Annotated in this window: 195 protein-coding genes, 2 tRNA genes and 2 pseudogenes (2 of these 199 cut by a window edge); 115 read left to right on the plus strand and 84 right to left on the minus strand. The window is 55.6% G+C overall.

Annotation, left to right across the window (positions count from 1 at the left end):
- The 4 genes from SPG90_RS02470 to SPG90_RS02485 form a co-directional block, all read left to right on the plus strand.
- Positions 1–1,314: the 3' portion of a DHA2 family efflux MFS transporter permease subunit gene (locus SPG90_RS02470; protein WP_033145003.1), read on the plus strand. The gene continues 258 nt to the left of window position 1, outside the view; only the last 1,314 of its 1,572 coding nucleotides appear in the window; its start codon lies off the left edge, out of view; the stop codon is at positions 1,312–1,314.
- Positions 1,314–2,837, plus strand: a complete 1,524-nt coding sequence (locus SPG90_RS02475) for an efflux transporter outer membrane subunit (RefSeq protein ID WP_126302851.1) — start codon at positions 1,314–1,316, stop codon at positions 2,835–2,837. Before SPG90_RS02470 ends, SPG90_RS02475 begins: the two co-directional genes overlap by 1 nt.
- 102 nt (positions 2,838–2,939) lie before the next feature.
- Positions 2,940–3,980, plus strand: coding sequence for an aldo/keto reductase (locus SPG90_RS02480; RefSeq protein WP_126302850.1), 1,041 nt, complete (start codon positions 2,940–2,942; stop codon positions 3,978–3,980).
- Between the two features lie 197 nt (positions 3,981–4,177).
- The gene (locus tag SPG90_RS02485; protein ID WP_126302849.1) at positions 4,178–5,758 is read left to right on the plus strand and encodes a hypothetical protein; all 1,581 of its coding nucleotides are present in this window, start codon (positions 4,178–4,180) and stop codon (positions 5,756–5,758) included.
- Positions 5,759–5,762: 4 nt separating this feature from the next.
- Here SPG90_RS02485 and SPG90_RS02490 read toward each other — a convergent pair whose 3' ends face one another.
- Positions 5,763–7,559 carry a glycoside hydrolase family 2 protein gene (locus SPG90_RS02490; protein ID WP_126302848.1) on the minus strand — a complete coding sequence of 599 codons (1,797 nt, stop codon included), beginning with the start codon at positions 7,557–7,559 and terminating at the stop codon, positions 5,763–5,765.
- A gap of 360 nt (positions 7,560–7,919) precedes the next feature.
- On the opposite strand from SPG90_RS02490, the gene SPG90_RS02495 reads away from it, so the two are divergent.
- Positions 7,920–9,230, plus strand: coding sequence for an MFS transporter (locus SPG90_RS02495; RefSeq protein ID WP_126302847.1), 1,311 nt, complete (start codon positions 7,920–7,922; stop codon positions 9,228–9,230).
- 23 nt (positions 9,231–9,253) lie between these two features.
- Positions 9,254–10,366 carry a hypothetical protein gene (locus tag SPG90_RS02500; RefSeq protein WP_126302846.1) on the plus strand — a complete coding sequence of 371 codons (1,113 nt, stop codon included), beginning with the start codon at positions 9,254–9,256 and terminating at the stop codon, positions 10,364–10,366.
- A gap of 96 nt (positions 10,367–10,462) precedes the next feature.
- Here the strand turns inward: SPG90_RS02500 and SPG90_RS02505 are convergent, their stop codons facing one another.
- Positions 10,463–11,566 carry a succinylglutamate desuccinylase/aspartoacylase family protein gene (locus SPG90_RS02505; RefSeq protein WP_126302845.1) on the minus strand — a complete coding sequence of 368 codons (1,104 nt, stop codon included), beginning with the start codon at positions 11,564–11,566 and terminating at the stop codon, positions 10,463–10,465.
- Between the two features lie 305 nt (positions 11,567–11,871).
- Here SPG90_RS02505 and SPG90_RS02510 point away from each other — a divergent pair, with 305 nt between their 5' ends.
- From SPG90_RS02510 to SPG90_RS02520, 3 genes are read left to right on the plus strand one after another with little or no spacing between them, the layout of a single operon-like run.
- The gene (locus SPG90_RS02510; protein ID WP_126302844.1) at positions 11,872–13,248 is read left to right on the plus strand and encodes a glycoside hydrolase family 1 protein; all 1,377 of its coding nucleotides are present in this window, start codon (positions 11,872–11,874) and stop codon (positions 13,246–13,248) included.
- A gap of 51 nt (positions 13,249–13,299) precedes the next feature.
- Entirely contained in the window at positions 13,300–14,622 is a 1,323-nt protein-coding gene (locus tag SPG90_RS02515; protein WP_045355721.1) for a PTS sugar transporter subunit IIC, read from the plus strand.
- A 15-nt stretch (positions 14,623–14,637) separates the two neighbouring features.
- The gene (locus SPG90_RS02520; protein ID WP_045403739.1) at positions 14,638–15,354 is read left to right on the plus strand and encodes a GntR family transcriptional regulator; all 717 of its coding nucleotides are present in this window, start codon (positions 14,638–14,640) and stop codon (positions 15,352–15,354) included.
- A gap of 42 nt (positions 15,355–15,396) precedes the next feature.
- Here the strand turns inward: SPG90_RS02520 and ldtB are convergent, their stop codons facing one another.
- The gene (gene ldtB / locus SPG90_RS02525; RefSeq protein ID WP_045403737.1) at positions 15,397–16,317 is read right to left on the minus strand and encodes a L,D-transpeptidase; all 921 of its coding nucleotides are present in this window, start codon (positions 16,315–16,317) and stop codon (positions 15,397–15,399) included.
- 222 nt (positions 16,318–16,539) lie between these two features.
- On the opposite strand from ldtB, the gene SPG90_RS02530 reads away from it, so the two are divergent.
- The gene (locus tag SPG90_RS02530) at positions 16,540–18,135 is read left to right on the plus strand and encodes an ABC-F family ATPase (protein WP_023310897.1); all 1,596 of its coding nucleotides are present in this window, start codon (positions 16,540–16,542) and stop codon (positions 18,133–18,135) included.
- Positions 18,136–18,322: 187 nt separating this feature from the next.
- Here SPG90_RS02530 and SPG90_RS02535 read toward each other — a convergent pair whose 3' ends face one another.
- Both SPG90_RS02535 and SPG90_RS02540 read right to left on the minus strand, forming a co-directional pair.
- Entirely contained in the window at positions 18,323–20,686 is a 2,364-nt protein-coding gene (locus tag SPG90_RS02535) for a glycoside hydrolase family 31 protein (protein WP_322407902.1), read from the minus strand.
- A 17-nt stretch (positions 20,687–20,703) separates the two neighbouring features.
- On the minus strand, positions 20,704–22,005 hold the full coding sequence (locus tag SPG90_RS02540) for an MFS transporter (protein ID WP_045355718.1): 1,302 nt from the start codon (positions 22,003–22,005) through the stop codon (positions 20,704–20,706).
- A 288-nt stretch (positions 22,006–22,293) separates the two neighbouring features.
- Between SPG90_RS02540 and SPG90_RS02545 the strand changes: the two genes are divergently transcribed.
- The gene (locus SPG90_RS02545) at positions 22,294–23,367 is read left to right on the plus strand and encodes a LacI family DNA-binding transcriptional regulator (RefSeq protein ID WP_047173467.1); all 1,074 of its coding nucleotides are present in this window, start codon (positions 22,294–22,296) and stop codon (positions 23,365–23,367) included.
- On the opposite strand, the gene SPG90_RS02550 is transcribed toward SPG90_RS02545, so the two are convergent.
- The 4 genes from SPG90_RS02550 to SPG90_RS02565 all read right to left on the minus strand — a co-directional run bounded on the left by SPG90_RS02550 (position 23,364) and on the right by SPG90_RS02565 (position 29,134).
- Positions 23,364–24,620, minus strand: a complete 1,257-nt coding sequence (locus SPG90_RS02550; RefSeq protein ID WP_126302842.1) for a DUF1479 domain-containing protein — start codon at positions 24,618–24,620, stop codon at positions 23,364–23,366. The two genes, SPG90_RS02545 and SPG90_RS02550, sit on opposite strands and share 4 nt — an antisense overlap.
- Before the next feature lie 149 nt (positions 24,621–24,769).
- Positions 24,770–25,585 carry a Cof-type HAD-IIB family hydrolase gene (locus SPG90_RS02555; RefSeq protein ID WP_126302841.1) on the minus strand — a complete coding sequence of 272 codons (816 nt, stop codon included), beginning with the start codon at positions 25,583–25,585 and terminating at the stop codon, positions 24,770–24,772.
- Between the two features lie 212 nt (positions 25,586–25,797).
- Complete coding sequence (locus tag SPG90_RS02560) at positions 25,798–28,230, minus strand: formate C-acetyltransferase/glycerol dehydratase family glycyl radical enzyme (protein WP_126302840.1); 2,433 nt, start codon at positions 28,228–28,230, stop codon at positions 25,798–25,800.
- A gap of 4 nt (positions 28,231–28,234) precedes the next feature.
- On the minus strand, positions 28,235–29,134 hold the full coding sequence (locus SPG90_RS02565; protein WP_126302839.1) for a glycyl-radical enzyme activating protein: 900 nt from the start codon (positions 29,132–29,134) through the stop codon (positions 28,235–28,237).
- A 128-nt stretch (positions 29,135–29,262) separates the two neighbouring features.
- Here SPG90_RS02565 and fsa point away from each other — a divergent pair, with 128 nt between their 5' ends.
- A complete protein-coding gene (fsa, locus tag SPG90_RS02570; RefSeq protein ID WP_045355713.1) occupies positions 29,263–29,925 on the plus strand; it encodes a fructose-6-phosphate aldolase in 663 nt (220 codons plus the stop codon).
- Between the two features lie 89 nt (positions 29,926–30,014).
- Here fsa and moeB read toward each other — a convergent pair whose 3' ends face one another.
- Complete coding sequence (moeB, locus tag SPG90_RS02575) at positions 30,015–30,767, minus strand: molybdopterin-synthase adenylyltransferase MoeB (protein ID WP_047173471.1); 753 nt, start codon at positions 30,765–30,767, stop codon at positions 30,015–30,017.
- 1 nt (position 30,768) lies between these two features.
- The gene (gene moeA, locus SPG90_RS02580) at positions 30,769–32,001 is read right to left on the minus strand and encodes a molybdopterin molybdotransferase MoeA (RefSeq protein ID WP_213751019.1); all 1,233 of its coding nucleotides are present in this window, start codon (positions 31,999–32,001) and stop codon (positions 30,769–30,771) included.
- A gap of 188 nt (positions 32,002–32,189) precedes the next feature.
- On the opposite strand from moeA, the gene iaaA reads away from it, so the two are divergent.
- The 5 genes from iaaA to gsiD are packed head-to-tail and all read left to right on the plus strand — an operon-like array spanning position 32,190 to position 38,412.
- On the plus strand, positions 32,190–33,128 hold the full coding sequence (gene iaaA / locus SPG90_RS02585) for a beta-aspartyl-peptidase (protein ID WP_047173473.1): 939 nt from the start codon (positions 32,190–32,192) through the stop codon (positions 33,126–33,128).
- 11 nt (positions 33,129–33,139) lie between these two features.
- Entirely contained in the window at positions 33,140–35,011 is a 1,872-nt protein-coding gene (gene gsiA, locus SPG90_RS02590; protein ID WP_045355710.1) for a glutathione ABC transporter ATP-binding protein GsiA, read from the plus strand.
- Positions 35,012–35,034: 23 nt separating this feature from the next.
- Positions 35,035–36,573, plus strand: a complete 1,539-nt coding sequence (gene gsiB / locus SPG90_RS02595; RefSeq protein WP_047173474.1) for a glutathione ABC transporter substrate-binding protein GsiB — start codon at positions 35,035–35,037, stop codon at positions 36,571–36,573.
- A gap of 5 nt (positions 36,574–36,578) precedes the next feature.
- A complete protein-coding gene (gene gsiC / locus SPG90_RS02600) occupies positions 36,579–37,499 on the plus strand; it encodes a glutathione ABC transporter permease GsiC (RefSeq protein ID WP_023310911.1) in 921 nt (306 codons plus the stop codon).
- 1 nt (position 37,500) lies between these two features.
- Positions 37,501–38,412, plus strand: a complete 912-nt coding sequence (gene gsiD, locus SPG90_RS02605; RefSeq protein ID WP_023310912.1) for a glutathione ABC transporter permease GsiD — start codon at positions 37,501–37,503, stop codon at positions 38,410–38,412.
- 116 nt (positions 38,413–38,528) lie between these two features.
- Here the strand turns inward: gsiD and rimO are convergent, their stop codons facing one another.
- The gene (rimO, locus tag SPG90_RS02610; RefSeq protein WP_023310913.1) at positions 38,529–39,854 is read right to left on the minus strand and encodes a 30S ribosomal protein S12 methylthiotransferase RimO; all 1,326 of its coding nucleotides are present in this window, start codon (positions 39,852–39,854) and stop codon (positions 38,529–38,531) included.
- A gap of 216 nt (positions 39,855–40,070) precedes the next feature.
- Between rimO and bssR the strand changes: the two genes are divergently transcribed.
- Both bssR and SPG90_RS02620 read left to right on the plus strand, forming a co-directional pair.
- A complete protein-coding gene (bssR, locus tag SPG90_RS02615) occupies positions 40,071–40,454 on the plus strand; it encodes a biofilm formation regulator BssR (protein WP_045355708.1) in 384 nt (127 codons plus the stop codon).
- A 106-nt stretch (positions 40,455–40,560) separates the two neighbouring features.
- Complete coding sequence (locus tag SPG90_RS02620) at positions 40,561–41,679, plus strand: PQQ-dependent sugar dehydrogenase (RefSeq protein WP_126302836.1); 1,119 nt, start codon at positions 40,561–40,563, stop codon at positions 41,677–41,679.
- Here the strand turns inward: SPG90_RS02620 and SPG90_RS02625 are convergent, their stop codons facing one another.
- Positions 41,680–42,306: a glutathione S-transferase family protein gene (locus SPG90_RS02625; RefSeq protein WP_045403705.1), complete on the minus strand. Its 627-nt coding sequence runs from the start codon at positions 42,304–42,306 to the stop codon at positions 41,680–41,682.
- Between the two features lie 240 nt (positions 42,307–42,546).
- On the opposite strand from SPG90_RS02625, the gene dacC reads away from it, so the two are divergent.
- Positions 42,547–43,752: a serine-type D-Ala-D-Ala carboxypeptidase gene (gene dacC / locus SPG90_RS02630; RefSeq protein WP_023310917.1), complete on the plus strand. Its 1,206-nt coding sequence runs from the start codon at positions 42,547–42,549 to the stop codon at positions 43,750–43,752.
- 97 nt (positions 43,753–43,849) lie between these two features.
- Here the strand turns inward: dacC and deoR are convergent, their stop codons facing one another.
- The 3 genes from deoR to SPG90_RS02645 form a co-directional block, all read right to left on the minus strand.
- Entirely contained in the window at positions 43,850–44,608 is a 759-nt protein-coding gene (deoR, locus tag SPG90_RS02635; RefSeq protein WP_008503427.1) for a DNA-binding transcriptional repressor DeoR, read from the minus strand.
- A 67-nt stretch (positions 44,609–44,675) separates the two neighbouring features.
- On the minus strand, positions 44,676–45,284 hold the full coding sequence (gene ybjG, locus SPG90_RS02640) for an undecaprenyl-diphosphate phosphatase (RefSeq protein WP_023310918.1): 609 nt from the start codon (positions 45,282–45,284) through the stop codon (positions 44,676–44,678).
- Between the two features lie 7 nt (positions 45,285–45,291).
- The gene (locus tag SPG90_RS02645) at positions 45,292–46,020 is read right to left on the minus strand and encodes a phosphatase PAP2 family protein (RefSeq protein WP_045403704.1); all 729 of its coding nucleotides are present in this window, start codon (positions 46,018–46,020) and stop codon (positions 45,292–45,294) included.
- Between the two features lie 168 nt (positions 46,021–46,188).
- Here SPG90_RS02645 and SPG90_RS02650 point away from each other — a divergent pair, with 168 nt between their 5' ends.
- The gene (locus SPG90_RS02650) at positions 46,189–47,421 is read left to right on the plus strand and encodes an MFS transporter (protein WP_045355703.1); all 1,233 of its coding nucleotides are present in this window, start codon (positions 46,189–46,191) and stop codon (positions 47,419–47,421) included.
- Positions 47,422–47,511: 90 nt separating this feature from the next.
- Here the strand turns inward: SPG90_RS02650 and SPG90_RS02655 are convergent, their stop codons facing one another.
- Together SPG90_RS02655 and SPG90_RS02660 are read right to left on the minus strand one after the other, a co-directional pair.
- The gene (locus SPG90_RS02655) at positions 47,512–48,324 is read right to left on the minus strand and encodes a Cof-type HAD-IIB family hydrolase (RefSeq protein WP_045403703.1); all 813 of its coding nucleotides are present in this window, start codon (positions 48,322–48,324) and stop codon (positions 47,512–47,514) included.
- Positions 48,314–49,528, minus strand: a complete 1,215-nt coding sequence (locus tag SPG90_RS02660; RefSeq protein ID WP_023310922.1) for an MFS transporter — start codon at positions 49,526–49,528, stop codon at positions 48,314–48,316. The genes SPG90_RS02655 and SPG90_RS02660 overlap by 11 nt, the downstream gene beginning before the upstream one ends.
- Before the next feature lie 81 nt (positions 49,529–49,609).
- Here SPG90_RS02660 and SPG90_RS02665 point away from each other — a divergent pair, with 81 nt between their 5' ends.
- Positions 49,610–50,161 (plus strand): TetR/AcrR family transcriptional regulator, encoded by a 552-nt coding sequence (locus SPG90_RS02665; RefSeq protein WP_045403702.1) that lies wholly within the window; start codon positions 49,610–49,612, stop codon positions 50,159–50,161.
- 21 nt (positions 50,162–50,182) lie between these two features.
- Here the strand turns inward: SPG90_RS02665 and arsC are convergent, their stop codons facing one another.
- The 4 genes from arsC to SPG90_RS02685 all read right to left on the minus strand — a co-directional run bounded on the left by arsC (position 50,183) and on the right by SPG90_RS02685 (position 54,214).
- Entirely contained in the window at positions 50,183–50,614 is a 432-nt protein-coding gene (gene arsC, locus SPG90_RS02670; protein WP_023310924.1) for a glutaredoxin-dependent arsenate reductase, read from the minus strand.
- Between the two features lie 12 nt (positions 50,615–50,626).
- Positions 50,627–51,916 carry an arsenic transporter gene (locus SPG90_RS02675; RefSeq protein WP_045403700.1) on the minus strand — a complete coding sequence of 430 codons (1,290 nt, stop codon included), beginning with the start codon at positions 51,914–51,916 and terminating at the stop codon, positions 50,627–50,629.
- Between the two features lie 40 nt (positions 51,917–51,956).
- A complete protein-coding gene (locus tag SPG90_RS02680; protein WP_045403696.1) occupies positions 51,957–52,277 on the minus strand; it encodes a metalloregulator ArsR/SmtB family transcription factor in 321 nt (106 codons plus the stop codon).
- Positions 52,278–52,528: 251 nt separating this feature from the next.
- Positions 52,529–54,214 carry an aspartate:alanine antiporter gene (locus tag SPG90_RS02685; protein WP_023310927.1) on the minus strand — a complete coding sequence of 562 codons (1,686 nt, stop codon included), beginning with the start codon at positions 54,212–54,214 and terminating at the stop codon, positions 52,529–52,531.
- Positions 54,215–54,487: 273 nt separating this feature from the next.
- On the opposite strand from SPG90_RS02685, the gene SPG90_RS02690 reads away from it, so the two are divergent.
- Positions 54,488–54,862, plus strand: coding sequence for an inner membrane protein YbjM (locus tag SPG90_RS02690; RefSeq protein ID WP_023310928.1), 375 nt, complete (start codon positions 54,488–54,490; stop codon positions 54,860–54,862).
- A 30-nt stretch (positions 54,863–54,892) separates the two neighbouring features.
- Here the strand turns inward: SPG90_RS02690 and SPG90_RS02695 are convergent, their stop codons facing one another.
- The gene (locus SPG90_RS02695; protein WP_006809455.1) at positions 54,893–55,162 is read right to left on the minus strand and encodes a GrxA family glutaredoxin; all 270 of its coding nucleotides are present in this window, start codon (positions 55,160–55,162) and stop codon (positions 54,893–54,895) included.
- A 184-nt stretch (positions 55,163–55,346) separates the two neighbouring features.
- Here SPG90_RS02695 and nfsA point away from each other — a divergent pair, with 184 nt between their 5' ends.
- From nfsA to SPG90_RS02760, 13 genes are all read left to right on the plus strand, one after another.
- Positions 55,347–56,069 (plus strand): nitroreductase NfsA, encoded by a 723-nt coding sequence (gene nfsA, locus SPG90_RS02700; protein ID WP_045403691.1) that lies wholly within the window; start codon positions 55,347–55,349, stop codon positions 56,067–56,069.
- Between the two features lie 69 nt (positions 56,070–56,138).
- Entirely contained in the window at positions 56,139–57,041 is a 903-nt protein-coding gene (gene rimK / locus SPG90_RS02705) for a 30S ribosomal protein S6--L-glutamate ligase (RefSeq protein WP_023310930.1), read from the plus strand.
- A gap of 63 nt (positions 57,042–57,104) precedes the next feature.
- Complete coding sequence (locus tag SPG90_RS02710) at positions 57,105–57,581, plus strand: YbjN domain-containing protein (protein ID WP_014169308.1); 477 nt, start codon at positions 57,105–57,107, stop codon at positions 57,579–57,581.
- Positions 57,582–57,932: 351 nt separating this feature from the next.
- Complete coding sequence (gene potF, locus SPG90_RS02715) at positions 57,933–59,045, plus strand: spermidine/putrescine ABC transporter substrate-binding protein PotF (RefSeq protein WP_045354411.1); 1,113 nt, start codon at positions 57,933–57,935, stop codon at positions 59,043–59,045.
- A 143-nt stretch (positions 59,046–59,188) separates the two neighbouring features.
- Positions 59,189–60,322 (plus strand): putrescine ABC transporter ATP-binding subunit PotG, encoded by a 1,134-nt coding sequence (gene potG, locus SPG90_RS02720; RefSeq protein ID WP_023310932.1) that lies wholly within the window; start codon positions 59,189–59,191, stop codon positions 60,320–60,322.
- A 10-nt stretch (positions 60,323–60,332) separates the two neighbouring features.
- Positions 60,333–61,286, plus strand: a complete 954-nt coding sequence (potH, locus tag SPG90_RS02725) for a putrescine ABC transporter permease PotH (RefSeq protein WP_045354414.1) — start codon at positions 60,333–60,335, stop codon at positions 61,284–61,286.
- A complete protein-coding gene (gene potI, locus SPG90_RS02730) occupies positions 61,283–62,128 on the plus strand; it encodes a putrescine ABC transporter permease PotI (RefSeq protein WP_023310934.1) in 846 nt (281 codons plus the stop codon). The genes potH and potI overlap by 4 nt, the downstream gene beginning before the upstream one ends.
- Before the next feature lie 65 nt (positions 62,129–62,193).
- A complete protein-coding gene (locus SPG90_RS02735; RefSeq protein WP_045403675.1) occupies positions 62,194–62,667 on the plus strand; it encodes a YbjO family protein in 474 nt (157 codons plus the stop codon).
- 40 nt (positions 62,668–62,707) lie between these two features.
- Positions 62,708–63,835: a 23S rRNA (uracil(747)-C(5))-methyltransferase RlmC gene (rlmC, locus tag SPG90_RS02740; RefSeq protein WP_248168920.1), complete on the plus strand. Its 1,128-nt coding sequence runs from the start codon at positions 62,708–62,710 to the stop codon at positions 63,833–63,835.
- A gap of 72 nt (positions 63,836–63,907) precedes the next feature.
- Complete coding sequence (locus SPG90_RS02745) at positions 63,908–64,615, plus strand: response regulator transcription factor (protein ID WP_248200870.1); 708 nt, start codon at positions 63,908–63,910, stop codon at positions 64,613–64,615.
- Positions 64,599–66,068 carry a sensor histidine kinase gene (locus tag SPG90_RS02750; protein WP_248200871.1) on the plus strand — a complete coding sequence of 490 codons (1,470 nt, stop codon included), beginning with the start codon at positions 64,599–64,601 and terminating at the stop codon, positions 66,066–66,068. The genes SPG90_RS02745 and SPG90_RS02750 overlap by 17 nt, the downstream gene beginning before the upstream one ends.
- Positions 66,069–66,129: 61 nt before the next feature.
- Positions 66,130–68,385, plus strand: coding sequence for a hypothetical protein (locus tag SPG90_RS02755; protein WP_052135642.1), 2,256 nt, complete (start codon positions 66,130–66,132; stop codon positions 68,383–68,385).
- Positions 68,382–69,263 carry a formylglycine-generating enzyme family protein gene (locus SPG90_RS02760; protein ID WP_045403668.1) on the plus strand — a complete coding sequence of 294 codons (882 nt, stop codon included), beginning with the start codon at positions 68,382–68,384 and terminating at the stop codon, positions 69,261–69,263. The genes SPG90_RS02755 and SPG90_RS02760 overlap by 4 nt, the downstream gene beginning before the upstream one ends.
- Before the next feature lie 58 nt (positions 69,264–69,321).
- Here SPG90_RS02760 and artJ read toward each other — a convergent pair whose 3' ends face one another.
- The 6 genes from artJ to SPG90_RS02790 form a co-directional block, all read right to left on the minus strand.
- Positions 69,322–70,053 carry an arginine ABC transporter substrate-binding protein ArtJ gene (artJ, locus tag SPG90_RS02765; RefSeq protein WP_322407903.1) on the minus strand — a complete coding sequence of 244 codons (732 nt, stop codon included), beginning with the start codon at positions 70,051–70,053 and terminating at the stop codon, positions 69,322–69,324.
- Positions 70,054–70,227: 174 nt separating this feature from the next.
- Positions 70,228–70,896, minus strand: coding sequence for an arginine ABC transporter permease ArtM (artM, locus tag SPG90_RS02770; protein ID WP_023310940.1), 669 nt, complete (start codon positions 70,894–70,896; stop codon positions 70,228–70,230).
- A complete protein-coding gene (gene artQ / locus SPG90_RS02775) occupies positions 70,896–71,612 on the minus strand; it encodes an arginine ABC transporter permease ArtQ (protein ID WP_025756069.1) in 717 nt (238 codons plus the stop codon). The genes artM and artQ overlap by 1 nt, the downstream gene beginning before the upstream one ends.
- A 6-nt stretch (positions 71,613–71,618) precedes the next feature.
- A complete protein-coding gene (gene artI, locus SPG90_RS02780; RefSeq protein ID WP_063408075.1) occupies positions 71,619–72,350 on the minus strand; it encodes an arginine ABC transporter substrate-binding protein ArtI in 732 nt (243 codons plus the stop codon).
- A gap of 19 nt (positions 72,351–72,369) precedes the next feature.
- Entirely contained in the window at positions 72,370–73,098 is a 729-nt protein-coding gene (gene artP / locus SPG90_RS02785) for an arginine ABC transporter ATP-binding protein ArtP (protein ID WP_023310942.1), read from the minus strand.
- A 226-nt stretch (positions 73,099–73,324) separates the two neighbouring features.
- Positions 73,325–73,843: a lipoprotein gene (locus SPG90_RS02790; protein ID WP_045403666.1), complete on the minus strand. Its 519-nt coding sequence runs from the start codon at positions 73,841–73,843 to the stop codon at positions 73,325–73,327.
- A gap of 98 nt (positions 73,844–73,941) precedes the next feature.
- On the opposite strand from SPG90_RS02790, the gene SPG90_RS02795 reads away from it, so the two are divergent.
- The 3 genes from SPG90_RS02795 to SPG90_RS02805 all read left to right on the plus strand — a co-directional run bounded on the left by SPG90_RS02795 (position 73,942) and on the right by SPG90_RS02805 (position 75,975).
- A complete protein-coding gene (locus SPG90_RS02795) occupies positions 73,942–74,265 on the plus strand; it encodes a heavy metal-binding domain-containing protein (protein ID WP_023310944.1) in 324 nt (107 codons plus the stop codon).
- Complete coding sequence (locus SPG90_RS02800) at positions 74,262–75,092, plus strand: N-acetylmuramoyl-L-alanine amidase (protein ID WP_248200873.1); 831 nt, start codon at positions 74,262–74,264, stop codon at positions 75,090–75,092. Before SPG90_RS02795 ends, SPG90_RS02800 begins: the two co-directional genes overlap by 4 nt.
- A gap of 259 nt (positions 75,093–75,351) precedes the next feature.
- On the plus strand, positions 75,352–75,975 hold the full coding sequence (locus SPG90_RS02805) for a helix-turn-helix domain-containing protein (protein ID WP_045403662.1): 624 nt from the start codon (positions 75,352–75,354) through the stop codon (positions 75,973–75,975).
- An 18-nt stretch (positions 75,976–75,993) separates the two neighbouring features.
- On the opposite strand, the gene SPG90_RS02810 is transcribed toward SPG90_RS02805, so the two are convergent.
- Entirely contained in the window at positions 75,994–76,608 is a 615-nt protein-coding gene (locus SPG90_RS02810; protein WP_045403660.1) for a hypothetical protein, read from the minus strand.
- Positions 76,608–78,182, minus strand: coding sequence for a peptidoglycan-binding protein (locus tag SPG90_RS02815; RefSeq protein WP_322407904.1), 1,575 nt, complete (start codon positions 78,180–78,182; stop codon positions 76,608–76,610). The genes SPG90_RS02810 and SPG90_RS02815 overlap by 1 nt, the downstream gene beginning before the upstream one ends.
- A gap of 299 nt (positions 78,183–78,481) precedes the next feature.
- On the opposite strand from SPG90_RS02815, the pseudogene gspC reads away from it, so the two are divergent.
- The 15 genes and pseudogenes from gspC (at position 78,482) to SPG90_RS02890 (ending at position 94,828) form a co-directional block, all read left to right on the plus strand.
- Positions 78,482–79,212, plus strand: a pseudogene (gspC, locus tag SPG90_RS02820) (type II secretion system protein GspC).
- Positions 79,213–79,226: 14 nt separating this feature from the next.
- Complete coding sequence (gene gspD / locus SPG90_RS02825; protein WP_126302825.1) at positions 79,227–81,152, plus strand: type II secretion system secretin GspD; 1,926 nt, start codon at positions 79,227–79,229, stop codon at positions 81,150–81,152.
- Positions 81,153–81,164: 12 nt separating this feature from the next.
- Positions 81,165–82,643: a type II secretion system ATPase GspE gene (gene gspE / locus SPG90_RS02830; protein WP_126302824.1), complete on the plus strand. Its 1,479-nt coding sequence runs from the start codon at positions 81,165–81,167 to the stop codon at positions 82,641–82,643.
- Entirely contained in the window at positions 82,643–83,851 is a 1,209-nt protein-coding gene (gspF, locus tag SPG90_RS02835; protein WP_023310952.1) for a type II secretion system inner membrane protein GspF, read from the plus strand. Before gspE ends, gspF begins: the two co-directional genes overlap by 1 nt.
- 2 nt (positions 83,852–83,853) lie before the next feature.
- Positions 83,854–84,303: a type II secretion system major pseudopilin GspG gene (gspG, locus tag SPG90_RS02840; protein ID WP_029739462.1), complete on the plus strand. Its 450-nt coding sequence runs from the start codon at positions 83,854–83,856 to the stop codon at positions 84,301–84,303.
- Complete coding sequence (gene gspH / locus SPG90_RS02845) at positions 84,303–84,788, plus strand: type II secretion system minor pseudopilin GspH (protein ID WP_023310954.1); 486 nt, start codon at positions 84,303–84,305, stop codon at positions 84,786–84,788. Before gspG ends, gspH begins: the two co-directional genes overlap by 1 nt.
- Positions 84,781–85,164: a type II secretion system minor pseudopilin GspI gene (gene gspI / locus SPG90_RS02850; RefSeq protein ID WP_126302823.1), complete on the plus strand. Its 384-nt coding sequence runs from the start codon at positions 84,781–84,783 to the stop codon at positions 85,162–85,164. The genes gspH and gspI overlap by 8 nt, the downstream gene beginning before the upstream one ends.
- Positions 85,157–85,837 carry a type II secretion system minor pseudopilin GspJ gene (gene gspJ, locus SPG90_RS02855; RefSeq protein WP_126302822.1) on the plus strand — a complete coding sequence of 227 codons (681 nt, stop codon included), beginning with the start codon at positions 85,157–85,159 and terminating at the stop codon, positions 85,835–85,837. The genes gspI and gspJ overlap by 8 nt, the downstream gene beginning before the upstream one ends.
- The gene (gene gspK / locus SPG90_RS02860) at positions 85,834–86,853 is read left to right on the plus strand and encodes a type II secretion system minor pseudopilin GspK (protein ID WP_126302821.1); all 1,020 of its coding nucleotides are present in this window, start codon (positions 85,834–85,836) and stop codon (positions 86,851–86,853) included. The genes gspJ and gspK overlap by 4 nt, the downstream gene beginning before the upstream one ends.
- Positions 86,854–86,868: 15 nt before the next feature.
- Positions 86,869–88,014, plus strand: a complete 1,146-nt coding sequence (gspL, locus tag SPG90_RS02865; protein WP_126302820.1) for a type II secretion system protein GspL — start codon at positions 86,869–86,871, stop codon at positions 88,012–88,014.
- Positions 88,011–88,496, plus strand: coding sequence for a type II secretion system protein GspM (gene gspM / locus SPG90_RS02870; protein ID WP_126302819.1), 486 nt, complete (start codon positions 88,011–88,013; stop codon positions 88,494–88,496). Before gspL ends, gspM begins: the two co-directional genes overlap by 4 nt.
- Positions 88,493–89,290, plus strand: a complete 798-nt coding sequence (locus SPG90_RS02875; RefSeq protein ID WP_126302818.1) for a prepilin peptidase — start codon at positions 88,493–88,495, stop codon at positions 89,288–89,290. The genes gspM and SPG90_RS02875 overlap by 4 nt, the downstream gene beginning before the upstream one ends.
- 259 nt (positions 89,291–89,549) lie before the next feature.
- Complete coding sequence (locus SPG90_RS02880; RefSeq protein ID WP_126302817.1) at positions 89,550–92,276, plus strand: glycosyl hydrolase family 18 protein; 2,727 nt, start codon at positions 89,550–89,552, stop codon at positions 92,274–92,276.
- 132 nt (positions 92,277–92,408) lie between these two features.
- Positions 92,409–92,861 (plus strand): type III secretion system invasion protein IagB, encoded by a 453-nt coding sequence (gene iagB / locus SPG90_RS02885; protein WP_045403629.1) that lies wholly within the window; start codon positions 92,409–92,411, stop codon positions 92,859–92,861.
- Between the two features lie 143 nt (positions 92,862–93,004).
- Complete coding sequence (locus SPG90_RS02890; RefSeq protein ID WP_045403626.1) at positions 93,005–94,828, plus strand: chitinase; 1,824 nt, start codon at positions 93,005–93,007, stop codon at positions 94,826–94,828.
- A gap of 69 nt (positions 94,829–94,897) precedes the next feature.
- Here SPG90_RS02890 and SPG90_RS02895 read toward each other — a convergent pair whose 3' ends face one another.
- The 4 genes from SPG90_RS02895 to poxB all read right to left on the minus strand — a co-directional run bounded on the left by SPG90_RS02895 (position 94,898) and on the right by poxB (position 100,209).
- On the minus strand, positions 94,898–95,911 hold the full coding sequence (locus SPG90_RS02895; RefSeq protein WP_045354430.1) for an NAD-dependent epimerase/dehydratase family protein: 1,014 nt from the start codon (positions 95,909–95,911) through the stop codon (positions 94,898–94,900).
- Positions 95,912–96,003: 92 nt separating this feature from the next.
- Positions 96,004–97,440, minus strand: a complete 1,437-nt coding sequence (locus SPG90_RS02900; RefSeq protein ID WP_126302815.1) for an SDR family oxidoreductase — start codon at positions 97,438–97,440, stop codon at positions 96,004–96,006.
- A gap of 10 nt (positions 97,441–97,450) precedes the next feature.
- Positions 97,451–98,452 carry a low-specificity L-threonine aldolase gene (gene ltaE, locus SPG90_RS02905; RefSeq protein ID WP_109846001.1) on the minus strand — a complete coding sequence of 334 codons (1,002 nt, stop codon included), beginning with the start codon at positions 98,450–98,452 and terminating at the stop codon, positions 97,451–97,453.
- 38 nt (positions 98,453–98,490) lie between these two features.
- Complete coding sequence (gene poxB, locus SPG90_RS02910) at positions 98,491–100,209, minus strand: ubiquinone-dependent pyruvate dehydrogenase (protein ID WP_126302814.1); 1,719 nt, start codon at positions 100,207–100,209, stop codon at positions 98,491–98,493.
- A 151-nt stretch (positions 100,210–100,360) separates the two neighbouring features.
- On the opposite strand from poxB, the gene SPG90_RS02915 reads away from it, so the two are divergent.
- Positions 100,361–100,795 carry a DoxX family protein gene (locus SPG90_RS02915; protein ID WP_115874615.1) on the plus strand — a complete coding sequence of 145 codons (435 nt, stop codon included), beginning with the start codon at positions 100,361–100,363 and terminating at the stop codon, positions 100,793–100,795.
- An 88-nt stretch (positions 100,796–100,883) separates the two neighbouring features.
- Here the strand turns inward: SPG90_RS02915 and hcr are convergent, their stop codons facing one another.
- The 4 genes from hcr to aqpZ form a co-directional block, all read right to left on the minus strand.
- A complete protein-coding gene (hcr, locus tag SPG90_RS02920) occupies positions 100,884–101,852 on the minus strand; it encodes an NADH oxidoreductase (protein WP_126302813.1) in 969 nt (322 codons plus the stop codon).
- A 10-nt stretch (positions 101,853–101,862) separates the two neighbouring features.
- Positions 101,863–103,515, minus strand: coding sequence for a hydroxylamine reductase (gene hcp, locus SPG90_RS02925; RefSeq protein ID WP_126302812.1), 1,653 nt, complete (start codon positions 103,513–103,515; stop codon positions 101,863–101,865).
- Between the two features lie 144 nt (positions 103,516–103,659).
- Positions 103,660–104,559, minus strand: a complete 900-nt coding sequence (locus SPG90_RS02930) for a lysine exporter LysO family protein (RefSeq protein ID WP_126302811.1) — start codon at positions 104,557–104,559, stop codon at positions 103,660–103,662.
- A gap of 181 nt (positions 104,560–104,740) precedes the next feature.
- Positions 104,741–105,436, minus strand: coding sequence for an aquaporin Z (aqpZ, locus tag SPG90_RS02935; protein WP_014883193.1), 696 nt, complete (start codon positions 105,434–105,436; stop codon positions 104,741–104,743).
- A gap of 372 nt (positions 105,437–105,808) precedes the next feature.
- Here aqpZ and SPG90_RS02940 point away from each other — a divergent pair, with 372 nt between their 5' ends.
- Positions 105,809–107,467, plus strand: a complete 1,659-nt coding sequence (locus SPG90_RS02940) for an ATP-dependent endonuclease (protein WP_322407905.1) — start codon at positions 105,809–105,811, stop codon at positions 107,465–107,467.
- On the opposite strand, the gene SPG90_RS02945 is transcribed toward SPG90_RS02940, so the two are convergent.
- Entirely contained in the window at positions 107,464–108,420 is a 957-nt protein-coding gene (locus SPG90_RS02945; RefSeq protein WP_045403608.1) for a VirK/YbjX family protein, read from the minus strand. The two genes, SPG90_RS02940 and SPG90_RS02945, sit on opposite strands and share 4 nt — an antisense overlap.
- 159 nt (positions 108,421–108,579) lie before the next feature.
- Between SPG90_RS02945 and macA the strand changes: the two genes are divergently transcribed.
- Both macA and macB read left to right on the plus strand, forming a co-directional pair.
- Positions 108,580–109,695: a macrolide transporter subunit MacA gene (macA, locus tag SPG90_RS02950; RefSeq protein ID WP_322407906.1), complete on the plus strand. Its 1,116-nt coding sequence runs from the start codon at positions 108,580–108,582 to the stop codon at positions 109,693–109,695.
- Positions 109,692–111,632: a macrolide ABC transporter ATP-binding protein/permease MacB gene (macB, locus tag SPG90_RS02955; RefSeq protein ID WP_045403603.1), complete on the plus strand. Its 1,941-nt coding sequence runs from the start codon at positions 109,692–109,694 to the stop codon at positions 111,630–111,632. Before macA ends, macB begins: the two co-directional genes overlap by 4 nt.
- 70 nt (positions 111,633–111,702) lie before the next feature.
- Here the strand turns inward: macB and cspD are convergent, their stop codons facing one another.
- Complete coding sequence (cspD, locus tag SPG90_RS02960; protein WP_006809408.1) at positions 111,703–111,924, minus strand: cold shock-like protein CspD; 222 nt, start codon at positions 111,922–111,924, stop codon at positions 111,703–111,705.
- 267 nt (positions 111,925–112,191) lie between these two features.
- Between cspD and clpS the strand changes: the two genes are divergently transcribed.
- The 3 genes from clpS to SPG90_RS02975 all read left to right on the plus strand — a co-directional run bounded on the left by clpS (position 112,192) and on the right by SPG90_RS02975 (position 115,741).
- Positions 112,192–112,512: an ATP-dependent Clp protease adapter ClpS gene (clpS, locus tag SPG90_RS02965; RefSeq protein WP_006174393.1), complete on the plus strand. Its 321-nt coding sequence runs from the start codon at positions 112,192–112,194 to the stop codon at positions 112,510–112,512.
- Between the two features lie 27 nt (positions 112,513–112,539).
- Positions 112,540–114,819, plus strand: coding sequence for an ATP-dependent Clp protease ATP-binding subunit ClpA (clpA, locus tag SPG90_RS02970; RefSeq protein WP_008499992.1), 2,280 nt, complete (start codon positions 112,540–112,542; stop codon positions 114,817–114,819).
- Between the two features lie 484 nt (positions 114,820–115,303).
- Positions 115,304–115,741: a hypothetical protein gene (locus tag SPG90_RS02975; protein ID WP_126302807.1), complete on the plus strand. Its 438-nt coding sequence runs from the start codon at positions 115,304–115,306 to the stop codon at positions 115,739–115,741.
- A gap of 146 nt (positions 115,742–115,887) precedes the next feature.
- Here the strand turns inward: SPG90_RS02975 and SPG90_RS02980 are convergent, their stop codons facing one another.
- Positions 115,888–117,153, minus strand: a complete 1,266-nt coding sequence (locus tag SPG90_RS02980) for an IS1 family transposase (RefSeq protein ID WP_126302806.1) — start codon at positions 117,151–117,153, stop codon at positions 115,888–115,890.
- A gap of 130 nt (positions 117,154–117,283) precedes the next feature.
- Here SPG90_RS02980 and SPG90_RS02985 point away from each other — a divergent pair, with 130 nt between their 5' ends.
- Both SPG90_RS02985 and SPG90_RS02990 read left to right on the plus strand, forming a co-directional pair.
- Positions 117,284–118,837 (plus strand): bifunctional metallophosphatase/5'-nucleotidase, encoded by a 1,554-nt coding sequence (locus tag SPG90_RS02985; RefSeq protein WP_126302805.1) that lies wholly within the window; start codon positions 117,284–117,286, stop codon positions 118,835–118,837.
- Between the two features lie 22 nt (positions 118,838–118,859).
- Positions 118,860–120,386: an aryl-sulfate sulfotransferase gene (locus SPG90_RS02990; RefSeq protein WP_047173342.1), complete on the plus strand. Its 1,527-nt coding sequence runs from the start codon at positions 118,860–118,862 to the stop codon at positions 120,384–120,386.
- A 208-nt stretch (positions 120,387–120,594) separates the two neighbouring features.
- Here SPG90_RS02990 and infA read toward each other — a convergent pair whose 3' ends face one another.
- The 5 genes from infA to trxB form a co-directional block, all read right to left on the minus strand.
- On the minus strand, positions 120,595–120,813 hold the full coding sequence (infA, locus tag SPG90_RS02995) for a translation initiation factor IF-1 (RefSeq protein WP_002211347.1): 219 nt from the start codon (positions 120,811–120,813) through the stop codon (positions 120,595–120,597).
- A 284-nt stretch (positions 120,814–121,097) separates the two neighbouring features.
- Positions 121,098–121,802 carry a leucyl/phenylalanyl-tRNA--protein transferase gene (aat, locus tag SPG90_RS03000; RefSeq protein WP_126302804.1) on the minus strand — a complete coding sequence of 235 codons (705 nt, stop codon included), beginning with the start codon at positions 121,800–121,802 and terminating at the stop codon, positions 121,098–121,100.
- Positions 121,803–121,847: 45 nt separating this feature from the next.
- Complete coding sequence (gene cydC, locus SPG90_RS03005) at positions 121,848–123,569, minus strand: heme ABC transporter ATP-binding protein/permease CydC (protein WP_126302803.1); 1,722 nt, start codon at positions 123,567–123,569, stop codon at positions 121,848–121,850.
- On the minus strand, positions 123,569–125,335 hold the full coding sequence (gene cydD / locus SPG90_RS03010; protein WP_126302802.1) for a heme ABC transporter permease/ATP-binding protein CydD: 1,767 nt from the start codon (positions 125,333–125,335) through the stop codon (positions 123,569–123,571). The genes cydC and cydD overlap by 1 nt, the downstream gene beginning before the upstream one ends.
- Positions 125,336–125,449: 114 nt before the next feature.
- Complete coding sequence (gene trxB / locus SPG90_RS03015) at positions 125,450–126,418, minus strand: thioredoxin-disulfide reductase (RefSeq protein WP_023616696.1); 969 nt, start codon at positions 126,416–126,418, stop codon at positions 125,450–125,452.
- 544 nt (positions 126,419–126,962) lie between these two features.
- On the opposite strand from trxB, the gene lrp reads away from it, so the two are divergent.
- The 10 genes from lrp to SPG90_RS03065 all read left to right on the plus strand — a co-directional run bounded on the left by lrp (position 126,963) and on the right by SPG90_RS03065 (position 140,969).
- Positions 126,963–127,457 carry a leucine-responsive transcriptional regulator Lrp gene (gene lrp / locus SPG90_RS03020; protein WP_000228469.1) on the plus strand — a complete coding sequence of 165 codons (495 nt, stop codon included), beginning with the start codon at positions 126,963–126,965 and terminating at the stop codon, positions 127,455–127,457.
- 135 nt (positions 127,458–127,592) lie between these two features.
- On the plus strand, positions 127,593–131,270 hold the full coding sequence (locus tag SPG90_RS03025) for a DNA translocase FtsK 4TM domain-containing protein (protein ID WP_126302800.1): 3,678 nt from the start codon (positions 127,593–127,595) through the stop codon (positions 131,268–131,270).
- Positions 131,271–131,398: 128 nt separating this feature from the next.
- Complete coding sequence (gene lolA / locus SPG90_RS03030) at positions 131,399–132,013, plus strand: outer membrane lipoprotein chaperone LolA (RefSeq protein WP_023310983.1); 615 nt, start codon at positions 131,399–131,401, stop codon at positions 132,011–132,013.
- Between the two features lie 9 nt (positions 132,014–132,022).
- Complete coding sequence (gene rarA, locus SPG90_RS03035; protein ID WP_023310984.1) at positions 132,023–133,366, plus strand: replication-associated recombination protein RarA; 1,344 nt, start codon at positions 132,023–132,025, stop codon at positions 133,364–133,366.
- Positions 133,367–133,458: 92 nt separating this feature from the next.
- Positions 133,459–134,751 carry a serine--tRNA ligase gene (gene serS / locus SPG90_RS03040; protein ID WP_008499983.1) on the plus strand — a complete coding sequence of 431 codons (1,293 nt, stop codon included), beginning with the start codon at positions 133,459–133,461 and terminating at the stop codon, positions 134,749–134,751.
- A gap of 212 nt (positions 134,752–134,963) precedes the next feature.
- On the plus strand, positions 134,964–137,408 hold the full coding sequence (gene dmsA / locus SPG90_RS03045; protein WP_045404117.1) for a dimethylsulfoxide reductase subunit A: 2,445 nt from the start codon (positions 134,964–134,966) through the stop codon (positions 137,406–137,408).
- 10 nt (positions 137,409–137,418) lie between these two features.
- Positions 137,419–138,036 (plus strand): DMSO/selenate family reductase complex B subunit, encoded by a 618-nt coding sequence (locus tag SPG90_RS03050; RefSeq protein ID WP_023310987.1) that lies wholly within the window; start codon positions 137,419–137,421, stop codon positions 138,034–138,036.
- A 1-nt stretch (position 138,037) separates the two neighbouring features.
- Complete coding sequence (locus SPG90_RS03055; RefSeq protein ID WP_045404119.1) at positions 138,038–138,901, plus strand: dimethyl sulfoxide reductase anchor subunit family protein; 864 nt, start codon at positions 138,038–138,040, stop codon at positions 138,899–138,901.
- Between the two features lie 274 nt (positions 138,902–139,175).
- On the plus strand, positions 139,176–140,324 hold the full coding sequence (locus SPG90_RS03060) for an MFS transporter (RefSeq protein ID WP_033145087.1): 1,149 nt from the start codon (positions 139,176–139,178) through the stop codon (positions 140,322–140,324).
- A gap of 123 nt (positions 140,325–140,447) precedes the next feature.
- Positions 140,448–140,969, plus strand: coding sequence for an anti-virulence regulator CigR family protein (locus tag SPG90_RS03065; protein WP_045404123.1), 522 nt, complete (start codon positions 140,448–140,450; stop codon positions 140,967–140,969).
- Between the two features lie 36 nt (positions 140,970–141,005).
- Here the strand turns inward: SPG90_RS03065 and pflA are convergent, their stop codons facing one another.
- The 4 genes from pflA to ycaO form a co-directional block, all read right to left on the minus strand.
- Positions 141,006–141,746, minus strand: a complete 741-nt coding sequence (gene pflA, locus SPG90_RS03070; RefSeq protein ID WP_047173346.1) for a pyruvate formate lyase 1-activating protein — start codon at positions 141,744–141,746, stop codon at positions 141,006–141,008.
- A gap of 204 nt (positions 141,747–141,950) precedes the next feature.
- The gene (pflB, locus tag SPG90_RS03075; RefSeq protein ID WP_023310992.1) at positions 141,951–144,233 is read right to left on the minus strand and encodes a formate C-acetyltransferase; all 2,283 of its coding nucleotides are present in this window, start codon (positions 144,231–144,233) and stop codon (positions 141,951–141,953) included.
- Positions 144,234–144,284: 51 nt separating this feature from the next.
- Positions 144,285–145,142, minus strand: coding sequence for a formate transporter FocA (gene focA, locus SPG90_RS03080; RefSeq protein WP_008499974.1), 858 nt, complete (start codon positions 145,140–145,142; stop codon positions 144,285–144,287).
- A gap of 406 nt (positions 145,143–145,548) precedes the next feature.
- A complete protein-coding gene (ycaO, locus tag SPG90_RS03085) occupies positions 145,549–147,309 on the minus strand; it encodes a 30S ribosomal protein S12 methylthiotransferase accessory factor YcaO (RefSeq protein ID WP_322407925.1) in 1,761 nt (586 codons plus the stop codon).
- Positions 147,310–147,436: 127 nt separating this feature from the next.
- Between ycaO and SPG90_RS03090 the strand changes: the two genes are divergently transcribed.
- The 13 genes from SPG90_RS03090 to SPG90_RS03150 all read left to right on the plus strand — a co-directional run bounded on the left by SPG90_RS03090 (position 147,437) and on the right by SPG90_RS03150 (position 162,364).
- A complete protein-coding gene (locus SPG90_RS03090; RefSeq protein WP_126302797.1) occupies positions 147,437–148,129 on the plus strand; it encodes a DUF421 domain-containing protein in 693 nt (230 codons plus the stop codon).
- A 162-nt stretch (positions 148,130–148,291) separates the two neighbouring features.
- Positions 148,292–149,380: a 3-phosphoserine/phosphohydroxythreonine transaminase gene (gene serC, locus SPG90_RS03095; RefSeq protein WP_029739497.1), complete on the plus strand. Its 1,089-nt coding sequence runs from the start codon at positions 148,292–148,294 to the stop codon at positions 149,378–149,380.
- A gap of 69 nt (positions 149,381–149,449) precedes the next feature.
- Entirely contained in the window at positions 149,450–150,733 is a 1,284-nt protein-coding gene (gene aroA, locus SPG90_RS03100; RefSeq protein WP_047173348.1) for a 3-phosphoshikimate 1-carboxyvinyltransferase, read from the plus strand.
- A gap of 185 nt (positions 150,734–150,918) precedes the next feature.
- Positions 150,919–151,602 (plus strand): (d)CMP kinase, encoded by a 684-nt coding sequence (cmk, locus tag SPG90_RS03105; protein ID WP_013097305.1) that lies wholly within the window; start codon positions 150,919–150,921, stop codon positions 151,600–151,602.
- A gap of 111 nt (positions 151,603–151,713) precedes the next feature.
- On the plus strand, positions 151,714–153,387 hold the full coding sequence (rpsA, locus tag SPG90_RS03110) for a 30S ribosomal protein S1 (RefSeq protein ID WP_008499966.1): 1,674 nt from the start codon (positions 151,714–151,716) through the stop codon (positions 153,385–153,387).
- Positions 153,388–153,557: 170 nt separating this feature from the next.
- Positions 153,558–153,845 (plus strand): integration host factor subunit beta, encoded by a 288-nt coding sequence (ihfB, locus tag SPG90_RS03115; RefSeq protein ID WP_008499965.1) that lies wholly within the window; start codon positions 153,558–153,560, stop codon positions 153,843–153,845.
- A gap of 215 nt (positions 153,846–154,060) precedes the next feature.
- Positions 154,061–156,325, plus strand: a complete 2,265-nt coding sequence (locus tag SPG90_RS03120) for a ComEC family protein (RefSeq protein WP_126302796.1) — start codon at positions 154,061–154,063, stop codon at positions 156,323–156,325.
- 36 nt (positions 156,326–156,361) lie between these two features.
- Positions 156,362–158,110 carry a lipid A ABC transporter ATP-binding protein/permease MsbA gene (msbA, locus tag SPG90_RS03125; protein WP_023310998.1) on the plus strand — a complete coding sequence of 583 codons (1,749 nt, stop codon included), beginning with the start codon at positions 156,362–156,364 and terminating at the stop codon, positions 158,108–158,110.
- The gene (gene lpxK, locus SPG90_RS03130; RefSeq protein WP_126302795.1) at positions 158,107–159,084 is read left to right on the plus strand and encodes a tetraacyldisaccharide 4'-kinase; all 978 of its coding nucleotides are present in this window, start codon (positions 158,107–158,109) and stop codon (positions 159,082–159,084) included. The genes msbA and lpxK overlap by 4 nt, the downstream gene beginning before the upstream one ends.
- Before the next feature lie 44 nt (positions 159,085–159,128).
- Positions 159,129–160,358, plus strand: coding sequence for a winged helix-turn-helix domain-containing protein (locus tag SPG90_RS03135; protein ID WP_047173351.1), 1,230 nt, complete (start codon positions 159,129–159,131; stop codon positions 160,356–160,358).
- A 45-nt stretch (positions 160,359–160,403) separates the two neighbouring features.
- Positions 160,404–160,586: a protein YcaR gene (ycaR, locus tag SPG90_RS03140; RefSeq protein ID WP_006174474.1), complete on the plus strand. Its 183-nt coding sequence runs from the start codon at positions 160,404–160,406 to the stop codon at positions 160,584–160,586.
- Positions 160,583–161,329, plus strand: coding sequence for a 3-deoxy-manno-octulosonate cytidylyltransferase (gene kdsB, locus SPG90_RS03145; RefSeq protein WP_023311001.1), 747 nt, complete (start codon positions 160,583–160,585; stop codon positions 161,327–161,329). The genes ycaR and kdsB overlap by 4 nt, the downstream gene beginning before the upstream one ends.
- Before the next feature lie 141 nt (positions 161,330–161,470).
- A complete protein-coding gene (locus SPG90_RS03150) occupies positions 161,471–162,364 on the plus strand; it encodes a YcbJ family phosphotransferase (protein WP_126302794.1) in 894 nt (297 codons plus the stop codon).
- On the opposite strand, the gene elyC is transcribed toward SPG90_RS03150, so the two are convergent.
- A complete protein-coding gene (elyC, locus tag SPG90_RS03155; protein ID WP_032658191.1) occupies positions 162,341–163,120 on the minus strand; it encodes an envelope biogenesis factor ElyC in 780 nt (259 codons plus the stop codon). The genes SPG90_RS03150 and elyC overlap by 24 nt on opposite strands.
- 124 nt (positions 163,121–163,244) lie before the next feature.
- Here elyC and cmoM point away from each other — a divergent pair, with 124 nt between their 5' ends.
- From cmoM to SPG90_RS03190, 7 genes are all read left to right on the plus strand, one after another.
- On the plus strand, positions 163,245–164,024 hold the full coding sequence (cmoM, locus tag SPG90_RS03160) for a tRNA uridine 5-oxyacetic acid(34) methyltransferase CmoM (RefSeq protein WP_023311004.1): 780 nt from the start codon (positions 163,245–163,247) through the stop codon (positions 164,022–164,024).
- A 3-nt stretch (positions 164,025–164,027) separates the two neighbouring features.
- Complete coding sequence (mukF, locus tag SPG90_RS03165) at positions 164,028–165,350, plus strand: chromosome partition protein MukF (protein ID WP_023311005.1); 1,323 nt, start codon at positions 164,028–164,030, stop codon at positions 165,348–165,350.
- Entirely contained in the window at positions 165,331–166,035 is a 705-nt protein-coding gene (mukE, locus tag SPG90_RS03170; RefSeq protein WP_008499954.1) for a chromosome partition protein MukE, read from the plus strand. The genes mukF and mukE overlap by 20 nt, the downstream gene beginning before the upstream one ends.
- A complete protein-coding gene (mukB, locus tag SPG90_RS03175) occupies positions 166,035–170,486 on the plus strand; it encodes a chromosome partition protein MukB (RefSeq protein WP_045354482.1) in 4,452 nt (1,483 codons plus the stop codon). The genes mukE and mukB overlap by 1 nt, the downstream gene beginning before the upstream one ends.
- A 178-nt stretch (positions 170,487–170,664) precedes the next feature.
- Positions 170,665–172,488 (plus strand): L,D-transpeptidase, encoded by a 1,824-nt coding sequence (gene ldtD / locus SPG90_RS03180; protein ID WP_047173352.1) that lies wholly within the window; start codon positions 170,665–170,667, stop codon positions 172,486–172,488.
- A gap of 174 nt (positions 172,489–172,662) precedes the next feature.
- A complete protein-coding gene (locus SPG90_RS03185; RefSeq protein ID WP_023311008.1) occupies positions 172,663–173,214 on the plus strand; it encodes a YcbK family protein in 552 nt (183 codons plus the stop codon).
- Between the two features lie 20 nt (positions 173,215–173,234).
- Positions 173,235–173,882: an MBL fold metallo-hydrolase gene (locus SPG90_RS03190; protein ID WP_023311009.1), complete on the plus strand. Its 648-nt coding sequence runs from the start codon at positions 173,235–173,237 to the stop codon at positions 173,880–173,882.
- Positions 173,883–173,930: 48 nt separating this feature from the next.
- On the opposite strand, the gene aspC is transcribed toward SPG90_RS03190, so the two are convergent.
- The 4 genes from aspC to pncB all read right to left on the minus strand — a co-directional run bounded on the left by aspC (position 173,931) and on the right by pncB (position 179,787).
- Entirely contained in the window at positions 173,931–175,121 is a 1,191-nt protein-coding gene (gene aspC / locus SPG90_RS03195; protein ID WP_126302792.1) for an aspartate transaminase, read from the minus strand.
- Between the two features lie 184 nt (positions 175,122–175,305).
- Entirely contained in the window at positions 175,306–176,412 is a 1,107-nt protein-coding gene (locus tag SPG90_RS03200; protein WP_023311011.1) for a porin, read from the minus strand.
- Between the two features lie 605 nt (positions 176,413–177,017).
- On the minus strand, positions 177,018–178,418 hold the full coding sequence (gene asnS / locus SPG90_RS03205) for an asparagine--tRNA ligase (protein WP_126302791.1): 1,401 nt from the start codon (positions 178,416–178,418) through the stop codon (positions 177,018–177,020).
- Between the two features lie 166 nt (positions 178,419–178,584).
- Positions 178,585–179,787, minus strand: a complete 1,203-nt coding sequence (gene pncB / locus SPG90_RS03210) for a nicotinate phosphoribosyltransferase (protein WP_047174498.1) — start codon at positions 179,785–179,787, stop codon at positions 178,585–178,587.
- 254 nt (positions 179,788–180,041) lie between these two features.
- Here pncB and pepN point away from each other — a divergent pair, with 254 nt between their 5' ends.
- The gene (pepN, locus tag SPG90_RS03215) at positions 180,042–182,654 is read left to right on the plus strand and encodes an aminopeptidase N (protein ID WP_047174499.1); all 2,613 of its coding nucleotides are present in this window, start codon (positions 180,042–180,044) and stop codon (positions 182,652–182,654) included.
- A gap of 49 nt (positions 182,655–182,703) precedes the next feature.
- On the opposite strand, the gene ssuB is transcribed toward pepN, so the two are convergent.
- Genes ssuB through ssuE form a run of 5 tightly spaced genes read right to left on the minus strand, consistent with a single transcriptional unit; the run spans position 182,704 to position 186,944 of the window.
- The gene (gene ssuB / locus SPG90_RS03220) at positions 182,704–183,474 is read right to left on the minus strand and encodes an aliphatic sulfonates ABC transporter ATP-binding protein (RefSeq protein ID WP_126302790.1); all 771 of its coding nucleotides are present in this window, start codon (positions 183,472–183,474) and stop codon (positions 182,704–182,706) included.
- Positions 183,471–184,262 (minus strand): aliphatic sulfonate ABC transporter permease SsuC, encoded by a 792-nt coding sequence (ssuC, locus tag SPG90_RS03225; protein WP_023311016.1) that lies wholly within the window; start codon positions 184,260–184,262, stop codon positions 183,471–183,473. The genes ssuB and ssuC overlap by 4 nt, the downstream gene beginning before the upstream one ends.
- Before the next feature lie 9 nt (positions 184,263–184,271).
- The gene (gene ssuD / locus SPG90_RS03230; RefSeq protein ID WP_039261601.1) at positions 184,272–185,417 is read right to left on the minus strand and encodes an FMNH2-dependent alkanesulfonate monooxygenase; all 1,146 of its coding nucleotides are present in this window, start codon (positions 185,415–185,417) and stop codon (positions 184,272–184,274) included.
- The gene (locus tag SPG90_RS03235; RefSeq protein WP_047174501.1) at positions 185,414–186,376 is read right to left on the minus strand and encodes a sulfonate ABC transporter substrate-binding protein; all 963 of its coding nucleotides are present in this window, start codon (positions 186,374–186,376) and stop codon (positions 185,414–185,416) included. The genes ssuD and SPG90_RS03235 overlap by 4 nt, the downstream gene beginning before the upstream one ends.
- Positions 186,369–186,944, minus strand: a complete 576-nt coding sequence (gene ssuE / locus SPG90_RS03240; RefSeq protein ID WP_047174502.1) for an NADPH-dependent FMN reductase — start codon at positions 186,942–186,944, stop codon at positions 186,369–186,371. The genes SPG90_RS03235 and ssuE overlap by 8 nt, the downstream gene beginning before the upstream one ends.
- Before the next feature lie 248 nt (positions 186,945–187,192).
- Here ssuE and pyrD point away from each other — a divergent pair, with 248 nt between their 5' ends.
- Both pyrD and zapC read left to right on the plus strand, forming a co-directional pair.
- On the plus strand, positions 187,193–188,203 hold the full coding sequence (gene pyrD, locus SPG90_RS03245; RefSeq protein ID WP_023311019.1) for a quinone-dependent dihydroorotate dehydrogenase: 1,011 nt from the start codon (positions 187,193–187,195) through the stop codon (positions 188,201–188,203).
- 165 nt (positions 188,204–188,368) lie between these two features.
- Complete coding sequence (zapC, locus tag SPG90_RS03250) at positions 188,369–188,911, plus strand: cell division protein ZapC (protein WP_023311020.1); 543 nt, start codon at positions 188,369–188,371, stop codon at positions 188,909–188,911.
- Here the strand turns inward: zapC and SPG90_RS03255 are convergent.
- Positions 188,908–190,017 carry a YcbX family protein gene (locus SPG90_RS03255; RefSeq protein WP_045401653.1) on the minus strand — a complete coding sequence of 370 codons (1,110 nt, stop codon included), beginning with the start codon at positions 190,015–190,017 and terminating at the stop codon, positions 188,908–188,910. The genes zapC and SPG90_RS03255 overlap by 4 nt on opposite strands.
- A 98-nt stretch (positions 190,018–190,115) precedes the next feature.
- Here SPG90_RS03255 and rlmKL point away from each other — a divergent pair, with 98 nt between their 5' ends.
- The 6 genes from rlmKL (at position 190,116) to rmf (ending at position 198,042) form a co-directional block, all read left to right on the plus strand.
- On the plus strand, positions 190,116–192,224 hold the full coding sequence (gene rlmKL, locus SPG90_RS03260) for a bifunctional 23S rRNA (guanine(2069)-N(7))-methyltransferase RlmK/23S rRNA (guanine(2445)-N(2))-methyltransferase RlmL (RefSeq protein WP_126302789.1): 2,109 nt from the start codon (positions 190,116–190,118) through the stop codon (positions 192,222–192,224).
- Positions 192,225–192,236: 12 nt separating this feature from the next.
- Complete coding sequence (locus SPG90_RS03265) at positions 192,237–194,144, plus strand: ABC transporter ATP-binding protein (RefSeq protein ID WP_063408016.1); 1,908 nt, start codon at positions 192,237–192,239, stop codon at positions 194,142–194,144.
- A 13-nt stretch (positions 194,145–194,157) separates the two neighbouring features.
- Positions 194,158–195,411: a membrane integrity-associated transporter subunit PqiA gene (gene pqiA, locus SPG90_RS03270; protein ID WP_023311024.1), complete on the plus strand. Its 1,254-nt coding sequence runs from the start codon at positions 194,158–194,160 to the stop codon at positions 195,409–195,411.
- Positions 195,412–195,415: 4 nt separating this feature from the next.
- The gene (pqiB, locus tag SPG90_RS03275; protein ID WP_023311025.1) at positions 195,416–197,056 is read left to right on the plus strand and encodes an intermembrane transport protein PqiB; all 1,641 of its coding nucleotides are present in this window, start codon (positions 195,416–195,418) and stop codon (positions 197,054–197,056) included.
- On the plus strand, positions 197,053–197,619 hold the full coding sequence (pqiC, locus tag SPG90_RS03280) for a membrane integrity-associated transporter subunit PqiC (protein ID WP_045354504.1): 567 nt from the start codon (positions 197,053–197,055) through the stop codon (positions 197,617–197,619). Before pqiB ends, pqiC begins: the two co-directional genes overlap by 4 nt.
- Positions 197,620–197,874: 255 nt before the next feature.
- A complete protein-coding gene (gene rmf, locus SPG90_RS03285; RefSeq protein WP_013097261.1) occupies positions 197,875–198,042 on the plus strand; it encodes a ribosome modulation factor in 168 nt (55 codons plus the stop codon).
- 71 nt (positions 198,043–198,113) lie between these two features.
- Here rmf and fabA read toward each other — a convergent pair whose 3' ends face one another.
- Positions 198,114–198,632, minus strand: a complete 519-nt coding sequence (fabA, locus tag SPG90_RS03290; RefSeq protein WP_008499931.1) for a 3-hydroxyacyl-[acyl-carrier-protein] dehydratase FabA — start codon at positions 198,630–198,632, stop codon at positions 198,114–198,116.
- A 68-nt stretch (positions 198,633–198,700) separates the two neighbouring features.
- Positions 198,701–200,461 carry an AAA family ATPase gene (locus tag SPG90_RS03295; protein ID WP_045354505.1) on the minus strand — a complete coding sequence of 587 codons (1,761 nt, stop codon included), beginning with the start codon at positions 200,459–200,461 and terminating at the stop codon, positions 198,701–198,703.
- Between the two features lie 186 nt (positions 200,462–200,647).
- Here SPG90_RS03295 and matP point away from each other — a divergent pair, with 186 nt between their 5' ends.
- Positions 200,648–201,100: a macrodomain Ter protein MatP gene (gene matP, locus SPG90_RS03300; RefSeq protein ID WP_008499929.1), complete on the plus strand. Its 453-nt coding sequence runs from the start codon at positions 200,648–200,650 to the stop codon at positions 201,098–201,100.
- A 63-nt stretch (positions 201,101–201,163) separates the two neighbouring features.
- On the opposite strand, the gene ompA is transcribed toward matP, so the two are convergent.
- Both ompA and sulA read right to left on the minus strand, forming a co-directional pair.
- A complete protein-coding gene (ompA, locus tag SPG90_RS03305) occupies positions 201,164–202,219 on the minus strand; it encodes a porin OmpA (protein ID WP_023311028.1) in 1,056 nt (351 codons plus the stop codon).
- A gap of 354 nt (positions 202,220–202,573) precedes the next feature.
- The gene (sulA, locus tag SPG90_RS03310) at positions 202,574–203,083 is read right to left on the minus strand and encodes an SOS-induced cell division inhibitor SulA (protein WP_032668147.1); all 510 of its coding nucleotides are present in this window, start codon (positions 203,081–203,083) and stop codon (positions 202,574–202,576) included.
- A 217-nt stretch (positions 203,084–203,300) separates the two neighbouring features.
- On the opposite strand from sulA, the gene SPG90_RS03315 reads away from it, so the two are divergent.
- Positions 203,301–203,927, plus strand: coding sequence for a TfoX/Sxy family DNA transformation protein (locus tag SPG90_RS03315; RefSeq protein ID WP_023311030.1), 627 nt, complete (start codon positions 203,301–203,303; stop codon positions 203,925–203,927).
- On the opposite strand, the gene yccS is transcribed toward SPG90_RS03315, so the two are convergent.
- Positions 203,884–206,046 (minus strand): YccS family putative transporter, encoded by a 2,163-nt coding sequence (yccS, locus tag SPG90_RS03320; protein WP_322407928.1) that lies wholly within the window; start codon positions 206,044–206,046, stop codon positions 203,884–203,886. The genes SPG90_RS03315 and yccS overlap by 44 nt on opposite strands.
- Positions 206,047–206,065: 19 nt before the next feature.
- Positions 206,066–206,512, minus strand: a complete 447-nt coding sequence (locus SPG90_RS03325) for a YccF domain-containing protein (protein ID WP_023311032.1) — start codon at positions 206,510–206,512, stop codon at positions 206,066–206,068.
- A 123-nt stretch (positions 206,513–206,635) separates the two neighbouring features.
- Between SPG90_RS03325 and helD the strand changes: the two genes are divergently transcribed.
- On the plus strand, positions 206,636–208,690 hold the full coding sequence (helD, locus tag SPG90_RS03330) for a DNA helicase IV (RefSeq protein ID WP_126302788.1): 2,055 nt from the start codon (positions 206,636–206,638) through the stop codon (positions 208,688–208,690).
- Positions 208,691–208,748: 58 nt separating this feature from the next.
- Here helD and mgsA read toward each other — a convergent pair whose 3' ends face one another.
- Positions 208,749–209,207 (minus strand): methylglyoxal synthase, encoded by a 459-nt coding sequence (gene mgsA, locus SPG90_RS03335; RefSeq protein ID WP_023311034.1) that lies wholly within the window; start codon positions 209,205–209,207, stop codon positions 208,749–208,751.
- A gap of 80 nt (positions 209,208–209,287) precedes the next feature.
- On the minus strand, positions 209,288–209,950 hold the full coding sequence (gene csgI / locus SPG90_RS03340) for a curli synthesis inhibitor (RefSeq protein WP_023311035.1): 663 nt from the start codon (positions 209,948–209,950) through the stop codon (positions 209,288–209,290).
- Between the two features lie 173 nt (positions 209,951–210,123).
- Here csgI and SPG90_RS03345 point away from each other — a divergent pair, with 173 nt between their 5' ends.
- Complete coding sequence (locus SPG90_RS03345) at positions 210,124–210,537, plus strand: CoA-binding protein (protein ID WP_023311036.1); 414 nt, start codon at positions 210,124–210,126, stop codon at positions 210,535–210,537.
- A gap of 35 nt (positions 210,538–210,572) precedes the next feature.
- Here SPG90_RS03345 and hspQ read toward each other — a convergent pair whose 3' ends face one another.
- Both hspQ and rlmI read right to left on the minus strand, forming a co-directional pair.
- Positions 210,573–210,890: a heat shock protein HspQ gene (gene hspQ, locus SPG90_RS03350; protein WP_008499919.1), complete on the minus strand. Its 318-nt coding sequence runs from the start codon at positions 210,888–210,890 to the stop codon at positions 210,573–210,575.
- Between the two features lie 60 nt (positions 210,891–210,950).
- A complete protein-coding gene (gene rlmI, locus SPG90_RS03355) occupies positions 210,951–212,141 on the minus strand; it encodes a 23S rRNA (cytosine(1962)-C(5))-methyltransferase RlmI (protein ID WP_126302787.1) in 1,191 nt (396 codons plus the stop codon).
- A 173-nt stretch (positions 212,142–212,314) separates the two neighbouring features.
- Here rlmI and SPG90_RS03360 point away from each other — a divergent pair, with 173 nt between their 5' ends.
- From SPG90_RS03360 to yccX, 3 genes and pseudogenes are all read left to right on the plus strand, one after another.
- Positions 212,315–212,872: a kinase inhibitor gene (locus tag SPG90_RS03360; protein WP_023311038.1), complete on the plus strand. Its 558-nt coding sequence runs from the start codon at positions 212,315–212,317 to the stop codon at positions 212,870–212,872.
- 10 nt (positions 212,873–212,882) lie between these two features.
- Complete coding sequence (locus SPG90_RS03365) at positions 212,883–213,671, plus strand: AraC family transcriptional regulator (protein WP_126302786.1); 789 nt, start codon at positions 212,883–212,885, stop codon at positions 213,669–213,671.
- 11 nt (positions 213,672–213,682) lie between these two features.
- Positions 213,683–213,948, plus strand: a pseudogene (gene yccX, locus SPG90_RS03370) (acylphosphatase).
- Here yccX and tusE read toward each other — a convergent pair.
- The 6 genes from tusE to SPG90_RS03400 all read right to left on the minus strand — a co-directional run bounded on the left by tusE (position 213,945) and on the right by SPG90_RS03400 (position 220,161).
- Entirely contained in the window at positions 213,945–214,274 is a 330-nt protein-coding gene (gene tusE / locus SPG90_RS03375) for a sulfurtransferase TusE (RefSeq protein ID WP_126302785.1), read from the minus strand. The pseudogene yccX and the gene tusE overlap by 4 nt on opposite strands.
- A 69-nt stretch (positions 214,275–214,343) precedes the next feature.
- Positions 214,344–214,895, minus strand: a complete 552-nt coding sequence (locus SPG90_RS03380; protein WP_126302784.1) for a LuxR C-terminal-related transcriptional regulator — start codon at positions 214,893–214,895, stop codon at positions 214,344–214,346.
- Positions 214,896–214,905: 10 nt separating this feature from the next.
- Positions 214,906–216,063, minus strand: coding sequence for a CfaE/CblD family pilus tip adhesin (locus SPG90_RS03385; protein WP_126302783.1), 1,158 nt, complete (start codon positions 216,061–216,063; stop codon positions 214,906–214,908).
- A gap of 1 nt (position 216,064) precedes the next feature.
- Positions 216,065–218,782, minus strand: a complete 2,718-nt coding sequence (locus SPG90_RS03390; RefSeq protein ID WP_126302782.1) for a TcfC E-set like domain-containing protein — start codon at positions 218,780–218,782, stop codon at positions 216,065–216,067.
- A 72-nt stretch (positions 218,783–218,854) separates the two neighbouring features.
- Positions 218,855–219,361, minus strand: coding sequence for a CS1 type fimbrial major subunit (locus SPG90_RS03395; protein WP_021240847.1), 507 nt, complete (start codon positions 219,359–219,361; stop codon positions 218,855–218,857).
- Positions 219,362–219,435: 74 nt separating this feature from the next.
- Entirely contained in the window at positions 219,436–220,161 is a 726-nt protein-coding gene (locus tag SPG90_RS03400) for a fimbrial protein (RefSeq protein ID WP_248200901.1), read from the minus strand.
- Positions 220,162–220,487: 326 nt separating this feature from the next.
- Between SPG90_RS03400 and SPG90_RS03405 the strand changes: the two genes are divergently transcribed.
- Positions 220,488–221,243, plus strand: coding sequence for a winged helix-turn-helix domain-containing protein (locus SPG90_RS03405; protein ID WP_111964529.1), 756 nt, complete (start codon positions 220,488–220,490; stop codon positions 221,241–221,243).
- Positions 221,240–221,716: a hypothetical protein gene (locus tag SPG90_RS03410; RefSeq protein ID WP_111964528.1), complete on the plus strand. Its 477-nt coding sequence runs from the start codon at positions 221,240–221,242 to the stop codon at positions 221,714–221,716. The genes SPG90_RS03405 and SPG90_RS03410 overlap by 4 nt, the downstream gene beginning before the upstream one ends.
- Positions 221,717–221,770: 54 nt before the next feature.
- On the opposite strand, the gene yccA is transcribed toward SPG90_RS03410, so the two are convergent.
- Complete coding sequence (gene yccA / locus SPG90_RS03415; protein WP_126302780.1) at positions 221,771–222,430, minus strand: FtsH protease modulator YccA; 660 nt, start codon at positions 222,428–222,430, stop codon at positions 221,771–221,773.
- Positions 222,431–222,700: 270 nt separating this feature from the next.
- Between yccA and SPG90_RS03420 the strand changes: the two genes are divergently transcribed.
- The 3 genes from SPG90_RS03420 to SPG90_RS03430 all read left to right on the plus strand — a co-directional run bounded on the left by SPG90_RS03420 (position 222,701) and on the right by SPG90_RS03430 (position 225,095).
- The gene (locus SPG90_RS03420) at positions 222,701–224,329 is read left to right on the plus strand and encodes an ABC transporter substrate-binding protein (protein WP_045401691.1); all 1,629 of its coding nucleotides are present in this window, start codon (positions 222,701–222,703) and stop codon (positions 224,327–224,329) included.
- 130 nt (positions 224,330–224,459) lie between these two features.
- A tRNA-Ser gene (locus SPG90_RS03425) sits at positions 224,460–224,547 on the plus strand.
- Between the two features lie 290 nt (positions 224,548–224,837).
- Entirely contained in the window at positions 224,838–225,095 is a 258-nt protein-coding gene (locus tag SPG90_RS03430; protein ID WP_021240841.1) for a YjhX family toxin, read from the plus strand.
- Between the two features lie 125 nt (positions 225,096–225,220).
- On the opposite strand, the gene SPG90_RS03435 is transcribed toward SPG90_RS03430, so the two are convergent.
- From SPG90_RS03435 to SPG90_RS03455, 5 genes are all read right to left on the minus strand, one after another.
- Positions 225,221–226,057: an alpha/beta fold hydrolase gene (locus SPG90_RS03435; RefSeq protein WP_126302779.1), complete on the minus strand. Its 837-nt coding sequence runs from the start codon at positions 226,055–226,057 to the stop codon at positions 225,221–225,223.
- Between the two features lie 251 nt (positions 226,058–226,308).
- Positions 226,309–226,527 (minus strand): acyl carrier protein, encoded by a 219-nt coding sequence (locus SPG90_RS03440; RefSeq protein ID WP_021240839.1) that lies wholly within the window; start codon positions 226,525–226,527, stop codon positions 226,309–226,311.
- 17 nt (positions 226,528–226,544) lie between these two features.
- Entirely contained in the window at positions 226,545–227,978 is a 1,434-nt protein-coding gene (locus SPG90_RS03445) for an AMP-binding protein (RefSeq protein ID WP_059445846.1), read from the minus strand.
- Positions 227,975–229,093 (minus strand): MBOAT family O-acyltransferase, encoded by a 1,119-nt coding sequence (locus tag SPG90_RS03450; RefSeq protein WP_322408154.1) that lies wholly within the window; start codon positions 229,091–229,093, stop codon positions 227,975–227,977. The genes SPG90_RS03445 and SPG90_RS03450 overlap by 4 nt, the downstream gene beginning before the upstream one ends.
- 128 nt (positions 229,094–229,221) lie before the next feature.
- A complete protein-coding gene (locus SPG90_RS03455; protein ID WP_213751331.1) occupies positions 229,222–230,358 on the minus strand; it encodes a D-alanyl-lipoteichoic acid biosynthesis protein DltD in 1,137 nt (378 codons plus the stop codon).
- Between the two features lie 277 nt (positions 230,359–230,635).
- Here SPG90_RS03455 and SPG90_RS03460 point away from each other — a divergent pair.
- Positions 230,636–230,686 (plus strand) — tRNA-Ser (locus SPG90_RS03460) (it continues 37 nt past the right edge of the window).

Below are 230,686 nucleotides of genomic sequence, written 5' to 3' on the forward strand. Positions count from 1 at the left end.
ATCTGCATCGTCATGTTTACCGTCTGCTCGTTCCTGTGCGGGATTGCCACCGAGCTGTGGCAGATCATCCTGTTCCGCGTGATGCAGGGCTTTTTTGGCGGCGGGCTGCAGCCCACGCAGCAGTCGGTGCTGCTCGACTACTTCAAACCCGAAGACCGGGGCAAAGCGTTTGGTCTGTCCTCCATTGCGATTATCGTTGCGCCGGTGCTCGGCCCGACGCTGGGCGGTTGGATCACCGACAACTATTCCTGGCGCTGGGTGTTCTTTATCAACATTCCGGTGGGGATTGTGACGGTGCTGGCGATCTACCAGCTGCTGGAAGATCCGCCGTGGGAGAGCAAATCAAAAGAGAAGCTGACTATCGACTGGACGGGGATCGGCCTGATCGCGCTGGGGCTGGGCTGTCTGCAGGTGATGCTCGACCGGGGAGAAGACGAGGACTGGTTCTACTCGAACTTTATCCGCACCTTCGGCGTGTTGACGCTTGTCGGCATTATAGGCGCCATCTACTGGCTGGTATATGCCAGAAAGCCGGTGGTGGATCTGCACTGCATGAAGGACCGCAACTTTGCCATCTCCAGCCTGCTGATGGCGGGGATGGCGATGATTTTGTACGGCAGCTCGGTTGTTATCCCGCAGCTGGCGCAGCAGGACCTGGGCTACACCGCTACCTGGTCGGGGCTGGTGCTGTCGCCCGGCGCGGTGCTGATTGTGTTAACCATTCCGCTGGTGCTGAAGCTGATGCCGGTGGTGCAGACGCGCTGGATTATCGCCTTTGGCTTTACCTGTCTGGCGGTGTCGTTCTTCTGGTCGCGAACGCTGACGCCGGATATCGACTTCGAAACGCTGGTGCTGTTCCGCAGCGCCCAGTCGATAGGGCTGGGGTTCCTGTTTGTGCCGCTCACGACTATTGCGTTTATCTCGATACCGAGGCGGCTGAATGCCGATGCGGCGGCGCTGTTTACCATGTTCCGCAACGTAGCGGGTTCGATTGGCATATCCCTTTCGACGGCGGCCATCACCGAACGCGCGCAGGCGCACAGCGCGCATCTGGCGTACCACGCCTCGCCGCTTAACGAGCAGTTCCAGCAGGCGATACGCGAAAGCGCCCAGGCGATCCAGAACTTCACTACCCAGGTGGGCGACCCCACCGGCATCGCCACCGGACGCATGTACCAGACGATGATCGAGCAGTCGCGCTTCCTGGCCTACATCGACGTCTTTACCATTCTGAGCGCGGTGGCCTTGTTACTGATTCCGTTTTGTTTGTTGCTCTCGCCGGTTAAGAGCGAGGGGAGTGCAGGAGCACATTGATGATACACAGACGTTTACACCCCCTGATGATAATGATGCTGCTGGCGGGCTGCGCCGTCGGGCCGGACTACCAGCAGCCTGCGCCGCCCGCCGTTACGCACTGGAACGATAAGGGCGACAGCGCGGTGAAATCGCAAACTACCTCCGCCGCGACCAACCCGCGCTGGTGGAAGACCTTCGGCTCGCCGCAGCTCGACAGCCTGGTTGAGCGCGCCATTGCCGGAAACCTGACGCTGCAGCAGACGGTGCTGCGCATCGCCGGAGCGCGAGAGCAGATTAACCAGGCGGGCGGGGCGTTTTATCCGTCGGTGAACGGCAATCTGCAGGCGACGCGCCAGCAGCTTGGGCTTGAAGGGGAGCTGAAATCTCATGGCGTGTACGACCAGCTTGATAATGTCGATCCTGAACTGCGGGGCGCGTTAGGGCCGCTGACGCAGCCGATTAACCTCTACCAGGGCAGCTTCGATGCCCAGTGGGAAATCGACCTGTGGGGCAAGGTGCGTCGTCAGGTGGAAGCCGCCGAAGCGCAGCAGAAAGCCGCCATTGAGCAGCGTAACGATGCGCTGGTGTCGCTGGAAGCCGAAGTGGCGCGCGCGTGGCTCCAGCTGCGCGGGGCGCAGAGCATTATCGCCACGCTGAACACCCAGATTAAAAGCGCGCAGCAGACGCTGGATCTGACGGAAAGCCGCCAGCGGGGCGGGCTGTCGCCACAGATGGACGTGGAAAACGCCCGAGCGCAGCTGGGCAACCTTGAAGCACAGCTTCCGCAGTATCAGGCGCAGGAGCGGCAGGCGATGAACGGCCTGGCGATCCTGCTCGGCAAGCCGCCTGGGGCGCTGGATGCGGAATTGCAAAGCGTGCAGCCGATGCCAGCCCTGCCGGATATCGTGCAGACCGGCATTCCATCCACGCTGGCGCGACGCCGTCCGGACGTGCGCGAAGCGGAGGCGAACCTTCACGCCGCCACGGCGCAAATCGGCGTCTCGGTGGCAGAGCTGTTCCCGAGCTTTACCCTCTCCGGGCAGTTTGGCCTGCGCAACAGCGAAACCAACTGGCTGACCGACTGGAGCAGCCACTTCTACAGCTTTGGCCCGCAGGTCTCTATTCCGATCTTCCAGGGCGGTCGGCTGGTCTCCAGCGTCAAGGTGGCGCGCGCGCAGCAGGGAGCGGCGGTGCTGGACTATCGCCAGACTGTGCTGACCGCGCTCGGGGATGTGGAAAACGCGCTGGTGAGCTATCGCACCGACCAGCAGCGTGAAGCGGGTCTCGCAAAAACGATCGACGCCCTGCAAAACGCTTTTGACCTGGCAAGCGACAGCTACCGCCAGGGGATTGCCAGCTTTATTGACGTTCTGGACGCGCAGCGGCAGCTCGCGCAGGCCCAGCAGCAGCGCGCACAGGCGCAGGTGCAGAGCGCGCTCGATCTCGTGGCGCTCTACAAGGCCCTCGGCGGCGGCTGGGAGCCGTATCAGCAGGTGCAGTTACCGGACTACAGCGTCTTTGGCGACGCCCCGCGCGGATAAATTCAGAGGATTGGGCAAGAAACGGACAGGAACGCCACATTCGCGATGGCTGAGGGGCGGGTATAACTATCGGGTACCCAATCGACATGCGAGGAATAACTTATGCGTTATCAAAAACTGGGCAATACCGGTCTGTTCGTTTCTGAACTGTGCCTAGGCACCATGACCTTCGGCGGCGAGGGCGGCATGTGGGGCAAGATTGGCCAGCTCCAGCAAAGTGAAGCCGAGCAGCTGGTGGGCCGCGCGCTGGATGCCGGGATCAACTTTATCGACACCGCGGACGTTTACTCGGAAGGGCGTTCGGAGGAGATCACCGGTCAGGCGCTGAAAAACCTGAAAATCCCGCGCGAGAACGTGGTGGTCGCCACGAAAGTGTTCGGCGAAACGGGAACGGCCGGGGTGAACTCGCGCGGCAGCTCGCGCTATCACATCATCAGCAGCGTGAAGGAGAGCCTGCGCCGCATGCAGCTCGATCATATCGATCTCTACCAGCTTCACGGCTTCGACCCCGCAACGCCGATTGAAGAAATGCTCTACGCGCTGGATAACCTGGTGCAGCACGGCCACGTGCGCTACATCGGCGTCTCGAACTGGGCGGCGTGGCAGATTGCCAAAGCGCTCGGTATTTCTGAACGTCTTGGGCTGGCGCGCTTCGTATCCCTCCAGGCGTATTACACCATCGCCGGACGCGATCTTGAGCGCGAGCTGGTGCCGATGATGCAAAGCGAAGGCGTCGGGCTGATGGTCTGGAGCCCGCTGGCAGGCGGCCTGCTGAGCGGAAAATATGGCCGCGACGGGCAGAGCGAAGCCGGCGGTCGCCGTCTGGAGTTTGACTTCCCGCCGGTGAACAAAGATCGCGCCTTCGACTGCGTGGACGTAATGCGCACTATCGCCGAAAGCAAGGGTGTCTCAGTCGCGCAAATCGCGCTGGCCTGGCTGCTGCACCAGAAAGCGGTGACCAGCGTGATTATTGGTGCGAAACGCGTCGAACAGCTGGACGACAATATCGCCGCGACCGGAATCCGACTGAGCGAAGATGAGCTCAAGCAGCTTGATGCGGTGAGCGCGCTGCCGCGCGAATACCCGGGGTGGATGCTGGAGCGGCAGGGGGAATATCGCCGCAATCAGCTCGCGCAACAATAACCTTCCTCGCCCCGGCAGCGCATCGCCTGCCGGGGATGAGATAAAGTAAATGACGAGATGCTGCTTTTTTAAAGGCAAACTGTATCACTATTGTAATTAGGACTTCAGGATGTCTATGAACAAAGAAATGTGGTGAATGAAAAATAAAAGCTATAAAATGCAGGTCATGGCTAACGTTCCTGGTGTGGTTTCTCTAAGTGCAGAGCTCAATTCCGCTTCGTTTACTAGAAGTAAACTCTTCGCTGATCTGGCACTGGCCATACTTGCAGAGTGTTATTGCAGTGATGGTACGGGACCAATTTAATGGACTTGTTATTAATCAGCAGAATTTATTGTCTTTATTAGTCCCTCCCTCAAAATATTGTCAACATGGTCGTGAAAATCTGATGCGTGAGTATCAGGAGCATTTATTGTATTTGCAGCGATTATGCCGTTATTGTCAGGCGTCGGGCATTGGCGTTTGGTTGCAAGGTGAAGCGCTACCACGGGATGGAAAAATACAAGAAAAATATCCAGAATATGCTTTGATTGATAATATTAGAGCAGATGAAATTTTCTGGAAAAACTTTTATCAGCACGCACTCTTAGAAGCCCTTGAACAGCTATCCGGCATTGATGGAATGATTGTTAATCTTCACCGACATCAACCCTATAAAGCCAGCTGGGTCTCGACAATCCCTTTTCTCTACCAAACCCTGCGAAGCCTGGGAAAAAAAATGGTCCTGCGTGACTACATGGAGGATGAGGCAGCATCGTGGCAATTAGTCAATGCGTTGCAGGTATTACCTCCGGATGTGAGGGTGTCAATAAAAGCAGTTGCTCATGGTTATCGCCCGGGTTTTGTCAATAACCCTTTATTGACTCAGCTTGAAGGTCGGGTCAAGTGGATTGAGTTTGATATGTGGGGGCTGGAGTACGGCTGGACTCTACTACCGTGCTACTTATTAGAGGAAATTCAGGGCCGCCTTAGCTGGGTTGAAAGTATGGCTGGTGAGGAACTGGAAGCGATTACGGGACGGCTTAGTTGGGAATGGATCTCTAACAGCTCCCTGATTAACTCCGTAAATTCAGTGAACCTGCATGGCTTAGCGATGTTTGGCCGTGAAATATTTATGTCTGAGAAACAGGCGTTTCATTGCTGGCTCACGGATATGCTTGAGCGTAAGGTGGAGGCGGCTGAATTAAACATCTTTCATCAATTGTACGCCAGCAGCTATGAATGGATGAGAAAGACCCCCTATATCCTGGGGCATGTTTTACACCATTTCAGCCAGGTTCCGGTAAGCTATGCACAAGCCGTAAAACAACTGCAGTTTCATTTGCTTAAATCTGATGATTATGCTGCGACGGTCTTGTTCCCGATAAACGATCCCGATGCCGGACGCGAACAGTTCCAGCAATTAGTGTTAGAGAAAGAACGAGCTATGTTTTTGGCACAAGACTCCCGTAACCGGCTCTTTCAAATAATACACTCTATTGATATGTCGGATGAGAAAAAAGATTTATTCAAACGCGTCTGGGACCGCGTACCGTACTACACTGAAATGTTCAACAGAGTCGCACGAAGTGTCGCTATGAAAATGATGGTCGATCGTTACGGCCATCAGAGTGGCATATCTTCATTTGAATTAAATAGTGAAATTAATGAACTGCGCCTTCTGGCGATTCGAATTTCTGCGTGGATTGATAAAGAAGAACAACAACAGCCACATTATCTGGCTATGCTATTTGATCCTGCCAGGCTACTTAGCCTGGCAGAAAGTTTGACAGAAAATTGATCAATTATGACCCGGCATTTTTTAATTGCTGATAAAAATCCCGCAATATATAAAATGCTTTTTTGCGCGTTATTTTATCTGCGGTAATCAGTCCCTTGCAATTGAATCCTTTCTGATAGGGGTTCTGACGTCTTTCTGTACGGTAGTCATACAACAACCATGGAGTAAAACCGCGCACATAATTGAGTTTTGGCAGATACTCGGTCTGTTTGCGATAAACATCCGCCATATAGTTTTCCGAGAATGGCCCCGACTGAGGCGCATGTTCGCCCGGAACGCCCTCGGCACCAGTTTCAGTGATGACAACAGGCTTTGTTGGCGACGAGTTTTTACCGAGCACAATCAGATCGTCAAAATTCTCTTCGTACCAGCCGTAATACTCATTCAGACCGATAATATCAAGATAATCGGCCAGACGATCTTCAATCTTCATTTTTGCATGATTGACAAGGCAAGCGGCAGAAATCAAACGGCTGGGATCGGCCTTTCGGGCTGCATCAATCAACATGCTCATAAAATCCAGGCGTTCATCGGTATCTGCATTTTCATTACCCACTGACCAGATAATTACGCTGGCACGGTTTCGGTCACGATAAATTAGCTCCATCAACTGATTATGTGCATCGCGTTGCGTTGTCGGATTTTTAAAATCTATCGCCCAGTAGTTTGGAATTTCTTCCCAGAGCAACAAACCGACCTCATCCGCAATACGCGCGACCATTTCATGGTGGGGGTAATGCGCCAGTCTCAGGTAGTTGCAGTTCAGCTCTTTAGCATCATGAAAACGGCGGCGGATATCCGCTTCATTGGTCATTTTTCCCAATAATACATCATCTTCGTGGCAATTTATGCCGCGTAGATAGAGCGATTTACCGTTGAGACGAATATCCGTACCCACAACGTCAATTTGCCTGAAACCCACGCGGTCGCTGACACAGTCGCGCCCCAGCGATGCCATAACGCGATACAATTTAGGGTGTTCAGGAGACCAAATTTGCGGTTCAGCAGACAGGTTAGCTTCAGCAATGCCATTCACCACCGGAAGAGTAACGGAGATGCCAAGTTCAGCGAGAGAGAAATTCACCTCTCGCGCATCACCTTCCACTGCTATTCTCACGGCTATTTTATTATATTTGCCGTCTGGAACTAAATAAACGAACAGATCCCTGATATAAGTTTGCGGCGTTCGAATAATATCAATTTCACGGTATATCCCGCCATAGTTGAACCAGTCGTTATTTCTCAAGGGTAGCCTGTCAGTAGTGCGGGTGTTATTCACACATAACATCACCACATTCTTTCCAGGCAGTAATACAGACGTTAATTCAGCGCAAAATGGGGTTGAGCCCCCATAGTGGTTACCTATAAACTGATGATTGACAAAAAGTTTGCAATCGTAATTGGCTGCGCCAATGCGTAAGAAAATACGTTCATCCGCGTCCTGTTTGAGGTAATCAATGTCCCGGGTGTACCACGCACTCCCTTCAAAATAAAACCATTTTTCTTTCATCATTTGCCAGCATCCCGGCACCGGAACGGTATCCCCGGCAAAAGGATCGTAATCGTAAGGATCGCGACGTGTTTCAGCGTCGCTTTTCTCTAAGAGATACCATTTTTGCCTTAATCCCGTGTCGTGAAGATCCAGCGTAAAGCGCCATTCGCCACTCAGGCTTTCACGGTCTCGGCCACCCGTGAATAACAGATTAGTATGATTGAGATTCTGCTTATTATACGGTTGGTTATATTGCTCGTTATGTAAGCATTCAACGGCATTTTCAGCCAGGTCTGATTTTTCCAACATGAGATATCCTTCATAAAAGAGGTGTTTATGAAGAATAACGGCTCGAATTCAGACGCTGGAGCTGCTCCTCATAAACAGAAGGAAAGTTAAGTGATAAAAACATGTAAATGTGATGGAGGTCGAATAACGACAGGATTCTAATGTGATGCACATCTCATAATTGCTTTTACTATGGTGATTTTGATCACATCTGCAACCCTGAGGCGCGATATGACTCACATAAAATTATGGCAGGACTTCAGGGATCTCACTTCTGTTTCTTATCCGTCATGCGTTCAGGCCGGGTAACGTACACTGGTTGAAATTAATTACTATGGGTCTGTTTGGATACGATTATTAAATCGTGACGGAGGAAATACGATGGGTCAGTTGCAGGGTGGTGTCAGTAATGAAGCTGTAAATATTGGTTCTACAACCAGTCGATATCGATGGACGATTTGCGCGTTGCTCTTTTTTTCTGTCACCATAAATAATCTCGACAGATCTATATTAGGGTTGCTCGCCCCAATATTACAAAAAGATATTGGCTGGAATGAAATTGAATACGGTAATATAGTGACGGCATTTCAGGCTGCCTATGCCTTAGGTTTATTCCTGTGCGGACGTTTTGTTGATGTTTATGGCGCACGCCTGGTTTTACCTGTCGCACTGGCAATCTGGAGTTTAGCTGCGATGGCTCACGGAATGGTCAGTACCGTTATAGGATTTATCTATGCGCGAATCTTCCTTGGGCTGGGGGAGAGTGCCAATTTCCCTTCAGCTGTGAAGGTTGCCGCAGAGTGGTTCCCGAAACGAGAGCGTGCTTTCGCAACGGGTATTTTTAATTCGGGTTCCAATATTGGTAATATTTTTGCTCCAGTTATTATTCCATGGATAGCATTACAGTGGGGTTGGCGTGAAGCATTCATCGTAACCGGTGCCGTAGGGTTTATCTGGATTGCTTTCTGGTTAATATTATACGGAAAGCCGGAGAAAATTAAGAAGGTAAATAAAGAAGAATTAACCTGGATTAATCAGGATGATGACGCCGATATTACAGCACAAACAACTCAAAAAATCAGCTGGTTGGGTTTGCTAAAGTATAAGCAGACCTGGGCATTCGCCATTTGCAAATTTCTTACTGACCCGATTTTCTGGTTCTTCCTTTTTTGGCTACCGAAGTGGCTGCATGACGCTCGCGGTATTGATATGGCGCATATGGCGATGCCCCTAGTATTAATCAATATTCTGGCAACGATGGGCGGTCTTGCAGGTGGTTATCTCCCTGCATGGATGGTAAACCGTGGTATGGCCGTCAATAAAGCGCGTAAAGCGACATTATTGTTATGCGCTACCTGCGTGCTTCCTATTTTACTGGTCTCGAATGTTTCCAATCTTTGGTGCGCTGTACTGCTGATTGGGCTTGCTGTCGCAGCGCATCAGGGCTGGTCGGTCAATCTTTATACCAGCGTATCCGATATGTTCCCAAAACAGGCGGTGGGTGCTGTTGTTGGTATTGGTTGCCTGATTGGTTCTCTCGGTTCAATTCTTTTTACGCAGGCCACAGGACATATTTTACAGGCAACCGGAAGCTATTGGTCTATTTTCCTGATGGGTGGTTTTGCCTATCTGCTGGGTTTCCTGATAATGCATTTATTAATTCCATCAATGTCAGCAGCTAAATTTAAATAATATTAACTATACAGGTACAGAACATGTCATTTACCGATAGTCTGTTAAAGGAACGTATTTTGGCAGCCAGAGAGAAAAGTCTTCTTTGGCTAAATAAAATGCAACTCCCCAACGCAACGGCAGGCGTATTACGCGTTAGCGAACTTCACCAGCCCGAGCAATGGCCGCAAATGCTTCTGCCGGGAACCTATGATGGCACGATGGCTCGCGTTTTATTGGGGGATGAGATCGCCGGGAAAGAAGCGCTTGCGGACTGGATATTGGGTCATCAGGGGAAGGACGGTTTTTTCCAGTTGCCGGGATTGTGCTGGAACGAAACATGGAAAGGACCGGATGCTGAAAAAACGCGCCAGTACATGCGTTTTCATACAACCAATTACTGTATGGGGACGCTGGAAGTGCTGGACCAACTGGATAGAATCGAGCTGCCATTTTTGAAACCTTACCTCGACGCTCAGTATTTTTGGGCATGGTTAGGTCAACGTGATATGCGCGATCCCTGGCTGGAAGGTAATAATATCGTCAATATCGGAAGTTTTCTGTTACTCGAACAGCAGAGAGAACCGAACGGTCCTGCGGCTCAACGTTTGCAGGATATGATCTTCTGGCATAATCAGCAAAGCGAACCCTATTCAGGTTTTTGGGGGCCGGGTCAGCAGTACAGCCAGGAAGCTTTACTATTTGCGCTCTGCGGTGCGACACATAATTTACATGTATTTTATGCACTCGATGAAAATATTCCCTATTTTAACCAGTCGATAAGCCGTTGCCTGGAACAACCACTAGCCATTCGCAGCAGCTGTATTGATGTCGATATTATCGATATTCTGGCGCACGGCCACGCGCGTTGCCCATATCGCAGAGATGAAATTGAGCATTGGCTCCGCAGTATGCTATTGAAATTGCTGGACTTCCAGAACGCGGATGGTGGATTCCCGGACACCTTACTTGGCGAGCGAGGGTATGATGGATGGGTGAAGGGATATAAAGAGCCTCAGGGACACAGTAATACGTTTGCCACCTGGTTCCGATGGATAGCTATCGCGATGATCGCCCACGTTTTATGGCCTCAATGGCAGGACTGGCGTTTCCGTAAGACGATCGGTATTGGATATTTTAAAAATCTGTCGAGGTGATTTTAAGTTTCTTTGCCCATCGGTACAGAAATCGGCGAAAGCATTTTATTCCATTGAGCATGCTTTTGCCGATTCAACGATGGGCTGTGGCGGCAATCAGCAACCGTCTTTGCAGGTTGCCGCTGGATTTTGCTCAAGGACTCTTACCAGCAGGGCTCGGGGTTCTCGAACTACATCTGTTCCAATTGACAGTACTTTGCCGTCCCTTTCTGCTGAATACTTCGCGACAACATCACCGAATGCATTTCGCTGCAGGGCGACCTCTTGTCCTGCTTTTACCGTGTCGCCGGGTTTAACGAAAACTTCCGCAAACCCACCTGTGGTTGCACGTATTGAACTGATAGCATTACCAATATACGTTTTATTGCTGCTGGCGGTTGCGCCGATTTTGCCTTCAATAACCTTGTAGTGGATCAGTACATTGAGGGCACCTTCTAAACCACGGGCAATCATATCCTGCTGGTAAATCCTCGGTTCTCCCGTCTCGGCCGTTATCGCCGGGATACCATTTTGAATAAAAGTTGTCTCCATTGAGCCGGCTTCGCCGGGATCTTTCTTAATTTGATCGGCCGGAAAAAGTTCTGCAATCGTCCGGGCATCCGCATTGCGGTAGTCGGCATAAATGAACAGCGGATAAGCCGTTCCGGTAGACTGGGTGTGATAGTCAATCGCCAGGTCTACATTTCCCTTGTAAACCTTATTCCACATCATCCATGCCTGACGCTCAGCAGAGTTACCCGTTTCTTTTCCTGGATGTACGCGGTTGTAGTCGATGGTCTCACCACCATCGGTTGAAACAGACCATGTCCGGGAAACCCTTTCAAGACCAGAACGGTTTGGGCCAATAATACCAATAACGCTTCCTTTCATTGTGGTGGGGTCCAGTTGTTCCATCACTTTTTGTACGATGCGAACCCCATTTAGCTCATCACCGTGGACGCCAGCCTGAAGCAGAACTTTCTTCCCGTCCGTTTTTCCTTTTGCCACCATTATGGGGACATACCATCGCTGTCCCGTTCCTGTCTCAACCCCCTCGAACATGAAGCGATGTTGTCCCGCTGTCAGGTCAGCTACATCCAGAGTCGAGATAACAGGTACTCCCTGCACCTTATCACCCGTATACACCGTTGCCGCATGAGTCATTGAGCATGACAACGCTAAGCTGAGAGCGAATGCGATACGGCTAGTAGATATCTTCATGAGCGTCATTTTCCATTTGATAGGGTTGAGATTTTTATTTTCTGGCCAGGGCCAGGGCCAGGGTTCATGCTCATTAAGTTAATAATGATTTTTTGAGGCCAGCCAGTGGCACGATCGGGAAATGTGATTTTGCATAGGCTAACGCTCCGGCCTCAGGAACAGGATTTGCGCGATTCATTTTCCTGCCCGGCTTCTTCTTTCCAACATGCCTCACAAAAAACGATCCTCCTCTTTGATCGTCCTTTCATCTTCGCCTATATGACTAGTCATTATATTTTAAATGACTAGTCATATAGGGAGGAAACATGAACAATCAGCTGCCGGCCAATTTTTTATGGGGCAACTCGGTGTCAAGCATGCAGACGGAAGGTGCCTGGAATGAGGGCGGGAAGGGGATGTCGGTGTATGACATTCGCGAAGCCGGGGAGAACGTCTCCGACTGGAAAGTCGCGACCGACTCCTATCACCGCTACCGGGAAGATTTCGACCTGATGCAGGATCTGGGCATGAACTGCTACCGCTTTCAGATCTCCTGGAGCCGCGTCTGCCCGCAGGGCGACGGCGCGTTCAACGACGAAGGCATCGCGTTTTATGACCGTTTTATCGACGATCTGATCGCCCGCGGCATCGAGCCGATGGTCTGCCTGTACCACTTCGATATGCCGCTGGCGCTGGCGCAGGAGTACAACGGCTTTAATGATCGCCGGGTAATGGATGCCTTTATCCGCTACGGCAAAAAGATGATCGACTGCTATGGCGACCGCGTGAAGTACTGGCTGACCTTCAACGAGCAGAACATCTTCCATATGCCGGAAGCGTTCCGCATTTCCGGCTATATGAAAGGCGAGAAAACCCTGCGCGAGCTGTACGAGCTGCAGCACCATACGATGGTGGCGCACATGGCGCTGACCGAGTATCTGCACCAGACCAGACCGGGCCAGCTGATGGGCGGCATGCTGGCGCACCAGCTGATCTACCCGGCCACCTGCAAACCGCGCGATATCTTCTGCGCCCAGCAGTACGACGAGTTCCTCAACCAGAACCTGCTGCGCGTATTCGCAGGGCAGGGCTACAGCCCGGCGGTGATGGCGGTGGTGGAGCAGGAGGGCTTTGGCGATATCTACCGCGCCGAGGATTTAGCGCTGCTGGCGCGCACCAGAAACGACTATATGGCCTTCAGCTACTACGCCAGCAAAACGCTGGACAGCGATGCGATCCCGGAAGGCACGCCGGTGAACTATTACCTGCTGCACGGCGAGAAAAACAACCCGTACCTGAAGGCCACCGAGTGGAACTGGCAGATCGATCCGCTGGGCTTTCGCACCATCATCACCCGCTACGCCAACGACTGGCGGATGCCGGTCTTCCCGATCGAAAACGGCATCGGGGTGATTGAGTCCTGGGACGGCGTCAATCCGATCGAGGACACCTACCGCATCGACTACCACCGGGCGCATATCAATGCCATGAAGGAGGCGATGTTCGAGGACGGGGCAGAGGTGATCGGCTACCTCGGCTGGGGGTTAATCGACATTCTCAGCTCCCAGGGCGACATGCGTAAGCGTTACGGCGTGGTCTATGTCAACCGGGAAAACCACGACCTGAAAGACCTGAAGCGCGTGCCGAAGAAGAGCTACGCGTGGTTAAAACAGGTTATCCATACCAACGGACGCGAGATGTAAGCCGTACGCTGCCGGGCCGTTTTTGTGACTGATTGATGGGAACTATCCGCTATGTCTGAAACAAAAATAACACCGCACATGCAGTCTTTTGTCGATAAGTTTGTTGAGTTCTCGGCGCGCCTGGCAAACCAGGTGCACCTTCGCTCCCTGCGCGACGCTTTCGCCACGGTGATGCCCATTTTCATCCTCGCCGGTCTGGCGGTGCTGGTAAACAACGTGGTATTTCCGTGGATTTTTCACGGCGACACGCTCGCGCAGTTTAAGGTGTGGGGCGAGGCGATTATCAACGGCACGCTGAACATCGCCGCGCTGCTGCTGGCCCCGATGATTGCCTGGTCGCTGGCGCGCAACAAAGATTTCGACAATCCGGTCTCGGCAGTGGTTATCGCCGTCAGCAGCTTTATCATCATGATGCCGATGCGCCTGCAGATTACGCCCGTCGGCAGCGATGCCGCGGTGAACGTCACCCAGGTGCTGACGTTCGCCAATATCGGCTCAACCGGGATTTTCGCCGGGGTGCTGATCGGGCTGCTCTCAACGGAAGTGTTTATCGCCATTTCGCGGCTGAAGGCGCTGCACATTTCCCTCGGGGAAAACGTGCCTCCGGCGGTGAGCAAATCCTTTACCGCGCTGATCCCGACCATCCTCACGCTCTCCCTGTTCGCGGTGCTGGCGGCGATACTGGCAAACGTGCTGCACACGGACCTGATCCATCTTATTACGACCTTTATCCAGCAGCCGCTGCGGCTGATCAACACCAGTCTGCCGGGGACGATTTTCATCTACAGCTTCGGTAACTTCCTGTTCACGCTCGGTATTCATCAATCTGTCGTTAACAGCGTGGTGCTGGAGCCGTTCCTGCTGATCAACACCAACGAGAACATGCTGGCTTTCGCCAACGGCCAGCCCATCCCGCATATCATCAACAACATCTTCGTGCCGACGTTTGGCATGGTGGGCGGCACGGGCAGCACGATCTCGCTGCTGATTGCCATCTTTATCTTCTCCAGACAAAAATCGGCGAAGCAGGTGGCGCGTCTGTCGCTGGCGCCGGGCCTGTTTAACATCAACGAGCCGGTGATTTTTGGCCTGCCGATCGTGTTTAACCTGCCGCTGATGATCCCGTTCGTGCTGCTGCCCGCCATCGGCATTTACTTCGCCTGGCTCTGTACCACGCTGGGGTTAATGTCGCGCTGCGTGGTGATGATCCCGTGGACCACGCCGCCCATTCTCAGCGCCTGGCTTGCCACGGCGGGGGACTGGCGGGCGGTGGTGGTGCAGTTGGCAATCATCGTATTTGGTGTATTCTTCTACCTGCCTTTCCTCAAGATTGCCGAGAGAGTGGCGTTGAAAAACAGCGGGATAGAAAACTAACTGAAAGGAAGGACGATGGCGGCGAAGTACATCACCATAGCGCGGGAAATTAAGAAACGCATTATCAGCCAGCAGTACGCCGCCAATGAACCGCTGCCGGACCAGTTTGCGCTGGCGGCGGAGTTCAACTCCAGCCGGATGACCATTCAGCAGGCGATGCGCCAGCTGATCGTCGAAGGTCTGGTCTATACCCGCCAGGGGCAGGGCACGTTCATCCGTAAAAACTTCCTTCAGCTCTCGCAGTGGGATCTCTCCGGCAGCGACTACTTTGGTGCGACCAAAACCTGGGAACATCTGGGCACGGTGACCAGCCGGGTGGTGCATTTCGAGCTGCGCTTCCCGAACGAAAAAGAGCAGGCGTCGCTGATGATTAACGCCGATGCGCCGATCTATGACTTCATTCGACTCCGCCTGCTGAACGGCGAACCGATGTCGCTGGATTCCACGGTGATGCCGATGAATCTGGTGCCGGGCCTGACGAAAAACCATCTTGAAGGGTCGGTGTTTCAGTACGTTCAGGAGACCCTGGCGCTGAAAATTATGGGGTCGTATCGGGTGGTGCGGGCGCTTAAGCCCAACGCGCTGGACAGGGAGCATCTGGTCTGCGAGCAGACCGATCCGGTGCTGGAAGTGGAGCAGGTGATTTATCTGGAGGACGGCACGCCGCTGGAGTATGCCCACTGCCACTATCGGTACGACCACGGTGGGATCGTGATCGTGAATAACGGATAAAAAAAAGCGGGCAACGAGGCCCGCTTTTTTAATGCTTCTCTGTCAGTTCAGACGCACCGGCATACCGGAGCGGTTCTGCACGGCCTGGTCAACAATCGCTGTTTCAACGTCTGGCTGAGACGTTACCGCCTGTACCGCGCTGTTCAGCGTAACAGGAACGACTTCGTTGTTGTTGATCTGGTCTTCGCTGGTGGACAGCGGGTTGTGCACTTCGATGTAGCGGCTGCCGTCTGGCTCAGAGGTCGCTTTCACCGGTTCGTTGATGAACTGCACGCGCGTACCGACCGGCACGTTTTCAAACAGGAATTTGATGTCGTCGTTACGCAGGCGCACGCAGCCGTGGCTTACGCGCAGGCCAATACCGAAGTTGGCGTTGGTACCGTGGATAGCGTACAGGCGGCCAATGTACAGCGCGTACAGACCCATTGGGTTATCCGGGCCTGCCGGTACAACGGCTGGCAGCGGTTCGCCCGCAGCGATGTATTCCGCGTGCATTTTGGCAGTCGGCGTCCAGGTTGGGCCCGCTTTCTTACGCTCAACTTTGGTGGTCCAGTTCATTGGGGTGTCTTTACCCAGTTGGCCGATACCGATTGGCAGCACGATAACGGTGTTGGTGCCTTTCGGGTAGTAATACAGACGCATTTCGGCGCTGTTAATCACGATACCTTCATGAACGGTATCCGGCAGGATCAGCTGCTGAGGAATATTCAGCACGGTACCCGCTTTCGGCAGATACGGGTCAACGCCCGGGTTCGCTTCCAGCATGTTAGACAGGCCCAGCTGGTACTGCGCAGCGAAATACTCCAGCGGCTGAGAGTTACCTTCTGGTACCGTCACAACCTGGTTCTGGCCTACCAGACGGCTACCGTCTGTTGGCAGGGGATACGTCACCGCAGACGCGGTCTTACAAAAACCTACTACGGCTAACGCCGCCGCTAAAAGCGTTGTTAATTTCATGTTCATGTTGTGCGAGGTATCTAAGCCATTCTGGCGATGAGTTGATAAGTCTGAATCTGTGATGGGAGCGCATTATATGTGCATTCCCGCTAACAGGGAATTCAGATGTGTACGAAATCACATTTTTTTCGATTTTGTTAAAGTTTAGTGGATTGCCGCAACACGGGATCTCAATTCGGAATTGTGGCATAATGCCGTGTTTATCACACTTTTCGCAGGAATCTCCCCGTGTTAGTTACCAGCAACGTCACTATGCAGTTTGGCAGTAAGCCGCTGTTCGAAAACATTTCCGTCAAATTTGGCGGCGGCAACCGTTACGGCCTGATTGGTGCCAACGGTAGCGGAAAATCCACCTTTATGAAGATCCTCGGCGGTGACCTGGAGCCGACGCTCGGCAACGTATCGCTCGACCCTAACGAGCGTATCGGTAAGCTGCGTCAGGATCAGTTCGCTTTCGAAGAGTTCACCGTGCTCGACACCGTGATCATGGGGCATGGGGAACTGTGGGAAGTGAAGCAGGAGCGCGATCGCATCTACGCGCTGGCCGAAATGAGCGAAGAAGATGGCTATAAAGTGGCCGATCTGGAAACGCAGTATGGCGAGATGGACGGCTACTCGGCGGAAGCGCGCGCGGGCGAGCTGCTGCTGGGCGTGGGTATTCCTGTCGAACAACATTACGGCCCGATGAGCGAAGTGGCGCCAGGCTGGAAGCTGCGCGTACTGCTGGCACAGGCGCTGTTCTCTAACCCGGACATCCTGCTGCTCGACGAACCGACGAACAACCTGGACATCGACACCATCCGCTGGCTGGAGCAGACGCTGAACGATCGCGACAGCACCATGATCATCATTTCGCACGACCGTCACTTCCTGAACATGGTCTGTACGCACATGGCGGATCTGGACTACGGCGAGCTGCGCGTTTACCCGGGCAACTACGACGAGTACATGACGGCGGCTACCCAGGCGCGTGAACGTCTGCTGGCGGATAACGCCAAGAAGAAAGCGCAGATTGCTGACCTGCAGTCCTTCGTCAGCCGCTTTAGCGCCAACGCCTCTAAGTCGCGTCAGGCGACCTCGCGCGCGCGTCAGATTGATAAAATCAAGTTGGAAGAGGTTAAAGCCTCCAGCCGTCAGAACCCGTTCATCCGCTTCGAGCAGGACAAGAAGCTGTTCCGTAACGCGCTGGAAGTGGAAGCCCTTACCAAAGGCTTCGATGAAGGCCCGCTGTTTAAAAACTTCAACCTGCTGCTGGAAGTGGGCGAGAAGATTGCCATCCTCGGTGCCAACGGCGTGGGTAAATCCACCATGCTGAAAACCCTGGTCGGCGAACTGCAGCCGGACAACGGCACCGTGAAGTGGTCTGAAAACGCGCAGATTGGCTACTACGCGCAGGACCATGAATACGAGTTCGAAAATGACCTGACCGTCTTTGACTGGATGAGCCAGTGGAAGCAGGAAGGCGACGACGAGCAGGCGGTACGCAGCATTCTGGGTCGTCTGCTGTTCAGCCAGGACGACATCAAAAAGCCGGCTAAGGTGCTCTCCGGTGGTGAGAAGGGCCGCATGCTGTTCGGCAAGCTGATGATGGAAAAACCAAACATCCTGGTGATGGACGAACCGACTAACCACCTGGACATGGAATCCATCGAATCCCTGAACATGGCGCTGGAGATGTATCAGGGGACCCTGATCTTCGTCTCTCACGACCGTGAGTTCGTCAGCTCGCTGGCGACCCGCGTGATCGAAATTACGCCAGAGCGCGTGGTGGACTTCACCGGTAACTATGAAGATTACCTGCGCAGTAAAGGTATCGACGGCTAATTTCCCGTCGTCTTTCACGCTGCAGATGCGTTGGCTTCACCTGTTCACCCCGGTCACTTACTTATATAAGCTTCCGGGGATTCACAGGTTTGCCGCCTTCCTGCAGCGCGAAATACTTAGGGAAAGGGGGCGTGCCTTTATTCCCTCTCCCTGTGGGAGAGGGTCAGGGTGAGGGCATCAGGCCGTACTAGATCACCCACTCGCCCCCTTCAACCCCGTTCACCAGCAGCGTACGTTTTTCCCCTACAGGCAGCGACACCTTAAGCGATTTCCACGCCGGACGATAATCCCCGCGCGCGTTGACCTTCAGGTTGATGGTTGCGCCGTCGCACACCATTTCCCACTCCACCCACAGCGCGTTGCCGTCCTGGTAGCCCCAGCTTTCGCCGTCGTCTTCAAACAGCATTCCGGAGGTTGTCCCGACGCCTTTTACCGGGAACAGCTTCAGCTCGCGTGCCGTATCTTTTTCGGCATTCACATGCGTGATGCGCTCGCTCAGCGGCAGACCGGCACCGGCGCGCACCAGCAACGGCAGTTTTTCCAGCGGCGCGTCGAGGACGATTGACTGGCCGCCCGCATACCACGCGTGGGTGTAAAAATCATACCAGCCGGTGGCGTTATCCGGCAGCCAGACGCGGCGCTCGCGCTGCCCGGCTTCGACGACGCTGGCCACCAGCAGGTCGCGGCCCAGCAGGAAGTCATCGCACTCCTCAAACGTCTGCGCATCATGCTCGTGGTCGAGGAAGGTCGGGCGTAGCATCGGCTCGTCGTCGGCATGCGCCTGCCAGAGCAGGGTATAAAGGTACGGCAGCAGGCGGTAGCGCAGCTCAACCGCGCCGCGAACGGCTGGCGTGACGCCCGGGTACATCCACGGCTCGTTCACGGTGTGGTCATCGTTCCACGAGTGAATGGTAAAGCGCGGGTGCATCACGCCGTTCTGCACCCAGCGTACGAACAGCTCGGCGTCAGGCTTGTCGCCGGAGAAACCGCCGACGTCGTGGCCGACGTTGAACAGGCCGGACAGGCTCATGCCCAGCCCCATGCGGATGTTATAGCGCAGGGTGTCCCAGCTGGTGCGGTTGTCGCCGCTCCAGGTCTGAACGTAGCGCTGCATCCCGGCGCAGCCGGAGCGGGAGATGAGATACGGACGTTTTTCCGGCGCGAAACGCTGCTGCGCTTCCAGCGAGGCGCGCATCATCAGCAGCGGCATCACCGGGCGAATGTGCTTGATGGCGATCTCCTTGCCAAAGCCAAAGCAGCGCGCTTCTCCGTCCCACACTTCATATTCGTTGTTGTCGTTCCAGGTAGAGTCGATGCCCATCTCCAGCAGCTGCGTGGTCACGCCGTTCTGCCACCACTGCACCGTCTGCGGGTTGGTAAAGTCGAGGTGCGAGCCTTCGTCATCCCAGAAGCTGGAACGTTCCGGTGCATCGGTTTCTGAATCGCGAATGAACAGGCCGCTCTCCGCCACTTCGTTATAGTGCGGATGGTCCTGCAGCAGGCACGGCTTGATGTTTGCCGCCAGCTTCAGCCCCGCGTCGTGGAACGCCTGACTCATCACCTTCGGCTGCGGCACCTTGTCATAGTTCCAGTTAAAGACGTAGCGCTTGCCGTTGATAGAGGTATAGCCGGAGGAGAGCTGGAACGAGTCGCACGGGATGGCGTGCTCTTCGCACAGGCGGATGAAGTTCATCAGCTGGTTCTGGGCGTCCGGCGCGTCGGTGTAGTGCATGGTCGAGCCGCTGTAGCCCAGACTCCATTTCGGTCCGAACAGCGTTTTCCCGGTCAGGCGCACGAAGGCTTTGGTGACGTCCAGCACGCGCTTGCCGGTAAAGATGTAGTAATCGATATCGCCCGCTTCCGCCTGCCAGCGACGATAGGCGGTGTGGTAGTTGTCGATTTCGTTACCCAGATCCAGCCAGCAGCTGCTCAGGTTGTCGTAGAACAGGCCGTAGCTGACGTCGTCGCGGCGGGCGATAGTGAACGGAATATGCTTGTAGAGCGGGTCGGTGCTGGCCGCGTTGTACCCCATTGCGTCGAGGTTGCGCATCTCATAGCGCTTGCCGTTGCGCTGCAGATCGCCCGCTTTTTCGCCCAGGCCATAGAAACGCTCGTCCTTGCGGCGGCTGAGGTAGTGCGCCACGCCGTCGCCGTGGGCGTTCAGCAGGTAGGCGCTGGTTGGACGGTCGTTGACCAGCGGCTGCCACTCGCCCGCCTCATTGCGGTAGTGCCACTCCAGCCACAGCGGCTGGTGGACCGTCACGCGCAGCTGTTCGGTTGCCACGGTGAGCGTCTCATCCTGCTGCGTCAGGGTCCAGGCCGGGCAGGAGAAGCCGCTTATATCGTCACGACGGCGGCCTTCCCACGGCACGTCTTTTTCCGGCGCGATGCTCCAGGTGCGGTCCAGCGCCAGCTCGCCTTTGCGTTTGATCAGCACGCGGAACAGGTTCTCTTCCAGCACATACAGGCACAGGCGGTGCTGGTTATCGACCAGCAGTTCCAGATGGTTTGCCGACTGCGTATCAAGGGTCCAGTTTTTCAGGGTTTTCATATGCAATACATCCACTATCAGGCGCGCTTGGCGCGACGTTCAGCAATAAATGCTACCAGGAAGAGAGCGCCAATCAGGTCAAAGAAGCCCATGGCAATAAAGAGCGGGTTAAAGCCGATTTTGTCGGCGGTCACGCCGATTAACAGCGAGAACAGGAAGCTGGCGATCCACGCCGCAGAGCCGCGCATGCCGTTTACGGTCGCCATCTGGCCTTTGTCGAACGACTCAACGACCAGGGCGCTCAGCATGCAGGAGATAATCTGGTGCCCGAAGCCGCCGATGGAGATCAGCACGATGGTGATATACGGGTCACGGGTAATGGCCACGATGCCCAGCGAGATCATCAGGAACGCGCCCGTCACGGAGCTGGCAACGACCGAGTTAACGCGCGAGCAGCCGAACAGACGGGTGTACAGACGCGTCAGGTAGCCACTCGCCACGCTGCCGAGGTCGGCGGCGAGGAACGGCAGCCAGGCAAACATCGCAATCTGCTTCAGGTCCATGCCGTGCTCTTTGGCGAGGTACAGCGGCACCCAGAAGCTCAGCACCGCCCAGGCCGGTTCCGCCATAAAGGCCGGGATGGCGATACCGTAGAAGCGTTTGTTTTTCGAGACGGTTTTCAGCGCGGTCAGGAAGGGCAGTTTCACCGCAGGCGGCTCGTTATCCTGCTTGATGAACGCCAGTTCGTCCTTGCTCAGGTTCGGGTGCTGCTCCGGGTTGTGGTAGAACGCCCACCAGAGGATCACCCACAGCAGCGCCAGCACGCCGGTAAACATGAACGCGCCCTGCCAGCCGAATGACGCGTGAGCAAAGTAGATGATAGGCGGAGCCAGCATCGCGCCGATGGAGAAGCCCACGCCCGCCCAGCCGGCGGCAACGGGTCGCTCTGATTTCGGGAACCATTCGCCGATGGTTTTGGCGTTCGCCGGGGTAGCCGCGGCCTCAGACGCACCCATAAAGAAGCGCAGAATAGCGAGGTGCAGCCAGCTTCCGGCGCCCGCATGGAAGATACACATCAGCGCCCAGATCCCGGCGCAGACCATAAAGCCAATCTTCAGGCCGATGACGTCAATCAGCCAGCCGCACAGGGGCTGGAAAATGGTATAGGCGATCTGGAACGCGCCGACGATCCAGGAGTATTGCTCGGTGGTGATCCCGAGGCTCTCTTTCAGTTCCGGGGCGAGGATCCCGAGTGAGTTTCGGGTGATGTAGTTAACGGTGACGCCAAGTAAGAACAGCACCAGCACGTACCAGCGCAGGTTCTTGATGACGCGACGGGTTTTGCTTGTCGCTACGGTGTTATTGATGTCCTGACTCATTTTACTCTCCACAAGACGGACGGTAAGGGAACGGAGGTTCAGGTGTCACACGGATTTTTATGCCTTTGATTTCTATCCGTTTAAACTGCTTAAGTTGGTATACAACTAGTATGGAAGTTGTGTGACAAGTTCACCTTAAGGAAGAAAATGAGTGGGCAAAAGTGGATTTTGTGCAAAATTTCTCATAACTGACGTAAACCCTCTGGCATGATGGCTTTTATGTCAGCTATTACCTGACCAATACGCTATGAAAATTTTTTCATTTCGCAAATGGAGCCAGATCACAAAATGGACAAAAGGCTAAAAATCACCGAAATCGCGGCCCGGACGCAGCTCTCGATCAGCACCGTATCGCGGGTGCTGGCGGGAAAAGCGAATACCAGTGAAAAAGCGCGCGCGAAGGTGCTGGCGTGCGCGCGGGAGCTGGGGGTGATGGACGGCATGGCGGCAGGGCGTCTGCTGCTTAATAGCCTGGTGGTTTTTGCCCCGCAGCGGGCGTTTGACGAACGGTCCGATATCTTTTACTACCGCGTGATCCAGAGCGTGAGTAAAGGCCTGGCGTCCCACGATGTGCGCCTTCGCTACTGCGCGCTGGAGGAGAACGACAGCGACGCCCAGCTGTTTCTGGCACGCATGAACGAAGCGGACACTCAGGCGGCAATCCTTCTTGGCATCGACGATCCCCATATCCACGATCTGGCGGTGGACGTGGGTAAACCCTGCATGCTGATTAACTGCCGCGACCGGCACATGCGTCTGCCTGCCGTCGCGCCGGACCATCGCGCCATCGGCGAGCGGGCGGCGGAGTACCTGTTCGAGATGGGGCACCGCGAGGTGATGAACGTGCTGTGCCTGCGTCGCTACACCATGGAGCTGCGCCTGTCGGGGATCCGCGACGCGTGGCAGTCTCACAACCTGAAATTCAACGATAAACGCGATCTGCTGGTGGTGCCCAGCTTCAGCGCGCGCGAAACGGAACAGATGGTCAGCAGCTGGCTCAGTGAAGTGCAGGGGAAGGATTTACCTACCGCGTTCCTGGTCGGCGGCGACTTTATGGCGGCGGGCACCATTAGCGCATTACAAAACCACGGCCTGCGCGTGCCGCAGGACGTGTCGGTGATGAGCATTGATGGCTTTAACCTGGCGGCGATTCAGGATGTTCCATTAACGGCGGTGCACGTTCCGCGCGATGAGCTGGGAACCGAAGCGGTATATATGCTCCAGCAGCGGCTTATGCGCCCGGACGCGCCGGTCGGGACGTTACTGCTTAACGGCACGCTGGCCGTGCGGGAATCGGTACGGCGGATACGTCAGGGGAAACGACGCACCGCCGTGGAGCGGGAAGGGCTGTACGACAGTTAAACCATGCCCAGCGCGCGCTTGCCGTGGATGTTGAGATCGTTCACGGTAAAGCGGTCCTGCCAGCTTTTTTCATAATCCTCGCGCGGGAAGTCTCCCGGCGACGCGCCGGTTTCCAGCGCTTTCTTGACCTTCTTAGCGTAGGCGTGGTTTTTCTCGCACATCGGCGCGGCAGGGATGTACATCACGTTGCCCCAGCCCTGCTGATTTTCCACCGGCGCCACGGAGTGGATCACATCGCAGTGCCACCACACGGAATCACCCGCCTCGAGTGCCGGTATGCTGCTTAATGCCTCGATCAGCAGCGGGTGCCACTTCTCGGAAACCGGCAGCACGCGCCCCGGCGCTACGCCGCACAGCTCGTCTTCCGGCACGTCGTCCAGCAGCGGACGCAGCAGAATGTAAGCCATCGCTTCCGGGATTGGCACCACGTGCAGCAGCCCCTGACCTAGGATCATGTCCGACAGCGCCGTCCAGCCCTGGAAGGTGCGGAACACCGAGCATTTGGTGGTGTTATCGACGGTGTACTCTTCCACTTCGGTACGGTGCGCGGCGTTCCACGGATCGTACTTGTCGACATTGCCGTCAAACACGCGGGCAAAGACCTGCTGATAGGCTGGCAGCAGCCAGCGCTCCAGCGCGCCGGAGTCGGTATGCGCCCCAAGCCCTTTCGAGGTCGTTCCCGGCGGGCGGCGGCGGATACGGTCCGGGTAAATCACGCTCACGTCCGGGTTGAACCACTGCTTGCCGTTGCTCTCGAATGTCCATAAACGGTTCAGGAACGACTGCACCTGCGCCATCTCTTCGCTCTGGCGCGCCTGCATTTGCGCCTGAGACCAGTAAATCGGGTAAATCTCCGGACGAGAGGCCGTCAGGGTGCCGAAGAAGTTATCGCCCGGGCCTTTGTAGACCTCGTCAAACTTATTCAGATCGAGGTAGTCGAGCATCGACTGATCCCACGCCAGCGCCTGCTCGCGCGGGAAATGACCTTTAATCACCGTGCAGCCGCGGCGTTTTACCGCCTCGCGCTGTGCGTCGGTAATCGTGCCGTTTTTCACATCCGCAAACGGAATCACCGGCCAGACGGATTCGCCTTTGTTCTTAAGCGCGTTGATTTCCGCCACGCGGGTGGCAATTTTGTCGCTGAGCTTATTAAACACCGCCTGCACGTCGCCGATCTGCGCTCGCAGCTCACGTTTTAACTGACGGATTGCCGCTTTGTGGTCCGCTGGTAAGGTTTCACTGGTAAAGGTCATAACTGCCTCGCATCTTTCATTCGAAAGTAAAAATGTCTACAAGTGATACTTTAAGTTAAAATTAAGTTAATGCAAGTTTAAAAACTTGACGCAAGCCACAGGTCGGAAAAAGAGTGAGAGGCCGGAGCGACGCTCCGGCGAGGAAAGGATCAGAGATCGAACGGGGAATGGTTGTCGAGCACGGCCTGAATCACGTTCAGCGCGCCCTGATGGTTGTTGTCGTCTGTGCCGTAGCGGCTGATTTCTTTGATGCTCTCTGCCGCGTTGCCCATCGCAAAGGAATATTTCACCAGCTTCAGCATCTCGGCATCATTGCCGCTGTCCCCAATGGCCACGCACTCCTGCGGGGAGATTTTCCAGCGTTTCAGCAGACGACTGATGCCGTTGGCCTTGTGCAGGCCGGGGATAATCAAATCGACAAAACCAAAGCCGCTGGTGACCGGCTTCATAATGCCGTCCAGGGAGACGTGCAGTTTATCCACCAGATTAGGGATATCGCTGTCCGGCAGGTTTAGGGAGAACTTAAACAGTACGTCGTCAATTTCGCGGTAATCGCTGATGCGCTTTAAGCGGTGATAGTGCTTTGACATCAGCGCCACGAACGCTTCAGGAGCCTTATCGCTGACGTACGCGCTCTCCAGTCCGCAGGCCACGAAGTTCAGCCCTTTATCTTTCAGCAGTTCGCCAATCACGATCTGCGATTCATGACGCGTCAGCTCGCCGTGGAAAATCTGTTCGCCGCGATCGAACACCAGCGCGCCGTTTTCCGCCACGAAGGAGATCCGATCTTTCAGCTCCGGAAAGAAGGAGATGAGCTGGTAATACTGGTTGCCGCTAGCAACAACGAATTCAATGTCGCGGGCTTTAAGCTGTTCAAACTGTGCCTGGAAGCGGTCACGATCGTACTGCTTGGCATCATCAAGGAAAGTTCCGTCCATATCGGTGACGATAACTTTAACGGTCATACTGTGCTCCTGGGTCACTGCGTTTTGAAACATTCTAATAACAAGGTGACGGGGAGCACAAATTTAATTTCATTCGAAAGTAAAAGCAAAACGGCAACCGAGGTTGCCGTTTTTAGTGTTTTCTCCCTCTCCCACGGGGAGAGGGAGAGGGCCGGGGTGAGGGCATCAGCGTGCGCATATCCCCTCACCATCAAGAGTGATGGGATATGCCGTTACAGCGTATGCTCAGTACGGGCGATAATATCGTCCTGCGCATCCGGCGACAGGGCGGTGAAGAATGCCGAGTAGCCCGCGACGCGCACCACGAGATCGCGATACTGGTCAGGATGTTTCTTCGCTTCCAGCAGCGTTTCGCGCGAGACGATGTTGTACTGAATATGCCAGCCTTTATGCACTTCGAAGAAGGTGCGCAGCAGCACCATCAGCTTCTGGCGATCGCTGTCGTTTTCCAGCGTCGACGGGTTCAGCTTCTGGTTAAGCAGCACGCCGCCGAGAATCGCTTCCGTCGGCAGTTTACCCACCGAGCCAATTACCGCCGTTGGGCCGAGGTGGTCCGTACCGGAAGCCGGGCTTGCTCCTTCCGCCAGCGGGGTGTGCGCCTTACGTCCGTCCGGCGTGGCCATCGTTGCCGCGCCAAACGGCACGTTTGCGGAGATGGAAGAGGTGCCCGCGTAGTAGTTACCGCCAATCGGGCCGCGGCCGTGGCGCGGGTTGTGGTACTGCTTAAGCTCTTCGATGTAGGTCTGATAGGCGCGCGTCAGCAGCATGTCCACGCTGTCGTCGTCGTTGCCGTACTTCGGCGCGCCGTTGATCAGGCGCTGACGCAGCTGCTCGTGGGTCAGTCCGTCGAAGTCATCCGCCAGCGCCGCCGCCAGCTGCTGCTGACCAATAGTGCCCTGCTCGAACACCAGCTTCTTCACCGCCGCCAGGCTGTTGCCGAGGTTGGCGATGCCCACCTGCAGGCCGGAGACCCAGTCGTACTTCGCGCCGCCCTGCTTGATGCTTTTCGCGCGTTCGATGCAGTCGTCCACCAGCGCCGAGCAGAGAATATCGTGGACGTTCTCTTCCAGCATGGTGTCCACCACGTACTCAATCTCGATGGACTTGCGGGTGTAGTAGCGGATCTGGCTATCCCACGCCGCCATCACTTCGTCGAAGTTGTCGAAGTTACCAGCGGAGAGCGCTTTTTCCTGCGGCAGGAACACCTTGCCGCTGGTGGCGTCGCGGCCGCCTTCCAGCGCGGCCAGCATCACGCGGGCGAAGTTGATAAAGCTCATGCCGGTACAGCGGTAGCCCCACTTGCCGCCCACCGCGGTTTCGATGCAGCCGATGGCCGCGTAGTCGTAGGCGTCGTTTCGTTCAACGCCGAGCTTGATGAATTCCGGAATGACGATTTCATCGTTGTTGAACGCGGGCATCCCGAAGCCGCAGCGGATCACCTGCACGCAGGCGTCGAGGAAGTCGTTGCTCATGCCCGCGTGGTAGCGCACGCTCAGGTTCGGCTGGGTGGAGCGCAGGCGACCGCAGGATTCCAGAATCGCGTAGGAGAGCGGGTTCACCGCGTCCATCGGCTCGCCGTTGACCAGCTTCTGGCCGCCGATGGTGACGTTCTGGTACAGCGGGCTGCCGGCGGAAGCTTTCGAGTGTGAGCCGGAGCGGATCTTGTTCACTTCCAGCAGCTTCAGCCAGCAGCTGTGCAGCAGCTCGATAGCGTGTTCGCGATCCAGGCTCTGGTTCAGCTCCACGTCGCGGCGGTAGTACGGATACAGGTACTGGTCCATACGCGCGAAGGAGACGGAGTGGCCGTTGGACTCAATCTGCAGGATCAGCTGAATGAAGTAGCACAGCTGCAGCGCCTGCCAGAAGGTTTTTGGCGGCTCGTGGGCAATGATGTCGCAGTTTTCCGCCATCGCCAGCAGCTCGTCGCGGCGGCTTTCGCGGGTTTCCGTAGATGCCATCTCGCGCGCCAGGTCGGCGAAGCGTTTGATGTGCAGGCTTACCGCTTCCAGCACGATATCAATCGCCTTCAGGAACTGCTCACCGTGCAGGTCTTCCAGCACCGTCAGGTTGATGCGCGAGCGGCGTTCGGCCACTTTGGCGCGCAGGCCGTCGAGGCCTTTCTCCAGCACCAGCGGGAAGTTGACCGCCAGGTGCGCGTCACCGGAGGTCATGTTGCCTTCGGCTTTGATAATGCCGGTTTCCAGCAGGCCTTTCTGCTCGTCGGTGAACATGCCGTAGCAGCGATCCTGCACCGTCTGGCCGCGCCACCACGGGCAGATGTCGTGCAGCACGCGCTTGTTCTCTTCGCTCACCGCAAAGCCCGCGCCCGGGCGGTCCGCCAGATCGTCGATCTCTTTCTCAATCCAGGAGACGGTGTATTCCGGGAAAATCGGCGCGGCGCGCACTTCGCTTGCCTGGTTACCGATAATTAGCTCATCGTGTTTGATCCAGATGGTGCGCTCGGCCAGGTGATGCGCCAGCGCGAGGGCGCGACGCACCGGGATCGGTTTGTCCGTGTGCTGCTGGTACATTTCGGTGTAATGCTGCGCGCGCTCGGTACAGACCGGCGGCTTGACGATATGCACCAGCGCCGTTTTGTGCGCCTTAATGCGCTCGCTGAGGGTGTTGAGATTCAGGGTCGTCATAGGTTTATCCTCGTAAGGTCGCGGTTAACCCTTTCTGGCAGGCGTACTGCTGCGCGAAGTCCAGCAGGTCAGGGTTATCCAGCGGTTTGTCAGGGGCAGAGTAGGATTGGCCGAGCAGGGTGTATTTGTTCATGCCCAGCGTGTGATACGGCAGAAAATGAATATCCTCGACGCCGAGTTCGTCGGCGGCGAAGTTGGTAATGGCGGTTACGGACGCTTCATCGGCGTTAAAGCCCTGGATCAGCGGCACGCGGATGGTGATTTTTTTCCCGGCTGCGGCAAGACGTTTCAGGTTATCCTGGATCCGCTTAGCCGAACCGTCCGTCCACTGTTTGAACACCTCACCGTCGACGTGCTTCAGGTCGGCGAGGAACAGATCGACGTAGGGTAATGACGGCTCGATGTAATGCCACGGCACGTGGAGGCAGGTTTCCACGGCAGTGTGGATCCCCTGTTCGTGGCTGGCTTTAAACAGGGCCTGTGCCAGTTCGGGGTTCATAAACGGCTCGCCGCCGGAGAGGGTGATCCCGCCGCCGCTGCGGTCGTAAAAGGGCTTGTCGCGCAGTACGGTTGCCATGATCTCCGAGACCTGCTGTTCTTCACCGCAGACGGTCAGCGCCTGCGTCGGGCAACAGTCGGTAAGCGCGTTGAGCGTCTCTTCACTCAGCTTTTCGCGATGGATGACCAGGCCATTCAGCGCGCGTTCGATGCAGCCCGGCGCCGCCTGCTGGCACAGGTCGCAGCCGTCCAGGCACAGGCGCGCATCAAACAGCACGTCCCGGCTGCGGGAGCGGCTTTCCGGGTTCTGACACCAGCGACAGCCCAGCGAGCAGCCTTTCAGGAACACCACGGTTCGAATACCGGGGCCGTCGTGGGTAGAGTAACGCTGAATATTGAAGATCATGATTTCGCCTCTCTCATTGCATATGAAGATTAAATTACTTTCGAATGAAAGCCATCTTGATGCAGGTCAACTACTGAGCAGGTTTTGTCGTGATAGGGTAAGTGCAGGCTAATTTTGAGGGTGACATCATGGAACTTTATCTCGACACATCTGACGTTGCGGCAGTCAAAAAGCTGGCGCGTATCTTCCCGCTGGCGGGCGTGACCACCAACCCAAGCATTGTGGCGGCAGGTAAAACGCCGCTGGACGAGCTGCTGCCTGCGCTGCACGACGCGCTGGGCGGTAAAGGCCGTCTGTTCGCCCAGGTGATGGCTACCACCGCCGAAGGGATGGTGGAGGACGCGCTTAAGCTGCGCGCCATCATTAACGACCTGGTAGTAAAAGTGCCGGTGACCGCCGAAGGGCTGGCGGCGATCAAGATGCTGAAAGCGGAAGGGATCCCGACGCTGGGTACGGCGGTTTACGGTGCTGCGCAGGGGATGCTCTCCGCGCTGGCGGGTGCAGAGTATGTGGCGCCTTACGTTAACCGCGTGGACGCGCAGGGCGGGGACGGGATCCAGACCGTGGTTGAACTGCAGCAGCTGCTGACGCTGCACGCCCCGCAGTCAAAGGTGCTGGCCGCGAGCTTCAAAACGCCGCGTCAGGCGCTGGACTGCCTGCTGGCAGGCTGCGAGTCCATCACGCTGCCGCTGGACGTGGCGCAGCAGTTTATTACCTCTCCGGCCGTGGATGCGGCGATTGTGAAGTTTGAGCAGGACTGGCAGGGGGCGTTTGGACGGACGTCGATCTGACGGGTGCAGCCTGATGCCCTCACCCCAACCCTCTCCCACAGGGAGAGGGAGCAAACACTAAAACGGCAACCTGAAGGTTGCCGTTTGCTTTAACCTCCGCAAACCTCACACCCCGGGTTACGCATCAGCTTCATCTCGCGGAACTGGCAGGTCATCGCGTCATACATCACGATTTTCCCCGCTGCAGGCGTGCCGTAGCGCGCCAGCACTTTGATCGCTTCCATCGCCTGCAGGGAGCCAATCACGCCGACGAGCGGCGCCATCACGCCCGCCTCAACGCAGGTCAGCGCGTTCTCGCCGAACAGGCGGCTCAGGCAGCGGTAGCAGGGTTCGCCTTCCGCGTACGTGAAGACGCTGATTTGCCCCTCCATGCGGATCGCCGCGCCGGAGACCAGCGGGATTTTGTGGGCAAAACAGCCTGCGTTCAGCTGGTTACGGACGGCGACGTTATCGGTGCAGTCCAGCACCAGGTCATGCTGCGCAATCTGCGCCGACAGCGCGCCGTTATCCAGCATCGCGTCAATCAGGGTGAACTGAACGTTGGGGTTGATGCGCGCCAGCGCCGAGCGGGCAGAGTCCACTTTCGGCTGGCCAACCGTCGCGTCGCTGTGCAGCGTCTGGCGCTGGAGATTTGACACCGACACGGTATCGAAATCCAGCAGCGTCATCCTGCCCACGCCCGCCGCCGCAAGATACTGCGCGGCGGAGCAGCCAAGACCGCCGAGCCCAACAACCAGCACGCTTGCTGCCTTAAGCGCTTCCTGGCCTTCGAAATCAAACCCGCGCAGCACAATCTGGCGGTTGTAGCGCATCATCTCCGGGTCGCTCAGCTCCACCGTCATGTCAGCCTCCGAACAGGTGGTTAAAACGCTCGATCTCAACCCACTCGCCTGCTTCCACATTGCCGCGCTCGCGCTCCAGCACGATAAAGCAGTTGCCCTGGCTGAAGGAGCTGAAAATGTGTGAGCCCTGGTGCCCGGTGGTGCTCACTTCCAGCTCGCCGTCCGCGTTGCGCGCCAGGATACCGCGCTGGAAATCGAGGCGGCCCGGCGATTTTTTCAGGCGCGTGGCGGCGCGCACGCGCTGGCGTTCCGGCAGCGGGCTGGCGCTGTTGCCGGAAAGCTTCGCCAGCAGCGGGATCACCAGCTGGTAGAAGGTGAGTGCCGCCGAGACCGGATTACCCGGCAGGCCGCAGAACCAGCCGTGCGTGAGCTTGCCAAACGCGAACGGTTTGCCCGGCTTGATGGCCAGCTTCCAGAAGGCGATTTCCCCCAGCTCTTCAAGGATGGTTTTGGTGTAATCCGCTTCGCCCACGGAGACGCCGCCAGAGCTGATAACCACGTCGGCGGCGTTATCCGCCTCGATAAACGCGGCGCGCAGTTTTTCCGGATCGTCAGGAATAATGCCGAGGTTAATCACCTCGCAGCCCAGCTGCTCCAGCATCAGGTGTACCGCCAGGCGGTTGGTGTCGTAAATCTGACCGTCCTGCAGCGGCTGGCCCGGAAGCTGCAGCTCGTCACCGGTGGAGAAAACGGCAACGCGCACTTTACGGATAACGTCGATTTCAGCCACGCCGAGCGACGCCAGCACCGGCAGCTCACCTGCCGTCAGCTTCTGCCCGGCAGAAAAGACCGTCGCGCCAAGGGTGATATCTTCGCCCGTGCGGCGGATGTTCTGGCCCGCTTTAACGTTCGCGGTAAAACGCACGCCGCCGTCGGTCTGTTCTGTCTCTTCCTGCATCACAACGGCGTCGCAGCCGGCCGGAACCGGCGCGCCGGTCATGATGCGCACGCAGGTGCCCGCAGGCCATTCACCGCTAAACGGCTGGCCCGCAAAGGCTTTACCCGCCACCGGCAGGGCGTCACCCGTCTGGAGATCCGCCAGGCGTACCGCGTAACCGTCCATCGCGGAATTATCAAACCCCGGCACGTTGAGCGGAGAGACGATATCGCGTGCGGCAATACGGCCAAAACAGCGCACGAGGGGCAGCGTCTCAACGTCATGCAGCGGGGAAACTCGGTCAAGCATCTGCGTGAGTGCCGTCTCAAGCGGCATCAGTCCTGCGGTAAAATCCATGGTGGGCTCCTGCGGAGTAACAACGAAAGCGCTCATTATGGCAGAAAAGTGCGGCTAACTGTATGACCCGATGGGTGTACGCTTTACATCACAGTTACGTCTTTCTATATTCAAAAATCATCTGAAGTTTCGTCGACGATAATGATATTTATAGAAAAAGCCGCAAATCAGGCTAACGGGTGATGCGAATGGTTAATGCGGTAATCGCAATTCATGGTGGCGCCGGGGCAATCACCCGAGCACAGCTCAGTCCCGAGCAGGAAAAGCGCTATATCGACGCGCTGTACGCCATTGTGGAAACGGGCCAGAAAATGCTGGAAGCGGGCGAAAGCGCGCTGGACGTGGTCACCGAGGCGGTGCGCCTGCTGGAAGAGTGTCCGTTATTTAATGCCGGGATCGGTTCGGTCTTTACCCGGGATGAAACGCACGAGTTGGATGCCTGCGTGATGGACGGCGTCACCCTGAAAGCGGGCGCCGTGGCGGGCGTGAGCCATCTGCGTAATCCGGTGCTGGCGGCGCGTCTGGTGATGGAGGCGAGTTCGCACGTGCTGCTGACGGGGGCCGGGGCGGAGGCGTTTGCCTTCGAGCACGGGATGGAACCGGTATCGCCGGATCTGTTTTCCACGGAGGAGCGCTACCAGCAGCTGCTGGAGGCCCGTTCGGCGGGCATGACGCAGCTTGACCATACAGCGCCGCTGGATGAAACCACTAAAATGGGCACGGTCGGCGCGGTGGCGCTGGATAAGGCCGGAAACCTCGCGGCGGCAACGTCAACGGGCGGGATGACCAACAAGCTGCCCGGGCGCGTCGGCGATAGCCCGCTGCCGGGCGCCGGCTGCTACGCCAATAATGCGACGGCGGCGGTGTCGTGTACCGGAACCGGGGAAGTGTTTATCCGCGCCCTTGCGGCCTATGACATTACCGCGCTGATGGATTACGGCGGCTTAAGCCTGAGCGAGGCCTGCGAGCGCGTGTTGATGGAAAAACTACCTGCCCTGGGCGGCGTCGGCGGGCTCATTGCGGTGGATCGTGAGGGCAACGTGGCCCTGCCGTTCAACAGCGAAGGCATGTACCGCGCCTGGGGCTATGCCGGTGATGAACCGAGCACGGGGATCTATCGTGAATAAGGGGGCAGCGCGTGCCGCACAGTGAAGAACTGGACAACCGCGAAGTGCTGGCTGTCCATCAGCTCAATATTGCGTTTCAGGAAGAGCGGCAGTTCATCCCCGCAGTACAGAATTTATCGTTCACGCTCAGGCGCGGCGAGACGCTGGCGATTGTTGGCGAGTCCGGTTCCGGGAAATCGGTCACCGCGCTGGCGCTGATGCGCCTGCTGGAACAGACGGGCGGGCAAATCAGCAGCGAGAAAATGCTCCTGCGCCGCCGCAACCGTCAGGTCATTGATTTAAACGAGCTGAGCGGCGCGCAGATGCAGGGCGTGCGCGGGGCGGATATTGCGATGATCTTCCAGGAGCCGATGACCTCCCTGAACCCGGTTTTCCCGGTCGGGGAACAAATCGCCGAGTCCATCCGCCTGCATCAGGGGCTGAGCGGCGATGAAGCGCTCAAAGAGGCCCGACGGATGCTGGAGCTGGTGCGCATTCCGGAGGCGCAGGCCATTCTGGGTCGCTACCCGCATCAGCTTTCCGGCGGCATGCGTCAGCGGGTGATGATTGCCATGGCGCTCTCGTGCCGTCCGGCGGTGCTGATTGCCGATGAACCGACGACGGCGCTGGACGTGACGATTCAGGCGCAGATCCTGCAGCTCATCAAAGTGCTGCAGCAGGAGATGGAGATGGGGGTGATTTTCATCACCCACGATATGGGCGTAGTCGCCGATATCGCCGATCGGGTGCTGGTGATGCACAAAGGCAGCGCGGTGGAAACCGGCCCGGTCGAGCAGATTTTTCACGCGCCGGTTCATCCTTACACCAAAGCGCTGCTGGCGGCGGTTCCGCGCCTGGGGGCGATGAACGGCAGCGATTTGCCGCGCCGCTTCCCCCTGATTTCTCTTGAGGCATCTGAGCAGCAGGAGGATGAGCGCGAGCAGGACACCGTGGTGCCGGGCAAGCCCATTCTGGAAGTGCGCGATCTGGTCACCCGTTTTCCGCTGCGCAGCGGCATACTGAACCGCGTTAAGCGCGAAGTGCACGCGGTGGAAAACGTCAGCTTCGATCTCTGGCCGGGCGAAACGCTGGCGCTGGTGGGGGAGTCCGGCTGCGGTAAATCCACCACCGGGCGCGCGTTGCTCCGTCTGGTGGAATCTCAGGAAGGCAGCATCACCTTTAACGGTGAGCGCATTGATACCCTTCCGGACAGCAGGCTGCAGGCGGTGCGGCGGGATATTCAGTTTATTTTCCAGGATCCGTATGCCTCCCTCGATCCGCGCCATACGGTGGGGTATTCGATCATGGAGCCGCTGCGGGTGCATAACCTGCTCGACGGCGAAGCGGCCCAGCGCCGCGTGGCCTGGCTGCTGGAGCGCGTCGGCCTGAAGCCGGAGCACGCCTGGCGTTATCCGCACGAGTTTTCCGGCGGACAGCGACAGCGTATCTGCATCGCCCGCGCTCTGGCGCTGAACCCGAAAGTGGTGATTGCCGATGAGTCCGTCTCGGCGCTGGATGTCTCTATCCGGGCGCAAATCATCAACTTACTGCTGGATTTACAGCGGGATATGGGCATTGCCTTCCTGTTTATCTCGCACGATATGGCGGTGGTCGAGCGCATCAGCCATCGCGTGGCGGTGATGTTTATGGGGCAGATCGTGGAGATTGGTCCGCGAAGGGCGGTGTTTGAAAACCCGCAGCATCCGTACACCCGCAAGCTTATCGCGGCGGTCCCTGTAGCCGATCCCGCGCATCGTCACGGCCAGCGCGTGCTGCTGCAGGATGAAATGCCGGGCAATATTCATAAACGCGGCGAGGCCGTGGAGCGCGTGACGCTGCGCGAGGTCGAGCCGGGTCATTTCGTCGCTCCCCCGCGTCAGGACAACGCTTTTTCGCGGTTATAACTTACAACAGGCAGGAGAACACAATGGTTACATTTGTAGCGCGTAGATGGTTGTTAGCCGCGAGCGTGACGGCAGCCCTGGCCGCTGCCCCCGCGTTCGCTGCCAAAGACGTGGTGGTTGCCGTCGGCTCGAATTTCACCACGCTCGATCCGTATGACGCTAACGACACGCTCTCTCAGGCGGTGGCGAAATCGTTCTATCAGGGCCTGTTTGGCCTCGATAAAGAGATGAAGCTCAAAAACGTGCTGGCGGAGGGGTACACCGTTTCGGATGACGGGCTGGTGTACACCATTAAGCTCAAAACTGGGGTGAAGTTCCAGGACGGCACCGACTTCAATGCGGAGGCGGTCAAGGTAAACCTCGACCGCGCCAGCAATCCTGAAAACAGCCTCAAGCGTTATAACCTCTATAAAAACATCGCCAAAACCGAGGTGGTTGACCCGACGACGGTAAAAATCACCCTGAAAGAGCCGTTCTCCGCGTTTATCAATATTCTGGCGCATCCGGCGACGGCGATGATTTCCCCTGCCGCGCTGAAAAAATACGGCAAGGAGATCGGCTTCCACCCTGTTGGCACCGGCCCTTATGAACTGCTTACCTGGAACCAGACCGATTTTGTGAAGGTGAAGAAATTCGCCGGATACTGGCAGCAGGGGCTGCCGAAGCTCGACACTATCACCTGGCGTCCGGTGGTGGACAACAACACCCGCGCGGCGATGCTGCAAACCGGCGAGGCGCAGTTTGCCTTCCCGATCCCGTATGAGCAGGCCGCCATTTTGCAGAAAAACAGCAAGCTGGAGCTGGTCGCCAGCCCGTCGATCATGCAGCGCTACATCAGCATGAACGTCACGCAAAAGCCGTTCGATAATCCGAAGGTGCGTGAAGCCATCAACTACGCCATTAACCGTCAGGCGCTGGTGAAGGTCGCCTTCGCCGGATATGCCACTCCGGCCACCGGCGTGCTGCCGCCGGCGATCGCCTATGCGCAAAGCTATCAGCCGTGGCCGTACGATCCGGCTAAAGCGCGCGAGCTGCTGAAAGAGGCGGGCTTCCCGAACGGTTTCAGCACCACGCTGTGGTCCTCGCATAATCACAGTACCGCCCAGAAGGTGCTGCAGTTTACCCAACAGCAGCTGGCGCAGGTGGGTATCAAGGTACAGGTGACCGCGATGGATGCCGGACAGCGTGCTGCAGAAGTGGAGGGGAAAGGGCAGAAAGAGAGCGGCGTGCGGATGTTCTATACCGGCTGGACGGCCTCGACCGGTGAAGCCGACTGGGCGCTGTCGCCGCTGTTTGCCTCGCAGAACTGGCCGCCAACCCTGTTCAACACCGCGTTTTACAGCAACCCGCAGGTGGACAAAGACCTGGCCGATGCCCTGAAAACCACCAAACCGGAAGAGAAGGCGCGCCTCTACAAAGACGCGCAGGATATTATCTGGAAAGAGTCACCGTGGGTGCCGCTGGTGGTTGAGAAACTGGTGTCAGCCCATAACAAAGCGTTGACCGGGTTTTACATCATGCCGGACACGGGCTTTAGCTTTGACGACGCGGATTTAAAATAAACCTCATGCTGAATTACGTTTGTAAACGCCTGCTGGGGCTTATCCCGACGCTGCTGATTGTGGCGGTCCTGGTGTTTTTGTTTGTCCATATGCTGCCGGGCGATCCGGCGCGTCTGGTTGCCGGCCCTGAGGCGGATGCCACCGTTATTGACCTGGTGCGTAAGCAGCTTGGCCTCGACCAGCCGCTGTATATGCAGTTTATCCACTATATCTGTAACGTTCTGCAGGGCGATTTTGGTATTTCGATGGTGTCGCGCCGTCCGGTGTCGGAGGAGATTGCCAGTCGCTTTATGCCGACATTCTGGTTAACGATAGCCAGCATGAGCTGGGCGGTCGTGTTTGGGCTTGGCGCCGGAATTATCGCGGCCGTCTGGCGCAACCGCTGGCCGGACAAGCTCGGCATGGCGCTGGCGGTGACCGGCATCTCCTTCCCGGCGTTCGCGCTGGGAATGCTGCTGATGCAGATCTTCTCCGTCGAACTGGGCTGGCTGCCGACCGTCGGGGCCGATACCTGGAAGCATTACATCCTGCCTTCCATGACGCTGGGGGCTGCCGTTTCGGCGGTAATGGCGCGCTTTACCCGCGCCTCGTTCGTTGACGTGCTGAGCGAAGATTATATTCGCACCGCGCGGGCGAAAGGGGTCAGCGAGAAGTGGGTCATTCTCAAGCACGGGTTTCGCAATGCGATGATCCCGGTGGTGACGATGATGGGGCTGCAGTTTGGCTTCCTGCTCGGCGGCTCGATCGTCGTGGAAAAGGTCTTCAACTGGCCGGGGCTGGGACGCCTGCTGGTCGACTCCGTCGAGATGCGCGACTACCCGGTGATCCAGGCGGAAGTCCTGCTTTTCTCGCTGGAGTTTATTCTTATCAACTTAGTGGTGGACGTGCTCTACGCCGCCATTAACCCGGCCATCAGGTACAAGTAAGATGAGATTGTTGAACTGGCGACGTCAGGCCGTTTTAAACGCGATGCCGGGGCTAAAACCGGACCACGTCCGCACCCCGTGGTCTGAATTCTGGCGGCGTTTTCGCCGTCAGCCGGTCGCGATGACCGCGGGGCTGTTTGTGCTGCTGCTGATTGCAGTGGCGGCGATTGCGCCGTGGGTGGCACCGTTTGATGCGGAAAACTATTTTGACTACGACCGTCTGAACGACGGACCGTCGATGCTGCACTGGTTCGGCGTGGATTCCCTCGGGCGCGATATCTTTAGCCGCGTGCTGGTCGGGGCGCAAATCTCGCTCGCCGCCGGGGTTTTTGCGGTGCTGATCGGCGCGGCGATAGGCACGGTGCTGGGTCTCGTCGCCGGGTATTACGAAGGCTGGTGGGACCGCATCATCATGCGTATCTGCGATGTGCTCTTTGCCTTCCCCGGCATTCTGCTGGCGATTGCCGTAGTGGCGATCATGGGCAGCGGCATGGCGAACGTCATCATTGCAGTCGCGGTCTTTTCAATTCCGGCCTTTGCCCGTCTGGTGCGTGGCAACACGCTGGTGCTGAAGCAGCAGACCTTTATCGAATCCGCCCGCAGCATGGGGGCCAGCGACGCCACGATCCTGTTCAGCCATATTCTGCCGGGTACGGTGTCGTCCATCGTGGTCTATTTCACCATGCGCATCGGCGTGTCGATTATCTCGGCGGCCAGCCTGTCGTTTCTGGGGCTAGGCGCGCAGCCTCCGACGCCGGAGTGGGGCGCGATGCTGAACGAGGCGAGGGCGGATATGGTGATTGCGCCGCACGTGGCGATCTTCCCGAGTCTGGCGATTTTCCTGACCGTGCTGGCGTTTAACCTGCTGGGGGACGGACTGCGCGACGCGCTGGATCCGAGGATTAAGGGGTAGGCTTTTGCTTGCCCCTCACCCCGGCCCTCTCCCCAAAGGGGCGAGGGTGAAAAAACGCACCGAGCAGTCCCCTCTCCCCAGTGGGGAGAGGGTTAGGGTGAGGGGGGGAAAGGAGATTAAACCCGGCTACCCCACAGGTCATACTCGTCCGCGTTTTCAACCTTCACGCGAATAATATCACCCGGTTTGACGTTGGTTTCGCCGTTCAGGTACACCGCGCCGTCGATCTCAGGGGCGTCCGCCATGCTGCGGCCAATCGCGCCTTCTTCGTCCACTTCGTCAACGATCACCATGATCTCGCGGCCCACTTTTTCCTGCAGACGCTCGGCAGAGATCTGCTGCTGCAGCTGCATGAAGCGGTTCCAGCGCTCTTCTTTCACCTCTTCCGGCACCTGGTCCGCCAGCTCGTTGGCGGTTGCGCCTTCTACCGGGCTGTACTTGAAGCAGCCTACGCGGTCCAGACGCGCTTCTTTCAGGAAGTCGAGCAGCATCTGGAAGTCTTCTTCGGTTTCACCCGGGAAGCCGACGATGAAGGTGGAGCGCAGGGTCAGATCCGGGCAGATTTCACGCCACTGCTTGATGCGCGCCAGCTGGCGATCAACGGAGCCAGGACGCTTCATCAGCTTCAGGATACGCGGGCTGGCGTGCTGCAGCGGGATATCCAGGTACGGCAGAATTTTGCCTTCCGCCATCAGCGGGATCACGTCGTCAACGTGCGGGTACGGATAGACGTAGTGCAGACGCGTCCAGATACCGAGTTTAGACAGCTGCTCGCACAGGCCGACCATGCTGGTTTTCACCGGCTCGCCGTTGTGGAAACCGGAGCGGTGTTTAACGTCCACCCCGTAAGCCGAAGTGTCCTGGGAGATGACCAGCAGCTCCTTCACGCCCGCGTCGGCCAGACGTTTAGCTTCCGCCAGCACTTCGCCAATCGGACGGCTCACCAGATCGCCACGCATGGACGGGATAATGCAGAAGGTGCAGCGATGGTTGCAGCCTTCGGAAATTTTCAGGTACGCGTAGTGGCGCGGCGTCAGCTTAACGCCCTGCTCCGGCACCAGGCTCAGGAACGGGTTGTGCTTTGGTTTTGGCACGTAGTGATGAACATGTTCCAGCACCTGCTCGTAGCTGTGCGGGCCGGTGATCTCCAGCACCTTCGGGTGCACTTCGCGGATCTGGTCTTCTTTCGCGCCCAGACAGCCGGTAACAATCACTTTACCGTTTTCCGTCAGGGCCTCACCGATGGCTTCCAGTGATTCCTGAACCGCGCTGTCGATAAACCCGCAGGTGTTCACGATCACCATATCGGCGTTGTCGTAGCTTGGCACCACGTCATAGCCCTCGGTGCGCAGTTCGGTCAGGATGCGTTCGGAATCCACGAGGTTTTTCGGGCAGCCCAGGGAGACGAAGCCGATTTTCGGCTGGTGCGTAACATTGCTCATAGGTTAAAAATTCATCAATTATGGAGTTATCAGGGCGGGATTTTACAGCGTATCGCGGGGGATTTATACACTCTTTGCAAGGCGGATGCGCCGGGCGGACGTTGTAACATTGTAAATAATGTTAATCAGTTAATAAAAATTGATCCCAGGCATTAAACTGTACAAAAAATGTACTTATCCTGACTATGCACAATGGCTGACAGAGGAGGAAAGAGCATGACCGTTGACAGACTTAAACGCGATCTGCTTACCAAGCTGATCAACGCCCGAATCGACCTGGCCGCGTACCTGCAGTTGAGGAAGGCAAAAGGGTATATGTCAGTCAGCGAAAGCGAACATCTGCGTGATAACCTGTTTGAACTTTGCAATTTCATGCGTGAAAAAGCACCGACCCTGAAGGCGAAATACGGCGAAAGTGAGCTGATCGCCCTGCGCCGCGCCGCTGAGGTGCTTTCCATCGCTGGGGTATGTTTGATGAACGGACGCCACGACTGCCCGAATTTTATCGCTGTTAACGCGGAGAAGCTTGAAAACTGCCTGACCACGCTCTCTCTATGCATCATGTGCCTGAACGAGCACGAGAAGCTTGAACAGCACTGACCCAGGGGGAGGCAACTCCCCCTTCTGATTAAGCTTTTGTAAAAGTGGTAACGCGTCCGGATGCAGTGGCTAACCTTTATGCCATATGCCGATAAAGGAGCGCGTTATGCCTCGATCCTCGCTAATTTCCATGCCTGCGCTGTTCATTCCGTTTTCGCTTCTTGCTGCCCCGGAGGCGGTCAAGGTCGAGGTGCTGCAAAACAGACTCGATCATCCCTGGTCTCTGGCGTTTCTGCCGGACAATAAAGGCCTGCTGGTGACCCTGAAGGGCGGTCAGCTCAAACGCTGGCAGGCCGGAAAAGGGCTGTCCGATCCGATTGTCGGCGTCCCGAAGGTCTGGGCAAACGGTCAGGGAGGATTGCTGGACGTGGTCCTCGCCCCGGATTTTGAAAAATCGCGCCGCGTCTGGCTGAGCTTCGCCGAAGCCGGAAGTGACGGCAAAGCCGGAACGGCGGTGGGCTATGGCCGGTTAAGCGATGATTTTACGCGCATTGAAACCTTCCAGGTGGTGTTCCGCCAGATGCCGAAACTCTCCACCGGTAACCATTTTGGTGGGCGGCTGGTATTCGACGGCAAAGGCTCGCTCTTTATCGGACTCGGCGAGAACAACCAGCGCCCGACGGCGCAGGATCTGGATAAATTGCAGGGTAAAGTGGTGCGCCTCACCGAAGACGGAAAAGTGCCGCCGGATAACCCGTTTGTGAATACCCCCGGCGCGCGACCCGAAATCTGGTCTTACGGCATTCGCAACCCGCAGGGGATGGCGATGAATCCCTGGAGCGACGCGCTGTGGCTGAACGAGCACGGCCCGCGCGGCGGGGATGAGATCAACATTCCGGAGAAAGGAAAGAACTACGGCTGGCCGCTGGCGACGCACGGCATTAACTACAGCGGTCTGAAAATTCCGGAAGCCAAAGGCGAACACGTTGAGGGAACCGAAAAACCGCTGTTCGTCTGGAAAGTGTCGCCCGCCGTGAGCGGTATGGCGTTTTACAACAGCGACGTCTTCCCGCAGTGGAAAAACAAGCTGTTTATCGGCGCGCTGAAGGAAAAGGACGTTATCGTGCTGAGCGTGGAGGGCAATAAGGTAACGGAGGACGGGCGAATTCTGGGCGACCGGGATAAACGTATTCGCGATGTGCGGGTGGGGCCGGACGGCTATTTATATGTGCTGACCGACGAGACGGACGGGCAGCTGTTAAAAGTCAGCCCGTCCGGTGCGTAATCAGGTGACCGGGATCATTACCACGTTGCGGTACGCCGGGCGATCGCTCAGCTGTTTCAGCCAGCGCTCAAGGTGAGGGCGCGGCGTCCACTTCAGGCCCATGTTGGTCAGGTTCCAGACGAACGGCGCCACGGCGATATCGCCTGTGCCGAACGCCTCGCCGGAGAACCAGGCGTGCTTCGCCAGCTCGTCATCCATCATCGCGAAAAGATTTTCGCAGGCATCCTGCGCGGCGTGAATCGCGGGATAATCGCGTTCGGCTTCCGGCGTGCGGATAAGTCCCATCAGGATCACGCGGTGGGTCGGGGATAGCGTCTGGTTCGCCCAGTCCATCCACTTTTCACCCTGGGCGCGCTGCGCCGGGTTTTCTACCCACAGACGCCCTTGACCATACTGGGCGGCGAGGTAGCGCACAATGGTGTTAGATTCCCAAAGCGTCGCGTCGGTTTCATCATCGCGCAGCAGCGGCACCAGGCCGTTCGGGTTCATGGCCAGATAGTCGGCCTCTTTATTCACGCCGAACGACATGCCGGCCATGATTTGATTGAACGGTAAATCCAGCTCCTCAAGCGTCCAGAGCACTTTCTTAACGTTGGTCGAGTTGTTCCTGCCCCAAAGCGTAATCATATTTACTCCTGATGAGATGTGAATCCGGGTCAGCTTTCGCCATGGTGAGATAAACCTAACAATTACGCAACAGAAGACAAAAAAATCGTCTGAATCAAAGCGTATCTGAATGTTATTGCATAAACTTTAATAACTTTACCCTCGTTGGGTTTCTTTAACCGTTTTAGTGCGCTATTACTCATCGCTTCTTGCGACACGGTGATGTGACGTAATTTTTGAATGGACACTCGGGTGGCATTTATGACGCGTAAAATGACTTCTCTGCGCAGCCTTGCGACAGGCTCTGCGCTCCTTTTCCTGTTTGCACCAACGCTCTACGCAGCTGAACAGGCTGCGCCCGAAGCGCCGCCTGTGGATGCGCGCGCCTGGATCCTGATGGACTATTCCAGCGGTAAAGTGCTGGCGGAAGGCAATGCGGATGAGAAACTCGATCCGGCAAGCCTGACCAAAATCATGACCAGCTATGTGGTAGGCCAGGCGTTGAAAGCGGGCAAGATCAAGCTGGACGATATGGTGACCATCGGTAAGGACGCGTGGGCGACCGGCAACCCGGCGCTGCGGGGCTCTTCGGTGATGTTCCTGAAGCCGGGGGATCAGGTCTCCGTTTCCGATCTGAACAAAGGGGTAATTATTCAGTCGGGAAATGATGCATGTATCGCGCTGGCCGACTACGTTGCCGGCAGTCAGGATTCTTTCATTGGTTTGATGAATGGCTACGCGCAGAAATTGGGCTTAACCAACACCACGTTCAAAACGGTTCACGGTCTGGATGCACCGGGACAGTTCAGTACCGCGCGCGACATGGCGCTGCTGGGGAAAGCGCTGATCCACGACGTGCCGGATGAATACGCCATCCATAAAGAGAAAGAGTTTACCTTCAATAAAATCCGCCAGCCGAACCGCAACCGCCTGCTGTGGAGCAGCAACGTTAACGTGGACGGAATGAAAACCGGCACCACGGCGGGCGCAGGCTATAACCTGGTGGCCTCCGCGACCCAGGGCGACATGCGCCTGATTTCGGTGGTGCTGGGTACTAAAACCGATCGCATCCGTTTTAACGAATCAGAAAAACTCCTGACCTGGGGCTTCCGCTTCTATGAGACCGTGACGCCGATTAAACCGGATGCCACGTTCGTCAGCCAGCGCGTCTGGTTTGGCGACAAGAGTGAAGTCAATCTCGGGGCGGGTGAAGGCGGCTCGGTGACCATTCCGCGCGGTCAGCTAAAAAACCTGAAGGCCAGCTATACCCTGACCGACCCGCAGCTCACGGCTCCGCTGAAAAAAGGCCAGGTGGTCGGGACGATTGATTTCCAGCTAAACGGGAAGTCGATTGAACAGCGTCCGCTGATTGTGATGGAAGCGGTGGAAGAGGGCGGCTTCTTCAGCCGGATGTGGGATTTCGTGATGATGAAATTCCACGGGTGGTTTGGCAGCTGGTTCAGCTAAGTTTTTTGCCGGGTAGCGCTGCGCTTACCCGGCCTGTGTTTTTTCTCCCTCTCCCTGTGGGAGAGGGCCGGGGTGCGGGCATCAGACTGCACCCCTCTTAATACATCAACTTCACCTGCTGCGCCTTTGCGTGGGCCACAATCTCGTCGTCCGGGCGGCAGTCGCTGACGATGGCGTCAAACTGCGCCAGCTCCCCCATTCTTGCCGAACGCACCTTGCCAAACTTGCTGTGATCGACCACCAGCACATGATACTGCGCCGCGCTTAACGCCCAGTGCTTCACCGGCAGCTCTTCCAGGTTAAAGCAGGTCGCGCCCTGACGCACGTTGACGCCTGCGGCGGAATAAAACGCAATGTCCGGGCAGAGATTGCTGAGCGTATCTTGCAGGTTAAGCGGCTTAAAGATGGCGTTGCTGGCGTGAAACTCGCCGCCGCAGAGGATCACCCGGCACTCGGGTTTCTCCTGCAGCGCCAGAAAGGTGTTCAGGGAGTAGCACACGGCGGTAAAAGGGATGCTGCTGTCGATAGCTTCGATAATCCACGGCGTGGTGGTTCCGCAGTCAAAAAACAGCGTCTGGTGCGGCTGTACCAGTGAGGCCGCAAGCCGGGCGGCCTTACGCTTCTCTTCCACCAGGCGCGTCTTCTGGTCGCTGATCAGGTAATGGCTGGCGCTACGCGGCTCAAGCACAATATACCCGCCCAGCAGCACGACGGGCGCGCTTTCGCTGTTCAGATCCCGACGAATGGTCATCTCTGAGACGCCGAGGAGGTTGGCGGCTTCCTTAAGATGCAGCTTATCGCTGCGCTTCAGCGCCTGTAGCAGCTGAGCAATGCGGTCATCGCGACGTGTTTCCATAGTTCCTCGGGATAAAAAAGTGAACCCCCGCAGGGCGGGGGTTCAAGTGTAACCTGTCAGGTTGGGGTTAGTCACGTATCCAGCCTTTGCGGATCGGGATAGCGAAAATGGCGCGATAGAGCGAAGACAGGGTGCGGTAGAGCGCTTCACCGAAGAGGCTCCACAGGATAGCCGCGCTCACGCAGCCAATCATCCCGACCAGGAAACCGCCCACCATATCCAGCGGCCAGTGAACGCCCAGGTAAACGCGAGACCAGGCGATTGCCAGGGCCGCCACCATCAGGACCGCGCCGGACCACAGGCGATGCCAGAACAGGAAAGCCAGCGCGAAGGTGAAGATCACCGTACCGTGATCGCTCGGGAACGAGTCATCCGGCGCGTGGTGCAGGAAGGTATAGCCGACGTGATCAACAAAAGGACGATCGTGCGGGAAGACATGGCCGAGAATGTAGCTGACCAGGACGCTTACCCCGAGCGCCATCGCCACTTTAATCACCAGCTGGCGCTGCGCCTTCACCTGGCTGCGGGGCCCCCACAGCCAGAGAATCGCAGCCAGTGCAGGCACGATGCTGATCAGATCTTTTGCCAGAAAGGTGGCAAAATCGATCGTCCACTCAGGCGAGGCTGGCGTGGCGTTGATCAGATAAAACAGCTGATAATTCAGATTCTCTAACATAGCGTTATCACTCTTTAGCAAACCGGGTGGAAATAAGTCCGTAGACAACCACCTGGGAAAACCAGACCCACCACCCGGCCCACAGGTTGTGAGAGAAAAAATGCGCCCCGCGCATGACCTGGCCGTAGCCCATCGCCAGACCTAACACCACGCCCAGCGCGACGAAGCACCAGGCGAGACGCGGACGCTCGCGCCAGAAGGCAAAAAACAGCCCCATCACCATAAAGCCGCTGGAGGCATGACCGCCGGGAAAACAGCGCCCCGGACCGCTGTCAGCAGGGACGGCGCTGAACAGGGGATAAGACATAGCCTTACCGCCATATTCCACCAGATCCCACGGGCAGCTGTGATGGCTCACGCTTTTCAGCACGCCTACCACCAGCGCGCCAACGCCCATCAGCAGCGCCGCCGTGACCAGCCTTGCGTTGCGCTTGTAGGCGCCGTAAAACAGCGCCACGGCACCTAAGCCGATGGCGATGTACTTCGCCAGGCGGTGGTTCAGCAGATCCAGCAGGTGGTCCTTCTGTAGCGGAAAGCTCTGCGTTGCCGCGTCATACCAAAAGGAGGTGATCCATCTGTCGAGCGCTTCACTGCGCGATAGCCACGTAAACACCACGGCAAGGGCGATCAGTACGAAAAGCTGATAACCATAAAAGCGGCCCGGTAAGCGGTAAAGTCGTTTTGTCTTATTTGTCTGTAAGTTAGACAATTCTGAACGGCTGGAGGTGAGTGCCATAATTTGGGATCGTTGACGAGTAATCGGGCTATCATAGAAGCGTCAACTTAAGGAAACCTTAAACGAAGACGATATGTGCTTTATTTCTGTTTATCCTCGATAAATCACTATCTCGGGCTGCGGCATTTCATTAAACTCGTCGCGATTTTGTCATTATAAAGAGATTGCATGTTAAACCGTTCTTCTTCTGGTTCACGTCTGGGTCGTCAGGCGTTGCTTTTCCCTCTGTGTCTGGTGCTCTACGAATTCTCTACCTATATCGGCAACGATATGATCCAGCCCGGTATGCTGGCCGTTGTGGCGCAGTACAACGCGGGTATTGAGTGGGTGCCGACCTCCATGACCGCCTATCTGGCCGGCGGCATGTTTTTACAGTGGCTGTTAGGGCCGCTGTCGGATCGTATTGGCCGCCGTCCGGTAATGCTCACGGGCGTGGTGTGGTTTATCGTCACCTGTCTCGCCACGCTGCTGGCGCAAAACATTGAACAATTTACCCTGCTGCGTTTCCTGCAGGGGGTGAGCCTGTGCTTTATCGGCGCCGTGGGGTATGCCGCCATTCAGGAGTCGTTTGAAGAGGCGGTGTGTATCAAAATTACCGCGCTGATGGCGAACGTGGCGCTGATCGCCCCCTTACTCGGGCCGCTGGTGGGTGCCGCGTGGGTGCACGTTGCGCCGTGGGAAGGGATGTTTGTGCTCTTTGCGGTTCTCGCCGCCTTCGCGTTCTTTGGCCTGCACCGGGCGATGCCGGAAACGGCCACCCGCATCGGCGAGAAACTCTCGCTGAAAGAGCTGGGTCGGGATTACAAAGAGGTGCTGAAGAACGGCCGCTTTGTGGCGGGCGCGCTGGCGACCGGGTTCGTTAGCCTGCCGCTGCTGGCGTGGATCGCGCAGTCGCCGGTCATTATCATCAGCGGTGAAAAGCTCAGCAGCTACGAGTATGGCCTGCTGCAGGTGCCGATCTTTGGCGCGCTGATCATCGGGAACCTGGTGCTGGCACGTTTGACGTCACGACGCACCGTGCGTTCGCTGATTATCATGGGCGGCTGGCCGATTGCGGCAGGGCTGATTCTGGCTGCGGTGGCTACCGTCGCGTCATCCCACGCCTACCTGTGGATGACGGCGGGGCTCAGTCTTTATGCCTTCGGGATTGGCGTGGCCAACGCCGGGCTGGTGCGCCTGACGCTGTTTGCCAGCGAGATGAGTAAAGGCACGGTGTCAGCTGCGATGGGGATGCTGCAGATGCTGATTTTTACCGTCGGTATCGAAGTGAGCAAGCATGCCTACGCGATGGGCGGCAACGGGCTGTTCAGCCTGTTTAACCTCGCCAACGGCGTGCTGTGGGTTGGCCTGATGGTGGTGTTCCTGAAAGACAAACGCGTCGGGAACGCCCTGCAACCTTAACCTGTTTATTCCCTCTTCCTGTTGGCGAGCACGGAACAGTCCCCTCTCCCTGTGGGAGAGGGCTAGGGTGAGGGCACCAGACCGCACCGGTCAATTAAACGGTGCCTCCCCGTTCAACACCTTCTCAATCACGTTTAAAACGCCTTCATCATTATTATGCGGCGCTTCAAAACGCGCTGCCGCTTTGATATGCGGTCTGGCATTCGCCATCGCAAAGCTGAAACCGGACTGGCGCAGCATCTCCACGTCGTTGCCGCTGTCGCCGAAGGCCACCACTTCGCTATCGTCAATGCCCCAGCGCTTTTGCAGGATCCGCAGGCCGTTGGCTTTATGCACGCCGGGGATGATCAGGTCGATACTGCCGTGGCCGGTGGTGACGGGGACCATGATGTCACTCAGCTTTTCATGCAGCAGCGCCTGAATACGCGGAATTTCATCGTCAGACACGTTGAGTCCGAACTTGAAGAAAATATCGTTCAGGTTGTCGAAATTACTCACCATTTCCAGACGGTGATAGTACTTCGCCGCGATCTCCTTAAAGCCCTCGTCATAGCATTTCAGCGTGTACGCGCTGCTTTTCCCGCAGGCGATAATCTCAATGCCCGTAACCTCGTTTAACACGTTCGCGACGGTCTCGAAATGGGCTTTCGACAGTTCGCCGTTAAAAACATCTTCACCTTCGCTTACGACCCAGCCGCCGTTTTCGGCGACGAACGCAATTTCATGCGCAATCTCCGGGAAAAAGGAGATCAGCTGGTAATACTGGTTGCCGCTAGCGACCACGAAGCGAATGCCTTGCGCCTTCATGCGGGCATACTGCGCCAGAAAGCGCGGCCGATTATAGGTCTTGGCATCGCTCAGAAAAGTGCCATCCATGTCGACGGCGATCAGTTTAACGCTCATATCCCTTCTCCAGTGTCGTTTGATTTGTTTCCGGCTTTGCCACCGCGCGCGCCACCAGCGCGGCGATGATGACCAACCCTAACACCACCAGCATGGCGCTGCGCAGCCCGTAGTGCTCGCCGAGGAAGCCGAGCAGCGGCGGCCCGACCAGGAAGGCGAGATAGCCCGTGGTTGCCACCACGCTGACGCGCGTCGGGGCATCCGGGCCGGTATCGCTGGCGGCTGAAATGGTCAGCGGGAAGCCGAGGGACGCGCCCAGCCCCCAGAGGATCACCGAGACGCCGGCAATCCAGTCCACATCCACAAAGATGATCATCGCGATACCCAGGCCGCCCAGCAGGGCGCTGGCGCGTACCACCGCCACGCGGCTGTAGCGGTCGATAAACCAGCCGCCGGTGAAGCGCCCGACGGTCATCCCCAGCGTAAACCCGGCGTAAATCAGCGAGCCGGAGGTCGGGCTGAAGCCGTGACCGTCCACCATCAGCAGCGGCAGCCAGTCGTTGGCGGAGCCCTCTGCGAAGGCCATCGCCAGCACCACCACGCCGATCAGCATCAGCTGGAAGTCGCGGTAGAAGGGCAGCCCTTTTTCAGCCGAGTGCTGTTCGTCAGCGGAGTTCTTACCGGTGCCGTCCGGGATGGCCCGGATGCCGGTCAGGATCGGAATGATGCACACCAGCGCCGCCAGCAGGATATGCAGATTCGCGCTCACGCCGGTGGCCGTCAGCGCCATCCCCACGCCCGCACCGGCCAGCGTGCCGAGGCTGTAAAAACCGTGCATCATTGGCAGCACGGTTTTATTCATCTCACGTTCGACCGCCGCCCCTTCCACGTTGATAGCAACTTCCGCCGAACCGAAGCTGCCGCCAAATACCGTCAGGCCCAGGGCGAACAGCACCGGCGAGGCAAACCACAGCGCCACGCTTAATATTCCCATTCCGAACACGGCAAAGCACATGGTGGTGCGGATCACCGCTCGCGTACCAAAGCGCTTTACCAGCCACGCGGAGCAGAGAATGCCGCTCATGGAGCCTATCGACAGGCCGAACAGTACGATGCCCATCTCGGCGGTAGAAACGGACAAAATATCGCGAATGGCGGGGGTGCGCGTGGCCCAGGAGGCCATCAGCAGGCCGGGAATGAAGAAGAACATAAACAGCGCCCACAGGCGTCGCTGCAGGGCTTTACGGGGAGAGGTCAGCGTCATCGGGATAGCACCAGAAGTACAACAATAGCGACAACACTAGCAAGTTTGTGTACATTTGTACACAAACCACGTGAGGAATTTATGAGCAGACCACCGAACGATCCGCATCGCCGGGAGAAGATCCTGCAGGCAACGCTCGATACCATCGCCGAACACGGCATTCACGCCGTCACGCACCGTAAAATCGCCACCTGCGCGGGCGTGCCGCTGGGGTCGATGACCTACTATTTCGACGGCATGGAGCCGCTGCTGGAGGAGGCCTTCACGTGGTTTACCCGGCTGATGTCGCAGCAGTATCGGGATTTCTTTGCGGGCGTCACCGGGCCGGAAATGGCGTGCGAAGCCATCACCACGCTGATCCACAGCTCGCAGGTGACCACGCCGCACAACATGGCGCTGATGTATCAGCTCTATGCCTTTATGCACCGCAGCGCGGCGCTCAAAACGGTGATGCAGGACTGGATGAAGATGAGCCAGACCACGCTGGAGCAGTGGTTCGACCCGGTGACCACCCGCGCGCTGGACGCGTTTATTGAAGGGATGACGCTGCACTACGTGACCGACCGGGCGCCGTTAACCCGCGAAGAGATCCGGGCGATGGTGGGGAGAATTGCGGGCGAGGGGAATCCTTAGGTAACACTCGCCCTGCCAGTTTTACCTGTGTTCGATTTTTTTCCCGCTGGCGTCCACCACCGCTTCGCCATCCTCTTTCGTAAACGCCCCTTTCTGCGCATCCGGCAGGATGTCGAGGACGACTTCAGACGGGCGGCACAGGCGGGTGCCCAGCGGCGTCACCACGATCGGACGGTTAATCAGGATCGGGTGTTGCAGCATAAAATCAATAAGCTGGTCGTCGGTGAAGTTATCTTCAGCAAGGCCGAGCTGTTCATAGGGCTCCACGTTTTTACGCAGCAGATCTCGCACTGAAATGCCCATCTCGGCAATCAGAGCGGTCAGCGTATCGCGCGACGGCGGGGTTTCCAGATAGAGGATAATCTCTGGCTCGGTGCCGCTGTTGCGGATCATCTCCAGCGTGTTGCGCGAGGTTCCGCAGGCCGGGTTGTGATAAATGGTGATGTGGCTCATATCAGTGGCTCATTACAGTGTGAAGGATAGACGTAGCGCCAGCGCGGCGAGCGTCACAAACAGGACCGGCAGCGTCATAATGATGCCCGTCCGGAAATAGTAGCCCCAGGTGATCGTCATGTTCTTCTGCGCCAGCACGTGGAGCCAGAGCAGGGTGGCGAGGCTGCCGATAGGCGTGATTTTCGGCCCCAGATCGCAGCCAATCACGTTGGCGTAAATCATCGCTTCCTTAATCAATCCTGTCGCCGTACTGCCCTCGATGGAGAGCGCGCCAATCAGCACCGTGGGCATATTGTTCATTATGGATGAGAGAAACGCAGTGATGAACCCGGTTCCCAGCGTGGTGGCCCACAGACCGTGTCCGGCCAGGCTATCCAGTACGCCTGAGAGATATTCCGTCAGCCCGGCATTGCGCAGGCCATACACCACCAGATACATACCCAGCGAGAAGATGACGATTTGCCACGGTGCGCCGCGCAGCACTTTTCCGGTGTTTATCGCATGTCCGCGTTTTGCGACGGCGAATAAAATCAGCGCGCCGACGGTCGCAATGGCGCTGACAGGAATGCCGAGCGGTTCAAGCACGAAGAAGCCGACGAGAAGTAGCAGCAGCACAATCCAGCCCGTTCTGAACGTGGGGAGATCGTGAATGGCCCGAGTGGGCTCGCGGAGTTTTGCCAGGTCATATTTCGGGGGGATTTCCTTGCGAAAGAACAGATGCAGCATGACCAGCGTTGCGGCAATCGCGGCGATATCTACCGGGATCATCACCGAGGCGTATTCGCTGAACCCCAGCTTAAAGAAGTCTGCCGACACGATGTTGACCAGGTTGGACACAATCAGCGGCAGGCTGGCGGTATCGGCGATGAAGCCCGCCGCCATCACAAACGCCAGCGTGGCCTGCTTGCTGAACCCCAGCGCGAGCAGCATGGCGATGACGATAGGCGTCAGGATCAGCGCCGCGCCGTCATTGGCAAACAGCGCCGCCACGGCTGCACCCAGCAGCACGATATAAGTAAACAGCAATCGCCCGCGACCGTTCCCCCAGCGGGCGACGTGCAGCGCCGCCCACTCGAAAAAGCCGGACTCGTCCAGCAGCAGGCTGATGATAATGACGGCAATGAACGTCGCCGTAGCGTTCCAGACGATATTCCACACCACAGGTATATCGTTAATGTGAATCACGCCGCTGGCCAGCGCCAGCACGGCACCGATGGTCGCGCTCCAGCCGATACTGAGTCCCCTGGGCTGCCAGATGACCAGTACCAATGTGAATAAAAAAATCGCTCCTGCCAGAAACATCGCTTACTCCGTTATATCTGTTTTTGTGAATGTATTGTTATCAACACGAGCCTGAAAGTCGGTTTTTCAGCTTCATGCGCGTCTCTTCCCGCAGGCAGTTCCAGCTGTTGTCGATAACGACTGCCGCCCACGCAGGCATGTTGGGAGAGAGACGGTAATGGACCCATTTCCCTTCACGGCGATCGATAACCAGCCCGGACTCGCGCAGCAGCGCCATGTGGCGGGAGACCTTAGGCTGCGACTCGGCGGTCGCGGCGCAGAGATCGCAGACGCACAGTTCGCCCGCTTCACGGAGCAGCATGACGATGGCGAGCCGCGTTTCGTCGGAGAGGGTTTTGAAGAGCTGGAGCGGGTGGAGCATGGGATTTCCTGCAGGTGTGATTTTATATATGTTTAATCATATGTGTTTTCGTGGCAAGAGAGAAGAAAAGAATAGAGGAAGGTGAATTTCAGGCAACAAAAAACCCATCAACCTTGAACCAAAACGGCGGGGTTGATGGGCTCCACAAATTGGGGACATCAAAGAAAAGCAGTGGCACTAGTTATGACTGCCCCCTGATAAAAAAGTTCTGCGCGTAACGAAAATATTTTCCCCGCGCGCAAACTTAGGAGTTATCCGAGTCCAGGCCAGATGATAACGATCAGCGTACCCGCCAGCGTCAGCAGCACGTTAGCGATAGCATATGTGCCCGCATAGCCTAGCGCCGGGATGTTGCTGCGTGCGGTATCGCTGATGATTTCCATGGCTGGCGCACAGGTACGCGCGCCCATCATTGCCCCAAAGAGCAGGGCGCGGTTCATGCGCAGCACGTAGGCGCCGAACAGGAAGCAGATAATGACCGGCACCAGGCTGACGATCAGTCCGGACACCAGCATCTGCCAGCCGACGGCGCCCAGGCTGTGGCCGATACCGCTTCCCGCGCTTAAGCCCACGCCCGCCATAAAGACCATCAGACCGAACTCTTTCACCATGTTCAGTGCGCCCTGCGGAATGTAGCCGAAGGTTGGGTGGTTGGCTCGCAGGAAGCCCAGCATGATCCCGGCAAACAGCAGCCCGGCGGCGTTACCGATGCCGAAGCTAAAGTTGCTGAACTGGAAGGTAATCATTCCGATCATCAGGCCAACGATAAAGAAGGCGCAGAAGGCCAGCAGGTCGGTGACCTGGCTGTGGATGGAGATAAAGCCGATGCGGTCGGCAACGGTTTTCACGCGTCGTGCGTCGCCGCTAACCTGCAGTACGTCGCCTTTGTTGAGCACGACGTTGTCGTCGATCGGCATCTCTATCTGGCTGCGGATCACGCGGTTGAGGAAGCAGCCGTGGTCGGTCAGCTTCAGCTGGGCCAGTCGGCGGCCCACGGCGTTATGGTTTTTCACCACTATCTCTTCGGTGACGATACGCATGTCGAGCAGGTCTCGGTCGAACACCTCTTTGCCGTTACGGAAGCTCGGGTCGAGACGGGCGTGGGCGTCCGGGTAACCCACCAGCGCGATGTCGTCGCCCATCTGCAGCACCGCGTCGCCGTCCGGGTTCGCCAGAATGCCGTTACGGCGTATACGTTCGATATAGCAACCCGTCTGGCGGTAAATCCCCAGCTCGCGCAGGTTTTTGCCGTCAGCCCATGCCACCAGCTCTGGCCCGACGCGATAGGCGCGGATTACCGGGAGATAGACTTTACGTTTGGAATCGGTATCGAGACCGCGCTCGCGCGCGATTTGCTGGGCGCTGGTCTGCAGATCCTGGTGCTGTAATTTTGGCAGGTAGCGCGCGCCGACAATCAGGCTCACCAGACCAATCAGATAGGTCAGGGCATAGCCCAGGCTCAGGTGATCGAGCGCGGTAGAGAGCTGCGCGCCGGCCATGCCGGAATGGCGAAGGGTATCACCGGCACCCACCAGCACGGGGGTGGAGGTCATAGAGCCTGCCAGCATACCGGCCGTTAACCCGATATCCCAGCCAAACAGTTTACCCAGCCCTAACGCGATCAGCAGCGCGCTGCCGACCATCACCAGCGCCAGCATCAGATAATTTTTGCCGTCGCGGAAGAAAATTGAAAAAAAGTTCGGTCCTGCTTCCACGCCAACACAAAAAATAAACAGCATAAAGCCTAAGTTGAGCGCGTCCGTGTTAATGCTGAAGTGCTGCTGGCCTAATAATAAGGAAACCACTAAAACGCCAATGGAATTACCAAGTTGAACTGAACCCAGGCGCAATTTACCCAGGCAAAGGCCCAGCGCCAGTACCACAAATAATAACAGGATGTAATTCCCATTTAACAAGTCTGCGACGTTTATATTCACGGAGGCTAACTTCTTGTTTACCAGTAAGTTGTTGAATGAAAGGACTATTTGGGCTACTGTTTTCTGGGCCAGGGAACGCGTTCAACCCTCCCTGTTACCTAATTTATTCCCTAAAACATTAGCTGGCCGATAGTTTAATCGTATTAGCTACTGACAGCTACCTATTATCGCATCACCCTGTGCGTACTTTGGCAAGGATTGCCGCACTGCTTTATCTGACTGGGCGTCTACCCGACGAAGGTGTATTTGATAGAGATAAGTCAGGAGGATAGTTTGAACATTAAACGAAACTGGGCGGGGGTGATCAGCTGCTTTTTGCTGTTTACCGTCGTGTGCATGTCGCTCGCTTTTAATGTGAAAGGGGCATTCAGGGCTGCCGGACATCCGGAGCTGGGACTGCTCTTTTTTACCCTGCCGGGAGCGGCTGCCAGTTTTCTTTCCCGTAAAGGGGAGGTGGTCAAGCCGCTTATTGGCGCAATGCTGGCGGCACCGCTGTGTCTGCTGCTGATGCGCATGCTGTATGTATCAACGCGAAGTTTCTGGCAGGAGCTGGCGTGGTTGCTGAGCGGCGTCTTCTGGTGCGCCCTCGGCGCGCTGTGCTATTTGTTTGTGTGCAGTCTGATTAAGCATCGACGGCACCATAATTAAAAACGCCCTCAGGGTGAGGGCGTCTTCGCATTACTGAGCGGCAAACAGGCCCAGATGCTCTTTGGCGTAAGCTTCAAAGTCAGTGCAACCGCCGATGTGTTTCTGATCGAGGAAGATCTGCGGTACGGTTTCAACCGGCTTGCCGACGGTTTTTTCAAGATCCGCTTTGGTGATGCCTTCCGCGTGGATATCCACGTAGCGGAAGTTGAAGTCATCGCGCTCTTCGGTCAGTTTCTCAGCCAGCTCTTTCGCGCGCACACAGTAAGGGCACCCTGGACGACCAAAAATTACTGCAAACATTTCTCTCTCCTCAAAAAACAAGCCTGACGGCGAATAGGACATATAGTGCCCGATAACCTGCCGCCATTAAAGAAGGTTTCGCCTGTCGCTTTGATACAGTAAGGCTATGTTTCGCCAATTACACCGCGCAAATCATTGCCTATACTGGCTGCCATACGGTTTAAGCAAGACAAAGAGAGACAAGATGACGCCAACCATAGACCTGCTCACATCCCACCGTTCCATCCGCCACTTCACCGACGAGCCGATTACCGAGGCGCAGCGCGAAGCGATTATTAACAGCGCCAGGGCGACCTCCAGCTCCAGCTTCCTGCAGTGCAGCTCGATTATCCGCATCACCGATCCGGCCATGCGTGAACAGTTGGTCACGCTGACCGGCGGGCAGAAGCATGTGGCCCAGGCCGCGGAGTTCTGGGTGTTCTGCGCCGACTTTAACCGCCACCTGCAGATCTGCCCTGAGGCAGAGCTGGGGCTGGCCGAACAGCTGCTGCTGGGCGTGGTGGATACCGCACTGATGGCGCAAAACGCCTTTACGGCGGCGGAGTCGCTGGGTTTGGGCGGTGTCTACATCGGTGGCCTGCGTAACAACATTGAAAGCGTGACCGAGCTGCTGAAGCTGCCAAAACACGTTCTGCCGCTGTTCGGCCTGTGCCTCGGCTGGCCTGCGGATAACCCGGATCTGAAGCCGCGCATTCCTGCCGCCATGCTGGTGCACGAAAACCACTACCAGCCGGTCGATCAGGACGTCCTGAATCAATATGATGAAGAACTGGCGAACTACTACCTGACGCGCGGCAGCAATAACCGTCGCGATACCTGGACTGACCATATTCGTCGCACCATCATTAAAGAAAACCGCCCGTTTATTCTTGATTACCTGCACAAACAGGGCTGGGCGACGCGATAGTCCATTCCGCCTGCGCCTGCCTGCGTATATGATATGCAGGCTTTTTCCATGTCTTCAGAGAGGTGCAGGGTGAAAATTGCCATATTGTCCCGGGATGGAACGCTCTATTCATGTAAGCGCCTGCGAGACGCGGCGGCGAAACGCGGGCATCAGGTTGAGATCCTCGACCCGATGTCCTGCTATATGAACATTGACCCGGCCGCCTCGTCGATTCACTACAAAGGCCGCAAGCTGCCGCACTTTGATGCCGTGATCCCGCGCATCGGCTCCCAGATAACCTATTACGGCACCGCCGCGCTGCGCCAGTTCGAGATGCTGGGCAGCTATCCGCTCAACGAATCCGTCGCCATTTCCCGCGCCCGCGACAAGCTGCGCTCGCTGCAGCTCCTCGCCCGTCAGGGGATCGATCTCCCCGTCACGGGGATTGCCCATTCACCGGACGACACCAGCGATCTGATCGACATGGTGGGCGGCGCGCCTTTGGTGATTAAGCTGGTGGAAGGTACGCAGGGCATTGGCGTGGTGCTGGCGGAAACGCGTCAGGCGGCGGAGAGCGTGATTGACGCCTTTAGGGGCCTCAATGCGCACATCCTGGTGCAGGAGTACATCGAAGAGGCTAAAGGGCGCGATATTCGCTGCTTCGTGGTCGGCAATGAGGTGGTGGCGGCCATTGAGCGCCAGGCGAAAGAGGGCGATTTCCGCTCTAACCTTCACCGGGGCGGCATTGCAAGAATCGCGGATATCAGCGATCGCGAACGGGAAATTGCCGTGAAAGCGGCGCAAACCCTGGGGCTGGACGTGGCGGGCGTAGACCTTCTGCGGGCGACGCGCGGGCCGCTGGTCATGGAGGTGAACGCCTCGCCGGGGCTGGAAGGCGTGGAAAAAACCACAGGAGTCGATATTGCGGGTAAAATGATCGCATGGATCGAGCGTCATGCCACGCCGGGCTACTGTCTGAAAACGGGCGGTTAAATGGTATTGAACGCACTTTTTGCGTACCCTATGCACAGATTATATTGAAGAGGCTGCACAGCGATGGATTTACAGGTCGTACCAACACTGGATACGTTACGTCAATGGCTTGATGATGCCGGAATTACGTTCTTCGAATGCGATTCCTGCCAGGCGCTGCATCTGCCTCATATGCAGAATTTCGACGGCATTTTCGATGCCAAAATCGATCTCATTAACGACGTCATCCTTTTCTCGGCGCTGGCCGAAGTGAAGCCGTCCGCGCTACTGGCGCTGGCCTCCGACCTGTCAGCGATCAACGCCAGTTCTTTGACGGTGAAAGCATTTCTCGACATACAGGATGATAATCTGCCAAAACTGGTCGTTTGCCAGTCTTTATTCTCCGGTGCCGGGCTGTCGTTCAAGCAGTTCTCCTGGTTTATGCGCTTGAGCGAAGAGCAAATTTCCATGGTCATGATGGAAGCCAATGCACACCATCTGCTGTATAGCGCGGAAGATGATGCAGAGAATAATGATGCATCTCCCAATTTTCTTCACTAAGCCTGTCTGACTTTTGCGCAGTCGCTGCCATAGCGGCTGCAGAAGGCCATTTTTTCTGCTGCTTTTAACCTTTCTTTAAAGAGTTTTTCACCTCCCTGAAGGCCGTTTCGGCTTATCACGTAGACTTAACCTGCATAAAAAATTGATAAAAGGCGTTTTTTCGTCTGGGCTATAGCCGGAGACACGGGCTACAGTTATTCTTGCGATGCTTAAAAAAGCGAGCGGAAGCTGCCGGGTAAAGAGGTTTCTTTTTATTTTGGGCAGAGCGACAAACTATGCATGATTATTGCATATCTTCAGATTGCACAGTTTTAGTTCGTTTGTTAACGAGCTTTCAGAAGGAATAAAGATATGATCGCCTTGAATAAAAAATGGTTATCGGGTCTGGTTGCGGGTGCTCTGATGGCCGTCTCTGCCGGCTCGCTCGCTGCGGAACAAAAAACGCTGCACGTTTACAACTGGTCTGACTATATTGCGCCGGACACTGTGGCGAATTTTGAAAAAGAGACCGGCATTAAAGTGGTCTACGACGTATTCGATTCCAACGAAGTGCTGGAAGGAAAACTGATGGCGGGCAGCACCGGGTTTGATCTCGTGGTGCCTTCTGCAAGCTTCCTGGAGCGTCAGCTGACGGCAGGCGTCTTCCAGCCTCTGGACAAGAGCAAGTTACCGAACTGGAAAAACCTCGATCCGGAAGTGCTGAAGCTGGTGGCGAAGCATGACCCGGACAACAAATACGCGATGCCTTACCTGTGGGCGACCACCGGTATCGGCTACAACGTGGATAAAGTCAAAGCGGTGCTGGGCCCGGACGTCAAGCTGGACAGCTGGGACGTGGTGCTGAAGCCAGAAAACCTTGAGAAGCTGAAAAGCTGCGGCGTCTCCTTCCTCGATGCGCCGGAAGAGATTTTCGCGACCGTGCTGAACTACCTGGGCAAAGACCCGAACAGCAGTAAAGCCGATGATTACACCGGCCCGGCGACCGATCTGCTGCTGAAGCTGCGTCCAAACATTCGTTACTTCCACTCGTCTCAGTACATTAACGATCTGGCTAACGGCGACATCTGCGTCGCGATCGGCTGGGCTGGAGACGTGTGGCAGGCGGCTAACCGCGCGAAAGAGGCGAAAAACGGCGTGAACGTCTCTTACTTCATTCCGAAAGAGGGGGCGCTGGCCTTCTTTGACGTCTTCGCGATGCCGGCTGATGCGAAGAACAAGGACGAAGCGTATCAGTTCCTCAACTACCTGATGCGTCCTGAGGTGATCGCCCACATCAGTGACCACGTTTACTACGCGAACGGTAACAAGGCCTCCCTGCCGCTGGTGAGCGAAGAAATCCGTAATAACCCGGCTATCTATCCGCCAGCGGATGTGTTCGCCAAGCTCTTCACCCTGAAAGTTCAGGATCCAAAAATTGACCGCGTGCGTACCCGCGCGTGGACAAAGGTGAAAAGCGGTAAATAACGGCGTTGGGTATTGTTGCCCGGTGGCGCTATCGCTTACCGGGCCTTTACAACCCGTAGGCCGGGCAAGCGTTAGCGCCGCCCGGCGATGCGCACCCTGACGGTGCGTTTGCACCAGTACTGATCTATGCCGGAGAACACCCCGTGAATGACGCGATCCCCCGCCCGCAGGCGAAAGTCCGTAAAGCGCTGACCCCGCTTCTTGAAATTCGTAACCTCACCAAATCTTTCGATGGTCAGCATGCCGTGGATGACGTCAGCCTGACTATCTATAAAGGCGAAATTTTTGCCCTTCTGGGGGCTTCTGGCTGCGGTAAATCGACCCTGCTGCGTATGCTGGCCGGTTTTGAACAGCCCACCGCCGGGCAAATCATGCTCGATGGCGTGGACCTCTCCAGCGTGCCGCCGTATCAGCGCCCGATTAACATGATGTTCCAGTCCTACGCGCTGTTCCCGCACATGACGGTGGAGCAGAACATCGCCTTTGGCCTGAAGCAGGACAAGCTGCCGAAGGCCGAAATTAACGCGCGCGTGGCCGAAATGCTGAGTCTGGTGCACATGCAGGAGTTCGCGAAGCGCAAACCGCACCAGCTCTCCGGTGGCCAGCGCCAGCGCGTGGCCCTGGCCCGCAGTCTGGCAAAACGCCCGAAACTGCTGCTGCTCGATGAGCCGATGGGCGCGCTGGATAAAAAACTGCGCGACCGTATGCAGCTCGAAGTGGTGGATATCCTGGAGCGCGTGGGGGTGACCTGCGTGATGGTCACCCACGACCAGGAAGAGGCGATGACCATGGCCGGACGCATCGCGATCATGAACCGCGGGAAGTTCGTGCAGATCGGCGAGCCGGAAGAGATTTATGAGCACCCGACGACCCGCTACAGCGCGGAGTTTATCGGCTCGGTCAACGTTTTCGAAGGGCTGCTGAAAGATCGTCAGGAGGATGGCCTGGTCATCGAATCGCCGGGGCTGCAGCATCCGCTTAAGGTCGATCCTGACAACTCGGTGGTGGATAACGTGCCGGTCTACGTCGCGCTGCGTCCGGAGAAAATCATGCTCTGCGAGGATCCGCCTGCCGATGGCTATAACTTTGCCGTGGGCGAAGTGGTGCACATTGCCTATCTGGGCGACCTGTCCATCTACCACGTGCGGCTGAAAAGCGGGCAGATGCTCAGCGCGCAGCTACAGAACGAACATCGCTACCGCAAGGGGCAGCCGACCTGGGGTGACGAAGTGCGCCTGTGCTGGGACGCTGACAGTTGCGTCGTGCTGACGGTATAAGGAGCGGCAAATGAGTGCACTTGAACCTCCAGCCCGCGCAGAAAAGCCGGGCGGCCTTGCCCAGTGGCTGACGCGCATGCAGATGAAACACGGCCGCAAGCTGGTGATCGCCATGCCGTACGTGTGGCTGATCCTTCTGTTCCTGCTGCCGTTCCTGATTGTTTTCAAGATAAGCCTGGCGGAAATGGCGCGGGCGATCCCGCCCTATACCAACCTGCTGGACTGGGCCGACGGGCAGCTTACGCTGACGCTTAACCTCGGCAACTTCCTGCAGCTCACCGACGACCCGCTCTATTTCGAAGCCTATCTGCAGTCGCTGCAGGTGGCGGCGATCTCGACGCTCTGCTGTCTGGTGATGGGCTACCCGCTGGCGTGGGCGGTGGCGCACAGCAAACCGTCGACGCGTAACATCCTGCTGCTGCTGGTTATCCTGCCGTCGTGGACCTCGTTCCTGATCCGCGTTTATGCCTGGATGGGGATCCTGAAAAACAACGGCGTGCTGAATAACTTTCTCATGTGGCTTGGGGTTATCGATCAGCCGCTGACGATCCTGCACACCAACCTCGCGGTCTATATCGGCATTGTGTACGCCTATCTGCCGTTTATGGTGCTGCCGATCTATACGGCCCTGACGCGCATTGATTATTCGCTGGTGGAAGCGTCGCTCGATCTCGGCGCCCGCCCGTTAAAAACCTTCTTCAGCGTCATTGTCCCGCTGACCAAAGGCGGCATTATCGCCGGGTCAATGCTGGTCTTTATCCCGGCGGTCGGGGAGTTTGTGATCCCGGAACTGCTCGGCGGCCCGGACAGCATCATGATTGGCCGCGTGCTGTGGCAGGAGTTCTTCAATAACCGCGACTGGCCGGTGGCCTCGGCGGTGGCGATCGTGATGCTACTGCTGCTGATCGTGCCGATCATGTGGTTCCACAAGCATCAGCAGAAACAGATGGGAGATCACGGATGAACAACTTACCGGTAGTGCGCTCCCCGTGGCGAATAGCGATCCTGGTTATTGGCTTTACCTTCCTGTATGCGCCGATGCTGATGCTGGTGATCTACTCGTTCAACAGCTCTAAGCTGGTAACGGTCTGGGCGGGCTGGTCGACGCGCTGGTACAGCGAGCTGTTCCACGACGATGCGATGATGAGCGCGGTGGGGCTGAGCCTGACGATTGCCGCCCTGGCGGCGACAATGGCGTCGGTGCTGGGCACGATCGCCGCGCTGGTGATGGTGCGCTTCGGGCGTTTTCGCGGTTCAAACGGGTTCGCCTTTATGATCACCGCGCCGCTGGTTATGCCGGACGTGATCACCGGACTCGCGCTGCTGCTGCTGTTCGTGGCCCTGGCGCACGCCATCGGCTGGCCGGCGGATCGCGGCATGCTCACCATCTGGCTGGCGCACGTCACCTTCTGTACGGCCTACGTGGCGGTAGTGATCTCCTCGCGCCTGCGCGAGCTGGATCGCTCCATTGAAGAGGCGGCGATGGATCTTGGCGCGACGCCGCTGAAGGTCTTTTTCATCATTACCCTGCCGATGATTATGCCGGCGGTGATCTCCGGCTGGCTGCTGGCGTTTACGCTGTCGCTGGACGATCTGGTTATCGCCAGCTTTGTCTCCGGACCGGGCGCGACGACGCTGCCGATGCTGGTCTTCTCCAGCGTGCGCATGGGGGTCAACCCGGAGATTAACGCTCTGGCTTCCATCATCCTCGGCGTGGTCGGAATTGTCGGATTTATCGCCTGGTATTTGATGGCGCGCGCGGAAAAGCAGCGCGTGCGCGATATCCAGCGTGCAAGACGCGGCTGAAGGATTTAAAATTTCCAGTGAAGTGCCGCGCATGACGCGGCACTGTTTTTCAGGGAAGTAAAACATTGGGATTATTAAAAAAATCACGTACTACGCACGCGCGTCCTAACGTACCTGCTCTGGTTCAGGTGGCGGCGCTCGCCATTATTATGATCCGCTGCCTGGACGTGCTGATGATTCTGAACACCCTGGGCGTGCGCGGCATCGGTGAATTCATTCACCGCAGCGTGCAGACGTGGAATCTGACGCTGGTCTTTTTGAGCAGCCTGGTGCTGGTGTTTATCGAGATCTACTGCGCGTTTTCGCTGGTCAAAGGGCGCAGCTGGGCGCGCTGGGTCTATCTGCTGACGCAAATTACCGCCGCCAGCTATCTGTGGGCCGCCTCTCTGGGATACGGCTACCCGGAGCTGTTCAGCATTGCCGGGGAATCCAAGCGCGAGATCCTGCGCGCGCTGTTTATGCAAAAACTTCCGGATATGCTGGTGCTCTGTCTACTCTTCGTTCCGGCCTCAAGCCGGCGGTTCTTCCGCCTGCAATAATGTGTATAATCGCAGCCCTCGTGATTCTTAAGGTTTTCATATGCAGTGCGCACTCTATGACGCCGGACGCTGCCGCTCCTGTCAGTGGATAGAACAGCCGGTTTCTCAACAACTCACCGCCAAAATGGCCGACCTGCAACAGCTGCTGGCAGCACACGCGGTGGGCGAGTGGTGCGCACCCGTCAGCGGCCCGGAGCTTGGCTTTCGTAATAAAGCCAAAATGGTGGTCAGCGGCAGTGTTGAAAAACCGCTGCTGGGGATGCTGCACCGCGACGGCACGCCGGAAGACCTGACCAGCTGCCCGCTGTATCCCGCCTCCTTTGAGCCCGTATTTTCCGCCCTGAAACCATTTATTGCGCGCGCGGGGTTAACGCCCTACAGCGTTGCCCGCAGGCGCGGCGAGCTGAAATACCTTCTGCTGACGGAAAGCCAACTCGACGGCGGCATGATGCTGCGCTTCGTGCTGCGTTCGGAAGCCAAGCTTGAGCAGCTGCGCGCGGCGCTGCCGTGGCTGCAGGAACAGCTGCCGCAGCTGAAGGTGATTACGGCGAATATTCAGCCGGTGCATATGGCGATCATGGAAGGGGAGAAAGAGATTTTCTTCACCGACCAGCACGCGCTGGCCGAAAGCTTCAACGGCGTGCCGCTGTGGATCCGCCCGCAAAGCTTCTTCCAGACTAACCCAACCGTGGCTAGCAGCCTGTACGCCACCGCCCGCGACTGGGTACGTGCGTTAAACATCCATCATATGTGGGATCTCTTCTGCGGCGTGGGCGGCTTTGGCCTGCACTGCGCCACGCCCGAGATGCAGCTCACCGGAATAGAGATTTCTGCAGAAGCGATTGCCTGCGCGAAACAGTCTGCCGCCGGGCTGGGGTTAACGAATCTGCACTTCCAGGCGCTGGACTCCACGCAGTTTGCGACCAGCCAGGGCAACGTGCCGGAGCTGGTGCTGGTCAACCCGCCGCGCCGCGGCATCGGCAAGGCGCTGTGCGACTACCTGAGCCAGATGGCGCCCGAGTACATCGTCTATTCCAGCTGTAACGCCCAGACCATGGCGAAAGACATTGCTAGCCTGCCGGGCTACCGCATTGAACGCGTTCAGCTTTTCGATATGTTCCCGCATACCGCGCATTATGAAGTGTTGACGCTGCTCGTGAAATCTTAAACAAAATGTGAACTCTTCCCCCGCTCGAAATCAGGTAAGCTTACGTCATAAGAAATGATTGAAGGCTTACCCATGAAGCAGATCCTGCTGGTGGAAGACGACCATGATATCGCGGCGCTTCTGCGACTCAATTTAGAAGACGAAGGCCATGCCATCACCCACGAGCCCGACGGGGGCAAGGCCTTACTGCGTCTTGAAAAACAGCCGTGGGATGCGGTGATCCTCGACCTGATGCTGCCCAGCGTTGACGGTCTGGAGATTTGCCGCCGTATCCGTCAGATGACGCGCTACCTGCCGGTGATCATCATCAGCGCCCGCAGCAGCGAGACCGACCGCATTACCGGGCTGGAAACCGGCGCCGATGATTATCTGGCTAAGCCGTTCTCGGTGCAGGAACTCATTGCGCGCATCAAAGCGCTGTTCCGCCGCCAGCAGGCGATGGGGCAGGTGCAAACCGACGGTCAAATTCAGGCCCACGGTCTGACCATCGATCCGCTGGCGCGCAGCGTGCTGCTTCACGGCCAGGTGGTGGATCTCACTCCGCGTGAATTCGAGCTGCTCTACTTCTTTGCCCGTCATCCTGGCGAGGTCTTTTCGCGTCTGGCGCTGCTGGAGCAGGTCTGGGGCTATCAGCACGAAGGCTATGAGCATACCGTTAACACCCATATCAACCGCCTGCGCATCAAGATTGAGAAGGACGCCGCCGAGCCGGAGATTATTCGCACCGTCTGGGGCAAGGGCTATAAATTTGCGGAGCCAAATCATGATGCGCCGCTTTAGCCTGAGTCAGCGTCTGACGCTGCTGTTCATCCTGCTGATGATGCTCTGCGCCACCGTCGCCTGCGCTGTACAGCTCTACACCAGTACTCAGTACGGTAACGCGATGGTGCAGCGGCTGTCGGGCGGGCTGGCGCAGCAGATAGTCCAGCGTGAACCGATTCTGGACGCGCAGGGCAGGGTCGACCGAAGGGCTCTCAAGCCGCTGTTCGATCGGCTGATGACCTTTAATCCGAGCGTTGAGCTGTATGTTGTCTCCCCGGACGGCGATATCCTGGCCGATGCCGCACCGCCGGGCCACATTCAGCGACAAAAAATCGATCTGGCCCCGGTTCAGACCTTCCTGAGCGGTACCGCCATACCGATCCTGGGCGACGATCCTCGCAGTCAAAATAAAAAGGTCTTTAGCGCCACGCCGCTGCGGCAGGACGGCGAGCTTAAGGGCTACCTGTACATTATTTTGCAGGGCGAGGAGTCAAACGCCCTGGCGGAAATGGCCTGGCATAAGGCGCTGTGGAGCACGGTGCTGTGGTCATTGCTGTGGGTCGCGCTGTTTGGCCTGCTGGCAGGTTTACTGATCTGGTACTGGGTCACGCGCCCGGTAAAACAGCTGACGGTGGAGCTCGCCGGGCTGGAGCAGGACAGCATCAGCGCTATCAGACAGCTGGCGGCGCAGCCATCGGACGCGGCGGCAAAGGATGAAGTGGCGATCCTGCGCAACAGCTTTATCGAGCTGGCGCGCAAAATCACCCGCCAGTGGGACCAGCTGGCCGACAGCGATCGCCAGCGCCGGGAGTTTATCGCTAACATTTCGCACGATCTCCGTACGCCGCTGACCTCGCTGCTGGGCTATCTGGAAACCCTGTCGCTAAAAGCCGCCACGCTGACGCCGCAGGAGCACCAGCAGTATCTCGCCACCGCGCTGCGTCAGGGACAAAAAGTCCGTCATCTTTCGCAGCAGCTGTTCGAGCTGGCGCGCCTTGAGCACGGCGGCATTAAGCCGCAGCGCGAGCGTTTCGCGATGGGGGAGCTGATTTCCGACGTGGCGCAGAAGTTTGAGCTCACCGCCCGCACACGAGAAGTGAATCTGCATATTGACGTGCCGGGACCGCTGCCGCTGATTAACGCCGACGTGTCGATGATCGAACGCGTGGTGACCAACCTGCTCGATAACGCGATGCGCCATACGCCATCTGGTGGGGAAATTCGTCTGGCGGTCTGGCAGGAGAATGAACGGCTTCAGGTCGAAGTGGCTGACAGCGGAACGGGCGTGGACTCCTCGCTGCGCGACGATCTGTTCCAGCGGCCGTCGGCATTGAATACCCAGGCATCGCGGGAGAATCGCGGCGGGTTGGGGCTGTTAATCGTTAAACGTATGCTGGAGCTGCACGGCGGCGGAATAAAGCTGATGGAGGCACAAAAGGGAGCGATTTTTCGTTTTTATGTACCGCTTTGAGATGGTGTTCGTTGGAAGTATGATAGAGGAGAATAACCGCTCAAACTAAAAGGATTTAGTGATGACTGTAAAAGTCATACCCTGGGATGGATGCTACAGCGTGATGACACGCCCAGGCGGGGTCTGCAAAGAAGTCGTTGTCCCCTCTTATCCCCGTCTTTATTTTCATCCCGACAGTGAAACCCTTTTGGCAGTTGACCAATGCGACTGGAACGAACTTGAGCAGGAAAGTAACCGACTCACTCACTGCCTGGCGCAGAGAGCGGATGCGTTACAGCGTATTGAGCAACTCCAGAAAGACGTCACTACTCTGGGCTGGGTCGATGTACCAGAGCGTAATCGCTTTCAGAATCTGTTGAAGGATGAGTATCGACATCTTGATGAAGCCTGTCAGACCTTACGGGCCGAACTTGCAGCATTGACCCCTACAGAAAACCTCCCTGCCGCAACATTACTGGATGAAAATAGCAAAAAGAACGCACTTGGGCTGATGGAACTTATAGACGTAATGGGTGGGAAAAACGGAACCAAATATGTCTACGTCCGCTCAAATAAAATTCGTAGCCACTGGCGCCGATACAGATTGAACAGCGCGGAAAAGAAAAGCGGCGGTAAGAGCTTTTTAAGGGCGGTTGAATATACCGACAAAGATGGCCAGAACCATACCCGCCATGAAATCGACCCGGAAAAGCTAAAAGGACAACTAGCAAAACTGAAGCCGTCAATGAAAGCGTGGGAAGTGAAACTGCTCGATGATAACTCTGGCGTCTGGAGCGTATGGGCACAAGAATTTAACCGAAGCCTGAAACATTCACCTTATGAAGGTTCTGGCATGGCATTTGATGCACAGGCTCAGCTATTACGTTGGGCGTATGGCGCGAGCATGAAGGGGTTATTGAATCCGTTCGAAATTGATATCCGCACCGGACAATACAAGCCAAAAGCAGAGCTGCACGGTAAGACCAGCTTTTACGCCAACCTTGCGCTTGCAGAGGCAAAAAGCAGCGGCAGGCTTCACCTTCCGGGTAATGTCGGCGTAAAAATTTGCTATCCGTTAGATCCGGCGAAAATTCCCGGTGGAGGAATGGGGATACTCGGTACATTCCGTTTTGATATTGAGCTGACATTGTCGGGGAGCGTTGGGGCAAGTCTGGGTATAGAGGCGGGGGTCAATATTACTGGCGATCGGGCAAAAGGGTTGCCTGTAAAAGCTATGCCGGATGAGGGTTACGGATTTTGGCGGCAGATAGACGTTACTAAAGAAGGGCATATGCCCTTAGGCGGTGGGGCGGAGCTAGGCGTATTTGTCGGGGCAGAAGCTGGGGCGAATGTGTCTGGTGCACTGGTCTGGCTCAATCCTGATCACGACGAAAAATACAGTACGTTGGCGAAGGTTGGGGTGGGGGTGGCTGCTCAGGCTGGTGGCGGTCTTAGCGGGCAGCTTAAGTTCAGATGGCAAGATGGTAAGGTGCGTATAGAGGTTGGCGGCGGGTTGTGCTGGGGGACGGGGGGGAAAGGCTCGATGAGCTTTGAGGTTGACGGTCCCGCAATCATGTCTGAGTTTATGCCCTGCCTGACCTATATGCTGCGAAATGCGGATTATATCCGGCTGATGCAGATTATGATGGCGGACGATTATTATGCTTTCTGCGCCATTCCGTTACTAGTGGGGATGTATGGGATCAATCGTGTGATTGATGCTGGGGGAAATATAGCCGCTGAACTTAAAAAAAGTTGGGATAAAAAAGAATCCCGCGTGGCGCTGATGACTAACATACTGAATACAAAAGGAGATTGTTTAAAGTTTACTCCGCCGGAGAGCAAAGGCGCAGCCATTGCTGCACTGATTGATACAAACCTTTGGGATAATGTCGCCAGTCCAGTGAGTCATGAAGAGACGACCTGTGAGGGCGGAGCTGTTTTTAGCGCTCGTAAACGAGCCATTATTTATGCTCTTCGCTGGGTACAGTCGCAGCGAGAATATGAAAATGTAATGCAGCATCTTTCAAAAATGCCTGGAGAGGAAAAAAGTAACTGGCGTATTAATGAACAAAGGGTCATTGCTTTTCTGGCACAAGGTGAGACACCCAAAACCTATGGTTTTGCTGGTTCGTTGGTCCCCGCAGCGCGGAACATCACGATTGAACCCAGCCATTATGCCGATAATCTGAGAAACCTTTACCTCCACCTGCCAGAAGCCCCCGCTATCCCTCCAGGGCACATCAATATGTCTACCTTACCATTAAGAGAAGTGCTGCCGACGTATCTCCATAGCTGTACGCGGCTGATTTACTCCATGCATGGAGATACAGCATGACGTATACAGGCTATGGTGTGACAGGATTACTGATTACTCTGGTGCTGACTGGCTGCCGGGATGATCAAAAAATGAAGACTGAGCAGACAGATCTGGTTAACAGGGCGCTGGAAAATATGGTCACAGTGAAAGGTGGCCGTTTTCAGATGGGTGATTTTGGTGCTCTCATTGGTGAGAAACTGCCGTTCAGTGCAGATGCTGACAATAAACCGCTTCACTGGGTGACATTGTCTGATTTCCGTATCAGTAAGTACCGGGTGACGTGGGGAGAATTTAACCGCTGGCTGGAGATCCAGGGGCGGGAGCCGAACGATTATTTTCGGAAGACGGCCAATGATAGCGATTCAGATTATGCCTCACTGAAAATTGCGCTTGGCTATAATTATCCAGCATCGGCTAACTGGCAGGATGCGCAGGCCTACTGCCGGTGGCTGGGTCAAGTCAGCAAGCGTCACACCGACCTGCCAACGGAAGCGCAGTGGGAGTACGCAGCACGCAGCCGAGGTCAGTTCCTGATTTTTGGCAACAGTGATAACTGGTATCACTACGAAAATGACATCAAACGTAACATCGCCCCCTCTACGGAAAACCGTCCGGTAGGAAATTATGCCCCGAATCCGCTCGGTTTATATGATATTCAGGGAAATGGGGCTGACTGGGTCAAAGATTGGTATGCGGCGGATTATTACAGTCATTCTCCTGAGCAAGATCCTCAGGGGCCAGAGAAAGGTGATAAACGGGTTATCCGGGGACTACCCAGAGATGCCGGAGAGGGTTACACCATTACCAGAGGAAGTATGAGACCTGAAACCGTTCAGGGGCCTCCCTCGCGCTCAATAGGTTTTCGCTGTGTTGAAAACAGCCTGTTAGCGAATTAAAAAGGCTACGCCTCTGGCATAGCCTTTTATAGGTGATTGTTAACTCAGCATTCTGAGATTACTGCGGGAACCACTGCTCGCTGATTTTCTGATACGTACCGTCCGCTTTAATCGCTTTCAGCGCGCCGTTCAGTTTTTCCAGCAGGGCCTTGTTATCCGGACGTACCGCGATGCCCAGACCCGTACCGAAGTACTGCGGATCGGTCACTTTCTCGGTTGCGGTGCCCAGCTGCGGATTGATTTTCAGCCATTCGTTCACCACGGCGGTATCGCCGAACACGCCGTCGATGCGGCCATTTTTCAGGTCGATAATCGCGTTCTGATAGCTGTCATAGGCTACGGTTTTCACTTCCGGATGCTTGTCCTGGAGGTATTTCTGGTGAGTGGTGCCGTTTTCCATCCCGATGCGTTTGCCTTTCAGCTGATCGAAAGAGGTATAGGCGCCTTTCTTCGCAATCACGACCGCCGAGTTGGCGTAGTACGGGTCGGTAAACGCAACCTGCTTGCTGCGCTCAGGCGTGATGTCCATTCCGGAGATCACCGCGTCGTATTTTTTAAATTTCAGCGACGGGATCAGGCTGTCGAAGGCATGGTTGGTAAAGGTGCAGTCGGCCTGCATTTGTTTGCACAGCGCTTTCGCCAGATCGATATCGAAACCCACGATCTGGTTGCTGGCATCCAGCGATTCAAACGGCGGATAGGTGGCGGACACGCCAAAATTGATTTTATCAGCTGCGGATGCGCCAGCGGCGAAGGTGGCGAGTAATGCGGCCAGAACTAACTTTTTCATTGTAATGCTCCCGTCTGTCTTATTTATGCGCCGTGTCTGCGGCATGGATGTACAATGCCATTTAATGAATTTATATGCAATAAAAATGATTAAGTATTGTTTGTGTGGTAAAAAAAAAGCGGATAACCCATCAGGTTACCCGCTTCATGCATACAGTTTTATGCACTCGCGTAGTTAATTTCTGCGCTCAAACGCCAGCGCTTTACGCTCGATCAGGCGCATCATCAGCGTCAACAGGCCGTTAACCACCAGATAGACCACGCCTGCCGCACCGAACACCATCACGTCATAGGTGCGTCCATACAGCAGCTGTCCGTGACCCATCACCTCCATCAGGGTGATGGTGTAGGCCAGGGAGGTACTCTTGAACACCAGCACCACTTCGTTGGAGTAGGAGGAGAGCGCGCGCTTAAAGGCGTACGGCAGCAGGATCGCCAGCGTGTCTTTCTTGCTCATGCCCAGCGCTCCGCAGGACTGCCACTGGCCTTCCGGGATGGCGCGGATCGCGCCGTAGAACAGCTGGGTGGTATAGGCCGCACTGTTAAGCGAAAGGGCAATCAGGGCACACAGCCACGGTTCAGAGAGCAGATGCCAGATAACCGGATATTCCTGCAGCGACGGGAACTGGCCCGGGCCGTAGTAAATCAGGAAGATCTGCACCAGCAGCGGCGTACCGGTAAACAGGGTGATGTAGCCGCGCACAATCCACACCAGCACCGGCGTTTTCAGCGTCAGGATGATGGTGAAGATAAGGGCCAGGATCAGCGCCACGATAATGGACGCCACGGTCAGCGTCAGGCTGGTATGCAGCCCTTTCATCAACTCGGGGAAATATTCAAGCATCAGCCTGGTCTCCGTTCAAAGCGCGTCGCACGCAGGTCAATACGCTTGAGGATGTACTGACTGAGCAACGTGATCACCAGGTAGATTGCCGCCGCCACAATGTACCAGGTAAACGGCTCCTGGGTACGGGTGGCGATGCTTTTGGTTTGCAGCATCAGATCGTTAACGCTGATCAGGCTCACCAGCGCGGTATCTTTCAGCAGCACCAGCCACTGGTTGCCGAGGCCCGGCAGGGCATGACGCCACATCTGCGGCATCACCAGACGGAAGAAGATGGCGGATTTTGACAACCCTAACGCCTGACCCGACTCCCACTGTCCCTGCGGCACGGCCTTCAGCGCACCGCGCAGGGTTTGCGACGCGTACGCGGAGTAGAGCAGGGAGAGGGCAATCACGCCGCACAGGAACGGGCTGACGTCGAAGTTTTCAATCTGCATCTGCACCGGGATCTGCGCAAAGCCGAGATTAAGGGTGAAGCCGTCCGACAGCGTGAGCAGCAGCTGTGAGGAACCGAAATAGATAAACAGGACCACCAGAATTTCCGGTAGCCCACGCAGCACGGTGACCAGCGCGGAGCCTGTCCAGGCGACGGGGAACCATTTCGCGGATTCCCACACCGCAAAGAACATCGCCAGCACGAGGCCGATAATCAGTGCGCAAACGGCAAGGCCGACGGTCATCCCGGCGGCGCTTGCTAAAGGAAAAATTTCATTCATCAGGAATTACTTCTGGAACCATTTTTTGTAGATGGTTTCGTAGGTGCCGTCTTTCTTCACTTTTTCCAGCGCAGCGTTGAATTTCTGCTGCAGCTCAGTGTTGCCCTGACGAACGGCAATCCCCAGACCGGTACCGAAGTAATCCTTATCGGTCACTTTGTCGCCCACTGGCGCCAGCTTGTCGTTGGCTTTCAGCCATTCGGTCACGACAGCGGTATCGCCAAATACGCCATCGATACGGCCATTTTGCAGATCCAGCTTCGCGTTCTGGTAGCTGTCATACGGAACGGTGGTGATTTCCGGATGTTTATCCATGATGAATTTCTGGTGCGTGGTGCCGTTCTGCACACCGACTTTTTTGCCTTTCAGCTGATCGACAGAGGCGAATTTGCCTTTCTGACCGATGAACAGGGCAGAGTTGTCGTAGTAAGGGGTGGTAAACAGCACCTGCTTTTCACGCTCCGGGGTGATGTCCATACCGGCCATCACGGCGTCGATACGGCGGAACTTCAGGCTTGGGATCAGGCTGTCGAACGCCTGGTTGCTGAAGGTACAGGTCGCGTCGATCTCTTTACACAGGGCGTTAGCCAGGTCCACGTCGAAGCCAACAATTTTGTTGTTCGCATCAATCGACTCAAACGGAGGGTAAGAGGCTTCCGTGGCGAAACGAATGGTCTGGGCTGCGGTAGCAGAAAGGGTAACGCCAGCAAGCAGCACGGCAAGTAATACTTTTTTCATTATATTTCCCCTGACACAATCAATGAGATAAATAGTTTTTGAAGGCATCGGTTTGCGGGTTCGCGAAGCAGCTCGCATCACCTTGCTCAACGATATACCCGTTTTCCATGTAGACCACACGGCTGGCGGTTTTACGCGCCACTTCCACTTCGTGGGTGACGATAACCTGCGTAATATTGGTTTCCGCCAGCTCGCGAATGATGCTGACGATCTGAGCGGTAATTTCCGGGTCCAGCGCCGCGGTTGGCTCATCAAACAGCAGTACCGCAGGCTCCATCATCAGCGCGCGGGCAATGGCTACGCGCTGCTGCTGACCACCGGAAAGGTGCAGCGGGTAGCGGTCGCTGTAGGGCTTAAGGCGCAGACGATCCAGCAGCTTTTCAGCGCGCGCGATCGCCTGATCCTTACTTAATCCCAGCACGCGGCACGGCGCTTCAATCAGGTTTTGCAGGACGGTCAGATGCGGCCAGAGATTGTATTGCTGGAAGACCATGCCGACGTTTTGACGCAGTTCGCGAATCGCTTTATCAGACGGCGTTTTCGCGAAATCAAAATGGTTACCGGCAATTGCCAGCGTACCTGAACGGGGCATTTCAAGCAGATTAAGGACGCGCAGAAGGGAGCTTTTGCCTGCACCGCTTGGGCCAAGCAAAACCAGCGTTTCGCCTTCCGGGCAGTTCAGCGTGATGTCAAACAGCGCCTGGTGTGCGCCGTAGAAGCAGTTAATGCCGTTTAGTTTAATACTCATCGGGGCAGTCTTTACTCATCCAGGCAATCTATAGCAATTGAGGCCGCAGATAGTACCGTTGACAGAATAGTTATGCAATATTTATGCGTTAAAAGTTAAATATAACCCGCGTTTCCTCTTAAACATAGCACAAAATAGCGAACGGTAAGGTCGGCGAGTATAAATGTCGGCATTCCGCATGAAATGCCGCACATTTTACGGGGGTTACCAGGTTATATCGGCGGGTTTAGCGATTCTCAATCGACTGTCGAAGCGTGCCTGCCGGGGCATGAACGCTACCGCCAACGTAGCGCACGTCGTCTACCGCCCAGCACTGTCCTTCACGGATCATCAGTACTTCATCCTGCCAGGTTTGGGTTCCCTGCGTCAGCTTCACGCGCAGCGGAATATTGCGGGCATCGGTGTTCGGGATGGTTGACGCGCTGGCTACTTCAGCGCTGTCCGGCAGCGTGGTACGGCTGGAGAACGGATCGGATTTCAGCAATGTGTTGTGCTGAGGATCGCGGGTGGCGTCGTTAAGCAATTTTGCCAGACCGTCGCTCAGATACGGGCGCAGGCCGGTGAGATCGTTGCTGCGGTGCTGGATGCGATAATCATAGAACTGCTGCGCCACGGCGTCCGGGCCGCCCTCAATGCAGGGGCCGCTGCGGGTACCGATATCCTTAAAGGCTGGCGTGACCGTGGTGGTACAGGCGCTGAGCACCAGCGCGCAGGGCACCAAAAGTGTTAAAGCAGAATAGCGCATGTTGATTTCCTTATTTATTAACTATCCTTTCAATCATAGCGTAACGAACCGATAATGCTGTGCCTAAGGCATTGAACGCTAAAGTAAGGAGAGAAACCATGCAGTTTTCAACAACCCCAACCCTGGAAGGGCAGACAATAACCGAGTACTGCGGTGTGGTTACCGGCGAAGCCATTCTCGGCGCCAATATCTTCCGCGACTTTTTTGCCGGTATCCGCGACATCGTTGGCGGCCGCTCGGGCGCATATGAAAAAGAGCTGCGCAAAGCGCGTGAAATCGCCTTTAAAGAGCTCGGCGAGCAGGCGGAAGCCCTCGGTGCGGACGCGGTCGTGGGGATTGATATCGACTACGAAACGGTCGGAAAAGATGCCAGCATGCTGATGGTGAGCGTAAGCGGTACGGCGGTGAAAACCCTCCGATGACGCGTTCGCTTGCCACGCTCCTGCTGGCTCTGCTGCTGGCAGGATGCGTCACGGAAAAAGGGATTTTCGACAAAGGCGCCTACGAGCTGGACACGCGCCATCAGGCGCAGGCGGCTTACCCGCGCATCAAGGTGCTGGTGATCCACTACACCGCGGATGACTTTGACAGCTCGCTGGTCACGCTGACGGATAAGAACGTCAGCTCTCACTATTTGATCCCGGCTAAACCCCCTGCTCCGGACGGTAAGCCGCGCATCTGGCAGCTGGTGCCCGAAAGCGAACTGGCCTGGCATGCGGGCATCAGCTTCTGGCGCGGCACTAACCGCATCAACGATACGTCTGTCGGCATTGAGCTGGAGAACCGCGGCTGGAAAAAAACGTCGGGCGTTAAGCACTTTACCCCTTTTGAGCCAGCGCAGATTGCGGCGTTGGTGCCGCTCGCCAGAGACATTATTACCCGCTACAACATCAGACCTGAAAACGTGGTGGCCCATTCGGACATCGCCCCGCAGCGCAAAGACGATCCCGGCCCGCAGTTCCCCTGGCGTCAGCTGGCGCTGCAGGGGATTGGCGCATGGCCTGACCCGGTGCGGGTGGCGTTTTACCTGAACGGCAAGCCGCGAGATGAGCTTGTGGAGCCGAAGGTGCTGCTCGATCTGCTGGCGCGCTACGGCTATGAGGTGACCGACAACATGACGAACGCACAGCAGAAGCGCGTGATCGTCGCGTTTCAGATGCATTTTCGCCCGGCGCGCTGGGACGGCGTGGCCGATCGCGAAACGCTGGCTATCGCGGAGGCGCTGTTAGAGCGCTACGGGCAGGGGTAATCCCTCGGGTTACCCGACTCCACCTTTACACGGTCTTCTTTTGGACTGATTTTTTAATCACATTCACCGCGTTGATGTTTTATAGTTTCCTCAGTCGAAATTACTCGCAAACGTGTTTGACAATATATCAGCACGACAAATAAGAAATACTGATACGCTAACGTCTTAGCGTTACTTACATTTGTTAAATGGAATTCGCATTTATGCGCTGTGATTGCACACGTTCACCTTTTCCAACTTAATATTAATAGGTCTAACTATGTTAAGTATCTACAGTAAAAATAGCCGTCCAAAAGATGAACTCGACGCCATTATTGCGGTAACTGAAGGTTTTGAAGAAAGAACCTTACGAAAATGGCAGCGTATTAGTACAGAGAGTAACGAAGATATTCATTTTATCATTAGCGGTGAGGTTGAATTCCGCCGCGAGTCGGATGAACTTTGTATGTTTACCTTACAGAATAAATGTATTTTCGGTCTCTCCTCTATTTATTACAATTCAACGCATATGTACGGTCTGGTACGTGCAAATACCGTGGTGCGCACCATTAAAAAAGATGATTTTGTCCGTCTGATGAGCGAAAAAAACCTGTGGGAAGCCTTGAGTAAAGTCCTTTCCTGGTATATTTGCCTGCTCAGCAAGCGTGACGAAGTGTTGGTCGCCCGCAGCGCGTACTCGATTGTTCGCGAGTTCTTGCTGGAAATTAACGAACTGATGGTGCACCATCAGCGCGATATCAATATTTACGACTATATTCAGGAATACACCAGCCTGGCCCGCAGTACCATTATTAAAATCCTCGCTGACCTGAAAAAAGGTAATTACATTCAGGTTGATAAAGGCCGTCTTATGTATTTGTCGGCGCTGCCGGAAAAATATTAATCTCCTTTCATCCCCTTTTTAACTGAAAGGGGGACTATGTTTCAGTGAGTTATTTGCCTGCGTTCCTGCCGTGGTTTCATCCACGGGAGGCGCGGGCATTTTCCCTTGCGAATAATCTTTTTCCTGCTCTTTTAACGCCTTCATCAATAATGCCTTTATTGCCCCGTCATCAGCGGCCTGTTCGGTATTATCCTGTTTGGGTATCGCTGAGCTATTCACTTCGACTCCCGGCAACGTATCCCGGGAAATATCATGCGGCATTTCACCGTCAGGCGCCTGCTGCCAGTCGGCATCGCTGCTATCAATTGGCATCTCCTGCAGCGGCGGCATCTCTTTTGTCACCGGCTCATGTTTTGGTTCAGGCTGCGGGAACGGTTTACTCACATAGACATAATGCATATCCGATAGCTGCGTTTCTGGTTTAACGGCGCTCGCTTTTATCGGCTCAGGCGCCGGATGGCGTAGATCCCAGTAGAGATGGGCGTAAAGTCCTGCGGCGATCGTCATCACTATTCCCACCACCCAGATCAGGGAGGCGCAGAACACTTTTTTCAGCGAGGGGCGCCGGTAAGAAAACCAGACCGGCGCGTTCAGGGTATAGCTGCGCTGGGCAGCCAGTGTAATCGTCGACATTATGAATGCTTCTCCTGTGTGCTGGAGGTCGCAGATGTATTCGCAGACTGAATAAGTACGCTTGGCGTGGTTTTGGTTTCACGCATTAACTGCATCAATGTATCTTCGCCCGCAATCCCGTCCACATGCAGATGCATTTTCTGCTGGAACTCGCGGGTACGTTGCATCAGTTCGGCCGTCCACACCTGTGCGTGGGTTTCGGGCAGATTCAGCGCCAGGCTAAGCTGCTGGTCCATCCAGCCCAGATCTTTGGTGCTACTTTCCGCACTGATGGTGTCTTTACCCTGCGGCGTCAGGCGGTGCAACTGGGTGTAATTGCCGGTTGCATGCTGGTTAAACCAGCTGCGGCTGACCTGCCAGGTGCGATTATTCATCAGCAGATCCAGCGAGTTATCATCAACTCTGGCCACCACGGCATAGTTCAGGTGATCGCCGGTTTTGATCTCGCCGATCCACGGGTAACCCTCTTTCGCCAGCTCTTCAAGCGGCGCGCTGCCCTCCTTACACATCAGGTTGACCCGCCCGGCATTCTGGCAGAGCGCCTCTTCCGCCGTGGCGTCATAACCCCACATGGTATAGAGCTGATGCATCGCATCGGGCTTATTCACCACTTCATTCTCAATAACCGGCATTACGGGGGCGTCGGTTTTTGGCGTCTGTGGTTTCCAGCTGGCCATCACGGGCAGCTGTACCGGCAGTCTGGCGGTGATGGCGGGCATCAATGTCCAGCCGCAGGCGGCAAACAGCACAGAAGCAAAAAGGCCCATAACGGCAAGGCGTTTGCCCTTCGGTTTCGCCGGCAGAACTTCTCCTGCAGCGAGACGCAGATGGCGAGGCGATACCTGCGCTGAACGCTCGGTCCAGGCGGCTAGCATGGCGAGGTGTGCCAGCTCGTTGAGTTTGCCTGTCTGTCCTTTGGTCAGCGCGTGCATTTTGCGCACGCGGGTCGGGGTGAACGGCGTCGCGTCGCTGCCATGCGCGTCACACTGGGCCTGAACATAGCTCAGGGACTCGCGGCAGGTGAGGGGCCGGAGCGTGTGATGCGTATGAAGAGATTCACGCAACCCGGACTGCTGGAGGGCGGCTTCCTGGTCGGCCGATCCCATCAGCACAACCGACAGAGGCACATCCAGCTCCTGCGCGCGGGTTAACAGCATGGACAGTGCGTCATGGCAATTCGCTTTCATCGCCTGAATATGCGAAATAACCAGCACTTTACGCGTGGTTTTGCAGGATAACATCTCGTCCTGCCACTGACGCAGCACAGCATCAATAGCCTGAATCCGGGTTTTGCTCTCTTTAGTGGTGGTGTTGAGTTTATAGAGCATGCCGCTGGCGCTGAGTTTCGGGAAGGCGTTAATGGCAATCAGCGTGCCGTCATGCTTTTTAAGCGCATCGCAAAACTGCGAGATGAGATAGCTGTCGTCGCTAAAGAGCGCAGTAACGCCTGCTGTCTGGCACTTCTCTTTCAGCAAACCGAACACATCCTGATGATACGGAACAAAAAAATCACCTGGCATCCGGCTTATAGTCCGGAAAGGCTGGGTAGTGAAATTAAAATGGCGCATATACATAGCGTATTACCGTCTCTTTCATTCATAACAAGGAGACGGAAAAGTAAAGGATACAGGCGGAAGGGGCAATTTGAATGCAGGATAAAAATATTCTTTCTGCGCCTCTATCATTAGTTTATTTAACGATCAACCTTTTTCTAAATTATTGTTAGCGGAAGTGTGAATGGGCGGAGGCGAGGAAACACATTAGTATTTACGCCACTCACTCATACAGCCCTGTGCTGTGAATTACTGACTGGCAGAAAGGCTCGTTAAAAATGCGGATGTCATTTGTTACTCAATTGATTATGCCCTGCGTCATGTTTGTGCTGCTTATTTTCTGCGGCCAGCAAGGGTATATGGTTTATAAAGATTATAAGAAAGTGACGAACAGATTGTCTGATTCAAAGCAGAAGATGCAAAAAAAAGTCATGATGAAACTCAGTTTGTACTTTTTACGCCGGCGGTGATGCCAGAGAAACAGCCAGCGGCAGTGAAAAAGCCGCTCAGTGCGGAAATCGAAGGTATTCTCAACAGCGACGAAGCCTGGCTGTCCTTTGCGGTGATAAAAACCCCCTCCGGACAAAAGAGCTATCGCGAGGGCGAAATGCTCGCCGGTTTTGACAATGCCTATATTGCCGAAATTCATCCCGATAATGTGGTGGTGAATTATGAAGGCGCACCTCAGGTTATTTCACTTAAAAAACCAGACTATTTTAAAGGCGGCGTTGACAGCGGCCCGGTAACCAAATCGAAGAAAGATGCAGGGTTAGATAATCTGCATCTGGATGATTATCTGGTGTTAAAACCATTAATCGAGAAAGGCCAGCTGGAAGGCTACAACATTAATCCACGCAATGCGTCTCCTTTCTACAGCCATGCTGGCCTGGAAAAAGGTGATGTGGTGGTAAAAGTTGACGATGTGGATATGACTAAAGAGGCGCAGGCAAAAGAGATCGTTGCCCGCTGGTCAAAAATGAAAGAAGCGGATGTCACTATTCGGCGTCACGCTCACCTTGAAAATATTCGGGTCAATGTTCTAAACAATTAATAAGTGTAACAGACATGAAGAAATTTCCATGGGCGTGCGTAGCGCTGACCGCATTGTCGTTATATTCAGGTTCGCTGTTCGCGGCGAACTTTAGCGCCAGTTTTAAAAATACCGATGTCCGCGAATTTATCGATACCGTCGGGCGTAACCTTAATAAAACCATTCTGGTCGATCCTTCCGTTCAGGGAACGGTGTCGGTTCGCACCTACAACGTACTGACGGAAGAGGAATATTACCAGTTCTTCCTGAGCGTGCTGGATCTCTATGGTCTGTCGGTGATTCCGATGGATAACGGGATGGTGAAAGTCGTGCGCTCTTCGGTGGCCCGCATGTCGGGCGCACCGATTGCCGACAGCAAAAACCCCGGAAAAGGTGACGAAATCATCACCCGCGTGGTGCGGATGGAGAACGTCCCGGTACGTGAGCTGGCTCCCCTGCTGCGTCAGCTGAACGACGCCTCCGGCATCGGCAACGTGGTCCATTTTGAACCGTCAAACGTGCTGCTGTTAACCGGCAAAGCCTCGGTGGTTAACCGCCTGGTGGATCTGGTGCAGCGTGTGGATCAAAGCGGCGTCCAGCGCCGTGAAATCGTGCCGCTGCGTTTTGCCTCGGCCAAAGATCTTTCTGACATGTTGAACAACCTCAACAACGAAGAGCAGAAAGGGCAAAACGCCCCGCAGCTGGCGACCAAAGTTGTCGCCGACGACGAAACCAACAGCCTGGTGATCAGCGGCAGCCCGGACGCGCGTCAGCGCACCCGGATGCTAATCTCCCAGCTCGATCGCGAGCAGAACAACGAGGGCAACACCCGCGTCTTCTACCTGAAATACGCCAACGCCAGCAAAGTAGTGCCGGTGCTGACGGGGATCGGCGAGCAACTGAAAGATAAAGCGGGCGGCGGCAAGAGCAAAGCCGCGCCGATGGCAGGTGACCTGAATATTACCGCCGACGAGTCTACCAATTCGCTGGTGATCACCGCCCAGCCAAACGTCATGAATTCGCTGGAAAAAGTGATCGACAAGCTGGATATCCGCCGTCCGCAGGTGCTGGTGGAGGCGATCATCGCCGAAGTTCAGGACGGTAACGGTCTTGATCTGGGCGTGCAGTGGACCGGTAAACACGGTGGGGTTCAGTTTGGTTCGACCGGCCTGCCGATCAGCCAGATCAAGAAGTCAAAAGTCATTGGCAGCTATACGGGCCTGGCGACCGGTTTCTTTAACGGCGACTTTGGCGCGCTGATGACGGCGCTGTCCACTAACGGTAAAAACGACATTCTGTCGACGCCGAGCGTGGTGACGCTGGATAACAAAGAGGCGTCGTTCAACGTCGGTCAGGACGTGCCGGTACTCACCGGTTCGCAGACCACCAGCGGCGATAACGTCTTTAACTCGGTGGAACGTAAAACCGTTGGTACGAAGCTGAAAATCGTACCGCAGATCAACGATGGCGACATGATCCATCTGAAGATCGAGCAGGAAGTTTCCAGCGTGGATAACACCTCGACGGCCGATGCCAGCCTGGGCCCAACGTTCAACACCCGCACCATCAACAACGAAGTGATGGTCCACAGCGGGCAGACGGTGGTGCTGGGCGGCCTGATGGAAAACGTCACCAAACAGTCGGTCTCGAAAGTGCCGCTGCTGGGCGATATTCCAGTGGTGGGACAGCTGTTCCGCTACACCTCGCAGGACAGCGCCAAGCGTAACCTGATGGTGTTTATCCATACCACCGTACTGCGCGACGACGACAACTACAGCGCGGCGTCGAAAGAGAAATATGACCAGATCCAGGCGCGTCAGCAGCAGCGTATGGAGGAGCATAAGCTGGGTATTATCGAGAATGCGGACAATCCAATACTGCCGGCCTATCCGTCCCAGAGCCACGCCGCACCGGTGAGCGCCAGTGCGCCGGTGTTGTCCCGCAACCCGTTTAAAGAGTAAGGCGCAAGCGACATGACCGAGATGAGTAATGCGCTCTGTACCAGCACCTGGGCGAAAGAGAACGGGGTCCTGTTCTATAACGACGAGGTTTATATCCGCGAGGATGCGCAGGCGTATGCCCTGCTGGAGATGCGCCGCGTGCTGGGGCGCTCCTATGTCCCGACGATCCTGACGGCGGACGCGTTTGACGAACTGCTGACCAAAATCTGGCAGCAGAACAGCGGCGTCTCGCAGCAGCTGGTGGACGACATGGACGCCGATATTGACCTGATGGCGTTAACCGAGGAGATCCCTGACAACGAAGATCTGCTTGATAACGACGAGAACTCGCCGGTGATCCGCCTGATCAACGCCATTATGAGCGAAGCGGTGAAAGAGGGGGCCTCCGATATTCATATCGAAACCTTCGAGCGCACCCTGAGCATTCGTTTTCGCGTTGACGGCGTGCTGCGTCCGGTGCTGCAGCCGGCGCGCAAGCTCGCGCCGCTGCTGGTGTCGCGTATCAAAGTGATGTCCAAACTGGACATCGCCGAAAAACGTCTCCCCCAGGACGGTCGTATCTCGCTACGCATTGGTCGTAAGGCTATTGACGTTCGTGTCTCCACTATTCCGTCTCAGTACGGCGAACGCGTGGTGATGCGTCTGCTGGACAAAAGCAATCTTAAGCCGGACATCAACAAGCTCGGTCTGATTGACGAAGAGCTGGTGAAGTTAAAGGGACTGATTGAACGTCCGCACGGCATCATCCTGGTGACCGGCCCGACCGGTTCGGGGAAAAGTACCACCCTGTACGCGCTGCTGTCGGCGCTTAACGGCCATGAACGCAACATTCTGACCGTGGAAGATCCGATCGAGTATGAACTGGAAGGGGTAGGGCAGACCCAGGTCAACCCTCGCGTGGACATGACCTTTGCGCGCGGACTGCGCGCCATTCTGCGCCAGGACCCGGACGTGGTGATGATCGGGGAAATTCGTGACGGTGAAACCGCGCAAATCGCAGTACAGGCCTCGCTCACCGGTCACCTGGTGATGTCCACGCTGCACACCAACAGTGCCGCGGGCGCCATTACCCGTCTGCGTGATATGGGGCTGGAGTCATTTTTAATTGGTTCGTCGCTACTTGGCGTCATTGCCCAGCGTCTGGTGCGTCGGCTGTGTCCGCACTGTCGCACGACCAGTCCGCTGGATGACAATGAGAAAGCGCTGTTCACCTTTATGGAAACGCCGCCGAAAGCGATTTATCGCGCCGTGGGCTGTGAACAGTGTCGCCAGAGCGGCTACCAGGGGCGCGCAGGCATCCATGAATTTCTGGTGGTCGACAGCGCCATGCGCCGTGCGATCCATGAAGACAAAGATGAGATGTCCATCGAAACGCAGCTTTTCAAAGAGGCCTACAGCCTGCGTGAAAACGGTCTGCTGAAGGTGATCTCCGGCGTGACCTCGCTGGAAGAGGTGATGCGCGTCACCGCCGAGCGCGGGGGGGATGCGTAATGGCCTGGTATGCGTGGTCCGCAACGGACGCTGCGGGGAAAACCCAGCGCGGCACCCTTCAGGCCGAAGGGCCAAAGCAGGTGCGCCAGATGCTGCGCGAACAGAAGCTGATGCCAGTGAACATTGCGCCGACCAGCGATCCGGCGGCGGGAAAAAACGCCCGTAAAGGGGCAAAACTGTCGATTCCGGTGCTGTCGATGTTTACCCGACAGCTCGCGACGCTGGTCAATGCCGCGCTGCCGCTGGAGAGTGCGCTGAAGGCGATTGCGAAGCAGACGGAAGATAAAACCCTGGCGGCGATGGTGACCGAGATCCGCGACAAGATTGTGGAAGGTCACACGCTGTTCGACGCCTTCAGCCAGTTTCCGCGCAGCTTCGATAAGCTCTACTGCACCCTGGTGATGGCCGGTGAAAAGACCGGTCATCTCGGTGGCGTGCTGGAAAAGCTCGCCGAGTACAACGAGCAGCGCCAGAAGATGAAAAGCAAGCTCACCCAGGCGATGGTCTACCCCATCACCCTGACGGTGGTGGCGATCGCGGTGATCTCCATTCTGCTGGTCGCCGTGGTGCCGCAGGTCATCGACCAGTTCACCCACATGAAACAAGAGCTGCCGGTGACCACCCGCACGCTGATTGCGGTGAGCGACTTTCTACAGGCCTGGGGCATCGTTATCGCCGGCGGCCTGTTCGGGGCGTCGGCGAGCTTTAAATTTTGGATAAAAGTAGAAAAGAACCGGTTTGTTTATCATCGGTGGCTGTTGCTAAAGTCACCGCTGAAAAAACTGGTCTGCGCCATCAACAGCGCGCGCTACATCCGTACGCTGAGTATTTTGCAGGCCAGCAGCGTTCCGCTGCTGGAGGGGATGTACATCGCGATGGACGGGATTGAAAACCTCTATGCCCGGCAGGTGCTTGAGCAGGCAGCGGACACCGTTCGCCAGGGGGCATCCCTCTACAACGCGCTGGAACAGGCGAGAATTTTCCCACCCACCATGCTCTACATGGTGGCCTCCGGGGAGGAGAGCGGCGAGCTGGGCTCGTTGATGGATCGTGCGGCGGAAAACCAGGAATCTGCATTACAGCATCGAATTACGTTAACGCTGTCGGTATTTGAACCGGCACTGGTAGTAACTATGGCGACCGTTGTTTTATTTATCGTTCTTTCAATATTACAACCGCTTCTTCAACTTAATAATATGGTGGGTTAATCATGTCTTTGAAAAAAAATAGCCTGAAGCGTCAGGCGGGGTTCACGCTGCTCGAATTAATGGTAGTTATCGTTATTCTCGGCGTGCTGGCCAGTATGGTCGTGCCTAATTTAATGGGCAATAAAGAAAAAGCCGATATTCAGAAAGCGACCAGCGATATTGTGGCGCTGGAAGGTTCGCTGGATATGTACAAACTCGACAACCATCGCTATCCGACCACCGAGCAGGGGTTGCAGGCGCTGGTAACCAAACCTGAAATTGCGCCCATTCCGAAAGGTTACCGTGACGATGGCTATATTCGCCGCCTGCCGCAGGACCCGTGGGGCAATGACTATATTCTGGTTAGCCCGGGTGAGCATGGCGCTGTCGATATTTTCTCAGCCGGACCGGATGCAGAAGCTAATACTGCCGACGATATCAGCAACTGGTCTTTTGATAAAAAAGATAAGTAATGAATAAGCAACGTGGATTTACCTTGCTGGAAATTATCGTGGCGCTGGTGATATTCGCCCTGAGCGCCATGATGGTGGTCACCACCATTCCATCACGCAGCGGCGCAGATACATTTGGTCAGCAGCTAAAATCCCTCGTTGAATATGGTTCTGACCGTGCGGTAATGGACGGAAATATTGTCGGGCTGGTGATGACCTCGTCAGAATTTGAACTGGTGACGCAGGTTGTAAATAACGGAGAGCGCCACTGGGCACCGTTAAAATCGGGGCGGATCGCCACCCGCGGCGAGTTTCCTGAGGAGATGCATGTCTCCCTCTCATCGCGAACGCTGGCGGCCACGCTGGACGATGAACCGCAAATCATTTTTTTGCCGGACGGCGAGCTTAGCCGCTTCACGCTCAGCCTCGAAAGCCTGGATAAAAAGCAGCGCTTTCACGTGACGTCACAGGGCTCTGTTCCCGTGGTGGTGGAAAACGATGACTAAACGCAAAACCAAAGAGCAGGGGATGACCCTGCTGGAAGTGATGGTGGCGCTGGTGATTTTCTCCACCGCGGCGCTGGCGCTGATGAACTCCGTCACCCTGAACGTGCGCTTTACCCACAGCCTGTCGGAAACGCTGCAGGCCGGCTGGGTGGCGGAAAATCAGCTGGCGCAAGCGCAGCTGGCTCAGACCGATTTCCCGGACGCCGAGCAGGTGGGTACCGAAACCATGGGCGGACAAACCTGGACCTGGCATATCCAGCGGGTGAAAACCGCCGAAAATACCTTTGCCGATGAGGTACGGGTTTACAACGAAGCAAGCGATGCGCAACCGGTGGTGGCGCTTCAGCTCGCCGAACCGGAGGTGGATCGTGAGTAAGGTGCAGCGTCAGCAGGGCTTTACCCTGCTGGAAATTATGATTGCGCTGGCCATCTTCGCGGTGATCAGCATTCTCGCCTGGCAAACTCTCGACGGCGCGATGCGCACCTCGACGGCCAGCGACGAGGCGGCGGCAAAAGTGACGGCGCTTCAGCGCACGTACAACCTCCTCTCGCGTGACTTTTACCAGCAGCAGGCGCGCGCGCCGCGCAACAGCGGCGAGGTGTTCGTTCAGCAGCAGAATGGTGTGGAAATGACAACCCTGAACGGCATCAGCGGCCAGGTGCAGCTGGAGCGGGTGCGCTGGACGTTAAAGGACAAGCGCCTGTGGCGCAACGTCTGGGCTGCTATCGACGGTCCCGCCAGCGCGCAGCCGGAAGAAGTGCCGATTTTGAGCGATGTGAAAGCGATGAAATGGCGCTTCTGGCACGAAGGCTGGCAGGAAAAATGGACCGACATCGCCCATCAGCCTGATGGCGTTGAGCTGAATCTGACCATGGAAAACGGCGAAACCTGGCGCTGGGTTTTTATCACTCCCGGCGATATGCCTGAGATCCAGACCGCGCCAAAAGAGACGAATGCGGACCCGACGCAGCCGGCTGCGGAGAATGCGGCCCAGCCCGTAACAACCCCGCAGCCCGATACGGCAGTCGATCCAGGAGTGAGTTCATGAGCGGCAAAACAGCGCGAAAAGAGCGTGGCGTGGCGCTGCTGGTGGTGCTGATCCTGCTGGTGATGATGTCCGCCCTGGCGGCGAAGATCAGTCAGCAGTTCTGCCGCCACCTGCAAAAAACGCATTACCAGGTCAGCCAGCAGACGCTGCGCTGGGCCATTGCCCGTCAACAGAAGGTACTGGAAAACGTGTTGCATAAAGCGGCCAGTTCAGAAGGGGCGGGGCTGTCGCCGCAAGGTGACTGGGCGCAGCCGCTGGAAACCCACGGGGATAATTACACCGTGGTGAGTCAGGTGGAGGATGCCCGGACCTGCTTTAACGTCAATAGTCTCCTGGCCGGTGACGCGGCGCCAGCGGCCCCGGCCGACCCTACTGCGCTGCCGGAAAAACCGGTCAAAGAGCAGATTATCGAACAACTGCTGGCTGAAAGTGGCGTCGGTACGCTGGCGGCAGAAGAGATTTACCAGCAGCTGGTGGATTATCTTGACGCCGACGACGTGACGGCGAAACAGGGCCAGGAAGTCGATAGCTGGGCGAGCGTGACGCCCGCCCGCGGTCCGGCGAATCAAATGATGCGCACCATCAACGAAATCAGACTGCTGCCCGCCTTTCCGCAGGCTGCGTGGCCGAAGGTCAGCAAGCTGCTGTGCGCCTTGCCGGATACGGATGGCACCATAAATGTGAATACCTTAACACGCGAACAGGCGCCGCTGCTGGCGGCGGTTTTTACCGGCGTGTTAAACACGGACGACGCTGCCCGCCTGATCGATTCACGCCCGGAGGAGGGGTGGGCATCGCTCGAGGCATTCAGCAAAGTGCTGGAGAGCAACTATCCGCAGACCAAAGATATCCTGGCGCAGATCCAGGACAGGGTTGCGGTCAACAGTCGCTATTTTCGGGTGGATACAACCGGCAATACCGATGATTTAACGCTGCGCGTCGTCAGCCAGCTTCACGTTGACAGTGAGGTGGGCAAGGTCGTTACCTGGCAACGCCGCTACCGAATGGTTGAATAAGATAAGTAGAAGATGATGAAAAAGGTGCTTTTTATTCGTCCCGATACCCGTGAGGACGGCAAAATTTGGTGGTGTGAATCCGGTAACGATCGGGTGGAATATCTGACGGGCTGGAGCGCACTGAGCGAACTTTCCTGCCATCCGCTTTCTCAGCAGGTGTGCCTTTTGCTGCCGGCGAGCGAGACGATCTTTCGTCATTTTACCCTGCCGAAAAAAGGACTTTCAGCCCAGACGGCGCAGTTCTCGTGGATGGCGGAAGAGACATTGCTCGGCGAGGTGGAGACGCTGCACTGGACGGTGCTGAACAAAAAGGGGCCAGAAGTGGATGCCGTGGCCATCGACGCTGAACGTCTGCGCCACTGGCTTGAGCTGTTCGCTCAGGCGGGGCTCACGGTGGTCCAGGCGCTGCCGGATGCCTGGCTGCTGCCGGTGAGCGAAGGGGGCACTACGCTGGTGAGCCTGGAAGAGAGCTACTGGCTGCGTTTTTCCCCCAGCAGCGCTGGCGAAGCCGATGCGGTCCTGCTGCCGCTGCTGTTGAGTAAATGCCCGGCGGGTGAGGTGTGCTGCTATGGCGATGTGCCGCAGGAGGTACAGGTGGATGAACTGCTGGCGTGGCAGCATCCGCTGGTGCTGATCCAGCCCCAGTGGCAGGGCTGTCGTATCAACATGCTGCACGGGGAGTTTTCCGGGCGCAGCGCCAGCGGTCCGCATTTTCGCCACGCGAAAACGGCCCTCGCTGCTGCGGCGCTGGTTTGCGTCGGCCTGCTGATCGGCCCCCGCGTAGGTATGGCGTTGATGCTCACTCACCAGCAAAACGAGATCCACCGTGAGATGACCACCGTAGCGCAGCACTATTTCCCGACCCTGCGCCAGACCAGCAACCTGAAGTACTACTTCGGGCAGAATATCAGCAAGGCGAAGAAAGGGATCTTCCTGCAGCTCGAAGCGCTGAATCAAATCAAGCAGTCATTGCCGTCTCTGGAGATCAATAACGTGGAATATGACGAAACGCAAAATCAGCTGACGTTGAATGTGAAATCCACGGATAAACAGACCCTGCAGGATTTTGTCGCCCGCAGCGCCGAAACTTTTGAATTTGCGATGCAGCCAATTTCCGGCGAGGCGCCTTATACCGCCATTATTACCGGGAGCTATAAATGAAAACGCAAATAGCCCAGTTAAAAAACCGCTGGCAAAATTATAGTCCACGCGAGCGTAATTTATTTAAACTCTGGGGCGGGGCACTCTGCTGTGCGATGGTTTATTACGGCGCGATGATGCCGCTCGATACTCTGATCAAAAATAACGAGGCCGTGTTATTTAAGCAGAAGCAGACGCTGAACTGGATGCGCCAGGAAATTGATAAAAACCATCTCCAGTCCAGAATAGTCAATACCCCGAATCCGCGCAGCGTGGTGGAAGAAAGTGCCAAAGTCGTGCACGTCGCGTTGACAGACGTGCGTCAGGAAGAGCAGTCGCTAACCTTTGTTATCGAGCGCGTCAACATTTCTGCCCTGCAAAACTGGCTGCGTGAGATGAACGTCTCTTCCGGTATACGTCTGGAGAAACTCGCGTTAACGCCGGTGGATCGTCAGAGTGACGTCAAGGCACACATTACGCTGAGCTGGGCGAAAAGCGCATGAACCCGCTAATGCTGTTGCAGCAAGCGAATCTGCCGGGACTGTGCGCGATGAGCGGAGCGCTGGGCGCGATCCTCGGCAGTTTCCTGGGCGTAGTCGCGGAGCGTATTCCGCCGCTGGTAATGGAAGAAGAGGGGGCAGGCAATCTGCTGTTTCCCGCCTCTCACTGTCCGGAATGCCACCATTCCCTGAGCGCGTGGGAAAATATTCCCATCATTAGCTGGTGTGCGCTGCGCGGTCGCTGCCGCCACTGCCATTGCGCGATTCCGCTGCGACTGCTGCTGGTGGAAGTCTGTAGCGCTGCCTTTTTCGCCGCCAGCGCCGCGCTGGCACCGTCGTTTTCGGCGCTCATCGCGCTGTGGGTGATGTGGAGTTTTCTGCTGCCGCTGGCGGTGATCGATGCGCGCCATATGCTGCTGCCGGACTGCCTGACCCAGCCGCTGCTGTGGACGGGGCTGATGTTCCATGCCCTGTTCCGGACGCTACCGCTGACCGATGCTATCTTTGGCGCGGTGGCGGGATATCTGTCGCTCTGGCTGGTTTACTGGGCATTCCGCCTGCTGAGCGGCCGAGAAGGGTTAGGCTATGGTGATTTTAAGCTGCTGGCGGCGCTAGGCGCGTGGTGCGGATGGCAGGCGTTACCCTCTATTATGCTGATCGCGGCGCTGGGGGGCATCATTATGAATTGCCTTTTAAAACCCTTTGAGAATAAAAATAACCTTATTTCCTTTGGCCCATATATTGCGTTTTCCGGGCTGGCTGTCTTTATTTATCAAATTCTCCATTTCATCTTTTAAATAATGAAGTCAAGTTTTTTTTGAAGTTTTTTCATTGAGGGAATGAAAGGAAAAATTAAATTCCCCACTGTATTCTCCTCTCCGCAATAAAATATTTGTTGAAGGTTTTATGAGTGGAGGAAAGTACGGCGTAATAATAAGAAGGTCTTTCATGAACCAGAAGCGTTCATGATTAATTTATCAGTCAATAACGTTCGTCCATGTTTAATGGAAAAGCATGGGTATTTAATTTCACAAATCGTATTATCAGGATCAAATAATGAAATTTCTGAAGCCTAAATATCTGGCACTCTTCGTTGCAGCGGCTGCAAGCCCGGTGTTCGCAGCAGTGCCCGGTAAAGCAACTATCGCCAGTGGTAATGATAAATTTGCCATTGTTGAAGTTGATCAGTCTGCTTCTGCTTACAACAACCTCGTCAAAGTTCATGATGGCGCCGATGTTAAAGTGCAGTGGGACGTCTGGAGCGGCGCGGCGCCGACTTCAGCGAAAGTGCTGCTTGACGGCAAAACCGTCTGGACCGGCGCAGGCAGCATGTCCGGCACGGCTACGTTTAAAGTGAAGAAAGGCGGTCGCTATCAGGAAACGGTTGAGCTCTGCAATGCCAGCGGCTGCAGCACCAGTGCCAGCAAACTGATTATCGTCGCGGATACCGACGGTAGCCATCTGCTGCCACTCAACACCACCATGCAGGAAAATAACAAAACCCTCTCTAAGCACACCGATAAAGTGGTGGGGGCTTATTTCCCTGAGTGGGGTGTTTACGACCGTAACTTCCCCGTGGACAAAATTCCGGCGGCTAACCTTAACCACATTCTGTACGGCTTCATTCCAATCTGCGGTGGCGACGGCATCAACGACAGCCTGAAAACCATTGAGGGCGGTAACAGCTTCGAAGCGCTTAAGCGCGCCTGTGCGGGCCGTCAGGACTTCCAGGTGGCGATTCACGACCCGTGGGCCGCCCTGCAGAAACCTCAGGCTGGCGTCAGCAACTGGGACGACCCCTACAAAGGCAACTTCGGCCAGCTGATGGCGATGAAGAAAGCCAATCCAGGGCTGAAAGTGCTGCCGTCTATCGGTGGCTGGACGCTGTCTGACCCGTTCTTCAAAATGCACGACCCGGCGATCCGCGCGCGCTTCGTCGCGTCCGTAAAAGATTTCCTGAAAACCTGGAAATTCTTCGACGGCGTAGACATCGACTGGGAATTCCCTGGCGGCGGCGGTCAGAACGAAACGCTGGGCAACCCGCAGCAGGATAAAGAGACGTATACCGCACTGATGCGCGAACTGCGCACCATGATGAATGAACTGTCAGCCGAAACCGGCCGTACCTATGAACTGACCTCTGCGATCGGTTCCGGCGGCGATAAGATTGAAGACGTGGATTACACCACTGCCCAGCAGTACATGGACCACATCTTCCTGATGAGCTACGACTTCTACGGCGGCTGGAGCAACACCGAGCTGGGTCACCAGAACGCGCTGCGTGCGCCTGCGAATAAACCGGATACCAAATACACCACAGAAAACGGCGTGAACGCACTGCTGGCCCAGGGCGTACAGCCCGGCAAGATCGTTGTGGGGACGGCCATGTATGGTCGCGGCTGGACCGGCGTTCACGGTTACAGCAATAACAACCCGTTCACCGGCACGGCAACGGGCATGGTGAAAGGGACCTGGGAACCGGGCGTGGTTGACTATCGTCAGATCGTTAACGAGTACAAAGGCAAAGCGGGCTGGGAATACAACTATGATGCTACCGCTGAAGCGCCGTATCTGTTTAACAAAACCACCGGCGATCTGATTACCTATGAAGACGCGCGTTCCGCAACGGCGAAAGGTCAGTATGTGCTCGCGAAAAACCTTGGCGGTCTGTTTGCCTGGTCTATCGACTCCGATACCGGAGACATTCTGAACGCGATGAATGAAAGCCTGACAGGCGGTGGCGCTGCGCCGGTTGATCCGGTAGTGACCAACCATGCGCCTTTGGCGACTGCCGCTGACCAGAGCGTAACCGGTCCGGCGACGGTGACCCTGGATGGCTCGGCTTCCACCGATCCGGATGGCGATGCCATCACCTACAAGTGGACGCAGATCTCTGGCCCGTCGGTGACCATCACCAACAGCACCAAAGCGAAAGCGACCTTTAACGTTGCCGCTGTCACCAGTAACCAGACTCTGGCGTTCCGCCTGACGGTCACTGACGCGAAAGGGTTGAGCAGCACTGCTGACGTCCAGGTCGTGAACAAAGCGCCGAAAGCAAACCAGGCGCCGGTTGTGAACCAGATGGAAGCCGTGACGCTGGAAGCTGGCCAGAGCTACTCTCTGCACGCTCAGGCTAACGATCCTGATGGCGACGCGCTGACCTACTCCTGGAGCGTTCCTGCGAATATGCAGGCGACAGGCGCAGACACCGCGAACCTGAACATCACCGCGCCGGACGTGGACACGGAATCAACTTACACGCTGACCGTGGTGGTAAGCGATGGCAAGTCCAGCGTACAGACTAACGTACAGGTGACGGTAACGCCTAAAGCAGCGGAAACGCCGTCTGACGAAGGCAACACCCCATCCGATGAAGGCAACGCGCCGTCTGACGAAGGAAATACCCCATCCGATGAAGGCAACACGCCGTCTGACGAAGGTTCTGCCACCAATAGCTGCGATAAGCCTGTTGACGCCAACGCCAGTCAATATGCTGCCTGGAGCGCAAGCAAGGTTTACAACGCGGGGAATACCGTCAGCTTCGACAACCTGGTCTGGAAAGCAAAATACTGGACTCAGGGCAACCAGCCGGGCTTCGGTGTGGATGCATGGGAGCTGGTAAGTCAGGTGAAATTCAACTGGCGCTCCGACGTGGTTTATAACGGCGGCGACACCACTACCTACAACGGTTACACCTACACCGCGAAATGGTGGACGAAGGGTGATAAACCAGGTAGCAGCGATGTATGGGTGAAAAAAGGCCCGGCGACTGACTGCCAGTAAGCCACTGCTATAACGATGCGGGTAAGAAATTTGCCCGCTATTACGGTCCACGTCCCGAGACGGACGTGGGCCGTAAATCAGGAAAAGAGTAATAACCGCGTAAGGAGACAATGAAAAAGAGCCGGACTGAAAATGAAAACGTTATTTTTATTGTTGCTGGTAATAAGCCATAGCGTCTTTGCCAACTGCTGGGATAAAGCCGCCAGTTATTATCATGTGGATCCTTATCTGTTATATGCCATTGCTAACGTTGAATCAGGAATGAATCCCAATGCGATTGGACTGAATCATGATGGCACGCGTGATGTCGGACTGATGCAGATTAACAGCTCACATTTTTCCGAGCTGGAGCGCAAAGGCATTAATGAATACCGGTTAATTACCGAGCCCTGCACCTCGATTATGGTTGGCGCATCGATATTATCCGGAATGATTAAAATTTATGGCTATAACTGGGAGGCGGTCGGCGCCTATAACGCGGGTCTGAAAAAAGAGAATTTCGCGCAGCGCATGGTCTATGCCCGCAAGGTCTGGAATAAATATCAGAAGTTAAAACGTAGCACCAGCAACCGTTATTATTATTGATTTTTATTTTTTGAAGAGTACCGACTGGTGTTCTTCATAAAACGAAAACTGCTCCCGGGTTTATTTATTAAATGATTAATAAATAAACCGCGAAACAAATTAACTTTTATAGACCCTTAATATCATTAAGAGGACCATTGAATATGAACAAAAGGACATTACTCAGTGTTCTTATTGCGGGCGCATGTGTTGCACCGTTTATGGCTCAGGCAACCCTGCTGCAGGCCAGCAGCGAACCTTACACCGTTAAGGCCAGCGATCTGCAGAAGAAAGAGCAGGAGTTGACCAACTTCCCGCTGATGGCTTCGGTGAAGTCAACCATCCGCACGCTGGACAACAGCCTGGTGGAACAAATTGAGCCGGGTAAATCGACAAACCCGGAAAACGTCAAGCGCGTGGAAGGGATTATCAAGGCCAGCGACTGGGATTACCTCTTCCCACTGCGTGCGCCGGAATATACTTACAGCAACTTCCTGAAAGCGGTCGGTAAATTCCCGGCGCTGTGCCAGACCTATACCGATGGTCGTAACAGCGATGCCATCTGCCGTAAGTCTCTGGCAACCATGTTCGCGCACTTCGCGCAGGAAACCGGCGGCCACGAGTCCTGGCGTCCGGAAGCCGAGTGGCGTCAGGCGCTGGTTTACGTGCGTGAGATGGGCTGGAGCGAGGGTCAGAAGGGCGGCTATAACGGCGAATGTAACCCGGATGTCTGGCAGGGTCAGACCTGGCCGTGCGGTAAAGACAAAGATGGCGATTTCGTTAGCTACTTTGGTCGCGGTGCGAAACAGCTCTCCTATAACTACAACTACGGCCCGTTCTCTGAAGCTATGTACGGCGACGTCCGCGTACTGCTGGACAAACCTGAGCTGGTGGCGGACACCTGGCTGAACCTTGCTTCCGCGATCTTCTTCTTCGCCTACCCGCAGCCGCCAAAACCGAGCATGCTGCAGGTTATCGACGGCACCTGGCAGCCGAACGATCACGATAAGGCGAATGGTCTGGTACCGGGCTTCGGCGTGACCACGCAGATCATCAACGGCGGCGTGGAGTGCGGTGGCCCGACTGAGATCGCCCAGTCTCAAAACCGTATCAAATACTACAAAGAGTTTGCCAACTACCTGAAAGTGCCTGTTCCGTCTAACGAAGTGCTGGGCTGCGCCAACATGAAGCAGTTCGACGAAGGCGGTGCCGGCGCGCTGAAGATCTACTGGGAACAGGACTGGGGATGGAGCGCGGATACCCCGTCAGGCCAGACCTACTCTTGCCAGCTGGTGGGTTACCAGACGCCATTCAGCGCCTTTAAAGAGGGTGACTACACCAAATGCGTGAAGCATTACTTCAACGTCAATGTGGTGGGTGAAGACGGGACTTCCGACGGCGGTAGCGTCACGCCAACGCCGACCCCTGTCGACCCAACGGACGAAGGCAATACCACGCCGGTGCCAGACGATAACACCCCGGCTCCGGACGATAATACGCCAGCGCCGGTAAACCATGCGCCGGTAGCAAAAATCGCCGGTCCGGTGGGTGCGGTTGAAGCGGGTAAATCTGTTTCTCTGAACGCGTCTGGCTCGACTGACGAAGACGGTGACCACCTGACTTATACCTGGACGGCTCCGAACGGTCAGACCGTAAGCGGCGAAGATAAAGCGATTATTACCTTCAATGCGCCGGAAGTGGCTGCGGCGACGCAGTACCCGATCAACCTTACCGTCAGTGACGGCGAGCTGAGCAGCACCACAACCTATACGCTGAACGTACAGGCTAAGCAGACCAACGGCGGCCAAACCGGGACTTACCCGACCTGGACCTCCAAAACCAAATGGAAAGCGGGCGATATCGTGAACAACCGCGGCCAGCTGTTCCAGTGCAAACCTTATCCGTACAGCGGCTGGTGCAATAACGCGCCATCCTACTACGAGCCAGGTAAAGGGATTGCATGGCAGGACGCGTGGACTGCGCTGTAATCAGCAAAATGACAAACGGCAACCTTCGGGTTGCCGTTTTTTTCTCGTCGTAAAAATGCAGGACCCGATCTACCGATGAAGCTTCCCGTGATCCCGCAGCCACGCCGCCGTACGCGTAATCCCTTCATCCAGCGTCACGATCGGTTTGTACCCAAGCTCGTTCTCCGCTCGCGAAATATCCAGCGTGAAATCAAAGTTAAGCTTTGATACGCCGTAATGCGTCAGCGCAGGCTCTTTGGCCGATTTACTACCAAAACGCTCCATGCTGCGGGCAATCATATCCAGCATTGGGTAAGGGACTGAACGGATGCGGCAGTCGATCTGCAGCTCGTCAATTAAGCGCTGCACAATGCTGCGCAGCGTGCAGGGTTCGCCGTTCGTGATGTTGTAGGCGCGACCGGAGATGAGCTTATCGCAGTCCGGCTGGCTTGCCAGCCACATGGCGTGGACGGCGTTTTCGTAATAGGTCATATCCACCAGCGCATCGCCGCCGCGCGGCAGCAGCACGCTGCCGTAGTGGTGCATCATCTGCGCCAGGCGCGGAATAAACACTTTGTCGTGCGGCCCGAACAGGCTCTGCGGACGTAAGACCGTAAAACGGGTGTGCGGGTTCGACTGTGCCAGCAGGTCAATCACCTCTTCGCTGGCCGCCTTGCTGCGGGCAAACTCGCAGGCAAAGCGAGCCGGGCGGAAATCTTCCTGCACGTCACGATGGTGGTGATAGTCGAAATAGAGCGACGGTGACGAGATATGAATAAAGTTGCGCACGCCCCAGGCAACGGCCCATTCGCCCAGACGGCGGGTTGCCCGCACGTTGGCGAGATCGAAGGCTTCCTGGGTACCCCACGGGGAGGTGAAACTGGAGCAGTGCCACAGCGTGTCGATACCGGCGAGCATCACTTTCGCCTGCGAGGAGACCAGCTCCGTCAGGTCAGCATGGACGAACTCCGCGCCCATTTTTTGCAGCAGTTTTCCCATCGCTTCGTTGCGACCGGTAGCCCTGACGCTGATGCCCTTGTTGCGCAGAAATTCGACCGCATTTCGGCCTAAGCCGCTGGTCGCCCCGGTAACCAGTACCTTCATATCAATCCACTGTGTTGAAAAGAATTTCGTGCGCATTCTTTCGTGAATTACGGCGCTATGCAATGGGAAAGGTGAAAGAAAGAGAGTTTTATTTAGATCTTTTCCGTCTTTTGTTCTGCCCGTTGCGCAATGCGTTTCGCCATTCCCCGGAAGATAAACAGGTGGGCAGGGATCATCAACAGCCAGTAGAACAGACCCGGCATTCCGTGGGGATGCCACCAGGCGCGGACGTCCAGTTCACGACAATCGCCTTTGTCTTTCAGGGTAAAGCAGAGCCGACCCAGTCCCGGGGCTTTCATACCGAACAGCAGTGCCAGCTGTTTTTCCGGCTCGACGATGATGACCTTCCAGCTGTCAACCGCATCGCCCACCTCAAGATACGGGCGTGCCGGGCGGCCTTTTGCCAGCCTGTGCCCCACCAGCAGATCCATTGCCCCGCGCGTTTGCCAGAGGATATTGCCGAAGAAATAACCGTCTTTGCCGCCAATCTGGTTCACCACCTCCCACAGCGCGGCCAGGCTGGTGTGGGTTCTCACCGTGCAGCCCGCCTGTTTCGGGTAATAGCCGTACTCCGGGCGCCAGCGGGCAAACGCCTGGGCGTCGTAACCCCAGTCGCTGGAGTTCACCAGCTGCTCTTCTTCTTTCAGCGTATTGCGCACGGCATCGTCAAAGCGGATCAGGTCCTGGGGAATGAGTGCCCGCAGTTCGCGATCGTCCGCCAGTAAATCGTGTTTGAGCCCCTGGATCAGCGCTTTGGCGGTCGTCGGCGGCACCGAGGTGATGACATTCAAAAACCATACCGAAATCCAGCGGGTCGGAAAGGGGATGGGGATCAGCCAGCGGCGGCGGCCGCTGACGCGCATGAAATGCTCGAACTGCTCCTGATAGCTCAGCACTTCAGGACCTGCCGCCTCGAGCACGCGGTGTTGCTCTGCCGGATGATCCAGCAGGGCTACCAAATAGTGCAGCAAATTTTCCAGCGCAATCGGCGTGGTGCGCGAGCGCACCCAGCGCGGTGGCGTGAGCACCGGCAGGTTGTAGACCATATCGCGCATCACTTCGAAGGCGGCGGAGCCCGCGCCGACGATGATCCCGGCGCGCAGTTCGGTGACGGGGATATTCGCCCCGCGCAGGGTTTCGGCCGTCAGCTGGCGGGCGCGCAGGTGATCGGACTGCTCGTGTTCAGGCGCCTGGAGCGAGCTTAAAAAAATGACCTGCTTCACCGGGGTTTGCATCAGGGCATCGCGGACGTTCATCGCCACCTGCCGCTCGTGGGCGATAAAATCTCCGCCTTCACCCATGCTGTGCACCAGGTAGTAAAGCGTGTCGACCCCTTCCAGCAGGGCGGGAAGTTCCTTCGGCCAGTTGAGGTCAACGCTGTGGCAGGTAACGCCAGGCAAACTAAGCTTTTGCAGGCGTTCGGTGTTGCGTGCCGCTGCCAGCACCAGGTGCCCCTGCTGGCTTAACGCCGCGGTGAGATGCTGACCGATGTACCCGCTGGCGCCGAGCACCAGAATTCGTTGCGGCACGTGATGCTCCTTATCGCTGTAAAAACGCCTGCCAGTGTTTCACCACGTCGGCCAGCTGTTCGCGGCTCACGTCGAGATGCATGACCAGACGCACGACGGGTGAGGCGTTGATCAGCACGCCACGTGATTTCATAAATTCGCCCAGCGCGGCGGCGCGGTCATCGCCCACGCGTACGAACAGCATGTTGGTGTCGTGGCGCATCACCTCGGCGCCAATCTCGCGCAGCTGCGTAGCCATCCACGCGGCGTTGTCGTGATCGTCCTTCAGGCGCGCCACGTTGTTTTTCAGGGCATACAGCCCGGCCGCCGCCAGAATACCCGCCTGACGCATGCCGCCGCCGGTCATTTTGCGCCAGCGGTTGGCGCGCTTGATGTAGTCCGCGTTGCCCACCAGCAGAGAGCCCACCGGCGTGCCCAGCCCTTTGGAGAGGCAGATGGTGAACGAGTCGCAGTATTGCGCAATCTCTTTCAGCTCGCAGCCGTACTCCACGACGGCATTAAAGATGCGCGCGCCGTCAACGTGCAAGCCGAGCCCGCGCTCGCGGGTGAATTCCCACGCTGCTTTCAGGTATTCGCGCGGCAGGACTTTGCCGTTGTGGGTGTTTTCGAGGCTGAGCAGCCGGGTGCGGGCGAAGTGAATATCGTCGGCTTTGATTTTCGCCGCGACTTTATCGAGCGGCAGGGAACCGTCCGGCGCGGCGTCAATCGGCTGGGGCTGAATGCTGCCGAGCACGGCGGCACCGCCTGCTTCATACAGATAGTTATGCGCGCCCTGGCCGACGATATACTCTTCACCGCGCTCGCAGTGGCTGAGCAGCGCGACCAGGTTAGCCTGCGTTCCGGTCGGCAGGAACAGCGCGGCCTCCTTGCCGCTCAGTTCAGCCGCGTAGCGCTGCAGTTCGTTGACCGTCGGGTCATCGCCGTAGACGTCATCCCCGACCGGGGCGGCCATCATCTCTTCGAGCATGGCGCGGCTCGGGCGGGTTACGGTATCACTGCGTAAATCAATCATTTCACATCCCTTTATTTTAAGAGGTCGTGCGAAATGTTTTACCTGAGCCAGTTGGTTTTTGCCAGTTCGATCACCTCGTCACCGCGCCCGCTGATGATGGCGCGCAGCATATACAGGCTAAAGCCTTTAGCCTGCTCAAGCTTGATCTGCGGCGGGATCGCAAGCTCCTCTTTGGCGACGACAACATCCACCAGCACAGGGCCGTCAATGGAAAACGCACGCTGCAGGGCTTCGTCCACCTCTGAGGCTTTCTCCACGCGAATACCGGTGATGCCGCAGGCTTCGGCGATGCGCGCGAAGTTGGTGTCGTGCAGCTCGGTGCCGTCCGTGAGATAGCCTCCGGCCTTCATCTCCATCGCCACGAAGCCCAGCACGCTGTTGTTGAAAACCACAATTTTCAGCGGCAGCTTCATCTGCACCACCGACAGGAAATCCCCCATCAGCATGCTGAACCCGCCGTCGCCGCACATCGCCACGACCTGACGCTCCGGCGCCGTCGCTTTTGCGCCCAGCGCCTGCGGCATGGCGTTGGCCATCGAACCGTGGTTGAACGAGCCGAGCAGGCGGCGTTTGCCGTTCATCTTCAGATAGCGTGCCGCCCAGACGGTTGGCGTGCCCACGTCGCAGGTAAATATGGCATCGTCGTCAGCGAAATGGCTGATCTGCTGCGCCAGGTACTGCGGGTGAATGGCTTTGTCGCTCGGTTTGGCGAGATCGTCCAGCCCCTTGCGGGCATCGCGATAGTCGCTTAGCGCCTTATCAAGGAACTTGCGATCGGTTTTCTCTTCCAGCAGCGGCAGCAGGGCGGAAAGGGTGGATTTGATATCGCCCACCAGCGCCATATCGACCTTGCTGTGCGCGCCGATACTGGCAGGGTTGATATCAATTTGAATGATTTTGGCATCCGTCGGGTAGAACGCGCGATACGGGAACTGGGTACCAAGCAGGATCAGCGTGTCGGCGTTCATCATGGTGTGGAAGCCTGAAGAAAAACCGATCAGTCCGGTCATGCCAACATCGTAGGGGTTGTCGTACTCGACGTGCTCTTTGCCGCGCAGGGCGTGGACAATCGGCGCTTTCAGCTTACCGGCAAATTCCAGCAGCTCCTTGTGCGCGCCAGCGCAGCCGCTGCCGCACATCAGGGCGATATTGCTGGAGTAACGCAACAGCTGCGCCAGCTTTTTTAGCTCCTCTTCTGCTGGCGTGACGACGGGCTGCGGGGCGTGATACCAGTGAGTGCTTGCCCCTTCTGGCGCAGCCTTGAGGGCCACATCGCCCGGAATAACGACCACAGAAACGCCGCGATTCAGCACGGCTTTACGCATGGCGATCGCCAGCACCTGAGGGATCTGCTCCGGGGATGAAACCAGCTCGCAATAATGGCTGCATTCACGGAACAGCTCCTGCGGATGCGTCTCCTGAAAATAGCCGCTGCCGATTTCGGAAGAGGGGATATGAGCGGCAATCGCCAGCACCGGCACGTGATTGCGGTGGCAGTCGAAGAGGCCGTTGATCAGGTGCAGGTTACCCGGCCCGCAGGATCCGGCGCAGACGGCCAGTTCACCCGTAAGCTGCGCTTCAGCGCCTGCGGCGAAGGCGGCAACCTCTTCATGGCGGGTCGGCATCCATTCGATGGTCTTCATCTTGTTGAGGCTGTCGCTGAGTCCGTTCAGGGAGTCGCCGGTGACGCCCCAGATACGTTTTACGCCAGCCTGTTCGAGCGTTTTCGCTATATATGCAGCCACGGTTTGTTTCATGGTTGTCCGTCTCCTTTTTGTGATAACGCTTACAAGCTTAGAAGAAAGTCTCCGTATTGCCCGTCGCATCCCCACAATTAAAAGGTGCTTTTCACGCGCAATTATTCGGCATAATCTGGGAGTGCCTCAGTTAAAACAGGAATAATTTCAAATGGTTAAATCATTGTTAATTGCTGTTAATGAAAAGCTATCGTGCGACGATCTTGGCAAACTCTTGTTACGACTTGCCGTCGGCGGGCTGATGCTTTTTCATGGTTTGCACAAGCTTTTTGGCGGCGTGGGGTTTATCAGCGGCATGCTGGTGGAAAAAGGGCTGCCGGGATTTATCGCCTACGGCGTGTTGGTTGGCGAAGTCGTGGCGCCGATCTTGATTATTGTCGGGCTGTTTACGCGCCCGGCCGCGCTGGTGCTGGCGTTTACGATGATTGTGGCGTGGCTGATGGTGGGAATGGGTGAAACGTTCGCCCTTGATAAGGTTGGGGCATGGGCGATTGAAAGCCTGGTGTACTTCTTTATCGGCTCGCTGGCTGTCGCGTTTTTAGGGGCAGGGCGGTTTGCGCTGGGTAAAGCGCCCGCGTGGCGGTAAAATTGCAGGTCGGGTAAACGCAGTACCGCCCGGCAAAAAAGCCCGGTGGCGCTGACGCTTACCGGGCCTACGAACGAACGTTTATCGTTTATGCGAGGACCAAATCCCCCTGCGGATGGCACGAGCACGCCAGCACGTAACCCTCGGCAATTTCCGCGTCGGACAGCGTCATGGTGCTGGTGACGGTGTACTCACCGGAAACCACTTTGGTTTTACAGCAGCCACACACGCCAGCACGACAGGCAGCCGCTACCGGCACCTTGTTGCTTTCCAGCGCCTCCAGCAGCGTGGTCCCCACGCGGCCAAAGAAGGTCTGGGCAGGCTGCAGTTTGGTGAACCTAACGCCGCTGCTTGCCGCTTCCGCCACCGGCGTGAAGAACTGCTCTTTGAAGAAGCGGGTTACGCCAAGCGCTTTCACTTCTTCTTCCACGATAGCCATGAACGGCGCCGGGCCGCAGGTCATCACCGTTCGGTTCGCAACATCCGGCACGCTTTGCAGCAGCTCGCGGCTCAGGCGACCGGGCACAAAACCGTGGGTCGCGTTGTGCTCAGCCACCAGCGTCACCGGATATTCACGCCACTCCTCGGCGAAAATCACATCTTCCGGGGAACGGACGCTGAAGATCGCCTGCACGTCGGCCTGGGGGCGGTTCTTCGCCAGCCAGCGGCGCATTGACATAATCGGCGTTACGCCACAGCCCGCCGCCAGCAGCAGGAATTTATCGTCAGCTTTGTCGTCACAGGTGAATTCCCCCTGCGCGTCGGACAGCCAGATGTAATCCCCGCGCTTCACGTCCTGCGTCAGCCACTGGGAGCCCGCGCCGTCGTCAATGCGGCGGACGGTGAGCGTAATGTATTCGCTCACGCCCGGCGTCGAGGAGATCGTGTAGGCGCGCAGGGTGTCCGCCGAATTGCGAATGCTGACCAGCGCATACTGGCCTGCACGATATGGATAGTAGTCATGGCACAACAGCGACAGCGTCCACACATCCGGCGTCTCCTGATGGATGTGATGAACCTGCATCCGCCACGGGCATTGTGAGGTTGGCATGGTCATGAATCCCTCCTTACGCGCTCAGCAGCTGCTTCATATCGTCTTCAACGTTGGTCACGGAACGCAGACCGAATTTCTCGTTCAGCACGGCCAGCAGGTCCGGCGTCAGGAAGCCTGGCGCGGTCGGTCCGGTCACGATGTTGGTGACGCCAAGAGAGAGCAGGGTCAGCAGAATGACAATCGCCTTCTGCTCAAACCATGACAGCACCAGCGACAGCGGCAGGTCGTTCACGCCGCAGCCCAGTTTCTCCGCCAGGGTGACCGCCAGAATGATGGCCGAGTAAGCATCGTTACACTGGCCCGCATCGATCAGGCGCGGCAGACCTTCGATGTCGCCGAAATCCAGCTTGTTGAAACGGTATTTGCCACACGCCAGGGTCAGGATCAGGCAGTCTTCCGGCACGCGGGTGGCGAAATCGGTGAAATAGTTACGCTCGCCGCGCGCGCCGTCGCAGCCGCCGACGAGGAAGATGTGGCGCAGCTTTTCACGGCTGACGAGATCGATCAGCGAATCAGCGGCACCCAGCAGGGTTTTACGACCAAATCCGACGGTGATGAGATGTGGGATCTCGGTGTACGGGAAGCCCGCCATCTGCTGCGCCTGGGCGATAACCGGACCGAAATCGTCACCTTCAAGATGGCTCACGCCCGGCCAGCCGACGATGCTGCGGGTCCAGATGCGGTCATCGTACGCGCCGACGGTCGGGTCGATGATGCAGTTAGAGGTCATCACGATAGGGCCAGGGAAGCGGGCGAACTCCACCTGCTGGTTCTGCCAGCCGCTGCCGTAGTTACCGATCAGATGCTTAAATTTACGCAGTTCCGGGTAGCCGTGTGCCGGCAGCATTTCGCCGTGGGTATAAACGTTAACGCCGGTGCCTTCGGTTTGCTTCAGCAGGTTGTAGAGATCTTTCAGGTCGTGACCGGAAATCAGAATGCACTTGCCTTCGGTTGCCTTGACGTTGACCTGCGTCGGCGTCGGGTGGCCGTAGGTGCTGGTTTCACCGGCGTCAAGAATGCTCATCACGCGGAAGTTCATCTGGCCGATTTCCATTGAGCATTCCAGCAGGGCATTCATATCGGCAGGCCAGGTACCCAGCCACGCCATGATTTTGTGGTACTGGGCGTAAATCTCATTGTCGTACTGACCCAGAACTTGCGCGTGTTCCATATAGGCCGCAGCGCCTTTCAGGCCGTACAGGCACAGCAGGCGCAGGCCGAGAATGTTCTCGCCAATCGCCGCTTTGTCTTTATTCGGGGTGAACTCTGCCGCCTGACGCTGGAGGTCGCCGAGATCGTCGCTGACCAGCTGCAGTTCAGACATCGGGTTTTCCACGCGGGCGCTGGCGTCCGCCTTCAGGCACTGGGCTTTCAGCGCTTCACGCAGGGCAATCGCTTCGCGGGCATAGCCGACAATGCGCGGAGAGTCGAAGTTAACGTTGGTCAGCGTGGAGAAGAAGGCGCGCGGGGCGAAGCTGTCGACGTAGTGGTCGACAATGCCGTATTCGCGGGCTTTGAACGCCCATGCGGAAAGGCCTTGCAGGGCGGCAATCAGCAGGTCCTGCAGGTCAGATGTTTCTGCGGTTTTGCCGCACATACCCTGTGCGTAAGAGCAGCCATTGCCTGCCGGGGTACGGATGGTTTGTTCACATTGCACACAAAACATAATCACACCTGTTAAAGTTATATTTAATATACATGTTTAAGGTTATGCCTGTGCCAGAACGGAGAAAAGGGCTTTCTGCTACAAAATAGAGGGAGATTGATTTAGCGCAATTTTGGCGGCAGGAAACCTACCGCCAAAGAAGTATCAGGCAGAGAAGAAGGCCATCAGGACCGGAACCAGCAGGCTTAAAATAAAGCCGTGCACGATAGCCGCGGGAACCATCTCCAGCCCTCCTGAGCGTTGTAGTACCGGCAGGGTAAAGTCCATCGACGTTGCGCCGCACAGGCCCAGCGCGGTAGAGCGACTGCGGCGAACCAGGCTCGGGATCAGCATGATGGCAATCAGCTCGCGCGCCAGATCGTTAAAGAAGGCGGCGCTGCCGATCACCGGGCCGAATGATTCGGTCAGCAGAATACCGGAGAGGGAGTACCAGCCAAAACCGGATGCCATCGCCAGGCCGGTTTTCAGCGGCAGATCGAGAATAAAGGCGTTGATGACGCCCGCCACCATTGAACTGGCGACAACCATAACGGCAACCATCATCCCCCGACGGTTCAGGACAATTTGTTTCAGCGTCATGCCATTATTTCGTAGCTGAATACCAATCAGGAACAGCAGGAAGATCAGCGTATATTCACTGGCCTCTGTCGCGTGCTGTAAAAATGCCCAACCTGTCAGCCCAAGAAGAAAACCGATCACCACGACGCCGCATAATTTTAATGATTCAAGCGCCATTGCAATTCGAGAAGGGAGCTTTTCCTGATGATGGTGATTTTTCCATGGAATAGTGCGTTCCAGCCACACCAGCGCGGCAATATTGCACAGCAAAATAACCACCACGGTGACGACAGAATAATGGAGGATGGAGAGTAAATTCGCCGACAGGTTGTCCAGAAATGCCAGGCTAATCCCCATAAAGAAAAGAATAACGTAGACAATCCAGCTCAGGAATCGATTAATGAGCCTTAATGCGGATTCACGATGCAGCGGAATAAGATAGCCCACGATCAAGGGCAGCAAAATGATGAGGAGTCCTGAAAACATGAACAGCCGGTCCTTTTGAGTATCGGTTAAGCGCCAGTGACACTACCCAATAAAGGCTGTTCAGTAAAGCGGCAAAAGAAAGCCGGGTGGCGGCTACGCCTTACCCGGCTTGTGTCTATGTGGGGTGTGCGGCCTGTGGCCCTCACCGTGGCCCTCTCCCACGGGGAGAGGGAGGGAAAGATTAATCGCGTTTTTCCAGCAGGGTGCGATACAGCACGCCACCCAGGATACCGCCGATAATTGGCATCACCCAGAACAGCCACAGCTGCTCAAGCGCCCAGCCGCCCTGGAAGATGGCGACGGCGGTGCTGCGTGCCGGGTTAACGGAGGTGTTGGTGACCGGAATAGAAATCAGGTGGATAAGCGTCAGCGCCAGACCAATGGCAATCGGGGCAAAACCGGCTGGCGCGTGTTTGTCCGTTGCGCCGTGGATCACCAGCAGGAAGCCGGCGGTCAGCACGATTTCAATCACGATGGCAGACAGCATGGAGTAACCGCCCGGAGAGTGTTCGCCGAAGCCGTTAGAGGCAAAGCCGCTGGCCGCCGCGTCGAAGCCGGCTTTACCGCTGGCAATCACGTACAGAACGCCCGCCGCAATAATACCGCCAACTACCTGCGCCACAATGTAGCCAATTACGTCTTTCGCCGGGAAACGGCCGCCCGCCCATAAACCTAACGTCACTGCCGGGTTAAAATGACCGCCGGAAATATGTCCCACGGCAAATGCCATGGTTAATACGGTTAAACCAAACGCCAGCGCGACGCCGACAAAACCGATACCTAATTCCGGGAATGCTGCTGCCAGAACGGCGCTACCGCAGCCACCAAATACCAGCCAGAATGTACCAAAGCATTCTGCTGCCAATTTTCTAAACATAACCACCTCAAATAATTATCCGCACGCATTCCCGCGCACGGGATATATCGCCATAAAGGGATGACGACTCAAAGAGCCCGTATTTTAAAAACCAACAACACCCCTTCGCCACTTAAATAAATTCGATTAATTTGATTTAAGGCAATGTGATGTCAATCCTTGTTCAAATCAGCGGTAAATAGAGCATAGACCAATTTGCGGGCGGTAGTATCTTGTGAGATGCGGGTTATTTCAAATGAAACCTGATGGATAAATTCTGAATTTTTCGTGCTTCCGCCAGGATATGGAGTCGGATTGCAGTGTCAAGCCCGTCTGCATCCCGCTATACTGCTGATTACTTGAAGGAAAAAGTGATCATATCGCGGGGGATTTATGCTTCTCGAACGTGTGGAAATTGTCGGGTTTCGCGGTATTAACCGCCTGTCGCTGCAGCTGGAGCAGAACAACGTCCTGATCGGCGAGAACGCGTGGGGTAAGTCCAGCCTGCTGGATGCATTGACGCTACTGCTTTCGCCCGAAGACGATCTGTATCACTTCGTTCGCGACGATTTCTGGTTTCCGCCCGGCGACGTAACGGGGCGCGAGAAGCACCTGCATATCATCCTGACGTTCCGCGAATCCGAGCCCGGACGTCACCGCGTGCGTCGCTTCCGCCCGCTGTCACCCTGCTGGGTGCCGTGCGACGACGGTTTCCACCGGATTTTCTATCGGCTTGAAGGCGAGATGGCGGAGAACGAGGGGGTACTCACCCTGCGTGATTTTCTCGATGAGAAAGCCAACCCGATCCCGCTCGACAATATCGACGATCTTGCCCGCCACCTGATCCGCCTGACGCCGGTGTTACGCCTGCGCGATGCGCGCTTTATGCGGCGTATTCGTAACGGAACCGTACCCAATATGCCGGAAGTTGAAGTCACCGCCCGCGAGCTGGATTTTCTGGCCAGAGAGCTGGTGTCGCGTCCGCAGAATCTGACCGATGGTCAAATTCGTCAGGGGTTGTCCGCAATGGTGCAACTCCTGGAGCACTATTTTTGCGAGCAGGGAACCTCGGAGTCGCGCCACCGTCTGATGCGCCGCCGCTCTCATGATGAGCAGCGAAGCTGGCGTTATCTCGACATCATTAACCGGATGATCGACCGGCCCGGCGGCCGTACCCATCGGGTGATTTTGCTGGGTCTGTTTTCAACGCTTCTGCAGGCCAAAGGCACCGTTCGTCTTGACCGGGACGCCCGGCCTCTGCTGCTGGTGGAAGACCCGGAAACGCGCCTGCATCCCATCATGCTCTCCGTGGCATGGCATCTGCTGAATCTGCTGCCGCTCCAGCGCATTACGACCACCAATTCCGGAGAGTTATTATCGCTGACGCCGGTTGAACACGTCTGTCGCCTGGTGCGTGAATCCTCCCGCGTCTCCGCTTTCCGGCTTGGGCCGGGCGGTTTGAATGCGGAAGACGGGCGGCGCATCGCGTTTCATATTCGCTTTAACCGGGCGTCGTCGCTCTTTGCCCGCTGCTGGCTGCTGGTGGAGGGGGAAACGGAAACCTGGGTCATCAACGAGCTGGCGCGCCAGTGCGGCCACCATTTTGATGCGGAAGGCATTAAGGTAATCGAATTCGCCCAGTCGGGATTAAAGCCGCTGATAAAATTCGCCCGCCGGATGGGGATCGAGTGGCACGTTCTGGTAGACGGTGATGAGGCGGGTAAAAAATATGCCTCGACCGTGCGGAGCCTGCTGAATAACGAGCGCGAGGAAGAGCGCGACCATTTAACCATGCTCCCCGCGATGGACATGGAACACTTTATGTATCGTCAGGGGTTCGACGACGTCTTCCACCGCATTGCCATGGTGCCGGTCGATGTCCCGATGAACATGCGGCGGGTGATCGCCAAAGCCATTCACCGTTCGTCAAAACCGGATTTAGCCATTGAAGTGGCGACGGAAGCGGGCAGGCGGGGCGTGGAGGCGGTACCGACCCTGCTGCGGAAGATGTTCTCCCGCGTGCTGTGGCTGGCACGCGGGAAAGCGGATTAGCGTTGGGTCGCCTGTTTCATCTGCTGAATCAGGCTATCCAGCAGCGCGTAGCGGCGGCGATATTCGGAGCGTTTTTTGCTGGCGATCTCTTCCATCGGTTTACGCGGCATGACGAGTGGCAGCATAAAATTACCGTTATCCTGCTTTTCACCGCCGATGGAGAGCCAGAAACTGTCGTAATCGGCCAACAATTTGCCCTCTTTTTTCTTGCGGTAGCGCCAGCTGCGATAAATATGGGTATCGTTACTGACGGCGACAATCTGCTCTACCGGGAACGCGGCGCCGAGCGTCATGGCGGCCTCGACCAGCAGACGTTTCGGGAACAGGCCGTGGCAGGCTTTCGTCGCTCCCTGGATCAGCTCATGGGGAACATGCGCTTTTGCGCCCTGCAAGCCGCCAATGAACAGCGTCGATTTTCCCTCAAACTGGCATAGCGTAAAGGTCATCTCCGCCAGCGCCGTATTTTGACTGTCACAGAAAACGAGGGTAGCTTCTCCCTCTTTATCCATAAACGCGTCGGCACACAGGCGGACGGTAAATTGCTGTTCATCTTTTCCGGTTAAGGTCAGCAGAGTCACGCCCTGCTTTGAAAGGTAACCCTTTGTCAGCGTCGCCGGCAGCTGGCGGCACATCATCTGATAGTGCCAGGACAGCGCTTCCAGCACACGCTGTCGATCCATATTGACCGTTAACCACGGACGATGAAGGCGGCAGGGCAGCCCAGGCTGAACCTGGAGCATTTGCATCAGGTACGGATGTTTCGCAAGATCAGACAGCAGTCGAGCGGTGCTGAGCGGTGTCGCCAGTGAGCGCAGCATGAACTTGCGTCGATAGGCGGGTTTTTCCCATGCCAGCCCGGGTGCGATCTCACCGAAAGCCAGGTTTTTGAAGAGCTGCCAGCCGGATTTTGGCTGCGGCAGGTTTGAAAGTGATGTATCGACGATAGAAGACATGGTAGATCCTGATCCTTTTGGAATATCGCTATTTCAGCAGGAGAAATGTCAACATCTCGTAAACAAATTAGGACGATTTCGGAGAACAGGGCTTTCGTTGAAGAGTCGTTTAGTTAGAATCAACGCTTATCATTGCCAGAACATTTATTTGGAATATTTATGAACCTCAAGGGAAAACGCAGAACGCTGTTTCTGCTGCTGGCGGTCGTGGTTTTAGCCGGTGGGTACTGGCTATGGCAGGTGCTGAATGCGCCGGCGCCGCAGTATCAGACGCTGATTGTTCGCCCGGGCGAACTGCAGCAAAACGTCCTCGCGACGGGCAAGCTTGACGCTTTGCGCAAGGTTGACGTCGGGGCGCAGGTCAGCGGCCAGCTGAAAACGCTGTCGGTTGAGATTGGCGACAAGGTGAAAAAAGGCCAGCTGCTCGGCGTTATCGATCCTGAGCAGGCTGAGAACCAGATCCGCGAGGTGGAAGCCACGCTGATGGAGCTGCGCGCGCAGCGTGCCCAGGCGCTGGCAGAACGTAACCTGGCTCAGGTAACGTTGACCCGTCAGCAGGCGCTGGCCAAAACCCAGGCTATTTCGAAACAGGATTTAGATACTGCCGCCACTGAACTGGCGGTGAAACAGGCGCAAACTGGCACGATTGACGCGCAGATCAAACGCAATCAGGCCTCGCTGGATACGGCAAAAACCAACCTCGACTACACCAAAATCGTCGCGCCAATGGCGGGTGAAGTGACCCAGATCACCACGCTGCAGGGCCAGACGGTGATTGCCGCGCAGCAGGCGCCGAACATTCTGACCCTGGCGGACATGAGCACCATGCTGGTCAAAGCCCAGGTCTCAGAGGCGGATGTGATCCATCTTAAGCCGGGGCAGAACGCCTGGTTTACGGTGCTTGGCGACCCGCAGACGCGCTACGAAGGCGTGCTTAAAGACATTCTGCCGACGCCGGAGAAAGTTAACGACGCTATCTTCTACTATGCCCGCTTTGAGGTGCCAAACCCGCAGGGCGTGCTGCGTCTGGACATGACCGCACAGGTGCATATCCAGCTGACCGGCGTGAAGAACGTGCTGACCATTCCGCTCTCTGCGCTCGGCGAGTCCGCCGGTGATAGTCGTTATAAAGTGAAAGTGCTGCGCAACGGCGAAACGCGCGAGCGCGAGGTCGTGATCGGCACGCGCAACGACACCGACGTGGTGGTGGTGAAAGGACTGGAAGAGGGCGAGGAGGTTGTTGTCAGCGAAACCCTGCCCGGAGCCGCTAAATGACGGCGCTGCTTGAGCTAAATAACATTCGTCGCAGCTATCCGTCAGGCGACGGCCCGGTGGAGGTGCTGAAGGGCATCTCCCTGCGCGTGGAGGCGGGCGAGATGGTGGCGATTGTCGGCGCGTCGGGTTCCGGTAAATCGACGCTGATGAACATTCTCGGCTGTCTGGATAAACCGACCAGCGGGACCTATCGCGTGGCCGGGACGGATGTCTCCACGCTGGACGGCGACGCGCTGGCGAAGCTGCGCCGGGAACACTTCGGCTTTATCTTCCAGCGTTACCATCTGCTTTCTCACCTTAACGCGGCCCAGAACGTGGAAGTGCCCGCGGTGTATGCGGGCGTCGAACGGAAAAAGCGCCTTGAGCGCGCGCAGATGCTGTTAACGCGTCTGGGGCTGGCGGAGCGGGTGGAGTACCAGCCGTCGCAGCTGTCCGGCGGCCAGCAGCAGCGCGTGAGTATTGCCCGGGCACTGATGAACGGCGGGCAGGTGATCCTCGCGGATGAACCGACCGGCGCGCTCGACAGCCACTCCGGCGAAGAGGTGATGGCGATCCTGCACCAGCTTCGCGATCGGGGGCACACCGTCATTATCGTGACCCACGATCCGCAGGTGGCGGCGCAGGCGGAGCGAATCATTGAGATCCACGACGGCGAGCTGGTCAGCAATCCACCGCCGCGTGAGTCCAGGGCTGCGGCGCCGAAAGAAGCGCTACCGGCATCAACCGGCTGGGGACAGTTCTCCAGCGGCTTTCGCGAAGCGCTTACCATGGCCTGGCTGGCGATGGCGGCTAACAAAATGCGCACCCTGCTGACGATGCTCGGCATCATTATCGGTATCGCCTCGGTGGTATCGATCGTGGTGGTGGGCGACGCGGCCAAGCAGCTGGTGCTGGCCGATATCCGCGCCATCGGCACTAATACCATTGACGTCTATCCGGGCAAAGATTTTGGTGACGACGAGCCGCAGTATCAACAGGCGCTGAAGTATGACGATCTGGCGGCAATTCAGAAGCAGCCGTGGGTGAACTCCGCCACGCCTGCGGTTTCGCAGAACCTGCGTCTGCGCGTGGGGAATGTTGACGTGGCCGCCAGCGCGAACGGCGTGAGCGGGGACTATTTCAACGTCTACGGCATGACCTTCAGCGAAGGCGCCACCTTCAACGCCGAGCAGCTGGCGGGCAGGGCGCAGGTGGTGGTGCTGGACGCGAACTCGCGCAGGCAGCTCTTCCCCAATAAAGCCAGCGTGGTAGGCGAAGTGATCCTGGTCGGCAACATGCCTGCCACGGTCATCGGCGTGGCGGAAGAGAAGCAGTCGATGTTTGGCAGCAGCAAGATCCTGCGCGTCTGGCTGCCCTATACCACCATCTCCGGGCGGATTATGGGGCAGTCATGGCTCAACTCCATCACCGTGCGCGTGAAGGAGGGCTACGACAGCGCGCTGGCCGAACAGCAGCTTGAACGGCTGTTAACCCTGCGCCACGGGAAGAAAGATTTCTTCACCTGGAATATGGACGGCCTCTTGAAAACGGCGGAAAAGACCACACGTACTCTTCAGCTGTTTCTCACGCTGGTGGCGGTGATCTCGCTGGTCGTCGGCGGCATCGGGGTGATGAATATCATGCTGGTGTCGGTCACCGAGCGCACGCGAGAGATCGGTATTCGCATGGCGGTCGGCGCCCGGGCCAGCGATGTGCTGCAGCAGTTTTTGATTGAGGCGGTTCTGGTGTGTCTGGTCGGCGGGGCGATGGGCATTGCGCTCTCGATGATGATCGCGTTTGCGCTCCAGCTCTTTTTACCCGGCTGGGAGATTGGCTTCTCGCCGGTTGCCATTATCACCGCGTTTTTGTGTTCGACCTTTACCGGCATTTTGTTTGGCTGGTTGCCCGCCCGCAACGCGGCGCGGCTGGATCCGGTGGACGCGCTGGCTCGGGAATAACCCGAAAATAAAAATGCCAGCCGATCGGGCTGGCATTTTGACTGCGGGATGTACACAATAAAACAGAGAGCTATGCAACCGTCTCTGCTTCAACGGGTACGATTAGGCTTGCATGATTGCCTTTTGGTCCCTGATGTACATCGAACCGGACGGACTGCCCGGCTTTGAGCGTTCTGTAACCATCCATCTGAATGGTGGAATAGTGAGCGAAGATATCCTCGCCGCCGCCTTCGGGGCAGATGAAGCCAAACCCTTTGGCGTTGTTGAACCACTTAACAGTACCCATTTCCATGCTTCGACATCCTTCGTAAATCTTATAAGTTAAGATGGAATGAACCGGTGGTGGAGTGGGGGCTGTTCAAAACCTCGCCATCTCACGCTTGTACAATTTAGAGAAACGAAAGAAGTCGTCAAGCGTTTGGCGCTGGAGATGGGACAATAATCAACCAAAGTTTGAAGCAGTTAACGCTATTGCAACAGTTTGTGACAGACATCGCGGATGACAGTAATAGATGATTGTTATCTAACATCTGAGGTAGATTCAAAGTGGTTATGCATAATGGGTAAGACCAACGATTGGCTGGATTTCGACCAGCTGGCGGAAGACAAAGTGCGCGACGCGCTAAAACCGCCATCTATGTATAAAGTTATGTTAATGAACGATGATTACACGCCGATGGAATTTGTTATTGACGTGCTACAAAAGTTCTTTTCTTATGATGTAGAACGTGCAACGCAACTGATGCTTACCGTTCATTATCGTGGCAAAGCTATCTGCGGCATCTTCACAGCCGAAGTGGCGGAAACCAAAGTGGCGATGGTGAACGACTATGCGAGGGAGAACGAGCATCCGTTGCTGTGTACGCTGGAAAAGGCCTGATAAGGCATAAAATTGGGGGAGGTGCCTATGCTCAATCAAGAACTGGAACTCAGTTTAAATATGGCTTTCGCCAGAGCGCGTGAGCACCGACATGAGTTTATGACCGTCGAGCATTTACTGCTCGCACTGCTTAGCAACCCATCTGCCCGCGAAGCGCTGGAAGCCTGCTCCGTGGATCTGGTGGCGCTACGTCAGGAACTCGAAGCCTTCATCGAACAAACCACACCGGTGCTGCCAGCCAGTGAAGAAGAGCGCGACACGCAGCCGACGCTCAGCTTCCAGCGCGTGCTGCAGCGCGCGGTATTCCACGTCCAGTCTTCCGGACGTAGCGAAGTGACTGGCGCAAACGTCTTAGTCGCCATCTTCAGCGAGCAGGAGTCACAGGCTGCCTACCTGCTGCGCAAACACGAAGTCAGCCGCCTCGACGTGGTTAACTTTATTTCTCACGGAACGCGCAAAGACGAGCCTAATCAGGCATCGGATTCCAGCAATCAGGTCAATAACAATGAAGAGCAAGCAGGCGGGGAGGATCGTATGGAAAACTTCACCACCAACCTTAACCAGCTTGCTCGCGTTGGCGGTATCGACCCGCTGATTGGTCGCGATAAAGAGCTGGAGCGCGCGATCCAGGTGCTGTGCCGTCGCCGCAAGAACAACCCGCTGCTGGTGGGTGAGTCAGGCGTGGGTAAAACCGCGATTGCCGAAGGGCTTGCCTGGCGCATTGTCCAGGGTGACGTGCCGGAAGTGATTGCCGACTGCACCATCTACTCGCTGGATATCGGCTCGCTGCTGGCGGGCACTAAATACCGCGGTGATTTTGAAAAACGCTTCAAGGCGCTGTTAAAACAGCTGGAGCAGGACACCAACAGCATCCTGTTTATCGATGAGATCCACACCATCATCGGCGCAGGTGCGGCCTCCGGTGGCCAGGTGGATGCCGCGAACCTGATCAAACCGCTGCTCTCCAGCGGCAAGATCCGCGTGATTGGCTCCACGACCTACCAGGAGTTCAGCAACATCTTTGAGAAAGACCGTGCGCTGGCGCGCCGCTTCCAGAAAATCGACGTGACCGAACCGTCCGTCGAGGAAACGGTGCAGATCATCAACGGCCTGAAGCCGAAGTACGAAGCGCACCACGACGTGCGTTACACCGCGAAAGCGGTCCGTGCGGCGGTGGAGCTGGCGGTGAAATACATCAATGACCGTCATCTGCCGGACAAGGCGATTGACGTGATTGATGAGGCGGGGGCGCGTGCGCGCCTGATGCCGGCCAGCAAGCGTAAGAAAACCGTTAACGTGGCGGATATCGAGTCCGTGGTTGCCCGCATCGCGCGTATCCCTGAGAAGAGCGTTTCTCAGAGCGACCGCGACACGCTGCGCACCCTCGGCAATCGCCTGAAAATGCTGGTCTTTGGTCAGGATAAAGCCATTGAGGCCTTAACCGAAGCGATCAAGATGGCCCGCGCCGGGCTGGGGCATGACCACAAGCCTGTCGGTTCCTTCCTGTTCGCTGGCCCAACCGGTGTGGGGAAAACCGAGGTGACGGTTCAGCTCTCCAAAGCGCTGGGCATTGAGCTGCTTCGCTTTGATATGTCCGAGTATATGGAGCGTCACACCGTCAGCCGTTTGATTGGTGCGCCTCCGGGCTACGTGGGCTTTGACCAGGGCGGCCTGCTCACCGACGCGGTGATCAAGCATCCGCACGCGGTACTGCTGCTCGATGAAATCGAGAAAGCGCACCCGGACGTGTTCAACATCCTGCTGCAGGTGATGGACAACGGGACGCTGACCGACAACAACGGGCGCAAGGCGGACTTCCGCAACGTGGTGCTGGTGATGACCACCAACGCCGGCGTGCGTGAAACCGAGCGTAAATCCATCGGCCTGATCCACCAGGATAACAGCACCGATGCGATGGAGGAGATCAAGAAGATCTTCACGCCGGAGTTCCGTAACCGTCTGGACAACATTATCTGGTTCGATCACCTGTCTACCGAGGTGATCCATCAGGTGGTGGACAAGTTCATCGTCGAACTGCAGGTTCAGCTGGATCAGAAAGGCGTGTCGCTGGAAGTGAGCCAGGAGGCCCGCAACTGGCTGGCCGAGAAAGGCTACGACCGAGCGATGGGTGCCCGTCCGATGGCGCGCGTGATTCAGGACAACCTGAAGAAACCGCTGGCGAACGAGCTGCTGTTTGGCTCGCTGGTGGACGGCGGTCAGGTGACCGTGGCGCTGGATCAGGCGAAAAACGAACTGACGTACGATTTCCAGAGCGCGGCGAAGCACAAGCCGGAAGCGGCTCACTGAGTGAGTTGAACGTTAATGTTAAAAACCGGGCTTTTGCCCGGTTTTTTTATGCCTGCCAAGGTAAAAGCAAAACGACAACAGTGTTGTCGTTTTTAGTGTTTTCTCCCTCTCCCTGTGGGAGAGGGTTGGGGTGAGGGCAACAGACCGCAGAGGAATTTTGCGAGGCGCTTTCCAGTTTCCTTCGAAGTCAATTGCTGGATAAAACCACAGTAATAAAATGGCGTCGCACCTGCAAAATCAGGTGCCGGGATTGGCGTCCTGATTACACACGAGAAATGATGTTGATACGTCAACTATCATCAGGTTCGTTCAGACTTTTGAAAGCTAGCGATATAATCGCAGACTCAATTATGGTGGGCTGAACCGGGGCTTCTTTTGAAGCGCCGATTTTCCCGTGTGGGTCGGTACGCCAAACCGGTTCAGTCTGCCGCCTGAGTTGGCGTTCGGGTGGAGATCTCATCATTTCACACGGAGTCATAATCAAATGGAACATAACAATCTTTCACCGCTTTATAGCGAACTCTCCCTCAACCCCGATCTCCCAACCCTTGCAGAGCGCTGCAAATTGCTCACCGAAATCCTCCTCGATTGCACATCACTCCCACAAACGCAGCCCATCTGTCGCTGCCTTGGGGCGTATCTGGAAGAAATGAAATCCGGCCTCACAGAGTCAATGCATGATTTTCAGGTGGTGGAATTTGAGGACGAAGCGGAACAACCGAGACAAAAAGAGTGGCTGCTTGAAGACACCGAAGCACAGTGTGATTACTGTCGGGCGTTAAACCACATACTGCTGGTATCGCATTTTGACCGCGATATGTTGCCGCACCTGACTGGGCTACTCCATAACATTACGCATTCGATGGCCGCAGATGTCGTTGCACCTCAAAGTGCAGAAACGGTAATTCACATTATTTCCTGACATCGATCCGAGGCGTCGGGGGAGTTGCTCTGACGCCAAATGGATTAATTCTCGGAAAAGTGGGTGTTACAGGAAGACGTTAATAACTTTTGATGACACTAAAAAAAAGTGCAGTTCGCCGCCGTACAGCTCGCGTTATGTGGCCCTTAACTGCCTGAATTTTCCTTCATCTGTTGGTTATAAATACAGCCAAGACCCACTAAATGCTGGCTCACTACCCGTGCCCCATAGTTATGACACTGTAATGACCATGGATGGGATTTCAGCCAGACAGCAAACGCAGTGCAGTATGCAAGTGAAATCAACGCGGGCTCCGCTGTACTTTGCTGTCCGGTCAGTAGGCCAATCATCTTGCATACCTCGCCATTATCCCAACGCTGCCACACATTTTTCCACCATCCCATTTTCCAGCTACCTGTAAGGCAAAATGCTTTGTCAGAGAGGTTGGCCTTTTCATTCTTTTCAGATACAAACCAAAGATCGGTTTTTCCAAGTCGGACTTCTGTTGACCAGGCAGTTATAGCCCCGCCGCGCAAAACGCACTCATGGGCGAGATAATGATCGGTTACACCCGGGAAGCGTCGTTTTAATCGCTGGAAATGACTGTGTATGGTAATGACAGGACGGACTATGCTTCCCCGGTCGTTTCGCTTAAGCTCGGCACTACCGTACTGAATTTCATCAAATTGACTCCGTTTAAGAAATTGCATTTCTTGCTCCCGAATAAGATCGGTATCGCTCGACGGTAGTATCGAAGAAGGGAAAGACTTAGAACCCTGATAGAGCAATGAATCACCTGCCTTCCAGTCGCAATAGTTGGTTGTTATTTGAATAATTTTGCCGGAGTCAGCATCGGCACTGATCACAACATACAGTTTCTGCCTGGTTGAATGACCCTGAAACGGTATAACCATTGTGGTCGTTGACACCCTTGTTAGCGCAGGGAGTGAAACATGCAGATCGCGCTCGAACCCGTTAACCGCTTGCGCAAGCACCCTTTGGTTTGTCGTTTCACCAGAGTGCACCCCTTGTTCGAGCTGGGAAAGAAGGGTGATATTTTTATTCAGGCCTACAGCATTGTCATAGTGTGGAGTAAATACATAACGGCAGGTACAACATTGAAAGCGGGGTGTTCTGGCTTTTGTGTATCCATAGCGAATGATGTGCGCTGTAAAACAGCGGGGACAACCTTGTCCTGTATTTCCTAATTTTCGTTGCATGAATTGACTGAACCACTCGTCACATTCTTTTGTATTAAACAGTGGAGGAAGACTGCCACATTTTTGACATTCAAGTGCTGCGTAGCCCAGACGATAAACAGGAAAAACATAATCACTCGCATCTGGTATTCCGAGATTTGGACATGACCAGCTTTTGCAAACATTGAGATCTATTTTTTGAGCGGATTCCATGTGCTTCACCAACTGATTCTGTTAGTCGTAAATTTTCGCGTCTCCCTTTTCCATATGTCGTGAGAAGGTTCACAAAATCTGTTTTTTGCTAATCGATAATGAAATTCTTTCTTTAATTCGAGAGTTAAAAATGAAAAAAACAGTAATCGCGGTTTTATTACTATCGGGATATGCTTCGCTAAGTCCAGCGCAGGACGTTACCGTCATTTATACCAATGACCTGCATGCACATGTTGAGCCCTATAAACTCCCTTATGTTGCAGAAGGTAAAAGAGCTGTCGGTGGCTTCGCAAATATTGCGACTTACGTTAAGCAAGAAAAGCAAAAAAATAAGGCTACTTTTTATTTCGATGCTGGAGATTACTTTACCGGTCCATACATTAGCAGCCTGACAAAAGGGCGGGCAATCATAGATATTATGAATACAATGTCATTTGATGCTGCGTCTGTCGGCAATCATGAGTTCGACCATGGTTGGGATAATACGCTGATACAGCTCAGTCAGGCTAAATTCCCGATACTGTTAGGTAACGTGTTTTATAAAAATAGCAATGTCCTTTTCTGGAATAAGCCGTATACAATCCTTGAAAAGGGTGGCGTTAAAATTGGGGTCATTGGGTTGCATGGCGTATTCGCTTTCGATGATACCGTTTCATCGTCAATGCGTCAGGGTATTGAAGCGCGTGACGAGGTGAAATATCTCCAGCGTTATTTGGATGAACTACGTGGAAAAGTAGATATAACCGTTGCACTCATTCATGAAGGTTTCCCTGCACGCCAGTCCAGTATCGGCAATACTGATGTCAAACGCGCCCTTGATAAGGATATCCAGACGGCGAAACAGGTGAAAGGACTGGATATTCTGATTACCGGACATGCGCATGTTGGGACGCCGGAGCCGCTTAAAGTAGATAACACGCTGGTGCTTTCGACTGATAGTGGTGGGATTGATATTGGTAAACTGGTCCTGGATGTGGATCTAAAAAAACATCACAACAAAATAAAAAGCTTCGAACTTAAAACCCTTTACGCTGATGAATGGAAACCCGATCCGGCAACTCAGAGTGTTATTGATAGCTGGAATAAAAAGCTCTCCGAAACGGTTCGCCAAAAAGTTGGAGAGACGCCTGTTACGCTTACGCGCGCCTACGGGGAATCATCTTCGCTGGGCAATTTATTTACCGATGCAATGCTTGCTGCTGCGCCTGATGCGCAACTCGCGCTCACTAATTCAGGTGGTCTGCGTGCTGATTTGAATGCCGGTCCGATAACCCTCGGCGATGTTATTAGCGCGTTCCCGTTTCCAAATGAGCTAACCATAATGGATTTGAAAGGGAAATCCTTACGAAATCTTATGGAGCACAGTGCATCACTCACTAACGGTGTTTTGCAGATGTCGAAAGGACTGGAGATGCGCTACGACCAACATAAACCTGTCGGGCAACGCGTTGTGCTACTTACGCTTAATGGCAAGCCAATTGTAGACTCTGATACCTATCGCGTAGCGACAAATAGTTTCCTTGCCCCTGGTGGTGATGGCTTTACTGCATTCATTGATGGTCAGAACAAACAGGTAAAAGGTGGATATAACCTTTCCAATGCGGTTATTGATTATCTGGTGAAAGGAAATAAGATCATTCCCCAACAGGTGAATGAGATGCGAGTAAAAGAAGTTACACAGTAATAATTAACAACAGGTGAATAATATGGCAATTACCTATCTTGGAATGGATCTCGCTCCTGCTAACAACCAGCTTGCGGTCTATCTGAAGTTTATAATTGATGAAGAGGCAACATATTCCTATACGGTTCTGGGAAGATCGACTAGCACGACAAGTTTAGATTTTACGTATTCTTCAAGTGACATTATCACTTTACCTGAGATAAAAGTTCCAGTTATTGGGCTGTACGCAAACTACCTTAACCAAGTGCAGGTTATCTTTAAAAACCTTAGCGGAGTGGAAATTTTTAATCAAATCATCCAAGTAAGCACACAGGAACAACTCTACCGCGATGGGACAATTTTCCATATCGATATTGAGCAAACGGATCCCGCTAACTTCACGACCGTATGGGGAAACAGTTGGTTAATGACAACCAATTGTGATGGCTACGACCGGAACGGCGATCTTCGCTGCTATTATGCTCAGCCCTACCGTAACCAGATGCTAAAAACGCATAAAGGTTATTTCTATATCGGCAGTGATGAAGATGAACATTGGTATGGGCGACGCTTTTTCAAAATCGATATTTTGGGCAACGAGATTCTGGAATTTGATTTACGTGACCGCGATGGCAACCGCTATGCTAACACCCACGATCTGATCTGGGATTCAGCTGGTAATCTCTTCATGATTGGTAATGATAACCCGGACCGTTCTACCAATACTATGCGACAGGATGCATCAATATTAAAATTTGATGAAAAGACAGGCGTGTTGCTGTGGGCAAAAAATTACACTCGTGCTTTTGATAATACGAAGATCCTGAATAATAGTCCCACAAACGATGCTCACCTTAACTCGCTTTCCTGGATCCCCGCGGGTGAGGCAAATGCTGAAGCGATTGTTGTTCATACTCGCTCTGCAGGCCTGACGTTTGGTATTTCTCCTGCCGATGGTAAGATGCTGTGGAGTATTAATACAGGGGGGTTTAACAGTAATTTCGCTGCAGGACAGGGCGTTACGCAGATAGATACTTCCGGTATAGCGGATTTTGAAAATGGTGCTCATACCGTATTTGTCACTAAAAATAGCGCTTTTGCTGGGTTAAGCAATGAGACTGAAGGGAAATTTGTTCTTTCGCTATTTGATAATCGCTCCTGCGTCGATAATGAAGGCAATGCAGTTACTCGAGATATTACGCTTGATTCAACGGCTGTTTTTTACAAAACCGATCCTGCGAGAGTCGTTTTCTATGCTGTTGATCTCGTCGCCAATACAGCAACCCAGGCTCACGAAAGTTTCGAGTTACCTTCCGATCGTGTTCCTCAAGTCACTGATTTTATGGGGGCAGCAATAGATTATGGTGACTATTATGGCATCTACACCAACCATGCGCGCTCTTTCTTTATCAGCGATGTGACAGGCCATATTATTGCCACAATCTACGATTTGATTTGCTCGCTGGATGGCTATCCAGAGTTCCCTGGCGAATGCTATCGGGCAAGGTTGTTTGCAAAAGACGAGCTTGATGCTTTGATAAATATAGGTTATCAGGTGGCAAACGGCTGATAGCATAGCCAGACACAGCCATTAAAAGGGCATTGCGGCTGCTAATGTCGGTCACTTACAGTGGCTGGCCTTGCTGTCGACCAGACAGCCTGACGCTGAAACGAACGGCTAAATAATTGTTCAAATAATCACCTGCAGCACAAAAAAAGTAAGGCCGGGAAAATCCCGGCCTTATTTAATATTCATCTGCCATTACAGGCGAAAACAATTAGCGACTACGGAAGACAATGCGGCCTTTGCTCAGGTCGTACGGGGTCAGTTCAACAGTCACTTTGTCGCCCGTCAAAATGCGGATGTAGTTTTTGCGCATTTTACCGGAGATGTGCGCAGTTACCACGTGACCGTTTTCCAGCTCTACGCGAAACATGGTATTAGGCAACGTATCAAGTACGGTACCCTGCATTTCAATATTGTCTTCTTTGGCCATCTAATCCTCTGGGGTATCACTACCAAGTTTTGAACCGGCAAGATAATGCCGAAATTCATCAATTAAGTAAAGAATTGCGCGATTAAAACGCAGCAAAACAGTTTCGGCGCATTGCCCAAGCGTCACGGTACAACCGAACAGGAAGCGCATTCGTAAAGGGGAGACAACAGGATAAACGTCAGGACGTTATCTGAAGCGAGGGTCCCAAACGGCGGCGGGGCAACAGGCAGAAGCTACTCTGCGGCATAATTATAACACCCTCACAAAAAATATGCGGAAAACATTTAGGCATTGGGCATAAAGAGCGTTCTCGGTATCCAGAAGTCGCGCGGAAGCTTCTCCTGACGGCTGGCATCCAGATGCTCGATATACTGGCGTCGCGGGATTTCAACAGCCCCCAGGGAGGCCGTGTGCTCGTTGAGCACCTGACAATCGATCAGGCGTCCGCCGCGCTGGGCAAACGCCTCGCAGAAGACCAGCAGCGCGGTTTTCGAGGCGTTAACCGCACGAGAGAACATCGACTCGCCGCAAAACAGCGTCCCCTGCGCCACGCCGTACATGCCGCCGACGAGTGCTCCGCCTTCCCACACCTCGATGGAGTGGGCGTAGCCAAGCTCATGGAGCTGGAGGTAGGCGGTAATGATATCGCGGGTTATCCATGTCCCTTCATAGCGGTCTTCGGCACAGCCTTCAATGACCTGACCAAAGGCGTGATTGAGGGTGACGCGGTAGGGTGATTTCGCATGGAAACGCTTCATGCTGCGGCTCGCGTGAAACTGCGCTGGCCACAGCACGGCACGCGGATCGGGGGACCACCATAAAATCGGATCGCCCGGGGAAAACCAGGGGAAGATACCGCGCTGGTACGCCATTAATAGCCGAGCGGGGCTGAGGTCACCTCCAAGGGCCAGCAGCCCGTTGGGCTCACGCAGCGCCCCTTCCGGAGAAGGGAACGCGATGTTATGACGAGAAAGCTGGACCAGGCGCATGACAGCAAAACTCCAGTACGCGAGTGAGGACGCTACAAATATAGTCTACAGACGCTGTTTAAACTGGTAGTAGCGACCCTGTTTCGCCAACAGCTCTGCGTGACTACCTTGCTCAATAATGTGTCCGTTGTCCATCACAATTATCCGATCAAAACTCGCCAGTCCGCGCAGGCGGTGTGTGACCATCAGCACGGTTTTGCCGGTCATGGCATTCGCCAGTAAATCAAGGATTTGGCTTTCGGTTGTGGCATCCAGCCCCTCGGTGGGTTCGTCGAGCAGCATCAGCGGCGCATCGTGCAGCAGCGCGCGCGCAATAGCCAGACGGCGCAGTTCACCGCCCGAGAGCTGACGGCCGCCTTCGCCCAGCCAGCTGTTCAGCCCGTCGTCCTCAAGCAGTTTTTGCAGCCCGACCTGCTCCAGCACGGCGCGAAGCGCATCATCAGAGGCCTCTGGCGCGGCCAGCAGCAGGTTATCGTGCAGGGTGGCGCTAAACAGATGCACGCGCTGCGGAACGACGCTCACCGTCTTGCGCAGGGTCTGCTCGCTGAAATCGGTCAGCAACGTGTTATTAAAACGAATATGGCCGCGCTGCGGATCCCAGGCGCGGGTCAGCAACTGCAGCAGCGTCGATTTACCGCAGCCTGTACGGCCGAGGATCGCCATCCGCTGACCTGCGTTAACAGAAAGGTTGATACCGTCCAGCGCGTTCTGCGCCTGTTTGTCATAGGCGAAGGTGACATCTTCAAGCGTCAGCGCAACCTGCTCTGGTACCGCGGTCTGCCCGGCACTGAACGTGACTTCAGGCTCCTGCTCGGCAATCTGCGTGATGCGCAGGGCAGAGGCGATCACCTGGCCCAGATGCTGGAAGGCGCCCGTTACCGGGGCTAGCGCCTCAAACGCCGCCAGCGCGCAGAAGACGAAAACGGCAATAAGTGGACCCGGCTGTGAATTCCCCCCGACATCGCCGGAAGCCAGCCACAGCATGGCAATCACCGCCACGCCGCCGATTAACATCATCAGCGCCTGAGAGAAGGCCGTCAGCTCCGACTGGCGGCGCTGGGCCTCATGCCAGTTAAGCTCCGTACTTTCCATCCGCGCACGGTAGCGCTTGCTGGCGCCAAAAATCGTCAGCTCTGCCTGCCCCTGAAGCCAGGAGGTGAGCTGCTGGCGGTAGTCTCCGCGCAGGCGCGTCAGGTTTTCCCCGGTCGATTTCCCGGCGCGGTAAAACAGCGGCGGCAGAATGATGAGCGTCAGCAGCATGATCCCGCCCAGCGTCAGCGCAACGGAAACATCCAGAACAGACAGCCCCAGCGTGACAACCACAATCACCACAAACGCGCCCACGATCGGGGAAATCACGCGCAGGTAAAGGTGATCCAGCGTGTCGACATCCGCAACAACACGGTTAAGTAATTCACCCTGACGAAAACGCGCCAGCCCGGCAGGGGAGAGGGGCAGCAGTTTGCTGAAGGTGTAGATGCGCAGGTGCTGCAGCACGCGGAAAGTGGCGTCGTGGCTGACCAGCCGTTCGAAATAGCGTCCGGCAGTCCGCGTGATGGCGGTACCGCGAACACCGGCTGCCGGGAGCATATAGTTGAAGCTGTATAAACCGGCAAAGCCCGCGACGGCCGAGGCTGACAGGAACCAGCCGGAAAGGGTGAGCAGGCCAATGCTGGCGAGCAGCGTGACAATCGCCAGCACAATCCCCAGCGTCAGCATCCATTTGTGGCGTTTATAGAGCGCAAGATAAGGCAGCAGAGCACGCATCAGATGTCCTCCTGACGGTTCGCCAGCAGGGCGGCAAACGGTCCCTGCGCGGCAACGAGAGAGGCGTAATCGCCTTGCTCAACAATACGGCCGTTCTCCATGACCCAGATCTGGTCCCAGTCGGCAATCCCCTCCAGCTGATGGGTGACCATCAGGGTGGTTTGCTGCCGGGAGGCGGCGTTCAGGGCCTCCATTACGCGCTGTTCGCTGTGGGCGTCCAGGCTGGCGGCGGGCTCATCCAGCAGCATCAGCTGGCATGGATTAAGCAGCGCGCGGGCAACGGCTACGCGCTGCGCCTGTCCGACCGACAGCCCGGCGGACTGATCGCCGACAACGGTATCTACCCCCTGCGGAAGCAGCGGCAGAAACTCGCTGACCCAGGCGCGATCGAGCACCGATTGCAGTTCATCTTCACGCGCGTCCGGGCGCGCCAGCAGGACGTTTTCACGCAGCGTAGAGGCGGGAAGCTGGGGGTTTTGTCCTACCCAGCTGAGCTGTTTACGCCAGGCGTCTGGATCGAGGTTGCGCAGTTCGGTTTTGTTGATCCGCAGTGAACCCGTGTAGGCCATAAAGCCGGATAGCGCATTCAGCAGAGAACTTTTACCGGAACCGCTGGTGCCGACGAGCACCACCCGTTGTCCGGCAGGTAAGGTAAAGTTCAGCGGACCCGCGAGCACTTTGCCTTCCGGTGACAGAATGGAAAAGTCCTGCGCTTCAATGGTCACGGGATCTTTAGCATTCAGCGTCACGTCACCCCGCTCCGGGTGTGCCAGCGGCGTTTCCAGGAACGTTTTCAGGCTATCGGCTGCGCCAACCGCCTGCGCTTTGGCGTGATAGAAGGTCCCCAGATCGCGGAGCGGCTGGAAAAATTCCGGGGCCAGGATCAGCGCCAGGAAGCCGGCAGAAAGGGTCACCGCCGTGCCGTAATGGCCGAAATCCAGCGCGCCAAGGTAGGAGAAGCCAAAGTAGACCGCCACGAGGGCAATCGACAGCGAGGTAAAGAATTCCAGTACGCCGGAGGATAAGAAGGCAAGGCGTAACACTTCCATGGTGCGCTGACGAAAGTCCTGCGATGCCCGGCGAATATTTTCGGTTTCCGCTTCACCGCGGCCAAAAATGCGTAACGTCTCCATGCCGCGCAGACGATCGAGGAAATGGCCGCTCAGGCGACCCAGTGCCAGGAAGTTACGGCGGTTGGCATCCGCTGCCCCCATACCGACCAGCGCCATAAACAGTGGGATCAGCGGGGCGGTGCCCATCAGAATCAGCGCAGCCATCCAGTTCACCGGGAAGATGGCGATCACAATCAGCAGCGGAACGAAGACGGCAAGGCCCATTTGCGGCAGATAGCGCGCATAGTAGTCGTGCATATCGTCAATCTGCTCAAGGATCAGCGTCGCCCAGCTACCGGCCGGTTTACCCTGGATCCACGCGGGCCCGGCTTCCTGAAGGCGATCCAGCACCTGACGTCGGATCTCGTAGCGGATGTGCTGTCCGGCGTGAAAACCGACGCGCTCACGCAGCCACACCACCCAGGCGCGCAGGATAAAAATCAGGATCAGGACAATAAAAGGCAGCAACAGCGCTTCGCGCGGGATGTTCTCCATGATCATGTGATTAAGAATGCGGGCCAGCAGCCATGCCTGGGCAACAATCAACAGACCGCTAACGAACCCCAGGAGACGGGAAATCGTAAGCCAGCGGCGGGAAATAACGCTTTGCTGTTTCAGCCAGCGTGTTAACTCTTGTTGACGGGTTTTTTCCATTGCGTACTTTGCAGGTGACGTTATTAGAAATTGGGCAGCGCAATGTTACAACGGGGAGACAATAAAGGCGACTTATCGCCGCCTTTATTTACGTTTGTTACTGACTTGTAAAGATTATTTACCTTGTTCAGCCAGTCCATCGAGGTAGCGCTCAGCGTCCAGCGCGGCCATACAGCCGGTGCCAGCAGAGGTAATCGCCTGACGATAAATATGGTCCATCACGTCGCCAGCCGCGAACACGCCCGGGATGCTGGTCTGGGTCGCGTTACCGTGAATGCCGGACTGCACTTTGATGTAGCCATTTTCCAGCTCCAGCTGACCGTCGAAGATCGCGGTGTTCGGGCTGTGACCGATCGCCACAAACAGACCCGCCACTTCAAGCGTTTCGACGTTGTCAGTGTTCTGGGTATCACGAATACGCAGACCGGCAACGCCCATCTGGTCGCCCGTCACCTCTTCCAGGGTACGGTTGGTATGCAGCACGATGTTGCCGCTGGCCACTTTATCCATCAGGCGTTTGATCAGGATCTTCTCCGCGCGGAAGGTTTCGCGACGGTGGATCAGGTGCACTTCAGAGGCAATGTTCGCCAGGTAGAGCGCTTCTTCTACGGCGGTGTTGCCGCCGCCGATGACCGCGACTTTCTGATTGCGGTAGAAGAAACCGTCACAGGTTGCGCAGGCAGAGACGCCGCGACCTTTGAACGCTTCTTCGGATGGCAGACCGAGGTAACGGGCAGAGGCGCCGGTGGCAACGATCAGCGCGTCACAGGTGTATTCGCCGCTGTCGCCCGTCAGGCGGAACGGACGGTTCTGCAGATCGACCTTATTGATGTGGTCGAACAGAATTTCAGTTTCGAATTTAGCGGCATGCTCGTGCATACGTTCCATCAGTAGCGGCCCTGTCAGGTCGTTCGGGTCCCCTGGCCAGTTTTCCACTTCGGTGGTGGTGGTCAGCTGACCGCCTTTTTCCATTCCGGTGATGAGTACCGGGTGCAGGTTAGCGCGTGCAGCATAGACCGCTGCGGTATATCCCGCAGGTCCAGAACCAAGGATTAGCAGCTTACTGTGTTTGGCCGTGCCCATGAGATCCCCATTGTTGTTGGCAGACATTTGGCTGGATTGTAGGGAATTTGTTGCCGTAAAAAAAGAGCGCAGCAATTTTGATATCAATCTGTGTAATAGCCACGGGCGATGAATGAGGCGCTATAACATCACGCTTTCGCCTGAAAACCGTTCGTTTGTAAGGCAATAAAATGAGGATTAATACCCTGCCGTAATGAATATCCGGCATGTTGTACTAAAAAACGATGTTTTGCTTTGACAATCCCCTGCGCTTTTGCGAAAACATTCAAGGAAGAAAAAAAACCGCGTTAACCGTATGCCGCATAGGCATGCACGTAAATGCCATTTTTACCGGGTCAGTGAAATCTACGCATGGCGTGGACAGACGCCATACGTGATGTCGGTGACTGCCTTCGGGCAACGGTCTTCTTACCAACAGAACCCGAATCCGCATCGCGTCTAATACAAAACCAGGCGATGTGATGACTAACGGGTACAGGCTCTGAACAGTGATGTGCACAGGGTCCAGGCAGGAGTAGGGAAGGAATACAGAGAGACAATAATAATGGTAGATAGCAAGAAGCGCCCTGGCAAAGATCTCGACCGTATCGATCGTAACATTCTTAATGAATTGCAAAAGGATGGGCGTATTTCCAACGTCGAGCTTTCAAAACGTGTGGGACTTTCCCCGACGCCGTGCCTTGAGCGTGTGCGCCGACTGGAAAGACAGGGTTTCATTCAGGGCTATACTGCTCTGCTGAACCCGCATTATCTGGATGCCTCACTTCTGGTATTTGTTGAGATTACTCTGAATCGTGGTGCGCCGGATGTGTTTGAGCAATTTAACGCCGCTGTACAAAAACTTGAAGAAATTCAAGAGTGTCATCTGGTATCCGGTGATTTCGACTACCTGTTGAAAACCCGTGTGCCTGATATGTCCGCCTACCGTAAGCTGCTGGGGGAAACCCTGCTGCGTCTGCCAGGCGTGAACGACACCCGTACGTATGTGGTGATGGAAGAGGTCAAACAGAGCAATCGTCTGGTTATTAAGACGCGCTAACACGGAACAGGTGCAAAATCAGCGTAGTTTGATTACACTCCTGTTAATCCATACAGCAACAGTGCCGGGGAGTCCCGGCGCTGTTGTCCGTTTTAGCAAAAAGGCAGGATATGCCTGATACCTGGAGAGCCTTTTTTGAGCCAGGAATACACTGAAGACAAAGAAGTCACACTATCGAAGCTAAGCAGCGGACGTCGTCTCCTCGAGGCTTTGCTGATTGTTATTGCCCTTTTTGCCGTCTGGCTGATGGCAGCCTTACTCAGTTTCAACCCTTCAGATCCCAGCTGGTCACAAACTGCATGGCATGAGCCTATCCATAATTTAGGCGGTGTCCCCGGTGCCTGGCTTGCGGACACGCTGTTTTTCATTTTCGGTGTGATGGCCTACACCCTTCCCGTTATTATCATTGGCGGATGCTGGTTTGCGTGGCGTCATCGTCAGAACGATGATTACATCGACTATTTTGCCGTGTCGCTGCGCCTGATTGGCGCGCTGGCGCTGATCCTCACCTCGTGCGGGCTGGCGGCAATCAATGCGGATGATATCTGGTACTTCGCCTCTGGCGGGGTGATCGGCAGTTTACTCAGTTCTGCGCTGCAGCCGATGCTGCACAGCAGCGGCGGTACGCTGGCGCTGCTGTGTATCTGGGCGGCCGGGCTGACGTTGTTCACCGGCTGGTCCTGGGTGAGCATTGCCGAGAAAATCGGCAGTTTTATCCTCACCATTCTGACCTTCGCCAGCAACCGTACCCGTCGTGACGATACGTGGGTTGATGAAGACGAATACGAAGATGAAGAGGAAGATGACGCGCCTGTGCAGCGTCGCGAGTCTCGTCGTGCGCGTATTCTGCGCGGCGCGCTGGCCCGTCGTCAGCGTGTTGCTGAGAAATTTGCCAACCCGCTGGGTCGTAAAACCGATGCGGCGCTCTTCTCCGGTAAGCGCATGGATGAAGACGAGCAGGTGGCGTATCGCGCTGCAGGTATCGCCGTCGATCCTGACGATGTGCTCTTCTCCGGCAGCCGGGCCACTCCGGGTGACTTCGACGAATACGATCCGCTGTTAAATGGTCATTCGGTTACCGAGCCGGTTGCGGCCGTCGCAGCCGCGACGACCGCTGCGCAGGTGTATGCCGCGCCTGTCGACGCCGTGATGCCATCCGCGCCGGTTTCGCCGCCGGAATCCGTTATTCAGCAGCCTCAGGTTGACTGGCAGACTGCGCCAGGCGTTCACACGCCGGAGCCGGTTATCGCGCCTGAACCTGAAAGCTACATTCCTGTGCAGCAGGAGCAGTGGCAGCAGCCTTATCAGCCGCCGCAGCCTGCGTATGAACCGCAAGATTACCCGCACTATGAACAGCCTGTGGCCCAACCTTATCAGGAGTATGTGCCTGATAAGGTTGAACCTGTTCAGCCTTATGTAGAGCCGCAGCCTGAAGCTGAAATAGTGGAAGAGGTAAAACCCTCTCGTCCACCGATGTACTATTTTGAAGAAGTTGAAGAGCGTCGCGCGCGTGAACGCGAGCAACTGGCGGCCTGGTACCAGCCTGTGCCTGAACCGGTGCAGGAGCCGGTGACGAAAGCGCCTTCTGTTTCCGTTCCACCGATCGACCCGACGCCTGCAGTCGCACCCGTAGCGGAAAGCGTGAAGCAGGCTACCGCGGCCGCTGCCGTAGCTGCACCTGTCTTTAGCCTGGCAACAGGGGGCACACCACGTCCTCAGGTGAAGGAGGGGATTGGTCCGCAACTGCCTCGCCCTAACCGCGTTCGTGTACCCACCCGCCGTGAGCTTGCCTCTTATGGCATCAAGCTGCCTTCCCAGCGTATGGCCGAAGAGAAAGCGCGCGAGCCTGAGTACGAAGATGACGCCTATGAAATGCAGCAGGACGAGCTGGCCCGTCAGTTCGCCGCGCAGCAGAATCAACGCTACGGTGAAGAATATCAGCACGATGAACCGGTGCTGGAAGACGAAGAGGACGCGGCTGAAGCAGAACTGGCGCGCCAGTTTGCCGCCACCCAGCAGCAGCGCTATTCTGGTGAGCAACCGGCTGGCGCAAATCCGTTCTCGCTGTCTGATTTTGAATTCTCGCCGATGAAGGATCTGGTAGATGATGGCCCGAGCGAGCCGTTATTTACCCCGAGCGTGATGCCTGAAGCGGAGCCTGTGCGCCAGCAGCCAGCACCACAGGCCTACGCGCAGCAGCATCAACCTGTTCAGCAGCCGAAGCAGCCGCCACAGCCACCGCAGTTCCAGCAGACTGCGCCTCAGCCGCAGGAAAGTCTGATTCACCCGCTGCTGATGCGTAACGGTGACAGCCGTCCGCTGCAGCGTCCAAGCACGCCGCTGCCGTCTCTGGATCTGTTAACGCCGCCGCCGTCAGAAGTGGAGCCGGTCGATACCTTCGCGCTGGAGCAGATGGCGCGTCTGGTGGAAGCTCGTCTGGCTGACTTCCGCATCAAGGCGGACGTGGTGAACTACTCGCCGGGTCCGGTGATCACCCGGTTTGAACTGAACCTGGCACCCGGCGTTAAAGCCGCGCGTATTTCCAACCTGTCCCGCGACCTGGCGCGTTCTCTGTCGACCGTTGCGGTGCGTGTGGTGGAAGTGATACCGGGTAAACCTTACGTTGGTCTTGAGCTGCCGAACAAGAAACGTCAGACCGTCTACCTGCGCGAAGTGCTGGATAACACCAAATTCCGCGATAACCCCTCTCCGCTGACGGTGGTGCTGGGTAAAGATATCGCGGGCGATCCGGTCGTTGCGGATCTTGCCAAAATGCCTCACCTGCTGGTAGCGGGTACTACCGGTTCCGGTAAGTCTGTCGGTGTGAACGCCATGATCCTCAGCATGCTCTATAAAGCGCAGCCGGAAGATGTGCGTTTCATCATGATCGACCCGAAAATGCTCGAACTTTCGGTCTACGAAGGCATCCCGCATCTGCTGACCGAAGTGGTCACTGACATGAAAGACGCCGCCAACGCCCTGCGCTGGAGCGTCAATGAGATGGAACGCCGCTACAAGCTGATGTCTGCGTTAGGCGTGCGTAACCTGGCCGGTTATAACGAGAAAATCGCCCAGGCTGTGCGCATGGGGCGTCCGATCCCGGATCCTTACTGGAAGCCGGGTGACAGCATGGATGCTCAGCATCCGGTGCTGGAAAAGCTGCCTTATATCGTCGTGCTGGTTGATGAATTCGCTGACCTTATGATGACCGTCGGTAAGAAAGTAGAAGAGTTGATTGCCCGTCTGGCGCAGAAAGCGCGTGCGGCCGGTATTCACCTTGTGCTGGCGACCCAGCGTCCTTCCGTGGACGTTATCACCGGTCTTATCAAAGCGAACATTCCGACGCGTATCGCCTTTACCGTATCCAGTAAAATTGACTCCCGTACCATTCTTGACCAGGGCGGCGCAGAGTCGCTGCTGGGTATGGGTGACATGCTCTATTCAGGCCCGAACTCCACCTCTCCGGTGCGCGTTCACGGTGCGTTCGTCCGCGATGAGGAAGTACACGCCGTCGTGCAGGACTGGAAAGCGCGCGGTCGTCCGCAATATGTTGACGGCATCACCAGCGATACGGAAAGCGAAGGCGGCGGCGGTGGCTTCGACGGCGGCGAAGAGCTGGATCCGTTATTCGATCAGGCGGTTAACTTCGTTACCGAAAAACGCAAAGCGTCAATCTCTGGCGTGCAGCGCCAGTTCCGAATTGGCTATAACCGCGCAGCGCGTATCATCGAGCAGATGGAAGCGCAGGGCATTGTGAGCGAGCAGGGGCATAACGGTAACCGCGAGGTGCTGGCACCGCCGCCGTTTGATTAGCCTTCAGCGATTGCAAAGAAGGGTAAATCAGCCAAAATTAAGCATTTTCTTCTGTCGCCTGCCTTCGGGCAGGTCCAGAATAGAAGACGGAAACCCCATATCGGGAAGACGTATTTTAAGGAATAACAATGAAAAAAATCGCCATCGCCTGTGCATTACTCACCAGTTTTGTCGCCAGCAGCGTCTGGGCTGATGCGGCCAGCGACCTTAAAAGCCGACTGGATAAAGTAAGCAGCTTCCACGCCAGCTTCACGCAAAAAGTGACGGACGGCAGCGGCAACGCGGTGCAGGAAGGTCAGGGAGATTTGTGGGTAAAACGCCCGAATCTGTTCAACTGGCACATGACCCAGCCGGATGAAAGCATCCTGGTCTCTGACGGTAAAACCTTATGGTTCTTCAACCCGTTCGTTGAGCAGGCAACGGCGACCTGGCTGAAAGATGCCACCAGCAATACGCCGTTTATGCTGATTGCTCGTAACCAGTCCAGCGACTGGCAGCAGTACAATATTAAACAGACGGGTGACGAGTTTGTCCTGACGCCGAAAGGCAGCAACGGCAACCTGAAGCAGTTCACCATTAACGTAAGCACCAACGGTACGATTAATCAGTTCGGCGCGGTTGAGCAGGACGATCAGCGCAGCAGCTACCAGCTCAAGTCTCAGCAGAACGGCGCCGTTGATGCTTCGAAATTCACCTTTACCCCGCCGCAGGGCGTAACGGTGGACGACCAACGCAATAAGTAAGAGGCATGAGTGGGCAATCTGTCGCTCGATTTTTCAGATAACGCGTTTCAACCTCTGGCCGCCCGTATGCGGCCAGAAAATTTAGCGCAGTACATCGGCCAGCAGCATCTGCTGGCTGCCGGTAAGCCATTGCCGCGCGCCATTGAGGCGGGGCATCTTCACTCCATGATCCTCTGGGGACCCCCTGGCACCGGCAAGACTACGCTTGCAGAAGTGATCGCCCGCTATGCCAACGCGGACGTCGAACGTATCTCGGCGGTCACCTCCGGCGTGAAAGAGATCCGTGAGGCGATCGAGCGTGCGCGGCAGAACCGCAATGCCGGGCGGCGCACCATCCTCTTCGTGGACGAAGTCCACCGCTTCAACAAGAGCCAGCAGGATGCCTTCCTGCCGCATATTGAAGACGGCACGATCTTCTTCATCGGTGCGACCACCGAAAACCCGTCGTTTGAACTGAACTCGGCGCTACTTTCCCGCGCGCGCGTTTACCTGCTCAAATCGCTCACCACCGATGATATCGAAAAGGTTCTCACCCAGGCGATGGACGACAAAGCGCGCGGCTACGGCGGACAGGATATCGTTTTGCCTGACGACACGCGTCGTGCGATTGCCGAGCTGGTCAACGGCGATGCGCGTCGTGCGCTGAATACGCTGGAAATGATGGCCGATATGGCCGAAATCGATGATGCAGGGAAGCGGGTGCTGAAACCGGAACTGCTCACCGAAATTGCGGGGGAGCGCAGCGCGCGTTTCGATAACAAAGGCGACCGTTTTTACGACCTGATCTCGGCGCTGCATAAGTCCGTGCGCGGCAGCGCGCCGGATGCGGCGCTTTACTGGTACGCGCGCATTATCACTGCGGGCGGCGATCCGTTATATGTCGCGCGTCGCTGTCTGGCGATTGCGTCAGAAGATGTCGGCAATGCCGATCCTCGCGCCATGCAGGTTGCACTGTCGGCCTGGGACTGCTTCACCCGCGTTGGGCCCGCGGAAGGCGAACGAGCCATTGCGCAGGCAATTGTCTATCTGGCCTGTGCGCCGAAAAGTAATGCGGTTTATACCGCGTTTAAAGCGGCGATGTCGGATGCGCGTGAACGTCCGGACTACGATGTGCCGGTTCACCTGCGTAACGCGCCGACCAAACTGATGAAAGAGATGGGATATGGGCAGGAGTATCGTTACGCTCATGATGAACCCAATGCCTACGCTGCCGGGGAGGAATATTTCCCGCAGGAGATGGCACAAACGCGCTATTATCACCCCACAAACAGAGGTCTTGAAGGCAAGATTGGTGAAAAGCTCACCTGGCTCGCCGGACAGGATCAAAATAGCCCTATAAAACGCTACCGTTAGTTCAATCGTTGCGGTAATGTTGGCAATGTATCCTTGTGGCCGCAGGCTGTGGTCACATTTTCCTATTTTAATTCGATAAGCACAGGATAAGCATGCTCGATCCCAATCTGCTGCGTAATGAGCCAGACGCAGTCGCTGAAAAACTGGCACGCCGGGGCTTTAAGCTGGATGTAGATAAGCTGCGCGCTCTCGAAGAGCGTCGTAAAGTTCTGCAGGTACAAACTGAAAATCTGCAGGCAGAGCGTAACTCTCGATCGAAATCCATCGGCCAGGCGAAAGCGCGCGGGGAAGATATTGAGCCATTACGCCTGGAAGTGAACAAACTGGGTGAAGAACTGGATCAGGCAAAAGCTGAGCTGGACGTTCTTCAGGCCGAGATTCGTGATATTGCCCTGGCTATCCCGAATATTCCTGACGACAGCGTGCCTGTCGGCAAAGATGAAAACGACAACGTTGAAGTGAAACGCTGGGGTACACCTCGTGAGTTTGACTTCGAAGTGCGCGATCACGTGACGCTGGGCGAAATGCACGCGGGGCTGGACTTTGCGGCAGCGGTTAAGCTGACCGGCTCCCGTTTTGTGGTGATGAAAGGCCAGATTGCCCATCTGCACCGCGCGCTGGCGCAGTTCATGCTGGATCTGCACACCGAGCAGCATGGCTACAGCGAAACCTACGTGCCGTATCTGGTCAACCACGATACGCTGTACGGTACGGGCCAGCTGCCGAAATTTGCCGGCGATCTGTTCCATACCCGTCCGCTGGACGAGGAAGCAGACAGCAGCAACTACGCGCTGATCCCAACCGCTGAAGTGCCGCTGACTAACCTCGTGCGTGATGAGATAATCGATGAAGACGACCTGCCAATTAAGCTGACGGCACACTCTCCGTGCTTCCGTTCTGAAGCAGGTTCTTACGGTCGCGACACGCGCGGTCTGATCCGTATGCACCAGTTCGACAAAGTTGAGATGGTGCAGATCGTCCGTCCTGAAGAGTCCATGGACGCGCTGGAAGAGATGACCGGTCACGCTGAGAAAGTGCTGGAGCTGCTGGGCCTGCCGTATCGTCGTATGGCCCTGTGCACCGGTGATATGGGCTTTGGCGCCTGCAAAACCTTCGATCTTGAAGTGTGGGTGCCTGCGCAAAACACCTACCGTGAAATCTCCTCCTGCTCTAACGTCTGGGATTTCCAGGCGCGTCGTATGCAGGCACGCTGCCGCAGCAAATCTGACAAGAAAACCCGTCTGGTGCATACCCTGAACGGTTCTGGTCTGGCTGTGGGCCGTACGCTGGTTGCCGTGCTGGAAAACTATCAGCAGGCAGACGGTCGTATTGAGATCCCTGAAGTGTTGCGTCCATACATGAAAGGCCAGCAGTACATTGGCTAATTCTTTGCCTCACAACAAAAAAGCGCCTTTAGGCGCTTTTTTTATGCCGCGGAATTGATACGACGCAATACCCCCTCCCTCTAAAGTAGTAATACTCCTCCGAATGAAAGTCAGCATAAAAAGCTGATTACGTAGAAATTCGTTGTATATAAAACTAAATAGCGGTTTTGCGCCGCCACTCTTTTCTTTGTGAGCAACCAAAGTGAGTCTCTATGAAAATCAACGCGCCTGAAGCATTAATGGCTGCCGAGGTCACTCGCCGTGGGTTGATGAAAACCACGGCAATAGGCGGCCTGGCCGTAGCCAGCAGCGCCTTCACGCTTCCTTTTACCCGACTGGCCTCAGCGGCGGATGCATTATCCCCAGCTTCAGCTCCGGAAAAAGTGGTGTGGAGTGCCTGTACCGTTAACTGCGGTAGCCGTTGTCCGCTGCGTATGCACGTGGTGGATGGCGAAATTAAATATGTCGAAACCGACAATACCGGGGACGATAACTATGAAGGGTTACATCAGGTTCGCGCCTGCTTGCGCGGCCGCTCCATGCGTCGTCGCGTGTATAATCCGGACCGCCTGAAATATCCGATGAAGCGCGTCGGTAAGCGTGGGGAAGGGAAGTTCGAGCGGATTAGCTGGGATGAAGCCTACGACATTATCGCCACCAATATGCAGCGCCTTATCAAAGAGTACGGCAACGAATCCATCTACCTGAACTACGGCACCGGGACGCTCGGCGGTACGCTGACCCGCTCCTGGCCACCGGGTAAAACGCTGGTGGCACGCCTGATGAACTGCTGCGGCGGTTATCTCAATCACTATGGTGACTACTCATCGGCGCAGATTGCTGCGGGACTCAACTACACCTACGGCGGCTGGGCGGACGGCAACAGCCCGTCTGATATCGAAAACAGTAAGCTGGTGGTGTTGTTCGGTAATAACCCGGGCGAAACCCGCATGAGCGGCGGCGGGGTAACCTATTACCTTGAACAGGCCCGCGCCAAATCCAATGCCCGCATGATCATCATCGACCCACGCTATACCGATACCGGCGCCGGACGTGAAGACGAGTGGATCCCAATCCGTCCGGGTACCGATGCAGCGCTGGTCTCCGCGCTGGCGTGGGTGATGATCACCGAAAACCTCGTCGATCAGCCTTTCCTGGATAAATACTGCGTCGGCTATGACGAGAAAACCCTGCCAGCCAGCGCGCCTGCTAACGGTCATTACAAAGCCTATATTCTCGGGCAGGGCAGCGACGGCGTGGCGAAAACGCCCGAGTGGGCGTCCACCATCACCGGTATTCCGGCCGAGCGTATCGTTCAGCTGGCGCGTGAGATTGGCTCGGCCAAACCGGCCTACATTAGCCAGGGCTGGGGACCGCAGCGCCATGCGAACGGCGAAATCGCGACCCGTGCGATCTCCATGCTCTCCATTCTGACCGGCAACGTCGGTATTCACGGCGGTAACACCGGCGCGCGTGAAGGCTCGTATGAAGTGCCGTTTGAACGTATGCCGACGCTGGATAACCCTGTTCAGACCAGCATCTCCATGTTTATGTGGACCGATGCGATCGAACGTGGTCCTGAAATGACCGCCCTGCGCGACGGCGTGCGCGGCAAGGACAAGCTGGACGTGCCGATCAAGATGATCTGGAACTATGCCGGTAACTGTCTCATCAACCAGCACTCCGAAATCAACCGCACCCATGAAATCCTGCAGGATGATAAGAAGTGCGAGATGATTGTGGTGATCGACTGCCACATGACCTCCTCGGCGAAATATGCCGATATCCTGCTGCCGGACTGCACCGCCTCTGAGCAGATGGATTTCGCGCTGGACGCCTCCTGCGGCAACATGTCCTACGTGATCTTCACCGATCAGGCGATCAAACCGCGCTTCGAGTGCAAAACCATTTATGAGATGACCTCTGAGCTGGCGAAACGTCTTGGCGTTGAGCAGCAGTTTACCGAGGGACGTACACAGGAAGGGTGGATGCGCCATCTGCATGAACTCTCCCGTAAGGCGGTCCCTGACCTGCCGGATTTCGATACCTTCCGCAAGCAGGGTATGTACAAACAGCGCGATCCGGAAGGGCACCACGTGGCTTACAAAGCGTTCCGTGAAGATCCGCAGGCAAACCCGCTGACCACGCCGTCGGGCAAAATCGAAATCTACTCCGAAGAGCTGGCAAAAATCGCGTCGACCTGGGAGCTGCCGGAAGGGGACGTTATCGATCCGCTGCCGATCTACACGCCAGGTTTCGAAAACTACAACGATCCGCTGACGGCGAAATTCCCGCTGCAGCTGACCGGTTTCCACTACAAAGCGCGCGTGCACTCCACCTACGGTAACGTCGACGTACTCAAGGCCGCCTGCCGTCAGGAGATGTGGATCAACCCGATGGATGCCAAAGCGCGAGGCATCAGCAATGGCGATCGCGTGCGTATCTTCAACGGTCGCGGCGAGGTGCACATTGAAGCTAAGGTGACGCCGCGCATGATGCCAGGCGTAGTGGCGCTGGGAGAGGGGGCCTGGTACAGCCCTGATGCCAACCGCATCGACCAGGCGGGCAGTATTAACGTACTGACCACGCAGCGTCCGTCGCCGCTGGCGAAGGGCAACCCATCCCACACAAACCTTGTCCAGGTTGAAAAGGTTTAAGGAGTAGCCGATGACAACCCAGTATGGATTTTTTATCGATTCCAGCCGTTGCACCGGGTGCAAAACCTGCGAGCTGGCCTGTAAAGATTACAAAGACCTGACCCCGGACGTCAGCTTCCGCCGCATCTACGAATACGCCGGGGGCGACTGGCAGGAAGATAACGGCGTCTGGCATCAGAACGTCTTTGCCTATTACCTGTCGATTGCCTGCAACCACTGTGAAGATCCTGCCTGCACCAAGGTCTGCCCGAGCGGGGCGATGCACAAGCGTGAAGACGGTTTTGTGGTGGTGGATGAAGATGTCTGCATCGGCTGCCGGTACTGCCACATGGCGTGCCCGTACGGCGCGCCGCAGTACAACGCCGCCAAAGGTCATATGACCAAATGCGACGGTTGCCACACCCGCGTGGCGGATGGCAAAAAGCCGATTTGCGTTGAGTCCTGCCCGCTGCGCGCGCTGGACTTCGGTCCTGTTGAAGAGCTGCGTCAAAAACACGGTCAGCTTGCCGCAGTGGCACCGCTGCCGTCTGCGCACTTCACGAAGCCGAGCATTGTGATTAAACCTAACGCCAACAGCCGTCCTACAGGTGACACTACCGGCTACCTGGCAAATCCGAAGGAGGTGTGAGATGGGAAGTGGATGGCATGAATGGCCGCTGATGATCTTCACGGTCTTTGGTCAGTGCGTGGCGGGCGGTTTCATTGTGCTCGCGCTGGCGCTGTTGAAGGGGAATCTCAACGCTGAACAGCAGCAGCGTTTAGTGTTGAGTATGTTTGGCCTGTGGGTGCTGATGGGGATTGGCTTTATCGCCTCTACGCTGCACCTGGGTTCGCCGATGCGCGCGTTTAACTCTCTGAACCGCGTGGGCGCCTCATCCCTCAGTAACGAGATTGCCAGCGGGGCGATTTTCTTTGCCGTCGGTGGGCTGGGCTGGCTGCTGGCCGCTTTGAAGAAATTGCCTGCGGGTCTGCGCAGCCTGTGGCTGATCGTGACCATGGTACTGGGCGTGGTGTTCGTGTGGATGATGGTGCGCGTCTATAACACCATAGATACCGTTCCAACCTGGTACAGCGTCTGGACGCCGATGAGCTTCTTCCTGACGATGTTTATCGGCGGGCCGCTGCTGGGCTACCTGCTGCTGCGCGTGGCGGGCGTAGACGGGTGGGCAATGCGTTTGCTGCCCGCTGTTTCTCTGCTGGCGCTGGTGGTGAGTGCGATGGTCGCCCTGATGCAGGGGGCTGAACTGGCAACCATTCACAGCTCTATCCAGCAGGCTTCTGCCCTGGTGCCGGACTACGGTGCGCTGATGGCCTGGCGTATCGTTCTTCTGGTCGCCGCGCTGGTATTCTGGATTGCCCCTCAGCTCAAAGGCTATCAGCCGGCGCTGCCGCTGCTGTCACTGGCTTTTGTGCTGGTACTGGCGGGTGAACTGATTGGCCGCGGCGTGTTCTACGGGTTGCATATGACCGTTGGTATGGCTATCGCCAGCTAACGTTGCATTGAGTTATATCAAGCCGGGCCTGAGTGCCCGGTTTTTCTTTTTTCGATCATGAAATTTTTCGACTGTCGTTTTGTTTTAATTTCGCCCATTAATAAATAAAAACAGACACATAATTAATATCTATAGCAGGCGTGGCATTAGCAGGATAAGTTTTTTAAATCGACAGGGAACATATTGTGCGAGGCGGCTAAATCAGTGGATTGACTTTGTTTTTGCCAGTGGCATGATGCGCACGAAATCTGAACTTCCTCACGGTTTTTAATCCATGACCACCTATACCCGGCCAGTGCTTCTGTTGCTCTGTGGCCTGCTTCTGTTGACCCTGGCGATCGCAGTGTTAAATACGCTCGTCCCGCTATGGCTCGCCCATGAAAACTTACCGACCTGGCAGGTGGGTATGGTCAGCTCGTCCTTTTTTACCGGGAACCTGCTGGGTACGCTAATGACCGGGAGCCTGATTAAGCGCTTTGGCTTTAATCGCAGCTATTATCTGGCTTCGCTGATTTTCGCCGCCGGGTGTGCCGGGCTGGGCCTGATGGTCGGCTTCTGGAGCTGGATGGCGTGGCGCTTTATCGCTGGCGTAGGCTGCGCGATGATTTGGGTGGTGGTTGAAAGCGCGCTGATGTGCAGCGGCACCTCCCGCAACCGTGGACGCCTGCTGGCGGCCTATATGATGGTTTATTACGTCGGCACCGTGCTGGGGCAACTGATGGTCAGCAAGCTGCCAACCGATCTGATGAGCGTTCTGCCGTGGGTAACGGGCATGGTGCTGGCCGCGATCCTGCCGCTGCTCTTCACGCGCATTGTGAACCAGAACAGCGAGCATCAGGAAGCGACCCACGTCTGGCCGATGCTCAGACTCCGTCAGGCGCGCCTGGGCGTTAACGGCTGCATTATATCGGGTATTGTACTGGGCTCGCTCTACGGCCTGATGCCGCTCTATCTGAATCATCAGGGCGTCAGCGATTCCGGAATTGGCTTCTGGATGGCGGTGATGGTGAGTGCGGGGATCGTCGGGCAGTGGCCGATTGGCCGCCTGGCGGACCGCTTCGGTCGTCTGCTGGTGCTGCGCGTGCAGGTCTTCGTGGTCATCATGGGATGCCTTGCCATGCTCAGCAACGCCGCTATGGCGCCTGCGCTGTTTATTCTCGGGGCTGCCGGCTTTACGCTCTATCCGGTCGCGATGGCCTGGGCCTGTGAGAAAGTTGAACATCATCAGCTGGTGGCAATGAACCAGGCGCTGTTACTGAGCTATACCATTGGCAGTTTATTAGGGCCGACGTTTACCGCGATGCTGATGCAGAATTACTCTGATAATTTATTGTTTATCATGATCGCCAGCGTATCGTTTATTTATCTCTTAATGCTGCTGCGCAAAGTGGGCGAACACCCAACGCCTGTGGCTCATGCCTGATTAATTAAAAGCCTGTCGATGACAGGCTTTTTTGTCCCTGTCACAACTAAGAGTTTTACTTATTGTTTGTTTATTACGCCAGGCGATAATTCATGTGAGTCCTACCACTATAAGGCAGCAATCATGTCTATTCGTCGTTTTTCCGCTACCGCACTTGCCGTAGTGTTGTCTTTAACGTTTGCAACGGCTCCGGTCATGGCTAATCCTGGTAACGGGAATGGCGGTGGTCACGGGAACGGTGGCGGGCAAGGTAATGGCGGTAATCATGGTAACGGGAATTCTGGTAACCATGGCAATAAGCAAAATAACGGCCAGGATAACCCTGGGAAATCGGATAAAAGTTTTAAAAGCAGTAAAGATGTCGGTAACGATGTCGACGCTCGCGTGAGCTTCGATCATGCCCGCCACCTGGCGCTGAATTATGGCTTAACGGGCTATGACTCTCTGCCTCCGGGTATCGCGAAAAACCTGGCGCGCGGTAAGCCGTTGCCTCCGGGCATTGCGAAGAAAACCGTGCCGGCCTCAATGCTGGGCCAGCTTCCTTCCTACCCGGGCTATGAATGGCGCGTGGTCGGAGATGACCTGGTCTTAATTGCGCTGAGTACAGCCATTGTGACCTCCGTTATTAACGGCGTCTTTAAATAGAATATAAAAAGGCCCGGTTCTCACCGGGCCTTTTCTTTAATACATCACCTTGTGGCCGTACTGTTCAAGAATACCTTTGACGCGTTCCATCGTCTCTTTCTTCGGCGGCTTCACGCCATCGAGTTTGTACTCTTCGCCCATTGCCACCCATTTATGTTTACCCAGCTCGTGATAGGGCAGAAGCTCAATTTTCTCGACGTTGCCCATGTCGCGGGTAAATTCCCCCAGGCGGTGCGCGGAGTCGTCATCATCTGACCAGCCGGGAACCACCACGTAGCGGATCCAGGTTTTGATGCCTTTATCGGCAATGTATTTGGCGAATTCCAGCGTGCGGTGGTTTGAGACGCCAACGAGGTTCTGGTGGATCTCATCGTTCATCTGTTTGAGATCGAGCATCACCAGATCGGTCACTTCAAGCAGCTCGTCGATAACCGGATCGTAGCGGCGTACAAAGCCGTTGGTGTCGAGGCAGGTATGAATGCCTTCTGTATGGCAGGCGCGGAACCAGTCGCGGACAAATTCAGCCTGCAGAATGGCTTCACCGCCGGATGCGGTGACGCCGCCGCCGGACGCGTTCATAAAGTGGCGGTAGGTCACCACCTCTTTCATCAAGTCTTCAACGGTAACTTCTTTACCGCCGTGCGTATCCCAGGTGTCACGGTTATGGCAGTACAGGCAGCGCATCAGGCAGCCCTGGAAAAAGGTGATAAAGCGGATACCCGGGCCATCGACGGTGCCACAGGATTCAAAGGAGTGAATGCGACCAATAATTGACATTGCGGTGATATCTCCAGCATCGGCCCGTCCGGGGCCTGAGTATGCACAGCTCAAAGCCGGCTGTGTTGAAGTCTGTTTTGGCTGATATCCATAGAGTATAGATAGCGGACAAAAGAGACTGAGGTGGAGAGGGTGCTAAAAAGGCCCCACTGACGTGGAGCCTTTATTGTACGCTTTTTAACGCGTGATTTCAGTCAATTCCACTTACATGGACTGAGTGAAAGTACGGGTGATAACGTCCTGCTGCTGTTCTTTAGTCAGGGAGTTAAAACGTACTGCGTAGCCAGATACGCGGATGGTCAGCTGAGGATATTTCTCAGGGTGTTCCATCGCGTCGAGCAGCATTTCACGGTTCATGACGTTCACGTTCAGGTGCTGACCACCTTCGATGGACGCTTCGTGGTGGAAGTAACCATCCATCAGACCCGCGAGGTTAGTTTTACGCACTTCGTCGTCTTTACCCAGCGCGTTTGGCACGATAGAGAAGGTGTAAGAGATACCATCTTTCGCGTAAGCAAACGGCAGTTTAGCAACGGAAGTCAGAGAGGCAACCGCACCTTTCTGGTCACGACCGTGCATTGGGTTAGCACCTGGGCCGAATGGCGCGCCAGCACGACGACCGTCTGGGGTGTTACCGGTTTTCTTACCATACACAACGTTAGAGGTGATGGTCAGAACAGACTGAGTCGGGATAGCGTTACGGTAAGTAGTCAGTTTCTGAATTTTCTTCATGAAACGTTCTACCAGGTCAACCGCCATGTCATCAACGCGAGAGTCGTTGTTACCAAACTGCGGATATTCACCTTCGATTTCGAAGTCGATAGCCAGACCGTCTTCGTCACGAATTGGCTTAACTTTCGCATATTTGATTGCAGACAGGGAGTCAGCTGCAACGGACAGACCAGCGATACCACACGCCATGGTGCGGATAACGTCACGGTCATGCAGCGCCATCAGAGAAGCTTCGTAGCTGTACTTGTCGTGCATGTAGTGGATAACGTTCAGCGCAGTGACGTACTGTTTCGCCAGCCAGTCCATGAAGTGATCCATGCGGTCCATCACTTCGTCGAAGTTCAGAACGTCGCCTTTGATCGGTTCAGACTTAGGACCAACCTGCATTTTCAGTTTTTCATCAACGCCGCCGTTGATTGCGTACAGCATGGTTTTCGCCAGGTTTGCACGCGCACCGAAGAACTGCATTTGCTTACCAACAACCATTGGGCTTACGCAGCAAGCGATAGCGTAATCGTCGTTGTTGAAGTCCGGACGCATCAGGTCATCGTTCTCGTACTGCAGAGAAGATGTGTCGATGGACACTTTAGCGGCGAATTTCTTGAAGTTCAGAGGCAGTTTTTCAGACCACAGAACGGTGATGTTCGGCTCCGGAGAAGGACCCATGGTGTACAGGGTGTTCAGGAAGCGGAAGCTGTTTTTGGTTACCAGAGTACGGCCGTCAACGCCCATACCGCCGATGGATTCAGTTGCCCAGATTGGGTCACCGGAGAACAGCTCATCGTATTCAGGGGTACGCAGGAAGCGAACCATACGCAGTTTCATGACCAGGTGGTCAATCATTTCCTGAGCGTCTTGCTCGGTGATTTTGCCTGCTTTCAGGTCACGTTCGATGTAGGCATCCAGGAAGGTGGATACGCGACCGAAGGACATTGCTGCACCGTTCTGAGACTTAACTGCGGCCAGGTAGCCGAAGTAGGTCCACTGGATAGCTTCCTGAGCGTTGGTAGCCGGACCAGAGATATCGCAGCCATATTTCGCCGCCATCTCTTTGATCTGACCCAGCGCGCGGTGCTGTTCAGCGATTTCTTCACGCAGACGGATAGTCGCTTCCAGGTTTACGCCGTTTTCCAGATCGGACTGCAGGGAAACAAACTGCGCGTACTTGTCTTTCATCAGGAAGTCGATACCGTACAGCGCAACGCGACGGTAGTCACCGATGATACGGCCACGGCCATACGCATCTGGCAGACCAGTCAGAACGCCAGATTTACGGCAGTTCAGAATGTCTTTGGTGTAAACATCGAATACACCCTGGTTGTGGGTTTTGCGGTATTCGGTGAAGATTTTTTTCAGCATTGGATCCAGCTCGCGGTTATACGCTTTGCAGGAACCTTCAACCATTTTGATACCACCGAACGGGATGATTGCGCGTTTCAGTGGTGCTTCAGTCTGCAGACCAACGATTTTCTCAAGGGCTTTGTTGATGTAGCCAGCATCGTGAGAAGTGATGGTGGAAGCAACGGAGGTGTCAAAATCAACTGGCGCGTGAGTGCGGTTTTCCAGTTTAACGCCTTCCATTACGCTGTCCCACAGCTTGGTGGTCGCGTCAGTTGCGCCAGCCAGGAAGGATTCGTCACCTTCATACGGGGTATAGTTTTTCTGAATGAAGTCACGTACGTTTACTTCATTCTGCCAGTCACCTTTCGCAAAACCTTCCCAGGCTGTGGCTAACTTTTCATTAAGCTCGGACATGTAACACCTACCTTCTTAAGTGGATTTTTTATTTACTGCCTGAGAAAACCATCAATGATGATCGTCGCCACGCAGGTAAATGACCCAGTATGTCAACCCAACTAACAGACCCCCACCGATAATGTTCCCGATAGTGACAGGGATCAGGTTATCAGTAATGAAATTCATAATAGTCAGGTGAGAGAAACTTTCCGGGGATGAACCAACTGCGGTCCAGAACTCCGGGCTCGCAAAGTCGCGGATGACAATGCCCATTGGGATCATGAACATATTCGCGATACTGTGCTCAAAGCCGCTGGCAACAAACATCGCAACCGGCAGAACCATAATTAAGGCTTTGTCCATCAGGCTACGACCCGAGTAGCTCATCCATACAGCCAGGCAGACCATCAGGTTAGCGAGGATGCCGAGAGCAACGGCTTCGATAAATGTGTGGTGCATTTTGTGGTCGGCGGTTTGCAGGACGTTAAGGCCCCAGCCACCGTTGGCGGTCATGTACTCGCCAGAAAGCCACATCAACAAAACAAAGAGCAGACAGCCAACCAGGTTACCCACGTAGACGTTAAGCCAGTTACGTGCCAGCTGACCCCAGGTAATTCTTCCGCTGGCCTTTGCCACGACAATCAGCACCGTTGAGGTGAAGAGGTCGGCGCCGCAGATGACGCAGAGAATCAGACCCAGTGAGAAGCAAATACCGCCAATCAGTTTGGCCATGCCGAAAGGCATTCCGGCAGTACCGGTGGTGGCGGTGATGTAGAAGACGAAAGCGATAGAGATGAACACACCAGCCGTGATCGCCAGATAGAACGTCTTCATCGGGTGTTTCGTTGCTTTATAGACACCCGCTTCTTCGGCAACTTTGGCCATCGCAGCAGGGAGTAAAAGATCAAAAGGGTTGTCAGCTTTCACACTAACTCTCTCTTTATTAAGTCGGCGACGAGATACTAACAAAGCATTATAGAAGAGAAATTGATATAGATCATATCTCGCCTGGCTTATAGGCCCGCAGTATGTATGGTTTTACAACAAATGCGGAGTAAGTAATTGATTATCCGTATAAAAATAAATTTTAAAAGTTATGAAAAGAGTTGAATTTTTTCGTTCGGCCACCCCTGACGCAGTTAATTAATATGGAGTATTTACCATAAAAAGTAACAGTAAAGCCCAGGTAAATATTATTATATTTACCCATGTTTAACTTTATTATTACAATCAACAGTCATTGCCGAAGAAAATAAAAAACGGGGCAATGAAATTGCCCCGTAATATAGCCCAGACGATTGAATACGCCTACTGCTGGTAATGTTATGTGCGCTTATTTTAACCAGTAAGCGGCTTTTGCTTTCTGCAGCTTTTCGTAGGCCTTCAGCAGCGACTGATGCGCCGGGAAGGCTTTCAGATCGCTATCAACAGCCTGCAGGCCATAGAACGGCGCTTCGCCGCTCAGGGCCGCGCTGGCTGCTTCAACGGCTTCAGCACCGTACATACGCACGAAAGCGTTGAGGTATTGCAGCGGCTCGCGATCCTCTTCCTGGGCCAGCAGCAACAGGGTTTGCAGGCAGCGGTAATAATTGGTGCGTTCGGCAGAGAAGACAGACTGGTTGAATTCCATGGTCCACTCGGTCCAGGCCAGGGCCTGATCCAAATCGCCACCCGCCAGGGCCAGCATCGCTTTCAGCTCACCGATGCGCAGGGTATACCAGCCGTTGTCTTTACCGGTCGCCAGGCCCAGCAGTTCGCGTACGCGGGTGAAGTCATCGTGGCCTTCTTCGTCCAGTTGGGCGATCAGGTTCAGATAATCTTCTTTCTCCCACTCGCTGCCCGGCAGAGCCAGCAGCGTTTCGCGCAGATGGGCACCCATGCTGTTGTTCGCCAGCCACAGATCTTCAGCCGGGTAGATGTCGGACATGCCCGGAACGATAATGCGGCACGCGTAGACGCCAAGATGTTCGTAGTCGGCAATGTAGACTTCCTGATCTTCCGCGTCGAAGATAGCCATCAGCGTGGCGAACTCTTCTTCCGTGGTACCGGCAAAGCTCCAGTCCACGAACGGATAGTCGGCGTCCTGCTTGAACATATCCCAGGAAATTAAACCGCTGGAGTCAATGAAGTGGGTTTCAAGGTTGGTATGCTCGGCCACTTCTTCATCGTCAAACGTTGGCGGAGTGAAGACGTCGAGATCTTTCAGGCTACGGCCCTGCAGCAGCTCGGTAACGGTACGCTCCAGCGCCACGCCGAAGTCAGGGTGCGCCCCGAATGAGGCGAAGCAGGTGCCGTTGGTCGGGTTAAACAGCACCACGCAGATAACCGGATACTTGCCGCCCAGCGAGCCGTCGTAGGCAAAGATTGGGAAACCTTCTGCTTCGAGCTTAGCGATGGACTCCACTACGCCCGGGTAGCGCGCCAGCACGTCTGCCGGAATTTCAGGCAGGCTGATGGATTCAGCGATGATGCGGTTTTTAATGTGGCGTTCAAAGACTTCAGACAAACCCTGCACGCGCGCTTCATTGCGGGTGTTACCGGCGGACATACCGTTGGACACATACAGGTTGCCGACGATGTTCATCGGAATATACACGGTCTGCTCGTCAGACTGACGGGTGAACGGCAGGGCGCAGATCCCACGGTCTTCATTGCCAGACTGCAGATCGATCAGCATGCTGGCGGTAAGTTCGTTTTCCGGATCGTAGAAAGCACGCAGGCGCGCGTCGAGAATACCTTCCGGCAGTTCGTCCTCTTCGGTCAACGGGAACCATTTTTCATTTGGATAGTGAACGAACGGGCCGTTAGCGATGGTTTCGCCCAGCCAGAAGTCAGCGAAGAAATAGTTGGTGGACAGACGCTCAAAATACTCACCCAGCGCAGAGGCCAGTGCCGCTTTTTTTGTCGCGCCTTTACCGTTGGTAAAGCACAGGGCACAGTCTTTATCGCGAATATGCACGGACCAGACATGAGGCACCGGATTGAGCCAGGAGGCTTCTTCGATGTTAAAACCCAGGTCGGTCAGTTTCTGCTGGAAGCGAGCGATGGAATCTTCCAGAGCGGCGTCTTTGCCGGGGATAAACGTTTGAGTCATGGCGTTCACTTTTATCGTACGTAAAGCGCGCAATGATACGGGTTTTGCGTGACGGGTGCTATCTTCGGCGAAAATAAAAGGCTGGACTATGCTTAGTGGCAGTAACTGACTGTTAAGGCATAGAAAAATGAAAGTATTTGATCTCCAGCGGATGGCGTTTGATAAAGTTCCTCCTGAATTTCTGGGCGAAGTGGCGCTGCGTAGCCTGTATACCTTCGTCCTCGTCTTCCTGTTTCTTAAAATCACCGGCCGCCGCGGCGTGCGGCAGATGTCGCTCTTTGAGGTGTTGATCATCCTGACGCTGGGCTCGGCGGCGGGGGACGTCGCCTTTTATGACGATGTGCCGATGGTGCCGGTGTTTATCGTTTTTGTCTCACTGGCGCTACTTTACCGCCTTGTCATGTGGCTGATGTCGAAAAGCGAAAAGCTGGAAGATCTGCTTGAAGGGAAGCCGGTCGTTATCGTCGAGGACGGACAGCTGGCCTGGGAAAATGTACAAAGCGCCAATATGACCGAGTTTGAGTTCTTTATGGAGCTTCGCCTGAATAGCGTTGAACAGCTCGGGCAGGTGCGTCTGGCGATCATGGAAACCAACGGGCAGATCAGCGTCTATTACTATTCTGACGACGAGGTGAAGCCGGGACTGTGTATCCTGCCGGATATGCTCATTGAGCGTTTCAGAACGGTACCGGAATCAGGCGAGTATGCTTGCGTAAGATGTAGCCATGTTGTCGCGATGCAGCCGGGGGATCGTCAATTATGCCCCCGCTGTGCAAATCCGGAATGGACGAAGGTTAGCCGGGCCAAACGCATTACCTGACAGCCATTTTGTCGGTTTTGTCTTAGCGAGGCGGCAGATTGTTTTGTGTGACGCGGGGCACATTTCACGGGTCATAAGTTTTAGACATTGCGGCGCGTGTCACTGAATGATAAAACCGATATCCACAGTTATAACTTATGGCTTTTAGCGTGGTGAGGGGAAATGGCTCAAGTCTTTAATTTCAGTTCAGGTCCGGCAATGTTACCGGCAGACGTGCTTAAACAGGCTCAACAGGAACTCTGTGACTGGAACGGTCTCGGTACGTCGGTGATGGAAATCAGCCACCGTGGTAAAGAGTTTATTCAGGTGGCGGAAGAGGCAGAAAAGGATTTTCGCGATCTGCTGAATATTCCCTCGAACTACAAAGTATTGTTCTGTCACGGCGGTGGGCGCGGCCAGTTTGCGGGCGTTCCGCTGAATATCCTCGGTGACAAAACGACGGCTGACTACGTTGACGCGGGTTACTGGGCAGCAAGCGCCGTTAAAGAAGCGCATAAATACTGCACGCCGAATGTTATCGACGCCAAAGTAACCGTTGACGGTCTGCGCGCCGTGAAGCCAATGAGCGAGTGGCAGCTTTCCGATAACGCAGCGTATCTGCACTACTGCCCGAACGAAACCATTGACGGGATTGCCATCGACGAGACGCCAAACTTCGGCAGCGATGTCGTGGTTGCCGCCGACTTCTCCTCCACCATTCTGTCTGCGCCAATTGATGTCAGCCGCTACGGCGTTATCTATGCGGGCGCGCAGAAAAATATCGGCCCGGCCGGTTTGACTATCGTCGTCGTGCGTGAGGACCTGCTGGGTAAAGCGCATAAATCCTGCCCGTCGATTCTCGATTACACCGTGCTGAACGATAACGATTCGATGTTCAATACCCCACCAACGTTTGCCTGGTATCTCTCCGGCCTGGTCTTCAAATGGCTGAAGCAAAACGGCGGCGTGGCGCAGATGGACAAGGTCAATCAGCAGAAAGCTGAACTCCTGTATGGCGTGATCGACAAGAGCGATTTCTACCGCAACGATGTGGCGAAAGCTAACCGTTCCCGCATGAACGTGCCGTTCCAGCTGGCGGACAGCAGCCTGGACAAAGTGTTCCTGGAAGAGTCCTTCGCGGCAGGCCTGCATGCGCTCAAAGGTCACCGTGTCGTTGGCGGCATGCGTGCCTCCATCTATAACGCGATGCCGCTGGAAGGCGTTAAAGCCCTGACGGATTTCATGATCGACTTCGAACGTCGTCACGGTTAATTTGCTGTTTTTCACCCCCGCAGCGTCCCTGCGGGGTTTTTATTATGTTGAGTTGAGAGTTTAGTTTTCATGGAATCCCTGACGTTACAACCTATCGCGCGGGTAGATGGCACCATTAATCTGCCTGGTTCAAAAAGTGTCTCGAACCGCGCTCTGCTGCTGGCAGCTCTGGCAAACGGCACCACCGTCCTCACAAACCTGCTGGACAGCGATGACGTGCGCCATATGCTCAATGCGCTGAAAGCGTTGGGCGTTCATTACACTCTCTCCGACGATCGTACCCGCTGCGAAGTGACCGGCAACGGCGACGCGCTGCGCTCGGGCGAAGAGCTTGAGCTGTTTTTGGGCAACGCGGGTACCGCGATGCGCCCGCTGGCGGCGGCCCTGTGCCTGGGTAGCAACAACATTGTGCTGACCGGCGAGCCGCGCATGAAAGAGCGTCCGATTGGTCACCTTGTGGATGCTTTGCGTCAGGGCGGCGCGCAGGTTGAGTATCTTGAGCAGGAAAACTATCCGCCACTGCGTCTGCGCGGCGGTTTTACCGGCGGTCACGTCGAGGTGGACGGCAGCGTCTCCAGCCAGTTCCTGACGGCACTGCTGATGACCGCGCCGCTGGCACCGCTGGATACGGTTATCACAATTAAAGGTGAGCTGGTCTCCAAACCGTACATTGATATCACGCTGCACCTGATGAAAACCTTCGGCGTTGAGGTGGAAAACCAGTCCTATCAGCGCTTCGTGTTGCGCGGGGCGCAGCAGTACCAGTCTCCGGGCAACTACCTGGTTGAAGGGGATGCGTCATCCGCGTCCTACTTCCTTGCCGCGGGTGCGATTAAAGGCGGCACGGTAAAAGTGACCGGTATTGGCCGTAACAGCGTGCAGGGCGACATCCGTTTTGCGGACGTGCTGGAAAAAATGGGCGCCATTGTCACCTGGGGCGATGACTTCATCTCCTGTACCCACGGTGAGCTGAACGCCATCGACATGGACATGAACCATATCCCGGATGCGGCGATGACCATTGCCACGGCGGCGCTGTTTGCCAAAGGCACTACCACGCTGCGTAACATCTACAACTGGCGCGTAAAAGAGACGGACCGCCTGTTCGCGATGGCGACCGAGCTGCGAAAAGTCGGTGCCGAGGTGGAAGAGGGCGAAGACTACATTCGCGTGACCCCTCCGGCAAAACTGCAGTTTGCGGAAATCGGCACCTACAACGATCACCGCATGGCGATGTGCTTCTCGCTGGTGGCGTTGTCAGACACGCCGGTTACTATTCTTGATCCGAAATGTACGGCGAAAACCTTCCCGGACTACTTCGAACAGCTGGCACGCATTAGCACGCTGGCCTGATAACGTATTGCCGCATCGCCCGATGCGGCATTTCCTTACGCTTCATTACGAACACCTCCGCTCATTTCTTCTACACTCTGCTTCAATCATTCCGTAATTTGCACGCAAAGGTAACAGTTGCGCACGTTGGCGCGTATAATGCGCGGCGTTCATATAAACGGTATGCCTTATTTAAGGAGAAAAAGATGACGGCAGTTGCCCCGGTAATCACCATTGATGGGCCGAGTGGCGCAGGGAAAGGTACTCTGTGCAAAGCGATGGCGGAAGCATTGCAATGGCATCTTTTAGATTCGGGAGCAATCTATCGCGTGCTGGCGCTGGCCGCGCTGCATCACCATGTGGATGTCGCGTCTGAAGAAGCGCTGGTTCCGCTGGCTGCGCATCTGGATGTGCGTTTCGTATCGACCGATGGCAACCTGGAAGTCATCCTTGAAGGGGAAGACGTGAGCGGCGAAATCCGTACGCAGGAAGTGGCTAATGCGGCCTCTCAGGTCGCTGCGTTCCCGCGCGTTCGTGAGGCGCTGTTACGTCGTCAGCGCGCTTTCCGTGAAGCCCCGGGGCTGATCGCTGACGGACGCGATATGGGAACGGTGGTATTCCCTGATGCGCCAGTGAAAATTTTCCTTGACGCCTCTTCGGAAGAACGTGCTCAACGCCGCATGCTTCAGTTGCAGGAAAAGGGGTTTAGTGTTAACTTTGATCGCCTTTTATCCGAGATAAAAGAGCGCGATGACCGCGATCGTAACCGCGCCGTCGCCCCACTTGTTCCTGCAGAAGATGCATTAGTTCTGGATTCAACCAGTTTAACTATTGAGCAAGTGATTGAAAAAGCGCTACAATATGCGCGCCAAAAACTGGCACTCGCGTAATCGCGACCGATTTAGCAGTACCCCCGCTGCAATGGATTGACGGCGGGTATGTGAAACAACCCCATCCGGCACGGAGCCAGGTGGACGTTAATATTAACCTGAAGATTAAACATGACTGAATCTTTTGCTCAACTGTTTGAAGAATCCTTAAAAGAAATCGAAACCCGCCCGGGTTCCATCGTTCGCGGTGTTGTTGTTGCTATCGACAAAGACGTAGTACTGGTTGACGCCGGTCTGAAATCTGAGTCCGCCATTCCGGCAGAGCAGTTCAAAAACGCCCAGGGCGAGCTGGAAATCCAGGTTGGTGACGAAGTTGACGTTGCTCTGGACGCAGTAGAAGACGGCTTCGGTGAAACCCTGCTTTCTCGTGAGAAAGCTAAACGTCACGAAGCATGGATCACGCTGGAAAAAGCTTACGAAGAAGCTGAAACTGTGGTCGGTGTTATCAACGGCAAAGTTAAAGGTGGCTTCACTGTTGAGCTGAATGGTATTCGTGCGTTCCTGCCAGGTTCTCTGGTAGACGTTCGTCCAGTTCGTGACACTCTGCACCTGGAAGGCAAAGAGCTTGAGTTCAAAGTAATCAAGCTGGACCAGAAGCGTAACAACGTTGTTGTTTCCCGTCGTGCCGTTATCGAATCCGAAAACAGCGCAGAACGCGATCAGCTGCTGGAAAACCTGCAGGAAGGCATGGAAGTCAAAGGTATCGTTAAGAACCTCACTGACTACGGCGCATTCGTTGACCTGGGCGGCGTTGATGGCCTGCTGCACATCACCGACATGGCGTGGAAACGCGTTAAGCACCCAAGCGAAATCGTGAACGTGGGCGACGAAATCACTGTTAAAGTGCTGAAGTTTGACCGCGAGCGTACTCGTGTATCCCTCGGCCTGAAACAGCTGGGCGAAGATCCATGGGTAGCTATCGCTAAGCGTTACCCAGAAGGTACTAAACTGACTGGTCGCGTAACCAACCTGACTGACTACGGCTGCTTCGTTGAAATCGAAGAAGGCGTTGAAGGTCTGGTGCACGTTTCCGAAATGGACTGGACCAACAAAAACATCCACCCATCCAAAGTTGTTAACGTTGGTGATGTAGTGGAAGTGATGGTTCTGGATATCGACGAAGAACGTCGTCGTATCTCCCTGGGCCTGAAACAGTGCAAAAACAACCCATGGCAGCAGTTCGCGGAAACCCACAACAAGGGCGACCGTGTTGAAGGTAAAATCAAGTCTATCACTGACTTCGGTATCTTCATCGGCCTGGACGGCGGCATCGATGGCCTGGTTCACCTGTCTGACATCTCCTGGAACGTTGCAGGCGAAGAAGCAGTTCGTGAATACAAAAAAGGCGACGAAATCGCTGCAGTTGTTCTGCAGGTTGACGCAGAGCGTGAGCGTATCTCCCTGGGCGTTAAACAGCTCGCAGAAGATCCGTTCAACAACTGGGTTGCACTGAACAAGAAAGGCGCAATCGTAAACGGTAAAGTGACTGCAGTTGACGCTAAAGGCGCAACCGTAGAACTGGCTGACGGCGTTGAAGGTTACCTGCGCGCTTCTGAAGCTTCACGTGACCGCGTTGAAGATGCCACTCTGGTTCTGAACGTAGGCGACGACGTTGAAGCTAAGTTCACCGGTGTTGACCGTAAGAACCGTGCAATCAGCCTGTCTGTTCGTGCTAAAGACGAAGCTGATGAGAAAGATGCAATCGCAACTGTTAACAAACAGGAAGATGCAAACTTCTCTAACAACGCAATGGCTGAAGCTTTCAAAGCAGCTAAAGGCGAGTAATATCAGGTTCTCAGCATCATTTGCGCTGTAACGCATTTACAGCGTGAAGGATGAGGAGCAAACTTGACAGATTGCAGGATTCGTCCTGTAATCAATAACAAAGGGCGGCTACGGCCGCCCTTGTTTAATGAGCTGTTCAGCTAATTGGTTTGAAAGGAACCGGAGGAATCATGACCAAGTCAGAATTGATTGAAAGACTTGCCAGTCAGCAACCGCATATCCCTGCAAAGGCAGTGGAAGATGCCGTAAAAGAGATGCTGGAGCATATGGCCTCCACTCTTGCCCAGGGCGAGCGCATTGAAATCCGCGGTTTCGGTAGTTTTTCTCTGCACTATCGTGCTCCACGTACCGGGCGTAACCCGAAAACTGGCGATAAAGTCGAGCTGGAAGGCAAGTACGTTCCACACTTTAAGCCGGGTAAAGAACTGCGCGATCGCGCCAATATTTACGGCAACTGAGTTTAGCCAGCCGGTTAAACTGGGTTCGAAAGAAAGCACCTGCGGGTGCTTTTTTTGTCTCTGTCGCTTTCCTTCTGAAGGTGCCCCGCATTTTTCTGTTTCGTTTTCTGCAAACCGATAAAAACAGAACAGCGCGCGCTGTAAAACGTACTTTTCCCATCTGACAATTCGCTCTGCCTGATTAGATACTGCCCCTCTGAAACAGGGAGGTAGCAATGGGAATTCCCGCGCTTAGCGTCTGCGTCATTCTGGCAATAGCCCCGTTACTCTGGTTACCTGAACTGCCATCACGCCACACCGTGTGGATAATGATCGTTGGCGGGGTCGTGCTGGCCGCACGGCGAAACGTACGACTGAAGTATGCGGGTCTCACGCTGTTATTTTGCGTGTGGGGTATTCTGGCTGCGAAGGAGAGCGTCTGGCCGATGCAGCATTTAACGACGGGGGCCGTGCAGGCTGAGGTAGCAATTACCGCCACAGATGGCGCAACGCAGCATCAGGGAAACATTCTCCGCGTTGATGGCAAGCGCTGGTGGGCCTCTACAGGTGTAACGCTGTATGGAAATTATCTGCCAAAGAAAGCGTGTGCCGGCCAGCGCTGGAGTATGACGCTCAGGCTCAGGCCTGCTCATGGCGAACTGAACGACGGCGGCTATGATTCCCAGCGCAGCGCTTTTGCCCGGCACCAAACGCTTAGCGGGCGTTTCACCCGTGCGGAACTCGTTGATGGACGCTGCAGCCTGCGAGCGCAATATCTCATATCACTGCAAAACCGCCTTTCTGCTTACCGATGGGGGGCGGTCATTCTCGGACTGGGAATGGGCGAACGTCTGGATGTGCCCCGGGAAATAAAAGACCTGATGCGTGAAACAGGGACGCTGCATCTGATGGCTATTTCGGGTCTGCATATCGCGCTGGCGGCATCCCTCGCTTGGTTACTCGCGCGTGGGATTCAGTTTTTATTACCCAGCCACTGGATCCAATGGCAAATGCCTCTTCTGGCCGGGTTATGCTTTGCCGCGATCTACGCCTGGCTAACCGCTCTTCAACCACCTGCGCTACGAACGGTCATCGCGCTGGCTGTGCTTGCAATGTTGCGTATCGCTGCCCGGCAATGGTCTCCATGGCAGGTATGGGTGTGCTGTATCGCGGCGATCCTGATAAGCGATCCCTTAGCCATACTCTCGCAGAGTCTGCTCTTGTCTGCATTTGCTGTCGCTGCGCTGATTTTCTGGTTTCAGTGGCTGCCTCTTCCTGGCTGGCACCGGGTACGACGTATACGGCCGCTGCTGAACCTGATCTATCTGCAGGTCGGCATGCTGATGCTGCTGATGCCGCTACAGGTTCTGATTTTCCATGGATTCAGCATCTCCTCCCTGGTCGCGAATCTCTTTGCCGTTCCCCTGGTGACGTTTGTCTCCGTGCCGCTGATCCTGCTCGGCATGCTGCTTCATCTGCTGCCGCTGGCGGCACCGGAAAGCGTCGTCTGGTTCGCAGCCAATAAGTCACTTGCGGGGCTGTTCTGGCTCCTCATGCGCCTGCCTGACGGCTGGCAGAGTGTCGATCAACGCTGGCAGTACATGACGCTACTGCCCTGGCTTATCATCATTGGCTGGCGCTTTCGTGCCTGGAAAACCCTTCCTGCCGTTTGTCTTGCAGGAAGTGTTTTACTCACATTTCCTCTCTGGAGAACGGAAAAAAACGAGAGTTGGACGCTGCATATGCTGGATGTAGGGCAGGGGCTGGCGATGGTCATTGAACGGCAGGGAAAAGCCATTCTCTATGATACCGGGCTCGCCTGGCCGGGCGGGGATAGCGCGCAGCGGTTGATTATCCCGTGGCTTCGCTGGCATCACCTGCGGCCTGAAGGCGTTATTCTCAGTCATGAACACCTCGACCATGCGGGAGGACTCGCATCGTTGCAAAAAGCGTGGCCGGACGCGTGGGTAAGAAGCCCGTTGCGCCAGGCGGGACATCGGCCCTGTTTTCGCGGGCAGAGATGGAAATGGCAGGGACTCTCCTTCACTGTCCACTGGCCCCCCGAAAATTACCCGGCTCAGGGAAATAACCATTCCTGCGTGGTAAAGGTGGACGACGGTGAGCAGAGCGTTCTGCTAACGGGGGACATTGAAGCGCAAGCGGAACAGGCTATGCTTAGCCATTACTGGCGTTATCTGACGTCCACGCTTATACAGGTGCCCCATCATGGCAGCAATACTTCGTCGTCATTGCCGCTGGTACAGCGGGTGGAAGGTCAGATCGCACTGGATTCCGCGGCCCGCTATAACGCATGGCGATTCCCGTCGGCAAAAGTTGTCCGACGCTATCGAAAAGAGGGGTACATCTGGCACGATACCCCTCATTCTGGACAAATATCGGTGACATTCTCGCAACATCACTGGCAAATCCGGCGCTTGCGAGAGCAATTTTTACCCGTTTGGTATCATCAGTGGTTTGGCGAGCCCGTCGATAACGGGTAGAATATGCGGCTATTTCAACGAATGCTGGTTTTTTGAATGCATAACGACAAAGATCTCTCCACGTGGCAAACCTTCCGCCGACTCTGGCCGATGATTGCACCCTTTAAAGCAGGCCTGATCGTGGCGGGTGTAGCGTTAATCCTCAACGCAGCCAGCGATACTTTTATGCTATCGCTCCTCAAACCGTTACTGGACGACGGTTTTGGTAAAACGGATCGCTCAGTGTTGCTATGGATGCCTCTGGTGGTTATCGGACTGATGATCTTACGCGGCATCACCAGCTATATTTCCAGCTACTGTATTTCCTGGGTATCAGGGAAAGTGGTGATGACCATGCGCCGTCGCCTGTTCAGCCACATGATGGGCATGCCGGTCTCGTTCTTTGACAAGCAGTCTACCGGGACGCTGCTGTCTCGTATTACCTACGATTCTGAGCAGGTTGCCTCCTCGTCCTCAAGCGCGCTGATCACCGTTGTGCGTGAGGGCGCGTCAATCATCGGTCTGTTCGCGATGATGTTCTATTACAGCTGGCAGCTGTCGATCATCCTTATCGTTCTGGCGCCGATAGTTTCTATTGCTATCCGCGTCGTCTCAAAGCGCTTCCGCAATATCAGTAAGAACATGCAGAACACGATGGGACAGGTGACGACCAGCGCGGAACAGATGCTGAAAGGGCATAAAGAAGTTCTGATTTTTGGCGGTCAGGACGTCGAAACCAAACGCTTTGATAAAGTCAGCAACAAAATGCGTCTGCAGGGGATGAAAATGGTATCGGCCTCTTCCATTTCTGACCCGATTATTCAGCTGATTGCCTCCCTGGCGCTGGCATTCGTCCTGTATGCAGCAAGCTTCCCGAGCGTCATGGAGACGCTGACGGCGGGTACTATCACCGTGGTCTTCTCCTCAATGATCGCCCTGATGCGTCCGCTGAAATCCCTGACGAACGTCAACGCCCAGTTCCAGCGCGGGATGGCTGCCTGTCAGACGCTGTTCAGCATTCTGGATTCCGAACAGGAAAAAGATGAAGGTACACGCGAGATTGAGCGCGCCCGTGGCGACGTTGAATTCCGCAATGTCACTTTCGCCTATCCTGGACGTGAAACGCCGGCGCTGCGTAATATCAACCTGTCCATTCCGGCGGGTAAAACCGTGGCGCTGGTGGGTCGTTCCGGCTCGGGTAAATCAACTATTGCCAGCCTGATCACCCGTTTCTACGATATTAACGAAGGTGAGATCCTCCTGGACGGTCATGATCTGCGGGAGTATACCCTGCAGTCGCTGCGTAACCAGGTGGCGCTGGTCTCCCAGAACGTGCACCTGTTCAACGATACTGTGGCAAACAACATTGCGTATGCGCGCACGGATGAATACAGCCGCGAGCAGATTGAGAATGCTGCGCGTATGGCCTACGCAATGGACTTTATCAACAAGATGGATAACGGTCTGGATACGATAATCGGTGAGAACGGGGTGCTGCTCTCCGGCGGTCAGCGTCAGCGTATCGCCATTGCGCGTGCGCTGCTGCGCGATAGCCCAATTCTGATTCTGGACGAAGCGACCTCCGCACTGGATACGGAATCTGAACGCGCTATTCAGTCTGCGCTGGATGAGCTGCAAAAGAACCGTACCTCGCTGGTGATTGCGCACCGTCTGTCGACTATCGAGCAGGCTGACGAAATCGTCGTGGTTGAGGACGGTATCATTGTTGAACGCGGAAGCCATGCTGATTTGCTGGAACACCGCGGCGTTTACGCCCAGCTTCATAAGATGCAGTTCGGCGAATGATTGCACGCATCTGGTCCGGTGAATCCCCGCTGTGGCTGCTGCTTTTGCCGCTCTCCTGGCTTTACGGCCTGGTGAGCGGCACTATCCGACTGTTTTACCGTCTGGGGCTGAAGCGTGCCTGGCGCGCGCCGGTTCCGGTGGTGGTGGTCGGTAATCTTACGGCGGGCGGCAACGGTAAAACGCCGGTGGTGATCTGGCTGGTGGAGCAATTGCAAAAACGCGGTATCCGCCCGGGTGTGGTATCGCGCGGATATGGTGGTAAAGCGGGGCGTTATCCGCTGCTGCTGACGGCGGAAACCACGACTGCCGAAGCGGGTGATGAGCCGGTATTGATTTTCCAGCGTACCGGCGCGCCGGTTGCGGTCTCCCCGATGCGCAGCGACGCCGTTCAGGCACTGCTTGCCGAACATGCGGTACAAATCATTATCACTGACGATGGCCTGCAACACTACGCCCTGGCGCGTGATAAAGAAATTGTGGTGATCGACGGGGTTCGCCGTTTCGGCAACGGCTGGTGGCTGCCGGCCGGACCTATGCGCGAACGCGCTTCGCGCCTTAAGTCCGTTGATGCGGTGATTTTGAACGGTGGTGAGGCAAAAGCGGGTGAAATCCCGATGTACCTGCAGCCAGGCCTGGCGATCAACCTGGTGACGGGTGAGCGCCGGTCGGTTGCTGAGCTGCCTTCACCGGTGGCTATGGCGGGGATTGGCCATCCGCCGCGCTTCTTTGCGACGCTGGAACAGTGTGGTGCCCGGCTGGAAAAACGCGTTCCGCTGGCCGACCACCAGGCGCTGGCGGAAGGGCAGGTAGACGCCCTGACCGTACCCGGGCAGTCGCTGATCATGACCGAAAAAGATGCGGTGAAATGCCGTGCCTTCGCGAAAGAAAACTGGTGGTATCTGCCGGTTGACGCTGAACTCAGCGGCGAGCAGCCGGAACGTTTGCTCAAGGAACTGATTGCGTTGGTGAAATAAACGCTTACGCGGTTCTGGTGGCGCTTTGACTGACAGGATAACGCATGTCTTTACCGCAACTCTCGCTTTCAGCCGCACGTCATTTACACCTTGCCGCGCAGGGGCTGCTTAAAAAGCCCCGCCGCCGCGCGCAGCCTGCCGATATTCTCTCGACCGTCCAGCGCATGTCGCTACTTCAAATCGACACCATTAGCATTGTGGCGCGAAGCCCTTACCTGGTGCTGTTTAGCCGTCTGGGGAATTATCCTTCGCAGTGGCTGGATGAGGCGCTCAGCAAGGGAGAGTTAATGGAGTACTGGGCGCACGAAGCCTGCTTCCTGCCCCGCAGCGATTTTGCCCTGGTTCGCCACCGTATGCTTGCTCCGGAAAAGATGGGCTGGAAATACCGTCAGGCGTGGATGCTGGAACATGCGGCCGAAATTGAGCAGCTAATCGCGCATATTCAGGATAACGGTCCCGTACGCTCCGCCGATTTTGAACACCCGCGCAAAGGCACCAGCGGCTGGTGGGAGTGGAAACCGCATAAGCGTCATCTCGAAGGGCTGTTTACCTCAGGCAAAGTCATGGTGATTGAGCGGCGTAATTTTCAGCGCGTGTACGACCTGACGCATCGCGTGATGCCGCACTGGGACGACGAGCGTGACCTGCTTACCCAGGAGGCGGCCGAGGCCATCATGCTCGAAAACAGCGCCCGCAGCCTGGGGGTTTTCCGCACGCAATGGCTGGCAGATTACTATCGCCTTCGCCAGCCCGCGTTGAAACCGCTGCTGGACATCTGGCAACGCGAACAGCGCGTCATCCCGGTCACGGTGGAAACGCTGGGCGAAATGTGGCTGCATGCGGATCTCCTCCCGCTACTGCCTCTGGCCCAGGAGGGGAAACTTCAGGCAACCCACAGTGCGGTGTTGTCGCCTTTCGACCCGGTCGTCTGGGACAGAAAACGCGCCGAGCAGCTGTTCGACTTTAGCTACCGGCTGGAATGTTATACCCCGGCGCCAAAGCGCCAGTATGGTTACTTTGTACTCCCGCTGCTGCATAAGGGGCAACTGGTCGGGCGCATGGACGCCAAAATGTACCGCAAGACCGGCACGCTTGAAATCATTGCGCTTTATCTGGAAGAGGGCGTCAGGGTGACGGCGAGCCTGGAAAAAGGGTTAACGTCCGCCATTAGCGAATTCGCGCGCTGGCAGGGCGCCCGCGACGTGACGCTGGGTCGGGTACCCGACGGGCTGTTTACATCCTGTCGAAGTGGCTGGGAAACAGGCACTCCCTGAAAAGGGAATGTGTTAAGCTTTAGCGATTACCCATACGGAGGAACTATGGATCACCGTTTACTTGAAATTATTGCCTGCCCGGTATGCAACGGCAAACTCTACTACAGCCAGGACAAACAGGAGCTGATTTGCAAGCTGGACAGCCTGGCTTTCCCGCTGCGCGATGGCATTCCGGTACTGCTGGAAAATGAAGCTCGTTCCCTGGTGGCAGAAGAGAGCAAACCATGAGTTTTGTTGTCATTATTCCTGCGCGTTATGCCTCAACGCGTCTGCCTGGTAAACCGCTGGTGGATATCAACGGCAAGCCGATGATTGTGCATGTTCTTGAGCGTGCGCGTGAATCCGGTGCCGATCGCGTGATTGTTGCTACCGATCATCCTGACGTCGCCCGAGCGGTTGAGGCAGCAGGCGGTGAGGTATGCATGACCCGCGCCGATCACCAGTCCGGCACCGAGCGTCTGGCGGAAGTGGTTGAGAAATGTGGTTTCAGTGATGATACGGTCATCGTTAACGTGCAGGGTGACGAGCCAATGATCCCGGCGGTGATTATCCGTCAGGTTGCAGAAAACCTGGCTCAGCGTCAGGTTGGTATGGCGACGCTCGCGGTGCCTATTCACCACGCCGAAGAGGCATTCAATCCGAATGCCGTGAAGGTGGTGATGGATGCCGAAGGCTATGCGCTCTATTTCTCGCGCGCCACCATTCCGTGGGATCGCGATCGCTTTGCGCTCTCTAAAGAGACCATCGGCGATACTTTCCTGCGCCATATTGGGATCTACGGCTATCGGGCCGGTTTTATTCGTCGATATGTTACCTGGGCGCCGAGTCCGCTGGAGCATATCGAAATGCTGGAGCAGCTTCGCGTGCTCTGGTATGGCGAAAAAATTCACGTTGCCGTTGCCAGCGAAGTGCCTGGAACGGGCGTTGATACGCCGGAAGATCTTGAGCGCGTTCGCGCCGAGCTGCGCTAATATCGTCTGCATCCCTCCTGCCGGGGGGATGTCCTCTCCCCGTTAATTCCCCTTTCTTTTCCCTAATTGATCTCTTCCGAGTGACATCTTCCTTCTGGACGCTCATTATAAAAGCAGTAGTCTTAATGGGGGTAATCTCATATGGAACAGCTGCGTGCCGAACTTAGCCATCTGCTGGGTGAGAAATTAAGCCGGGTCGAATGCGTGAGTGAAAAGGCCGATACCGCGCTTTGGTCGTTGTATGACAGTCAGGGCAACCCAATGCCGCTGATGGCCAGAAGTTTCACCTCGCCGGGCGTTGCCAGGCAGCTGGCATGGAAAATGTCGATGCTGGCGCGGGAGGGAACCGTCCGTATGCCGACGGTGTACGGCGTGATGACCCACGAGGAACACCCCGGCCCGGACATGCTGCTGATTGAGCGTTTACGCGGCGTGCCCGTTGAAGCGCCCGCGCGCACGCCGGAACGCTGGGAGCAGTTAAAAGACCAGATTGTCGAGGCGCTGCTGGCCTGGCATCGTCAGGATAGCCGCGGGCTTGTCGGTCCGGTCGACAGCACTCAGGAAAACCTGTGGCCGCTGTGGTATCGCCAGCGGGTGGAAGTGCTGTGGGGAATGCTTAACCAGTTCAACAATACCGGTTTAACCATGCAGGACAAACGTATTCTGTTTCGCACCCGCGAGTGCTTACCGGCGCTGTTCGACGGTTTTAATGACAACTGCGTGCTGATCCACGGTAATTTCACCCTGCGCAGCATGCTCAAAGACTCCCGTAGCGATCAGCTTCTGGCGATGTTGGGGCCGGGGATCATGCTCTGGGCTCCGCGCGAATACGAGCTGTTCAGGCTCAGCGACAGCGGGGCGGCGGAAGGTTTACTGTGGCACTACCTTCAACGCGCGCCCGTTGCAGAGGCGTTTCTCTGGCGGCGCTGGCTTTACCTGCTCTGGGACGAAGTCGCGCAGCTGGTGAATACCGGACGTTTTAATCGCGCAAATTTCGATCTGGCAACAAAATCACTCTTGCCCTGGCTCGCCTGACGATCCCTTCAGCCACTGCCAGAGGCGTCCGAGCGTCTCATAACCGACGCGATCGCTATGCATCAGCCAGGCCGGGGAGGGGATCGCCCGTTCCCACGGGTTGAGCGGCGCGTCGATGGCCATCTGGTTTGCCGGTGCGGGAAGCGGGTGCAGGCCTTGCTTCTCAAAGAAAATCATCGCGCGCGGCAGGTGTGAGGCGGAGGTCACCAGTAAGAACGGGACATCGCCTATTGCCTGCTTCACTGCTGCAGCCTCTTCTTCGGTATCTTTTGGGCTGTCGAGAGTGATAATTGAGGAACGCGGCACGCCGAGTGATTCCGCTACTCTGGCACCTGCCTCAGCCGTACTCACCGGGTTCGTTTTGGCTGCCGCGCCGGTGAAGATCATTTTTGATCCCGGATTTGCCAGCCAGAGGCGAATGCCTTCGTTTAGCCGTGGCAGGCTGTTGTTGATCAGGTTTGAACTGGGGGCCCAGTCAGGATCCCAGGTATATCCGCCGCCCAGCACCACGATATACGCCACTTTCTGATTTCCCTGCCATGTTGGGTACTTATTTTCGATGGGGCGTAACAGACCATCCGCGACCGGCTGCAGGCTCAACAGCAGCAGGACAAACCAGCCGAGCGTAATAAGCGTTTTGCCACTCTTCTGAAAACGACTGAACCACACCAGCGCCAGCCCCAGCGCGATGATGATGAGCAGCAGCGGAAGGGGAAGCATCATCCCTCCAATGTATTTCTTAAGGGTAAAAAGCATCCTTTTTGGTTCCTTTTTTGACCATATAGCAGGTGATTACCCGTGATATTACACCAGAGAGGTTCATTCTCCGCGCGGGTGTGACAAAATAGCGGTTTTGCAGTTAGCGAGTGGAACTCTCCCAATGCGGGATCGCAATTTTGATGACATCGCGGAAAAGTTTTCGCGCAACATTTATGGCACCACGAAAGGGCAGCTCCGTCAGACGATCCTCTGGCAGGATCTGGACACCATTCTGGCTACCTTTGGTGGGCAAACGTTGCGCGTGCTGGACGCCGGTGGCGGTGAAGGGCAGACGGCGATAAAAATGGCCGAGCGCGGTCATCACGTCACGCTTTGCGATCTTTCTGCTGAAATGGTCGCCCGCGCGACGCGTGCTGCAGAAGAGAAAGGTGTGAGCGACAACATGCATTTTATACAATGCGCCGCTCAGGACATCGCGCAGCATTTGGAAACCCAGGTTGATCTGATATTGTTTCATGCGGTGCTGGAGTGGGTTGCCGATCCGCAAAGCGTGTTACAAACCCTGTGGTCGATGTTGCGCCCGGGCGGCACGCTGTCGCTGATGTTCTACAATGCTAACGGCTTCCTGATGCACAACATGGTTGCAGGCAACTTCGACTATGTGCAGGTCGGGATGCCCAAAAAGAAAAAGCGCACGCTTTCCCCGGACTATCCGCGCGATCCACAGCAGGTTTATGGCTGGCTGGAAGCGATTGGCTGGCAGATCGTCGGGAAGACGGGCGTTAGGGTGTTTCATGATTATCTGCGTGAAAAACACAAACAGCGTGACTGTTTTGACACCTTAACAGAATTAGAAACGCGGTATTGCCGTCAGGAGCCTTTTATCAGCCTTGGCCGCTATATTCACGTCACCGCGCACAAGCCGCAGATGCAAGGATAACCTATGAGTGAATTTTCCCAGACAGTCCCCGAACTGGTTGCCTGGGCCAGGAAAAACGATTTCTCCATCTCGCTGCCGGTAGACAGACTCTCTTTCCTGCTGGCGGTTGCCACGCTGAACGGCGAACGGCTGGACGGTGAAATGAGCGAGGGTGAACTGGTGGATGCGTTCCGCCATGTCAGTGATGCGTTTGAGCAAACCAGCGAAACCATTAGCGTGCGTGCCAACAACGCGATCAACGATATGGTGCGTCAACGTCTGCTGAACCGCTTTACCAGCGAACAGGCGGAAGGAAACGCCATCTATCGCCTGACGCCGCTGGGCATCGGCATCACCGATTACTATATTCGCCAGCGTGAATTTTCCACGCTGCGTCTTTCCATGCAGCTCTCGATCGTGGCGGGTGAGCTTAAGCGTGCCGCCGATGCCGCGGATGAAAACGGTGACGAATTCCACTGGCACCGTAACGTCTACGCGCCGCTGAAATATTCGGTGGCCGAGATTTTCGACAGTATCGATCTGACCCAGCGTCTGATGGACGAACAGCAGCAGCAGGTGAAAGACGATATTGCCCAGTTGCTGAATAAAGACTGGCGAGCGGCCATCTCCAGCTGTGAACTTCTGCTGTCAGAAACCTCCGGCACGCTGCGTGAGCTCCAGGATACGCTGGAAGCCGCAGGGGACAAGCTGCAGGCGAATCTGCTGCGCATCCAGGACGCGACGCTGGCGCACGACGATCTGCATTTTATCGATCGTCTGGTCTTCGATCTGCAGAGCAAACTCGACCGCATTATCAGCTGGGGCCAGCAGTCAATCGACCTCTGGATCGGCTACGACCGACACGTGCATAAATTTATCCGTACCGCGATTGATATGGATAAAAACCGCGTCTTTGCTCAGCGTCTGCGTCAGTCGGTGCAGACCTATTTCGATGCGCCGTGGGCGCTGACCTACGCCAATGCCGATCGTCTGCTGGATATGCGCGACGAAGAGATGGCGCTGCGCGATGAAGAGGTGACCGGTGAACTGCCGCCGGATCTGGAATACGAAGAATTTAACGAAATTCGCGAGCAGCTTGCGGCGATGATCGAAGAACAGCTCGCTGTCTACAAAACCAGACAAGTGCCGCTGGATCTTGGTCTCGTGGTGCGCGACTATCTGGCGCAATATCCACGCGCGCGCCACTTCGACATTGCCCGCATTGTGGTAGACCAGGCGGTGCGCCTGGGCGTCGCGCAAGCAGATTTCACCGGACTGCCGCCGAAGTGGCAGCCAATTAACGATTACGGAGCCAAGGTACAGGCGCATGTCATTGACAAATATTGAACAAGTGATGCCCGTTAAGCTGGCACAGGCGCTGGCGAATCCGTTATTTCCGGCGCTGGACAGCCAGCTGCGTGCCGGTCGTCACATTGGCTTAGACGAGCTGGATAATCACGCCTTTTTGATGGACTTCCAGGAGTACCTGGAAGAGTTTTACGCGCGCTACAACGTGGAGCTTATCCGCGCGCCGGAAGGGTTTTTCTACCTGCGCCCGCGCTCCACGACGCTGATCCCGCGTTCCGTGCTCTCCGAGCTGGATATGATGGTCGGTAAAATTCTCTGCTACCTCTACCTCAGCCCGGAACGTCTGGCGAATGAAGGGATTTTCACCCAGCAGGAACTTTACGACGAGCTGTTGACGCTGGCGGATGAGAGCAAGCTGCTCAAGCTGGTGAACAACCGCTCCACGGGGTCGGATCTTGACCGTCAGAAATTACAGGAAAAGGTTCGCTCTTCCCTGAACCGTCTGCGTCGTCTGGGGATGGTCTGGTTTATGGGCCACGACAGCAGCAAATTCCGCATTACGGAATCTGTCTTCCGCTTCGGCGCCGACGTGCGTGCGGGCGACGACGCGCGTGAAGCGCAGCTTCGCATGATCCGCGACGGTGAAGCGATGCCGGTGGAAAACCATTTGCAGCTCAATGACGAGCATGAAGAGAATCTGCCGGATAGCGGGGAGGAAGAGTAATGATTGAACGCGGTAAATTTCGCTCACTGACGCTGATTAACTGGAACGGCTTCTTTGCCCGAACGTTCGATCTGGATGAGCTGGTCACGACGCTCTCCGGCGGTAACGGTGCGGGTAAATCCACCACCATGGCGGCCTTTGTTACGGCGCTGATCCCTGACCTGACGCTGCTTCACTTCCGTAACACCACCGAAGCGGGGGCCACAAGCGGCTCACGTGATAAAGGTCTGCACGGTAAGCTGAAGGCCGGCGTCTGTTATTCGGTTCTGGACGTTATAAACTCCCGTCATCAGCGTGTGGTGGTGGGCGTGCGCCTGCAGCAGGTCGCCGGTCGCGACCGTAAAGTGGATATCAAACCGTTTGCAATCCAGGGGCTGCCAACCTCCGTGCAGCCGACGGCGCTGCTCACGGAAACCCTGAACGAACGCCAGGCGCGCGTGTTGACGCTGCAGGAGCTGAAAGACAAGCTTGAGGCCATCGAAGGCGTGCAGTTCAAGCAGTTCAACTCGATTACCGACTACCACTCGCTGATGTTCGATCTGGGCGTGGTGGCGCGTCGTCTGCGCACGGCATCAGACCGTAGCAAATACTACCGCCTGATTGAAGCGTCGCTGTACGGCGGTATCTCCAGCGCGATTACCCGCTCCCTGCGCGACTACCTGCTGCCGGAAAACAGCGGCGTGCGTAAGGCCTTCCAGGATATGGAAGCGGCGCTGCGCGAAAACCGCATGACGCTGGAAGCTATTCGCGTTACCCAGTCTGACCGCGACCTGTTTAAACACCTGATCAGCGAAGCCACCAACTACGTGGCGGCGGACTACATGCGCCACGCCAACGAGCGCCGCGTGCATCTCGATCAGGCATTAGAATACCGTCGCGAGCTGTTTACCTCCCGTAAACAGCTGGTAGCGGAGCAGTACAAGCACGTTGAAATGGCGCGCGAGCTGGGCGAGCACAACGGTGCTGAAGGCGACCTGGAAGCCGATTATCAGGCTGCCAGCGATCACCTGAACCTGGTGCAGACCGCGCTGCGTCAGCAGGAAAAAATCGAGCGCTATGAAGCGGACCTCGATGAGCTGCAGATCCGTCTCGAAGAGCAAAATGAAGTGGTGGCTGAAGCCGCCGACATGCAGGAAGAGAACGAAGCCCGCGCCGAAGCGGCCGAGCTGGAAGTGGATGAGCTGAAAAGCCAGCTTGCCGATTACCAGCAGGCGCTTGACGTGCAGCAGACGCGAGCGATTCAGTACACCCAGGCATTGCAGGCATTACAGCGTGCAAAAGAGCTGTGCCATCTGCCTGACCTGACGCCGGACAGCGCCGACGAGTGGCTGGATACCTTCCAGGCAAAAGAGCAGGAAGCCACCGAGAAACTGCTCTCCCTCGAACAGAAAATGAGCGTTGCGCAAACGGCGCACAGCCAGTTTGAACAGGCTTATCAGCTGGTAGTCGCGATTAACGGCCCGCTGGCGCGTAACGAAGCCTGGGACGTTGCCCGCGAACTGCTGCGCGACGGTGTGAACCAGCGCCATCTGGCCGAGCAGGTTCAGCCGCTGCGTATGCGTCTGAACGAGCTGGAGCAGCGCCTGCGCGAGCAGCAGGAAGCCGAGCGTCTGCTGGCGGAATTCTGCAAGCGTCAGGGAAAAAATTACGATTTCGACGAGCTTGAGGCCCTGCATCAGGAGCTGGAAGCGCGTATTGCGGCCCTATCCGATACCGTATCAAACGCCAGCGAACAGCGTATGACCCTGCGTCAGGAGCTGGAGCAGATTCAGTCCCGTTCGAAGACGCTCCTGGAGCGTGCGCCGGTCTGGCTGGCGGCTCAAAGCAGCCTGAACCAGCTCAGCGAGCAGTGCGGCGAACAGTTCGAATCCAGCCAGGAAGTGACCGAATACCTGCAGCAGCTGCTGGAGCGCGAGCGCGAAGCCATCGTTGAGCGTGACGAAGTGGGCGCCCGCAAGCGCGACGTCGATGAAGAAATTGAGCGCTTAAGCCAGCCGGGCGGGTCAGAAGATCCGCGCCTGAATGCGCTAGCGGAGCGTTTTGGCGGCGTGCTGCTGTCCGAAATTTATGACGACGTTGGCCTGGACGATGCTCCGTACTTCTCCGCGCTGTACGGTCCATCCCGCAACGCGATTGTGGTCCCGGATCTGTCGCTGATTTCTGAGCAGCTTGCCGGCCTGGAAGATTGCCCGGAAGATCTCTACCTGATCGAAGGGGATCCGCAGTCGTTCGATGACAGCGTGTTCAGCGTCGACGAGCTGGAAAAAGCGGTGGTGGTGAAAATTGCCGACCGTCAGTGGCGTTACTCCCGCTTCCCTGAGCTGCCGCTGTTTGGCCGCGCCGCGCGCGAAAGCCGCATCGAGAGCCTGCACGCCGAGCGTGAAACGCTGTCTGAACGTTTTGCGACCCTGTCGTTTGACGTGCAGAAAACCCAGCGTCTGCATCAGTCGTTCAGCCGCTTTATCGGCAGCCATCTCGCCGTAGCGTTTGACGCAGATCCGGAAGCCGAAATCCGCAAGCTGAACACCCGCCGTAGCGAGCTGGAACGTGCGATTGCAAGCCATGAAAGTGATAACCAGCAAAGTCGCGTTCAGTTTGAACAGGCGAAAGAGGGCGTCGCTGCCCTTAACCGCATTCTGCCGCGCCTGAATCTGCTGGCGGATGACACGCTGGCTGACCGCGTGGATGAGATCCAGGAGCGTCTGGATGAAGCGCAGGAAGCCGCGCGTTTCGTTCAGCAGCACGGCAATCAGCTGGCGAAGCTGGAGCCCGTCGTGTCTGTCCTGCAGAGCGACCCGGAACAGTTCGAGCAGTTAAAAGAAGATTATGCCTGGTCGCAGCAGGTGCAGCGCGAAGCGCGTCAGCAGGCGTTTGCTCTGACGGAAGTGGTGCAGCGTCGCGCGCACTTTGGCTACTCCGATTCGGCTGAAATGCTGAGCGGTAACAGCGATCTGAACGAAAAACTGCGTCAGCGCCTTGAGCAGGCGGAGGCGGAACGTACTCGCGCCCGCGAAGCGATGCGCAGCCACTCCGCTCAGCTGAACCAGTACAATCAGGTGCTGGCCTCGCTGAAAAGCTCCTTCGATACCAAGAAAGAGCTGTTAAACGATCTGCAGAAAGAGCTTCAGGACATCGGCGTGCGTGCCGACAGCGGGGCAGAAGAGCGCGCGCGTATCCGTCGTGACGAGCTGCATTCACAGCTCAGCAATAACCGCGCGCGTCGTAATCAGCTGGAAAAAGCGCTGACCTTCTGCGAAGCCGAAATGGATAACCTGACCCGTCGCCTGCGCAAGCTGGAACGCGACTATCACGAAATGCGCGAGCAGGTCGTGACCGCCAAGGCGGGCTGGTGCGCGGTGATGCGCATGGTGAAAGACAATAACGTTGAGCGTCGCCTGCACCGTCGCGAGCTGGCGTATCTTTCTGCCGATGAGCTGCGTTCCATGTCGGATAAGGCGTTGGGTGCGCTGCGTCTGGCGGTGGCGGATAACGAACACCTGCGCGACGTGCTGCGTATGTCGGAGGATCCAAAACGTCCGGAACGTAAAATTCAGTTCTTCGTGGCGGTTTACCAGCACCTGCGCGAGCGTATTCGTCAGGACATTATCCGTACCGACGATCCGGTCGAAGCCATCGAACAGATGGAAATCGAGCTGGGCCGCCTGACGGAGGAGTTGACCTCCCGCGAGCAGAAGCTGGCGATCAGCTCCCGCAGCGTGGCGAACATCATTCGTAAAACCATTCAGCGCGAGCAGAACCGTATCCGCCAGCTGAACCAGGGTCTGCAGAGCGTGTCGTTTGGCCAGGTGAACAGCGTGCGCCTCAACGTCAACGTGCGTGAGGCCCACGCGACGCTGCTGGAAGTGCTCTCAGAGCAGCACGAGCAGCATCAGGATCTGTTCAACAGCAACCGTCTGACCTTCTCCGAAGCGCTGGCGAAGCTGTATCAGCGCCTGAACCCGCAGATTGATATGGGGCAACGTACGCCGCAAACCATCGGTGAAGAGCTGCTGGACTACCGTAACTACCTGGAAATGGAAGTTGAGGTAAACCGTGGCTCAGACGGCTGGCTGCGTGCGGAATCCGGGGCGCTCTCTACCGGTGAAGCGATCGGTACCGGGATGTCAATTCTGGTGATGGTGGTACAGAGCTGGGAAGATGAAGCGCGCCGCCTGCGCGGCAAAGATATCTCGCCATGCCGACTGCTGTTCCTGGATGAGGCGGCGCGACTTGATGCCCGCTCAATTGCCACGCTGTTCGAGCTTTGCGAACGTCTCGATATGCAGCTCATTATCGCGGCGCCGGAGAACATCAGCCCCGAGAAGGGCACCACCTACAAACTGGTGCGTAAGGTGTTCCAGAACAGCGAACACGTTCACGTTGTCGGTCTGCGTGGCTTTGCGCCGCAGCCGCCGGAGTCATTGCCGGAAACCACGGCGGACGCTTCCTGAAGCATGTTCTGTCCCGAAGCGGCGCACTGGCGCCGCTTTTTTTTTAAACTTAACTTGTGCTTGGGGCTGCGTTATCTTTAAACTTCTTTACATAAGGTAAGGCAACAGCTTAGCCGTCTACCTATAATGAAAGAAAGCCCCAGCGTGATGGGCATGTCGTGAAAACAGGGGGCAAGGGATGTTGCTAAAGAAAGAATGTGGTCGTCAGCTGTCTGCGCTGAGTTTATGCCTGGCAGTGATGTTTGCTCCGCTGTTAACCGCCCAGGCCGACGAGCCTGAAATTGTGCCGACTGACAGCTCGGCAACGACAGGCGCTCAGCCAACGTCGTTGTCCCAGCCGCTGGAGCAGTCTCCGGCGACGGCTATCATGGCCGGAATTAAACCGCTGCCGGAAGGCATCGACGCGGAATCGCTCAGTCAGCAGCTGCAGTCGGGGCTGCCATCAGGCTACACGCCTGTCTATATCAATCAGCTCACGCTCCTCTATGCCGCCCGCGATATGAAACCGATGTGGGAAAACCGCGATGCCGTGCGCGCCTTCCAGCAGCAGCTGGCGGAAGTCGCGATTGCAGGGTTTCAGCCGCAGTTTACAAAGTGGGTTGAGCTGTTAACCGATCCTGCCGTCACCGGGCAGGCGCGTGATGTGGTGCTTTCCGATGCCATCATGGGCTACCTGCAGTTCGTGGCGGGTATTCCGGTCAATGGCAACCGCTGGCTGTACAGCGATAAACCGTACAAGCTGGCGACGCCGGCGCTGTCGGTGATTAACCAGTGGCAGCTCGCGCTGGACAATGGCGAACTGCCGCGCTTTATTGCCAGCCTGGCACCGGCGCATCCACACTATGCCACTCTGCACCAGTCGCTCCTCGCGCTGGTGGGGGACACGCGTCCATGGCCGCAAATGCGCGGTACCGCGACGCTGCGTCCAGGGCAGTGGAGCAGCGATGTTCCTGCCCTGCGCGAGATCCTGACGCGTTCCGGTCTTCTTGACGGCGGGCCAAAGATTGCACTTCCGGGTGACGATCCACAAAACGTCGCCGTCAGCCCATCAGCGCCAGTAAAAGAGAAGAAAGCCGTTGTTCTGAGCAACAAACCCGCGGCTTACGATCGCGAGCTGGTTGCGGCCGTTAAACAGTTCCAGGCCGCTCAGGGGCTGGGGGCCGATGGCGTCATTGGCCAGACGACGCGCGACTGGCTGAACGTATCGCCTGCGCAGCGGGCAGGGGTGCTGGCGCTCAATATCCAGCGTTTGCGCCTGCTGCCGGGAACGCTCTCTACCGGGATTATGGTAAACATCCCGGCGTATTCCCTGGTCTATTATCAGGATGGTAGCGAAAAACTGGCGTCGCGCGTGATTGTCGGGCGTCCGGATCGTAAAACACCGATGATGAGCAGCGCGCTGAATAACGTGGTGGTTAACCCGCCGTGGAACGTGCCGCCGACCCTGGCGCGAAAAGACATTCTGCCGAAGGTCTGGAACGATCCGGGTTATCTGGAACGTCATGGCTATACGGTGATGCGTGGATGGAACAGTAAAGAGGCTATCGATCCTTATATGGTCGACTGGTCGACAATCACGGCGTCAAACCTGCCGTTCCGTTTCCAGCAGGCACCGGGGGCGCATAACTCTTTAGGGCGTTACAAATTCAACATGCCGAGTTCTGACGCTATCTATCTGCACGATACGCCGAACCACAATCTGTTCCAGAAAGATACGCGCGCGCTGAGTTCTGGCTGCGTGCGCGTGAACAAAGCCTCGGAGCTGGCCAATATGCTGCTGCAGGATGCGGGCTGGAACGATACGCGCATTTCGGATGCCCTGAAGCAGGGGGATACGCGTTACGTGAATATTCGGCACAATATTCCGGTCAATCTTTACTATCTGACTGCGTTTGTGGGCGAAGACGGGCGTACTCAGTACCGTACAGATATTTACAATTATGATCTCACCGCGCGATCCGGCGCACAAATTTTGCCAAAAGCGGAACAATTAATCAGGTAAATGAAGCAGTTCGGGAAAAATGATTGTCGTAAGTTAGGGTGAATAAGGGGCTATATCGCTGCAAGCCGCGTATTCACTGGGGTTGGGCGCCTTGACGTACCCGGTTTTGCCAGTTAAGGTGCCCTTCGTGCGCTAAGCATATTACGATTTCTTTTACCTGTAGACCTGATTATCATGGACAAATTTGACGCTAATCGCCGCAAACTGCTGGCGTTAGGTGGTGTTGCGCTTGGCGCAGCGGCCATCTTGCCGACGCCAGCATTTGCCACCCTCTCGACACCTCGTCCGCGAGTTTTAACGCTCAACAATCTCCATACCGGTGAGTCGCTAAAAGCGGAATTCTTCGATGGCAGAGGCTATATTCAGGATGAATTAGCAAGACTTAACCATTTTTTCCGTGATTTCCGCGCGAATAAAATAAAAGCCATCGATCCAGGACTGTTTGATCAGCTTTTCCGCCTTCAGGGCCTGCTGGGCACCAGCAGGCCGGTGCAGCTCATTTCTGGCTATCGCTCGATTGATACCAATAATGAACTGCGTGCCCACAGCCGCGGGGTAGCCAAAAAAAGCTATCACACCAAGGGACAGGCAATGGATTTCCATATTGAAGGCGTTTCGTTAGCCAATATTCGCAAAGCCGCGTTATCTATGCGCGCAGGTGGTGTAGGATATTACCCCAGCAGCAACTTTGTGCATATTGATACCGGTCCGGTTCGGCACTGGTAATAACGAAACACAGGAGCAGTATGAACTATCGTATTATTCCGGTTACCGCGTTCTCCCAGAATTGTTCATTGATCTGGTGCGAACAGACTAAACTGGCCGCGCTTGTCGATCCCGGCGGTGACGCTGAGAAAATCAAGCAGGAAGTCGCAGCAAGCGGCGTCACGCTGATGCAGATTTTGCTCACTCATGGTCATCTTGACCATGTAGGTGCTGCGGCTGAACTGGCTGAACACTATGGTGTGCCGGTGATCGGCCCGGAAAAAGAAGATGAGTTCTGGCTGCAGGGGTTACCCGCCCAAAGCCGCATGTTTGGCCTTGATGAGTGTCAGCCCCTGACGCCCGATCGCTGGCTGAACGAAGGAGAGCGCGTTAACGTAGGGAATGTGACTTTACAGGTGTTGCATTGTCCTGGGCATACGCCAGGCCATATCGTCTTCTTTGATGACCAGTCTCGTCTGCTGATTTCCGGCGATGTGATCTTCAAAGGTGGCGTAGGACGCAGCGATTTTCCGCGCGGCGATCATGGGCAGCTGATCCAGTCGATTAAACAAAAGTTATTGCCGCTGGGTGATGACGTTACGTTTATCCCAGGACACGGTCCGATGTCGACGCTGGGCTATGAACGGCTCCATAATCCGTTCCTTCAGGATGAGATGCCTGTCTGGTAACCAGAATAAAAAAAGCCTGCATAACGCAGGCTTTTTTATGGGCGCAAATTACAGTACGGCGACAATCGCTTCGCACAGCGGCGCCATGTTGTCAGGCGTCATGCCCGCAACGTTCACGCGGCCAGAGGCCACGGCGTACACGCCGAACTCTTCACGCAGACGCAGAACCTGCTCTTTGGTCAGGCCGCTGAAAGAGAACATGCCGTTCTGTTTGATGATAAAGCTGAAGTCGCGGTCCGCCCCTTTCTCCGCCAGGGTGTTCACAAACAGCAGGCGCATGCGCTGAATACGCTGACGCATATCGTTTAGCTCTTGTTCCCAGATGGCGCGCAGCGCATCGTTGCTCAGGATAGTCGCAACAACAGAGGCACCGTGTGCCGGCGGGTTAGAGTAGTTAGCGCGGATAACCGATTTCATCTGGCTGAACGCGCGATCGACGGTCTCTTCGTTAACGGCAACCAGCGTACAGGCACCCACACGCTCATTGTACAGACCGAAGTTCTTGGAGTAAGAGCTTGCGACAATCAGCTCCTGATGCACGGCTGCGAACGCGCGCAGGCCTTCGGCATCTTCTTCCAGACCACGGGCGAAGCCCTGGTAGGCAAAGTCAAACAGCGGCAGCCAGCCTTTTTCAACGGACAGCTTCGCCAGGTGTTGCCACTGCTCAAGCGTCGGATCGATACCGGTTGGGTTGTGGCAGCAGCCGTGGAACAGCACCACGTCACCCGCCTGCGCTTCGCTCAGGCTCGCCAGCAGGCCGTCAAAGTCGAGAGAGTGGTTTGCCGCATCGTAGTATGCATATTCACGCACTTCCAGACCCGCAGAGTTAAACACGCTCTTGTGGTTCGGCCAGCTTGGGTTGCTCACCCATACGCGCTTAACAGAGGTGTTTTTCGCAAGGAAATCCGCCGCCACGCGCAGCGCACCGGTACCGCCAGGAGTCTGTGCCGTACGGGCACGTTTGTCACTCACAATTGCGCTGCCTTTACCAAACAGCAGCTCCTGGGTGCAGCGACCAAATTCAGGGATACCATCAATACCGAGGTAGTTTTTGGTGGTTTCGTTTTCCAGCAGATACTGCTCAGCTTTCTTAACGCTGGTCAGTACCGGAGTTTTGCCGGTTTCATCTTTATATACACCAATACCCAGGTTGATTTTGCCTGGGCGGTCGTCGGCACGAAACAGATCGGCCAGGCCCAGAATAGGGTCGGCAGGAGCGGCGGTAATGTTCTCAAACATGACGAAGTTCCATTGTGATTACAGAAGTGAAATCCGCTATCAGGTTAACGGTAGATTTACAAAATGCCAACCGTTTGCGACGAAAAGCGTGCGGCTTTTCAAAAGTCGCCATTATTTTCTGTCAGGCATAAAAAAACAGGGCCGAAGCCCTGTTCATTAAGCATATAACAAAGTGGTGTTCTGATTAGAACTGGTAGGTTACGCCCACAGCAGCCATATCGTCGTTGCCGTTCAGACCGCCAACAGCTTTCGCGTAGTCGGAGTCTTTGTCCAGCAGGTTGATATAGTAGTCAGCCCACACGTTGAAGTTCTTGTTGAAGTAGTAAGTGGTACCAACCTGGATGAATTTAGCCAGGTCTGCATCGCCACCGCTGAAGCCGTTGACCGCAGCCAGGTCTTTACCTTTGGTCTGCACGTAGGAGATTGCTGGGCGCAGGCCGAAGTCGAACTGGTACTGTGCAACCACTTCGAAGTTCTGCGTTTTGTTAGCGAAGCCAGCGTCACCGTTAGAACCGGTACGAGTGGTGTTACGGGTTTCTGCATAGGTGGTTGCCAGGTAGATGTTGTTAGCGTCGTATTTCAGACCAACACCCCATGCTTCAGCTTTGTCGCCTTCACCATCAGCTTTTTGATTCAGAGTACGGTTAGCGTTGCTGTAAGATGCGATTGCACCGAAGCCTTCGCCGAAATCGTAGCCCAGGGAGTAGCCTACGCCGTCACCGTTAGAGGTTTTAACGTCAGCACGGTCGTTTTTGCCCTGGTACTGAACGCCCAGGCTCAGACCGTCAACCAGACCGAAGAAGTTGCTGTTACGGTAGGTCAGCAGACCGGTACTGCGGCTGGTCATAAAGTTATCAACATAGTTACCGCCCCAGGTCATACCAGAGAAGGACGGCGCCATATCGGTGTATGATTCTACGTCGTAAACGATACCGTAGTTACGACCGTAGTCGATGCTGCCAGCATCGCCCGCTTTCAGGCCAGCGAATGCCAGACGGTTTTTGTTAGTCTGAGCACCATTTTCAGCCTGGTTGGCCAGGAAACGGTATTCCCACTGGCCGTAACCGGTCAGCTGGTCGTTGATCTGAGTTTCGCCTTTGAAACCGATCTGCGCGTAGGTAGCGTCGTTATTGTTGGTGTTATCACCGGAAGTCACGAAATCGTGCTCGGCGTTAACTTTACCGTAGAAGTCCAGCTTGTTGCCGTTCTTGTTATAGATTTCTGCAGCGTTAGCTGCACCGGCTACCAGCAGGGCAGGGATTACCACTGCCAGAATATTGCGCTTCATCATTATTTATTACCCTCATTGGTTTTTTATGACACTCGCCACTGCCGTCAATAAATTCTGTCAATAAATATTTCCGGAACTATTGATGAGAGTTTGGTGTCTTTATGTATCTGACAGGCATCTTTCCATTCGGCGAAGCGTTTCGCTAGCCTGAAAGTGCTACAATTCTCAAGATTAAGTAAGCAAAAGAAATTATGTGTAACTAAATATGTATTTTTGGGAACTTTGTGAACCACCTCAAACTTCAGAACGCCCTGGCGAATTAAACAACAAGCACTATCCTATATATATGAATTCCTTATGATTAATTGAGATAAAGGCGATTCATATAAACAGACGCTAAACGGCTCGTTTTTTCTTATGACTCCAAAAGGCCTTCCGGACGGCTGTAAAAGTGGTTGAAATTTGTGCTATCACTTGAGGATGTAATAATCGCAATAAGAATGGGGTTTATTTTTTGTGGCTGGATATTTCGCGGAAACAAAACGTAACAGGTAGTGGTTGTGACGGGGTGAAGGTTTAAAGATGCTGACTTTACGCTGACGAAAACTGACAATACAGAATAAAATAATGGCCAGCATAAGCTGGCCATTTTAGTATTGTATCGATTAGAAGCTGGCGTTACGTGGAGTACGTGGGAAAGGAATCACGTCACGTACGTTCTGAACACCAGTAACGTAGGCAATCAGACGCTCGAAGCCCAGACCAAAACCGGCGTGCGGTACGGTACCGTAACGACGCAGATCGCGGTACCAGCTGTAGTCAGCTGGGTTGAGCCCCATCTCTTCCATACGCGCGTCCAGCACGTCAAGACGTTCTTCACGCTGAGAGCCACCGATGATTTCACCAATGCCCGGCGCCAGAACGTCCATCGCTGCCACGGTTTTACCGTCTTCGTTAAGGCGCATATAGAAGGCCTTAATATCTTTCGGGTAGTTTTTAACGACAACCGGCGCTTTGAAATGCTTCTCGGCCAGATAGCGTTCGTGTTCAGACGCCAGGTCAACGCCCCAGTAAACCGGGTTCTCGAACGTCTCACCGCATTTCTCGAGGATCGCCACCGCGTCGGTATAGTCCACCTGCGCAAAGTCGGCAGAGACGAAACGCTCCAGACGCGCCACAGCATCGCTGTCTACGCGTTCTGCGAAGAATTTCATGTCGTCAGGACGCTCTTCCAGCACCGCTTTGAACACATACTTCAGCATCGCTTCCGCCAGACCCGCAACATCGTCCAAGTCGGCGAAGGCCACTTCAGGCTCCAGCATCCAGAATTCCGCCAGGTGACGACTGGTGTTGGAGTTTTCGGCGCGGAAGGTTGGGCCAAAGGTGTAGATCTTAGACAGCGCACAGGCGTACGTTTCGCCGTTGAGCTGACCAGATACCGTCAGGAAGGCTTCTTTACCAAAGAAGTCTTTGTCATAGTCCACTTTACCTTCAGGCGTACGCGGCAGGTTTTCCATGTCCAGCGTCGAGACGCGGAACATCTCACCGGCACCTTCCGTATCGGACGCGGTGATCAGCGGGGTAGACACCCAGAAGTAACCCTGCTCATCGAAGAAACGATGCAGCGCCTGCGCCAGCGTATGACGCACGCGCGCCACCGCACCAATCAGGTTGGTACGCGGACGCAGGTGGGCGACTTCACGCAGATATTCGATGCTGTGGCGTTTTGCCGCCATCGGGTAGGTATCCGGATCTTCAACCCAGCCGGTGACTTCAATGGCAGAAGCCTGAATTTCGAAGCTCTGACCCTGACCCGGGGATGCCACGACCACGCCGGTGACAATAACGGAACAGCCCGTCGTCAGGTGCAGAACGTCATCATTGTAATTGGGCAGAGAATTATTAATGACGGCCTGTACAGGATCAAAGCAGGAACCGTCATAGACGGCAAGGAAGGAGATGCCAGCTTTAGAATCTCGGCGGGTACGCACCCATCCGCGCACGGTGACTTCCTGGTCAACGGCGACACGGCCCTGGAGTACGTCGGCTACAGGCACAACGCTCATAATATTCTCTCTGTTAATAGTCGGAAAAAATAAACACTTGTCCACCCTTATGGGGGGATATCTATGTTACCTGCCATCCGCTATCAGACAAGTAAATTTCGCAGTCAAAAGAGAAGAATTGAGAAATAAATAAGGAGAAGGGAGCCATAAAGGCTCCCGTAAGCGCTTAACTGGCTTTTTTGATCAAGGGGAGATCGAACGCTTTGCGCAATGCGCGGACAAACGCTTTGTCATGGCAGATGGTTTTACCCGGGCTGTCGGAGAGTTTTGCCACCGGCTTGCCGTTACATTCCACCAGTTTGATGACGATATTCAGAGGTTTTACCTGAGGAATATCGCAGGTCAGACGGGTACCAATCCCGAAGCTCAGGTTCACACGGGTATTGAAATGGCGATAGAGGTCGACCGCTTTCGCCAGGTCGAGATTATCCGAGAAGACCAGCACCTTGCTCATCGGATCAATGCCGAGTTTTTCGTAATGGGCAATGGCTTTCTCGCCCCATTCAACCGGATCCCCGGAGTCGTGGCGTAATCCCTGGTAACGTTCAGCGAACTCGGGACCAAAGTCGCGCAGGAAGGCATCCATCGTAATACAGTCGGTGAGGGCAATCCCGAGCTGATTCGGGTACTCCTCAAGCCATGCGGCCAGTGCCGCGCGCTGGCTGTTAGCCAGATCGGGGCTGATCTGCTGATGCGCCTGGAACCACTCGTGTGCCTGGGTGCCCATTGGCGTCAGGCTGAGGCGGCGTGCCAGATCGTAGTTGCTGGTGCCAACGAACCACGGCTCCTGCTGCAGACGTTTAACGATGGCCTCCTGAACGTCACGCGAGAAACGGCGACGCGTGCCAAAGTCCATCAGGCGGAAGCGGGACATGTCCAGCCCTTCGGTCAGCGTGGAGAAGGCTGCGAGTTTATTTTCCAGCGCGGCGACCGCCTGCTCGACGCCTTTTTCCGGCGAACGGTAGCGGTGAGCCAGTTCACTGATCACCGCCAGAAGCGGCACTTCCCACATGATCACTTCCCGCCACGGGCCTTCAAGGCGAATATCCAGTTTGCCGTTATCGTTAAGCACGGTGACCTGCTCCGGCTTATAGCGGAAATCGCGCAGCCAGTTCAGGTAATCGGCTTTGAAGAAAGGCAGGCCAGAAAGCCACTGATATTCCTCGTCCTGCAGCGTCAGATGCTGCATAGCATCGACCTGTTCACGAATGGCGTCTGCGTAGATACCGAGCAAGTCGTCGCCGCGACAGCGGAATTCCGCCGCGACGTGAACGTCATAGTAGTGGTGGAAAACGGCTTGCTGCATATGCAGTTTATACGCGTCGGTATCCAGCAACGTATGCAGAACTGGAGAAGCGAATTGAGTCATAGGTGCGCAGTAGCATCCTCTCACAGGAGCGTTTAGTACAATAAACAACTCCGGAGTATACCTTGTTTAGTGATTTATTGAACCCCGATCACAACATAAGCGCGTTTTATGGTCGAGGGCATTTTGTGCCCCGTGTTATACAAATGTAGCAAAAAAGGGTTTTGACCCTGAAAAGATGAACATTCTGCATAGCGCGATTTGCGCAACAGGAATATATTGAAACGTTACTCGACAAACGATGCATAAGGTTTTCTATGACACAACAGCCACAAGCCAAATACCGCCACGACTACCGTGCGCCGGATTACCTGATTAGCGAAATCGATCTGACTTTTGACCTGGATGCCACAAAAACCGTTGTCACGGCGGTGAGCCAGGTGACGCGCCATAGCTCAACTGCTGTGCCGCTGCGTCTGGATGGTGAAGACCTGACGCTGGTCTCCCTGCATATTAATGATGAAGCCTGGTCGGACTATAAAGAAGAAAACAACCAGCTGGTCATCGACAACCTGCCGGAACAGTTTACGCTGCGCATCGTGAATGAAATCAGCCCGGCCGCTAACACCGCGCTGGAAGGGCTTTACCAGTCGGGCGTGGCGCTGTGTACCCAGTGTGAAGCGGAAGGGTTCCGCCATATAACCTGGTATCTCGATCGTCCGGACGTCCTGGCGCGCTTCACCACCAAAATCATCGCCGATAAAACCCTGTATCCCTTCCTGCTCTCCAACGGTAATCGCGTAGGCGAAGGCGAGCTGGAGAATGGCCGTCACTGGGTGCAGTGGCAGGATCCCTTCCCGAAACCGTGCTACCTGTTTGCGCTGGTGGCGGGGGACTTCGACGTGCTGCGCGATACATTCAAAACGCGCTCAGGCCGCGAGGTGGCGCTGGAGCTGTTTGTTGACCGCGGCAACCTTGACCGCGCGCCGTGGGCGATGACCTCTCTCATCAACTCCATGAAGTGGGACGAGGAGCGTTTCGGCCTCGAATATGACCTCGACATTTATATGATCGTCGCCGTCGATTTCTTCAACATGGGCGCAATGGAGAACAAGGGCCTTAACGTCTTTAACTCCAAATACGTGCTGGCTCGTACCGATACCGCAACGGACAAAGACTACCTTGATATCGAACGCGTTATCGGCCACGAATATTTCCACAACTGGACCGGTAACCGCGTCACCTGCCGCGACTGGTTCCAGCTGAGCCTGAAAGAGGGCCTGACCGTCTTCCGCGATCAGGAGTTCAGCTCCGATCTGGGTTCACGCGCGGTGAACCGCATCAACAACGTGCGTACCATGCGCGGCCTGCAGTTTGCGGAAGATGCCAGCCCAATGGCGCATCCGATCCGCCCGGATAAAGTTATCGAAATGAACAACTTCTACACTCTGACGGTGTACGAGAAGGGCGCTGAAATTATCCGCATGATCCACACCCTGCTGGGCGAGGAGAACTTCCAGAAAGGGATGCAGCTGTACTTCGAGCGTCATGACGGCAGCGCGGCCACCTGCGACGATTTTGTGCAGGCGATGGAGGATGCCTCTAATGTCGATCTCTCTCACTTCCGCCGCTGGTACAGCCAGGCCGGGACGCCAGTTGTCACCGTCAAAGACGATTACAATCCGGAAACCGAGCAGTACACCCTAACCATCAGCCAGCGCACGCCGCCGACGGCGGAGCAGGAAGAGAAATATCCGCTGCATATTCCGTTCAGCATCGAGCTGTACGATAACGAAGGCAAAGTCATCCCGCTCCAGAAGGGAGGCCACCCGGTACACCACGTGCTGAACGTGACTCAGGCCGAGCAGACCTTTATCTTCGATAACGTCTACTTCCAGCCGGTGCCTGCGCTGCTGTGTGAATTCTCCGCGCCGGTGAAGCTGGAATACAAGTGGAGCGATCAGCAGCTGACGTTCCTGATGCGTCACGCGCGTAACGACTTCTCCCGCTGGGATGCGGCGCAAAGCCTGCTGGCGACCTACATCAAGCTCAACGTAAACCGCCATCAGCAGGGCCAGCCGCTGTCGCTGCCTGTCCATGTGGCTGACGCGTTCCGCGCGATCCTGCTGGATGAGAAGATTGACCCGGCCCTGGCCGCTGAAATTCTGACCCTGCCGTCAGCGACTGAAATCGCCGAGCTGTTTGACATCATCGACCCGATTGCCATCGTGGCGGTGCGTGAAGCGCTGACCCGTACGCTGGCTGCTGAGCTGGCCGATGAGTTCCTCGCCATTTATAACGCCAACAAGCTTGACGCTTATCGCGTTGAGCACGCGGACATTGGTAAACGTTCTCTGCGCAATACCTGCCTGCGCTATCTGGCGTTTGGCGAAACCGAGCTGGCGAACACCCTGGTGAGCAAGCAGTATCATGAAGCGGATAACATGACCGACGCGCTGGCCGCGCTGGGCGCAAGCGTTGCCGCCGAACTGCCGTGCCGCGATGCGCTAATGCAGGAGTACGACGACAAGTGGCATCAGGATGGCCTGGTGATGGACAAGTGGTTCATCCTGCAGGCGACCAGTCCGGCGGCTGATGCGCTCAGCAACGTGCGCAGCCTGCTGAAGCATCGCTCCTTTACCCTGAGCAACCCAAACCGCGTGCGTTCTCTGATTGGCGCATTTGCCAGCAGTAACCCGGCGGCGTTCCACGCCGAAGACGGCAGCGGTTATCAGTTCATGGTGGAAATGCTGACCGAGCTGAACAGCCGTAACCCGCAGGTGGCGTCTCGCCTTATAGAGCCGCTGATCCGTTTGAAACGCTACGACGCGAAGCGTCAGGCGAAGATGCGTGCCGCGCTTGAGCAGCTGAAAGGGCTGGAGAACCTGTCTGGCGATCTATACGAGAAGATTGCTAAGGCCTTAGCGTAGTAAAAGTTAACCCTCCCTCTCCCTGTGGGAGAGGGCCGGGGTGAGGGCATCAGGCATTAGCCTTGGCTCGCTGTAACTCCGTCCCCCCGCGCTTCATCACCCGATCCAATACCTCAGCTTCCAGCTCCGCCAGCCTTGCCGAGCCCACGCGGCGAGGGCGCGGAAGATCTACCGCCAGATCCAGACCTATTTTACCATCTTCTATTAACAGCACCCTGTCGGCCATTGCGACGGCTTCGCTCACGTCATGCGTCACCAGCAGTACCGTAAAGCCGTGTGCCTGCCAGAGAGATCCAATCAAATCCTGCATTTCGATTCGCGTCAGGGCGTCGAGCGCGCCCAGCGGTTCATCAAGCAACAGCAGGCCCGGACGATGAATTAACGCGCGCGCCAGCGCCACGCGCTGCTTCTGCCCACCAGAGAGTGCGGCAGGCCATTCATCGGCGCGATTTTCCAGCCCAACGGCGGCCAGCGCCTGGCGGGCTTCATCCCGCCAGTTGCCCTTAAGACCGAGTCCGACATTATCGATAACCGATTTCCACGGCAGCAGGCGTGCATCCTGAAACATCATGCGGGTATCGTCCTGAATATTCGAAAGCGGCGTCGTTCCTGCCAGAATGTCACCGCCGTTGGGGGCTTCCAGCCCGGCCAGAAGCCGTAGCAGGGTACTCTTGCCGCCGCCGCTGCGACCAACAACGGCCACAAATTGTCCGGCGGGAATGTGCAGATCCAGCCCGTTAAGAATGGTGTTTTCGCCGTAGCGTTTGGTCACGCCGTTCAGCAGTAACGGCGTTCCCTGATTCAGTCGTGCAGTGTTCATGCTTTCGCCTCCTGAAGGGTATAGGCCGGGTTCCAGCGCAGCCAGCTGCGCTCCAGCCACTGGGCGCTGACGTCGGCGAGCTTGCCGAGCAGGGCATACAGAATGATGGCAACCACCACCACGTCCGTTTGCAGGAACTCGCGGGCGTTCATTGCCAGGTAGCCTATGCCTGAGTTGGCCGAGATGGTCTCTGCCACAATCAGCGTCAGCCACATCAGGCCGAGCGCAAAACGCACCCCGACCATAATGGAGGGCAGGGCGCCCGGCAGAATCACGTGAATAAAGAGAGAAAAACCCGATAAGCCGTAGCTGCGCGCCATCTCCACCAGACCGCGATCGATGTTGCGGATGCCGTGCCAGGTGTTGATGTAAATCGGGAACAATGTGCCCAGCGCCACGAGGAAGATCTTGGCGCTCTCATCAATCCCAAACCACAGGATAACCAGCGGGATCAGCGCCAGATGCGGCACGTTGCGCAGCATCTGAATAGAGGTATCCAGCAGCCGCTCGCCCCAGCGGGAAAGGCCGCTGATCAAGCCCAGAACCAGACCGATGCTGCCGCCGATGGAAAACCCAATCACGGCGCGCCAGGAGCTGATAGCCAGATGCTGCCACAGCTCACCGCTCACGCTCAGCGACCAGAACGCTTCTACGACGCCCTCCGGAGAGGGCAGAATGCGGCTCGACAGCCAGCCGGTGGATGACGCGAGCTGCCAGAGAGCCACAATGCCGACGGGTAAAAACCACGGCGCGGCGCGCAGCAGCCATTTTTGTGAGGTGGCAGACATGGTCACTCCTTAGCTCTGTGCGGCTTTGCGTGGAATAAACTCGTTCGCCACGGCTTCGCCCTGAAGCTGAAGCCGCTGCGGCTGCGGAATCTCCGGGATGGCGACATCCAGATGCGGGAATAACAGCTCGCCCACCTTGTACGCCTCTTCCAGATGCGGATAACCGGAGAGAATAAAGCTGTCGATACCCAGGTCTGCGTATTCATTAATCCGGGCGGCTACGGTCGGACCGTCGCCGACCAGCGCCGTGCCCGCACCGCCGCGCACCAGGCCGACGCCCGCCCACAGGTTCGGGCTGATCTCCAGATTCTCGCGCTTGCCGTTGTGCAGGGACGCCATTCGGTGCTGTCCGACGGAGTCGGTTTTGGCAAACGCGGCCTGCGCCCTGGCGATGGTCTCATCGTCCAGATGGGAAATCAGACGGTCGGCGGCCTGCCAGGCTTCTTCATTGGTTTCGCGCACGATTACGTGCAGGCGAATACCGAAGCGCACCTTGCGGCCATGGGCGGCCGCCTTCGCGCGTACCTGGGCAATTTTTTCTTTCACCAGCTCAGGCGGTTCGCCCCAGGTAAGATAGAGATCGACCTGCTCTGCCGCCAGATCCTGGGCCACATCCGACGATCCGCCAAAATAGAGCGGCGGGCGCGGCTGCTGAACCGGTGGGAAGTAGAGCTTCGCGTCACGAACGTGAATATGCTTGCCTTCAAAGGTGACGGTTTCCCCTTCCAGCAGACGTCGCCAGACGCGGGTGAACTCGGCGGAGGCTTCATAGCGCTCGGTATGGTCGAGGAACACCCCATCGCCCGCCAGCTCCTGCGGGTCGCTGCCCGTCACCAGGTTAAACAGGGCGCGACCGTTGGATAGCCTGTCCAGCGTTGCCGCCTGACGCGCCGCCACGGTAGGGGAGACTACGCTCGGGCGTAAGGCAACCAGGAACTTCAGACGCTGGGTGACCGGGATCATCGATGCGGCCACCAGCCAGGCATCTTCACATGAACGTCCGGTCGGGATCAGCACCCCGGTGAAACCGATTCGGTCCGCCGCCTGCGCAATCTGCTGCAGGTAGCCGTGGTCAACCGGGCGCGAGCCCTCTTCTGTACCAAGATAGTGTCCATCACCGTGGGTGGGTAAAAACCAGAAAAGATTCAGACTCATGATTTAGCTCCTTCTTTGCCTGCGGGCTGCCAGATGCGTTCGCGGATAGTGACCTGTTTTGGCACCAGGCGGTTTTGATAGAAAAGGTCAGCCGTTTGTTGCTGAAGCGCGGCGACGTGCGCGTCCACGGGCGTAATGGTGGTCGGCGGACGGTGGTTGAGATAGCTCGCGATCACCGGCTCAGGTAAGCCCATGGTTTTCGCCAGCAGGGCAATGCTCTCCTGACGCTGGGTCTGGGTCAGCGCATCGGCCTGGGTAAAGGTATCCAGTACGCCCTGAATAAATGCGCCGTTCTTTTCCGCATAAGGACGCGCGGCCAGATAGAACGAGCCGGTCTGCTTCAGCGTGGTACCGTCTTTCAGCACGCGAACGCCGCCCTGCAGCAATGCGGCGGAGTAGTACGGATCCCAGATGGCCCAGGCATCAACGTCCTTCTGCTGGAACGCGGCGCGGGCGTCGGCAGGCGTCAGGTAAACAGGCTGAATGTCAGTGAACTTCAGCCCGGCTTCCTGCAGGGCACGCAACAGCAGGTTGTGTGAGCTGGAACCTTTCTGGAAAGCCACTTTGTGCCCTTTGAGGTCGGCGACGCTTTTAATGTCGCTGTTTTCAGGCACCAGAATCACTTCGGCCTTCGGTTTGGGCGGCTCAACGCCAACATAGACGAGGTCCGCTCCCGCCGCCTGGGCAAATATCGGCGGAATATCGCCCGTGCTGCCGAGATCGATACTGCCGACGTTCAGGGCCTCCAGCATCTGCGGGCCAGCAGGGAACTCCACCCAGGAGAATTTGGTGTTCGGGAAGCGTTTTTCCAGCAGCTGGTGGCTTTTCGCCAGCACCATGCTGACGCTGCCTTTCTGATAGCCAATGCGCAAACTTTCCGGAGCCGTTTCTGCGGCATGGGCCAGCGAGGTAAGCGCCATCAGACCTGCCAGGCCGATGCGGGTTAACGTTTTAAACATGTGCGACTCCTTGAGGCTGACCAAACGCCGGGGCCTGGATATCCCTGCGGTGCAGAGCGTGCCAGAAGGTTTCCAGAGCGTTATCGAGGCGGGTTTGCAGGTTGGGCGTAAAATGAGGTTTATGTTGATAATCAATAATCTGGGAGTCATCTGCGAAAACGCCGTGGAGGATCTCCTGCGCTTTCAGCGCGTTCAGCACCGGCTTCAGGGCATAATCCACGGCCAATAAATGGGCAACCGTACCGCCCGTTGCTAGCGGCAGCACGACTTTGCCGTCCAGGGCGCGCTCCGGAAGCAGATCGAGCAGGGTTTTCAGCGCCCCGGAAAAGGAGGCTTTATAAATAGGCGTTGCCACAATTAAGCCGTCAGCGCCGTTAAGCTGCTCGATCAGCGTTTTAAGCGCAGGGCTGTCGAAACGGGCATAGAGCAGATCTTCAGGTTCGAAGTTATGCAGGTTCCAGTGGCACACTTCCACATCCAGGGCATTGAGTTTTTCGCGGGCATATTCCAGCAGGGCGCTGGAGCGCGAAGGGAATCGTGGACTTCCGGCCAGGGTAATGACGCGCATACTTCCTCCTTATAACCAATTGTTTGCTTTTATCTAACATTCATAACAATTTTCAGGAGTGTGACACCGCGCGGTTATTCCACTAAATGATTTATCTGCAATTAAAATGCGAAAAAGTGCATAAGAAATAGACGTGAAGGTAAACGATTGCGTTTTGCGCTGATTTTTTGCCGCAGGTCAATTCCCTTTCGCGCGTGGATCGCCCATAATCCCCTCCCGGTTTGCACACCGGGAATCCAGGAGAGTTCATGTACTACCCCTTCGTTCGTAAAGCCCTTTTCCAGCTCGACCCTGAGCGCGCTCATGAATTTACATTCCAGCAATTACGTCGTATTACCGGAACGCCGCTGGCCGCTCTGGTGCGTCAGAATGTGCCGGAAAAACCTGTGCAGTGCATGGGTCTGACCTTTAAAAATCCGCTGGGTCTGGCGGCCGGTCTGGACAAAAATGGCGAGTGCATTGATGCCCTGGGCGCGATGGGCTTTGGCTCCATTGAAATCGGCACCGTCACGCCGCGCCCGCAGCCGGGAAATGACAAGCCGCGCCTGTTCCGCCTGGTTGAAGCCGAAGGGCTGATAAACCGCATGGGCTTTAATAACCTCGGTGTTGATCACCTGGTTGAGAACGTAAAAAAAGCCCATTTTGACGGGATATTAGGCATCAATATTGGCAAAAATAAAGACACGCCGGTTGAGCAGGGTAAAGATGACTATCTGATTTGTATGGAAAAAGTCTACGCCTATGCCGGTTATATCGCGGTGAATATTTCTTCACCCAATACTCCGGGTCTGCGTTCCTTACAATATGGCGAAGCGCTGGACGATCTTCTGAGTGCCATTAAAAATAAACAAAATGAACTCCAGACGATCCACCATAAATATGTTCCGGTCGCGGTTAAGATCGCCCCGGATCTTTCTCCTGAAGAATTGATCCAGGTTGCCGACAGTTTGGTTCGCCATAATATTGATGGTGTTATTGCGACCAATACCACTCTCGATCGTTCCCTCGTGCAGGGAATGAAAAACTGTGACGAAGCGGGTGGGTTAAGTGGACGTCCGGTGCAATTAAAAAGCACCGAAATTATTCGCGCCCTGTCTGCGGAATTAAAAGGACGTCTGCCGATTATTGGCGTCGGCGGCATTGACTCAGTGATTGCTGCGCGCGAGAAGATGGCAGCAGGTGCGTCACTGGTGCAAATCTATTCCGGCTTTATTTTTAAAGGACCGCCGCTGATTAAAGAAATCGTTACTCATATCTAATCTTTTCTCTTAATCAGACAACCAGGGCTTTATTTCCAGCCCTGGTTGTTTTATATTCCGTCACTGTTGCTTATTTAGTCATTATAGTCTTTTATTAATGGTGTTATAAACGAGGCGGCAAACAGGACATTTTTAGTACAGGACGTTTGGGGACGGGAGAGACACATGCGAATTAAACCTGACGATAACTGGCGCTGGTATTTTTGCGACGAGCATGACCGAATGATGCTCGATTTAGCCAATGGCATGTTGTTTCGTTCTCGTTTTGCCCGCCGAATGTTAACCCCGGATGCATTTTCCCCGTCGGGCTTTTGCGTTGACGATGCGGCGCTTTATTTCTCCTTTGAAGAAAAATGCCGGGATCTGGTGCTCTCTAAAGAGCAGCGTGCCGAGTTGGTATTAAATGCGCTGGTGGCTATCCGCTTCCTGAAACCGCAAATGCCAAAAAGCTGGCATTTTCTTGCGCATGGTATGAGCTGGACCCCGGCAACGGGTGACGCGGCCAGCGTCAATCTGAGCGATACCGCAGAAGAGGTGAGCCTGCTGGTGGTTGAGCCAGGCGAAAATGCTGCGCTCTGCCTGCTGGCACAGCCCGGCGTAACCATTGCCGGGCGGACGATGCAGCTTGGCGATGCCATTAAAGTGATGAACGACAGGCTGAAGCCGCAGCTGCGCGTAGATTCCTTCAGCCTTGAACAGGCGGTTTAAGCTTCCAGCTGTACGGACGTTTTCGGTATGCAGCTACAGCACAGAATTGTGCCGTCATTTCCAATTGCCGATTTTTTCAGCGCACTGACCTCTCCATCCACCAGCCTGATGCGGCAGCATCCGCAAATGCCTGCGCGACAGGAATAGGGTACGCGAATACCTGCCTGCTCCAGTTGCTCCAGTAATACCTGCTGGTTGTTGCCACGGATGACGTTGCCCTGCCAGTGAATATCTACCGCAGAGGCGACATTCGTCACAACGTCGACCATTTCTTCTTCCTGACCTGAGCCGTACGCTTTTGCAGGCCCTCGGGCAAGAATTTCTACCTCATCACCGACGCGGATTGCGCCGCTGGAGCGCGGGATCAGGTTCTGGCCGAAATCCACATCGCCGTTGTCCTGCGCGGTGCGGAACGACTGCAGCGTCTTCAGCGGTTCGCCGGAAGGGTGTTTCTGACCTTTCTCAGGGCTCACCGTGGTGAAAATGCAGCGACTGCAGGGTTTTACGACATCAAAGATGACGCTACCGATGCGGATCACTTTCCAGGTGTCTTCTTCCCAGGCGTCGGCGCCCGTGACCACCAGGTTCGGACGGAACTGTTCCATCTGAACGCTAGCCTTGCAGCGGCTTTGTAAATCACGCAGCGAGGCTTCGTTAGTCAGCAGGAACGGGAAACCATCGGCGAAGGAGAGGGGAACGGCGTCATGGCGCTTCACGCGACGCGTCAGTTCAGGACCTACCCAGCGCAGCTGCACGTCACGAGAGAAGAAACCGCTCAGCCAGCGGTTAATCTCATCCGGGGCGATGCGCGCGGTAAAATGATTGCCCCACACTTCCGTTGGCGCATCGACAGGCGCAAAATCAGCAAAGCGAATTACCGCGCTGGAACCGTCCGGCGCGGTAAGGTGTAAACCGTCATGAAGCGGGGAAGGGGTAAAGCGAACCATCTGCGGGAACTGGCGTGCGGTAATGAACGTGCCGTCAGGCTCGGTGACCATAAAAATGCGATCGAAGGCGAATCCGCTCATGTCGGCCAGCGCGTGAGAGATGCCGATGCCGCGCATGGATTTCACCGGATGAATAAAAAGCCTGGATAACGTCGCCACTGCACACTCCCACAAATGAAAATAAGCCTTCAACTTTATGACATACACGCCATATTAGCTATAATGCGCGACAATTTTCTAAGAGTAAAAGTGACGATATGAATTCTCTGTTTGCCAGTACGGCCCGTGGGCTGGAAGAGCTGTTAAAAACTGAACTGGAAAGCCTGGGCGCGCAAGAGTGCCAGGTGGTTCAGGGTGGTGTCCATTTTGAGGGCGACACGCGGCTTATTTACCAGAGCCTGATGTGGAGCCGTCTGGCGTCGCGCATCATGCTGCCGATGAAGGAGTGCAAGGTCTATAGCGACCTGGACCTCTATACCGGCGTACAGATGATCGACTGGACAGAGATCTTCACGCCCAATGCCACCTTTGCGGTGCATTTCAACGGCGTGAACGACGAGATCCGCAACAGCCAGTACGGTGCCCTGCGCGTAAAAGACGCCATTGTGGACTGCTTCACGCGTAAAAATAAGGAACGTCCAAACGTCGATCGCGAAAATCCGGATCTGCGTATTAACGTCTGGCTCAACGGTGACACGGCGAGTATTTCTCTCGATCTGAGCGGCGCAGGCCTGCACCTGCGCGGCTACCGCGATCGTACCGGTATGGCGCCAATTAAAGAAACGCTGGCCGCCGCCATTGTAATGCGCTCCGGCTGGCAGCCGGGCACGCCGCTGCTCGATCCGATGTGTGGTTCCGGTACGTTGCTGATTGAAGCGGCTATGCTGGCAACCGACCGCGCGCCGGGCCTGCATCGCGGTCACTGGGGCTTTAAAGGCTGGGCGCAGCACGACGAAGCGCTCTGGAAAGAGGTCAAAGACGACGCGCAGACCCGCGCGCGTAAAGGTCTGGCGGAGTACACCTCCCACTTCTACGGTTCGGACAGCGACCCGCGCGTAATCGAACGCGCGCGCAGCAACGCCCGTCGCGCCGGTATCGGCGAGCTGCTCACCTTTGAAGTGAAAGACGTGGCGAATCTGACCAACCCGCTGCCAAAAGGTCCGTACGGTACCGTGATCAGCAACCCGCCATACGGCGAGCGTCTGGACAGCGAACCGGCGCTGATTGCCCTGCACAGCCTGCTGGGGCGCAATATGAAGGACTACTTCGGCGGCTGGAACCTGTCGCTGTTTAGCGCCTCGCCGGAGCTGCTGAGCTGCCTGCAGCTGCGTGCCGATCGCCAGTTTAAAGCGAAAAACGGCCCGTTGGACTGCGTGCAAAAAAACTACCATCTGGCGGAGAAAGCGGCGGACAGTAAGCCATCCGGCGTGGCGGAAGATTACGCCAACCGCCTGCGCAAGAACCTGAAGAAATTTGAGAAGTGGGCGAAGCAGGAGGGCATTGAATGCTATCGCCTGTACGATGCCGATCTGCCGGAGTACAACGTGGCGGTTGACCGCTACGCGGACTGGGTGGTGATTCAGGAATATGCTCCACCGAAAACCATTGATGCGCAAAAAGCGCGTCAGCGCATGCTGGATGTGATTGCGGCCACCATCGCCGTGCTCGGCATTGCGCCAAACAAGCTGGTGCTGAAAACCCGCGAGCGTCAGAAAGGAAAAAATCAGTATCAGAAGATGGGCGAGAAGGGCGACTTCATCGAAGTGGGCGAATACAACGCTCGCCTGTGGGTGAACCTGACCGACTATCTGGATACCGGCCTGTTCCTCGACCACCGTATCGCCCGTCGCATGCTGGGTCAGATGAGCAAGGGCAAAGATTTCCTCAACCTGTTCTCCTATACTGGCAGCGCGAGCGTGCATGCGGGTCTGGGCGGCGCGCGGAGCACCACCACGGTGGATATGTCCCGTACCTATCTGGAGTGGGCGGAGCGCAACCTGCGTCTTAACGGGCTGACCGGACGTCAGCACCGACTGATGCAGGCCGACGTGCTGGGCTGGCTGCGTGATACCGACGAGCAGTTCGACCTGATCTTTATCGATCCGCCGACCTTCTCCAACTCCAAGCGCATGGAGGATAGCTTTGAAGTTCAACGCGATCACCTGCGCCTGATGACCGACCTGAAGCGCCTGCTGCGTAAGGGCGGCACCATTATGTTCTCGAACAACAAACGCGGCTTCCGTATGGATCATGACGGCTTAGCAGCCCTGGGACTGAAAGCACAAGAAATCAGCCAAAAAACGCTGTCTCAGGACTTTGCCCGTAACCGTCAAATTCATAACTGCTGGTTGATTACCGCGGTCTGAAAGGAAAAATAAATGTCTTTAATTAGTATGCACGGCGCGTGGCTCTCTTTCAGCGACTCGCCGCTTCTCGATAATGCAGAGCTGCATATCGAAGATAACGAGCGCGTCTGTCTGGTGGGCCGTAACGGCGCGGGTAAATCCACGCTGATGAAAATTCTCAATCGCGAACAGGGGTTGGATGACGGCCGCATCGTTTACGAGCAGGATCTGATCGTCTCCCGCCTCCAGCAGGACCCGCCGCGTCACGTGACCGGCAGCGTTTACGATTTCGTGGCGGAAGGGATCTCTGAGCAGGCCGAATACCTGAAGCGCTATCACGAGATTTCGCATCTGGTGATGACCGATCCGAGCGACAAGAACCTCAACGAACTGGCGAAAGTGCAGGAGATGCTCGATCATCACGGTCTGTGGCAGCTTGAAAACCGCATTAACGAGGTTCTGGCCCAGCTTGGTCTGGAAGCGGACATGGAGCTGTCGGCGCTCTCCGGCGGCTGGCTGCGTAAAGCGGCCCTGGGCCGCGCGCTGGTCAGCGGGCCGAAGGTGCTGCTGCTGGACGAACCGACGAACCACCTGGATATCGAAGCGATTGACTGGCTGGAAGGGTTCCTGAAAACCTTCAGCGGCACCATCATCTTTATCTCGCACGACCGTTCGTTTATTCGCAACATGGCAACGCGTATTGTCGATCTCGACCGCGGCAAGCTGGTCACCTATCCTGGCGATTACGACACTTATCTGCTTGAGAAAGAAGAAAACCTGCGCGTGGAAGAGCTGCAGAATGCGGAGTTCGACCGCAAGCTGGCGCAGGAAGAGGTGTGGATCCGCCAGGGCATCAAGGCCCGCCGTACCCGTAACGAAGGCCGCGTGCGCGCTCTGAAGGCAATGCGCCGTGAGCGCAGCGAACGCCGTGAAGTGATGGGCAGCGCCAAAATGCAGGTGGAAGAAGCGTCCCGTTCCGGCAAGATTGTCTTCGAAATGGAAAACGTCAACTATCAGGTTGATGGCAAAGTGCTGGTGAAAGATTTCTCCGCCCAGGTTCAGCGCGGTGACAAAATTGCGCTTATCGGCCCGAACGGCTGTGGTAAAACCACGCTGCTGAAGCTGATGTTGGGCCAGCTGCAGGCCGACAGCGGCCGTATTCACTGTGGGACTAAGCTGGAAGTGGCCTACTTCGACCAGCACCGCGCGGAGCTTGATCCGGACCGCACGGTAATGGATAACCTCGCCGAAGGCAAGCAAGAGGTAATGGTAAACGGCAAGCCGCGCCACGTGCTGGGCTATCTGCAGGACTTCCTGTTCCATCCGAAACGCGCGATGACCCCTGTGCGTGCGTTATCTGGCGGAGAGCGTAATCGTCTGCTGCTGGCGCGTCTGTTCCTGAAACCAAGTAACCTGTTGATTCTCGATGAACCAACGAACGACCTTGATGTCGAAACGCTGGAATTACTCGAAGAACTGATTGACGGTTATCAGGGGACCGTAATGCTGGTCAGCCACGATCGTCAGTTCGTGGATAACACCGTAACCGAGTGCTGGATCTTCGAAGGTGAAGGGCGAATTGGACAATACGTAGGCGGTTATCACGATGCAAAAGGGCAGCAATCGCAGTCTCTGGCGCAGAAACAGGCTAAATCCAGAAATGTACCGGAACCTGCTGTAACAAAAGCAGAAACTGTTAAAAAATCTCCTGCTAAAATGAGTTATAACCTGCAGCGCGAACTCGAGGGGCTGCCTCAGCGTCTTGAAGAGCTGGAGGCAGCTCTGGAAACGTTGCAGATGCAGGTCGCTGATGCGTCATTCTTTACGCAGCCGCACGACTATACTCAGAAAGTACTGGCTGAACTGTCCGCGGCTGAAAAAGCCCTGGAAGAAGCATTTGAGCGCTGGGAGTACCTTGAGTCTCTGAAAAACGGCGCATAAACAGGGATAACATATGTGTGACCAGCACCATGCCGACAGGCATATTTTATGCTCGCAATGCGATATGCTCGTGGCGTTGCCAGAGCTTGGTCACGGACATAAAGCCCTGTGTCCACGTTGCGGCGCAACGTTGACAACCGAGTGGGACGCGCCGCGGCAGCGTCCCACTGCTTACGCTCTGGCAGCATTGTTCATGCTGCTGCTCTCCAATCTCTTCCCCTTCATTTATATGAAGGTGGGAGGGATAACCAGCCAGGTGGATCTGCTTGAAATCCCGGGCGTGATGTTCTCGGAAGATTACGCCAGCCTCGGCACCTTTTTTCTCCTGTTTGTCCAGATAGTCCCGGCTTTTTGCCTGGTCGTTATCCTTTTGCTGGTCAACCGCGTCAGGATGCCCTCATCACTGAAAATCCGGCTCGCGCGTATCCTATTTCAGCTCAAAAGCTGGGGTATGGCCGAAATCTTTCTGGCGGGCATTCTGGTCAGTTTCGTGAAGCTCATGGCGTACGGTGATGTGGGGATCGGCAGCAGCTTTATTCCGTGGTGCCTGTACTGTGTCCTGCAGCTGCGCGCCTTCCAGTGCGTGGACAGGCGCTGGGCGTGGGATGATATCGCCCCGGCACCGACGCTTGCGCAGACGGTAAAAGTCGGCGTGCCCGGAATTCGTCAGGGGCTGCGTTCCTGCCCATGCTGCACCGCCGTGCTGCCCGCCGATCTCGACGTTTGTCCGCGCTGCGAAACGAAAGGTCACGTACGCCGTAAAAATAGCCTGCAGTGGACGATGGCGCTGCTGGTCACCTCCATCATGCTGTATCTGCCTGCCAATATTCTACCGATCATGATCACCGATTTGCTCGGCGACAAAATGCCCTCGACGATCCTGGCCGGGGTGATCCTGCTGTGGGGAGAAGGTTCCTATCCTGTCGCCGGCGTGATCTTTATCGCCAGTATTATGGTGCCAACCTTAAAAATGATCGCCATCGCCTGGCTCTGCTGGGATGCGAAGGGGCATGGAAAACGCGACAGCGAACGCATGCACCTGATTTATGAAGTGGTCGAGTTTGTCGGACGCTGGTCAATGATTGACGTGTTTGTCATCGCCGTTCTCTCTGCACTGGTGCGGATGGGCGGTTTGATGAGTATTTATCCCGCGATGGGGGCTTTAATGTTTGCACTGGTCGTGATTATGACCATGTTTGCGGCCATGACCTTCGACCCTCGTTTATCGTGGGATCGTGAGCCTGAATCAAGCCATGAGGAAGAGTAAGAGCATGGAAAATAAGAGTGGAGAGGCGAAAGTGCAGAAGGTCAAAAACTGGTCGCCGGTGTGGATTTTTCCCATCGTGACCGCGCTGATCGGTGCATGGATCCTGTTTTATCATTACAGCCATCAGGGACCGGAAGTCACGCTGATAACCACCAATGCCGAGGGGATTGAGGGCGGTAAAACGACCATCAAAAGCCGTAGCGTGGACGTGGGCGTGGTCGAAAGCGCAACCCTGACCGACGATTTAACCCATGTGGAAATTAAGGCGCGCCTTAATGCCGGCATGGAAAAACTGCTGCATGGCGATTCCGTTTTCTGGGTCGTTAAACCGCAGGTGGGACGTGAAGGGATCAGCGGTTTAGGGACGCTGCTCTCCGGAGCCTATATTGAACTGCAGCCCGGCACGAAGGGTAGCCAGCCGGGAAAATACCAGCTTCTGGATTCACCGCCGCTTGCGCCGCCTGATGCCAAGGGTATCCGCGTGATCCTCGACAGCAAAAAAGCGGGTCAGCTCACGGCGGGTGACCCGGTACTGTTCCGCGGCTACCGCGTCGGTTCCGTTGAAACCAGCACCTTCGATGCGCAAAAGCGTACCATTAGCTATCAGCTTTTCATCAATGCGCCAAACGATCGTCTGGTGACCAGCAACGTTCGTTTCTGGAAGGACAGCGGGATCGCGGTCGATCTTACGTCGGCGGGGATGCGCGTAGAAATGGGATCATTAACCACGCTGTTTGGCGGCGGGGTGAGCTTTGATGTTCCGGAAGGGCAGGATCTCGGGCAGCCGGTTGCCGAGAAAACGGCGTTCAGACTCTTTGACGATCAACGAAGCATTCAGGACGCGCTTTATACCGATCACATCGACTTCCTGATGTTCTTTAAAGACTCCGTCCGCGGTCTGCAGCCGGGCGCGCCCGTTGAGTTTCGCGGTATTCGTCTTGGTACGGTTGGACAAGTTCCGTTCTTTGTCCCGGGCCTGAGCCAGATGCTGGACGATGATTATCGTATTCCGGTGCTGATCCGTATCGAGCCGGAGCGTCTGCTGAACCAGATTGGCGAGAACCAGGATATCGCGGCGCATATTAACGAACTGATGAACCGTGGTCTGCGCGGGTCGCTGAAAACGGGTAACCTGGTGACGGGCGCGCTGTATGTGGATATGGACTTCTACCCGAAAGCACCGCCGATTACCGGTATTCGTGAATTCGGTGGCTACAAGATCATCCCAACGGTGAGCAGCGGTCTGGCTCAGATCCAACAGCGCCTGATGGAGACGCTGGATAAGATCAACAATCTGCCGCTGAATCCGATGATTGAAGCGGCGACGAACTCACTGAGCGAAAGCCAGGCAACGATGCGTCGTCTGCAAACCACGCTGGATAACATCAACAAGATCACGGCGAGCCAGAGCATGCAGCAGCTGCCGCAGGATATGCAGAAAACGCTGCGTGAGCTGAACCGCAGTATGCAGGGCTTCCAGCCGGGTTCAGCGGCCTACAACAAGATGGTGGCAGATATGCAGCGTCTTGATCAGGTCTTACGTGAACTGCAGCCGGTGCTGAAAACGCTCAACGAGAAGAGCAACGCGCTGGTGTTCGAAGCGAAAGATAAAAAGGATCCTGAGCCGAAGAGGGCAAAAGAATGAAAAAGTGGCTATTGATGGTTGGTGCTCTGCTGTTAACGGCGTGCAGCTCAGGGGTAGATAATAAAAGCTACTATCAGCTGCCTGTGGCTACCCACAGCGGTGGGCAAAGCACGACCAGCCAGGGAAGCCGCCAGCTGTGGGTTGAGCAGGTTGCCGTGCCGGATTATCTGGCAGGAAACGGCGTGGTCTATCAGACCAGCGACGTTAAATACGTGATTGCGACGAACAATCTGTGGGCCAGCCCGCTGGATCAGCAACTGCGCAACACGCTGGTGGCCAATCTGGGCAGTCAGCTTCCGGGCTGGGTTGTCGCGTCGCAGCCGCTGGGTAACGACCAGGATACGCTTAACGTCACTGTAACGGGCTTCCACGGCCGTTATGACGGTGCGGTGGTGATTAGCGGGGAGTGGTTGCTGAACCATCAGGGGCAGCTGATTAAGCGTCCTTTCCATCTGGAGCTGAAGCAGCAGAAAGATGGCTATGACGAAATGGTGAAAGTCCTGGCTCAGGGTTGGGCACAGGAGTCGGCCAGCATCGCGAGAGAAATTTCCCGGCTGCCATAAGTAAAATTCATCATTAAAAACCGCAGTTGGCCTCTCGCTGATTGCGGTTTTTTTTCGTTTTCAGTTCAGTTTGTTACTTGTGCCACGTCACAATTTTTGTACAAATGAACTTCCAGCTAGCTCACAAATATGACACCCGTATGAATTTTGAACATTGACGATGCGACTAATTCGGGGTATTCGTTATCTGTGCCTGTGCATTTAGTGCAGACACTGTTTTCTTTCCACCAGACAAAAGAATGAGGGAAACGAGGCATGAAGAGACAGAAACGAGATCGCCTGGAACGGGCTCATCAACGTGGTTATCAGGCCGGCATCGCTGGACGTTCTAAAGAAATGTGTCCTTATCAGACGATAAATCAAAGGTCACAATGGCTTGGAGGCTGGCGAGAAGCCATCGGCGACAGGGCACTCATAGCCTGATAACGTCTCTTTCAAAAAAGAAACCTCCGCAATGCGGAGGTTTCGCCTTTCTGGGGGTGCCAAAAGCACGATCAGAAAGCTGAAGTATCCTGGAACAGGCCAACTTTCAGGTCGCTTGCGCTATAGATCAGACGACCGTCGACCAGCACTTCGCCATCTGCCAGGCCCATAATCAGGCGGCGGTTAACGATGCGCTTGAAGTGAATGCGATAGGTCACTTTCTTCGCCGTAGGCAGAACCTGGCCAGTGAATTTTACTTCGCCCACGCCCAGCGCGCGGCCTTTACCTTCGCCGCCCAGCCAGCCCAGATAGAAGCCAACCAGCTGCCACATGGCATCCAGGCCCAGACAGCCAGGCATTACCGGATCGCCAATAAAGTGGCAACCGAAGAACCACAGGTCCGGGTTGATATCGAGTTCTGCTTCTACGTAACCCTTATCGAAGTTGCCGCCGGTTTCGGTCATTTTCACGACACGGTCCATCATCAGCATGTTCGGGGCCGGTAACTGTGGGCCTTTAGCGCCAAACAGTTCACCGCGACCAGAGGCAAGAAGATCTTCTTTTGTATAGGATTCGCGTTTATCTACCATGTTCTCAGTAAGCCTTATTTTAGTGAAGGACGCAGGATAGCTAACACGTGTACGCTGAACAAGTCCGATCAGTTCGAACTAAACCAGCCCAGCCAGCGTAACGGCCATGGATAACGATGACGAGCATCCTGCTGTGTCGCCTGAGCTATGCGCTCCTGGATAGTCTGCATCAGGGTGGTTTGCCCTTCGCCATCCCAAACCAGATTTGTCAGTAAGGGTAGAGCATCCTCAATCCCTTCGATGGCCCAGATGGCGAATTGCTCTTGCTCAACCGCATCCAGAATATCCTGACTGAGGCTCAAATGGCGTGCGTTGGGAGCAGGAATAATCACACCCTGTTTGCCGTTTAAACCGCGCTGCTGACAGATAGAGAAGAAGCCTTCAATTTTTTCGTTGAGGCCTCCCACTGGCTGTGCACGACCGAACTGATCCACCGAACCGGTGATCGCGATGTTCTGATTGATGGGCACTTCCGCCAGGGCGCTGATTAAGGCGCACAGCTCGGCCATAGAGGCGCTATCGCCATCCACTTCGCTGTAGGACTGCTCAAACGTCAGCGAGGCGGAGAAGGGGATCTGTTGCTCAAGCTGCAGCTCTGACATCAAAAACGCCTGCATGATCATCATGCCTTTCGCGTGAATGTTGCCGCCCAGCTCGGCTTTCCGTTCGATATCGGTGAACTCGCCATCGCCAATGTGCACAACGCAGCTGATACGGGACGGTTCCCCGAATGCGCGCGGATGACCGGGAAATTCAATCACCGACAGGGCGTTGATCTGCCCGACGCGTTCGCCTTCGGTTTCCACCAGAATTTGTTCCAGCAGAATTTCATCCTGCATACGGTCGGCAAGATAGCCTTCTCGCCACTCACGCTGAGCCAGCATCTGAGTGAGCTGTTCGCCGGTGAACGCCCCGTTACCGCTGATCACACCCACTTCACGCAACTGTTTGCCGATCCAGAGCGGGCAAAGCGGCAGCGTTTCCTGGTCACCGGTGTAGCGTACCGCTTCGCGGATTAAGCCCGGCCACGCGTCAGCCGCAGGGGTTGGCAGCGCAAAACGTTCAGCAACGGCCATCACCCACTGGCACCACTGCGCCATATCGTCGGCGTCAGCAATCTGGGTGTTGTCTTCGTATTCGCTATACACCGCCTGCTCAGCGAGTTCTGGCTCCATTTCCTGGAAGTCCGCCAGCGATTCACGGTCGCCCGTCAGCACGACGGTCAGCGACAGCGGCATAGACGGAACAGAGACAGGCAAAGGACGAGACTCATCGTAGCCGACCCAGTCGAAACGCTGCTGGTGCACGATAGTTTTCAGACGCATCCACAGCAGCGGCTGCGAGAGCAGGGTACGCAGTGAGATGATGAGAACACCGCCATTTGCGCGATGTACCAGCCCCGGCTGCAGCGAAAGTTCGCCATTAAACTGGCGCAGACAACCAAAGAGTTGTTCCGCCTCGACCCAGTTAGCGGTAATCACTTCGCCCTTAGCGGCAAAAAGGCCATCGGCCTGCGCCGCCGGTTCGAAAGTGACATCATGTCCCGCAATACGATACTGGCCGCCAAAAACTGCGTTCGCTTCCGGCTTCAGCTGGCGCACGGCATCTCCGAGCAGCGTCAGGTATTCCGCTTCTTCCGGGGCTTTGAGCAGCATGAAGGGCGCTGTTGCCCATGGGCTTAACACCTGCTCCAGCGCATAATGCAAACGAGGCTGCGTATCGCTAAGGATGAATTCGTGTTCTTTTGCGAGTTCGGGCTGTGCAAACAGTTCCTGGTAACTTTCGGTATCGGGAACAAGGTCACGCCATGCAAGTTTCGTAATGGTCAAAGTCGATGTTTTTTAGTCAGATGTAAAAGCGTGGAGTATACCGTAAGCGGGGGGCTGTACCCAAGCAGGATCGGGGATTTCGACAGGGCGATTGGCTGCATTCACTCACAGGATATGATTTCTTTTCAGCAGATTGCTAAAAAACTGATATTCTGAACAGAGTTACGTGGTAACACTGAGATCGCAATGAAATATCAACAACTGGAAAATCTCGAAAGCGGCTGGAAATGGAAGTACCTGGTCAAAAAGCACCGTGAAGGGGAGCTGATCACCTGCTACATCGAAGCCAGCGCTGCGCAAGAAGCCGTGGATATTTTGCTGACCCTCGAAAATGAACCGGTACAGGTTAACGGTTGGATTGAGAAACACATCAATCCTGCGTTATTAAACCGGATGAAGCAAACTATTCGCGCGCGACGCAAACGGCATTTTAATGCTGAGCATCAGCACACTCGCAAAAAATCAATCGATCTGGAGTTCGTTGTCTGGCAACGCCTGGCTGGGCTGGCACAACGACGGGGCAAAACGCTTTCGGAAACCATCGTGCAGCTGATTGAGGATGCCGAACATAAAGAGAAGTACGCCAACCAGATGTCGACGCTGAAGAACGACCTTCAGGCGCTGTTGGGTAAAAAATAGATTTTTCTTTTACTCAGGCAATAAAAAACCCCGCGTTGCGGGGTTTTTTTATAAGACGATAACTTATGCCGCTGGCTGAGTTACAACGTCTTTGATGCCTTTAACTTCGATCTCTACGCGACGATCTGGAGCCAGGCAGTCGATCAGTGCAGCGCGAGCTTTCACGTTGTCACAGGTGTTGCCAGTAACTGGGTTAGATTCGCCCATACCACGTGGGGAGATCTTGTTAGCTGGGATACCTTTAGAGATCAGGTAATCAACAACAGACTGAGCACGTTTCTCAGACAGTTTCTGGTTGTAAGCGTCAGAACCGATACGGTCGGTGAAGCCCAGAACCACTACGGAACCGTCTTTAGGATCCAGGTTGCTCAGCTGGGTGTACAGCTGATCCAGTGCCTGCTGGCCTTCTGGTTTCAGAGTCGCTTTGTTGAAGTTGAACAGAACGTCAGACTTCAGAGTGAAGTGCTTGGTCTGTACTTCTGGAGCTGGAGCCGGCGCTGGAGCAACAACTGGTGCTGCTTCTTCCTGCTGGCCGAAACGGTAGGAAACACCTACGCTCAGCATGCCGTTGTCTGGACGAACACCAACGGTGTTGCCGTCGCCGATGTTGTTAACCCACTGGTATTCCAGACGGGTAGCGATGTCACGGGTCATAGCCCACTCAACGCCACCAGCGAATACTGGGGAAACACCGGTGTCATGGTTGTCACCAGAGATGTTGTTGCTGGAATCTGCGCGCCATACCATGCCGCCCAGACGGGTGTACACGTCCAGATCGTCAGTGATTGGGTAGCCCAGTTTAGCGGTCAGCTGAACGCCCTGTGCTTTGAAAGCGCCGTTGATGGTGTCGCCTTTGTATGGCATACGACCTAACCAGTCGTAACCCATTTCAAAACCAACATACGGGTTAACCTGATAGCCACCGAACGCACCTGCACCAAGCTGGCTCTCGTGAGTTGGGCCATCATTGTTCAGGCTGCTGTTGTACCAGCCGGTGTCATGGAACTGAGACCAGCCCAGTTTACCACCTGCATACCAGGTATTATCTTTCGGAGCGGCCTGCGCTACGGTAGCGAAGCCAGCCAGTGCCACTGCAATCGCGATAGCTGTCTTTTTCATTTTTTGCGCCTCGTTATCATCCAAAATTCGCCATGAAAGTCTCAGGAGAGAATCACGGTTAAATCCTTCACCGGGGGGCGTGGTCAAATATAAATCTACCGATATCTTCGGCTTAGGCCGAGCACCCCTGGCGATGTAAAGTCTACAACGTAGCTGAAAACTTACAAGTGTGAAGTCCGTCAGGCATATGAAAAAAAAAGTTCCGTATACCGATTATTTAACATTTTTCGAACGAATTTTGTGCAATAAAATTAAGGAGAACCGCACCAGACAAGCCTTGCCGCAATTTTGTGACCGGGAACTTTAATGCCATCTTGAGGTCAAAAAAAATTCCAGGAAAAATCTTAATTTCACTCAATGATACAAATTTGAGTGAATTTTTAGCCCAGAAAGTTGTCCTCTGCGGTAAGAATCCGATCGAACCGGACGCATAATGAACCCGATCGCATTCCCTTCTTCGGCTGCTTCAGTCAGACGGTAATGCTCCTCTTCCGTCAGTTCTTCCGGTAACCATCCAATCACCACGCTGTAATTTCCGGTGCGTAAGGCGCGGATCATCGATTCTACGGTATCGCACGGCGGGAGCTGATTAATTTGCATGACCTTGGTAAGCGGAAGGCCTGCGGACTGAACCCACTCACGGCTCAGTTTTTGCTGAGGCGTGAGCCAAAGCTGCCAGCGCGATTGCTGACCAAGCTGTTGTAATAACGGCAACAACAGAAGTTGCGTCAACAGGGGCTGGTCTTCACGATAAACCACTTCACTGATAAGCCCCGTGGAAACACGCTCGACGGAATTCTGCGCGACATTGCCTGCGGTAGAAGAGAGAGAGGTTGAGCGATTTGCATAGCCTGAAGTGTGCATATTCATTCCAGCCCTGTAGTTACTGTATGGATATACAGTAACCCCTGTATGCATAAAGATCAACCTCATTTTCGGAAAGCGACTCGCAAAATTCATTCAATGTTGATGTCCCTCGAAAAATCATCTTGCTCATCGGCGATAAGTTGCCTATTTTCCTGCTAACGGATCCGCTAGTAGGAAATTTCGTTGTTACTTTATGATTTTGAAGGGAAATATCATGAAAAAGATATCTTATGAACGGATTTATAAATCCCAGGAATACCTCTCCCCGTTGGGCGAGATTCATCATCGCGCGCTGTTTGGAGGCTATACCCTGGCGGTGGATGATGCGGTTTTTGCCATGGTGTCAGACGGAGAGCTTTATCTTCGCGCCTGTGAGGAGAGTGCGAAATACTGTGTAAAAAATGCCTCCTCTTTTTTAACGTTGATGAAGCGAGGCCGCCCGGTGCTGCTCAACTATTATCGTGTGGATGATGGATTATGGCAGGACAGGGAGCGGTTGCTTCAGCTCTCCTCGTTTGCGCTCAGTGCGGCAAGAAAAGAACGCTATCAGCGCCATCAACGAAACCGACTTAAGGATCTGCCAAACCTGACCTTTCAGCTTGAAGTCTTGCTCTTTGAAGCTGGCATCACCAATGAGGAAACGCTGCGGGCGCTGGGTGCAAGAGCGAGCTGGCTAAAGATGCGGGCAAAAAACAAAGCGCTCAGTATTAAAGTTCTCTTCGCGCTGGAAGGGGCTATCGAGGGGCTGCATGAGGCGGCACTCCCGGCAGGCATTCGCCGGGAGCTAACGGAGTGGTTTAATGCGCTGCCTGAGCCACAGGAGAATCACTCCTCCAGGTAGCGATTTGCTGTTGCAGCCGGCAAATTTCAGGCAGCAGAGCGATAAGCAGGCCTATCTGCTGAAGTACCAGCGGCGCTTTGCTGTCGTTTCCAGGGTCAAGATGCGCAATGCGTTGAGCCAGTTCATCCAGCGCCTGTTGAACGCGCGGCTCATCGGCCGGTCGGTGATGAAGTGCGTCATCGACATAACAGACGGCATCATCGAGCAGGTTGAGAATGCCCGGGTTGGTGAGTTTCTCACGGTGGGCACCGAGCGTCGAAATATAGCTGGTGAACGTATGGTTCAGGCAGAGCAGGCGGAACGCAGTCTCACGGATCTCCGCCGTGGCCCGAGGCTCCGTTGACATGTTAGAGACAACGGAGGCCAGTTCTGCGTCACTGTTATGCGCGTCGCGACGGGCTATCCGATAAGCCAGGCGGTTATCACGCCCCTGGTGGTACTGCTCCAGGATTGCGTCAAGGTATCGACAGTTGGCGTTCATCGCCCTGTCCACTACGCGCGGCAAATTGCGGAAACGCCAGTCCGGCCAGATAAAGCTGACCGCGGCCCAGGCAATCGCACAGCCAATCAGGGTATCGATCACGCGGGGCAGGGCAACTTCAAACCCTTCACCCAGCAGGTTAAAGCAGAGCAGCACCAGCAGCGTAATGAACATGGTGGCGTGGGCGTACTGCACGTTGCGAAACGCGAAGAACAGCACGCCGGTGATCACAATCAGGATCAGTTGACCTTCAACGGAGGGCACGAAATAGAGCACCGGAAGGCCAATCGCGACGCCGACCAGCGTGCCGATAATACGCAGCGCAAGACGGTGTCGGGTGGCGTTATAGTTCGGCTGGCAGACGAACAGGCTGGTCAGCAGGATCCAGTAGCCGTGGTGCAGCCCGGTTATCTGGATTAAGGCATACCCCACGCACAGCACAAGCGACATTCTTACCGCGTGGCGAAAGAGTGCCGACTCAGGCGTAAAGTTGCGGCTCAGCCGCAGCCACATATCGCTAACGCTGTGCACGCTGTCATCAGCAAGCTGATTTTCCACCTCACTGCCCGGCAGCGCCATCGCCTGTTCGGACTCAATGGTTGCCAGCTGAGCATCAATCGCCCGCAGGTTGTTAAGCAGAAAGCCCAGCGCTTTGATGTGCTCCTGTGACGTTCCGCTGGCCTGAACGCGGTCGAGCGCCGCATCAAGATGGCTGAATACGCGTTCAAAGCGGGGGTCATGCTGATAGGGCGTGCGCAGCAGAATAGACCGCGAGAGCTGCTGACACGCCTGGGACTGCATGGACAGCAGGCGCTGGAAGCGGAACATCACGTCGCTGTAGCGGAACTTCTCGCGCAGGGCAGCATACTGAACGTGCGAGGAGCTGGCGCGTTCATGAATATCCTGGGCGGCAAAATAGTAGTGTAAGGTCCTTCGGGTTCCGCGCTGGCCGCGATCGCCGCGCAGACGGGTAAGCAGAGAGGCTTTTGTCTGGTTAAGGGTGGCGACCAGCTGGCCGTTTGCCAGAGCCAGATCGTAGAGCGGAGCCTGGCTTTCTTCCTCGATATCCGGGTCGAACAGCCGGGATTTCAGTTCCAGATAGTGGGCTAACTGCTCAAAGCTGCGGGCAAGGTTATCCTGCAGCGGGCGAACCGGGAAGATCAGATGACCGGTTAGCGTCAGTAGATTATACCAGATGGCGCCCAGCATCAGGAGAACCGGCTGCTGGTACCACTGGTCATACAGGGAAACGCCCAGCATGGTGTAGATGGCGATCAGCAATGCACCAAACGCGATGGTGGCATAGCGTTGCCCGAGGCCGCCCAGCAAAATAAACCCGCTGGTTGAGAGCGTAAGGCCCAGGGCAAACAGCCAGGGCCACGGGAAAAGCAGCTCAACGGACGCTGAAGCAATGAAAAAGCAGACGAGCGTAATGACCAGGTTACGTAAACGCCCGGCCAGACGATCGTCCAGGTCCGCCAGCGCCCCGGCCACCACCCCCAGCGTGAGCGGAATGGTGAGTTTGACATCATTCAGCCACCAGGGCAGGGCTGCCGTGCCGCAAAGCGCGATAAATATCCTGACGTTGTATAGCCAGGTGCTGTTCCAGGTATAACGGCGAAGCAGTGGGCTTAGCATAAACGCGGCCGGTCCTTATTTACTGAAAACGACGACGCGCGTTTGCTTCACGCGCCGCCTGGGCCACTTCTACCGGAACAACCCTGCGACCGACGGGCCAAAGGGCGATGGCGGCGATCTTAAAGTTCGCGATCCCCACCGGAATGCCAATAATCGTGATGCACTGTGCAATACCGGCAAAAATATGCATGATGCACAGCCACCAGCCGAAGAAAATCAGCCACAGAATGTTCAGCAGGGTTCCGCCCGTATTCATCAGGGCGTTTTTGCTCTCCGGATTCAGCTCGTCAACGTGGATGGCTTCATTCCCGTAGGGGATTAAGGAGAGTTTAGTGATTTCCCAGCAGGAACGGGTCAGGGGAAGCGTGAAAATCAGGACGATGCTCACCAGCGTGGCAAAAAGCCAGGAAAGGGTGGTGGCAAAACCGCCCAGCACAAAATTCAACACATTCAGAACGGTACGCATAAACCCTCACTTCCTTTCGATAAAATTAACGCCCAATGATTGTAACGTTTTTTTAGGCTGGAGCACCTTAAAACTGGCAGTTAAACTGTCAGGTAAATTATCTCTTCGTGGATTTGGCGGAACATGGAACTGAAAGCAACCTCGTTAGGCAAACGCCTGGCGCAACACCCTTACGACAGGGTGGTTCTCCTTAATGCCGGGGTGAAAGTCTCCGGGGAACGCCACGAATACCTTATTCCGTTTAACCAGCTTCTGGCTATCCACTGTAAACGCGGGCTGGTGTGGGGCGAGCTGGAGTTCGTTCTGCCTGACGATAAAGTCGTGCGTCTTCACGGCACCGAGTGGGCGGAAACCCAGCGTTTCCATCATCACCTGAACGCGCTGTGGCAGCAGTGGAGCCAGGATATGAGCGTAATTGCCGCCCAGGTGCTCCAGCAGGTGCTGGACGATATCGCGCAGAGCAACGCGCAACACGCGTGGCTGACCCGTCAGCAGACCGCCGGGCTGCAGCAAAAGATCCGACAGGCACTCTCGGCGCTGCCGCTCTCCGTGACGCGTCTCGACGAGTTTGACAACTGTCGCGACGCCTGGCGCCAGTGTCAGGCCTGGCTGAACGATAAGGATAAAAGCCGTCTCGCTCATAATCAGGCCTGGACGGACGCCATGCTCACCCAATACGCCGACTTTTTCAGTACGGTGGAATCTTCACCGCTCAATCCGGCCCAGGCGCGCGCGGTGGTCAACGGCGAGCAGTCGCTGCTGGTGCTGGCGGGGGCCGGTAGCGGTAAAACGTCGGTGCTGGTGGCGCGTGCCGGCTGGCTGCTGACGACCGGAGAAGCGGTAGCCGATCAAATACTGCTTCTGGCCTTTGGCCGCAAGGCTGCCCAGGAGATGGACGAACGTATCCAGGAGCGCCTGCACACCCGGGATATCACGGCCAGAACCTTCCATGCCCTTGCGCTGCATATTATTCAGCAGGGCAGTAAAAAAGTGCCTTCCATCAGTAAGCTGGAAAACGACGCGCAGGCGCGTCAGGCGCTGTTCATCAAAACGTGGCGCCAGCAGTGCAGTGAGAAAAAAGCGCAGGCGAAAGGGTGGCGTCAGTGGCTGGAGGAGGAGCTCGGCTGGGAGGTGCCAGAGGGCAGCTTCTGGCAGGATGACAAACTGGCGCGTCGTCTGGGTTCGCGACTTGACCGCTGGGTCAGCCTGATGCGAATGCACGGTGGAACGCAGGCAGAGATGATTGAAAGCGCGCCGGAGGCGATCCGCGATCTGTTTTCGAAACGGGTCAAGCTGATGGCTCCGCTGCTGAAAGCCTGGAAAACCGCGCTGAAAGAGGAAAATGCCGTCGATTTCTCGGGTTTAATCCATCAGGCCATCATCATTCTTGAAAAGGGACGTTTTGTCAGCCCGTGGAAACACATTCTGGTGGATGAGTTCCAGGACATCTCTCCGCAGCGTGCTGCACTGCTCTCGGCGCTAAGGGCGCAAAATAAACATACGTCGCTGTTTGCGGTGGGTGACGACTGGCAGGCCATCTATCGCTTCAGCGGGGCGCAGCTCTCCCTGACGACCGCGTTCCACCACTATTTTGGCGAAGGGGATCGTAGCGATCTGGACACCACTTACCGCTTCAATTCACGCATTGGTGAGATCGCCAACCGCTTTATCCAGCAAAACCCGCATCAGCTGGCCAAGCCGCTCAATAGCCTGCGCCCAGGGGATAAAAAAGCGGTCACCCTGCTGGCGGATGACCAGCTGGAGCCGCTGCTGGACAAGCTCAGCGGCTACGCGAAGCCCGATGAACGTATTCTGGTACTGGCGCGCTACCATCACCTTAAGCCCGCGGCGCTGGAAAAAGCCGCCACCCGCTGGCCGAAACTGCAGCTTGAATTTATGACCATTCACGCCAGCAAAGGGCAGCAGGCTGACTATGTGATTGTGGTGGGGCTGAAAGAGGGGAGCGACGGTTTCCCGGCTCCGGCCCGCGAGTCGGTGATGGAAGAGGCCCTGCTGCCGGTGCCGGAAGATTTCCCGGATGCCGAAGAGCGGCGTTTGCTGTATGTGGCCATCACCCGCGCGCGGCATCGCGTGTGGCTGCTGTTCAATAAAGAGGAGCCATCCGTGTTTGTCGATATCCTGAAGAGTATTGATGTGCCGGTAGCGCGTAAGCCATAACGATGTCAGGCAAGATTTTCCAGGCCGGGTAAGGCGTAGCCGCTACCCGGCAAAAAAGCTACTTCAGTCTATCGGAAAGATAACGCTGATAGTCCGGAATAAGGATATCAACCGGCGAGTTAAACTGCGGTGATTCGATGATGAAATCCGCCGTCGACAGGTTCGTCGCCACCGGAATATTCCACACCGTCGCCAGGCGCAGCAGCGCTTTAACATCCGGATCGTGCGGAACCGCGTTCAGCGGGTCCCAGAAGAAGATCAGCACATCAATTTTCCCTTCGGAAATCTGCGCGCCGACCTGCTGATCGCCGCCCATCGGACCGCTCAGCATGGCATTCACCTGCAGACCCGTTTCGCGCTGGATCAGGTTACCGGTGGTGCCGGTCGCCGACAGGGCGTGCTTTTCCAGCGAAGACTGATGGCGGCGAACCCAGTTAAGCAGCATTTGTTTACAGTGATCGTGCGCCACAAGAGCAATGTGTTTGCGCTCAGGCAGCGTGCGTGTTGTCAATTCCATAATCATATCCATCAGGTTAACTGACTACACGATGACGGGAACCGTCTGACGCTGCAAGAGAAAGGCGTAAAAAATGTGGCTTATGATGAAGGTTGTTGTTTTGCCCACTGTAAAAATCGGGCCCGCGTGTCGGGATCGGCCTGCTGGAACCAGAATTTAAGGCGCTGTTCCGTCAGGGTCTGGGACTGGGGAGGAATAACGTCCAGTTCAGAGACGCCGGATAAAAGCGTACTGTCGTCCGCCATCATGGTGGCAAACTGCGGAAGCGAGGCGCGTTTCCCCGCTTTATTATAGGTCTGGGTCGCGGCCTCGTAATCCGGGCCTTTCGGTGAGGTGGTTAACGCCAGAATATCCAGCTTCACCGGAATCGGCATCGCATCCCCGTCCAGCAGTTCAACGCGGGGTGACGCGTCGAAGGCCGCAGATTCCTTCTCCGTTTCAAGGCGAGGCAGGGTGATATTCACCTGACTGATTTGCCGGGTATTAAAGCTGACAATCAGCGGCGGGGAGATGTACATCCGTTGCTCGTGATTAGCCAGACCGATCGGCTTTTCTACCCGGAAGACCAGCTGATGCGGCCCGTTATCTAACTCGATACTGTCCGCACCGCGCAATAATGAGCTGGAGACCTTTTTTCCGTCCAGTACAAGGAGATCAATGTCGGTAGAGAGCCGGAGCGTGGTAGCAAAAACGCAGACCGGCATCACTAACGCAATCAGAGCAGTGGCAATACCGGTTTTCATAGAAGGCTCCCGTCAGAAATCCTGTCGCCGCATTAATGTATCTAAATTTTTCGATAATCACGTTTACTAACATATAGACATATTTCACCGTTTTGCCCTCATGCATCTGTATGGGATGGATGGTTGAGATGTGCGGTTTGGCGTACACTTTCAAAAAAGCCAGGAGAAAAACCATGAAAGAGAACGATATTGCCGAGATTCTGACATCCACGCGTACCATTGCGCTGGTGGGCGCGAGCGATAAACCCGATCGCCCAAGCTATCGGGTGATGAAATACCTTCTCGATCAGGGCTATCACGTTATCCCGGTCTCGCCAAAAGTGGCGGGGAAAACCTTATTGGGCCAGCAGGGTTATGCCACGCTCGCTGAGGTGCCGGAAAAAATTGATATGGTCGATGTCTTCCGTAATTCCGAGGCGGCGTGGGAAGTGGCGCAGGACGCTATCGCCGTAGGGGCAAAAACGCTGTGGATGCAGCTGGGTGTGATTAACGAGCAGGCCGCCGTGCTGGCGCGGGATGCGGGGTTGAAGGTTGTCATGGACCGCTGTCCCGCGATTGACATCCCCCGTCTGGGGCTGGCGAAGTAATAAAAAAAAGCCCGTATCGGGCTTTTTTTACACGCTTAGTTCCGCAGGCGCGGGGCCTGTAACTGTTTGCGGATAGTCTGAGCAAGTTCATCCATTGTGGGTTGCTCCGGATGCTCTTCCTGCAGCTCGCTACTCAGCTGCGCTTCGGCCAGATAGGTGTGAACGGGTTGTCCATCATCACCTTCCATTACCACGTGGTACCAGGGCGCGGCGCGAAGCTCTGCGTTCACCGCCAGCTCGTCTGCTGACGGTTCATCAAGGGAATACTCCGGGTCGATATCCACGACCACACCCAAATACCCTAGCAAAGTGTGGCGGACCTGCTGGCCGATACCGAATTTGCTGGCAATCATAGTCACCTCCCGGGAAATACGACTTACACGTTATGTGCGGGCAATATTTCTCTTTTCAAGTTACATGACGCGACAGGCAAACCCTTTCAGATACAGTCCTTCCGGGTAGGTAGCAATCACGGGGTGATCGGCTGCCTGACGGAACTGCTCTATAAATTGTACATCACGGCCAGCATCTATTGCGGCATCGGCGATGATTTTCTGAAATAAATCTGTTGTCATCAGGCCGGAGCAGGAGAAGGTGAGCAGAACCCCGCCCGGGTTCAGCAGCTGGATAGCCAGCATGTTGATATCTTTATACCCGCGGCACGCGCCCATCAGCTGGCTTTTGTTTTCCACAAACTTTGGCGGATCCATCACAATGACGTCGAACTTCTCGCCCTGGTCGCGATATTTACGCAGCAGCTTGAAGACGTCATCGCGGACAAACTCCGCTTTGCTCAAATCCAGCTTGTTGAGCTCGACGTTCTGTTTTGCCACGTCCAGCGCTTCCTGCGAGGTGTCCACGCTGACCACCTGAGCACAGCCGCCCATCAGCGCCGAAACGGCAAAACCGCCGGTATAGGAGAAGCAGTTCAGCACGCGTTTGTCGGCAACATACTGACGCGTAGCCAGACGGCTGTCGCGCTGGTCGAGGTAGTAACCCGTTTTGTGCCCGCCCTGAATATCCACCAGCAGCTTCATGCCGTGCTCTTCAATCGGCAGCAGGGCCGGTGGCAGTTCGCCCGTTACGGGCCCCTGAGTCAGCTCCATGCCTTCTTTTTTGCGCACCGCCACATCGCTGCGGTCGTAAATGGCACACTGCGGGAACAGCGTTTGCAGCGCGCTGATCAGCGCGGCACGCTGGTATTCCGCTCCGGCGCTCAGGAGTTGCAGCACCAGGAAGTTACCGAAGCGATCGATGGTCACGCCCGGCAGGCCGTCGGACTCACCGGCAATCAGGCGGTAGCTGTCCAGCCCGTCACGTTTTGCCAGCCAGTCGCGCCACTGCTGCGCCTGCTGCAGACGGCGAACGAAGAAGTCGATGTCGATGGTTTCATCTTTATCAAACGTCCAGACGCGAGCACGGATCTGGGACGCTGGCGAGTAGGCGCCGCGCGCTAACCATTTCCCCTGATGGTCAACGATATCAATGGTTTCACCGAGGCTGGCTTTGCCTTCCATACGGGCAACCGCGCCGGAAAAGACCCAGGGATGATGGCGCAGTAATGATTTCTCGCGCCCTTTGGCTAACACTAAACGTACACTCATAATTTGCTGTTCTGTCGATTTCAGGAAATGGCGCGTAGATTACCACATTCAGCAAGGCGCAATCATCTGCGGATGCCGTTGAGCGTTTCGGCACAAAATCAAATCGCTTAGGCACATTACGATATTGCCGCTGGGTTTAGAGTGGGGCTTCCGGTACAGCAGAGGGAGCACCCATGAAAAAGCGCAGTGTGATAGCAATAACCGCTCTGGCGGCGATGAGTTTTCAGGTTTTAGCAACAACGCCTTTCGGCGTCACCAGCCGGGATATTTCCGGCGAAAAGCGGCTGGCGCAACAGCAGGTATTTGAAGGATTTGGCTGCCACGGTGGGAATATTTCTCCACAGCTGGCGTGGAAAAATCCGCCCGCCGGTACGAAAAGTTTTGCCGTTACGGTATATGACCCGGATGCGCCCACCGGCAGCGGCTGGTGGCACTGGACCGTAGCCAATATCCCGGCGAAGACAATGACGCTGCCCGCGGATGCCGGTAACCCGAACGGCGAGAAATTACCTGCCGGCGTTGTGCAGGGGCGTAATGATTTCGGCTATTCTGGATTCGGCGGCGCATGTCCACCCGAAGGGGACAAGCCTCATCGCTATCAGATTACCGTCTGGGCCCTGAACGTGGATAAACTGCCCGTCGACAACAATGCCAGCGGCGCGCTGGTCGGTTTTATGCTCAATAGTCACGTTCTGGCAAAGGCTCAGTTAACAGCAACCTACAGCAGATAAGGATGGCAGAGTGCAGGAGTTTCATTTTCGACATAACCATCTTACCGCGGGTGAAGTGACTGCCAGCAAAATGCATCGCCTGCACCAGGTTAAGCTCTTTTTTCCGGCTATTTGTCATATCACTCACGGCACTAAGGTGATAGTTCAGGATGATAACCGTCTGGAAGCGACACGGGATGAGCTCATCATTATCCCGGCCAATACGGCGATGGAGATAATCAATCAGCCTGTAAACGGTCTGTTTCACTCGGATTTGCTGATATTGTCCCCGGAGATTGTCGCCGAGTTTAAAGCGCATTACCTGAAGTCCTGGCCGCGCACGACGCTGCATTCGCTCTGCGCCCCGCTGAGCGAGGGGCTGGCGTTTATGTGGGGCAACCTGCTGCACGCCGTGCGTCAGGATTTACCGGAGGCGCTACAAAAGCATCAGGCTTTCGGTCTTTTGCTGGCCCTGCTGCACGATGGCGTGGCGGGTCCGCTGCTTGTTGAGCGAAACAGTAACCTGACCGAGCAGGTGCGGCAGTTCATTATGCTGTCGCCCGCCAGAGACTGGACCGCGCAGGACGTTGCCAGCCGTCTGGCCTTAAGCGTGCCGACGCTGCGCAGACGCTTACGTAAAGAGTCGCAGAGTTTTCGCCAGATCGTGGAGGAGGTGAGGATGGCCGTTGCTTTGTCGCAGCTCCAGTCAACCCGATTACCAATTGGCGAAATCGCATTACAATGTGGGTATCTTTCCAGCTCTCGTTTCACCGCCCGTTTCCGGCAGCACTATGGCTGTTTGCCGAAAACGCTACGTTAAGGAGAAGAAAAATGTCAAAAGTCTGCACCATTGCCTGGGTTCACGGCGTTGTTCAGGGCGTGGGGTTCCGCTACAGCACCCAGCGCGAAGCGGTTGAGCTTGGGCTAACGGGATACGCGCGAAATATGGACGACGGCAGCGTTGAGGTGGTCGCCTGCGGCGAAGCGGAGCAGGTCGACAAGCTGGTGGCGTGGCTGAAAGCGGGCGGGTTGATAAGGTCTTAACGGAACCGCATCAACCCGGGCGAGAATACGTAAACTTCGGTATTCGCTATTAAATACACTTCACCGGCTTAGGCAGGCCGGCAATTTTGGTGGCCTGTTTTGCCGGGCCTTTCGGGAACAGACGATACAGATAGCGGCTGTTGCCTTTCTCTTCGCCGAACTTATTGGCCATGGCTTTAACCAGCATGCGGATCGCCGGAGAGGTGTTGAATTCCAGATAAAATTCGCGGACAAAACGCACCACTTCCCAGTGTTCGGGGGAGAGGGTTATCCCTTCCTTTTCCGCAATTTTCTCCGCCAGCGGTTCGCTCCAGATCGTCGTATCTTTCAGATAGCCTTCGCTATCGGTCTCAATTTCCTGGCCTGCAAAAATGAACATAATTTTCTGTCGTGTGTGAAAAAACCGGCGACAGTGTAGCAAAAAAGAGGCCGCAGGATAAACCGTGCCCTACAGGAGGAGCTGCAGCAGATTATTGGCATTAAGCTTTTTCAGCGCGTTGCATTTATGGGTCGAAACCTGTTTCTCAGACATACGCGTCATGATGGCAATGTGGCGTACCGGCAACCCGGTAAGCATCAGATCGAGCACGTTGAATTCAAGGCCGGTAAGACAGCAGTCAAGACTTCGAACGCGACGGGGCTCTTTTGCCAGCAAATACGCCGCATCGGCAACGGCGATCCTGTCGTCGATGATATAAAGCGTTAGCGTACCGAAACGCTTGCGTAAATGCGTCGCCAGCGCCCACCCTTTTTCATTGCAGACCAGATAAAGGCTGCCTTGCCAGCGGGCGGCTTCCAGTCTGAGTAAAATGTTAATCAGTGCCTGATGCGTACCCGCAACGGAAAAACGACAGCGTACGACAACCACGCGGCGGGTAAGCAGAGTTGGCTGCCATTGTACGGTATCGCTTATGACCTCTGGCTGGACGCCCCGACGCAGCAGCGCATAGCGCAACCCTTCGGCGTAAAATCGATTGTTGTCGAGAATGGCGTAACTCACGGTGACCTCGTTATAACGTGCTGGGCGTATAGATAACGCGCAGCGTGCCGGTGTAGTCGCCCGCGTTTTTGCTGCTGGCAGCAAACGCGGGGGTTTTCAGGATAATCGGTGCAGGAATGCACAGTACGCTCTCGCGTCCGCCGGGCAGCACGACCTGACGCAGATACTGCGGATCGTTTGTGCCTTGCCAGACAAGGGTTTTACCGTTCGAGACGGTTTCGGTTGCGCCTGTTATTGGATTGGTGACGGAGACCCGATAATCGAGACGATCCCGCGCATCGGTCTGGCTACCGCCACGTCGCCTGATAGAAAACGCGCCATCTGCACGGCCCGCTGACGTAAGTCCGTCGTCCTCAAACCGAAGGTAGGCGCGGGTGCTGGTACTGTTATTGCCGTCGTACAGGCACATATCCAGCGAGTTCTCACCCTGGATCTCACTGCCTCCCGGTCGCCCCGGGAAGTTGGTCAGGTTGAGGTTAACGATGGGCGTTGAGTGCGGAAAGGCTGGCAGATATATCTGCTGGTTTCCCGGGTCGACCACCTCAATGCGAATATTTGCCTGCCATTTGGCGATGGTGAGATAGCCAGGACAACCGACATTTACGTCATTGAAGTTGCCGCCGCAGTCGGCGCTTCCCCACTGACGCAGGTTCTGCTTCAGCGTGGCGGTCCAGATCCCCGGCAGGGCGAGCTTATCCAGTTCGCTTTTCACGATATAGAAATCGAAATAAGGCTCTCTGTTCCAGTCAGCGATGGTGGCCGTTCCCCCTGTCACGAAGCTGGCAAAGGTAAACACTTTGTTGTTGATAAACATGTAGTGATCGCCATACACCTTGATATCCGCCGTCTTGCCGGTGAGGGTATGCGTGAAACGTAAATTGATGGCATAGGGCGCGGCCGGGTTTGCCGAGAACCAGACCGGTGAGTTCATGCAGGCGCCGTTCGTGGTATCGGTACGGGACTGACAGGTCAGGGTATTGCGTCCCCACTTTTGCGGATCTGCGGCGTCAAAGCCGCCCGATTCATGAAACCAGATGTCAAAACGCGCGGGCGGCGCGGTGCGATCGAAGCTGATCCCTACGCTGGTGTTTCGTCCCGCGGGAGAGCCTGCCAGCGTCTGGCTGGCCCACAGGCTTAAGAACAGTAAAATAATGAGGCACTTAATCACATCATTTCCCTTTAGTGAGGCTATCGGTGTTCATGGCAGTCGGGCCAGCAGGAACCGACCGTCCGGCCAGCATCAGCTGTGCCTGCTGCTGGACGGCATCCGGCAGGGCGGAGAAGGTTAACTCTTTACAGGGGATCGACCCGACGTAACGCACCACGTCGCGCATACTCTTCACGTTCAGCGCACACTGATAAAACTGCTGCTGACGCACCAGGTAGAGGTTATGCAGTAGGGCGTCGCTTTGGGCGCTAAACCCGCCGTTGCCAAGGTCGCTCCAGCCGTTCACGTTCAGCGGCACGCCGCCGATAAACGGCGAATGACGCTCGTCGGTTAACTGGCCGAGCCAGGTGTAGCTTGCGGTGGTTTGCACGTCCCGGCGCAGTAGTTTGCCAGGCACCATAAACAGCGTTCTGCTGCCCGATCCTTGCGTGATTTCACTGCTGGCTCCTCGTGAGACATCCAGAGATTCGTTAACCGTCAACGTTGTCTGCTGATAGCCCGGCACCGCGAAGAGGGCGCGGCTATTGCCCGGAATATCTGCGCTGCCGCCGTTATCCAGCGACACGGCCACGTGCGGATCCTGAGCATCTTCCGGCGTGGTCACGTTCACCGCGACGGCGGAAGCAGGGCGACCGTCGCTCCAGCGGCCCAGCCACAGGCCAGATCGCGACAGCGCAAGGGTCGAGCTGTAGTTGCCGCTGCTGCTCAGCGTATGGCGCCGATCCTGACGATCCCAGGCGTCGCTGACGGTAAGACTGCCGTTGCCATATCGCCCGCCCTGGCGCGTATAGGCTGAGGTATTCAGCGAGTCGCTGTTAATGCCCGACGCGCTAAGGCCGTACTCATTTTCGCCGCGGGCATCGGCATACCAGTTATGCGCCACGCTGTAGCTCAGCTGGTTTTTTTCACGTTGCTGGTGCTGCCATGTCGCGCCCAGAGAGGTGTAGCTTGAGGCATCACCCTGACGGTTATGCGTCATGGACAGGCTCACGCTCAGGTAGCCGCCTTTATCCCTGCCTTCGCGTGAGTCATCGTTACGCATGAACAGGTTAATGCTGCTGTTAATGTTCAGACCATGGGTGCTGAAGGCCTTGCTCAGGCCACCCTGCCAGGCCCGCGTACGCGAGCGGGTCATGTAGACTGATTCCCACGGCAAACCCGCATCGTGGCGATCGTCGCTGTCCGGGAGCTCCCGACGTGAAACGTACCGTCCTTCGTTGCGGTTATCCGAATACCCCAGGCTCGCATACCAGGCGCCGACCGGGACGGAGAACATCACCGAGAGGGTGCGATAACAGCCGTTCACGGCATCAAACCCTGTACTTCGGGTGTTGCAGTTTTCCGCTGATAGCGCGTTGCGATAGAGGCTAAGTGAAAAACCGTCGTTGTAGCTGATTTGCTGGATATTGCCTCGCTGGCCTTCGCTGCCGTAAAGGTAGCTAAACCGGGTACTCAGCACGCCATCGATCGGGCCCGCGTTGAAGCCCCGGCTCCAGTCGATCGCATTTTCCAGGAAACGCTGGTTTTTCTTGAACGTTGCGCCGCTGGTCAGCGCCAGCGACGGGGTCAGGGGCAGGCGTACGCCCGCCTGCGCAACCGCACGGCGTTCTTCGTTTTGTTCGCTGTTGTCGGTTTCGCCCGCCTGCAGGAACCACTCGACGCGGTCGAATGGCGTAATGCCGGTTCGGGTAAACGGCACCTGCTCGGTGCGCGTCAGCCGGTTATTTTCATAGATGGAGAGCGTCACGGTGTAGCTCCCGTCCGGGAACGATCGCGTGTCCAGGGTTTGCGCCCCGGCATTCAGATAAAAGCTCGCCAGAAGCTGATTGCCCCGGCGGGCGTCGATACGCGCGTCATGGGAAAGTAGCACGGTAACAGGGGTTCCCTTCGACTGCTGAACCGGATTTATCCACGCCCTTGTCGATCCCGTGCGCAGGCCGCGAATTTTGCCCAGCGGCAGCTGGCTGAGGTTAATATTTCCGCCAGCATTACTGAACAGATCGCGGGTATCCATCTCGCCTAGCTGGACATAGTACTGACGCAAGATATCCTGGCGGAACCAGGCGTTGTTGACGGTTATCTCCTGCTGCTGCTGACGCCGTGAACGCTGTCCCAGCCAGGTCCAGTCGAGATTAACATAGCCGTCCTGCGTGAGCGCCAGCGCGCCGTTGCCCTGCACGGTAGCCGACTGATAATCCCTGTCGGCAACGAAGTTAATGTTCTGCTGATGGATCAGCGCATTTTCAGTGTCCTGCGTGGGCTGATACCACTGATTTTCCGCGATGGCTTTAGGCAGAAATTTCTTGTCCAAAAACAGGCTAATGCGGGCGTTATTCTCGTCATAGATAATGGCCGCGCGGTCGGTATCAATGTAATCGCAGCCTGCTGCGGAGCCGTTGCTGCTGCAGGCCAGGTTGCCGTTACGGGCAAGCGGAACGGCCAGCGCGGCAGACACGGTGGCAACGAGTGCAGGGGCGTCATTGAACCGTCGTTTGATGGCCGCAACCACGGTTTCAGGTGCGACAAAGCTCACCGTTTCAAGGGTGATATCCGTTTCAAAAAGTCCAAGCGACTCGCCGTAGAGGTTGACCTCTGTCCACAGGCGCTGCGTTTTCGCCAGATCTTCAAAACCTGCCGGGACGGCCATCCCGGCGCAGGCGAGTTGGATGGAAGCGGGTAACAAAGCAACAAAGAGGAGGGTATTTCTGTGAAACGCCATGAACGAGCCTCGACATCATCCTGACGTCAGAGGGTGGGCAACCTCTGACGTTATTCCTTAGGTTCTGTGGTGTTACGCACCGCCTTCCGTGGTAGTCGCCTGCGTCAGCATCAGGCTGACAACGCCGCTGTACTGACCGGTTTTCAGAATGCCTTTGGTGGTCTGGGAAATGGTCAGCGGAAGTACCGCTGAACCGTTTTCGATGCTTCCCGGGAACAGTTCGGTACCGGTGTATTCAACATCTGCGGTAGAGAGGGTTTTATCGCCCAGCTTCACCGTCATTGGGATGGTCTCAGCGCCGTCGGCATTCGCCAGCTTCGCGGCGCTCACCAGACGGACTTTCACGTTGCTGGTGGCGGAGTTAGACCACACCTTGGTATTCAGACGATAGCTTTCCAGACCGCGGCCAGGCAGGTACTGCATATCGATGCTTGCCGGCAGCGGCGTGTTATCGGCCTGGGTCATATCCAGCTGTGAATCAACGCTGGCGTTGACGGTAATATCTTTTTGAATCGCCAGCGCGCTAACGGACGTGGTCATCGCGGCAACAATCATCAGAGGTTTAAAGTACTTACGCATTGATATCTCCATATTTACAAGTGAGCGCCGGGGCGCTTTAAACAAACCACATGGTTTTTTTCAGGGATGTCGTGTTAATACACGACGGGTAAATCAGCTTCTTCAGCGGTTTTATTCACCCAGTTGAAGTAGCGGAATTTATATTTCTGGCCTTGTGTCTTTGTGAGCGTTTTTAATTTCCGTTCGGTGTCCGGATAAATCGTCGCGTCTTCTTTAACCCATTTACACGACGAATCTGCGTTACAAATACCGATCTCTCTCAGCGGCACGCGCAACGTGCCGTTGTTTTTTAACGTGCCCCTGCGAGGGTCTATCGTCAGTGAAACCACACTTTTTTCCGGTGCGAGATGGATCAGGGCGCCCCAGATCACATTGACGCCCAGTCTTGCCGTCGCCGCAGGGCTTTCTGCCTTGCCCGGAATAATGCTGTCAGGCTGCTTTACTCCTTCAAAATAGACGCGCCAGGTCGTCTCTTTTTCCGGGGGCGTAAGCGATACCAGACGAACCACTCGCATTGCACCTGCCGCAAGGGCGAATTTTTCCGGTGTGACAACAACACCGCCTTCTTTCCACGAGGCCACATCAATCTCTTTTTCCTGGGCCGTGCCGGGATTAAGAATTTTCTTTTGCCTCACCCGAATGAACTGAATATCATCCGTTTTTGACGCCACCTTAATTTGCGCCGCACCGGACTTATCCACGTTAAGTTCCATGGGATACACGCTCATATTGGCGAGTGCCATTTCTGAGAAAAATGGCAGTGACAGCGCAGCGATATAAAAGGCAGTTGTCTTATTCACATTTTTTTCCTGTTTCACTTTCGGTCCGCCTGCGTTGAGTTCATTCCCGGAGCATTCACAACGGGACACCCTCTGCTAACGTATCGCTTCAGGGCAGGGAAACTTTAACCAGAACAGCGGTTTGTGAAAATTTGTATTAATTAACTCGTTACATACAGTTTTTTATCCTGCTTTTCTGGCTTTAAGGTTGTATAGTTAAGCGAAAATACCGCGACCAGGGATGGAGAGAAAATTCCTTCTGATGAAAAAATAAGCAGATCGGGAGGCGATTTTCATGTCGATGTACCAGGGATTAAAAAGCATGCGGTAACAGCCGAGAATAAAAGATGTTTTTTATATGCAATAATTCGTTGTTATTTGATCCTGAAGCACATGCAATAAGTCTTGTTGGACAACCGGAATCTGTATTAACGCTTTCGGCACCCGCCGTTCGCCTCTTACAGGAATTTATTAAACACAAAGGGCACGACCTGAGTCGGGAGGAATTGATTACCCGCGTGTGGGAGGAGTTTGGCTTTACGCCATCGGGAAATAATCTCAATAAAGCGGTGAGCGAATTACGGAAAAGCTTCCAGGCGCTGGGAGAGAGGTATGAATTTATCGTAACCGTGCCCCGTTATGGGTTTCGCTTTGAGGCCGATGTGATTTTTCAGCCTGGAGAGAATATTCAAACCGCCGAGCCGCAGCCTCCGTCTGCACCGCAACAGGAAAAGCGGCGACCCGCTTCCCTGAAAAGGTGGGGGATTCCTGCCGTATTGATTGTCGCTGTATTGGGAGCGAGCTTCTGCTTTAGCCGACAGCAGGGGATATTCGTCCCGGCGAAACTCATGCCGGTTAAGGAGAAAATCGCGCGTTGCAGCATCTGGATTATCAACGATCACGGAAGACCGCTGGTGTTATCGAAATTAGCGGAGCGGCTGACGGCCAATAACGTGGCGTGCGAACGTGAGGAATACGACATTTATTATTTCAGCGCCCGTTTTTCTATTGCCACTGCAGATGAGGTGTTCATTGGCGCTTGCCCGGTCAGTAAATCCAGCCTGTGCAAAACCATCCGTTATAAAAGTGGGGCACAAAAATGAAAATAAAACTTCTTTTTGGGCTGGGTGGCGCATTGGTCGGCAGTGCCCTGGCGCTATTTTACTATTCCGGCTGTGTGTTTAAAAAGGATGTGCTGGCCTGCAGCACTGAATTTAACTTCACGCGCAATGAGGGAAAAGCCAGCGAAGTAAAGGTCAATACCGTTGCTCAGTTCTATTTTCACCGGGATGGTACAGGGGTAACTACCTATAAAGGCGCGGCAAGGGCTGACGGGCAAAATATGATCGTTGACAGGGACGTGGACTTTACCTGGCAGCAGCGGGACGACGATAAGGTCATTGTATTGAGCTACACCGAAACCTGGCGTCGGCACAATGACAATACGCCTGATGCACAGTGGGGGAGCTTTGCCAGTCCTACCGCACGTTATTACCTCACGATCTCTGAACTCTCGCCATCCGTGTGGCTGATTCAGGACCGGCGTTACCCCACCTATATTTGCCGGGGTGAGTAGGGCATAAAAAAAGGAGAATGCCAGAGGCATTCTCCTTTTTAATATCCGTTGTGCTTAATCGCGGCTGGCGAAGCCCAGGATGCTCAACAGGCTGACGAAGATGTTGTACAGCGACACGTAAAGGCTGACGGTGGCGCGGATATAGTTCGTCTCACCGCCGCGAATGATGTTGCTGGTTTCAAACAGGATCGCGCCGGAAGAAATCAGAATAAACACGGCGCTGATCGCCAGGTGCAGGGCAGGCAGCTGCAGGAAGATGTTAGCCACCATGCCCACCAGCACCACAACAATACCCGCCATCAGCATACCGCCGAGGAAGGACATGTCCTTACGGGTGGTCAGCACGTAGGCCGAGCAGCAGAAGAATACCAGCGCGGTACCGCCCAGCGCCATGCCGATAAGGTCGCCCATACCGGCAGACAGATACGCGTTCAGCATCGGTCCCAGGATGTAGCCCAGGAAGCCGGTGAAGGCAAAGGCCGACAGAATACCGACCGGTTTGTCAGCGGTTTTGTAGGTCAGGAACATCAGACCGTACATACCCACCAGCGTCAGAATGAGCCCCGGAGACGGCAGCATCAGCAGGGTGCTGGCGGAGGCGGTGATCGCCGAAAACGCCAGCGTCAGGCTGAGCATGAAATAGGTATTGCGCAGCACCTTGTGGGTGCTGAGTAGCGATGTGCGGTCGCGTGAGGAAGTAATTATACGATCCATGAGTCACTCTCTTATGACAGATGTAATTAACGGAAAGAATAGAAAACGGGGCGCCAGTCTCAAAGTGGTTTTACCCATCTTTACTCAGCAGGTTAGCGCTGGAGCTGGTTGTTTCTTCTGCATAAATACATTTCACCAGTATGAACAGCGGTTTGGCGCGATTAATCAGATCAACCTCTTATAGGTTACTGAAAATTATTGCGTTATTACCATAAGGCCGCTAAGAGTTATTTCCGGATCGTCACAAAAACAGACAATAAGGCGAAGGAAATGAAACCACAAACACGCACGCGCTTTACGCTCTCTTTACTTACCGCAGGGATCCTGTGCGCCAGCACGGCTACCTGGGCGGCTAACGTGCCGGCAGGAACGCAGCTGGCCGATAAGCAGGAACTGGTCAGGAACAACGGTAATGAGCCCGCTTCGCTCGACCCGCATAAAGTCGAAAGCGACGTCGAATTCAATATTATCAGTGATTTATTCGACGGGCTGGTCAGCGTTTCCCCGTCGGGTGAAGTTCAGCCCCGACTGGCGGAAAAATGGGAGAACAAGGACAACACCGTCTGGACGTTCCATCTGCGCCCGGGCATCACCTGGAGCGATGGCACGGCGATTACCGCTGAGGATGTGCTCTGGAGCTGGCAGCGCCTGATCGATCCGAAAACGGCGTCGCCGTATGCGAGCTATCCGGGCAACATGCATATCGTCAACGCGGCCGATATTGCTCAGGGAAAAAAAGCGCCCGATACGCTGGGCGTAAAAGCGATTAACGACACCACGCTGGAAGTGACGCTCACGCAGCCAAACGCGGCCTTCCTCGCGATGCTGGCGCACCCGTCGCTGGTGCCGGTGGATAAAGTGCTGATTGGCCGATTCGGCGATAAGTGGACCAAACCGGAGCATTTCGTCAGCAGCGGGGCGTATAAGCTGTCGCAGTGGGTGGTCAACGAACGTATCGTGGCGGAGCGCAACCCGCGCTACTGGGATAACGCGCATACCGTGATTAACAAAGTCACCTACCTGCCCATCACGTCCGAGGCCTCGGACGTGAACCGCTATAAGGCGGGCGAAATTGATATCGTGTATACGGTGCCGATTAACCAGTTTGCCCAGCTCAAGAAAACCCTGGGCAGCGAGCTGGACGTCTCTCCGCAGCTGGCGACCTATTACTACGAATTCAATACCACCCGGCCGCCGTTCAACGATGCGCGCGTGCGTAAGGCGCTCAACATGGCGCTGGATAAAGACATCATTGCCGGGAAAGTATTAGGGCAGGGGCAGCGCCCGGCGTGGCTCATCAGCCAGCCGGATATCGGCGGCGTTAAGCTGCAGAACCCGGATTACGCCAGCTGGCCTCTGGACAAGCGCATCGCCGAGGCGAAAAAGCTGCTGAACGAGGCCGGATATAACGCCAGCCATCCTCTGAGCTTCAACCTGCTCTATAACACCTCTGAATCGCACCAGCGCATCGCGATTGCCGCCAGCTCCATGTGGAAGAAAAACCTTGGCGTGGATGCAAAGTTGCAAAACCAGGAGTGGAAAACCATGCTGGATACTATGCATACCCACAACTTTGACGCGGTGCGGTACGCGTGGATTGCCGATTATGACGATGCGGCGACTTTCCTGAACAACTTCCGCACGGGCGACAGTGAAAACACCAGCCAGTACAGCAATCCGGACTACGATCGGGCACTGATCGATGCTGCGAAAGCCAAATCAGCGGAAGAGCGGGGTAAGTACTACCAGCAGGCGGAAGATCTGCTGGGGCGTGATGTACCCGCCATTCCGGTTTATCACTACGTTCGTACGCACCTGGTGAAACCGTGGGTAGGCGGATTTACGCCGGATAAGCTGGGGTACTATTTCACGAAAGACATGTACATCAAAAAACACTAGGTCTGTGCTGATAAAATCGTCGATGTGTCGTCAGTTCAACCGATTAAACACGTTTTGACTATTTTTACAGCGAACGAGTGCAGCCACTCTTTACAGCTCGCGGTGAGGTGTTTATAGTTCGCCTCACTTAGGAAGTGTGGCCGAGCGGTTGAAGGCACCGGTCTTGAAAACCGGCGACCCGAAAGGGTTCCAGAGTTCGAATCTCTGCGCTTCCGCCAGATATAAACCCCAGGTTACTCGTTAACCTGGGGTTTTCCTTTTGGATTTGCCGATCCGCCTCACACTTTTAAGTCCCTGCCATTTCCCTGTAAAAAACAGGCGTTATCATTCACCCTGTAAATATATTGCTATCTCTTACCGAGGCTTTGATGCTGGAGAATGTTTTCATCAGATAATCAGTTTCCCGCCCTTTTCAGGACGGACTGGTTATCGCTGCGCTTAAACCTTACGCGCGCACCTGCGGGTGTGGGCTCGTTTTTACGCATGATGATTACACAGGTTTTCCAGTATGAATTTATCCCGTCAGGAACAACGTACCTTACACGTTCTCGCCAAAGGTGGACGAATTGTCCACGTCCGCGACAGCTCTGGCCGCGTCACTTCCGTTGAGTGCTACACCCGTGAAGGGCTGGTGCTGAGCGACTGCACGCTTAGCGTCTTTAAAAAACTCCGCACCAAAAAGCTGATCCGATCCGTGAACGGGCAGCCATACCGCATCAACACCACCGGGCTGAACAACGTTCGCGCCCAGCTGGATAATCGCTAAGCGGAATAAACAACGCCACCCGCGGGTGGCGTTCATGCATTGAACGGTGCAATTCAGGGATATCGTTGCGGATGCAGGAATGTAGGCCGGGTAAGCGCAGCGCCACCCGGCAATAAAGGCGACGTTTAAGAGCGGATAAAGGCCAGAATGTCCGCGTTGATAGTTTCCGCGTGCGTGGTATGCATCCCGTGCGGGAAGCCCGGGTAAATTTTCAGTACGCTGTTCGCCAGCAGCTTGTCCTGCAGCAGGGCAGCATTCTTATACGGCACGACCTGATCGTCGTCGCCCTGCATCACCAGAACGGGAACCGTGATGGTCTTTAAATCTTCCGTCTGGTCGGTCTCTGAAAACGCCTTAATCCCCTCGTAGTGGGCCTTGGCGCTGCCGATCATTCCCTGACGCCACCAGTTCTGGATCGTCCCCTGTGAAACGTCCGCGCCATCCCGATTAAAGCCGTAGAACGGACCGCTGGCGACGTCGAGGTAAAACTGGGCGCGGTTAGCCGCCAGCGCTTTGCGGAAGCCGTCGAAAACCTCGATGGGCGTCCCGCCGGGGTTACCGTCCGTTTTGACCATCAGCGGCGGCACGGCGCTGACGAGCACCGCTTTGGCGACGCGCCCCTGCGGTTGCCCATACTGCGCAACATAGCGGGCGACCTGTCCGCCGCCGGTGGAGTGACCGACGTGCACGGCATTGCGCAGATCCAGGCTTTCAACCACGGCTGACGCGTCGGCCGCATAATGATCCATATCGTGGCCTTCACTCACCTGGTCCGAACGCCCGTGACCGCGACGATCGATAGCGATAACGCGATAGCCTTCAGCGAGGAAGAAGAGCATCTGGTTATCCCAGTCATCGGCACTTAGCGGCCAGCCGTGGTGGAAAACAATGGGTTGAGCCTCTTTTGGGCCCCAGTCTTTGTAGTAAATATTGACGCCATCTTTCGTTGTTACGAATGCCATACCGCAGACTCCTCTGTTAAAGGCAAAACGTTCCCTGGCTGAGCGCACAGCGAATCATTAATGCCTTAATTAAGTTGGCTTTTTTCTGTTTCCCGTACCGACAGTACTCCTAAAGTGTAGGAGAAATAATAAAAGCAGTCGGTTTCATTCCTGTGAAAGGGAGCAGGACAGCGTTCAGGGGGAGAGGGAAAGAATGAAGGCTCTGGAGAGATCCTCCTGAGCCTTCAGGGCTGCATTAATAGCAGGGGCGTTTAGCGGTTTTCTTCAATATAGCGGGCCAGGTCCGCCGGGGTTTTTAGCACCGTCGCCACGTCAGTTGGCGGGATCGTGCAGCCGTAAACGTCCTGCACTTCCAGCACCATATCGACCGCCAGGATGGAGTCGAGAATGTCGGATTCAATCAGTTCATCGTGAAAGCCCACCTTACGGGATAACACTTTTTCGAACAGGGCGAGAATTTCTTGTTCCATAATTTTTCCTGGAGTCATTAATTTGTGCGGGCGTAAGCGTCCAGCAGCTTGCGGTCAATTTTGCCGTTAGGATTCAGCGGCAAAGCGTCTTGTACGATAATTTGTGAAGGCACCATATAGTGCGGTACCACCTTCGACAGCGATGTTTTGATAGTGTCCGGCGCCATATCCGTCACGCAGAACGCGGCAATGCGCAGCACGCTGCCGCAGGATTTCATCAGCGGCAGGACCACCGCTTCGTTGATGCCGGACATGGCCAGCAGGCGGTTCTCGATCTCGTTGATTTCGATACGGTAACCGTTCAGTTTGACCTGGCTGTCGTTGCGGCCCTGGCAGTAAATAAGCCCCGCTTCATAGCCCAGATCGCCGGTCCGGTAGCCGCGAAACGCTTCATCTTCCCGACGGAGTAATTTCGCCGCGTTCTCCTGCGGCAGGCCGAGATAGCCGCGCATGACGTTTTTACCCCAGATAATCAGCTCGCCGTCGGCGGAAATTTCCATTTTGCTCTCAGGCATCATGACCCCCACCGGCAGCACGGCGCTGTCGCTGTTCAGGATCGCATCCGTGATTTCAACCACGGTCGTCGCGATGGTCGCTTCCGTAGGGCCATAGGAGTTAATGATTTTGGCCTGCGGGAAACGGCGGCGGAGCTGTTTAACCAGCGCCTTATTTAACACTTCACCAATGAAGATAAAGACGCTCAGCGCTGGCAAATACTCGCTGTTGAACTGCGGGGAAAGCAGCTGCTGGTATGCAAAAGAGGGGGTCGAAACCCAGGCGGAGACCGCGCTGCTTTTCAGTCGTTCCAGCCAGTTCTCTTTCTGAATGTCCTCTTTGGCGTTCAGCACGATATGTCCGCCCATCGCCAGATTGGCCAGCAACGGTATCAGGGAGAGGTCAAAGCTGAATACCGCGTGGTTCATCAGGACCGGTTTTGCCGGCAGCGAAAAGTCCTGGCTGACCCATTTCATGAAGTGCCATACGCTTTCACGCCCAATCTGCACGCCTTTAGGTTTACCTGTGCTGCCTGAAGTAAACATGATGTAGGCCAGATCCTGCTCCTCCAGTACCTTGCCCGATTCCCCGGTGGCGATGAACTGCCGGGTCGCCACGTCGTAATAGTAAGGGGCGCTGGCCAGATGGCAGATCTCCCGAAGGCGCTCCTGCGGATAGATGCAGTCCACCGGGATGTACGGAATGTTGTGCAGCAGGCAGCTATAAATCGCCACCGCGAATTCGGCCTGCTGATGACCATATAACACTACCGGTGTGCCCGCGGTGGGCTGGCAGCGCTGATAGCGCTGCGCCCAGTCCGTCACGGCAGCGGAAAGCTGTAGCCAGCTTAAGGCTTCGTCGCTGCCGCTGATGGCCAGCTGCTGCGGGGAAGCGGGATCGCATAATGCCGCACGTAAGAAATCCTGCAGTTCCTGAAGATCGGAGTGATTTTTCATAGAGGTGACATTCCACTAAAGATGTAAAGGGATCCCGCGGCGCTTGCCAGCGTCAGAATTCGCCCTAAAAACGCAACAGCCGGATTCTGCAAGCCGCGATGTAACACCGGGCTGCGTTTGGCTGACCACAGCAGCATGTTGTGAGCGACGGAAATCGCGCCAAACAGCGCGCCGCTGATGACGTAATGGCGCTCCAGGCCATTCCATGCCCCCATGCAGAACAGGGTGCAAAAAATACCGATATTTTGCGCCAGCGTTTTGTTCTGACGGAAAAAATTAAACTTCATCAGGTTCATATAAACAGGCATAAAGACCACATCGCGCAGCCATTCAGACAGGCTGATGTGGAAGCGGCGCCAGAAATCCTGCGGGTTCTTTGCCAGAATCGGCATATTGAAGTTTGCCGGGATGTTGAGCCCAAACAGGCGGCCTGCGCCGATGGCCATATTGCTGTAGCCCGCAAAATCAAAGTACAGGTAGGCGCTATAGGCAATCGACATCACCACGCCCACGGTCAGCGTAAACGGCTTATGGCTCCATGGCTGCACGACAAGCGAATCAATCAGCATGGCAAACAGGAATTTCTGCACAATGCCGGTAATGATTTGCTCTAACGCCACTAAAAACTGTTCACGGTTAAGGGCAAATACGGGCTTGCTGACATCACTCATCCATGTCCGCCAGCGGTACATTGGGCCGGCCAGGATAATAAAGGGCATAAACAGATAGCAGAAATAGTGCAGGAAATTCTGCCCTTCTTTTTTACTGCGATAGAGCAGCACGTCCACCGCGCGGAACGTCATAAAAGAGAGACCGATCATGCCCCAGTGGTTATTTAAGTGTAATTTCACCAGCAGCAACGGCAATAATGTCAGAACGATTGCCTGCCACGTTTTTAACCATCCCTTCTCTTTTAGCGTGGCGAAAATATAAAAACTGATAAAAACGGCGACGGGGACAATATAATCACCCTGAAATATATAGCCCCATCCCAGCGCCGTCAGCACCGATAGCGCAGATAACCAGGTCAGACGATGGCGTAATACGCGATTGACCAGCGCAAACGCCAGCGCGGATGAAAATAAATAAACAAAAAACATCCCTGAGCTGTACATCATTCGACCTCAGAACTTTTGATATTCAAAATGCAGCTGCATACTCATGCTGTCATCGACAGAGGTCCACGCGACGATGGTAATCGCCAGCAGGAGATAAAGGAAAAAAAGACGGATCGCGATTTTCATTATTTAAAACTCTGTGCAATAAAGCGAATCATAGGAACCCAGGCCAGTTCGGAAGGGTGCAAACGATCCCAGTTCCAGCCATTTTGATAAGGCATGGCGTACATATCTAAATACGGGATCTGGTTCTTTTCCAGAATGGTTTTAATTTGCTTATCAACCGGACGGAAGGTATCGGTATTGTAAAGCGCCCAGGGGTTAACCGGGTCGACGATAGCAATCACCTGCACGTGACGTTCTTTCAACAGCTGGACGGTTTTACTGAACGCGGCGATTTGCGCAGGCACGACGGGCGTGTCATCCCACTGTTGCCGCGTACCGTCCTCCTCGTAAATCGTTTTGTCCATCCACAGCGTGGCCGCGCTCTGCTGGCGTTTTTTATTTAACTCGCGCGCATTCGCCAGCTCTTTATCCCAGTCGGGAGCAATGTGGGCGGCTGTCTGCGGCGGCCACGGCTGTACCGCCTGGGGCGTGACGTTGAGCAGCGCCAGCCAGTCGTTTTTTATCAGGGTACAGACGTTGGCAAACTGGAAGCTCAGTTCGTCCCACATCAGATCGGGGTGCCAGCCAAAGACGCGCATTTGGCCAAAGGTTAAATGGCTTATTTCTTTACTATCAATATGCTTTAAATAATTAACCAGCAGCGGGCGCGCCTGCGGATCCTTCATCAGCGGATTAAAAATAGAGCCGGGAAAATTATCGGCATAGATAGCCGGTGGCAGCCCTTTTGAGTAAAAGCTGTCAGGAGCCAGAAGCAAAACAACTTTACTGTTTGCGTTAAGGCTATTTTTAAAACGTGAGAACAGTAAAAATTGCGTTTCATCATCGACGAACGCATCGCCATACGCCACGACGGGTTTGTGCAATTGCTTATTAAAGTAATTATATACGGCGTAATGTTCATCTTCTGAGGTGGCAACCTCAGAGGCGCCAATGAAGAAAATAGCATTCCCTTCTAAGGCATGGGAAATAGTCGCAATTTTTTCCGCTTGTTCTTTAGGCGTGCCCGCCATTGATTTTATCAGCGGCTGGAAGGTGAGCGGCGGATTGAAGCTCGTCACCAGCGGGTGAACACCGAGGAACAAAATGGCCAGAGTCGCCATCAGGATATGTAAGCAAAGCGTATTTTTGATTTTCATCATCAACCCGTAACACTGCATGGCAGTAATGTCTAAAATCTGCGGGAATTCAGATTTATAACAATTACACACCAAATGACCTTCTATTTTTGAGGCATTCTATACCAGAGCGATTTAAAAGGATGAGCGTTGCTATGTTACGGTATGTACAAGGTCGAGGTGAGTGACGTGAGAGCAGCGTATGGGTGATTTTTGCGCAGTCAAACGCCGGTGGGTAAAAATAGAAAAATTCCTGCTTTACAAGGCGCTAATAGATGTTTATAGTGCGCCTCACTTTGGAAGCGTGGCCGAGCGGTTGAAGGCACCGGTCTTGAAAACCGGCGACCCG

It is taken from the genome of Enterobacter sp. D2 (assembly GCF_034427575.1).
In the GTDB taxonomy this organism is placed as follows: Bacteria; Pseudomonadota; Gammaproteobacteria; order Enterobacterales; family Enterobacteriaceae; genus Enterobacter; species Enterobacter cloacae_M.

Excerpts from the sequence above, each read along its gene's own strand:
- SPG90_RS02475 (WP_126302851.1), top strand. The coding sequence starts at position 1,314 with ATGATACACAGACGTTTACACCCCCTGATGATAATGATGCTGCTGGCG.
- SPG90_RS02480 (WP_126302850.1), top strand. The coding sequence starts at position 2,940 with ATGCGTTATCAAAAACTGGGCAATACCGGTCTGTTCGTTTCTGAACTG.
- SPG90_RS02490 (WP_126302848.1), bottom strand. The coding sequence starts at position 7,559 with ATGTTGGAAAAATCAGACCTGGCTGAAAATGCCGTTGAATGCTTACAT.
- SPG90_RS02495 (WP_126302847.1), top strand. The coding sequence starts at position 7,920 with ATGGGTCAGTTGCAGGGTGGTGTCAGTAATGAAGCTGTAAATATTGGT.
- SPG90_RS02500 (WP_126302846.1), top strand. The coding sequence starts at position 9,254 with ATGTCATTTACCGATAGTCTGTTAAAGGAACGTATTTTGGCAGCCAGA.
- SPG90_RS02505 (WP_126302845.1), bottom strand. The coding sequence starts at position 11,566 with ATGAAGATATCTACTAGCCGTATCGCATTCGCTCTCAGCTTAGCGTTG.
- SPG90_RS02510 (WP_126302844.1), top strand. The coding sequence starts at position 11,872 with ATGAACAATCAGCTGCCGGCCAATTTTTTATGGGGCAACTCGGTGTCA.
- SPG90_RS02515 (WP_045355721.1), top strand. The coding sequence starts at position 13,300 with ATGTCTGAAACAAAAATAACACCGCACATGCAGTCTTTTGTCGATAAG.
- SPG90_RS02520 (WP_045403739.1), top strand. The coding sequence starts at position 14,638 with ATGGCGGCGAAGTACATCACCATAGCGCGGGAAATTAAGAAACGCATT.
- ldtB (WP_045403737.1), bottom strand. The coding sequence starts at position 16,317 with ATGAACATGAAATTAACAACGCTTTTAGCGGCGGCGTTAGCCGTAGTA.
- SPG90_RS02535 (WP_322407902.1), bottom strand. The coding sequence starts at position 20,686 with ATGAAAACCCTGAAAAACTGGACCCTTGATACGCAGTCGGCAAACCAT.
- SPG90_RS02540 (WP_045355718.1), bottom strand. The coding sequence starts at position 22,005 with ATGAGTCAGGACATCAATAACACCGTAGCGACAAGCAAAACCCGTCGC.
- SPG90_RS02545 (WP_047173467.1), top strand. The coding sequence starts at position 22,294 with ATGGACAAAAGGCTAAAAATCACCGAAATCGCGGCCCGGACGCAGCTC.
- SPG90_RS02550 (WP_126302842.1), bottom strand. The coding sequence starts at position 24,620 with ATGACCTTTACCAGTGAAACCTTACCAGCGGACCACAAAGCGGCAATC.
- SPG90_RS02555 (WP_126302841.1), bottom strand. The coding sequence starts at position 25,585 with ATGACCGTTAAAGTTATCGTCACCGATATGGACGGAACTTTCCTTGAT.
- SPG90_RS02560 (WP_126302840.1), bottom strand. The coding sequence starts at position 28,230 with ATGACGACCCTGAATCTCAACACCCTCAGCGAGCGCATTAAGGCGCAC.
- SPG90_RS02565 (WP_126302839.1), bottom strand. The coding sequence starts at position 29,134 with ATGATCTTCAATATTCAGCGTTACTCTACCCACGACGGCCCCGGTATT.
- fsa (WP_045355713.1), top strand. The coding sequence starts at position 29,263 with ATGGAACTTTATCTCGACACATCTGACGTTGCGGCAGTCAAAAAGCTG.
- moeB (WP_047173471.1), bottom strand. The coding sequence starts at position 30,767 with ATGACGGTGGAGCTGAGCGACCCGGAGATGATGCGCTACAACCGCCAG.
- moeA (WP_213751019.1), bottom strand. The coding sequence starts at position 32,001 with ATGGATTTTACCGCAGGACTGATGCCGCTTGAGACGGCACTCACGCAG.
- iaaA (WP_047173473.1), top strand. The coding sequence starts at position 32,190 with ATGGTTAATGCGGTAATCGCAATTCATGGTGGCGCCGGGGCAATCACC.
- gsiB (WP_047173474.1), top strand. The coding sequence starts at position 35,035 with ATGGTTACATTTGTAGCGCGTAGATGGTTGTTAGCCGCGAGCGTGACG.
- gsiC (WP_023310911.1), top strand. The coding sequence starts at position 36,579 with ATGCTGAATTACGTTTGTAAACGCCTGCTGGGGCTTATCCCGACGCTG.
- gsiD (WP_023310912.1), top strand. The coding sequence starts at position 37,501 with ATGAGATTGTTGAACTGGCGACGTCAGGCCGTTTTAAACGCGATGCCG.
- rimO (WP_023310913.1), bottom strand. The coding sequence starts at position 39,854 with ATGAGCAATGTTACGCACCAGCCGAAAATCGGCTTCGTCTCCCTGGGC.
- bssR (WP_045355708.1), top strand. The coding sequence starts at position 40,071 with ATGACCGTTGACAGACTTAAACGCGATCTGCTTACCAAGCTGATCAAC.
- SPG90_RS02620 (WP_126302836.1), top strand. The coding sequence starts at position 40,561 with ATGCCTCGATCCTCGCTAATTTCCATGCCTGCGCTGTTCATTCCGTTT.
- SPG90_RS02625 (WP_045403705.1), bottom strand. The coding sequence starts at position 42,306 with ATGATTACGCTTTGGGGCAGGAACAACTCGACCAACGTTAAGAAAGTG.
- dacC (WP_023310917.1), top strand. The coding sequence starts at position 42,547 with ATGACGCGTAAAATGACTTCTCTGCGCAGCCTTGCGACAGGCTCTGCG.
- deoR (WP_008503427.1), bottom strand. The coding sequence starts at position 44,608 with ATGGAAACACGTCGCGATGACCGCATTGCTCAGCTGCTACAGGCGCTG.
- ybjG (WP_023310918.1), bottom strand. The coding sequence starts at position 45,284 with ATGTTAGAGAATCTGAATTATCAGCTGTTTTATCTGATCAACGCCACG.
- SPG90_RS02645 (WP_045403704.1), bottom strand. The coding sequence starts at position 46,020 with ATGGCACTCACCTCCAGCCGTTCAGAATTGTCTAACTTACAGACAAAT.
- SPG90_RS02650 (WP_045355703.1), top strand. The coding sequence starts at position 46,189 with ATGTTAAACCGTTCTTCTTCTGGTTCACGTCTGGGTCGTCAGGCGTTG.
- SPG90_RS02655 (WP_045403703.1), bottom strand. The coding sequence starts at position 48,324 with ATGAGCGTTAAACTGATCGCCGTCGACATGGATGGCACTTTTCTGAGC.
- SPG90_RS02660 (WP_023310922.1), bottom strand. The coding sequence starts at position 49,528 with ATGACGCTGACCTCTCCCCGTAAAGCCCTGCAGCGACGCCTGTGGGCG.
- SPG90_RS02665 (WP_045403702.1), top strand. The coding sequence starts at position 49,610 with ATGAGCAGACCACCGAACGATCCGCATCGCCGGGAGAAGATCCTGCAG.
- arsC (WP_023310924.1), bottom strand. The coding sequence starts at position 50,614 with ATGAGCCACATCACCATTTATCACAACCCGGCCTGCGGAACCTCGCGC.
- SPG90_RS02675 (WP_045403700.1), bottom strand. The coding sequence starts at position 51,916 with ATGTTTCTGGCAGGAGCGATTTTTTTATTCACATTGGTACTGGTCATC.
- SPG90_RS02680 (WP_045403696.1), bottom strand. The coding sequence starts at position 52,277 with ATGCTCCACCCGCTCCAGCTCTTCAAAACCCTCTCCGACGAAACGCGG.
- SPG90_RS02695 (WP_006809455.1), bottom strand. The coding sequence starts at position 55,162 with ATGTTTGCAGTAATTTTTGGTCGTCCAGGGTGCCCTTACTGTGTGCGC.
- nfsA (WP_045403691.1), top strand. The coding sequence starts at position 55,347 with ATGACGCCAACCATAGACCTGCTCACATCCCACCGTTCCATCCGCCAC.
- SPG90_RS02710 (WP_014169308.1), top strand. The coding sequence starts at position 57,105 with ATGGATTTACAGGTCGTACCAACACTGGATACGTTACGTCAATGGCTT.
- potF (WP_045354411.1), top strand. The coding sequence starts at position 57,933 with ATGATCGCCTTGAATAAAAAATGGTTATCGGGTCTGGTTGCGGGTGCT.
- potH (WP_045354414.1), top strand. The coding sequence starts at position 60,333 with ATGAGTGCACTTGAACCTCCAGCCCGCGCAGAAAAGCCGGGCGGCCTT.
- potI (WP_023310934.1), top strand. The coding sequence starts at position 61,283 with ATGAACAACTTACCGGTAGTGCGCTCCCCGTGGCGAATAGCGATCCTG.
- rlmC (WP_248168920.1), top strand. The coding sequence starts at position 62,708 with ATGCAGTGCGCACTCTATGACGCCGGACGCTGCCGCTCCTGTCAGTGG.
- SPG90_RS02745 (WP_248200870.1), top strand. The coding sequence starts at position 63,908 with ATGAAGCAGATCCTGCTGGTGGAAGACGACCATGATATCGCGGCGCTT.
- SPG90_RS02750 (WP_248200871.1), top strand. The coding sequence starts at position 64,599 with ATGATGCGCCGCTTTAGCCTGAGTCAGCGTCTGACGCTGCTGTTCATC.
- SPG90_RS02755 (WP_052135642.1), top strand. The coding sequence starts at position 66,130 with ATGACTGTAAAAGTCATACCCTGGGATGGATGCTACAGCGTGATGACA.
- SPG90_RS02760 (WP_045403668.1), top strand. The coding sequence starts at position 68,382 with ATGACGTATACAGGCTATGGTGTGACAGGATTACTGATTACTCTGGTG.
- artJ (WP_322407903.1), bottom strand. The coding sequence starts at position 70,053 with ATGAAAAAGTTAGTTCTGGCCGCATTACTCGCCACCTTCGCCGCTGGC.
- artM (WP_023310940.1), bottom strand. The coding sequence starts at position 70,896 with ATGCTTGAATATTTCCCCGAGTTGATGAAAGGGCTGCATACCAGCCTG.
- artQ (WP_025756069.1), bottom strand. The coding sequence starts at position 71,612 with ATGAATGAAATTTTTCCTTTAGCAAGCGCCGCCGGGATGACCGTCGGC.
- artI (WP_063408075.1), bottom strand. The coding sequence starts at position 72,350 with ATGAAAAAAGTATTACTTGCCGTGCTGCTTGCTGGCGTTACCCTTTCT.
- artP (WP_023310942.1), bottom strand. The coding sequence starts at position 73,098 with ATGAGTATTAAACTAAACGGCATTAACTGCTTCTACGGCGCACACCAG.
- SPG90_RS02790 (WP_045403666.1), bottom strand. The coding sequence starts at position 73,843 with ATGCGCTATTCTGCTTTAACACTTTTGGTGCCCTGCGCGCTGGTGCTC.
- SPG90_RS02795 (WP_023310944.1), top strand. The coding sequence starts at position 73,942 with ATGCAGTTTTCAACAACCCCAACCCTGGAAGGGCAGACAATAACCGAG.
- SPG90_RS02800 (WP_248200873.1), top strand. The coding sequence starts at position 74,262 with ATGACGCGTTCGCTTGCCACGCTCCTGCTGGCTCTGCTGCTGGCAGGA.
- SPG90_RS02805 (WP_045403662.1), top strand. The coding sequence starts at position 75,352 with ATGTTAAGTATCTACAGTAAAAATAGCCGTCCAAAAGATGAACTCGAC.
- SPG90_RS02810 (WP_045403660.1), bottom strand. The coding sequence starts at position 76,608 with ATGTCGACGATTACACTGGCTGCCCAGCGCAGCTATACCCTGAACGCG.
- SPG90_RS02815 (WP_322407904.1), bottom strand. The coding sequence starts at position 78,182 with ATGTATATGCGCCATTTTAATTTCACTACCCAGCCTTTCCGGACTATA.
- gspD (WP_126302825.1), top strand. The coding sequence starts at position 79,227 with ATGAAGAAATTTCCATGGGCGTGCGTAGCGCTGACCGCATTGTCGTTA.
- gspE (WP_126302824.1), top strand. The coding sequence starts at position 81,165 with ATGACCGAGATGAGTAATGCGCTCTGTACCAGCACCTGGGCGAAAGAG.
- gspF (WP_023310952.1), top strand. The coding sequence starts at position 82,643 with ATGGCCTGGTATGCGTGGTCCGCAACGGACGCTGCGGGGAAAACCCAG.
- gspG (WP_029739462.1), top strand. The coding sequence starts at position 83,854 with ATGTCTTTGAAAAAAAATAGCCTGAAGCGTCAGGCGGGGTTCACGCTG.
- gspH (WP_023310954.1), top strand. The coding sequence starts at position 84,303 with ATGAATAAGCAACGTGGATTTACCTTGCTGGAAATTATCGTGGCGCTG.
- gspI (WP_126302823.1), top strand. The coding sequence starts at position 84,781 with ATGACTAAACGCAAAACCAAAGAGCAGGGGATGACCCTGCTGGAAGTG.
- gspK (WP_126302821.1), top strand. The coding sequence starts at position 85,834 with ATGAGCGGCAAAACAGCGCGAAAAGAGCGTGGCGTGGCGCTGCTGGTG.
- gspL (WP_126302820.1), top strand. The coding sequence starts at position 86,869 with ATGAAAAAGGTGCTTTTTATTCGTCCCGATACCCGTGAGGACGGCAAA.
- gspM (WP_126302819.1), top strand. The coding sequence starts at position 88,011 with ATGAAAACGCAAATAGCCCAGTTAAAAAACCGCTGGCAAAATTATAGT.
- SPG90_RS02875 (WP_126302818.1), top strand. The coding sequence starts at position 88,493 with ATGAACCCGCTAATGCTGTTGCAGCAAGCGAATCTGCCGGGACTGTGC.
- SPG90_RS02880 (WP_126302817.1), top strand. The coding sequence starts at position 89,550 with ATGAAATTTCTGAAGCCTAAATATCTGGCACTCTTCGTTGCAGCGGCT.
- iagB (WP_045403629.1), top strand. The coding sequence starts at position 92,409 with ATGAAAACGTTATTTTTATTGTTGCTGGTAATAAGCCATAGCGTCTTT.
- SPG90_RS02890 (WP_045403626.1), top strand. The coding sequence starts at position 93,005 with ATGAACAAAAGGACATTACTCAGTGTTCTTATTGCGGGCGCATGTGTT.
- SPG90_RS02895 (WP_045354430.1), bottom strand. The coding sequence starts at position 95,911 with ATGAAGGTACTGGTTACCGGGGCGACCAGCGGCTTAGGCCGAAATGCG.
- ltaE (WP_109846001.1), bottom strand. The coding sequence starts at position 98,452 with ATGATTGATTTACGCAGTGATACCGTAACCCGCCCGAGCCGCGCCATG.
- poxB (WP_126302814.1), bottom strand. The coding sequence starts at position 100,209 with ATGAAACAAACCGTGGCTGCATATATAGCGAAAACGCTCGAACAGGCT.
- SPG90_RS02915 (WP_115874615.1), top strand. The coding sequence starts at position 100,361 with ATGGTTAAATCATTGTTAATTGCTGTTAATGAAAAGCTATCGTGCGAC.
- hcr (WP_126302813.1), bottom strand. The coding sequence starts at position 101,852 with ATGACCATGCCAACCTCACAATGCCCGTGGCGGATGCAGGTTCATCAC.
- hcp (WP_126302812.1), bottom strand. The coding sequence starts at position 103,515 with ATGTTTTGTGTGCAATGTGAACAAACCATCCGTACCCCGGCAGGCAAT.
- SPG90_RS02930 (WP_126302811.1), bottom strand. The coding sequence starts at position 104,559 with ATGTTTTCAGGACTCCTCATCATTTTGCTGCCCTTGATCGTGGGCTAT.
- aqpZ (WP_014883193.1), bottom strand. The coding sequence starts at position 105,436 with ATGTTTAGAAAATTGGCAGCAGAATGCTTTGGTACATTCTGGCTGGTA.
- SPG90_RS02940 (WP_322407905.1), top strand. The coding sequence starts at position 105,809 with ATGCTTCTCGAACGTGTGGAAATTGTCGGGTTTCGCGGTATTAACCGC.
- SPG90_RS02945 (WP_045403608.1), bottom strand. The coding sequence starts at position 108,420 with ATGTCTTCTATCGTCGATACATCACTTTCAAACCTGCCGCAGCCAAAA.
- macA (WP_322407906.1), top strand. The coding sequence starts at position 108,580 with ATGAACCTCAAGGGAAAACGCAGAACGCTGTTTCTGCTGCTGGCGGTC.
- macB (WP_045403603.1), top strand. The coding sequence starts at position 109,692 with ATGACGGCGCTGCTTGAGCTAAATAACATTCGTCGCAGCTATCCGTCA.
- cspD (WP_006809408.1), bottom strand. The coding sequence starts at position 111,924 with ATGGAAATGGGTACTGTTAAGTGGTTCAACAACGCCAAAGGGTTTGGC.
- clpS (WP_006174393.1), top strand. The coding sequence starts at position 112,192 with ATGGGTAAGACCAACGATTGGCTGGATTTCGACCAGCTGGCGGAAGAC.
- clpA (WP_008499992.1), top strand. The coding sequence starts at position 112,540 with ATGCTCAATCAAGAACTGGAACTCAGTTTAAATATGGCTTTCGCCAGA.
- SPG90_RS02975 (WP_126302807.1), top strand. The coding sequence starts at position 115,304 with ATGGAACATAACAATCTTTCACCGCTTTATAGCGAACTCTCCCTCAAC.
- SPG90_RS02980 (WP_126302806.1), bottom strand. The coding sequence starts at position 117,153 with ATGGAATCCGCTCAAAAAATAGATCTCAATGTTTGCAAAAGCTGGTCA.
- SPG90_RS02985 (WP_126302805.1), top strand. The coding sequence starts at position 117,284 with ATGAAAAAAACAGTAATCGCGGTTTTATTACTATCGGGATATGCTTCG.
- SPG90_RS02990 (WP_047173342.1), top strand. The coding sequence starts at position 118,860 with ATGGCAATTACCTATCTTGGAATGGATCTCGCTCCTGCTAACAACCAG.
- infA (WP_002211347.1), bottom strand. The coding sequence starts at position 120,813 with ATGGCCAAAGAAGACAATATTGAAATGCAGGGTACCGTACTTGATACG.
- aat (WP_126302804.1), bottom strand. The coding sequence starts at position 121,802 with ATGCGCCTGGTCCAGCTTTCTCGTCATAACATCGCGTTCCCTTCTCCG.
- cydC (WP_126302803.1), bottom strand. The coding sequence starts at position 123,569 with ATGCGTGCTCTGCTGCCTTATCTTGCGCTCTATAAACGCCACAAATGG.
- cydD (WP_126302802.1), bottom strand. The coding sequence starts at position 125,335 with ATGGAAAAAACCCGTCAACAAGAGTTAACACGCTGGCTGAAACAGCAA.
- trxB (WP_023616696.1), bottom strand. The coding sequence starts at position 126,418 with ATGGGCACGGCCAAACACAGTAAGCTGCTAATCCTTGGTTCTGGACCT.
- lrp (WP_000228469.1), top strand. The coding sequence starts at position 126,963 with ATGGTAGATAGCAAGAAGCGCCCTGGCAAAGATCTCGACCGTATCGAT.
- lolA (WP_023310983.1), top strand. The coding sequence starts at position 131,399 with ATGAAAAAAATCGCCATCGCCTGTGCATTACTCACCAGTTTTGTCGCC.
- serS (WP_008499983.1), top strand. The coding sequence starts at position 133,459 with ATGCTCGATCCCAATCTGCTGCGTAATGAGCCAGACGCAGTCGCTGAA.
- dmsA (WP_045404117.1), top strand. The coding sequence starts at position 134,964 with ATGAAAATCAACGCGCCTGAAGCATTAATGGCTGCCGAGGTCACTCGC.
- SPG90_RS03050 (WP_023310987.1), top strand. The coding sequence starts at position 137,419 with ATGACAACCCAGTATGGATTTTTTATCGATTCCAGCCGTTGCACCGGG.
- SPG90_RS03055 (WP_045404119.1), top strand. The coding sequence starts at position 138,038 with ATGGGAAGTGGATGGCATGAATGGCCGCTGATGATCTTCACGGTCTTT.
- SPG90_RS03060 (WP_033145087.1), top strand. The coding sequence starts at position 139,176 with ATGACCACCTATACCCGGCCAGTGCTTCTGTTGCTCTGTGGCCTGCTT.
- SPG90_RS03065 (WP_045404123.1), top strand. The coding sequence starts at position 140,448 with ATGTCTATTCGTCGTTTTTCCGCTACCGCACTTGCCGTAGTGTTGTCT.
- pflA (WP_047173346.1), bottom strand. The coding sequence starts at position 141,746 with ATGTCAATTATTGGTCGCATTCACTCCTTTGAATCCTGTGGCACCGTC.
- pflB (WP_023310992.1), bottom strand. The coding sequence starts at position 144,233 with ATGTCCGAGCTTAATGAAAAGTTAGCCACAGCCTGGGAAGGTTTTGCG.
- ycaO (WP_322407925.1), bottom strand. The coding sequence starts at position 147,309 with ATGACTCAAACGTTTATCCCCGGCAAAGACGCCGCTCTGGAAGATTCC.
- SPG90_RS03090 (WP_126302797.1), top strand. The coding sequence starts at position 147,437 with ATGAAAGTATTTGATCTCCAGCGGATGGCGTTTGATAAAGTTCCTCCT.
- serC (WP_029739497.1), top strand. The coding sequence starts at position 148,292 with ATGGCTCAAGTCTTTAATTTCAGTTCAGGTCCGGCAATGTTACCGGCA.
- aroA (WP_047173348.1), top strand. The coding sequence starts at position 149,450 with ATGGAATCCCTGACGTTACAACCTATCGCGCGGGTAGATGGCACCATT.
- cmk (WP_013097305.1), top strand. The coding sequence starts at position 150,919 with ATGACGGCAGTTGCCCCGGTAATCACCATTGATGGGCCGAGTGGCGCA.
- rpsA (WP_008499966.1), top strand. The coding sequence starts at position 151,714 with ATGACTGAATCTTTTGCTCAACTGTTTGAAGAATCCTTAAAAGAAATC.
- ihfB (WP_008499965.1), top strand. The coding sequence starts at position 153,558 with ATGACCAAGTCAGAATTGATTGAAAGACTTGCCAGTCAGCAACCGCAT.
- SPG90_RS03120 (WP_126302796.1), top strand. The coding sequence starts at position 154,061 with ATGGGAATTCCCGCGCTTAGCGTCTGCGTCATTCTGGCAATAGCCCCG.
- msbA (WP_023310998.1), top strand. The coding sequence starts at position 156,362 with ATGCATAACGACAAAGATCTCTCCACGTGGCAAACCTTCCGCCGACTC.
- lpxK (WP_126302795.1), top strand. The coding sequence starts at position 158,107 with ATGATTGCACGCATCTGGTCCGGTGAATCCCCGCTGTGGCTGCTGCTT.
- SPG90_RS03135 (WP_047173351.1), top strand. The coding sequence starts at position 159,129 with ATGTCTTTACCGCAACTCTCGCTTTCAGCCGCACGTCATTTACACCTT.
- ycaR (WP_006174474.1), top strand. The coding sequence starts at position 160,404 with ATGGATCACCGTTTACTTGAAATTATTGCCTGCCCGGTATGCAACGGC.
- kdsB (WP_023311001.1), top strand. The coding sequence starts at position 160,583 with ATGAGTTTTGTTGTCATTATTCCTGCGCGTTATGCCTCAACGCGTCTG.
- SPG90_RS03150 (WP_126302794.1), top strand. The coding sequence starts at position 161,471 with ATGGAACAGCTGCGTGCCGAACTTAGCCATCTGCTGGGTGAGAAATTA.
- elyC (WP_032658191.1), bottom strand. The coding sequence starts at position 163,120 with ATGCTTTTTACCCTTAAGAAATACATTGGAGGGATGATGCTTCCCCTT.
- cmoM (WP_023311004.1), top strand. The coding sequence starts at position 163,245 with ATGCGGGATCGCAATTTTGATGACATCGCGGAAAAGTTTTCGCGCAAC.
- mukF (WP_023311005.1), top strand. The coding sequence starts at position 164,028 with ATGAGTGAATTTTCCCAGACAGTCCCCGAACTGGTTGCCTGGGCCAGG.
- mukE (WP_008499954.1), top strand. The coding sequence starts at position 165,331 with ATGTCATTGACAAATATTGAACAAGTGATGCCCGTTAAGCTGGCACAG.
- mukB (WP_045354482.1), top strand. The coding sequence starts at position 166,035 with ATGATTGAACGCGGTAAATTTCGCTCACTGACGCTGATTAACTGGAAC.
- ldtD (WP_047173352.1), top strand. The coding sequence starts at position 170,665 with ATGTTGCTAAAGAAAGAATGTGGTCGTCAGCTGTCTGCGCTGAGTTTA.
- SPG90_RS03185 (WP_023311008.1), top strand. The coding sequence starts at position 172,663 with ATGGACAAATTTGACGCTAATCGCCGCAAACTGCTGGCGTTAGGTGGT.
- SPG90_RS03190 (WP_023311009.1), top strand. The coding sequence starts at position 173,235 with ATGAACTATCGTATTATTCCGGTTACCGCGTTCTCCCAGAATTGTTCA.
- aspC (WP_126302792.1), bottom strand. The coding sequence starts at position 175,121 with ATGTTTGAGAACATTACCGCCGCTCCTGCCGACCCTATTCTGGGCCTG.
- SPG90_RS03200 (WP_023311011.1), bottom strand. The coding sequence starts at position 176,412 with ATGATGAAGCGCAATATTCTGGCAGTGGTAATCCCTGCCCTGCTGGTA.
- asnS (WP_126302791.1), bottom strand. The coding sequence starts at position 178,418 with ATGAGCGTTGTGCCTGTAGCCGACGTACTCCAGGGCCGTGTCGCCGTT.
- pncB (WP_047174498.1), bottom strand. The coding sequence starts at position 179,787 with ATGACTCAATTCGCTTCTCCAGTTCTGCATACGTTGCTGGATACCGAC.
- pepN (WP_047174499.1), top strand. The coding sequence starts at position 180,042 with ATGACACAACAGCCACAAGCCAAATACCGCCACGACTACCGTGCGCCG.
- ssuB (WP_126302790.1), bottom strand. The coding sequence starts at position 183,474 with ATGAACACTGCACGACTGAATCAGGGAACGCCGTTACTGCTGAACGGC.
- ssuC (WP_023311016.1), bottom strand. The coding sequence starts at position 184,262 with ATGTCTGCCACCTCACAAAAATGGCTGCTGCGCGCCGCGCCGTGGTTT.
- ssuD (WP_039261601.1), bottom strand. The coding sequence starts at position 185,417 with ATGAGTCTGAATCTTTTCTGGTTTTTACCCACCCACGGTGATGGACAC.
- SPG90_RS03235 (WP_047174501.1), bottom strand. The coding sequence starts at position 186,376 with ATGTTTAAAACGTTAACCCGCATCGGCCTGGCAGGTCTGATGGCGCTT.
- ssuE (WP_047174502.1), bottom strand. The coding sequence starts at position 186,944 with ATGCGCGTCATTACCCTGGCCGGAAGTCCACGATTCCCTTCGCGCTCC.
- pyrD (WP_023311019.1), top strand. The coding sequence starts at position 187,193 with ATGTACTACCCCTTCGTTCGTAAAGCCCTTTTCCAGCTCGACCCTGAG.
- zapC (WP_023311020.1), top strand. The coding sequence starts at position 188,369 with ATGCGAATTAAACCTGACGATAACTGGCGCTGGTATTTTTGCGACGAG.
- rlmKL (WP_126302789.1), top strand. The coding sequence starts at position 190,116 with ATGAATTCTCTGTTTGCCAGTACGGCCCGTGGGCTGGAAGAGCTGTTA.
- SPG90_RS03265 (WP_063408016.1), top strand. The coding sequence starts at position 192,237 with ATGTCTTTAATTAGTATGCACGGCGCGTGGCTCTCTTTCAGCGACTCG.
- pqiA (WP_023311024.1), top strand. The coding sequence starts at position 194,158 with ATGTGTGACCAGCACCATGCCGACAGGCATATTTTATGCTCGCAATGC.
- pqiB (WP_023311025.1), top strand. The coding sequence starts at position 195,416 with ATGGAAAATAAGAGTGGAGAGGCGAAAGTGCAGAAGGTCAAAAACTGG.
- pqiC (WP_045354504.1), top strand. The coding sequence starts at position 197,053 with ATGAAAAAGTGGCTATTGATGGTTGGTGCTCTGCTGTTAACGGCGTGC.
- rmf (WP_013097261.1), top strand. The coding sequence starts at position 197,875 with ATGAAGAGACAGAAACGAGATCGCCTGGAACGGGCTCATCAACGTGGT.
- fabA (WP_008499931.1), bottom strand. The coding sequence starts at position 198,632 with ATGGTAGATAAACGCGAATCCTATACAAAAGAAGATCTTCTTGCCTCT.
- matP (WP_008499929.1), top strand. The coding sequence starts at position 200,648 with ATGAAATATCAACAACTGGAAAATCTCGAAAGCGGCTGGAAATGGAAG.
- ompA (WP_023311028.1), bottom strand. The coding sequence starts at position 202,219 with ATGAAAAAGACAGCTATCGCGATTGCAGTGGCACTGGCTGGCTTCGCT.
- sulA (WP_032668147.1), bottom strand. The coding sequence starts at position 203,083 with ATGCACACTTCAGGCTATGCAAATCGCTCAACCTCTCTCTCTTCTACC.
- SPG90_RS03315 (WP_023311030.1), top strand. The coding sequence starts at position 203,301 with ATGAAAAAGATATCTTATGAACGGATTTATAAATCCCAGGAATACCTC.
- yccS (WP_322407928.1), bottom strand. The coding sequence starts at position 206,046 with ATGCTAAGCCCACTGCTTCGCCGTTATACCTGGAACAGCACCTGGCTA.
- SPG90_RS03325 (WP_023311032.1), bottom strand. The coding sequence starts at position 206,512 with ATGCGTACCGTTCTGAATGTGTTGAATTTTGTGCTGGGCGGTTTTGCC.
- helD (WP_126302788.1), top strand. The coding sequence starts at position 206,636 with ATGGAACTGAAAGCAACCTCGTTAGGCAAACGCCTGGCGCAACACCCT.
- mgsA (WP_023311034.1), bottom strand. The coding sequence starts at position 209,207 with ATGGAATTGACAACACGCACGCTGCCTGAGCGCAAACACATTGCTCTT.
- csgI (WP_023311035.1), bottom strand. The coding sequence starts at position 209,950 with ATGAAAACCGGTATTGCCACTGCTCTGATTGCGTTAGTGATGCCGGTC.
- SPG90_RS03345 (WP_023311036.1), top strand. The coding sequence starts at position 210,124 with ATGAAAGAGAACGATATTGCCGAGATTCTGACATCCACGCGTACCATT.
- hspQ (WP_008499919.1), bottom strand. The coding sequence starts at position 210,890 with ATGATTGCCAGCAAATTCGGTATCGGCCAGCAGGTCCGCCACACTTTG.
- rlmI (WP_126302787.1), bottom strand. The coding sequence starts at position 212,141 with ATGAGTGTACGTTTAGTGTTAGCCAAAGGGCGCGAGAAATCATTACTG.
- SPG90_RS03360 (WP_023311038.1), top strand. The coding sequence starts at position 212,315 with ATGAAAAAGCGCAGTGTGATAGCAATAACCGCTCTGGCGGCGATGAGT.
- tusE (WP_126302785.1), bottom strand. The coding sequence starts at position 214,274 with ATGTTCATTTTTGCAGGCCAGGAAATTGAGACCGATAGCGAAGGCTAT.
- SPG90_RS03390 (WP_126302782.1), bottom strand. The coding sequence starts at position 218,782 with ATGGCGTTTCACAGAAATACCCTCCTCTTTGTTGCTTTGTTACCCGCT.
- SPG90_RS03395 (WP_021240847.1), bottom strand. The coding sequence starts at position 219,361 with ATGCGTAAGTACTTTAAACCTCTGATGATTGTTGCCGCGATGACCACG.
- SPG90_RS03405 (WP_111964529.1), top strand. The coding sequence starts at position 220,488 with ATGTTTTTTATATGCAATAATTCGTTGTTATTTGATCCTGAAGCACAT.
- SPG90_RS03410 (WP_111964528.1), top strand. The coding sequence starts at position 221,240 with ATGAAAATAAAACTTCTTTTTGGGCTGGGTGGCGCATTGGTCGGCAGT.
- yccA (WP_126302780.1), bottom strand. The coding sequence starts at position 222,430 with ATGGATCGTATAATTACTTCCTCACGCGACCGCACATCGCTACTCAGC.
- SPG90_RS03420 (WP_045401691.1), top strand. The coding sequence starts at position 222,701 with ATGAAACCACAAACACGCACGCGCTTTACGCTCTCTTTACTTACCGCA.
- SPG90_RS03430 (WP_021240841.1), top strand. The coding sequence starts at position 224,838 with ATGAATTTATCCCGTCAGGAACAACGTACCTTACACGTTCTCGCCAAA.
- SPG90_RS03435 (WP_126302779.1), bottom strand. The coding sequence starts at position 226,057 with ATGGCATTCGTAACAACGAAAGATGGCGTCAATATTTACTACAAAGAC.
- SPG90_RS03440 (WP_021240839.1), bottom strand. The coding sequence starts at position 226,527 with ATGGAACAAGAAATTCTCGCCCTGTTCGAAAAAGTGTTATCCCGTAAG.
- SPG90_RS03445 (WP_059445846.1), bottom strand. The coding sequence starts at position 227,978 with ATGAAAAATCACTCCGATCTTCAGGAACTGCAGGATTTCTTACGTGCG.
- SPG90_RS03450 (WP_322408154.1), bottom strand. The coding sequence starts at position 229,093 with ATGTACAGCTCAGGGATGTTTTTTGTTTATTTATTTTCATCCGCGCTG.
- SPG90_RS03455 (WP_213751331.1), bottom strand. The coding sequence starts at position 230,358 with ATGAAAATCAAAAATACGCTTTGCTTACATATCCTGATGGCGACTCTG.